210 protein-coding genes and 4 tRNA genes (2 of these 214 running past the window's edge) are annotated in these 224,657 nt (G+C 69.4%); 93 read left to right on the top strand and 121 right to left on the bottom strand.

What is annotated here, in order from left to right; all coding sequences use genetic code 11:
- The 12 genes from trbE to H2041_RS03360 form a co-directional block, all read left to right on the top strand.
- Window positions 1–531, top strand: partial view of a conjugal transfer protein TrbE gene (gene trbE / locus H2041_RS03415; RefSeq protein WP_293409439.1) — the final stretch only. It extends 1,920 nt beyond the left edge of the window; only the last 531 of its 2,451 coding nucleotides appear in the window; its start codon lies beyond the left edge, outside the window; its stop codon occupies window positions 529–531.
- Window positions 532–533: 2 nt separating this feature from the next.
- Window positions 534–1,304 (top strand): P-type conjugative transfer protein TrbJ, encoded by a 771-nt coding sequence (trbJ, locus tag H2041_RS03410; protein WP_293409437.1) that lies wholly within the window; start codon window positions 534–536, stop codon window positions 1,302–1,304.
- Window positions 1,305–1,317: 13 nt separating this feature from the next.
- The gene (gene trbK-alt / locus H2041_RS03405; RefSeq protein ID WP_293409435.1) at window positions 1,318–1,584 is read left to right on the top strand and encodes a putative entry exclusion protein TrbK-alt; all 267 of its coding nucleotides are present in this window, start codon (window positions 1,318–1,320) and stop codon (window positions 1,582–1,584) included.
- Window positions 1,585–1,586: 2 nt separating this feature from the next.
- Window positions 1,587–2,948 carry a P-type conjugative transfer protein TrbL gene (trbL, locus tag H2041_RS03400; protein ID WP_293409433.1) on the top strand — a complete coding sequence of 454 codons (1,362 nt, stop codon included), beginning with the start codon at window positions 1,587–1,589 and terminating at the stop codon, window positions 2,946–2,948.
- The gene (gene trbF, locus H2041_RS03395; RefSeq protein WP_293409431.1) at window positions 2,945–3,634 is read left to right on the top strand and encodes a conjugal transfer protein TrbF; all 690 of its coding nucleotides are present in this window, start codon (window positions 2,945–2,947) and stop codon (window positions 3,632–3,634) included. The genes trbL and trbF overlap by 4 nt, the downstream gene beginning before the upstream one ends.
- Entirely contained in the window at window positions 3,631–4,623 is a 993-nt protein-coding gene (trbG, locus tag H2041_RS03390; protein WP_293409429.1) for a P-type conjugative transfer protein TrbG, read from the top strand. Before trbF ends, trbG begins: the two co-directional genes overlap by 4 nt.
- Window positions 4,620–5,765 carry a TrbI/VirB10 family protein gene (locus tag H2041_RS03385; RefSeq protein WP_293409427.1) on the top strand — a complete coding sequence of 382 codons (1,146 nt, stop codon included), beginning with the start codon at window positions 4,620–4,622 and terminating at the stop codon, window positions 5,763–5,765. The genes trbG and H2041_RS03385 overlap by 4 nt, the downstream gene beginning before the upstream one ends.
- Before the next feature lie 2 nt (window positions 5,766–5,767).
- Window positions 5,768–5,989, top strand: coding sequence for a DUF2274 domain-containing protein (locus H2041_RS03380; protein ID WP_293409425.1), 222 nt, complete (start codon window positions 5,768–5,770; stop codon window positions 5,987–5,989).
- A gap of 137 nt (window positions 5,990–6,126) precedes the next feature.
- Window positions 6,127–6,450, top strand: coding sequence for a hypothetical protein (locus tag H2041_RS03375; RefSeq protein ID WP_293409423.1), 324 nt, complete (start codon window positions 6,127–6,129; stop codon window positions 6,448–6,450).
- Window positions 6,447–6,800 carry a DUF6516 family protein gene (locus H2041_RS03370; RefSeq protein ID WP_293409421.1) on the top strand — a complete coding sequence of 118 codons (354 nt, stop codon included), beginning with the start codon at window positions 6,447–6,449 and terminating at the stop codon, window positions 6,798–6,800. The genes H2041_RS03375 and H2041_RS03370 overlap by 4 nt, the downstream gene beginning before the upstream one ends.
- On the top strand, window positions 6,797–7,186 hold the full coding sequence (locus H2041_RS03365) for a helix-turn-helix domain-containing protein (RefSeq protein ID WP_293409418.1): 390 nt from the start codon (window positions 6,797–6,799) through the stop codon (window positions 7,184–7,186). Before H2041_RS03370 ends, H2041_RS03365 begins: the two co-directional genes overlap by 4 nt.
- A complete protein-coding gene (locus tag H2041_RS03360; RefSeq protein ID WP_293409416.1) occupies window positions 7,183–8,838 on the top strand; it encodes a recombinase family protein in 1,656 nt (551 codons plus the stop codon). Before H2041_RS03365 ends, H2041_RS03360 begins: the two co-directional genes overlap by 4 nt.
- Here the strand turns inward: H2041_RS03360 and H2041_RS03355 are convergent.
- Window positions 8,800–8,889: transfer RNA gene (locus H2041_RS03355), tRNA-Ser, on the bottom strand. The genes H2041_RS03360 and H2041_RS03355 overlap by 39 nt on opposite strands.
- A 153-nt stretch (window positions 8,890–9,042) precedes the next feature.
- On the opposite strand from H2041_RS03355, the gene H2041_RS03350 reads away from it, so the two are divergent.
- The 14 genes from H2041_RS03350 to treY all read left to right on the top strand — a co-directional run bounded on the left by H2041_RS03350 (window position 9,043) and on the right by treY (window position 32,537).
- The gene (locus tag H2041_RS03350) at window positions 9,043–9,993 is read left to right on the top strand and encodes a septal ring lytic transglycosylase RlpA family protein (protein WP_293409414.1); all 951 of its coding nucleotides are present in this window, start codon (window positions 9,043–9,045) and stop codon (window positions 9,991–9,993) included.
- Between the two features lie 57 nt (window positions 9,994–10,050).
- Window positions 10,051–10,692 (top strand): dTMP kinase, encoded by a 642-nt coding sequence (gene tmk / locus H2041_RS03345; RefSeq protein WP_293409412.1) that lies wholly within the window; start codon window positions 10,051–10,053, stop codon window positions 10,690–10,692.
- Window positions 10,685–11,686, top strand: coding sequence for a DNA polymerase III subunit delta' (locus H2041_RS03340; protein WP_293409410.1), 1,002 nt, complete (start codon window positions 10,685–10,687; stop codon window positions 11,684–11,686). Before tmk ends, H2041_RS03340 begins: the two co-directional genes overlap by 8 nt.
- A gap of 15 nt (window positions 11,687–11,701) precedes the next feature.
- Window positions 11,702–12,478 (top strand): TatD family hydrolase, encoded by a 777-nt coding sequence (locus H2041_RS03335; protein ID WP_293409408.1) that lies wholly within the window; start codon window positions 11,702–11,704, stop codon window positions 12,476–12,478.
- Complete coding sequence (locus H2041_RS03330; RefSeq protein ID WP_293409406.1) at window positions 12,475–13,302, top strand: MBL fold metallo-hydrolase; 828 nt, start codon at window positions 12,475–12,477, stop codon at window positions 13,300–13,302. Before H2041_RS03335 ends, H2041_RS03330 begins: the two co-directional genes overlap by 4 nt.
- Before the next feature lie 8 nt (window positions 13,303–13,310).
- Window positions 13,311–13,907 (top strand): phosphoribosylglycinamide formyltransferase, encoded by a 597-nt coding sequence (locus tag H2041_RS03325; RefSeq protein ID WP_293409404.1) that lies wholly within the window; start codon window positions 13,311–13,313, stop codon window positions 13,905–13,907.
- A gap of 88 nt (window positions 13,908–13,995) precedes the next feature.
- A complete protein-coding gene (locus H2041_RS03320) occupies window positions 13,996–14,388 on the top strand; it encodes a hypothetical protein (protein ID WP_293409402.1) in 393 nt (130 codons plus the stop codon).
- A 90-nt stretch (window positions 14,389–14,478) separates the two neighbouring features.
- Window positions 14,479–15,186 carry an SH3 domain-containing protein gene (locus tag H2041_RS03315; protein WP_293409400.1) on the top strand — a complete coding sequence of 236 codons (708 nt, stop codon included), beginning with the start codon at window positions 14,479–14,481 and terminating at the stop codon, window positions 15,184–15,186.
- Window positions 15,187–15,406: 220 nt separating this feature from the next.
- A complete protein-coding gene (locus H2041_RS03310; RefSeq protein WP_293409398.1) occupies window positions 15,407–18,658 on the top strand; it encodes a maltotransferase domain-containing protein in 3,252 nt (1,083 codons plus the stop codon).
- Complete coding sequence (gene treS, locus H2041_RS03305; protein WP_293409396.1) at window positions 18,655–21,900, top strand: maltose alpha-D-glucosyltransferase; 3,246 nt, start codon at window positions 18,655–18,657, stop codon at window positions 21,898–21,900. Before H2041_RS03310 ends, treS begins: the two co-directional genes overlap by 4 nt.
- Window positions 21,901–21,905: 5 nt before the next feature.
- Window positions 21,906–24,104: a 1,4-alpha-glucan branching protein GlgB gene (gene glgB / locus H2041_RS03300; RefSeq protein WP_293409394.1), complete on the top strand. Its 2,199-nt coding sequence runs from the start codon at window positions 21,906–21,908 to the stop codon at window positions 24,102–24,104.
- Entirely contained in the window at window positions 24,101–27,961 is a 3,861-nt protein-coding gene (gene glgX, locus H2041_RS03295) for a glycogen debranching protein GlgX (RefSeq protein WP_293409392.1), read from the top strand. The genes glgB and glgX overlap by 4 nt, the downstream gene beginning before the upstream one ends.
- Window positions 27,958–29,961 (top strand): 4-alpha-glucanotransferase, encoded by a 2,004-nt coding sequence (gene malQ, locus H2041_RS03290; protein WP_293409389.1) that lies wholly within the window; start codon window positions 27,958–27,960, stop codon window positions 29,959–29,961. Before glgX ends, malQ begins: the two co-directional genes overlap by 4 nt.
- Window positions 29,958–32,537 (top strand): malto-oligosyltrehalose synthase, encoded by a 2,580-nt coding sequence (gene treY, locus H2041_RS03285; RefSeq protein WP_293409387.1) that lies wholly within the window; start codon window positions 29,958–29,960, stop codon window positions 32,535–32,537. The genes malQ and treY overlap by 4 nt, the downstream gene beginning before the upstream one ends.
- Here the strand turns inward: treY and H2041_RS03280 are convergent.
- Window positions 32,534–32,815, bottom strand: a complete 282-nt coding sequence (locus H2041_RS03280) for a hypothetical protein (RefSeq protein WP_293409385.1) — start codon at window positions 32,813–32,815, stop codon at window positions 32,534–32,536. The two genes, treY and H2041_RS03280, sit on opposite strands and share 4 nt — an antisense overlap.
- 320 nt (window positions 32,816–33,135) lie before the next feature.
- Here H2041_RS03280 and ccoN point away from each other — a divergent pair, with 320 nt between their 5' ends.
- From ccoN to ccoS, 8 genes are read left to right on the top strand one after another with little or no spacing between them, the layout of a single operon-like run.
- On the top strand, window positions 33,136–34,611 hold the full coding sequence (ccoN, locus tag H2041_RS03275) for a cytochrome-c oxidase, cbb3-type subunit I (protein ID WP_293409494.1): 1,476 nt from the start codon (window positions 33,136–33,138) through the stop codon (window positions 34,609–34,611).
- 10 nt (window positions 34,612–34,621) lie between these two features.
- Window positions 34,622–35,356, top strand: a complete 735-nt coding sequence (gene ccoO, locus H2041_RS03270; protein WP_293409383.1) for a cytochrome-c oxidase, cbb3-type subunit II — start codon at window positions 34,622–34,624, stop codon at window positions 35,354–35,356.
- On the top strand, window positions 35,353–35,532 hold the full coding sequence (locus H2041_RS03265; protein WP_293409381.1) for a cbb3-type cytochrome c oxidase subunit 3: 180 nt from the start codon (window positions 35,353–35,355) through the stop codon (window positions 35,530–35,532). The genes ccoO and H2041_RS03265 overlap by 4 nt, the downstream gene beginning before the upstream one ends.
- Window positions 35,519–36,385 carry a cytochrome-c oxidase, cbb3-type subunit III gene (gene ccoP, locus H2041_RS03260; protein ID WP_293409492.1) on the top strand — a complete coding sequence of 289 codons (867 nt, stop codon included), beginning with the start codon at window positions 35,519–35,521 and terminating at the stop codon, window positions 36,383–36,385. Before H2041_RS03265 ends, ccoP begins: the two co-directional genes overlap by 14 nt.
- 8 nt (window positions 36,386–36,393) lie before the next feature.
- Entirely contained in the window at window positions 36,394–37,902 is a 1,509-nt protein-coding gene (gene ccoG / locus H2041_RS03255; protein WP_293409378.1) for a cytochrome c oxidase accessory protein CcoG, read from the top strand.
- Complete coding sequence (locus tag H2041_RS03250) at window positions 37,899–38,384, top strand: FixH family protein (protein WP_293409376.1); 486 nt, start codon at window positions 37,899–37,901, stop codon at window positions 38,382–38,384. The genes ccoG and H2041_RS03250 overlap by 4 nt, the downstream gene beginning before the upstream one ends.
- Entirely contained in the window at window positions 38,375–40,561 is a 2,187-nt protein-coding gene (locus tag H2041_RS03245) for a heavy metal translocating P-type ATPase (RefSeq protein ID WP_293409374.1), read from the top strand. The genes H2041_RS03250 and H2041_RS03245 overlap by 10 nt, the downstream gene beginning before the upstream one ends.
- The gene (gene ccoS, locus H2041_RS03240; protein ID WP_293409371.1) at window positions 40,561–40,716 is read left to right on the top strand and encodes a cbb3-type cytochrome oxidase assembly protein CcoS; all 156 of its coding nucleotides are present in this window, start codon (window positions 40,561–40,563) and stop codon (window positions 40,714–40,716) included. The genes H2041_RS03245 and ccoS overlap by 1 nt, the downstream gene beginning before the upstream one ends.
- 107 nt (window positions 40,717–40,823) lie before the next feature.
- Here ccoS and H2041_RS03235 read toward each other — a convergent pair whose 3' ends face one another.
- Complete coding sequence (locus H2041_RS03235; protein WP_293409369.1) at window positions 40,824–42,008, bottom strand: zinc-dependent alcohol dehydrogenase; 1,185 nt, start codon at window positions 42,006–42,008, stop codon at window positions 40,824–40,826.
- A complete protein-coding gene (locus H2041_RS03230; protein ID WP_293409367.1) occupies window positions 42,008–42,586 on the bottom strand; it encodes a hypothetical protein in 579 nt (192 codons plus the stop codon). Before H2041_RS03230 ends, H2041_RS03235 begins: the two co-directional genes overlap by 1 nt.
- 248 nt (window positions 42,587–42,834) lie before the next feature.
- Here H2041_RS03230 and H2041_RS03225 point away from each other — a divergent pair, with 248 nt between their 5' ends.
- Entirely contained in the window at window positions 42,835–43,185 is a 351-nt protein-coding gene (locus H2041_RS03225) for a hypothetical protein (protein WP_293409365.1), read from the top strand.
- 41 nt (window positions 43,186–43,226) lie between these two features.
- Window positions 43,227–44,114 carry a cation diffusion facilitator family transporter gene (locus H2041_RS03220; RefSeq protein WP_293409363.1) on the top strand — a complete coding sequence of 296 codons (888 nt, stop codon included), beginning with the start codon at window positions 43,227–43,229 and terminating at the stop codon, window positions 44,112–44,114.
- Window positions 44,115–44,192: 78 nt separating this feature from the next.
- On the opposite strand, the gene H2041_RS03215 is transcribed toward H2041_RS03220, so the two are convergent.
- A complete protein-coding gene (locus H2041_RS03215) occupies window positions 44,193–44,471 on the bottom strand; it encodes an HU family DNA-binding protein (RefSeq protein WP_293409361.1) in 279 nt (92 codons plus the stop codon).
- Between the two features lie 206 nt (window positions 44,472–44,677).
- On the opposite strand from H2041_RS03215, the gene H2041_RS03210 reads away from it, so the two are divergent.
- The 4 genes from H2041_RS03210 (at window position 44,678) to mazG (ending at window position 48,304) form a co-directional block, all read left to right on the top strand.
- Complete coding sequence (locus H2041_RS03210; protein WP_293409359.1) at window positions 44,678–45,445, top strand: TIGR00730 family Rossman fold protein; 768 nt, start codon at window positions 44,678–44,680, stop codon at window positions 45,443–45,445.
- 72 nt (window positions 45,446–45,517) lie between these two features.
- Entirely contained in the window at window positions 45,518–46,033 is a 516-nt protein-coding gene (locus tag H2041_RS03205) for a hypothetical protein (protein ID WP_293409356.1), read from the top strand.
- Window positions 46,034–46,107: 74 nt separating this feature from the next.
- Window positions 46,108–47,517: an MFS transporter gene (locus H2041_RS03200; protein WP_293409353.1), complete on the top strand. Its 1,410-nt coding sequence runs from the start codon at window positions 46,108–46,110 to the stop codon at window positions 47,515–47,517.
- The gene (gene mazG, locus H2041_RS03195) at window positions 47,492–48,304 is read left to right on the top strand and encodes a nucleoside triphosphate pyrophosphohydrolase (RefSeq protein WP_293409351.1); all 813 of its coding nucleotides are present in this window, start codon (window positions 47,492–47,494) and stop codon (window positions 48,302–48,304) included. Before H2041_RS03200 ends, mazG begins: the two co-directional genes overlap by 26 nt.
- On the opposite strand, the gene hflX is transcribed toward mazG, so the two are convergent.
- From hflX to dusB, 8 genes are all read right to left on the bottom strand, one after another.
- Window positions 48,301–49,635: a GTPase HflX gene (gene hflX, locus H2041_RS03190; RefSeq protein ID WP_293409349.1), complete on the bottom strand. Its 1,335-nt coding sequence runs from the start codon at window positions 49,633–49,635 to the stop codon at window positions 48,301–48,303. The two genes, mazG and hflX, sit on opposite strands and share 4 nt — an antisense overlap.
- Entirely contained in the window at window positions 49,632–49,877 is a 246-nt protein-coding gene (gene hfq / locus H2041_RS03185) for an RNA chaperone Hfq (protein ID WP_293409347.1), read from the bottom strand. The genes hflX and hfq overlap by 4 nt, the downstream gene beginning before the upstream one ends.
- 96 nt (window positions 49,878–49,973) lie before the next feature.
- On the bottom strand, window positions 49,974–50,837 hold the full coding sequence (locus tag H2041_RS03180) for a D-amino-acid transaminase (RefSeq protein WP_293409345.1): 864 nt from the start codon (window positions 50,835–50,837) through the stop codon (window positions 49,974–49,976).
- A gap of 2 nt (window positions 50,838–50,839) precedes the next feature.
- Complete coding sequence (locus H2041_RS03175; protein WP_293409342.1) at window positions 50,840–52,231, bottom strand: sigma-54 dependent transcriptional regulator; 1,392 nt, start codon at window positions 52,229–52,231, stop codon at window positions 50,840–50,842.
- Window positions 52,221–54,464: a PAS domain-containing sensor histidine kinase gene (locus H2041_RS03170; protein ID WP_293409339.1), complete on the bottom strand. Its 2,244-nt coding sequence runs from the start codon at window positions 54,462–54,464 to the stop codon at window positions 52,221–52,223. The genes H2041_RS03175 and H2041_RS03170 overlap by 11 nt, the downstream gene beginning before the upstream one ends.
- Before the next feature lie 92 nt (window positions 54,465–54,556).
- A complete protein-coding gene (locus tag H2041_RS03165; RefSeq protein WP_293409337.1) occupies window positions 54,557–55,978 on the bottom strand; it encodes a sigma 54-interacting transcriptional regulator in 1,422 nt (473 codons plus the stop codon).
- Window positions 55,975–57,090: an ATP-binding protein gene (locus H2041_RS03160; RefSeq protein WP_293409335.1), complete on the bottom strand. Its 1,116-nt coding sequence runs from the start codon at window positions 57,088–57,090 to the stop codon at window positions 55,975–55,977. Before H2041_RS03160 ends, H2041_RS03165 begins: the two co-directional genes overlap by 4 nt.
- The gene (gene dusB / locus H2041_RS03155) at window positions 57,087–58,094 is read right to left on the bottom strand and encodes a tRNA dihydrouridine synthase DusB (protein WP_293409333.1); all 1,008 of its coding nucleotides are present in this window, start codon (window positions 58,092–58,094) and stop codon (window positions 57,087–57,089) included. The genes H2041_RS03160 and dusB overlap by 4 nt, the downstream gene beginning before the upstream one ends.
- A gap of 90 nt (window positions 58,095–58,184) precedes the next feature.
- Here dusB and H2041_RS03150 point away from each other — a divergent pair, with 90 nt between their 5' ends.
- Window positions 58,185–59,330 carry a bifunctional 2-C-methyl-D-erythritol 4-phosphate cytidylyltransferase/2-C-methyl-D-erythritol 2,4-cyclodiphosphate synthase gene (locus tag H2041_RS03150; RefSeq protein WP_293409331.1) on the top strand — a complete coding sequence of 382 codons (1,146 nt, stop codon included), beginning with the start codon at window positions 58,185–58,187 and terminating at the stop codon, window positions 59,328–59,330.
- A 7-nt stretch (window positions 59,331–59,337) separates the two neighbouring features.
- On the opposite strand, the gene H2041_RS03145 is transcribed toward H2041_RS03150, so the two are convergent.
- The gene (locus H2041_RS03145) at window positions 59,338–61,584 is read right to left on the bottom strand and encodes a spermidine synthase (protein ID WP_293409329.1); all 2,247 of its coding nucleotides are present in this window, start codon (window positions 61,582–61,584) and stop codon (window positions 59,338–59,340) included.
- Window positions 61,585–61,666: 82 nt separating this feature from the next.
- On the opposite strand from H2041_RS03145, the gene H2041_RS03140 reads away from it, so the two are divergent.
- Entirely contained in the window at window positions 61,667–62,158 is a 492-nt protein-coding gene (locus H2041_RS03140; RefSeq protein ID WP_293409327.1) for a CinA family protein, read from the top strand.
- A gap of 6 nt (window positions 62,159–62,164) precedes the next feature.
- Here the strand turns inward: H2041_RS03140 and H2041_RS03135 are convergent, their stop codons facing one another.
- Together H2041_RS03135 and lipA are read right to left on the bottom strand one after the other, a co-directional pair.
- The gene (locus H2041_RS03135; protein ID WP_293409326.1) at window positions 62,165–62,638 is read right to left on the bottom strand and encodes a type II toxin-antitoxin system RatA family toxin; all 474 of its coding nucleotides are present in this window, start codon (window positions 62,636–62,638) and stop codon (window positions 62,165–62,167) included.
- A gap of 11 nt (window positions 62,639–62,649) precedes the next feature.
- On the bottom strand, window positions 62,650–63,627 hold the full coding sequence (gene lipA / locus H2041_RS03130) for a lipoyl synthase (protein WP_293409324.1): 978 nt from the start codon (window positions 63,625–63,627) through the stop codon (window positions 62,650–62,652).
- Window positions 63,628–63,717: 90 nt separating this feature from the next.
- On the opposite strand from lipA, the gene H2041_RS03125 reads away from it, so the two are divergent.
- Window positions 63,718–64,752: an alpha/beta hydrolase gene (locus tag H2041_RS03125; RefSeq protein WP_293409322.1), complete on the top strand. Its 1,035-nt coding sequence runs from the start codon at window positions 63,718–63,720 to the stop codon at window positions 64,750–64,752.
- A 79-nt stretch (window positions 64,753–64,831) separates the two neighbouring features.
- Window positions 64,832–66,388, top strand: a complete 1,557-nt coding sequence (locus H2041_RS03120) for an AMP-binding protein (RefSeq protein ID WP_293409320.1) — start codon at window positions 64,832–64,834, stop codon at window positions 66,386–66,388.
- Between the two features lie 29 nt (window positions 66,389–66,417).
- Here the strand turns inward: H2041_RS03120 and lpdA are convergent, their stop codons facing one another.
- The 6 genes from lpdA to H2041_RS03090 are packed head-to-tail and all read right to left on the bottom strand — an operon-like array spanning window position 66,418 to window position 72,310.
- A complete protein-coding gene (gene lpdA / locus H2041_RS03115; RefSeq protein ID WP_293409318.1) occupies window positions 66,418–67,818 on the bottom strand; it encodes a dihydrolipoyl dehydrogenase in 1,401 nt (466 codons plus the stop codon).
- 8 nt (window positions 67,819–67,826) lie between these two features.
- Complete coding sequence (locus H2041_RS03110; protein ID WP_293409314.1) at window positions 67,827–69,107, bottom strand: pyruvate dehydrogenase complex dihydrolipoamide acetyltransferase; 1,281 nt, start codon at window positions 69,105–69,107, stop codon at window positions 67,827–67,829.
- Window positions 69,104–69,511, bottom strand: a complete 408-nt coding sequence (locus H2041_RS03105; protein WP_293409312.1) for a GFA family protein — start codon at window positions 69,509–69,511, stop codon at window positions 69,104–69,106. The genes H2041_RS03110 and H2041_RS03105 overlap by 4 nt, the downstream gene beginning before the upstream one ends.
- Window positions 69,508–70,917 carry a pyruvate dehydrogenase complex E1 component subunit beta gene (locus H2041_RS03100; RefSeq protein ID WP_293409311.1) on the bottom strand — a complete coding sequence of 470 codons (1,410 nt, stop codon included), beginning with the start codon at window positions 70,915–70,917 and terminating at the stop codon, window positions 69,508–69,510. The genes H2041_RS03105 and H2041_RS03100 overlap by 4 nt, the downstream gene beginning before the upstream one ends.
- Window positions 70,914–71,942: a pyruvate dehydrogenase (acetyl-transferring) E1 component subunit alpha gene (gene pdhA / locus H2041_RS03095; RefSeq protein WP_293409310.1), complete on the bottom strand. Its 1,029-nt coding sequence runs from the start codon at window positions 71,940–71,942 to the stop codon at window positions 70,914–70,916. The genes H2041_RS03100 and pdhA overlap by 4 nt, the downstream gene beginning before the upstream one ends.
- A 56-nt stretch (window positions 71,943–71,998) precedes the next feature.
- The gene (locus tag H2041_RS03090) at window positions 71,999–72,310 is read right to left on the bottom strand and encodes a septum formation initiator family protein (protein WP_293409307.1); all 312 of its coding nucleotides are present in this window, start codon (window positions 72,308–72,310) and stop codon (window positions 71,999–72,001) included.
- Window positions 72,311–72,516: 206 nt separating this feature from the next.
- Here H2041_RS03090 and H2041_RS03085 point away from each other — a divergent pair, with 206 nt between their 5' ends.
- Window positions 72,517–73,626, top strand: coding sequence for a sugar MFS transporter (locus tag H2041_RS03085; RefSeq protein ID WP_293409305.1), 1,110 nt, complete (start codon window positions 72,517–72,519; stop codon window positions 73,624–73,626).
- Here H2041_RS03085 and eno read toward each other — a convergent pair.
- Both eno and rpmF read right to left on the bottom strand, forming a co-directional pair.
- Entirely contained in the window at window positions 73,613–74,893 is a 1,281-nt protein-coding gene (gene eno / locus H2041_RS03080; protein WP_293409302.1) for a phosphopyruvate hydratase, read from the bottom strand. The genes H2041_RS03085 and eno overlap by 14 nt on opposite strands.
- Window positions 74,894–75,047: 154 nt before the next feature.
- On the bottom strand, window positions 75,048–75,230 hold the full coding sequence (gene rpmF / locus H2041_RS03075; protein WP_293409299.1) for a 50S ribosomal protein L32: 183 nt from the start codon (window positions 75,228–75,230) through the stop codon (window positions 75,048–75,050).
- A 200-nt stretch (window positions 75,231–75,430) separates the two neighbouring features.
- Between rpmF and H2041_RS03070 the strand changes: the two genes are divergently transcribed.
- Entirely contained in the window at window positions 75,431–76,168 is a 738-nt protein-coding gene (locus H2041_RS03070; protein WP_293409297.1) for an AprI/Inh family metalloprotease inhibitor, read from the top strand.
- A gap of 6 nt (window positions 76,169–76,174) precedes the next feature.
- Here H2041_RS03070 and H2041_RS03065 read toward each other — a convergent pair whose 3' ends face one another.
- Window positions 76,175–77,815 carry a CTP synthase gene (locus tag H2041_RS03065; protein WP_293409295.1) on the bottom strand — a complete coding sequence of 547 codons (1,641 nt, stop codon included), beginning with the start codon at window positions 77,813–77,815 and terminating at the stop codon, window positions 76,175–76,177.
- 172 nt (window positions 77,816–77,987) lie between these two features.
- On the bottom strand, window positions 77,988–78,431 hold the full coding sequence (gene secG / locus H2041_RS03060) for a preprotein translocase subunit SecG (protein ID WP_293409293.1): 444 nt from the start codon (window positions 78,429–78,431) through the stop codon (window positions 77,988–77,990).
- 127 nt (window positions 78,432–78,558) lie between these two features.
- Here secG and H2041_RS03055 point away from each other — a divergent pair, with 127 nt between their 5' ends.
- A complete protein-coding gene (locus tag H2041_RS03055; protein ID WP_293409291.1) occupies window positions 78,559–79,074 on the top strand; it encodes a GNAT family N-acetyltransferase in 516 nt (171 codons plus the stop codon).
- On the opposite strand, the gene tpiA is transcribed toward H2041_RS03055, so the two are convergent.
- Window positions 79,071–79,823 (bottom strand): triose-phosphate isomerase, encoded by a 753-nt coding sequence (gene tpiA / locus H2041_RS03050; protein ID WP_293409288.1) that lies wholly within the window; start codon window positions 79,821–79,823, stop codon window positions 79,071–79,073. The two genes, H2041_RS03055 and tpiA, sit on opposite strands and share 4 nt — an antisense overlap.
- Window positions 79,824–79,990: 167 nt before the next feature.
- Between tpiA and H2041_RS03045 the strand changes: the two genes are divergently transcribed.
- Together H2041_RS03045 and trpE are read left to right on the top strand one after the other, a co-directional pair.
- Window positions 79,991–81,952: a peptidylprolyl isomerase gene (locus H2041_RS03045; protein WP_293409285.1), complete on the top strand. Its 1,962-nt coding sequence runs from the start codon at window positions 79,991–79,993 to the stop codon at window positions 81,950–81,952.
- Window positions 81,949–83,481 carry an anthranilate synthase component I gene (trpE, locus tag H2041_RS03040; protein ID WP_293409283.1) on the top strand — a complete coding sequence of 511 codons (1,533 nt, stop codon included), beginning with the start codon at window positions 81,949–81,951 and terminating at the stop codon, window positions 83,479–83,481. Before H2041_RS03045 ends, trpE begins: the two co-directional genes overlap by 4 nt.
- A 7-nt stretch (window positions 83,482–83,488) precedes the next feature.
- Here the strand turns inward: trpE and H2041_RS19075 are convergent, their stop codons facing one another.
- Window positions 83,489–83,779 (bottom strand): hypothetical protein, encoded by a 291-nt coding sequence (locus tag H2041_RS19075; RefSeq protein WP_363244699.1) that lies wholly within the window; start codon window positions 83,777–83,779, stop codon window positions 83,489–83,491.
- Between the two features lie 76 nt (window positions 83,780–83,855).
- Between H2041_RS19075 and H2041_RS03030 the strand changes: the two genes are divergently transcribed.
- The 5 genes from H2041_RS03030 (at window position 83,856) to lexA (ending at window position 88,031) form a co-directional block, all read left to right on the top strand.
- Window positions 83,856–84,446 (top strand): aminodeoxychorismate/anthranilate synthase component II, encoded by a 591-nt coding sequence (locus tag H2041_RS03030; RefSeq protein ID WP_293409281.1) that lies wholly within the window; start codon window positions 83,856–83,858, stop codon window positions 84,444–84,446.
- Window positions 84,447–84,449: 3 nt separating this feature from the next.
- Window positions 84,450–85,463, top strand: a complete 1,014-nt coding sequence (gene trpD, locus H2041_RS03025) for an anthranilate phosphoribosyltransferase (RefSeq protein WP_293409279.1) — start codon at window positions 84,450–84,452, stop codon at window positions 85,461–85,463.
- A complete protein-coding gene (gene trpC / locus H2041_RS03020) occupies window positions 85,460–86,248 on the top strand; it encodes an indole-3-glycerol phosphate synthase TrpC (RefSeq protein WP_293409277.1) in 789 nt (262 codons plus the stop codon). The genes trpD and trpC overlap by 4 nt, the downstream gene beginning before the upstream one ends.
- 1 nt (window position 86,249) lies before the next feature.
- A complete protein-coding gene (locus tag H2041_RS03015) occupies window positions 86,250–87,206 on the top strand; it encodes a hypothetical protein (RefSeq protein WP_293409275.1) in 957 nt (318 codons plus the stop codon).
- Window positions 87,207–87,329: 123 nt separating this feature from the next.
- Window positions 87,330–88,031 carry a transcriptional repressor LexA gene (gene lexA / locus H2041_RS03010; RefSeq protein ID WP_293409273.1) on the top strand — a complete coding sequence of 234 codons (702 nt, stop codon included), beginning with the start codon at window positions 87,330–87,332 and terminating at the stop codon, window positions 88,029–88,031.
- On the opposite strand, the gene H2041_RS03005 is transcribed toward lexA, so the two are convergent.
- Complete coding sequence (locus H2041_RS03005) at window positions 88,012–90,105, bottom strand: ComEC/Rec2 family competence protein (protein WP_293409271.1); 2,094 nt, start codon at window positions 90,103–90,105, stop codon at window positions 88,012–88,014. The genes lexA and H2041_RS03005 overlap by 20 nt on opposite strands.
- Window positions 90,106–90,208: 103 nt before the next feature.
- Here H2041_RS03005 and gltX point away from each other — a divergent pair, with 103 nt between their 5' ends.
- Together gltX and gltA are read left to right on the top strand one after the other, a co-directional pair.
- Entirely contained in the window at window positions 90,209–91,615 is a 1,407-nt protein-coding gene (gene gltX, locus H2041_RS03000; RefSeq protein WP_293409268.1) for a glutamate--tRNA ligase, read from the top strand.
- 59 nt (window positions 91,616–91,674) lie between these two features.
- Complete coding sequence (gltA, locus tag H2041_RS02995; RefSeq protein WP_293409265.1) at window positions 91,675–92,958, top strand: citrate synthase; 1,284 nt, start codon at window positions 91,675–91,677, stop codon at window positions 92,956–92,958.
- On the opposite strand, the gene lpxB is transcribed toward gltA, so the two are convergent.
- The 17 genes from lpxB to sidA all read right to left on the bottom strand — a co-directional run bounded on the left by lpxB (window position 92,955) and on the right by sidA (window position 111,360).
- Window positions 92,955–94,124, bottom strand: a complete 1,170-nt coding sequence (lpxB, locus tag H2041_RS02990) for a lipid-A-disaccharide synthase (RefSeq protein ID WP_293409263.1) — start codon at window positions 94,122–94,124, stop codon at window positions 92,955–92,957. The two genes, gltA and lpxB, sit on opposite strands and share 4 nt — an antisense overlap.
- Window positions 94,121–94,960 carry an LpxI family protein gene (locus tag H2041_RS02985; RefSeq protein ID WP_293409261.1) on the bottom strand — a complete coding sequence of 280 codons (840 nt, stop codon included), beginning with the start codon at window positions 94,958–94,960 and terminating at the stop codon, window positions 94,121–94,123. The genes lpxB and H2041_RS02985 overlap by 4 nt, the downstream gene beginning before the upstream one ends.
- A 3-nt stretch (window positions 94,961–94,963) precedes the next feature.
- Window positions 94,964–95,761, bottom strand: coding sequence for an acyl-ACP--UDP-N-acetylglucosamine O-acyltransferase (lpxA, locus tag H2041_RS02980; RefSeq protein WP_293409259.1), 798 nt, complete (start codon window positions 95,759–95,761; stop codon window positions 94,964–94,966).
- A complete protein-coding gene (gene fabZ, locus H2041_RS02975; RefSeq protein ID WP_293409255.1) occupies window positions 95,758–96,231 on the bottom strand; it encodes a 3-hydroxyacyl-ACP dehydratase FabZ in 474 nt (157 codons plus the stop codon). The genes lpxA and fabZ overlap by 4 nt, the downstream gene beginning before the upstream one ends.
- On the bottom strand, window positions 96,228–97,250 hold the full coding sequence (gene lpxD, locus H2041_RS02970) for a UDP-3-O-(3-hydroxymyristoyl)glucosamine N-acyltransferase (protein WP_293409253.1): 1,023 nt from the start codon (window positions 97,248–97,250) through the stop codon (window positions 96,228–96,230). Before lpxD ends, fabZ begins: the two co-directional genes overlap by 4 nt.
- Window positions 97,251–97,292: 42 nt before the next feature.
- A complete protein-coding gene (locus tag H2041_RS02965) occupies window positions 97,293–97,913 on the bottom strand; it encodes an OmpH family outer membrane protein (protein WP_293409252.1) in 621 nt (206 codons plus the stop codon).
- 4 nt (window positions 97,914–97,917) lie between these two features.
- The gene (gene bamA, locus H2041_RS02960) at window positions 97,918–100,272 is read right to left on the bottom strand and encodes an outer membrane protein assembly factor BamA (RefSeq protein WP_293409251.1); all 2,355 of its coding nucleotides are present in this window, start codon (window positions 100,270–100,272) and stop codon (window positions 97,918–97,920) included.
- Between the two features lie 31 nt (window positions 100,273–100,303).
- Window positions 100,304–101,521, bottom strand: a complete 1,218-nt coding sequence (gene rseP, locus H2041_RS02955; protein WP_293409250.1) for an RIP metalloprotease RseP — start codon at window positions 101,519–101,521, stop codon at window positions 100,304–100,306.
- A gap of 22 nt (window positions 101,522–101,543) precedes the next feature.
- Window positions 101,544–102,740 carry a 1-deoxy-D-xylulose-5-phosphate reductoisomerase gene (dxr, locus tag H2041_RS02950; protein WP_293409248.1) on the bottom strand — a complete coding sequence of 399 codons (1,197 nt, stop codon included), beginning with the start codon at window positions 102,738–102,740 and terminating at the stop codon, window positions 101,544–101,546.
- Window positions 102,737–103,555, bottom strand: a complete 819-nt coding sequence (locus H2041_RS02945) for a phosphatidate cytidylyltransferase (protein WP_293409246.1) — start codon at window positions 103,553–103,555, stop codon at window positions 102,737–102,739. Before H2041_RS02945 ends, dxr begins: the two co-directional genes overlap by 4 nt.
- Window positions 103,533–104,309: a polyprenyl diphosphate synthase gene (uppS, locus tag H2041_RS02940; RefSeq protein WP_293409244.1), complete on the bottom strand. Its 777-nt coding sequence runs from the start codon at window positions 104,307–104,309 to the stop codon at window positions 103,533–103,535. Before uppS ends, H2041_RS02945 begins: the two co-directional genes overlap by 23 nt.
- A gap of 36 nt (window positions 104,310–104,345) precedes the next feature.
- Window positions 104,346–104,912: a ribosome recycling factor gene (gene frr, locus H2041_RS02935; RefSeq protein WP_293409242.1), complete on the bottom strand. Its 567-nt coding sequence runs from the start codon at window positions 104,910–104,912 to the stop codon at window positions 104,346–104,348.
- A 21-nt stretch (window positions 104,913–104,933) separates the two neighbouring features.
- The gene (gene pyrH / locus H2041_RS02930; protein WP_293409240.1) at window positions 104,934–105,659 is read right to left on the bottom strand and encodes a UMP kinase; all 726 of its coding nucleotides are present in this window, start codon (window positions 105,657–105,659) and stop codon (window positions 104,934–104,936) included.
- 96 nt (window positions 105,660–105,755) lie between these two features.
- Window positions 105,756–106,691: a translation elongation factor Ts gene (gene tsf / locus H2041_RS02925; RefSeq protein WP_293409238.1), complete on the bottom strand. Its 936-nt coding sequence runs from the start codon at window positions 106,689–106,691 to the stop codon at window positions 105,756–105,758.
- Window positions 106,692–106,793: 102 nt separating this feature from the next.
- A complete protein-coding gene (rpsB, locus tag H2041_RS02920; RefSeq protein ID WP_293409236.1) occupies window positions 106,794–107,591 on the bottom strand; it encodes a 30S ribosomal protein S2 in 798 nt (265 codons plus the stop codon).
- 208 nt (window positions 107,592–107,799) lie between these two features.
- A complete protein-coding gene (gene dnaE, locus H2041_RS02915) occupies window positions 107,800–111,243 on the bottom strand; it encodes a DNA polymerase III subunit alpha (RefSeq protein WP_293409234.1) in 3,444 nt (1,147 codons plus the stop codon).
- 24 nt (window positions 111,244–111,267) lie between these two features.
- Entirely contained in the window at window positions 111,268–111,360 is a 93-nt protein-coding gene (gene sidA, locus H2041_RS02910; protein WP_293409232.1) for a cell division inhibitor SidA, read from the bottom strand.
- A 95-nt stretch (window positions 111,361–111,455) separates the two neighbouring features.
- Here sidA and H2041_RS02905 point away from each other — a divergent pair, with 95 nt between their 5' ends.
- The gene (locus H2041_RS02905; RefSeq protein ID WP_293409230.1) at window positions 111,456–111,884 is read left to right on the top strand and encodes a VOC family protein; all 429 of its coding nucleotides are present in this window, start codon (window positions 111,456–111,458) and stop codon (window positions 111,882–111,884) included.
- Between the two features lie 13 nt (window positions 111,885–111,897).
- Here H2041_RS02905 and H2041_RS02900 read toward each other — a convergent pair whose 3' ends face one another.
- The 24 genes from H2041_RS02900 to H2041_RS02785 form a co-directional block, all read right to left on the bottom strand.
- Window positions 111,898–112,590: an ABC transporter ATP-binding protein gene (locus H2041_RS02900; protein ID WP_293409228.1), complete on the bottom strand. Its 693-nt coding sequence runs from the start codon at window positions 112,588–112,590 to the stop codon at window positions 111,898–111,900.
- The gene (locus H2041_RS02895; protein WP_293409488.1) at window positions 112,583–113,818 is read right to left on the bottom strand and encodes a lipoprotein-releasing ABC transporter permease subunit; all 1,236 of its coding nucleotides are present in this window, start codon (window positions 113,816–113,818) and stop codon (window positions 112,583–112,585) included. The genes H2041_RS02900 and H2041_RS02895 overlap by 8 nt, the downstream gene beginning before the upstream one ends.
- A gap of 35 nt (window positions 113,819–113,853) precedes the next feature.
- Entirely contained in the window at window positions 113,854–115,170 is a 1,317-nt protein-coding gene (gene proS, locus H2041_RS02890; protein WP_293409226.1) for a proline--tRNA ligase, read from the bottom strand.
- 320 nt (window positions 115,171–115,490) lie between these two features.
- Window positions 115,491–115,751, bottom strand: a complete 261-nt coding sequence (locus H2041_RS02885; protein ID WP_293409224.1) for a DUF1467 family protein — start codon at window positions 115,749–115,751, stop codon at window positions 115,491–115,493.
- Window positions 115,751–116,173 (bottom strand): methylmalonyl-CoA epimerase, encoded by a 423-nt coding sequence (gene mce, locus H2041_RS02880; protein WP_293409222.1) that lies wholly within the window; start codon window positions 116,171–116,173, stop codon window positions 115,751–115,753. Before mce ends, H2041_RS02885 begins: the two co-directional genes overlap by 1 nt.
- Before the next feature lie 59 nt (window positions 116,174–116,232).
- Complete coding sequence (locus H2041_RS02875; RefSeq protein ID WP_293409220.1) at window positions 116,233–117,912, bottom strand: ribonuclease J; 1,680 nt, start codon at window positions 117,910–117,912, stop codon at window positions 116,233–116,235.
- On the bottom strand, window positions 117,912–118,688 hold the full coding sequence (locus H2041_RS02870; RefSeq protein ID WP_293409486.1) for a type III pantothenate kinase: 777 nt from the start codon (window positions 118,686–118,688) through the stop codon (window positions 117,912–117,914). Before H2041_RS02870 ends, H2041_RS02875 begins: the two co-directional genes overlap by 1 nt.
- Entirely contained in the window at window positions 118,685–119,428 is a 744-nt protein-coding gene (locus H2041_RS02865; protein ID WP_293409218.1) for a biotin--[acetyl-CoA-carboxylase] ligase, read from the bottom strand. The genes H2041_RS02870 and H2041_RS02865 overlap by 4 nt, the downstream gene beginning before the upstream one ends.
- Window position 119,429: 1 nt before the next feature.
- Window positions 119,430–120,860 carry an NADH-quinone oxidoreductase subunit NuoN gene (nuoN, locus tag H2041_RS02860; protein WP_293409216.1) on the bottom strand — a complete coding sequence of 477 codons (1,431 nt, stop codon included), beginning with the start codon at window positions 120,858–120,860 and terminating at the stop codon, window positions 119,430–119,432.
- Between the two features lie 13 nt (window positions 120,861–120,873).
- Entirely contained in the window at window positions 120,874–122,361 is a 1,488-nt protein-coding gene (locus H2041_RS02855; RefSeq protein ID WP_293409214.1) for an NADH-quinone oxidoreductase subunit M, read from the bottom strand.
- A 16-nt stretch (window positions 122,362–122,377) separates the two neighbouring features.
- Complete coding sequence (gene nuoL / locus H2041_RS02850; protein WP_293409212.1) at window positions 122,378–124,435, bottom strand: NADH-quinone oxidoreductase subunit L; 2,058 nt, start codon at window positions 124,433–124,435, stop codon at window positions 122,378–122,380.
- A 9-nt stretch (window positions 124,436–124,444) separates the two neighbouring features.
- Entirely contained in the window at window positions 124,445–124,753 is a 309-nt protein-coding gene (nuoK, locus tag H2041_RS02845; RefSeq protein WP_293409210.1) for an NADH-quinone oxidoreductase subunit NuoK, read from the bottom strand.
- Window positions 124,750–125,367 (bottom strand): NADH-quinone oxidoreductase subunit J, encoded by a 618-nt coding sequence (locus H2041_RS02840; protein ID WP_293409208.1) that lies wholly within the window; start codon window positions 125,365–125,367, stop codon window positions 124,750–124,752. Before H2041_RS02840 ends, nuoK begins: the two co-directional genes overlap by 4 nt.
- Window positions 125,368–125,474: 107 nt before the next feature.
- On the bottom strand, window positions 125,475–125,972 hold the full coding sequence (gene nuoI, locus H2041_RS02835; RefSeq protein WP_293409206.1) for an NADH-quinone oxidoreductase subunit NuoI: 498 nt from the start codon (window positions 125,970–125,972) through the stop codon (window positions 125,475–125,477).
- The gene (nuoH, locus tag H2041_RS02830) at window positions 125,972–127,057 is read right to left on the bottom strand and encodes an NADH-quinone oxidoreductase subunit NuoH (protein ID WP_293409204.1); all 1,086 of its coding nucleotides are present in this window, start codon (window positions 127,055–127,057) and stop codon (window positions 125,972–125,974) included. The genes nuoI and nuoH overlap by 1 nt, the downstream gene beginning before the upstream one ends.
- 3 nt (window positions 127,058–127,060) lie before the next feature.
- Entirely contained in the window at window positions 127,061–129,100 is a 2,040-nt protein-coding gene (nuoG, locus tag H2041_RS02825; RefSeq protein WP_293409202.1) for an NADH-quinone oxidoreductase subunit NuoG, read from the bottom strand.
- A 6-nt stretch (window positions 129,101–129,106) separates the two neighbouring features.
- Complete coding sequence (gene nuoF, locus H2041_RS02820; RefSeq protein ID WP_293409200.1) at window positions 129,107–130,423, bottom strand: NADH-quinone oxidoreductase subunit NuoF; 1,317 nt, start codon at window positions 130,421–130,423, stop codon at window positions 129,107–129,109.
- A gap of 5 nt (window positions 130,424–130,428) precedes the next feature.
- The gene (locus tag H2041_RS02815; RefSeq protein ID WP_293409198.1) at window positions 130,429–130,638 is read right to left on the bottom strand and encodes a hypothetical protein; all 210 of its coding nucleotides are present in this window, start codon (window positions 130,636–130,638) and stop codon (window positions 130,429–130,431) included.
- Window positions 130,635–131,318 carry an NADH-quinone oxidoreductase subunit NuoE gene (gene nuoE / locus H2041_RS02810; protein WP_293409196.1) on the bottom strand — a complete coding sequence of 228 codons (684 nt, stop codon included), beginning with the start codon at window positions 131,316–131,318 and terminating at the stop codon, window positions 130,635–130,637. Before nuoE ends, H2041_RS02815 begins: the two co-directional genes overlap by 4 nt.
- A 7-nt stretch (window positions 131,319–131,325) precedes the next feature.
- Window positions 131,326–131,676, bottom strand: coding sequence for a nuclear transport factor 2 family protein (locus H2041_RS02805; protein WP_293409194.1), 351 nt, complete (start codon window positions 131,674–131,676; stop codon window positions 131,326–131,328).
- A complete protein-coding gene (locus H2041_RS02800) occupies window positions 131,673–132,908 on the bottom strand; it encodes an NADH-quinone oxidoreductase subunit D (RefSeq protein WP_293409192.1) in 1,236 nt (411 codons plus the stop codon). Before H2041_RS02800 ends, H2041_RS02805 begins: the two co-directional genes overlap by 4 nt.
- Window positions 132,905–133,537 carry an NADH-quinone oxidoreductase subunit C gene (locus H2041_RS02795; RefSeq protein WP_293409190.1) on the bottom strand — a complete coding sequence of 211 codons (633 nt, stop codon included), beginning with the start codon at window positions 133,535–133,537 and terminating at the stop codon, window positions 132,905–132,907. The genes H2041_RS02800 and H2041_RS02795 overlap by 4 nt, the downstream gene beginning before the upstream one ends.
- Entirely contained in the window at window positions 133,534–134,115 is a 582-nt protein-coding gene (locus H2041_RS02790) for an NADH-quinone oxidoreductase subunit B family protein (protein WP_293409188.1), read from the bottom strand. The genes H2041_RS02795 and H2041_RS02790 overlap by 4 nt, the downstream gene beginning before the upstream one ends.
- A complete protein-coding gene (locus H2041_RS02785) occupies window positions 134,085–134,462 on the bottom strand; it encodes an NADH-quinone oxidoreductase subunit A (RefSeq protein WP_293409186.1) in 378 nt (125 codons plus the stop codon). The genes H2041_RS02790 and H2041_RS02785 overlap by 31 nt, the downstream gene beginning before the upstream one ends.
- 247 nt (window positions 134,463–134,709) lie before the next feature.
- On the opposite strand from H2041_RS02785, the gene H2041_RS02780 reads away from it, so the two are divergent.
- Window positions 134,710–136,263 (top strand): AbgT family transporter, encoded by a 1,554-nt coding sequence (locus H2041_RS02780; RefSeq protein ID WP_293409184.1) that lies wholly within the window; start codon window positions 134,710–134,712, stop codon window positions 136,261–136,263.
- Between the two features lie 54 nt (window positions 136,264–136,317).
- Window positions 136,318–136,394, top strand: a tRNA-Asp gene (locus tag H2041_RS02775).
- A gap of 56 nt (window positions 136,395–136,450) precedes the next feature.
- Here the strand turns inward: H2041_RS02775 and H2041_RS02770 are convergent.
- The 6 genes from H2041_RS02770 to clpX form a co-directional block, all read right to left on the bottom strand.
- Window positions 136,451–138,373, bottom strand: coding sequence for an NAD(P)/FAD-dependent oxidoreductase (locus H2041_RS02770; protein ID WP_293409182.1), 1,923 nt, complete (start codon window positions 138,371–138,373; stop codon window positions 136,451–136,453).
- An 81-nt stretch (window positions 138,374–138,454) separates the two neighbouring features.
- On the bottom strand, window positions 138,455–139,384 hold the full coding sequence (locus H2041_RS02765; protein ID WP_293409180.1) for an aldo/keto reductase: 930 nt from the start codon (window positions 139,382–139,384) through the stop codon (window positions 138,455–138,457).
- A 27-nt stretch (window positions 139,385–139,411) separates the two neighbouring features.
- Window positions 139,412–139,488 (bottom strand) — tRNA-Val (locus H2041_RS02760).
- Window positions 139,489–139,614: 126 nt separating this feature from the next.
- Window positions 139,615–139,890: an HU family DNA-binding protein gene (locus H2041_RS02755; RefSeq protein WP_293409177.1), complete on the bottom strand. Its 276-nt coding sequence runs from the start codon at window positions 139,888–139,890 to the stop codon at window positions 139,615–139,617.
- 159 nt (window positions 139,891–140,049) lie between these two features.
- Complete coding sequence (gene lon, locus H2041_RS02750; RefSeq protein WP_293409175.1) at window positions 140,050–142,446, bottom strand: endopeptidase La; 2,397 nt, start codon at window positions 142,444–142,446, stop codon at window positions 140,050–140,052.
- 268 nt (window positions 142,447–142,714) lie between these two features.
- Window positions 142,715–143,977: an ATP-dependent Clp protease ATP-binding subunit ClpX gene (gene clpX / locus H2041_RS02745; RefSeq protein ID WP_293409173.1), complete on the bottom strand. Its 1,263-nt coding sequence runs from the start codon at window positions 143,975–143,977 to the stop codon at window positions 142,715–142,717.
- Window positions 143,978–144,349: 372 nt separating this feature from the next.
- Here clpX and H2041_RS02740 point away from each other — a divergent pair, with 372 nt between their 5' ends.
- Both H2041_RS02740 and H2041_RS02735 read left to right on the top strand, forming a co-directional pair.
- On the top strand, window positions 144,350–144,970 hold the full coding sequence (locus H2041_RS02740) for an HAD-IB family hydrolase (protein WP_293409171.1): 621 nt from the start codon (window positions 144,350–144,352) through the stop codon (window positions 144,968–144,970).
- Window positions 144,967–145,362 carry a nucleoside triphosphate pyrophosphohydrolase gene (locus tag H2041_RS02735; RefSeq protein ID WP_293409169.1) on the top strand — a complete coding sequence of 132 codons (396 nt, stop codon included), beginning with the start codon at window positions 144,967–144,969 and terminating at the stop codon, window positions 145,360–145,362. The genes H2041_RS02740 and H2041_RS02735 overlap by 4 nt, the downstream gene beginning before the upstream one ends.
- A 71-nt stretch (window positions 145,363–145,433) precedes the next feature.
- On the opposite strand, the gene H2041_RS02730 is transcribed toward H2041_RS02735, so the two are convergent.
- The 7 genes from H2041_RS02730 to H2041_RS02700 all read right to left on the bottom strand — a co-directional run bounded on the left by H2041_RS02730 (window position 145,434) and on the right by H2041_RS02700 (window position 152,345).
- Window positions 145,434–146,051, bottom strand: a complete 618-nt coding sequence (locus tag H2041_RS02730; RefSeq protein ID WP_293409484.1) for an ATP-dependent Clp protease proteolytic subunit — start codon at window positions 146,049–146,051, stop codon at window positions 145,434–145,436.
- A 206-nt stretch (window positions 146,052–146,257) separates the two neighbouring features.
- The gene (gene tig / locus H2041_RS02725; protein ID WP_293409167.1) at window positions 146,258–147,616 is read right to left on the bottom strand and encodes a trigger factor; all 1,359 of its coding nucleotides are present in this window, start codon (window positions 147,614–147,616) and stop codon (window positions 146,258–146,260) included.
- A 141-nt stretch (window positions 147,617–147,757) separates the two neighbouring features.
- A tRNA-Leu gene (locus H2041_RS02720) sits at window positions 147,758–147,842 on the bottom strand.
- A gap of 36 nt (window positions 147,843–147,878) precedes the next feature.
- Complete coding sequence (locus H2041_RS02715) at window positions 147,879–148,523, bottom strand: LysE family translocator (RefSeq protein ID WP_293409165.1); 645 nt, start codon at window positions 148,521–148,523, stop codon at window positions 147,879–147,881.
- 249 nt (window positions 148,524–148,772) lie between these two features.
- Window positions 148,773–150,218 (bottom strand): NAD(P)H-hydrate dehydratase, encoded by a 1,446-nt coding sequence (locus H2041_RS02710; protein WP_293409163.1) that lies wholly within the window; start codon window positions 150,216–150,218, stop codon window positions 148,773–148,775.
- A 17-nt stretch (window positions 150,219–150,235) separates the two neighbouring features.
- Entirely contained in the window at window positions 150,236–150,805 is a 570-nt protein-coding gene (locus tag H2041_RS02705) for a histidine phosphatase family protein (RefSeq protein WP_293409161.1), read from the bottom strand.
- Window positions 150,806–150,809: 4 nt separating this feature from the next.
- A complete protein-coding gene (locus H2041_RS02700) occupies window positions 150,810–152,345 on the bottom strand; it encodes an acetyl-CoA acetyltransferase (RefSeq protein WP_293409158.1) in 1,536 nt (511 codons plus the stop codon).
- A gap of 236 nt (window positions 152,346–152,581) precedes the next feature.
- Between H2041_RS02700 and H2041_RS02695 the strand changes: the two genes are divergently transcribed.
- The 6 genes from H2041_RS02695 to H2041_RS02670 all read left to right on the top strand — a co-directional run bounded on the left by H2041_RS02695 (window position 152,582) and on the right by H2041_RS02670 (window position 160,352).
- The gene (locus H2041_RS02695) at window positions 152,582–152,920 is read left to right on the top strand and encodes a P-II family nitrogen regulator (RefSeq protein ID WP_293409156.1); all 339 of its coding nucleotides are present in this window, start codon (window positions 152,582–152,584) and stop codon (window positions 152,918–152,920) included.
- Window positions 152,921–152,959: 39 nt separating this feature from the next.
- Window positions 152,960–154,369 (top strand): type I glutamate--ammonia ligase, encoded by a 1,410-nt coding sequence (glnA, locus tag H2041_RS02690; protein ID WP_293409153.1) that lies wholly within the window; start codon window positions 152,960–152,962, stop codon window positions 154,367–154,369.
- Window positions 154,370–154,507: 138 nt separating this feature from the next.
- Window positions 154,508–156,610 carry a DNA topoisomerase IV subunit B gene (gene parE, locus H2041_RS02685; RefSeq protein WP_293409151.1) on the top strand — a complete coding sequence of 701 codons (2,103 nt, stop codon included), beginning with the start codon at window positions 154,508–154,510 and terminating at the stop codon, window positions 156,608–156,610.
- Window positions 156,611–156,775: 165 nt separating this feature from the next.
- Complete coding sequence (locus H2041_RS02680; RefSeq protein WP_293409149.1) at window positions 156,776–158,287, top strand: DEAD/DEAH box helicase; 1,512 nt, start codon at window positions 156,776–156,778, stop codon at window positions 158,285–158,287.
- A gap of 119 nt (window positions 158,288–158,406) precedes the next feature.
- Window positions 158,407–159,462 carry a diguanylate cyclase gene (locus H2041_RS02675; RefSeq protein ID WP_293409147.1) on the top strand — a complete coding sequence of 352 codons (1,056 nt, stop codon included), beginning with the start codon at window positions 158,407–158,409 and terminating at the stop codon, window positions 159,460–159,462.
- Between the two features lie 83 nt (window positions 159,463–159,545).
- Window positions 159,546–160,352, top strand: coding sequence for an enoyl-CoA hydratase/isomerase (locus H2041_RS02670; protein WP_293409144.1), 807 nt, complete (start codon window positions 159,546–159,548; stop codon window positions 160,350–160,352).
- Window positions 160,353–160,356: 4 nt separating this feature from the next.
- Here the strand turns inward: H2041_RS02670 and H2041_RS02665 are convergent, their stop codons facing one another.
- The 9 genes from H2041_RS02665 to H2041_RS02625 are packed head-to-tail and all read right to left on the bottom strand — an operon-like array spanning window position 160,357 to window position 167,601.
- Entirely contained in the window at window positions 160,357–160,764 is a 408-nt protein-coding gene (locus H2041_RS02665) for an iron-sulfur cluster assembly accessory protein (protein WP_293409142.1), read from the bottom strand.
- Between the two features lie 15 nt (window positions 160,765–160,779).
- Window positions 160,780–161,139 (bottom strand): SUF system Fe-S cluster assembly protein, encoded by a 360-nt coding sequence (locus tag H2041_RS02660; protein WP_293409140.1) that lies wholly within the window; start codon window positions 161,137–161,139, stop codon window positions 160,780–160,782.
- A gap of 6 nt (window positions 161,140–161,145) precedes the next feature.
- The gene (locus tag H2041_RS02655; RefSeq protein ID WP_293409138.1) at window positions 161,146–162,360 is read right to left on the bottom strand and encodes a cysteine desulfurase; all 1,215 of its coding nucleotides are present in this window, start codon (window positions 162,358–162,360) and stop codon (window positions 161,146–161,148) included.
- Entirely contained in the window at window positions 162,360–163,400 is a 1,041-nt protein-coding gene (sufD, locus tag H2041_RS02650; protein WP_293409136.1) for a Fe-S cluster assembly protein SufD, read from the bottom strand. Before sufD ends, H2041_RS02655 begins: the two co-directional genes overlap by 1 nt.
- A complete protein-coding gene (gene sufC, locus H2041_RS02645; protein ID WP_293409134.1) occupies window positions 163,397–164,143 on the bottom strand; it encodes a Fe-S cluster assembly ATPase SufC in 747 nt (248 codons plus the stop codon). The genes sufD and sufC overlap by 4 nt, the downstream gene beginning before the upstream one ends.
- Window positions 164,143–164,544, bottom strand: coding sequence for a hypothetical protein (locus H2041_RS02640; protein ID WP_293409131.1), 402 nt, complete (start codon window positions 164,542–164,544; stop codon window positions 164,143–164,145). Before H2041_RS02640 ends, sufC begins: the two co-directional genes overlap by 1 nt.
- A complete protein-coding gene (gene sufB, locus H2041_RS02635) occupies window positions 164,541–166,010 on the bottom strand; it encodes a Fe-S cluster assembly protein SufB (protein WP_293409129.1) in 1,470 nt (489 codons plus the stop codon). The genes H2041_RS02640 and sufB overlap by 4 nt, the downstream gene beginning before the upstream one ends.
- Window positions 166,011–166,021: 11 nt before the next feature.
- Entirely contained in the window at window positions 166,022–167,164 is a 1,143-nt protein-coding gene (locus tag H2041_RS02630; RefSeq protein WP_293409127.1) for a cysteine desulfurase family protein, read from the bottom strand.
- Window positions 167,161–167,601 carry an Rrf2 family transcriptional regulator gene (locus H2041_RS02625; RefSeq protein WP_293409125.1) on the bottom strand — a complete coding sequence of 147 codons (441 nt, stop codon included), beginning with the start codon at window positions 167,599–167,601 and terminating at the stop codon, window positions 167,161–167,163. The genes H2041_RS02630 and H2041_RS02625 overlap by 4 nt, the downstream gene beginning before the upstream one ends.
- Window positions 167,602–167,758: 157 nt before the next feature.
- Here H2041_RS02625 and H2041_RS02620 point away from each other — a divergent pair, with 157 nt between their 5' ends.
- Complete coding sequence (locus H2041_RS02620) at window positions 167,759–168,412, top strand: alpha/beta hydrolase (protein WP_293409123.1); 654 nt, start codon at window positions 167,759–167,761, stop codon at window positions 168,410–168,412.
- A gap of 33 nt (window positions 168,413–168,445) precedes the next feature.
- Here H2041_RS02620 and H2041_RS02615 read toward each other — a convergent pair whose 3' ends face one another.
- Together H2041_RS02615 and H2041_RS02610 are read right to left on the bottom strand one after the other, a co-directional pair.
- Window positions 168,446–169,765 (bottom strand): amidohydrolase, encoded by a 1,320-nt coding sequence (locus H2041_RS02615; RefSeq protein WP_293409121.1) that lies wholly within the window; start codon window positions 169,763–169,765, stop codon window positions 168,446–168,448.
- A gap of 2 nt (window positions 169,766–169,767) precedes the next feature.
- On the bottom strand, window positions 169,768–170,898 hold the full coding sequence (locus H2041_RS02610) for an anhydro-N-acetylmuramic acid kinase (protein WP_293409119.1): 1,131 nt from the start codon (window positions 170,896–170,898) through the stop codon (window positions 169,768–169,770).
- 184 nt (window positions 170,899–171,082) lie between these two features.
- Here H2041_RS02610 and tyrS point away from each other — a divergent pair, with 184 nt between their 5' ends.
- The 4 genes from tyrS (at window position 171,083) to H2041_RS02590 (ending at window position 174,819) form a co-directional block, all read left to right on the top strand.
- Window positions 171,083–172,408: a tyrosine--tRNA ligase gene (tyrS, locus tag H2041_RS02605; RefSeq protein WP_293409117.1), complete on the top strand. Its 1,326-nt coding sequence runs from the start codon at window positions 171,083–171,085 to the stop codon at window positions 172,406–172,408.
- Window positions 172,409–172,426: 18 nt separating this feature from the next.
- Entirely contained in the window at window positions 172,427–172,891 is a 465-nt protein-coding gene (locus H2041_RS02600; RefSeq protein ID WP_293409115.1) for a peroxiredoxin, read from the top strand.
- A gap of 247 nt (window positions 172,892–173,138) precedes the next feature.
- Window positions 173,139–174,305, top strand: coding sequence for a M23 family metallopeptidase (locus H2041_RS02595; protein WP_293409113.1), 1,167 nt, complete (start codon window positions 173,139–173,141; stop codon window positions 174,303–174,305).
- Complete coding sequence (locus tag H2041_RS02590) at window positions 174,283–174,819, top strand: polymer-forming cytoskeletal protein (protein ID WP_293409111.1); 537 nt, start codon at window positions 174,283–174,285, stop codon at window positions 174,817–174,819. The genes H2041_RS02595 and H2041_RS02590 overlap by 23 nt, the downstream gene beginning before the upstream one ends.
- 8 nt (window positions 174,820–174,827) lie before the next feature.
- Here the strand turns inward: H2041_RS02590 and H2041_RS02585 are convergent, their stop codons facing one another.
- The 4 genes from H2041_RS02585 to H2041_RS02570 all read right to left on the bottom strand — a co-directional run bounded on the left by H2041_RS02585 (window position 174,828) and on the right by H2041_RS02570 (window position 180,415).
- On the bottom strand, window positions 174,828–175,529 hold the full coding sequence (locus H2041_RS02585; RefSeq protein WP_293409109.1) for a 2-phosphosulfolactate phosphatase: 702 nt from the start codon (window positions 175,527–175,529) through the stop codon (window positions 174,828–174,830).
- Window positions 175,529–176,642, bottom strand: a protein-coding gene (gene prfB / locus H2041_RS02580) for a peptide chain release factor 2 (protein WP_293409107.1) whose coding sequence is annotated in 2 segments (ribosomal slippage) — window positions 175,529–176,572 and window positions 176,574–176,642 — 1,113 coding nt in all. Because the reading frame shifts where the segments join, the coding sequence is not laid out codon by codon here. Before prfB ends, H2041_RS02585 begins: the two co-directional genes overlap by 1 nt.
- An 87-nt stretch (window positions 176,643–176,729) precedes the next feature.
- Window positions 176,730–179,117 carry a penicillin-binding protein 1A gene (locus H2041_RS02575; RefSeq protein WP_367132566.1) on the bottom strand — a complete coding sequence of 796 codons (2,388 nt, stop codon included), beginning with the start codon at window positions 179,115–179,117 and terminating at the stop codon, window positions 176,730–176,732.
- Between the two features lie 110 nt (window positions 179,118–179,227).
- Complete coding sequence (locus tag H2041_RS02570; protein ID WP_293409104.1) at window positions 179,228–180,415, bottom strand: N-acetylmuramoyl-L-alanine amidase; 1,188 nt, start codon at window positions 180,413–180,415, stop codon at window positions 179,228–179,230.
- 411 nt (window positions 180,416–180,826) lie between these two features.
- Between H2041_RS02570 and H2041_RS02565 the strand changes: the two genes are divergently transcribed.
- The 3 genes from H2041_RS02565 to H2041_RS02555 all read left to right on the top strand — a co-directional run bounded on the left by H2041_RS02565 (window position 180,827) and on the right by H2041_RS02555 (window position 185,689).
- Window positions 180,827–183,463 carry a ribonuclease E/G gene (locus H2041_RS02565; RefSeq protein ID WP_293409102.1) on the top strand — a complete coding sequence of 879 codons (2,637 nt, stop codon included), beginning with the start codon at window positions 180,827–180,829 and terminating at the stop codon, window positions 183,461–183,463.
- A gap of 62 nt (window positions 183,464–183,525) precedes the next feature.
- The gene (locus H2041_RS02560) at window positions 183,526–184,917 is read left to right on the top strand and encodes a M48 family metalloprotease (RefSeq protein ID WP_293409100.1); all 1,392 of its coding nucleotides are present in this window, start codon (window positions 183,526–183,528) and stop codon (window positions 184,915–184,917) included.
- A gap of 55 nt (window positions 184,918–184,972) precedes the next feature.
- A complete protein-coding gene (locus H2041_RS02555) occupies window positions 184,973–185,689 on the top strand; it encodes a DsbA family protein (protein ID WP_293409098.1) in 717 nt (238 codons plus the stop codon).
- Here H2041_RS02555 and H2041_RS02550 read toward each other — a convergent pair.
- A complete protein-coding gene (locus H2041_RS02550; RefSeq protein ID WP_293409096.1) occupies window positions 185,686–186,489 on the bottom strand; it encodes a thiazole synthase in 804 nt (267 codons plus the stop codon). The genes H2041_RS02555 and H2041_RS02550 overlap by 4 nt on opposite strands.
- Window position 186,490: 1 nt before the next feature.
- Window positions 186,491–186,691: a sulfur carrier protein ThiS gene (gene thiS, locus H2041_RS02545; protein ID WP_293409093.1), complete on the bottom strand. Its 201-nt coding sequence runs from the start codon at window positions 186,689–186,691 to the stop codon at window positions 186,491–186,493.
- A gap of 88 nt (window positions 186,692–186,779) precedes the next feature.
- Here thiS and H2041_RS02540 point away from each other — a divergent pair, with 88 nt between their 5' ends.
- The 4 genes from H2041_RS02540 to aat are packed head-to-tail and all read left to right on the top strand — an operon-like array spanning window position 186,780 to window position 189,733.
- The gene (locus H2041_RS02540; RefSeq protein ID WP_293409091.1) at window positions 186,780–187,217 is read left to right on the top strand and encodes a type II 3-dehydroquinate dehydratase; all 438 of its coding nucleotides are present in this window, start codon (window positions 186,780–186,782) and stop codon (window positions 187,215–187,217) included.
- Between the two features lie 27 nt (window positions 187,218–187,244).
- On the top strand, window positions 187,245–187,721 hold the full coding sequence (accB, locus tag H2041_RS02535) for an acetyl-CoA carboxylase biotin carboxyl carrier protein (RefSeq protein WP_293409089.1): 477 nt from the start codon (window positions 187,245–187,247) through the stop codon (window positions 187,719–187,721).
- A gap of 4 nt (window positions 187,722–187,725) precedes the next feature.
- Window positions 187,726–189,078 carry an acetyl-CoA carboxylase biotin carboxylase subunit gene (gene accC, locus H2041_RS02530; RefSeq protein ID WP_293409087.1) on the top strand — a complete coding sequence of 451 codons (1,353 nt, stop codon included), beginning with the start codon at window positions 187,726–187,728 and terminating at the stop codon, window positions 189,076–189,078.
- Window positions 189,079–189,085: 7 nt separating this feature from the next.
- Entirely contained in the window at window positions 189,086–189,733 is a 648-nt protein-coding gene (gene aat, locus H2041_RS02525; RefSeq protein WP_367132557.1) for a leucyl/phenylalanyl-tRNA--protein transferase, read from the top strand.
- Here aat and H2041_RS02520 read toward each other — a convergent pair.
- Together H2041_RS02520 and H2041_RS02515 are read right to left on the bottom strand one after the other, a co-directional pair.
- Window positions 189,679–190,299 carry a DUF2155 domain-containing protein gene (locus H2041_RS02520; protein ID WP_293409085.1) on the bottom strand — a complete coding sequence of 207 codons (621 nt, stop codon included), beginning with the start codon at window positions 190,297–190,299 and terminating at the stop codon, window positions 189,679–189,681. The two genes, aat and H2041_RS02520, sit on opposite strands and share 55 nt — an antisense overlap.
- Before the next feature lie 7 nt (window positions 190,300–190,306).
- Entirely contained in the window at window positions 190,307–190,702 is a 396-nt protein-coding gene (locus H2041_RS02515; protein WP_293409083.1) for an NADH:ubiquinone oxidoreductase subunit NDUFA12, read from the bottom strand.
- Between the two features lie 190 nt (window positions 190,703–190,892).
- Between H2041_RS02515 and H2041_RS02510 the strand changes: the two genes are divergently transcribed.
- The 3 genes from H2041_RS02510 (at window position 190,893) to H2041_RS02500 (ending at window position 194,904) form a co-directional block, all read left to right on the top strand.
- Complete coding sequence (locus H2041_RS02510) at window positions 190,893–193,376, top strand: ribonucleotide reductase (RefSeq protein WP_293409082.1); 2,484 nt, start codon at window positions 190,893–190,895, stop codon at window positions 193,374–193,376.
- Between the two features lie 76 nt (window positions 193,377–193,452).
- On the top strand, window positions 193,453–193,947 hold the full coding sequence (locus H2041_RS02505; protein ID WP_293409080.1) for a pentapeptide repeat-containing protein: 495 nt from the start codon (window positions 193,453–193,455) through the stop codon (window positions 193,945–193,947).
- An 84-nt stretch (window positions 193,948–194,031) separates the two neighbouring features.
- Window positions 194,032–194,904: a pentapeptide repeat-containing protein gene (locus H2041_RS02500; protein ID WP_293409077.1), complete on the top strand. Its 873-nt coding sequence runs from the start codon at window positions 194,032–194,034 to the stop codon at window positions 194,902–194,904.
- A 41-nt stretch (window positions 194,905–194,945) separates the two neighbouring features.
- Here H2041_RS02500 and aspS read toward each other — a convergent pair whose 3' ends face one another.
- From aspS to pyrE, 10 genes are all read right to left on the bottom strand, one after another.
- Complete coding sequence (gene aspS / locus H2041_RS02495) at window positions 194,946–196,727, bottom strand: aspartate--tRNA ligase (protein WP_293409075.1); 1,782 nt, start codon at window positions 196,725–196,727, stop codon at window positions 194,946–194,948.
- Window positions 196,728–196,827: 100 nt separating this feature from the next.
- Window positions 196,828–198,156, bottom strand: coding sequence for a serine hydrolase (locus tag H2041_RS02490; RefSeq protein WP_293409072.1), 1,329 nt, complete (start codon window positions 198,154–198,156; stop codon window positions 196,828–196,830).
- 63 nt (window positions 198,157–198,219) lie between these two features.
- The gene (gene parC / locus H2041_RS02485) at window positions 198,220–200,469 is read right to left on the bottom strand and encodes a DNA topoisomerase IV subunit A (protein WP_293409070.1); all 2,250 of its coding nucleotides are present in this window, start codon (window positions 200,467–200,469) and stop codon (window positions 198,220–198,222) included.
- 72 nt (window positions 200,470–200,541) lie between these two features.
- Window positions 200,542–201,273: a DNA repair protein RecO gene (gene recO, locus H2041_RS02480; protein WP_293409068.1), complete on the bottom strand. Its 732-nt coding sequence runs from the start codon at window positions 201,271–201,273 to the stop codon at window positions 200,542–200,544.
- Window positions 201,273–202,205 (bottom strand): GTPase Era, encoded by a 933-nt coding sequence (era, locus tag H2041_RS02475; RefSeq protein WP_293409066.1) that lies wholly within the window; start codon window positions 202,203–202,205, stop codon window positions 201,273–201,275. Before era ends, recO begins: the two co-directional genes overlap by 1 nt.
- On the bottom strand, window positions 202,202–202,900 hold the full coding sequence (rnc, locus tag H2041_RS02470; RefSeq protein ID WP_293409065.1) for a ribonuclease III: 699 nt from the start codon (window positions 202,898–202,900) through the stop codon (window positions 202,202–202,204). Before rnc ends, era begins: the two co-directional genes overlap by 4 nt.
- Before the next feature lie 10 nt (window positions 202,901–202,910).
- On the bottom strand, window positions 202,911–203,690 hold the full coding sequence (lepB, locus tag H2041_RS02465; protein WP_293409064.1) for a signal peptidase I: 780 nt from the start codon (window positions 203,688–203,690) through the stop codon (window positions 202,911–202,913).
- Between the two features lie 125 nt (window positions 203,691–203,815).
- Window positions 203,816–204,214: a holo-ACP synthase gene (gene acpS / locus H2041_RS02460; RefSeq protein WP_293409063.1), complete on the bottom strand. Its 399-nt coding sequence runs from the start codon at window positions 204,212–204,214 to the stop codon at window positions 203,816–203,818.
- Complete coding sequence (locus tag H2041_RS02455) at window positions 204,211–204,969, bottom strand: pyridoxine 5'-phosphate synthase (RefSeq protein ID WP_293409062.1); 759 nt, start codon at window positions 204,967–204,969, stop codon at window positions 204,211–204,213. Before H2041_RS02455 ends, acpS begins: the two co-directional genes overlap by 4 nt.
- A complete protein-coding gene (gene pyrE / locus H2041_RS02450; RefSeq protein ID WP_293409061.1) occupies window positions 204,966–205,550 on the bottom strand; it encodes an orotate phosphoribosyltransferase in 585 nt (194 codons plus the stop codon). Before pyrE ends, H2041_RS02455 begins: the two co-directional genes overlap by 4 nt.
- A 100-nt stretch (window positions 205,551–205,650) precedes the next feature.
- On the opposite strand from pyrE, the gene H2041_RS02445 reads away from it, so the two are divergent.
- Window positions 205,651–206,196: a GNAT family N-acetyltransferase gene (locus tag H2041_RS02445; protein ID WP_293409059.1), complete on the top strand. Its 546-nt coding sequence runs from the start codon at window positions 205,651–205,653 to the stop codon at window positions 206,194–206,196.
- Between the two features lie 4 nt (window positions 206,197–206,200).
- Here H2041_RS02445 and H2041_RS02440 read toward each other — a convergent pair whose 3' ends face one another.
- The 4 genes from H2041_RS02440 to folK form a co-directional block, all read right to left on the bottom strand.
- A complete protein-coding gene (locus tag H2041_RS02440) occupies window positions 206,201–208,369 on the bottom strand; it encodes a bifunctional (p)ppGpp synthetase/guanosine-3',5'-bis(diphosphate) 3'-pyrophosphohydrolase (protein ID WP_293409480.1) in 2,169 nt (722 codons plus the stop codon).
- A gap of 119 nt (window positions 208,370–208,488) precedes the next feature.
- The gene (rpoZ, locus tag H2041_RS02435) at window positions 208,489–208,848 is read right to left on the bottom strand and encodes a DNA-directed RNA polymerase subunit omega (RefSeq protein WP_293409057.1); all 360 of its coding nucleotides are present in this window, start codon (window positions 208,846–208,848) and stop codon (window positions 208,489–208,491) included.
- Between the two features lie 99 nt (window positions 208,849–208,947).
- Window positions 208,948–209,421 carry a hypothetical protein gene (locus tag H2041_RS02430; protein ID WP_293409054.1) on the bottom strand — a complete coding sequence of 158 codons (474 nt, stop codon included), beginning with the start codon at window positions 209,419–209,421 and terminating at the stop codon, window positions 208,948–208,950.
- Window positions 209,422–209,495: 74 nt separating this feature from the next.
- Complete coding sequence (gene folK, locus H2041_RS02425; protein ID WP_293409052.1) at window positions 209,496–210,023, bottom strand: 2-amino-4-hydroxy-6-hydroxymethyldihydropteridine diphosphokinase; 528 nt, start codon at window positions 210,021–210,023, stop codon at window positions 209,496–209,498.
- A 4-nt stretch (window positions 210,024–210,027) separates the two neighbouring features.
- Here folK and H2041_RS02420 point away from each other — a divergent pair, with 4 nt between their 5' ends.
- Window positions 210,028–210,621, top strand: coding sequence for an NYN domain-containing protein (locus H2041_RS02420; protein WP_293409050.1), 594 nt, complete (start codon window positions 210,028–210,030; stop codon window positions 210,619–210,621).
- Window positions 210,608–211,267, top strand: coding sequence for a uracil-DNA glycosylase (locus tag H2041_RS02415; RefSeq protein ID WP_293409048.1), 660 nt, complete (start codon window positions 210,608–210,610; stop codon window positions 211,265–211,267). Before H2041_RS02420 ends, H2041_RS02415 begins: the two co-directional genes overlap by 14 nt.
- Here H2041_RS02415 and H2041_RS02410 read toward each other — a convergent pair.
- The 3 genes from H2041_RS02410 to dapA are packed head-to-tail and all read right to left on the bottom strand — an operon-like array spanning window position 211,264 to window position 213,359.
- A complete protein-coding gene (locus tag H2041_RS02410) occupies window positions 211,264–212,019 on the bottom strand; it encodes a GNAT family N-acetyltransferase (RefSeq protein ID WP_293409046.1) in 756 nt (251 codons plus the stop codon). The genes H2041_RS02415 and H2041_RS02410 overlap by 4 nt on opposite strands.
- Complete coding sequence (gene smpB / locus H2041_RS02405) at window positions 212,016–212,471, bottom strand: SsrA-binding protein SmpB (RefSeq protein ID WP_293409044.1); 456 nt, start codon at window positions 212,469–212,471, stop codon at window positions 212,016–212,018. Before smpB ends, H2041_RS02410 begins: the two co-directional genes overlap by 4 nt.
- Before the next feature lie 3 nt (window positions 212,472–212,474).
- Entirely contained in the window at window positions 212,475–213,359 is an 885-nt protein-coding gene (dapA, locus tag H2041_RS02400; protein ID WP_293409042.1) for a 4-hydroxy-tetrahydrodipicolinate synthase, read from the bottom strand.
- Between the two features lie 126 nt (window positions 213,360–213,485).
- Here dapA and H2041_RS02395 point away from each other — a divergent pair, with 126 nt between their 5' ends.
- Complete coding sequence (locus H2041_RS02395; protein ID WP_293409040.1) at window positions 213,486–215,570, top strand: lytic transglycosylase domain-containing protein; 2,085 nt, start codon at window positions 213,486–213,488, stop codon at window positions 215,568–215,570.
- A gap of 4 nt (window positions 215,571–215,574) precedes the next feature.
- On the opposite strand, the gene H2041_RS02390 is transcribed toward H2041_RS02395, so the two are convergent.
- Window positions 215,575–216,201 carry a TetR/AcrR family transcriptional regulator gene (locus H2041_RS02390; protein ID WP_293409038.1) on the bottom strand — a complete coding sequence of 209 codons (627 nt, stop codon included), beginning with the start codon at window positions 216,199–216,201 and terminating at the stop codon, window positions 215,575–215,577.
- A 164-nt stretch (window positions 216,202–216,365) separates the two neighbouring features.
- Here H2041_RS02390 and H2041_RS02385 point away from each other — a divergent pair, with 164 nt between their 5' ends.
- The 3 genes from H2041_RS02385 to H2041_RS02375 are packed head-to-tail and all read left to right on the top strand — an operon-like array spanning window position 216,366 to window position 218,574.
- Entirely contained in the window at window positions 216,366–217,268 is a 903-nt protein-coding gene (locus H2041_RS02385; RefSeq protein ID WP_293409036.1) for a class I SAM-dependent methyltransferase, read from the top strand.
- Complete coding sequence (locus H2041_RS02380; protein ID WP_293409034.1) at window positions 217,265–218,053, top strand: RNA methyltransferase; 789 nt, start codon at window positions 217,265–217,267, stop codon at window positions 218,051–218,053. Before H2041_RS02385 ends, H2041_RS02380 begins: the two co-directional genes overlap by 4 nt.
- Window positions 218,054–218,112: 59 nt before the next feature.
- Window positions 218,113–218,574: a carboxymuconolactone decarboxylase family protein gene (locus tag H2041_RS02375; RefSeq protein ID WP_293409032.1), complete on the top strand. Its 462-nt coding sequence runs from the start codon at window positions 218,113–218,115 to the stop codon at window positions 218,572–218,574.
- On the opposite strand, the gene hrpB is transcribed toward H2041_RS02375, so the two are convergent.
- Window positions 218,571–221,003: an ATP-dependent helicase HrpB gene (gene hrpB / locus H2041_RS02370; RefSeq protein ID WP_293409030.1), complete on the bottom strand. Its 2,433-nt coding sequence runs from the start codon at window positions 221,001–221,003 to the stop codon at window positions 218,571–218,573. The genes H2041_RS02375 and hrpB overlap by 4 nt on opposite strands.
- A 177-nt stretch (window positions 221,004–221,180) precedes the next feature.
- Between hrpB and H2041_RS02365 the strand changes: the two genes are divergently transcribed.
- From H2041_RS02365 to H2041_RS02350, 4 genes are all read left to right on the top strand, one after another.
- Window positions 221,181–222,758, top strand: a complete 1,578-nt coding sequence (locus H2041_RS02365; RefSeq protein ID WP_293409028.1) for an amino acid permease — start codon at window positions 221,181–221,183, stop codon at window positions 222,756–222,758.
- A gap of 75 nt (window positions 222,759–222,833) precedes the next feature.
- A complete protein-coding gene (locus H2041_RS02360) occupies window positions 222,834–223,508 on the top strand; it encodes an MBL fold metallo-hydrolase (RefSeq protein ID WP_293409025.1) in 675 nt (224 codons plus the stop codon).
- A gap of 53 nt (window positions 223,509–223,561) precedes the next feature.
- Window positions 223,562–224,299: a response regulator gene (locus tag H2041_RS02355; RefSeq protein ID WP_293409023.1), complete on the top strand. Its 738-nt coding sequence runs from the start codon at window positions 223,562–223,564 to the stop codon at window positions 224,297–224,299.
- On the top strand, window positions 224,296–224,657 hold the 5' end (the start) of the coding sequence (locus tag H2041_RS02350; RefSeq protein ID WP_293409020.1) for an ATP-binding protein. It continues 991 nt past the right edge of the window; the window shows 362 of its 1,353 coding nt (coding positions 1–362); it begins with the start codon at window positions 224,296–224,298; the stop codon falls past the right edge of the window. The genes H2041_RS02355 and H2041_RS02350 overlap by 4 nt, the downstream gene beginning before the upstream one ends.

Genomic DNA, 224,657 nt, shown 5'->3' with positions numbered 1-224,657 from the left:
CTGCTCATCATCGACGAGGGCTGGCTTGCCCTGGACGACGAGGGATTCGCCGGCCAGCTCCGCGAATGGCTGAAAACGCTGCGCAAGAAGAACGCCAGCGTCATCTTCGCCACGCAAAGCCTGTCCGACATTGACGGCAGCAACATCGCACCCGCCATCATCGAGAGCTGCCCGACGCGGCTCTTGCTGCCGAACGAACGCGCCATCGAGCCGCAGATCACGGCCATCTATCGCCGTTTCGGCCTCAATGACCGGCAGATCGAAATCCTCGCGCGGGCGACGCCCAAACGCGACTACTACTGCCAAAGCCGCAGGGGCAACCGGCTGTTCGAGCTTGGCCTGTCCGAAGTCGGTCTCGCGCTCTGCGCCGCATCCGCCAAATCCGACCAGACCCGCATCGCCGAACTCGTCGCCGAGCATGGAAGCAACGGCTTCCTCGTCGCCTGGCTGCGCGAGCGCGGCGTCGATTGGGCGGCCGACCTGATCCCCAACCTCACCAACATCACCCCTCGTTCCGAAAAGGAGGCCTGACTATGACCATTCGCCGTTTCCGCTCGCGTCCCATCCTGATGGCAGCGACCATGCTCGCTGCGCCCATCGTCCTGTCGCCCATGCTGGCGAGTCCGGCCCGTGCGCAATGGGTCGTCTATGACCCGACCAACTACGTTCAGAACGTGCTCACGGCCGCGCGCACGCTGGAGCAGATCAACAACCAGATTCAGAGCCTCCAGAACGAGGCGACGATGCTCATCAACCAGGCCCGTAATCTCGCGAGCCTGCCATATTCCTCACTCCAGCAGCTCCAGCAGAACGTCCAACGCACGCAGCAGCTTTTGAGCCAGGCGCAGAACATCGCCTTCGACGTGCAGCGCATCGACCAGGCGTTCCAGCAGCAATACGGCAAAGTCTCGCTGTCGGCCACCGATCAGCAGCTCATCGCCGATGCCCGCTCGCGCTGGGAGAACACGGTCGGCGGCTTGCAGGACGCCATGCGCGTGCAGGCAGGCGCGGTCGGCAATATCGACAGCAACCGCGCCGAGATGGCCGCGCTTGTCGGCCAGAGCCAGGGCGCAACCGGCGCGCTGCAAGCCACGCAGGCCGGCAACCAGCTTCTCGCGCTCCAGTCGCAGCAGCTTTCCGACCTGATCGCCTTGCTCGCCGCCAACGGCCGGGCCGGTGCATTGACGGAAGCCGAGCGCGCAGCCGCCGCCGAACAAGGCCGAGAGCAGCGCCGCCGGTTTCTCACGCCGGGCACCGGCTACCAGCCGGGCAACGCGCAGATGTTCAACAACGGCAACAACTGACGGGAGGGTCGCCATGGACGGCAAGATGCTGGCCCGGCTCGGGGTCGTGGTGTTCGTCGCCATCGCCGTCACGGCGACCGCTATCGACATGGCACGGGAGGACGAACCGCCCGCGCCGCGTTCCGCGCCAGCCCTCCAGCCGCCGCCCGACCCGCTGCGCGCAACCCTGCGCCGCTGCCAGCAGCTCGGCGAAGCCGCCGCCAGCGATGCCGAATGCCTCGCCGCCTGGGCCGAAAGCAGGGACCGTTTCCTCGGCCGTGATCGCCGGGAGGCGCGCTGACCATGGGGAACACAGGCGTCATCGACAATTTTCTCGGCGTATTCACCTCATACATCGACAGCGGTTTCGGCCTGCTCGGCGGCGAGGTGGCCTTCATCGCCACCACGCTCATCGTCATCGACGTGACGCTCGCCGCGCTCTTTTGGGCCTGGGGCGCGGATGACGACATCATCGCGCGGCTGGTGAAGAAGACGCTGTTCGTCGGCGTCTTCGCCTACATCATCTCCAACTGGAACAACCTCGCGCGTATCGTCTTTGAGAGCTTCGCCGGCCTCGGCCTCATGGCGTCGGGCACCAGCTTTTCCGTTACCGATCTGATGCGGCCGGGCCGCGTGGCGCAGACCGGCCTCGAAGCTGGCCGCCCGCTGCTCGATTCCATTTCCGACCTGATGGGCTGGATCGCCTTTTTCGAGAACTTCATCCAGATCGCGTGCCTGCTGTTCGCCTGGGCGTTGGTCGTTCTCGCCTTCTTCATCCTCGCCATCCAGCTTTTCGTCACCCTGATCGAGTTCAAGCTGACGACGCTCGCCGGCTTCGTGCTGATCCCCTTCGGCTTGTTCGGCAAGACCGCGTTCATGGCCGAGAAGGTCTTGGGGAACGTCGTCTCGTCCGGCATCAAGGTTCTGGTGCTCGCCGTTATCATCGGCATCGGCAGCACCTTGTTTTCGCAGTTCACTGCCGGCTTCGGCGGCCAGACGCCGAGCATCGACGACGCCATGGCAATCGTGCTCGCCGCGCTGTCGCTGCTCGGCCTCGGCATCTTCGGCCCCGGCATCGCCAACGGCATCGTCTCGGGCGGCCCGCAGCTCGGCGCGGGCGCAGCCGTGGGAACCGGCCTTGCGGTCGGCGGCGCGGCCGTCGCTGCCGGCGGTGGGGCCATGCTCGCCGCGAAGGGCGGAGCTGCCGCCCTGTCCGGCGGGGCCGCGGCCGTCCGCGGAGGCGCGGCGACCGCGGGCGCGGCGACCGCAGCCTATAGCCTCGGCTCGCTCGGCCAGAGCGGGGCGGCAGGCGTCGCCTCCGGCCTTGGCGGCGTCGCACGCGCCGCAGGCTCGGCGGCAATCTCTCCGCTCAAACGTGCTGCCGCGCGCGCCAGCGAATCCGTCAAGTCCAGCTTCTCCGCTGGCGCGCGGGCAGGTTTCGGCGCGACCGGCGGCACCTCCACCATGGGAACGGTCGGCGGTGCGAGCGCCGATCCCGCCGCCGCGCCATCCGGCCCCAGCGGCAGCCCTCCGGCCTGGGCGCAGCGGATGCGGCGCTCGCGGGCCATGAACCACGGCGCCACCATGGTCGCCCATGCGGTGCGCTCTGGCGACAGCCACGGCTCCGGTTCCTCCGTCAACCTTTCCGAAAGTGACCGCTCATGAACATCTTCAAACGACCATCGACCCACTACGGCAAATCGCCGGAACCCGAGACGCCCTATCAGAAGGCCGCGCAGGCATGGGACGAGCGCATCGGCTCGGCCCGCGTACAGGCGAAGAACTGGCGCTATATGGCGTTCGGCTCGCTGATCCTGTCGGCCGGCTTCGCGTCGGCGCTGGTCTGGCAGTCGGCGCGCGGGACCGTGGTGCCCTGGGTGGTGCAGGTCGATAATCTCGGCCAGGCGCAAACCGTCGCGCCCGCGAACGCCGATTACCGGCCGACCGATCCGCAGATCGCGTTTCACCTCGGCCGCTTCATCGAGCAGGTCCGCGCGATCCCGGCCGACGCGATCATTGTCCGCCAGAACTGGCTTCGCGCCTACGAGTGGACCACGGATCGCGGCGCGGCGGCGCTCAACGACTACGCCCGCGCCAATGATCCCTTCGCCAAGGTCGGCCGCCAACAGGTCGCCGTCGAGGTCTCGAGCGTCATTCGGGCATCCCCGAACAGCTTCCGCGTCGCCTGGACCGAACGCCACTACGAAAACGGCCAGCTTTCCACCACCGAGCGATGGACCGCGATCCTGACCATCGTGATCCAGCCCCCGCGCGACACCGAGCGCTTGCGCGCCAATCCGCTCGGCATCTACGTCAACGCAGTTTCATGGTCGCGGGAGATGAGCCAATGAGGACGATCACCCGCACTCCCACAATTGCGGCCGTGCTGCTTTCGGCGACCATGCTGGCCGGCTGCGCCACCAACCGGCCGCAATGGAGCTACGACGCCGAGGTGCCGCCGCTGCCGACCGTGCAGGCGGCTGTCACCGATGAAACGCCCCGGCCGTTGCATGTGCCCCCGGCCTGGACCGTCGCTCGTGGAGGACAAGCCGCCGGCACGCCGACCGGCCGCGTCGAGAACGCCAATGCCGCTGCCCGCGTCGAGCCGCGCCGGGAAGGCTACTACAACGCCATCCAGATATATCCGTGGAGCGAAGGCGCGCTCTATCAGGTCTATGCCGCAGTCGGCCAGATCACCACCATTGCACTGGAGCCGGGCGAGAGCCTGACCGGGGCGGGGCCGATCGCGGCCGGCGACACCGCCCGATGGGTGATCGGTGACACCGTGAGCGGCAGCGGCGCGACCCGCCGCGTCCATATCCTCGTCAAGCCGACGCGCCCGGACATTTCCACCAACCTTGTCGTTACCACCGACCGCCGCACCTACATGATCGAGCTGCGCGCTCGCGAAGCCCTCTACATGCCGGCCGTCGCCTGGGCCTATCCCGCGCCACCAGCCGGCCAGCGCCAGACGGTCCCGACCGCCCCGATCATCCCGGCCGAAACCGCGCGGAACTATCGTTACGGCCTGACCGGAGACAGCCCGCCATGGCGGCCGGTCTCCGTCTTCGACGATGGCCGCCGCGTCTATGTCGTCTTCCCGGCCGGCATCGTGCAGGGCGAGATGCCGCCCATCTTCGTGCTCGGCTCCGATGGTGAGCCGCAGATTGTCAACAGCCGCATCCACCAGAACATCCTGATCGTGGATCGCCTGTTCGGCGCGGCCGAGCTGCGCCTTGGCAGCGGCAACCGCCAGCAGACGGTCAGGATCGTGCGCGTGAACCCCACTCAAGCCACTGCCGATCAATCCGACCGAGTGACCGGAGACTCCTCCTCATGACAGACGACACCATCACGGACACCGCCGCGCCCATGCGCCTACGTGCCGAACCGCCCCGCGTCACCCGCCTGTCGCGGAAGATGCTCGCAGGCGTCGGAGCCGTTGCCTTGCTCGGCATCGGCGGTGCGCTCATCTATGCCCTCCAGACCCGCGATGCGGGACCGGGCGGGGAAGAACTCTATTCGACCGAGAACCGGCCCACGGCGGACGGCTTGTCCGGCCTGCCGCGCGACTATACCGGCCCGGTCCTGGGGCCGGCATTACCGGGAGACCTCGGCCGCCCGATCCTCGACGCGCAGAACCGGGGCCAGCCGGTTGCGCCGCCTGTCGTGGCGACGCCCGCCGTCGATCCAGCGGAGCAGCGCCGTCTTGCCGAGGAAGAAGCCGCGCGCCTCAGCCGCGTCTTTTTCCAGACCGCGCCCGGCACGGGGACGGCAACCGGCATCGCTACGCCCGGCCTTGCCGGTCTCGGCCTCGCCGGCCAGCCTGGCGCTACGGGGACGCAGGACCGGCACACGGCGTTCCTCAATGGGCCGGTAGAACGGCGGACGGTCGCGCCGGATCGCGTCACGCCGCCGGCATCGCCCTATATCCTTCAAGCCGGGGCGGTGATCCCGGCGGCGCTCATCACCGGCATCCGTTCCGACCTTCCGGGCCAGATCACAGCGCAAGTCACCGAGAACGTCTATGACAGTCCGACCGGCTCGCTGCTCCTGATCCCGCAGGGCACGCGCATCATCGGCCAATACGATGATGGCGTGACCTTCGGCCAGCGCAGGGTGTTGCTGGTGTGGAATCGCCTGATCCTGCCGGGCGGCCGTTCCATCGTCCTGGAGCGCCTTCCGGGCGCGGACGCTTCCGGTTACGCCGGCCTTGAGGATGGTGTCGATTATCATTGGTGGGATCTGATGAAGGCGGCAGGGCTGTCCACGCTGCTGGCAGTCGGGACGGAGCTGGCGACCAGCGACGAGGACCGGCTGATCCGCGCCATCCGCGACGGTGCGCAGGATACCGTCAACCAAGCGGGCCAGCAGATCGTCCAGCGTCAGTTGCAGGTCGCGCCGACGCTCACGATCCGCCCCGGCTTCCCGGTCAGGATCATCGTCACCCGCGACCTTGTGTTCGAGCCGGCAGGAGGCTGACCATGACCAAGCTGAAACTCGGCCCGCTGCCCGACGACAAGCCCATAAAGGTGACGGTGGAACTGCCCGCGCCGCTTCACCGTGATCTGGTCGCCTATGCCGAGGTGCTGGCCCGCGAGAGCGGCCAGCCCGCCGCCGATCCCGTCAGGCTGATCGTGCCCATGCTTGAACGCTTCATCGCCACAGATCGCGGTTTCGCCAAGGCACGGCGAGCCGCAAGCTAAGTCCATCTTGGCGGTAGGGGTGCCGCCAGCGCACAGGCGCGAATGCGGCACGCTACAGCCCGCCGATCCCCCTCCATGGTTCGCTTAATTCCGGGGCCTTGAGCGCCCCGGAATCCACCAGAATCAAGGAGGATTCCATGTGCACAAAGCGCCGCCGCGCCCGCAAAGGGCGACCGCGACAGCCGGTCCCCGAGACACTTCCCGACGATCTTTTCGACTATGCCGACGAACCCGCGCCGGACGGCAGGGAACGCCGCCGGTCGCCGCTACGCATCGTCGATGTGGAGACGCTGCCCGTCATCGACGACTGGCCGGAGAAGGTGCCGATCACCGAGGTCGAGCTTGAAATCTTCGAGCGGTATTTCGGCGACGTGCTCGACCGCTTGTTCGGCCCCATAGACGCCGATCCCGACAATCAGGGCTTGTCACTGTTAACACCTGATGGTAATAGTAAGCCATGAGCGAGGATCGTGACCCGAGCCTCGACACGCTTCTGGACCTCGACGGACAGGTGCTCGTTGTCGATCCCGAGGGCGGCCATTGGGTGAAGTTCATCGTCACCCGCATTCCGGCATCGACGGAGAAGCCGCACGGCCTCGATTACTCGCTCACGCTTCACGGGCCTTCGGGCGAACGGCTGGTCGGCTTCGATAACGCCCATCCGGTCCGCCGAGGCAGGCACGGCGAGCCGATGGACCATCGGCACCGGTTCCAGACCGTGAAGCTCTACGCCTACGAAGACGCGGCCACGCTGCTGGCCGACTTCTGGCGGGCGGTGGACGCGGTTTTGAAGGAGCGAGGCGTAACATGACCACCCTGAAAGTCGGGATTGCCGACTACGAAGAAATGAAGGCCCGCACCATGCAGATTGCCAAGGGTGAGGAAAAGCCCGCACCCGGCGATCCGAAGGTGTGGTTCACATCCACGGAATCCTTCGCGCAAATCCTCTCCAGCGGGAACCGCGAGTTGCTGCGCGTCATCGACGAGCAGTCGCCCGGCTCGCTGGAGGAACTGTCGCGGATCACCGGACGGACGAAGCCCAGCCTCTCCCGAACCCTCAAGACGATGGCGAGCTACGGCCTGATCCGCATGGACCCCGGCGAAGGGCAGAAGGTCGTGCCCAAGGTGCTGCATGACCGGGTGGAGCTGGAATTGCCCTTGCTCGAACGCCGTGCGGCGAAAGGAGACCGGCCATGAATATGCAAAGCCCCCATGTCGCCCTGCGCGCCGCCCTCTACCTGCGCGTCTCGACGGCGCGGCAGGCCGAGCATGACGTGTCGATCCCCGACCAGAAGCGCCAGGGCGAGGCGTATTGCCAGGAACGCGGCTACCAGCTCGTCGAGACCTTCATTGAGCCGGGCGCGTCGGCCACCAACGACAAGCGCCCCGAGTTCCAGCGTATGATCGAAGCCGCCACGGCCAAGCCAGCGCCGTTCGACGTGGTGGTGGTCCACAGCTTTTCGCGCTTCTTCCGCGACGAGTTCGAGATGGAATTTTATTACCGGAAGCTGGCGAAGAACGGCGTGAAGCTGGTTTCGATCACGCAGGAGCTTGGCGACGATCCGATCCACGACATGATGCGGCGGATCATGTCCCTGTTCGACGAATACCAGTCCAAAGAGAACGCCAAGCATGTCTTGCGCGCCTTGAAGGAGAACGCCCGGCAAGGCTTCTGGAACGGCTCGCTTCCGCCCATAGGCTACCGCGTCGTCGACGCCGAGCAGCGCGGCGCGAAGATGAAGAAGAAGCTGGAGATCGACCCGCTGCACGCCGACACCGTGCGGCTGGTCTTCCGCCTTGCATCGGAAGGCGACGGCACGTCCGGCCCCATGGGCGTCAAGAACATCGTCAGCTACCTGAACAGGAACCGCATGTTCACCCGGAGCGGCGGGCGTTGGGGCATTGGCCAGCTTCACCGCATCCTGACCCGCCGCACTTATATCGGCGAGCATCGGTTCAATCGCCGCTCCAAAAAGGGCGAGGTGAAACCCGAGGAAGAGGTCGTCACCGTCGCGGTGCCGCCGCTGATCGACCTTGAGATATTCGAGGCCGTGCAGAGCCGCTTGCAGGCCAACAATCCGAAGGTGACGCCGCCGCGCGTCGTCAGTGGCCCGAACCTGCTCACGGGCATCTGCCATTGCGGCAACTGCGGCGGGGCCATGACGCTGCGCACCGGCAAGAACGGCCGCTACCGCTACTACGCCTGCTCGATCCGGGCGCGGCAGGGCGATACCGGCTGCAAGGGCCGGGCGATCCCGATGGACAAGCTCGACAGCATGGTGGTCAGCCATATCGAGGAACGGCTGCTCGACCCCGAGCGGATCGAAGAAGTCCTCGCCTCGTTGCTCGACCGCCGGCAGGAGAGCGTCGAGCGGCGCGGCCAGCACATCGCAGAGTTGAACCATCGAGCGGCCGAGGCCGACATGCGCCTAAAGCGGCTCTATGACGCCATCGAGGCCGGTTCGCTCGATCCGGCCGAGTCCGCCCTTGGCGAGCGGATCGCGGGCCTGACCGCGCTACGGGACCAGGCGCGGGCCGACGCCGAAAGGACCGAGGCCATGCTGAAAAGTTCGGCCCACCAGGGCCTCACAGGGACGGCCGTGCGGGAACTGGCGAGCGAAGCCCGCACCCGGCTTCGGCTCGGAGAGGGCGGCTATCGGCGGGAACACGTCCGGGCCTTCGCCCAGCGTGTCGAGGTCGCGGACGACGAAATCCGCATCATGGGATCGAAGAACACCCTGTTGCGGACGCTGGTAGCCGCGAAAGGAGGGAAATCGGCGGGAATCGGCGTTCCCGGTTTTATACCGAAGTGGCGGACGGGGTGGGATTCGAACCCACGGTGGGCGTGAACCCACGGCGGTTTTCAAGACCGCTGCCTTAAACCACTCGGCCACCCGTCCGGAGCGGGGGCTATAGCAGGGGAGGGGGCGCGGCTCCAACGGACATGCGGCCGCCGGTCGCATCCGGCTTAACCTCGTCTCAAATCCTGTGGCTTCACACTCCGCTAAGGATGATGGAGCCGCGCCTCATGCGCGGTCCGCGGAGCAGCGGAGATGGGGATGCAGATCGCCGATCCGGCGCGGACGTTTCGAGCCGCCGCCGTTCTGAGCCTCGCCGCCCTGACGCTCGCCGCCTGCGCCGCGCCGACCCCGCGCCTGGCCACCCGCCTGCCCGAGGCCGGGGGAGCCAAGCCGCCGTCGGGCGCCGGCGGCCGCTACAAGGTGGGAAAGCCCTATCAGGTGGGGGGCGTCTGGTACGTGCCGAAGGAGGACCCGAACTACAACCGGGTCGGCATCGCCTCCTGGTACGGTCCCCAGTTCCACAACAAGGCCACGGCCAACGGCGAAACCTTCGACATGAACGCCATGACGGCGGCCCATACGACCCTGCCTCTGCCGAGCCTGGTGGAGGTCACCAACCTGGAGAACGGCCGAAAGGTCATCGTGCGGGTCAATGACCGCGGCCCCTTCGTCGGCGACCGCATCATCGACCTGTCGAAGGCCGCGGCCCGCGAGCTCGACTTCGAACGCAAGGGGCTGGCCAGGGTGCGCGTGCGCTATGTCGGGCGCGCGCCGCTCGGAGGCGGCGGCGACCTCGGCGTACGGACCGCGGCCGCCGAACCTGCGCCCGCCCTGCCGGCCGCCCCCATACCCTACAGCCAACTGGCCCGGGCCACGCCGACGCCCGCGCCCGCCGCCGCACCGCCCGTCGCCCCCCCTGCGCCGCCGGCCGCCGCAGCCCCGCCGGCGGCGAGCGCCTACCTTCCGCCGCCGGGCGCCTACCGGGTTCAGGCCGCGGCCTTTGGCGACCGTCTGCGGGCCGAACGCGCTCTGGACCTTCTGGCCGGGTCCGGGGAGGCGGTGATCGAGCCGGTCGAGACCGGCGCCGGCACGCTCTATCGCGTCATGCTCAACGTGTCCGGCGACGAGGGACGGGCCTGGGCGATCCGCGACCAGGTGGCCAGCGTCGGATTCGCCGACGCCCGCGTCATCCACCCCTACTGACGCCGTTCCCGGCGAAGGGCTCTGGACACGCACGGCGAACCGGCCAATTTGGGCGGCGTGAAACGCGGGCGCTTCATCACGTTCGAAGGCGGCGAAGGGGGCGGCAAGTCGACCCAGCTCCGCCGCCTGGCCGAACGGCTCGGCGACGCCGGGCATGACGTGATCGCCACCCGCGAACCGGGCGGCTCTCCCGGGGCCGAAGCGATCCGCGCCCTGCTGGTCCAGGGCGAGGCCGACCGCTGGTCCCCTGTGACCGAGACCCTCCTGATGTACGCCGCCCGGCGCGACCACATCGAACGCGTGATCGCACCGGGCCTCGCGCGCGGAGCCTGGGTGCTCTGCGACCGCTACGCCGACTCCACCCGCGCCTATCAGGGCGCCGGGGGCGGGACCGACCCCGCCCTGATCGCGGCGCTGGAAGCCCATGTGCTGGCCGGCGTGACTCCCGACCTGACGCTGATCCTCGACCTGCCGCCGGAGGTCGGGCTAGCCCGCGCCGCAGCCCGGGCCGGCGCGGAGACGCGGTTCGAGTCCAAGGGGCTCGCCTTCCATACGAAGCTTCGGGAAGGCTTCCTCGGCATCGCCGCGGCCGAGCCCAACCGCTGCGAGATCATCGACGCCACGGCGCCGCTGGAGGCGGTGGAGGCGGCCGTCTGGGCGGCGGCGCGCCGCCGGCTGGGACTGTCGGACCATGGCTGAGGCCGAGCTGCCGCATCCGCGCGACGTCTTCCGCCTGATCGGCCATGAGGGCCCCGAGCACGCCTTCGAGGACGCCTATGGTCGCGGCCGGCTGCACCACGCCTGGCTGCTGACCGGGCCCGAGGGGACGGGCAAGGCGACCTTCGCCTATCGCGCGGCGCGGCGCCTTCTGGGCGCGCCCCACGCCAAGTCCTACGGGGTCCTCGGCAGCGATCCGGAGCATCCCGTCAGCCGGCAGGTGTCGGCGCGCTCCCATCCCGACCTGCTGGTCATCGAGCGGATGGGCGAGGACGGCAAGATGCGGAAGTCGATCCCGGTCGACGAGGCGCGCAAGCTGGCGGACTTCTTCGCCAAGTCGCCGGCCTCTGCGCCGCACCGGGTGGCGATCATCGATCCGGCCGACGACCTGAACGTCAACGCCGCCAACGCCGTCCTGAAGACGCTGGAGGAGCCGCCGCCGCGGGGGGTGATCTTCCTCGTCTCGCATGCGCCCGGCCGGCTTCTTTCGACCATCCGCTCCCGATGCCGGCGGCTGCTGTTCCGGCCGCTCGGCCTGGAGGCGACCGCAGCCTTCGTGCGCGACCACACGAGCGCCAATCCGGAAGAGGCCCTTCGGCTGGCCCGGATGTCCGGGGAGGCGCCGGGGCGGGCCCTGGCGCTCGCCGCCGGCTCCGCGATCGCCCTCGACGATGCGGCGCGGGAGATCCTGCTGAGGCTTCCGGACCTGGATGAGGCCGCCGCGCTCGCCTTGACCGATCGGTTCCGAGGCGGGGAGGGGGCGGCCAATTTCAGCCTCTTCCTCGAACGCCTGGCCGAGCGGGTGCACGAGATGGCGCGCGAGCGGGCGAGCGCCCGGATCGGCGGCCTTGATCCCTGGGCCCAGGCGTGGGAGAGGCTGACCGCCCTACCGCGCGAGGTCGAGGCGCTCAATCTCGACCGCGCCGACGCCCTGTTCACGGCGCTTCGCGACCTGCGGATCGCCGCCCGCGCCTGATCCGCCGTCGCCTTCATGCTCATCGACAGTCACGTCAACCTGCACGCCCCCCAGTTCGACGAGGACCGCCAGGCGGTGATCGACCGCGCCCGGGCGGCCGGCATCGCCCTGATGGTCAATATCAGCGACAAGGTCTCCGGCTTCTCCGCCGTGCGCGCCGTCGCCGACGCTCCCGACATCTGGTGCACCGTGGGGACCCATCCCCATGAGGCCAAGGAGAACCCGGACCTGTCGGCGCAGACCCTGGTCGAGCTGGCCGGCGATCCCAAGGTCGTCGGCATCGGCGAGACGGGGCTCGACTTCCACTACGACCTCAGCCCGCGCGACATCCAGGCCCGCGTCTTCCGCGCCCACGTCGCCGCCGCCCGCGAGACCGGCCTGCCGCTCGTGGTCCATACGCGCGAGGCCGACGAGATGATGGGCGACATCCTGGAGGAGGAGTTCGAACGCGGCCCCTTCCGGATGCTGATGCACTGCTACACCAGCGGCGCCGAACTGGCGCGCCGGGCCGCGGCGCTGGGCGCCTGGTTCTCCGTCTCGGGCATCGCCACCTTCAAGGCCGCGGACGACGTGCGCGCCGTCATCGCCGACATGCCGGGCGAGCGGATCATCGTCGAGACCGACTGCCCCTATCTCGCGCCGGTTCCCCATCGCGGCCGCCGCAACGAGCCGGCCTATCTGCCCCACGTGCTGGCCAAGCTGGCGGAGATCCGCGGCTGGTCGCTCCCCGAGGCCGAGCGCCGGACGGAGGCCGCCTTCTTCGCCCTCTTCGACCGGATCCCGCGCCCGTGACCGGCGTCCTGGAGTTCACCATTCTGGGCAGCGGATCCTCCGGCGGCGTGCCGCGGGCCGACGGCGACTGGGGCGTGTGCGACCCGGACGAACCCCGCAACCATCGCAGCCGCTGCTCCATGCTCGTGCGGCGCAAGGCCGCAGACCCCGACGCGGCGGTGACCACGGCCCTGGTGGACACCTCGCCGGACCTGCGCCTGCAGACGGCCGCGGCCGGCGTGAAGCGTCTCGACGCCATCCTGCTGACCCACGACCACGCCGACCAGGTGCATGGCATCGACGACGTGCGCGCCTTCTTCATCCGCCAGCGCGCGGAGATTCCCTGCTACATGGACGCCGCGACCTGGGGGACCATGTCGCGCCGCTTCGACTACATCTTCGAAGGGCAGGGGGGCTATCCCGCCATCTGCCGGCATCAGCCGCTTCCGCCGCTCGGCCGGCCGTTCGAGGTCTCCGGCCCATCCGGCGCCATCCCCGTGACGACCTTCGACCAGGACCATGGGGCGATCCGCAGCGTCGGCTACCGGTTCGGCGGCGTGGCCTATTCCAGCGACCTCGTCGATCTGCCCGAGGACGCGTTCGCCATGCTGGCCGACCTCGACGTCTGGATCGTCGACGCCCTCCGCTGGCGGCCGCACCCGACCCACGCCCATGTGGAGCGGACCCTGGCCTGGATCGAGCGCCTGAAGCCGCGGCGCGCCATCCTGACCAACCTGCATATCGACCTCGACTATCGCGACTTGGCCGGCCGCCTGCCCCCGGGCGTGGAACCCGCCTATGACGGGCTTCGCTTTGAACATGAATTGGCCGACGCTTTTCTTTGATATGACAGATGCTTAGGCTCGGCTTTCTCGCATCTCGAAACGGGACCGCCATGCGGGCCATCCTCGAAGCCATGGCCAGGGGCGAACTCGCCGCCGAGCCGCGGATCGTGGTCAGCAACAATCGGCAGGCGCCAGCCCTGGCTCACGCCGCCGCCCTGGGCGTGCCGACGGCCTGGATCCCGACCAAGGACGATCCGGCCGCCGCCGACGTCGCCCTGACCCAGGCCATGTCAGCCGCCGGCGTCGAGCTCGTCGTGCTCTCCGGCTACCTGCGCAAGCTGGGGCCGGTCTTCCTCGAGCGATTCCGCGGCCGCGTCCTGAACATCCATCCCGGTCCCCTGCCGGCCTTCGGAGGGCAGGGGATGTACGGCCGTCGCGTGCATGAGGCGGTGATCGCGTCCGGCGTCGCCGAGAGCGGAGCGGTCATTCATCTGGTCGACGGCGAATACGACCAGGGCCCCGAGATCGCCCGCATCAGCGCGCCAGTTCTGCCGGGCGACACCGCCGAAACCCTGGAGGCGCGGATCACCGCCCTCGAGCCGGACTTCTATGTCCGCACCCTGCAGGAGATCGCCGAGGGGCGGCGGCGACTGCCGGTCGTCTGAGATTTCGCGGAACGGCACTTCGCAGAACGGCATTCATCTGGCCTTAAGCGACAGCGCGGCAATTTCCGTCGACTCAGGGGAGCGACTCATGACTGCAACGGCCGCCAAGATCCCAGACCGCCTGCATATCAGCCCGGCGAAAGCGCTGGATCTGCTGGCCGGCGAGATCGCGATGGCCTGCAATGCGTCGCAGCATCTCGACGACACGCTCGGCCGGCTCCTCGACCTGATCAGCCCCGAGGAGCGGCTGAAGGTCATGCCCGACCTGCATACGATCGATCTGCTCAACCAGCACCTGACGGCCCTGGCCAATTTCGCGCGCGACCTGGGACTCCAGGCCAGCGAGGAGGAGGCCGTCGACCTCACTTCGGCGCTCAGCCACATCACCCTCGGCGACGTGGTCAAGCGGATCGAAGGGGCCGCCACCGGCCTGGACCTCGGCCCCCTCCATGACGACGACGGGGATCTGGACCTCTTCTGATCCCTCAAGGTCGCCCCGTCTGTCGTACAGGACCTTGACGGCGTCCGCTCTGAACCGCGACCAATGGCGCAGGTTCAGTTGGGGGCATTCATGCGACTTCAGCATCTCGCCGTCGGCATCCTCGCCGGCGCCCTGGTCATCGCCGCGCCGGCGGCGGCGCAGAACACCGACGTGCGGGGCAAGTGGTCGGTCCAGGCCGACGGCCGCACCTGCACCATCGATCTGACCGGCGACAGCATGTTCGGCGCTTTCCGCGCCTCGTCCTTCGGCTGCAGCGGCGATCTCTTCTCGGTCAACCGCTACAACATCCGCGGGTCGCAGATCGTCCTCCTCGGCATCGGCGACAAGGAACTCGCCGTGCTCAACGCCCGCGGCGACGAACTGACCGGAAGGACCACCTCCGGATCGTCGGTCTATATGCGCCGCGCCGGCGCGCCGCCGATCGTCGCAAGCCAGCCGTTCGGCGGCTGGGGGAGCGGCGCGAACGGGGGGCGCAACTGCATCACCTATGGCAGCCAGAACCGCTGCGCGACGAGCTTCGAGATGCAGACTCCGGCCGCCGGCTCCTATGTCCAGACTCTCACCAATCTGAATGTCCGCAGGGGCGCGAGCCTCAGCCAGCCGGTGATCGGCACGCTCGGCCCGAACGCCTGCCTGCGGGTCAATGAATGCCGGAACACCTCCGAAGGCGTCTGGTGCGAAGTCGAACGGAATGGCGAGCTCGGCTACATCGTGAAGTTCTTCAAGCCCCCGAACGGCCAATCGGAACTGATGACCTTCGCCAACAGCTGCCGCTAAGTCGCCCGGTTGCGCCCCGGCAGGCCCGGGGCGGCCGCAAGCCGGCGATGACACTCGTATTTCCGATAATCTATCTTAGGCGATAAACGCTACGACGACTGTGCGGCTCGCGCCGTCGCCGTAGCGGCCTCTCCTGGCGCATCACGAACTTCGGCAGCTTGGCCGTGGGAACGAAGCTCAGCGGCTTCGGTTCTCGGAGTCTGATGATCCGGGGCTCCTCATGACCGCCGACGCCGCCGAGGCTCCTGCGCCTCGCGTCTACTACGCTTACGCCCCGGCCTGGGGCGACCTTTGCCGCGCGCTCGCCGACCTGGATCGGATTTCAGGGCTGGGCTTTGACAGCCTCCTGATCTCGCCGCCGTTTGCGAGCGGCTTGGAGGACGCCGTGTTCCGCCCGGTCGATCATGACCGTTCGGTCTTCGCCGACGAGCCCTCCACCGACGCCGTCCTCTCTCGGCTGGCGGCCGCCGCCGGCGATCTTGGACTGCGCCTGCTGATCGATCTCGATCTCCAGCGGTTCGACGCGCAGCATCCGCTGGCCCAGTCCCATCCGGACGCCTTCGCTCTCCATCGCCGCAGCGCCGAGGACGGCGCGGTCGATCCGCGGCGCCCCGGACCGCCCCAGGGCGTCGCCTTGGCGCGGCTGTCGGATCCGGCGTCCGCCGGGATGATTCTCGATTTCTTCAGCGCCCGCACCGAACGCTGGTTCGGCCACGGGCTGGCGGGACTGCGGCTGGTCGGGCTGGACTCCGCGCCGCCGGACTTCTGGCGCGACGCCATCACGCGGTTCCGCGCTCAGCGGCCGGACATTCTGATCATCGCCGACACGCCCGGACTGCCCCGGCCGGCGGTCCAGGCCCTGGCCGGCTGCGGCGTGGATCACATCATCTCCTCCAGCGCGTGGTGGAACGGCCGTGACCGCTGGCTGGCGGAAGAGCACGAGGCCCTCCGCACCGTCGCCCCCCTTCTTGGCCAGCCCGAAGCGCCCTACGCCCCTCGCCTGGCGGCCCGGTTGCGCGGCGAGACCGATCTCCGCGCCGCCTATGGCCGGGCGCTGATGGTGGCCACGGCCGTCGGCGCCGGCCTGATCGTGCCGATGGGGTTCGAGCATGGAGACCGCGCGCCCCTGAGCCGCCGCACCCCGGTAGGCCACGGCCCCCTGGATCTGACCGACGAAGTCCGGGCGGCCAACATGCTGGCCGCCGAACTCGGGGCGTTCGACGGCGAGATGCGCCTGCTGAGCGGAGCCGCATCGGAGGTCTCGGCCCTGCTGCGCGTCACCGCGCCGGATGTGCGGCACGCCGAGGCTGGCCTGCTGGCCCTGATCAACACCCGCCTGGACGCCGAAAGCGAGGTCCGTCCCTCCGACTTCATCGGCGGGGCCGACGCGGCCTTCGCCCCCTTTCAGCGCCTGGACGGCAAGGGCGAGCCGTACGCCCCGCTCGGCCCCGGCGAGGTGCGCCTGCTCGGCGCCGGCCGGGCCCAGCCGATCCGGCAACAGCCCCGAGGCGGGCGGCAGGCCGCCAAAACCGCGGCGCGCCAGCCGCGCCTGAGGGTGGAGCAGGTCTCGCCCGCCGTCGATGGCGGCGCCCTCCCCGTCAAGCGCGTCATCGGCGACCGGGTGGCGGTGACGGCCGACATCTATGCCGACGGCCACGAGGTCCTGGCCGCTGAACTGCGCTGGCGGGCCGTCGACGAGAGCGAGTGGCGCGCCACGCCCATGGCGCCGGCGGAGAACGACGTCTGGAGCGGCGCCTTTCCCCTGGAGCGACTCGGCCGCCACCAGTTCCAGATCGAGGCCTGGCTGGACCGCTTCGGGTCCTACCGCCGCGACCTCGGCAAGAAGTGGGAGGCCGGAGTCGCCCAGGCGGTCGACTTCGAGGAGGGCCGCCGCCTGATCGTCGACGCCGCGAAGCGGACCGAGGGCGAGGCTCAGGCCCAGCTGAGCGAGATCGCCGCGAGCCTGAAGGGGGCGGAGCCCGCCGCGGCCGCCGAGCGGCTGCTCGCGGCTGAGACGCGCGATCTGATGGCTGCGGCCGACGACCGGCCGTTCGCGCAGCGGAGCGAGACCCAGTGCCTCGACGCCGAGCGGCGGTCCGCCCAGTTCGCCAGCTGGTACGAGCTCTTCCCGCGGTCCCAGACCGACGACCCCGCACGCCACGGGACGTTCGACGATGTGATCGCCCGGCTGCCGGACATCCGGGAGATGGGGTTCGACGTCCTCTACTTCCCGCCGATCCATCCGATCGGAGCCAAGCATCGCAAGGGCCGCAACAACAGCCTGACCCCGGAGGCCGGCGATCCTGGCAGTCCCTACGCCATCGGCTCGCCCGACGGCGGCCACGACGCCATCCACCCGGAACTCGGCGATTTCGAGGACTTCCGTCGTCTGGTGGCCGCCGCCCGCGACCACGGTCTGGAGATCGCGCTCGACTTCGCCATCCAGTGCTCGCCCGACCATCCCTGGGTGAAGGCCCATCCCGGCTGGTTCGACTGGCGGCCGGACGGGACGATCAAATACGCCGAGAACCCGCCCAAGAAGTACCAGGACATCGTCAACGTCGACTTCTACAAGGACGAGGCGATCCCCGACCTCTGGATCGCCCTGCGCGACGTGGTCCTGCTGTGGGTGCGCGAAGGCGTCCGCACCTTCCGGGTCGACAACCCCCACACCAAGCCCTTCGCCTTCTGGGAGTGGATGATCCGCGAGGTCCGCCTCGCCTATCCGGACGTGATCTTCCTGTCGGAAGCCTTCACCCGGCCCAAGGTGATGTACCGCCTGGCGAAAATCGGATTCTCGCAGTCCTACACCTACTTCACCTGGCGCCACAGCAAGGCCGAGTTCATCGAATACCTGACCGAGCTGACGCAGGGGCCGCCGAAGGACTTCTTCCGCCCCCACTTCTTCGTCAACACGCCGGACATCAACCCCTACTTCCTTCAGACCTCGGGCCGGGCCGGCTTCCTGATCCGCGCGGCGCTGGCGGCGACGCTGTCGGGGCTCTGGGGCGTCTATTCCGGCTTCGAGCTCCTCGAGTCCGAGCCCGTCCCCGGCAAGGAGGAGTACAAGGACTCCGAGAAGTACGAGATCCGCGTCCGCGACTGGAACGCGCCCGGATCGATCGTGCCGGAGATCACCCAGCTCAACCGGCTGCGCAAGGGCCACCCCGCCCTCCAGACGCACCTGAACGTCCGCTTCCTGCCGGCCAGCGACGACAACATCCTCTTCTACGCCAAGCCCTCCCCCGACGGGCGCGACATGGTGCTGGTGGCGGTCAATCTTGACCCGCACGCCGGGCATGGCGCAGACGTGGAACTGCCCTTCTGGCTGCTCGGCATCTCCGATCACGGCGAAGCCCGTATCGAGGATCTGCTGAGCGGCCAGGCCTTCATCGCCCACGGCAAGTGGCGGCGGATCGATCTCGATCCCGGCCGGCCCTACGCCATCTGGCGGATGGAGGCCGCCCAATGAGCGCCCTCCCCTTATTCGACCTGCAACTCGACCCCGCCAGCGATCCGCTCTGGTACAAGGACGCGATCATCTACCAGCTGCACGTGAAGTCCTTCTTCGACGCCAACGACGATGGCGTCGGCGACTTCGCCGGCCTGTGCGAAAAGCTGGACTACATCGCCAGCCTCGGCGTCACCGCGGTCTGGCTCCTTCCCTTCTACCCCTCCCCCCGCCGGGACGACGGCTACGACATCGCCGACTATCGGGGCGTCCATCCGGAGTACGGGACCTTCGAGGACGTGAAGCGCTTCATCGACGAGGCGCACGCCCGCGGCATGCGGGTGATCACCGAGCTGGTCATCAATCACACGTCCGACCAGCACCCCTGGTTCCAGGCGGCGCGGCGCGCCCCGACGGGTTCGCCCGAGCGCGACTTCTACGTCTGGTCGGACACCGACGCGAAGTATGACGGCACGCGGATCATCTTCTGCGACACCGAGACCTCCAACTGGACCTGGGACCCGGTGGCCGGCGCCTATTACTGGCACCGCTTCTATTCCCACCAGCCGGACCTGAACTTCGACAACCCGACCGTCCTCGAAGAGGTGCTGGCCACGCTCAGCTACTGGATGGAGGCCGGCATCGACGGCCTGCGCCTGGACGCCATTCCCTACCTCATCGAGCGCGAGGGCACGAACAACGAGAACCTGCCCGAGACCCACGAGGTCCTGAAGAAGATCCGCGCCCATCTCGACGCCAACTTCGAGGGTCGCATGCTGCTCGCCGAGGCCAACCAGTGGCCGGAGGACACCCAGCTCTATTTCGGCGACGGCGACGAGTGCAACATGGCCTTCCACTTCCCGCTGATGCCGCGGATGTACATGGCCATCGCGCAGGAAGACCGCTTCCCCATCACCGACATCATGCGGCAGACCCCGGACATTCCGGAGAACTGCCAGTGGGCCATCTTCCTGAGGAACCATGACGAGCTGACGCTCGAAATGGTCACAAACAAGGAGCGCGACTACCTCTGGAGCGTCTACGCCGCCGACCGGCGGGCGCGCATCAATCTGGGCATCCGCCGCCGGCTTGCGCCGCTCATGGAGCGGGATCGCAGGCGCGTCGAACTGATGAACTGCCTGCTGCTGACCATGCCGGGCACGCCGGTCCTCTACTACGGCGACGAGATCGGCATGGGCGACAACATCTATCTCGGCGATCGCGACGGCGTGCGCACGCCCATGCAGTGGTCGCCCGACCGCAACGGCGGCTTCTCCAAGGCCGATCCGGCGAGCCTCGTGCTGCCGACGGTCATGGATCCGCTCTACGGCTTCCAGGCGGTGAACGTCGAAGCCCAGAGCCGCGACAGCCATTCGCTGCTGAACTGGGTGCGGCGGATGCTGGCGGTGCGCAAGCGCCATACGGCCTTCGGTCGGGGGACCCTGCGCTTCCTGCGGCCGCACAACCGCAAGGTCCTGGCCTATCTGCGGGAGCATGAGGGCGAGGTCATCCTCTGCGTCGCCAATCTCTCCCGCACGGCCCAGGCCGTGGAGCTCGACCTGTCGGAGTTCGCCGGATGGGTGCCCATGGAGATGACCGGCGCCAATCCCTTCCCGCCCATCGGCCAGCTCACCTATCTGCTCACCCTGCCTCCCTACGGCTTCCACTGGTTCGAGCTGTGCGAGCGGACTGAAGGCCCGACCTGGAGCACGGCGCCGGCGGGGGCGCCGCTGGAGCAGCACACCTTCGTCCTGCGCGAAGGACTCACCGGCCTTCTCTCGCCCGCCCACCGTCCGGTCCTGGAGCGCGAGGTGCTGCCCGCCTGGATTCCGGCCCGCCGCTGGTTCCAGGGCAAGGACGGGGCCTTCGAGAGCGTGCGGGTGCTCGGCTTCTCTCCCCTTCCCGGCGGAGCCGACCTGATGCTCGCCGAGGCGGAGGTGACGACCTCCTCCGGGACGGCCGTCTATCAGCTCCCGCTGGCCGTGGCCTGGGAGGACGAGGTTTCGGATCCCTATGTCCACAACCTCGCCCTGGCGCGCGTGCGCCGAGGCGCGCGGGTCGGCGAACTGACGGACGGGTTCGCCACCGCCGACTTCGTGCGCGGCGTCCTGGAGGGCTTCCGCACGGGCGCCCGCCTGATGTCGCCCTTCGGCGAACTGGAGTTCGACGCCGCGCCGATCGACCTTCCCCCCGACGCCGAGATCGAATGGTCCGCCGCAGAGCAGAGCAACAGCTCGGCCATCATCGGCCGCAGCGTCGTGCTGAAGCTGCTGCGCAAGGTCACCCCGGGCATCCACCCGGAGGCGGAGATGACCCGCCTGCTCACCGAGCGCGGCTTTCCCCACGTTCCGCCCCTGCTGGGCGAGGTTCGGCGCGTGGCCCCCGGCGGCGAGCCGCGTACGCTGATGGTCGCCCAGGGCTTCGTCTACAGCCAGGGCGACGGCTGGACCTGGACCCTGGAATACCTCCAGCGGGTCGTCGACGATCTCGTGCTGGCCGCCGACACCGACGAGCCGACGGAGTTCGCGACCTATGCGGGCTTCGCCGAGACGCTCGGCCGCAGCCTGGCTGAGATGCACGCCGTGCTCGCCCAGCCCACCGACGATGCGGCGTTCGCGCCCGAGCGCGTGGACGTCGCCATGGCGCGAGGCTGGGCCGCCAGCGTCGTCGCTCAACTGGACGGCGCACTGAGCGCCCTGGAGTCCGGCGCGGCGGGCTCCGAGGATCCGGACCTGACCGCCCTGGCGTCGGCCCTGGTCGCCCGCCGGCAGAAGGCCATCGCCGTGATCCAGCGCTTCGCCGCCGCCGCCGAAGGGGGGGTGGCGACTCGGGTCCACGGCGACCTCCACCTCGGCCAGATCCTGGTCACCGGCAGCGAAGTGAAGTTCATCGACTTCGAAGGCGAGCCGGCCAAGCCGCTCGAGATCCGCCGGGCCAAGGCCAGCCCCTTGCGCGATGTCGCCGGCATGGTCCGCTCGTTCGACTACGCCGCGGCGACGGCCGCGATCGCCGCCAGCACCGTCGCCGAAGGTGTCGAGGCCCGCGGGGCGGAGATGGTGGCTCAGTTCCGCGAAGTGGCGACCCGCCGATTCCTGGCGGCCTATGACGAGGTGGCCGGCGGCTATTCGCCGGAACTGCTCGACCTCTTCCTGATCGAGAAGGCCGCCTACGAGATCACCTACGAAGCCGCCAACCGGCCCGCCTGGATCGGGACGCCGATGCGCGGCCTTGCGGAGATCCTCGACAGACTTCTGGGAGCCTGACGACCATGGACGATTCCGGCCGCGGCCTCACCGACGCCATGACCGCCGCCCTTCTGGAGGGGCGGCTGACCGATCCGTTCGCCTTCCTGGGCCCGCAGGGCGAGGGCGACCAGCGATTCCTGCGGACCTTCCAGCCAGGCGCCGAAGGGGTCGAACTGCTGACCGAGGGGGAGTCTCCCCGCCGGCTCGAAGCGGCGGCGCCCGGCCTCTTCGTCGGCCCCCTGCCCGCCGGCGGCGCCTACCGTCTGCGGATCACCTGGCCCGGCGGCGGGGTCCAGGAGACCGAGGACCCCTACGCCTTCGGCCTCCTCCTCGGGGACATGGACCTGCACCTCTTCGCCGAAGGCTCCCACTGGCGCCTGGCCCAGGAACTGGGCGCGCGCCCCCGCGAACTGGAGGGCGTGCCGGGCGTGGGCTTCTCCGTCTGGGCGCCCAACGCCCGCCGCGTGTCGGTGGTCGGCGACTTCAACAGCTGGGACGGCCGGCGCCATCCCATGCGCCTGCGGCACGCGGCGGGCGTCTGGGAGCTCTTCGTGCCCCGGCTGGGCGCCGGCGAGCGCTACAAGTTCGAGATCGTCGGTCCGGACGGCGTCCTGCTGCCGCTGAAAGCCGATCCCCTGGCCCGGATGACCGAGGCCCCGCCAGCCACCAGTTCGATCGTGGCGCCCAACTGGGACTTCGCCTGGAGCGACGACGAATGGATGGCGCGCCGCGCCGCCAGGCAGGCGAAGGACGCGCCGATCTCCGTCTACGAGGTGCACGCCGCCTCCTGGCTGCGGCCCGACGGACGGCCCGAGGGCAGCCTCGACTGGGACGGCCTGGCCGAGCGCCTCGTGCCCTATGTGGCCGACATGGGCTTCACCCATGTGGAGCTCCTGCCGATCATGGAGCATCCGTTCGGCGGATCCTGGGGCTATCAGCCGCTGTCGCAGTTCGCCCCCAGCGCCCGCTTCGGCTCGCCCGAGGGCCTGGCGCGCTTCGTCGACGCCTGTCACCGCGCGGGGATCGGCGTCATCTTCGATTGGGTCCCGGCCCACTTCCCGACCGACGCCCATGGGCTCGCGCAGTTCGACGGAACCCATCTCTACGAGCATTCCGATCCGCGCGAGGGCTTCCACCAGGACTGGAACACCCTGATCTACAACCTTGGAAGACGTGAGGTTTCCGGGTTTCTGATCGCCAGCGCTCTCTACTGGCTCGAGACCTTCCACGTCGACGGCCTGCGCGTCGACGCCGTCGCCTCGATGCTCTACCGCGACTACAGCCGCTCGGCCGGCGAGTGGGTGCCCAATGTGCACGGCGGGCGCGAGAACCTCGAATCCATCGCCTTCCTCAAGCAGCTCAACGAGGTTGTGGCGAGCCGATGCCCGGGCGCGGTCATGGTGGCCGAAGAGTCCACAGCCTGGCCCGGCGTCTCGGCGCCGACGCACGAGGGCGGCCTTGGCTTCCACTACAAGTGGAACATGGGCTGGATGCACGACACGCTGAGCTTCATGGCCCGCGATCCGATCCACCGGGCGTGGCACCCGCACGAGCTCACCTTCGGACTGCTCTACGCCTTCACCGAACGCTTCGTCCTGCCGCTGTCCCATGACGAAGTGGTGCACGGGAAGGGTTCGCTGCTGGGGAAGATGCCGGGCGATCCGTGGCGGCGCTTCGCCAATCTGCGCGCCTATTTCGCCTTCATGTGGACCCATCCGGGCAAGAAGCTGCTTTTCATGGGGGGCGAGATCGCCCAGCCCAGCGAGTGGAACCACGACGCCGAGATCCCCTGGGACCTGCTCGAGCAGGCCGAGCACGCGGGAATCCAGAAGCTCGTCCGCGACCTGAACCGGATCTATCAGGACCATCCCGCCCTGCACCGCCTCGATGCGGCGGCCGAGGGCTTCGCGTGGCTGACCGTCGATGGCGCCGCCAGCATCTTCGCCTATCTCCGCCGCGGCGGCGGGGAGGACGCCCCCGTCATCGTGGTCCTGAACCTGACGCCCGAGCCGCGCCGGGAATACGAGATCGGCGCGCCCGAGGCCGGTCTGTGGCGCGAAATCTTCAACAGCGACGCCGAACGCTATGGCGGCGGGAACATCGGCAACGGCGGGGAAGTTCACGCTGACGACGCGCCCGGCCAGGGCCAGCCCCACAGCCTCCGCCTGACCCTGCCCCCCCTGGGCGCCATCATCCTGCGACACGAAGGAGTCCGTGCTTGAACCCTCTGCCTGAGCGGCTGGAGCCTGGTCACCCCTACCCGCTCGGCGCCAATTTCGACGGCCTCGGCATCAATTTCGCAGTCTTTTCCGCCCATGCCGAGCGGATTGACCTGTGCATCTTCGACGCCGCAGGTCGGCGGGAGATCGCCCGCTACGAGCTGCCGGAATGGACCGACGAGGTCTGGCACGGCTACCTGCCCGACGCCAAGCCGGGCCTGCTCTACGGCTACAGGGCCCACGGCGCCTATGCGCCGCAGGAGGGCCACAGGTTCAATCCGAACAAGCTGCTGATCGACCCCTACGCCCGGGGGCTGCATGGCGACCTGCGGTGGACCGACGCGCTCTTCGGCTACCGGGTCCATTCGCCGCGCGCCGACCTCACCTTCGACCGCCGCGACAGCGCCCCGGCCATGCCCAAGTCGATGGTCACAGCCGACCCGTTCGACTGGCGCGGCGACATACGCCCGCGCACGCCCTGGGCGGACACGGTGATCTACGAGTGCCATGTGCGCGGCCTGACCATGCTGCTGGAGGAGGTGCTGCCCCCCGCCCGCGGCACCTTCGCCGCCCTCACCCACCCCAAGGTGATCGACCACCTGAAGCGGCTCGGGGTGACCGCCGTCGAGCTGCTGCCGGTCCACGCCTATGTCCAGGACCGCATCCTGCAGGAGAAGGGGCTGGCCAACTACTGGGGCTACAACACCCTCAACTTCTTCACGCCCGAAGCGCGCTACCTCTCGAGCGGCGACCAGAACGAGCTTCGGATGGCCGTACGCCGCCTCCACGCCGCGGGGCTCGAGGTCATCCTGGACGTCGTCTTCAACCACACCGCCGAGGGCAGCGAGCGCGGCCCCACCCTCTCTTTCCGCGGCCTGGACAACGCCAGCTATTACCGGCTCGTCGACGATGATCCCCGCTACTGCGTCAACGACACCGGCACGGGCAACACCCTCGACTTCTCCAGTCCGCGGGTGATCCAGCTCGTCGCCGATTCCCTGCGCTACTGGGCCACGTCCTACGGGGTGGACGGCTTCCGCTTCGACCTCGGCGTGACGCTGGGGCGCGAGCGTTACGGCTTCGATCCCGGCGCGGGCTTCTTCGACGTGTTGCGCCAGGACCCGCTGCTGCAGGGCCTGAAGCTGATCTCCGAGCCGTGGGACATCGGCCCCGGCGGCTACCAGCTCGGCCATCATCCGCCAGGCTTCGCCGAGTGGAACGACCGATACCGCGACGGCGTGCGCCGGTACTGGCGCGGCGATCCGGGCATGCGGCCGGACCTCGCCAACCGCCTGTCGGGATCCGGCGACCTCTTCGACCGGCGCGCCCGGCGGCCCTGGGCCTCCATCAACTATCTGGCGTCGCACGACGGCTACACCCTGGCCGATGTGGTCTCCTACGAGGAGCGGCACAACGAGGCCAACGGCGAGGACAATCAGGACGGCCACGGGGAGAACTACTCCCGCAACTGGGGCTTCGAAGGCCCCACGGCCGACCCCGAGATCCAGTCCGTCCGCGCCCGCGTCACCCGCTCGATGCTGATGACCCTCTTCGCCTCCTCCGGCACGCCCATGCTGCTCGGCGGGGACGAGTTCGGCCGCAGCCAGGGCGGCAACAACAACGCCTACTGCCAGGACAACGAAACGTCCTGGATCGACTGGCGGATGGTGGAGTCCCCCGAGGGCGAAGCGCTGGCCGCCTTCGTCGCCAAGCTCGTCGGCCTGCGCAAGGCGCACGAGGTCCTGCGGCCCAAGCAGTTCCTGCATGGCCAGAACGAGTACGCGCCCGAGGTCCTGGACGTGGACTGGTTCGACGAACACGGCCGTCGGATCGCCCCCGCAGACTGGGACAATCCTGACGGCAGCGCGCTCGCCATGCGCCGGGCCCTGCCCCGGCCCGATGGCCGCATCGAGCTGGTCACCCTGCTCTTCAACGCATCGGACACGGCGATCACCTTCCATCTGCCCGAGCCCGTCGGTGCGGCCCGCATCCTCGCCGACAGCGCCCAGCCCGACGCGCCGGAGACGCCGGTCGCCGGAACACGGGTCGAGGTGGCCGCGCACGGGGCGTGCCTGATCGCCTCGGCGATGGAGTCGGGCCTGGCCGGCGGCCGCTGCGCTCACGAACTCCCCTTCGGCGCGACCCTGGTGGAGGAGAACCGCACCCGCTTCCGGCTCTGGGCGCCGGGCGTCGATGAGGTCACGCTCGAGGTGGACGGTCTTCCGCCCGTCCCCATGGACGGCGATGCGGAGGGCTGGTTCGAGGCCGAGGCCCCCTGCGGGGCGGGGGCGCGCTATCGCTATCGTGTCGCGCCCGACCTCGCCGTCCCCGATCCGGCCTCACGGCGGCAGGCCGGCGACGTCCACGATGCGAGCCAGGTCGTCGATCCGGGGGCCTATGTCTGGCGCTCCACGGACTGGACCGGCCGGCGCTGGGAAGAGGCGGTGATCTACGAGGTCCATGTGGGTCTGATGGGCGGCTTCCGCGGCGTGGCGGAGCGGCTGCCTGAGCTGAAGAACCTCGGCTTCACGGCCATCGAACTGATGCCGATCGCCGACTTCCCGGGCCAGCGGAACTGGGGCTATGACGGCGTCCTGCCCTTCGCCCCCGATACGGCCTACGGCGCCCCCGAGGACCTCAAGTCGCTGATCGACCAGGCGCACGAGCTCGGGCTGATGGTGTTCCTGGACGTGGTCTACAACCACTTCGGCCCGGACGGGAACTACCTGCCGACCTACGCCCCGCAGTTCTTCCGCAACGACCTCAAGACCCCCTGGGGTTCGGCGATCGACTTCCGCCGCCCCGAAGTGCGGCGGTTCTTCACGGAGAACGCCATCTACTGGGTCACCGAGTACCAGTTCGACGGCCTGAGGTTCGACGCCGTCCACGCCATCTCGGAACGGGACTGGCTGGAGGAGGTGGCGTCGGCCGTGCGCAGCGCCGCCGGGCCGAAGCGCCGCGTCCATCTGATCCTGGAGAATGACGACAACATCGCCCAGCTGCTCGACCGCCCGTACAACGGCCAGTGGAACGACGACGCCCATCACGTGCTGCACGTCCTGCTCACCGGCGAGCGCGAGGGCTATTACGAAAGCTATGCCGAGAACACGGCCCAGGGCCTGGCCCGGGCGCTCTGCGAGGGCTTTGTCTTCCAGGGCGAGTCCGCCGCTCACACCGGCGAGCCCCGCGGCACGCCGAGCGGCCACCTGCCGCCCACCGCCTTCGTCAACTTCCTGCAGAACCACGACCAGATCGGCAATCGCGCCCTGGGCGAGCGGCTGATCCGCCTGACCGATCCGGCGCGGCTGCGGGCGGCGACCGCGCTCGTCCTGCTGGCCCCGCAGGTCCCCCTCGTCTTCATGGGCGAGGAGACCGGAAGCCGGAGCCCCTTCCTCTACTTCACCCACCACGGACCGGAGCTGGCCGAAGCGGTTCGCGAGGGACGCCGGAGCGAGTTCGCCAGCTTCGCCGCCTTCGCCGACCCCGCCGCCCGCAAGCGCATACCCGACCCCAATGCGGTCGAAACCTTCGAGGCCTCCCGGCCGGAGCCGGGGCCGGACGCCGAGGACTGGCGCGAACTCTACGCCGATCTTCTGCGGCTGCGCGCCCGCGACATCGCTCCGCGGCTGCGCGGCGCCCGCTGCGAATACAGCGAAACCCTGGGCGAGGAGGCCGTCCGCGCCTCGTGGAAGCTGGGCGACGGCTCTCGCCTGACGCTGGCGCTGAACCTCGGGGACGCTCCGGTGGAGCTTCGCAACCGCCCGCTTCGCGTCCCCTTCGCCGTCATCGGCCATGAGGACGAGCTGGAGGACGAACTGCCGGCTGCGACCCTGGCCGCCTGGCTGGAGCCCCGCCGATGACGGGCGCGGAGCTCAGCGCCCTGGCGGCCGAAGCCGGCCTGCACGAGCGCTGGGAGGATGTCCACGGCCGCACGCAGCGGGTTCGCCCGGACACCCTGCGCGCCGTTCTCGCGGCCATGGATCTGCCGGCCGCCGACGAGGCGCAGGCGCGGGAGAGCCGGGAGGCGCTGCGGCGCCGCCAGACCCGGGCGGCCCGGGACTTCCTGATCCTGGAGGCGGGCGCCCGTCTGGACCTGGCCGACCTCGGAGCGGCGCGGGGAAGGCTGCGCTATGAGGACGGCCGCACCGTCGAACTCGCGTCCGGCGCCGGGACGATCGTCGACGTCCCCGGGCGTCATCAGCTGGAGATCGGCGAACGGACCATGCGTCTCGCGGTGACGCCGCCCCGGGCGTTCGGCATGGCCGACGCCGCGCCTGGAGAACGCCTCTGGGGCGCCACGGCTCAGATCTACGCCCTGCGGGAGGCCTCCGGCTCAGGCTTCGGCGATTTCGCGGCGCTCGCCTCTGCGGCGGCCGCGCTGGGAAAGGTCGGCGCTTCGGCCCTCGCAGTCAGCCCGGTGCACGCGCTGTTCGCGGCAGACCCGAGCCGCTTCAGTCCCTACGGCCCCTCGAGCCGGCTGTTCCTCAACGTCCTCTACGCCGACCCCGCCCGTTTCGGCGTCGAGGAGAGCGGCCCGGCCTCGCCGGACGATCTGATCGACTGGCCGGCGGCGTCCGAACGGCGGATCGCCGCCTTGCGCCAGGCCCATTCACGGTTCGCCGAAGCCGGCGATGCGGTCTTGGCGGACTTCGCGCAGTTCCGGCAGGACGGCGGCGCCGACCTGGAGCGGCACGCCCTTTTCGAGGCCCTGCATGGCCATTTCTTCGCCAAGGACGGCGCCCGGGGTTGGGCCGATTGGCCACAGGCCTACCACGACCCCAGCGGGTCGGCGGCGCGCGCCTTCGCCCAGGCCCATACGGGCGAGATCGAGTTCCACCTGTTCCTGCAGTGGCTCGCCGAACGCAGCCTGTCTTCGGCGCAGTCGGAAGCCAGGTCGGCCGGGATGGGAATAGGCCTCATCACCGATGTCGCGGTGGGGATGGACCCGGGCGGCAGCCATGCCTGGTCGAGGCCGCAGGACCTGCTGACCGGGGTCAATGTGGGCGCGCCACCGGACGCCTTCCAGGCGCGCGGCCAGGACTGGGGCGTCACCGCCTTCTCGCCGGCCGCCCTGGCGCAGACGAACTATGCGGGCTTTCTGGCCACCCTTCGCTCGGCGATGCGCCACGCCGGCGGCGTGCGCATCGACCACATTCTGGGCTTGCGGCGGCTGTGGCTCGTGCCGCACGGCGCGTCGCCGACCGAAGGCGTCTATCTCAACTATCCGCTCTCGGATCTCCTGCGCCTGATCGCGCTGGAAAGCTGGCGCGAGCGCGCCGTGGTGATCGGCGAAGACCTCGGCACCGTTCCGCCCGGCTTCCGTGACGAACTGCGTTCGCGACGCATCATGGGCATGGGCGTCCTGCTGTTCGAGCGGGAGGCGGACGGCGGCTTCCGGCCGCCTGACGACTGGCCGCAGGAGACCTGCGCCATGACCACGACCCACGACCTGCCCCCGATCGCCGGATGGTGGGGCGAGCGGGACATAGATGTCCGGCGATCACTGGACGCTGCGCCGCCCGAGGCTGCGGATGAGGCCCGCCAGGAGCGGGCGGCGGATCGGCGGCGCCTTTGGACGGCGGCGCGCCGCGCGGGCTGCGCCGCCGGCGACGCACCGGACAAGGACACCCCTGCGGCGGCGGTCTCCGCGGCGGTCGCCTATGTCGCCGCCACGCCCTGCGATCTCGCCCTGATCCCCTTGGAGGATCTCCTCGCGCTCGAAGACCAGGTCAACGTGCCGGGCACGGTGGACGAACAGCCGAACTGGCGCCGCCGCCTGGCAGGTCCGTTGCGAGACCTGCTCGCCGCGCCGGCCGTCCGCGCGCGGCTGGAAGACCTGCGGACGAGGCGGCCCGGATGAAGGTGTCGGCCACCTATCGCATCCAGTTCCACGCCGGCTTCACCTTCGCCGATGCGGCTGAGCTGGCGGGCTATCTCGAAGCCCTCGGCGTCACCCACCTTTACGCCTCGCCGATCGCCGAGGCGCGAAGCGGCTCCATGCACGGATACGACGTGGTCGATCCCAGCCGGATCAGCGAGGCGCTCGGCGGAGAACAGGGCTTCCGCGACATGGCCGCCGCCTTGCGGGCGCGGCGGATCGGCGTCGTTCTGGACATCGTTCCCAACCACATGGCCGTCGGCGGCGCTGACAACGCCTGGTGGCAGGACATTCTGGAGAACGGGCCGGAAAGCCCCTTCGCCCGGCACTTCGACATCGACTGGACGCCGGCGGACCCCGCCCTCCAGGGCAAGGTGCTCGCCCCGTTCCTGGGGCGGCCCTATGGCGAGGCGCTCAGCGGCGGCGATCTCCGGCTGAAGGTGGACGACCGGGGGCTCGCCGTCTGGGCCCACGATCATCACCGCTTCCCTCTCCGCCCCGCCGACGTCCAAGCCCTGCGCGGCGGCGACCTCTCCGCCTACGACGCGCGGACGCCCGAAGGCCAGGCGCGCCTCCACGAGCTCCTCGAGCGCCAGCACTACCGGCTCGCCTGGTGGCGTACGGCGGGCGACGAGATCAACTGGCGGCGCTTCTTCGACATCACCGAACTGGCGGGCCTGCGGATCGAGCGCGACGAGGTGTTCGAGGCGGTCCACGCCCTGCCCCTGCGCCTCTATGCCGAGGGCCTGATCGACGGGCTGCGCGTCGACCATGTGGACGGCCTCGCCGATCCTGGCGCCTACCTCCGCAAGCTGCGCGCCCGGCTCGATGCGCTCGCCGCCGAACGCCCGAACCGCGACGGCCCAGCCTATCTGGTCGTCGAGAAGATCCTGGCGCCGGACGAGCCGCTGCCGCCGGACTGGCCCTGCGACGGCACGAGCGGATACGACTTCCTGAACGAGGTGTCGGCGCTGATCCATGAGCCCTCCGGGGCCGAACCGCTGGGCCAGCTCTGGGCGGCCATCGCCGGCCGGTCGCCCGACTTCGAAGACGAGGAGCGCAGGGCCCGCGCAGAGATCCTCCAGCAGGGCTTCGCCGGTCAGCTGGCGACGACCGCGCGAAACCTGTCGCGCCTGGCCCGCTGCGACTTGGCCACCCGCGACCTGACGGAGGAGAGCCTGCGGCGGGCTCTGCAGGCGCTGCTGGCCGGCTTCCCGGCCTATCGCACCTATGCCCGCGGCGAGGCGGCTGGGGAGGCGGATCTCGAGATCCTGAGGCGAGCCGAGGCGGCCGCGCTCCGGACGACGGCCATGGCCGATCGCCCCGCCCTGCTCCAGATCCTGGCCTGGCTCCGCGGCCAGGGGCCGGGGCCGCTGGAGCGCCGCAAGGAAGCCCTGCAGGCCCTGCAGGCCCTGCAGCAGCTCAGCGCGCCGGTGGCGGCCAAGTCGGTGGAGGACACCGCCTTCTATCGCTACGGCCGGCTGATTTCGCGGAATGATGTCGGCTGCGATCCTGCGCGCCTGGGGGATGGGCCGGAGGCGTTCCATGCGGCGATGGCCCGCCGGGCCGCCAAATGGCCGCGCAGCATGCTGGCCACCGCCACCCACGACCACAAACGCGGCGAGGATGTCCGGGCGCGCCTGGCCGTGCTCAGCGAGCGGCCGCACCTCTGGACCCTGCACGTCCGAAACTGGCTCGCCGATCTTCCCGATCACGTGGATCCTGGCGACGTCTATCAGGGTCTTCAGACCCTGGTCGGCGCCTGGCCGCCCGAGCTCGACCCGCAGGATGACGAGGGCGTCGCCGCCTTCGGCGAACGGGTGGGACGCTGGCAGGTCAAGGCTCTGCGCGAGGCCAAGCTGCGCACCTCCTGGCTGGCCCCGGACGAGGCGTACGAGACGCGCTGCCGCGAAGAGACCGTCGGCCGCCTCGACGACCGCGCCTTCCGCGAGCAGCTGCATGGCTTCGTCGAGCGTATCGCCCCCGGCGGAGCCCTCAACGGCTTAGCGCAGGCCCTGCTGCGTTGCGCTGCCCCCGGCGTCCCCGACACCTATCAGGGCTGCGAGTTCTGGGATTTCAGCCTCGTCGATCCCGACAACCGGCGGCCCGTCGACTACGCCCTCCGCATGGCGGCTCTGGCCTCCGGCGCGCCGGCGGCGCGTCTTGTGGAGGCGTGGCGCACCGGAGCGATCAAGCAGCATGTGATCGCGCGCACATTGTCGCTGCGCCGGCTCAGGCCGGGCCTGTTCTCCGACGCCGCCTACCGTCCGATAGGGGCGAGCGGCCTGCGGTCCGGCTCCGTCCTCGCCTTCGAGCGCGGTGGTCCGGAAGGGCCGCTCCTGGTCGCCTGCGCCATTCGCGCGGCGGCCGCCCTGGAGGGCGCATCCGGCCCCACCCTGAGCTCCGCGTGGTGGAACGGGACGGAGCTTGCGGCGACGGCGAGCCCCACGGGGCGATGGGTGAACCGCCTGACCGGCGAAGTCCTCGCCGGCGACGGCGCCCTGGCGGCCCAGAACCTGTTCGCCACCCTGCCGGTGGCGCTGCTCACAGCCGACTAGGGTCGGACCTGCGCCGGTTGGCGCGCCGGATCGAACCGTTGGCGAAGCTGCGGTCCGAAGAGCACGCTCAGGCCCGCCCAGGCCAGCAGCGGCGCGGCGTAGCAGGCCGCGCAGTGCGGAGCGCCCCCAACTGCGCCGCAGATCACCCCATAGATCTCGGCGGTCTCGCGCGCATGCAGCCAGGCCAGTTCGAGACTGATCCCGGCTCCGGCCAGGAGGGATGAGCCCAACAGCAGCCGCATGTCGAAGGCGGCGGCGGGGGACGGCTTGGCGGGCATGACGGCGACTCCGGACTTGGGGGCGGCGGCCCCGTGTCGCATGGGATGCCGGCCCCGCGTCCGGGCGGCCTTGAGATGGATCAAAGCCACCATCCGTGGCGCAGCGCACAGGGAGCGAAGTCTTTCGCACCGAGTCGCTGGGGAACATGAATCAAATCGCCGCCGAGCAGGATCGGGCGCCGCTCGATGCGCTTCTGCTCTTCGCCTTCACAGGGCTCTGCGCCCTGGGGGCGATCTTCGCGACGGCCTTCACGGACGATCGCCTCTTCCGCTTTCACGGCTATGTCCTGATCGCAGCCTTCACCATCGCCTTCTCGGTGATGAGCGTCGGCCTGTCGTCGGGCCGCTTCCGTGCGCCGCAGGACCGTTACGCCGACGGCGTCGTCCGGGCGGGCGTCATCGCCACCATGTTCTGGGCCGTGGTCGGTCTGCTGGTGGGCGTGGTCATCGCCGCGCAGCTCTCCTGGCCGAACCTGCTCTACTTTCCGGAACACGGCTGGCTGAACTTCGGCCGCCTGCGTCCCCTGCACACCTCGGGCGTCATCTTCGCCTTCGGCGGCAACGCGCTGATCGCCACCTCATTCTATGTCGTGCAGCGCACGACGAAGGCGCGGCTGGCCGGCGGCGCCTGGCCCTGGTTCGTCTTCTGGGGCTACCAGCTCTTCATCGTGCTGGCCGCCACCGGCTACCTGGCCGGCATCACCCAGAGCCGTGAGTACGCCGAGCCGGAATGGTACGTCGACCTCTGGCTGACCGTCGTGTGGGTGGCCTACCTGCTCGTCTTCCTGGGCACGCTCTGGAAGCGGAAGGAACCCCACATCTATGTGGCCAACTGGTTCTATCTCGCCTTCATCGTGACCATCGCCCTGCTGCACGTGGTCAACAACCTGGCCATGCCGGTGGGCGGGCTGCATCACCGCAGCTATTCGCTGTTCGCCGGGGTGCAGGATGCGCTGACCCAGTGGTGGTACGGCCACAACGCCGTGGGCTTCTTCCTGACCGCCGGCTTCCTGGGGATGATGTACTACTTCGTGCCCAAGCGCGCGGAGCGGCCGGTCTATTCCTACCGCCTGTCCATCGTCCACTTCTGGTCGCTGATCTTCATCTACATCTGGGCGGGCCCGCACCACCTGCACTACACGGCCCTGCCGCAATGGGCCCAGACGCTGGGCATGACCTTCTCGGTGATGCTGTGGATGCCGTCCTGGGGCGGCATGATCAACGGCCTGATGACGCTGTCGGGGGCCTGGGACAAGCTGCGCACCGACCCGGTGATCCGGATGATGGTGGTGGCCATCGCCTTCTACGGCATGTCGACCTTCGAGGGTCCGCTCATGTCCATCCGGGCGGTGAACTCGCTGTCCCACTACACCGACTGGACCATCGGCCACGTGCATTCCGGCGCGCTCGGCTGGGTCGGCTTCATCAGCTTCGGCGCGGTCTACTGCCTGGTGCCCTGGCTGTGGAAGAAGGAGCGGCTGTACTCGAACAACCTGGTCGAGTGGCACTTCTGGATCGCGACCACCGGCATCCTTCTCTACATCTGCGCGATGTGGGTCTCCGGCATCATGGAAGGCCTGATGTGGCGCGAGTACACGCCGCAAGGCTTCCTGGCCAACTCCTTCGTCGAGACGGTCTCGGCCAAGCATATCGAGAACATCATCCGCACGCTCGGGGGCCTCATGTACCTCTCCGGCGCGGTGATCATGTCCTACAACCTGTGGCGTACCGTCCGGCAGCCGAGCATCGCCTCGGAAGCCGCGACGCCCGCCCCTGCGCTGATCGCAGCCGAGTAAGGGGGCTCCCATGCAGATCTGGAACAAGCACGGCGTCCTGGAGCGGCGCTCCCTGCTCCTCACCGTCGCCATCCTGGTCGTCGTCTCCATCGGCGGCCTGGTGGAGATCGCGCCGCTCTTCTACCTGGAGAGCACCATCGAGGAGGTGGAGGGCGTGCGCCCCTATACGCCCCTCGAACTGGCCGGGCGCGACATCTACATCCGCGAAGGCTGCTACACCTGCCACTCGCAGATGGTCCGCCCCCTGCGCGACGAGGTGGAACGCTACGGCCACTACAGCCTCGCCGCCGAGAGCATGTACGACCACCCCTTCCAGTGGGGCTCCAAGCGCACGGGGCCGGATCTGGCGCGGGTGGGCGGCAAGTACTCCGACGCCTGGCACCGCGACCACCTGATCGACCCCCGCTCGGTCGTTCCGGAGTCGGTCATGCCCCCCTACGCCTTCCTGGCCGACCGGGAGCTGGAGTACCGCGACATGCAGGCCAAGGTCGCCGCCATGACCAAGGTCGGCGTGCCCTACACCCAGGCCATGATCGACAACGCCGCGGCCGACCTCCAGGCCCAGGCCGATCCCTTCGCCCCGGGCCGCGACCTGAAGGCCCGCTACGGCGACAAGGTCCAGCAGCGCGACTTCGACGGCAATCCGTCCAAGGTGACGGAGATGGACGCCCTCGTGGCCTATCTCCAGATGCTGGGCACCCTCGTCGACTTCTCGACCTACGAGGCCGAGGAGAGCCTGCGATGAGCGGCCTGACCTACGAAACGGTGGCCCAGTTCGCCCAGCAGGGCGGGACCCTCTACTTCGCCGCCATCTTCGCCGGAGGCGTGCTCTACGCCCTCTGGCCGCGCAACGGCGAGACCTTCCGCCGCGCCGCGCAACTGCCCCTTGAGAATGATGAGGACCATGATGTCCAAGCGTGAGGCCGACGAGGTCACCGGTGTCGAGACCACGGGCCATGAGTGGGACGGCATCAAGGAACTGGACAACCCGCTGCCGCGCTGGTGGCTCTACATCTTCTGGGCGACCGTCGTCTTCTCGGCGGTCTACTGGGTGCTCATGCCCGCCTGGCCGGGTATCAGCGGCTACACCAAGGGGACCCGCGGCCATTCCGACCGCGCCCAGGTGGCCCAGCAGCTCGAGGCTCTGAAGGACCTGCGCGGGGCCGAGGCGGCCCGTCTGACGCGCGCCAGCCTGCAGGAGATCGAGTCCGATCCTGAGCTGCAGGAATATGCCCTGACCGTCGGCCAGTCGGTCTTCGGCGACAACTGCGCCACCTGCCACGGCACCGGCGGCGCGGGCGCCAAGGGCTATCCGAACCTGCGCGACGACGTCTGGCTCTGGGGCGGAAGCCTGGACGAGATCCACCACACGCTTCAGGTGGGCGTCCGTTCCGATCACCCGGAGGCGCGCTTCTCCCAGATGCCCGCCTTCGGCCGCGACCAGATGCTCAATGCGGGCCAGATCAGCGACCTGACCGAGTACGTCGTCCGGCTCTCGGGCCGGGAGGCCGACGCCGCGGCGGTCGGCCGCGCGGCGCCGATCTTCGCCGAACAGTGCGCCTCGTGCCACGGTCTGACGGGCCAGGGCGACAAGGCCCAGGGCGCGCCGAACCTGACCGACGCCGAGTGGCTCTACGGCTCCTCGCGCGAGGAGATCCGCACCCAGATCTGGTCTGGCCGCAACGGCGTCATGCCCGCCTGGTCCGGCCGATTCGACCCTGAGACGCTGAAGGCGCTGGCCGTGTACGTCCACGCCAACGCCGGGGGCCAGTGAGGTCTTCCATGACCACGGTGATCGACCGCACCAAGGCCGAGCCGTCGAAGCCCGCGCACGCCGCGCCGGTTTCGGCGGCCGCCAAGGCCCGCCAGAAGGGCGGGCCGGACGGCGGGCTCTACAAGCGCCGCACGCCCATCTACCCGAAGCTGGTCCATGGCCGGTGGCGGACGATCAAGTGGGCGCTGCTGATCCTGACGCTCACCATCTACTACGTCACGCCCTGGATCCGCTGGGACCGCCCCGGCGACCTGCCGGACCAGGCCGTGCTCGTCGATTTCACCGGGCGGCGCTTCTACTTCTTCTTCATCCAGCTCTGGCCGCAGGAGGTCTACTTCATCACCGGCTTGCTGGTGATGGCGGCCCTGGCGCTCTTCCTGGTCACCGCCCTCTTCGGGCGGCTGTGGTGCGGCTACGCCTGTCCGCAGACCGTCTGGACCGACCTCTACATCTATATCGAGCGGCTGTTCGAGGGCGACCGCAACGCCCGCATGAAGCTCGACGCCTCGCCCTGGTCCTTCGACAAGGCCTGGCGGAAGTTCGGCAAGCACGCCGCCTGGATCGCCGTGGCCTTCGGCACGGGCGGCGCCTGGATCTTCTATTTCCACGACGCGCCGACCCTGATCCGCGACTTCTGGGTCGGCCAGGCGCCGGTCAGCGCCTACCTCTCCTGCGCCATCCTGACCTTCACCACCTATGCGCTCGCCGGGACGATGCGCGAGCAGGTCTGCACCTACATGTGCCCCTGGCCCCGGATCCAGGGCGCCATGCTCGACGAGCATTCGCTGCAGGTGACCTACCGCTTCGACCGGGGCGAACCGCGCGGCCCGCACAAGAAGGGCGCGACCTGGGAAGGCCGCGGCGACTGCGTCGACTGCCACGCCTGCGTCGTGGTCTGTCCGATGGGCATTGACATCCGTAACGGACCGCAGCTGGAGTGCATCAATTGCGGCCTCTGCATCGACGCCTGCGACGACATCATGGGCAAGGTCGGGCGGCCCAAGGGGCTCATCGCCTACGACACCGACTCCGCCGTCGCCGCGCGGTCCAGGAGCGAAAAGCCGGTCTACAAGCTGGTCCGGTCGCGCACGATCTACTACGCGGTGGCTCTCGTCCTCGTCGCCGCCGTGATGGCCTGGGGCTTCTCGGTCCGCACCCCGCTCGACATGCACGTGCTGCGGGACCGCAACCCCACCTTCGTGCGCCTGCACGACGGGGCGATCCGCAACGGCTACACGCTGAAGATCGCCAACCGGACCTTCGAGCCGATGACCGCCCGGATCAGCTTCTCCGGCGTGGCGGGCGTGACCCTCAAGACGCCCGGCGAGGACGCGACCCCGGGCCCCATCTCGGTGACGGTCGAGCCGAACCAGGTGCGCGCCGTCCGGGTCCTGGTCACTGCGCCGGCCTCGGCCTTGCCGTCTGAGAACATGCCCGCCGCCTTCCGCATCGAGGCCGGCGACCGCGTGTCCGATGTCTCCACCACCTTCCTGTCCGGAGCGGCGAACGCCCGATGAGCCTCATGGAACCGACCCGCGAATTCCGCATCACAGGCTGGCACGTGCTGGCCGGGATGGTGGCCTTCTTCGGCGTCATCATCGCCGTGAACGCCGTCTTCCTGACGGTCGCCCTGCGCAGCTACCCCGGCGAGGTCTCGGTCACGCCCTATGAGGACGGCCTGGCCTATAACAGCCGTCTCGCCCAGCAGGCGGCGCAGAAGAAGCTCGGCTGGCGGGCCGCCGCCACCGTCGAGGACGGCGCGGTTCTGGTCGAGATCGCCGACCGCCAGGGCGCGCCCGTGACCGAGCTGAAGCTCTCCGGCCATCTCCAGCGCCCGGCGACCGAAGCCGGCCGGATCGAGATGGCCTTCTCGGAGGTCAGCCCCGGCCGCTACCGCGCTGCGGTTCCGGCGGAAACCGGCGCCTGGGACCTCTGGGTCCAGGGCCACGACCAGGAAGGACGGCTCTTCGAAGCCGAACGGCGGCTGACATGGCGCTGACCCACGACACCCTCTCCGCGGCCCCCGACTTCTCGGCTTTCGTCCGCAAGGACCAGAGCGGCGGGGCCTCCCTCGATCTGCTGGTGAAGGGCGCCCGCTGCGCGGGCTGCATGGCCAAGATCGAGAAGAGCCTGGCCGAGCTGCCCGACGTGGCCAGCGCCCGCCTCAACCTGACGGAGGGGCGGCTGTCCGTCCGCTTCCGGGGCGGCCGCGGCGACGCCGGCCGGGTGATCATGACGCTCGATCGGCTCGGCTATCCGGCCACGCCCTTCGATCCCGGACAGGCGGCCAAGGCGCACGATCAGGAGAGCCGCCGTCTGGTGCTGGCCCTGGCCGTCGCCGCCTTCGGCGCCGGCAACGCCATGATGTTTTCGGTCCCGGTCTGGGCCGGCCTGTTCGGGCAGGAGCTGGGCCCGGCCACCCGGAACCTGATGCTCTGGCTGTCGGCCCTCGTGGCCACGCCCTGCGCGCTCTATGCCGGCATGCCCTTCTTCGAGTCCGCCTGGCGGTCGCTGAAGGCGGGCCGCGCCAACATGGACGTGCCGATCTCCATCGGCGTCGTCCTCACCCTGTTCATCAGCTTCGTCGAGACCATACTGCATGGGCGCGACGCCTATTTCGACGCCGCCGTTTCGCTGCTCTTCCTGCTGCTCATCGGCCGCTGGCTGGATCACCGTCTGCGCGCCCGCGCCCGCAGCGCGGCGGCCGACCTTCTGGCCCTCCAGGCGCCCAGCGCCACCGTGGTGGGACCCGACGGGGCGGAACGCGTCAAACCGCTCGGCGACATCGCCGTCGGCGAGCGCGTGCTGGTCCGTCCAGGCGACCGCATCCCTGTCGACGGCTTTGTCGAGGACGGCGTCTCCGAGCTCGACAACGCCCTGCTGACGGGAGAGACCGCGCCCGTCCCGGTCCGGCCTGGCGACACCTGCCGCGCCGGCGCGGTGAACCTGTCCGGCTCGCTTCGCCTGCTCACCCTGGCGCGGTCCGAGGATTCCGCCGTCGCCGCCATCGCCCGGCTGGTGGAGGCCGGCGCCCAGACCAAGTCCCTCTATGTACGGCTGGCCGACAAGGCTGCCGCCGTCTACGTGCCCGTCGTCCACACCCTGGCGGCCCTGACCTTCGCCGGCGGCTGGGCGCTGGGCCTTGGTCCGCGCGAAGCCCTGCTGCGCGCGGTCGCCGTCCTGATCATCACCTGCCCGTGCGCCCTGGGCCTGGCCGTGCCCGCCGTGCAGATCACCGCCTCGGCCCGGCTGTTCCGCAAGGGCGTTCTGGTCAAGTCCGGCGCCGCGCTCGAACGGCTGGCGGAGGTGGAGCACGTGGTCTTCGACAAGACCGGCGTGCTGACCGAAGGGCGGCCGCGGCTGATCGACCCCTGCCCCACGACCCTCAAGCTCGCCGCGCCCCTGGCCCGGGCCTCGGCCCATCCCCTCGCCCGGGCGCTGGCGGCCGAGGCCGGCCGCAGCGGCCCACGGGCCACCGAGGTGCGGGAAATCGCCGGCCAGGGCGTGGAGGGCCTGATCGACGGCCGCCGCGCCCGCCTCGGCCGCGCCAGCTTCGTGGGCGTCGAAGGGCGGGCCGGGGGCGAGACCGAGCTGTGGTTCGGCTTCGACGGCGACACCAAGGTCCGCTTCCGCTTCTCCGATCACCTGCGGGCGGACGCCGCCGAGGCGGTCGCCCAGCTCCGCGCCCTCGGCCTGAGCGTCGAAGTGCTGTCGGGCGACCTGCCGGGGCCGGTGGAGCGGGCGGCGACCGCCGCCGGCATCCAAGCCTGGCGCGCCGGCCTGTCGCCCGAGGACAAGGCCTCCGCCATCGAGGCCCATGCCGCAGCAGGCCGCAAGGTGCTGATGGTCGGCGACGGCCTGAACGACGCCGCCGCGCTCGCCAAGGCGCACGCCGCCATGGCTCCCGGGGCCGCGCTGGACGCCACCCAGAACGCCGCCGATCTCGTCTTCTCTGGCGAGGGGCTGCTGATCGTGGCCGAGTCCATCGTCATCGCCCGCGCCGCCCGCCGCCGCGCGCTCGAGAACTTCGGCTTCTCGGCTCTCTACAACGTGGTGGCCGCGCCGGCGGCCATGCTGGGCTTCGTCAACCCGCTGGTGGCGGCGCTCGCCATGTCGGGCTCCTCGCTCGTGGTCACCCTCAACGCGCTGCGCATGCACGCGGTCGGGAGGTCCTGATGGACATCGTCCTCTTCCTGGCGCCGATCTCACTGCTGCTGGGCCTGGCGGGCCTCGGCGCCTTCTGGTGGACCCTGCGCTCCGGCCAGTATGACGACCCGCTCGGCGACTCCTCGCGCATCCTCATGGACGACGCCGACGACAAGATCGCCTGACGCCAGGACATGGCGCGATCCCGGGGACTTGGATCGCGCCACGCTCCAGCTTCCCTGTCGGCGCCCGGTTCCTCCGACGACCGGCGTCCACTCGTCGGAAGGGCGCTTCAGCGCGGCTTCAGCACCACCTTCACGCAGCCATCCTCCTTGTCCCGGAACTTGCGGTACATTTCCGGTCCTCGGGCCAGGGATTCCACGTGGGTGACGATGACCGCCGGGTCGATCTCCTCGTTCTCGATCCGCTGCAGGAGCTCCTTGGCCCAGCGCTGGACGTGGGTCTGTCCCGTCCGGATGGTCAGGGCCTTGTTCATGAGCGCGCCGAGCGGGATCATGTTGGCCAGTCCGCCATAGACGCCGGCGATGGAGACGGTTCCGCCGACCTGGCAGGCCATGATGGCCTCGCGCACGGCGGTCGGCCGCTCGGTCTCCATCTTCAGGCCGGTCATGACCCGGTCGATCATCTCGAGCGCCGGCGTCGGTCCGTGCGCCTCCATGCCGACGGCGTCGATGCACTTCTCGGGCCCTTCACCCCTGGTCATCTCGTTGAGCTGGGCCAGCACATTGACCTGGCTGCGGTCGATGGTCTCGGCGCCGCCTTCCTGGGCCATGACGAGCCGTTCGGGCACGTCGTCGATGGCGATCACGCGCTCTGCGCCCAGCATCCGCGCCGCGCGCAGGGCGAACTGACCGACCGGGCCGCAGCCCCAGACCGCCACGGTGTCGGTCGGCTGGATGTCGCACTGCCAGGCCGCCTGCCAGCCGGTCGGGAAGATGTCGCCCAGGAAGAGCAGGGTTTCGTCGGAGGGGCCTTCGGGCACCTTGATCAGGGTGGTGTCGGCATAGGGCACGCGCAGATACTCCGCCTGCCCGCCCGCATAGCCGCCGGTGATGTGCGAATAGCCGAAGATCCCGGCCGTGTGGTGCCCGAAGAAGGCGTCGCCGAGGGCCGCGTTGCGGTTGGTGCGCCGGCAGACGGAGTAGTTCCCCTTCCGGCACTGCTCGCATTCGCCGCAGACGATGGTGAAGGGAACGACAACCCGATCGCCGACCTTCAGGCCGCCGCCGGAGCCGTTGGCCTCCTTGCCGACGTCGACGATGCGGCCCATCATTTCGTGGCCCATGACGTCGCCCTTGCACATGGTGGGGACCAGCCCGTCCCACAGGTGCAGGTCCGAGCCGCATATGGCGCAGCTCGTCACCTCGACGATGGCGTCCCGCGGCGCCTCGATGATCGGGTCAGGCACCTCCTCGCAGCGGAGGTCCTTCTTGCCCTGCCAGCACAGCGCCTTCATCAGCGGTCTCCCGTTTCGCAGTTGCGTTGGACATGGCTGAGACGGGCGCCGGCGAGGATGTCGAGGACGGTGACCGCCAGGACGAAACCCAGTGCGCTCCGCGCTGCTCCGCGGCGGGGATTGCGGTGGTTGTCCAGCGCCTTCAGCACGGCGATGTCGAAGAGGTCGAAGGCCGTCCGGGCCCACAGGGTCGAGGTCCGCGTCGGGTCGGAGACCAGCCGCAGCCCCGTGGCCAGTTCGCGCAGTCCGAAGAGCGCCATCACCGTCGCCGGCCCCGCCTTGAGCCCGACCTTCCGCGCCGTCGTGCGCGGAAACAGCAGCCCGCAGACCCCCAGCCCCACGGCGGTCATCCCGATGGCCCCGGAAAGGGTGGACGACAGGGCCGGCCGCGCCCGCACGCGGTCGGTGGCCAGCGTGATGCGCTTGCCCCCCGGTGCGGTGAAGGTCACGCTCGGCGCACGTTCGGCGCTGGCGAAGGGCCCGCGACGGTCGAAGGCGGCGCGGGTCTTTCTGAAAACAGCCGCGCCTGCGGCCAGGCCGTTCGGACGGCCGTGAGATGGTTGGTCTGCTAGCGACACCGGAAACTCCCCAGGAACAGATCAACCACGAACCGGGGAGCCCACGCGGTCGTTCCAGCTTCGCCGCAACGATCGCCGCAGGGACGAGGATCGCGGCCCGCGCCGGGGCTGAACTGCGCACCGGCTGAGCCGTTAGAGCCGTCAGCAAGGTTGAGGACGGACGTGAAAAATCTCCTGGTTGCATGCCTGGCCGGCGTCGCGCTGGCGGGTGCGGGCTCCACAGGGACCCGGCCCGGACGACCTCTCAGGTGAGCGGGGGCGTCCTGAAGGCTGGCCTGGTCCAGGGCCCGGACGTGGAGGCTGATCGGGCCATCATTCTCCGGCTCGCCCGCCAGCTGGACGCGCAGGCGGCGTTTCAGACGGGCGAGGCTCACCAGCTGGTCGCCGCCCTGGAGAAGGGCCAGATCCATGTCATCGGCGGCGGCCTCCCGGCCGCCACGCCGTTCAAGTCGCACCTGGGCCTGTCGCGGCCCGCCGGACGCCTCAGCGGCTCTCCGGAGGGCGAGGAGCGCGTCCTGGCCGTGCGGGCGGGAGAGAACGGTTTCCTGCTGGCCCTCGACCGGGCCATCTCCGCCGAGACGCGCGGGCGCGGCCAATGACCGAACCGGCTCCGAACCTTCCGTCAGACGTTCAAGAGGCGATGCGAACGGCCGGACGGCTGGCGTGGATCAGCCTGGGCTTCCAGTTGTCGATCGTGACCGTCCTCGCCCTCGTCATGGGCGGCAGCCAGGCCCTGCGGACCGCCTGGATCGAAGACATGCTCAGCCTGTTGCCGCCGGTGGCCTTCCTGATCGCCATGAAGCTGGAGCGGAAACCCGCCACGCGGCGCTTCCCCTTCGGCTTTCAGCGCGCCAACTCCCTGGCCTTCCTGATCGCCGCAACGGCTCTGACCGCCATGGGCGCGCTGATGGTCTACGAGTCGGCCATGACCCTGGCCAAGGGCGAGCACCCGACGATCGGATCGGTGAGGTGGTTCGGGCAGGAGGTCTGGCTCGGCTGGCCGATGATGGCCGCACTCGCCTATTCGGTGATCCCGCCGGTGATCCTCGGCCGCATGAAACTGCCCCTGGCGCGGAAGATCGCCGACAAGGTGCTGCACACCGACGCGCTGATGAACAAGGCCGACTGGCAGACCGGGCTGGCCGCCATACTGGGCATCGGCGGCGTCGCCTTCGGTCTCTGGTGGGCCGATGCAGTGGCCGCGGGCTTCATCGCCCTGTCGATCCTGCGCGACGGCGTCAACGCCATGCGGGTGGCGATCGTCGAACTGACCGACGGGGCGCCCCGCAAGCTGGACAGCGCCGAGGTGGACCCGCTGGTGGATCAGATCACCGAACGCCTGCGCCGTCAGCACGGCGACGTGGCGGTTCAGGTTCGCGAGACCGGCCGCTACATGCGGGCCGTGGTCGGGCCGCCCGACACGCCGCATCTCCCCGAAGAGCACGCCAGGGCGCTCGTGGGCGACGACGAGGGGTGGCGGCTGATAGAGGTGGCGATCGAGGACCGTCGGTCGCGGCGCGACGCCTAGATCGTCGTCCCGCGGCGGGCGCCGCCGCCCGGCCGCCCGCGCGCAGCGGGGGTCGGCGGCGGGCCCGATCCGAGACGATCAGCCGTTGACCGCGTCCTTCAGGGCCTTGGCCGGCTGGAAGGAGACCTTCTTGGAGGCGGCGATCTGCACCGTCTCGCCGGTCTGCGGGTTGCGGCCTTGCCGGGCGGGCTTGTTCTGCACCTTGAACTTGCCGAAGCCCGGAAGGGACACTTCCTCGCCGCGCACGGCCGCATCGCGGATCGCGGCGAAGACGCCGTCGACGATCTGCTTGGCCTGCGCCTTGGTCAGCTTCTCATCGGCGGCTGCGACGCGGTCGATCAGGTCGGAGGTGTTCATGGATGGCTCCAGGTTGAGAATCGGCTTTCGACACTGCCAAGGGCGGAAGCGGGTGTCACGCCTGCAAATGGGTTGAAATCCGGGTAACCAAAGGATTTTCGCCCCTTTCGCAGCCGGAATCCGGGGCGCCGGCTCCCACTGTGCCGAATTGAGCCGGCCAGAACTGTCCCTTGCTTCGCTCGTCAACCGCCGCCGGAGTTCAGACCATGCCCCAGCCACCGGAGCCGCCCGCCAATCGCGAGCAACTCGCCGCCCCCTCCTATCGGCTGGCCGCTTTGGATCAGGAGTTCCTGCTGGGCGACTCCATGCGGGGCGTCCGCTTCCTGCTCGAGTTCGCCAAGGCCGACGAGGCGCTGCGGCGGTGGGGCGTGCTGTCGACCATCGTGGTGTTCGGCAGCGCCCGCGTCTCGGAGGACGGTCCCGGCGAGGCCGGCCGCTGGTATGGGATCGCCCGCGCCTTCGGCCGCCTGGCCTCCGAGCGCGGCGGCGCCCTGGTCGACGGCGAAGCGGGCCGGCACAATGTGATCGCCACCGGGGGCGGCCCCGGGATCATGGAAGCGGCCAATCGCGGGGCTTTCGAAGCCGGCGCGCCGTCCATCGGATTCAACATCACCCTGCCGCACGAGCAGGCGCCGAACCCCTATTCCACCCCCGATCTCACCTTCCGCTTCCACTACTTCGCCATGCGCAAGATGCACCTGGCGATGCGGGCCAGCGCGCTGGTGATCTTTCCAGGCGGTTTCGGGACCCTGGACGAATTCTTCGAACTGCTGACCTTGCGCCAGACCCACAAGAGCCCGCCCATACCGATCTGCCTGGTGGACGAGGCCTACTGGCGCGAGGTGGTGAACTTCGAGACCCTTGTGCGTCACGGGATGATCGCGCCGGAGGATCTGCACCTCTTCGGCTTTGCGGAGGACGCCGAGTCGATCTGGCGGACTCTGGAGGAAAACGGGCTGGCGGCGGTGGCCTGAACGGCCGAGCGAGGCCATAGTCGCGCCATTCTTTCGCCGCACCCTGACCAAGTCCGATTCTGGGGGACTTCCATGCGTCGCACCTGCCTCGCCCTCTTGTCCGGCTTCCTGCTCCTCGCCGCTGGCGCTCCCGCAGCCGCCGACCGCACGCGGCCGCAGCCTTCGGCCACCGTCAGCGTCACTCTGAGCGAGGAGCTGCGCGAAAAGGCGGTCTCCACCTACGGCCTGGCGGAAATCGAAGCCCTGGCCGAGGAGCTGGAAGGCGACGTCGCCCGCGAACTCTCCCGCACCGGCGTGATGATCGGCGGCCGGGTGGAGCTCGTGCTCGAGGACGCCAAGCCCAACCGCCCGACGCGCAAGGAGATGTCGGACAGGCCCGGCCTGTCCTTCCGCAGCTTCTCGGTGGGCGGCGCCCGCATCACGGGCCGGACGGTGAGCTTCGATGGCAAGGTCACGCCGATCCGCTACGACTGGTACGCCACCGACATCACCGACGCGCGTCACGGTTCGGTCTGGGCCGACGCCGAACGCACCTTCGACAGCTTCGCCCGGCGGCTCAGCCGCGGCCAGCTCTACGCCCTGCGCTGATCACGGCTTGCGCCGGCTCGCCCGCCGCAGTCTGATCGGCCGCGTTCTGCGCCGTATTCCCGGAAAGAGTGCCCATGTCCGCTGATCGCCGTTCGAGCCTGACCCTCGCGGCGCTCGCCGCCCCCTGCCTGCCGCTCGCCGGGCTCGGCCTGCCGCTCGTGGTGTACCTGCCGGAGTTCTACGCCAACGAGCTTGGTCTGAACCTCTCGGCCGTGGGCACGGCCTTCATGGGCGTCCGTCTCCTGGACATCGCCTTCGACCCCTTCATCGGCGGGGTGATGGACAAGACGCGCACCCGCCTGGGCCGCTTCCGCCTCTGGTTCGCCATCAGCGCGCCGATCCTGATGCTGGCGGCCTACATGCTGTTCATGGCCCAGCCGGGCGTCGGCGTCGGCGTCGGCTATCTGTGGCTGTGGCTGCTGGTGGTCTATGCGGGCTTCTCCATCGCGACGCTCGCCCACCTCTCCTGGGGCTCGGTTCTGTCGCCCGGCTACGACGAACGGTCCCGCATCTACGCCTGGTGGCAGGGCGGCAATGTTGTGGGGATGATCCTCGTGCTCACCCTGCCCCCGCTGCTCGGCCTGCTGGGCGTCCCCAGCCACGCCATCGGCGTCGAGGCCATGGGCTGGTTCATCATCCTGCTCTTGCCGCTGACCATGGGCCTCGCCCTCCTGAAGGTGCCGGAGCCCATCCTGACGACGCCGCCGCACCGCTCGGGCTTCAAGGAGTATCTTCAGCTCTTCCGCCGCGACAGCGTGCGCCGCCTGCTGGCCGCCGACCTGGCCATCGGCACGGGCCCGGCGATCACCGGGGCCCTGTTCTTCTTCTTCTTCGAGCGCGTGAAGGGCTTCGACAAGGCCGAGGCCGGCAGCCTGCTGCTCGTCTATTTCATCGGGGGCCTGATCGGCGGCCCGCTGTGGACGCGACTGGCCTACCGGACGGGCAAGCACAGGGCGCTGGCCATCGCCACGGTCTTCTACGCCATCGTCACCGCCGGCGCCCTGGTCATCCCGCCGGGCAATTGGCCGGTGGCCGCCCTGCTCATGTTCCTCATCGGCCTGCCCTTCTCCGCCGGTCCCTTCCTGCTGCGGGCGATGATGGCCGATGTCGGCGACGAGGAGCGCCTGGCGACGGGCGCCGACCGCACGGGCCTGCTCTATGCGCTGCTCAGCGGAACGGTGAAGATCGGCTCCGCAGCAGCCGTGGGCGTCACCTATGTCGGCCTCGACCTGATCGGCTTCAACGCCCGCACGGCGGACTCCGGCTCAGGTCTCGTGGGTCTCCAGATCATGTTCCTGGCCGTACCCGCCGCCCTGTCGCTGATCGCCGGCTGGATCGTGCTCAACTATCCCCTGACCGCCGAACGTCATGCCGAGATCCGCAGCGCCCTGGACGAGCGCGACCTTGCCGAAGCCGCACCGGAATTCGGCGCAGAGCCCAAGACCGCCGAGGAGATCCATGCCGTCGCCCGCCCCGCCGAATGACCTGCCGCCGCTCGCGCGGCTGCTCGAGATCATGGCGCGGCTGCGCGATCCGGAGACCGGCTGTCCCTGGGATCTGGAACAGACCTTCGCCACCATCGCCCCCTATACGGTGGAGGAGGCCTATGAGGTCGCCGACGCCATCGAACGCGGCGATCTGGCCGACCTGAAGGAGGAGCTCGGGGACCTGCTGCTGCAGGTGGTCTTCCACTCACGGATCGCCGAGGAACAGGGGGCGTTCGGCTTCGAGGACGTGGCCCGCGCCATCAACGACAAGATGATCCGCCGCCACCCCCACGTCTTCGGCGACGCCAGCTTCGCCTCGGGAGAGGAGCAGACCGCCGCCTGGGAGGCCATGAAGGCGCAGGAGCGCGCCGGCAAGGGCCGCGACCAGAGCCTGCTCGACGACGTCCCGCGGGGGCTGCCGGCCCTGACCCGCGCCGTCAAGCTGACCAAGCGGGCCGCCCGGGTGGGCTTCGACTGGCCCAATACCGCCTTCGTCCTGGAGAAGCTCCGCGAGGAGATCGCGGAGATGGAGGCCGAGATCGAGGCGCGGGATCACGACGCCCTGCGGGGGGAACTTGGCGACGTGCTGTTCGTCATCGCCAATCTCGCGCGAAAGCTCGACATCGAGCCGGAGGACGCCCTGCGCTCGAGCAATGCGAAGTTCGTGCGCCGCTTCCGCTTCATCGAACAGGCCCTGGCCGAGCGCGGGCGAACGCCCGACCAGTCCGACCTGGAGGAGATGGACGCCTTCTGGGACGCCGCCAAGGCCGCTGAGCGCAGCTAGATCTCGCCGCTGCGCTCGACGCCGGTGAGGACCGCCTGCGGGAAGAGCTGCTCGAACTGCCCGAGCGCCTTGGGGCTCAAACGGACCGCCATGCGAACCGCCCCATCGTCGCCCGTCTCGCGCTCGACCACCCGGCCGTTGCGGTAGAGCCAGGCGATGGCCGCGCCCTCCCCCGGCGGCAGACGCGCTTCGATGGGCGGCGCCTCGTCGACGAGGCCGGCCACGGTGCGCAGCAGTTCGTCCAGCCCTTCGCCGCTGACCGCGGAGACCAGCAGGGCCGGCGGATGGGCCCGCCGGGCGTCGCCCTCCAGCAGTTCGCGATCCTCGGCGGGCACCAGGTCGACCTTGTTCCAGACCTCCAGCACGCGGCGCTCGTCCATGTCCACGCCCAGGCGCTCGAGCACCTCGCGCACGTCGGCGGCTTCGGCGTCGCTGTCGGGACTTGCGATGTCGCGCACGTGCAGGATGACGTCGGCCTCGCGCACCTCTTCCAGGGTCGCGCGGAAGGCTTCCACCAGTTCGTGCGGCAGGTCGGAGATGAAGCCCACCGTGTCCGACAGGATGGCCGGCCGGCCGTCGGGGAGGTTCAGCATCCGCAAGGTCGGGTCGAGGGTGGCGAAGAGCATGTCCTCGGCCATGACCTCGGCCTGGGTCAGGCGGTTGAAAAGGGTCGACTTGCCGGCGTTCGTATAGCCGACCAGCGCCACGACCGGATAGGGCCTGCGCTTTCGCGCCGAACGCTGCAGGGTGCGCGTGCGGCGCACCTCCACCAGCTCCTTCTTCAGTCGCCCGATCTTTTCCGCCAGCAGCCGGCGGTCGGTTTCGATCTGAGTCTCGCCGGGGCCGCCCATGACGCCGAAGCCGCCGCGCTGGCGTTCCAGGTGGGTCCAGGTGCGGACCAGGCGCGAGCGCTCGTAGGAGAGCCTGGCGAGCTCGACCTGAAGGCGGCCCTCGCGCGTGCGGGCCCGGCGGGCGAAGATCTCCAGGATCAGCCCGGTCCGGTCGATGACCTTGACCTTCCAGGCCTTTTCCAGGTTGCGCTGCTGGACCGGCGTCAGGCTGTCGTCGACGACGGCGACGGACGCGTCGGCCGCCTCGCAGATCGCGCCGATCTCCTCGACCTTGCCCTTGCCGAACAGGGTGGCGGGCGTGCGCTTGCGCAGCGGGGCGATGAGCGCCTCGCGGACCTGCAGATCGAGCGCGAGGGCGAGGCCGGCGGCCTCTTCCAGACGGGCCTCGGAGGCGCGGGAGGAGTCCCGCCCCTCATGCTCGGGATGGATGATGACGGCGCCTTGGACCGGCGCCTCACGGTCTATGGACTTGGAACTCAATCGTTCTCGTCTTCCGCCGGCTCATACAGCTGAACGGGCTGGGCCGGCATGATGGTGGAGATGGCGTGCTTGTAGACCAGCTGCGACTGGCCATCGCGACGGAGCAGAACGCAGAAGTTGTCGAACCAGCTGACCACGCCCTGCAGCTTGACGCCGTTGACGAGGAAGATGGTCAGGGGGGTCTTGGCCTTGCGGACGCTGTTGAGGAAGGTGTCCTGCAGGTTCTGTTTCTTGTCGCTCATGGCTATTCCGCCTTTTCTCCAACGAAGGGGCCACGCGCCCCCACACACAGTCTCGAAGCTAGTCCAACGGCGCGCGCACGCGCAATCGCCGTCCCGTCAGACGGCGGTGTTTTTCGCCCGCTGGATATAGAGAGCCCGGAGCCGTTTCGCCACCGGACCGGGAAGGCCCTCCCCGACCGGCTTGCCGTCGACCTGGACGACCGGCAGGACGAGCGAGCCCGCGCCAGTGATGAAGGCCTCCCGGGCCTCGACCGCCTCGGCGGGGCTGAAGGGCTTCTCGCTGACCGTCAGGCCCGCCTCGCGAATGACCTCCAACAGGGTCAGGCGGGTGACGCCGCGCAGGATGTTGGCGTTGGTGTCGCGCGTGCGCAGCACGCCGTCCCGGTCGAGGATCCAGGCGTTGGACGAGGCGCCCTCCGTCACCAGCCCCATCTCGTCCACGAACCAGGCCTCGGCCGCCCCCCGCTCCTTGGCCGCTTGTTTGGCGAGCACATTGGGCAGCAGGCCGACCGTCTTGATGTCGCAGCGGCCCCAGCGGTTCTCCGGCGTGGTGATCACCGAGACCCCCTTGGCGGCCTTGGCCTCCGCCGCGGCGTGGTCGACAGCCTTGGCGGTCACCACCACAGCCGGGCTGACCGGCGCCGTCGGGAAGGCGTGGTCGCGCGGCGCCACGCCGCGGCTGACCTGCAGATAGACCATGCCGTTGCGGATCCGGTTGCGGCGCAGGACCTCGCGAAGGACGACCGTGAGCGCGCCGCGGCTCATGGGTTCGGGTATGCGCAGTTCGCCGAGCGAGCGCGACAGGCGGGCGAAGTGCCCTTCGGCATCGGCAAGCTTGCCGTCGAACACGGCCCAGACCTCGTAGACCGCATCGGCGAGCTGGTAGCCCCGGTCTTCGATGTGCACGGCGGCCTCGGCGTGCGGTGTGTAGCGGCCGTTCACATAGGCGATGCGACCCATGACTATTCCACGCCCTCCTCGAGCGCACGGGCTCCGGAGAGGCCCAGGGACTTCAGCTTGCGGTGCAGGGCCGACCGCTCCATGCCGATGAAGGCGGCGGTCCGCGAGATATTGCCTGAGAAGCGCATCATCTGCGCGCTCAGATACTCGCGCTCGAAGGTCTCGCGCGCCTCGCGCAGCGGCAGGGCGATGATCTTGTCCGCGCCGAGCAAGCCGCCGCTTTCGCCGGGCGGCTGATCGGTGGGGATCATGTCGGCGGTGATCGGCTCGGACGGATCGCCGGCCGAGAGGATCAGCATCCGCTCCACCACATTGCGCAACTGGCGCATGTTGCCAGGCCAGGTGCGCACCTGGAGCGCGGCGATGGCGTCCTCGGCGAGGACGCGTCGCGACATGCCGCTCGCCTCGCAGATCCGCTCGATGAAGTTCTCCACCAGCTCCGGAATGTCCTCGCGCCGCTCGGCCACGCCGGGCACGGCCACGGGCACCACGTTCAGGCGATGAAACAGGTCCTCGCGGAACCGCCCCTCGGCGATCTCCTCGCGCAGATTGCGCGAGGTGGACGAGATCACCCGCACATCGACCTGCACGTCAGCGTCGCCGTTCACGCGCCGGAAGCGCTGCTCGACCAGGACCCGCAGGATGCGGCTCTGCGTCTCGCGCGGCATGTCGGCCACTTCGTCCAGGTAGAGCGTGCCGCCGTGGGCGCGTTCGAAGACGCCGATCTTGCTCGGCCGTCCGCCGTCGCCCTCGACGCCGAACAGCTCCACGTCCATCCGCTCCGGCGTCATGCCCGCGGCGCTGATGGCGACGAACTCGGCCCGCGCGCGCGGGCTGCCTTCGTGGATCAGGCGCGCGACCGTCTCCTTGCCCGAGCCGGGCGGGCCGGAGATCAGCACGCGGCTGTTGGCGGCCGCCAGCTTGGCGATCATCTGGCGCAGATGCTGGGCGGCCATCGACTTGCCGATCAGCCCTTCGGGCATGATGGCCTGGGTGCGCAGGTGACGGTTCTCCCGCCGCAGGTTGGCCGCCTCCAGGGCGCGGTCGACGACCAGCAGCAGCCGGTCGGACTTGAACGGCTTCTCCAGGAAGTCGTAGGCGCCGCGCTTGATGGCGCTGACCGCCGTCTCGATATTGCCGTGGCCGGAGATCATCACGACCGGGAGGTCCGGATCGAGGGTCTTGACCAGGTCGAGCAGCTCCAGCCCGTCCATGCCGCCGCCCTGCATCCAGATGTCGAGGATCAGGATGGCCGGACGCCGCGCGCGGATGGCGGCCAGGGCCGATTCCGAATCCGAGGCCGTGCGCACCTCATAGCCTTCGTCGGCGAGAATTCCGGCCACAAGCTCGCGGATATCGGCCTCGTCGTCGACAACCAGAACGTCAGCCGCCATGGGCTTCTCCTTCCACAAGCAGTTCGGACTTGGGCCCGGGCGCCTCGGGGCGCGCCTTGACCGGCAGTTTCAGAATCGCGCGCGCGCCGCGCCCACGGGCGGCGTCGGTGAGGATCAGTTCGCCCCCGTGGTCCTCGAGGATGCGCTTGACGATGGCGAGCCCCAGACCCGTCCCCTTCTCGCGCGTCGTCACATAGGGCTCGGTCAACCGGTCGCGGTCCTTTTCCGGCAGGCCGACGCCATTGTCCTGGACGTCGATGGCCAGGACGCCGTCCTCAACGCTCATCCGCACGGCGATGCGTCCGGGCGGCCGCGGCGTCGCCTCCAGGCGCGCATGCACCGCTTCGGCGGCGTTCTTCAGGATGTTGGTCAGGGCCTGGGCCAGCATCCGGCCGTCGGCGAGCAGCGTCACCTCCGGCAGGCTGTCGGCCAGGTCGATCTTCAGGTCCGGATTGGCCACCCGCTGGGCGAAGACCTGAGCGCGGACCAGTTCGGCGGCGTCCTGGGGCGCGAACTTCGGCGCCGGCATGCGGGCGAAGGCCGAGAACTCGTCGACCATGCGCCCGATGTCGCCCACCTGACGGACGATGGTGTCGGTGCAGCGGTCGAAGGTCTCCAGGTCGGCGGCGTCGACACCCTTGCGGAATTTGCGTTGCAGGCGCTCGGCCGACAGCTGGATCGGCGTCAGCGGGTTCTTGATCTCGTGAGCGATGCGGCGGGCGACGTCCTTCCACGCCGCGTTGCGCTGGGCGGCGACGAGGCGCGTGATGTCGTCGAAGGTCAGGACCAGGCCGCCCTCGCTCTGGCTGGCGCGGACCCGGAGCCGGTGTGTCTCGCGCTCGCGCTGGACGTCCACCTCGGCCTCGGCCTCGCCGCTGGCCGCAGCCTCCCCCACGACGGCGGCCAGTTCGGGGGCGAGGTCGGCGAGCGAACGCCCGTCGGCGCCGTCTTCGGGCAGGTGCAGCAGGCGGACCGCCTGACGGTTGGCTGCGGAGATGGCCCCGGATTCGTCGAGGCCGATGACGCCGGCGCTGACTTCCGACAGGACCGTCTCGATGAACTCGCGCCGCTCCTCGGCCTCCTGGCTCGCGCGCCGCAGCGCCTCTTGCTGAACCTGAAGATCGTGCGTCATGCTATTGAATGCACGCGATAATACCGCGATCTCATCACGATCGTTGTCAACCTGGACGCGGGCGTCCAGATCGCCTCCGGCCACGCGCCCCGCCGCCTGCACCAGGCGGCCGACGGGTCCGGAAATCGCATTGGCCGCGGACATGCCCAGCCACACCGCCCCCACCAGGACCAGCAGAGCCGTCTCCACATAGGAAAGGATGAAGACCGTCTGGATCCGCGCCCGGCTCTGGGCCGCCTCGCGATAGGAGATGAGGGAGCCCTCGGCCTCGATCAGATGCGTGATGATGCCCGTCTCGACCGGCCGCGCCACATAGAGATAGGCGTCCGGATAGTCATTGAGGCGATAGAGCGCCCGCATCAGGTCCGAGGAGTCGAAGGCCGGCACCGAGATGTCGCCCTCGTCAGCGGCCTGGAAGCTCGATTCCGGGGGTACGATGTAGGGCGGCGCCTCCGCCGTCTCCGTCCGCGCCAGGACCCGGCCCTGCCGATCGATCAGATAGGCCGCCGGAAAGCCGTGATAGGCCGCCTGATATCCCAGGAAGTGGCTGAAGGTGACCGGCGAGGTTCCAAGGGCGGGCGCGGCGCGGTTCAGGTCCACCGCCATCAGGTTCACGTGCTCGCCGATATAGCGCTTCTGGTCCTCCACATAGGAGCGCGCGACCGTGGCCGAGTTCTCCACGACCGTCTGGACCCGCTGGCTGAACCAGTTGTCGACCCCGCGGTTGACCAACACGCCGTAGAAGAGCGCCACCACGACCGCCGGCGCGACGGCGGCCAGGGCGAAGAGGGTGACGAACCGCAGGTGCAGCCGCGCCCCGGCGTCCACCGACCGGGCGTCGAGCAGGGCGAGCAGGCGGTAGCCCACCAGCGCGGCAAGCGCCAGGATCAGCACCAGATTGAGGCTGAGGACCGTCAGGATGATGGTCGAGGCCGGGCGCAGCGGCCCGTCCTCCGGCGGCGAGGCGGCCAGAAGGATGGCCACGGCGGTCAGGACTGCGGCGATCGCATAGCCGCCGACCAGGGCATAGCGCGACTGCAGCGCACGCCCCAGCAGGGCGCGTACGCTCAACTGTTCGCCATCCTGGATCTGCGCCGACATTGGCGGCAGCCTAGGCTCAACTGTGTTCGAAACTCAACACAGATGTGGCTCCATTACGCCATCTTCACCGACCGCCGTCGAGCGCCGGCGCGTCACCGCCGTCCGCGGGTCAGATCGACCCCGAGATCCTGGATCTTCTTGCGCAGGGTGTTGCGGTTCAGCCCCAGGATTTCAGCCGCACGGACCTGGTTGCCACGCGTGGCGGCCAGGGTCAGCTGGATCAGCGGCCGCTCCACCTCCTCCAGCACGCGGTCATAGAGACCCGGCGGCGGCACGCCGTCCGGCTGTTCGGCGAAATAGCCGCCCAGGTGGCGCTCGACGATCTGGGCCAGGGTCAGCGGCCCCTCCTGCCCGGGCTGGCTCGGCTGCTGGTCCGCCAGCTCCTTCTCGACGATTCGGGCGGTGATCAGCTCCTCGGCGTAGAGGGCGCAGACGCGGCGGATCAGGTTCTCGAGCTCGCGGACGTTGCCGGGCCAGGCGTGGAGCTTCAGCCGTTCCAGCGCCGCCTGGTCGATCGTCTTCGACGGCAGGCCTTCGCGGTTGGCGCGCAGCAGGAAGGAACGGGCCAGGTCGGGAATGTCCTCGGCCCGGTCGCGCAGGGGCGGCAGGCGCAGCGGCGCCACGTTGAGCCGGAAATAGAGGTCCTCGCGGAAGAGCCCCTGCTGAATGAGGGCGCGCAGGTCGCGATTGGTCGCCGCGATGATCCGGACATTGGGCCGGCGGCCGGTCTTGGGGTTCAGCGCCGGTTCCGAGCCGTCGATCACCCGCAGCAGCCGCGTCTGGGCGTCCAGCGGCATGTCGCCGATCTCGTCCAGGAACAGCGTCCCGCCGTCGGCCTCCACGAGCTTTCCCGAGTCGCCGTCAGCGCGGCCGAACAGCTCCGCCTCCACGCGCTCGCGCGGCGTGGCGGCGAGGTTGATGACGACGAACTTGCCGTCCTTCCGACGTCCCATGTCGTGCAGGGCCCGGGCGACGAGCTCCTTGCCGGTCCCCGATTCGCCCAGGATCAGCACGGTGAGGTCGGCCCCCACCAGCCGCGCGATGGTCCGGTAGACCTCCTGCATCGGCGCGGAACGGCCGATCAGGGGCAGGCGCTCGTCACGCATGGCGCGGGCCTGGGCGCGGGAGGCCTCGGCGTCGGCCGGGCGTGACAGGGCCCGGCGGGCGACGCTGGTCATGTCGTCCAGGTCGAAGGGCTTGGGCACATAGTCGAACGCGCCGATCTCGGCGGCGTTGACGGCCGTGAGCAGGGTGTTCTGCGCGCTCATCACGATGACGGGCAGCTTGGGCCGCTCCTTGCGGATCCGCGGCAGCACGTCGAAGACGTTCTCGTCGGGCATCATCACATCGGTGATGACCAGATCGCCCTCGCCGTCGGAGACCCACTTCAGGAGGGTCGAGGCGTTCCCCGTGGCCCGCACCTGATAGCCGAGACGCGTGAAGGACTGCGACAGGACCAGCCGGATCGACGAGTCGTCATCCGCGATGAGAATCTTCTTGCCGGCGACACTCATGCCGAAACGTCCTTCTCAGAAGCGATGGGAAGCAGCACCCGGAAGACCGTTCGCCCGGGCTCGGAGTCGAAGTCGATCAGGCCGCCGTGGGCGGCGACCAGTTTGGAGACCAGCGCCAGGCCGAGGCCCGCGCCGTTCTGCTTGGTGGTGACGAAGGGCTGAAAGAGGCTCTCGCGCAGATGCGCCGGCACGCCGGGCCCGTTGTCCTGCACCCGCACCTCCAGGGGTGCGCCGCGAGGCTGACGCCCCTTGCCGGAGCGCACGCGAACGCCATGGCGGTAGGCGGTGGTGATCACCACCTCGCCGCGCCCGTCGCCGCGGGCGTGGGCGGCCTCGGAGGCGTTCTTGACCAGGTTCAGGAAGATCTGGATCAGCTGGTCCTCGTCGCCGGGGGTCGGCGGCAGCGAGGGGTCGTACTGCTCGCGCAGGGAGAGGCCGTCGGCCACGCCGTTGGCCGCCAGCGCCCGCACGCGGTCGAGCACTTCGTGGATGTTGACCGGATCGCGCGCCGGAGGGGCGTCGTCGGCGAAGACCTCCATGCGATCGACCAGGCGCTTCACCCGATCGGTCTCATCGACGATCAGCTGGGCCAGCGGCACGTCCTCCGCCCGGGCGCCGGCCTTCAGCAACTGGGCCGCGCCGCGGATGCCGGCGAGGGGGTTCTTGATCTCATGGGCCAGCATCCGGCCCAGCCCCATGATCGAACGCAGTCCGGCGGCGTCGCCTCCGAGCTCGGCGAAGGCCCCGCCCTTCACATGCAGGGTGAGGAGGATCGAACCGTCGCCCAGAGGCGCGGCCGCGCCGTCGGCCTCGAACGGCGGCAGGCCATAGAGATTGATGTCCACGCCGCGTTCCCGCACCGGCGCGCCTTCTTCGAGCGCCCGGTTGAGCAGAGCCACCAGCGGCGAATCCGGGGGCAAGGCGGCGCGGAACCGTCCGCGGGCGAGCAGGCCGAGGCCTTGGCCGAACAGCGCCTCGGCGGCCTCGTTGACGGCCACCAGCGCGCCTTCGCCGTCGATGACCATCGCCGGCTCGGGGCTGAGGTCAAAAGCGGCGGACTTCAATGCCGCCAGGTCCGGGCCGGCGCGGGTGGTGCGGGTACGGCTCGTCATGCGGCCATCCTCGTCTGCGGATCGCGCCAGAGCGCGACCAGTTGCTTTTCGACCTCGGCGGCGTCCTCCAGTCGGCAGAGACGCGCGCGCGCCTCCCGCCGGGCCTCGGCCTGCGTGGGCCGGGGCGCGTTTTCGATGTAGCTGGCCAGGTGCTTGCGGAAGATCCGCAGGCCCAGGCGTTCGCCGTAGAAGGCGAGGCTCTCGCGCAGATGGTCGCGCACGATCTCGAGGCGGCTTTCGAGGTCCGGCGCGGCGAAGGCGGTCCCGTTCAGCGCCGCCTCGATCTCGGCGGCGATCCAGGGGCGGCCATAGACGCCGCGGCCGACCATCACGCCATCGGCGCCGGACAGTTCGAGGGCGCGCCGCGCGCTTTCGCCATCGACGATGTCGCCGTTGACGATGACCGGGACGTCGACGGCCGCCTTGACCTGGGCGACGGCCGCCCAATCGGCCTGGCCCTTGTAGAACTGGCAGCGGGTGCGGCCATGCACCGTCACCGCGCGGGCCCCTCGCGCCGCCAGCCGGGCGGCGAAGTCCGGAGCGTTGCGCGAAGCGTCGTCCCAGCCCAGGCGCATCTTGGCCGTGACGGGAACGTCCACCGCCCCGACCACCGCACCGAGAATCGCCTCGGCCAGTTCGGGCTCGCGCATCAGGGCCGAGCCGCAGGCGACTCCGGTCACCTCCTTGGCCGGGCAGCCGAAGTTGATGTCGATGATGTGCGCCCCGGCGCTGGCCGCCAGTTCCGCCCCGCGGGCCATTTCCGCCGGATCGCGGCCGACCAGCTGGACGACCATCAGGGGCAGGCCCTCGCCGACGGCCGCGCGGCGCACCACGTCGGGCCGCCCGCGGGCGAACTCCGCCGAGGCCACCATCTCCGTCGCCACATAGGCGGCGCCCAGGCGGCTGGCCATCTTGCGGAACGGAAGGTCGGAAACGCCGGTCATGGGCGCGATCCAGACGCGCCCGCCAACCTCGACTTCCCCGATCCTGAGCTTGTTGCTCATTTTGTAATCACCCCTACCGCTGTCTTTTTAGGCAATTTGTGCGGCGCCGTAAAGCCTGGACAACGCTCGACCTGGGCCTAAACACAGGCCATGGATTTTTCAGCCGTTCTCGTCGCCGCAGGATCCGGTTCGCGCGCCGGCGGCGGCCTGCCCAAGGCCTGGCGACCGCTCGCAGGACGCCCCCTCGCCCGCTGGTCGGCGGAAGCCCTCGCCCAGGCCGGGGCGCGCGAGATCGCCGTCGTCGTGGCCGCCGACATGATGGAGACGGCGCGAGCCGCCCTGACCGGCCTGCCGGGCTGCCGCTTCGTCCTGGGCGGCGCGACCCGCGCCCTGTCGGTCCAGGCCGGACTTTCGGCGCTGACGGCGACGCCGGATGAACTCGTGCTCGTCCACGACGCGGCGCGGCCGTTCCTGAACGGCTCGCACATCGCGCGGCTGCTCGAGGCCTGCGCGGAGGCCGACGGCGCGATTCTGGCCCTGCCGATGGCCGATACGATCAAGCAGCCGCTCGAAAGCCGCCTCCTCACCCCCTCGCGCGAGGGGCTGTGGCGCGCCCAGACGCCCCAGGCCTTCCGGCGCGGCGCCCTGTCGGCGGCCTATGCGGCCTGGCCGGAGGGCGAGGAGCCGACGGACGACGCCCAGGTCGCCTCGCGCCACGGGCTCTCCGTGGCCCTGGCCGCCGGCGACCCGATGCTGATGAAGCTGACCTATCCCGAGGACTTCGACATGGCCGAACGGCTCGCCGGCGCAGCGCGGATCACCCGCACGGGCATGGGCTATGACGCCCATCGCTGGGGACCGGGCGAGGCCGTCTGGCTCTGCGGCGTGCGCATCGATCACGATCAGACCCTGATCGGCCATTCCGACGCCGACGCCGGCCTGCACGCCATCACCGACGCGATCCTCGGCGCCATCGGAGACGGCGACATCGGCGAGCACTTCCCGCCGAGCGACCCCCAGTGGCGCGGCGCGCCCTCCGACCGCTTCCTCGCCCATGCGGCCGAACGGGTGCGCGCCCGCGGCGGCCGGATCCTCAATGTCGACGTCACCCTCATCTGCGAGCGTCCCAAGATCCGGCCGCACCGCGACGCCATGCGCGCCCGCATCGCTGAGATCCTGGACCTGCCGCCGGAGCGGGTGAGCGTGAAGGCCACCACGACCGAAGGCATGGGCTTCACCGGCCGGCAGGAGGGCCTCGCCGCCCAGGCGGTGGCGAACGTCGAGGCGCCGGCCTAGCCACGGCTCAGGGCAGCCAGCGCCACTGCTCCTTCAGGCGCGCATAGAGGGCGCCGGGCAGGTTCGTGTAGTCGTCCGTCCAGGGCCGCGCGAGCGTCGGGTCCACGGGATCCCAGTTCACGTCGTTGGCGAAGGGCGCGAGCCCCTCCGGCGACTTCGCCAGGATGATCACGTCCTCGGCCGACTCCCAGAGCGGCGGACTGCCATAGGCCGCCGAATGGCGCTGCAGGAGAGCCGATCCTCCGGCCGCCTCGGCCACCGCCATGGCCGGACTGATGAGATCGAGGTTGCGGTTGGAGAGGTGCAGGATGAGGACGCCGTCCGGCTTCAGCCGGTCGAGATACATCCGCACGGCCTCGAGCGTCAGCAGGTGGGCGGGAACGGCGTCGGAGGAGAAGGCGTCGATCAGCAGCAGATCGAAGCGGCCCTCCGGCTGGTCGGTGAGCGTCAGGCGCGCGTCGCCGATCACGTAGTCGACCTCGCCCCGCGCGCACTCGGTCGTATAGGTGAAGTAGGCCGGGTCGTTGGCGATCTTCACGACCAGCGGGTCGATCTCGAAGAAGGTCAGCCGGTCCCCCGGCCGCGTATAGGCGGCCACCGCGCCCGTCCCCAGGCCCACGGCGCCGATCTCGAGCCGCATGTTCTCCGCCCGCATGGCCGAGAAGACCTGACCGATCGGCGTCTCCGGCGCGTAGTAGACGAGCGGCCGGCAGCGGAAGTCCGGAGAGGTGGCCTGGGCGCCGTGCAAGGTGGTGCCGTGGGCCAGCATCCGCACCTCGCCGCCCAGGGCGTCCACCGGCATCGCCGATTGCCGCACGACGCCGAAGAAGCTGCGCCAGCTCTGTCGCACATCCACCCGATCCCCCGCCGCCTGAGCGGAGATCAGCAGCATCGAAATGGTGGCGAAGAAGAGCATCGTGCTGCGTCGGACCAGGAAGGCCGAGACCGTCACGACCGCGAGCAGGATGCGGACCGTTCCTTCGCTGCCGGCCACCAGGCCCGCGACCACGGGCGCGGCCACCACGCAGGCGATCGCTGCGACGAAGACGCCCCAGCGCCACGCCTTGTCGAACCCGGCCTCCCACGGCCTTGCGAGGCAGGAGAGCGCCAGGACGAGCGGGTACTCCCAGACATTGTTGAAGACCACCGGCGCGACGAAGGCGTTGAAGGCGCCGCCGACGACCCCGCCCAGCGAGAGGAAGAGGTAGAACTCGGTCAGTCGCGACGTCTCCGGCCGCCGCCTCACCAGGCCCTGATGGCAGACCAGCGCGGTGAGGAAGAACGCCCCCAGGTGGACGGCCAGCTGGACGACGAGGTTCGTCGTCTTGAACGGGAGGATGACCGCGCAGGCCGCCACGGCCGCGGCCTGGAAGAGCAACGCCGCGTCGGGCGGGATCGCCGGCCGATCCTGGAAGGCGATGATGAAGGTGAGAAGGTAGAGCGCGAGCGGAACAACCCAGATGAAGGGCGCCGAGGCCACATCGGTCGTCAGATGCGTTGTGACGCCGAGCATCAGGCTGGAGGGAATGGCCGCCAGCGCCACCCAGGTCAGCCGCTGGCGCCAGAGATCCCGCAGAGGCGGCCGCGGGCCGGCGGCGGCGACGGGATGGTCCACCGCCGGCGCCCGCGCCACCAGCAGTCCCAGGCAGATCATCAGCAGGGCGAAGGCCCCGTAGCCGAGGCTCCAGCCGATGGACTGCGCCTGCAGCGCCAGAGAGGGCTCCACGGCCACCGGATAGGCCAGCAGGGCGATCAGGCTGCCGAGGTTGCTGGCCGCGTAGAGCACGTAGGGACCGCGCCCCTCCCCGGCCCTGAACACGCGGGCATGCCAGGCCTGGGCCAGCGGCGCGGTCGCCGAGAGGATGGCGAAGGGTCCGCCGACCATCAGGCCGAGCGCGGCCAGGAGCCAGAGGGCGGGATGGTCCGAACTTGGCGGCCCCAGAAGCTCGTGCACCCGCAGAGGCAGCACGAGGGCCGCGATCAGGAGCGCCGCGGCGTGGATGACCGCCTGGCGGCGCATCGAACGGACCCGCTGCAGGAGATGGGCGTAGGCGTATCCGGCCAGGAGCGCGCCCTGGAAGAAGGCCATGCTGGTGTTCCAGACCGCGGGCGCGCCGCCCAGCAGCGGCAGGATCAGCTTGGCGGCCATGGGTTGGACCATGAAGACCAGGCTTGCGCTTGCGAACACCGTCAGCCCGAACAGGGCTGGAGAGACGGGCCGTTCAGCCTTCGCGGCGGCGTCGATCAGGGTCATGGGGCTCGAATCGGCTTGAAGGGTCGCGTGGCCGATGTTGTGGTCTGCCCCTCCCCTTGCCTAGCGCCGCCGGAGTTGCAGCATGTTTTCCTTGGAAATCGAGACCTTGGCGCGGCTCCTGATCGATGAGGCGCGCGAGCGCTCGCTGCGAATCGTCACCGCCGAAAGCTGCACCGGCGGGCTGGTCGCTGCGGCGATCTGTTCGATCCCCGGCGCCTCGGACGTCTTCGACCGCGGCTTCGTCACCTATTCCAACCGCGCCAAGCAGGAGATGCTCGGCGTCCCGGGCGACCTGATCGCAGACCTGGGCGCGGTGTCGGAACCCGTCGCGCGGATGATGGCCGAAGGGGCGCTGGAGAACTCCAACGCTCACCTGTCGGTGGCGATCACCGGCGTCGCCGGCCCCGGCGGCGGCACGCGGATGAAGCCCGTCGGCACGGTCCATATCGCCACCGCGCGGACGAACCACGGCCTGACGCACCGGGCCGAACTGTTCGAGCTGGAGACACGGCCGGAGATCCAGGAGGCGGCGGCCCGTTCGGCCCTGGAGCTGCTGCGCGAGCGGCTGACCTGAACCGGCTCAGGCGGCCGACGAGGCCCGGTCGCCCTCCTTGCCGTAGAGCGTCCGCGCACGGGCCTCGAAGCAGCCGATCAGCCGGTCGACGGCATGATGGAAGTTCGCCGTCAGCAGGGCGGCGAGCAGCCGCGACTTGAACTCGAAGTCGATGTCGAACTCGATCCGCGCGCCCTTCGGATCCTCATGGAAGGACCAGCGGTTCTCCAGCCGCCGGAACGGACCGGAGATCAGGCTGACCTGGATCGTGCGCGCCGGCGCGTCACGCCTCACGCGCGTGGAGAAGCGCTCCTTCAGGAAGGAGAATCCGACGGCGGCCTCGGCGTCGAGCATATCGACGCCCTCCGACAGCTCGCGCTTGCTCCAGGTGCGCAGCGCGGTCAGCCACGGCACGAATTCGGGGTATCGCTCCACGTCGCCCACCAGCGCGAACAGCTGATCGGGCCCGTAGGGCAGGATGCGGGTCACATGATGACGCACGGCCGAGCTCTTCAGGCGCTCTGTCCGGCCGACCGGGCTTCGAGCGCGTGGCGCGCGGCCTGCAGCTTGGCGAAATCCTCGCCGGCATGGTGCGAGGAGCGGGTTAGCGGGCTCGCCGAGACCATCAGGAAGCCCTTGGCCCGGGCGATCTCCTCATAGGCCTTGAACTCCTCGGGCGTGACGTAGCGGTCGATGGCGGCATGCTTGCGGGTCGGCTGCAGGTATTGGCCGATGGTGATGAAGTCGACGCCGGCCGAACGCATGTCGTCCATCACCTGCATCACCTCTTCCTTGGTCTCGCCCAGACCGACCATCAGGCCGGACTTGGTGAACTGGCGCGGATCGCGCTCCTTCACCCGCTCCAGCAGGCGCAGGGAGTGGAAGTAGCGCGCGCCCGGACGAATGGAGAGATAGAGCCGCGGCACGGTCTCCAGATTGTGGTTGAAGACGTCGGGCCGGGCGTCGATGACCGTCTCGATCGCCGTCAGCGGCTTGCGGAGGAAGTCGGGCGTCAGGATCTCGACCGTCGCGCCGGGCGCCTGCTCGCGGATGGCGCCCACGACGGCGGCGAAGTGGGCGGCCCCGCCATCGGCGAGGTCGTCACGGTCGACCGAGGTGATGACCACATGCTTCAGCCCCATCTTGGCGACCGCCTCGGCGACGCGCGCCGGCTCGGTCGGATCGAGCGGATTGGGCTTGCCCGTCGTCACGTTGCAGAAGGCGCAGGCGCGGGTGCAGATCTCGCCCATGATCATCATGGTGGCGTGGCTCTGCGACCAGCACTCCCCGATGTTGGGGCAGGCCGCCTCCTCGCAGACCGTCACCAGGCCGTTGGCCTTCACCAGGTTGCGGGTCTGGGCGTAGCCCTCAGATCCCGGCGCGCGCACGCGCAGCCATTCCGGCTTGCGCAGCAGGGGCGTGTCGGGCCGGGCCTGCTTTTCAGGGTGCCGCGGCCGCGGCTTGGCGAGGTGATCGATGACGACGGTCATAGGGCCTTAGATCGGCCCTAGGCGCGGCCGGATCAAGCCGCGATTGCGCGCACTTGCGCAGGCGCCCGCGAACGGGCTGAAACTTCCGCCATGCGCCGCACCTGCCTCGCCCTCGCCGCCCTCGTTCTGACGGCCTGCAGCCCCGGCGAGGAGCGTGAGGCGCTGGACGAGAGCCGGCCGCCGCCCTCGCTACCCGAGCCCTTCCAGGCGCCCGAGGGCTGGGCCTGGGGCCGCCTGGCCCCGCCCGCCGGCCCGCAGCTGCGCTATGGCGTCGTCGCGCCCGCCGGCCGGGCGGCAAGGGGCGACGTGCTGATCCTGCCGGCCTATGGGGAGCCCGCGGAGGTCTGGTTCGAGGCCGTCCGCGATCTGCTCGCCCAGGGCTGGCGCGTCTGGATCCTGGAACGCGCGGGCCAGGGCGGCGCCGGACGCTTCCTCCAGCCGCACGACCTTGGCCATTCCCGCGGCTTTGCGGCCGACGCCGAGGCGGTTCGCGCCATGGTCGGACAGGTGATCCGCCCCGCGTCGGACGACGAAACGGCGCTGCTCGCCGCCGGCGACGGCGCCGTCGTCGCCCTGATGGCGGCGCAGGCCGGCGCCGATGTCGACCGCGTGGCGCTGAGCGCGCCGGCCCTGACCCCCCTGCCCGATGCGCGCCCGTGGGAGGCGACGCTCGGCCGAATCGGCCTCGGCCGGCTTCCCAGCCTCGTCTGGCGGCCGTGGAGCCGGTCGGAGCCGCAGGACGGGGCGGCGACCAGCTCCGATCCGCGCCGCCGCGCGCTCGCCCACAGGTGGGAGACCGCCAATCCCGACCTGCGCCTGACGGGCCCCAGCCTGGGCTGGCGGGCGGCCTTCGAACGCGGCCGGACGGCGGCGCTGAGCGACCCTGCCGCCTTCGCCGGGCCGGTCCTCATCCTGTCCGCCGGACCGGCGGGGACGGAGGCGAAGGGGTTCTGCGAGGGCGCGCCTGACTGCGACATCGCGAGCCTGCCGGCATCGGGCCCCGCGCCGCATCTGGAGCAGGATTCGATCCGAAGCCTTTGGTTTGAAAGGCTGTCGGCCTTCCTCGCCGAACCGCATGCGGAAGCCGAAGCCAAGCCTGCGGAGCCCGCGCCTCACGAAATGTGACACATCTTTTCAACGGCGAGCTTCGCCTCTACCGTCGCGCCAAAACAAATGGCGTCATGGACTTGGGAGGACATCGCCTTTGACCGGTTCGTTCGATCCGCGCGACAGCCAGGTGTCGGTCTTCGACGCCCTGATCGCGGCGAGGGCCAAGTACGGCGCGAAGAAGCCGATCCTGGAGGACCAGGAGCGCAATCCCCTCACCTATACCGACCTGATCCGCGCGGCCTTCGCGCTCGGGCGGAAGATCGCCGGCTTCACCACAAGGGGCGAGCGGGTGGGCGTCATGCTGCCGTCGAGCGGCGGCGGCGTGGTGACCTTCTTCGCCCTGCACGCCATCGGCCGCACGCCCACCATGCTGAACTTCACCGCCGGCATCCGGAACCTGAAGGCGGCCTGCGAGCTGGCCGGGGTGAAGACGGTGCTGACCTCCCACCGGTTCATCGAGCAGGGCAAGCTGCACGACCTGGTCGACGCCCTCGAGCCGATCGCGAAGATCGTCTACCTGGAAGAGGTGCGCGAGCAGGTCGGCGCGGCCGACAAGCTCTTCGCCGCGGCCGGCGGCTTCCTGCCCAGGCAGATGCGCACGGCCAGCAAGCCCTCCGATCCTGGCGTCATCCTCTTCACCTCCGGCAGCTTCGGGGCGCCGCGAGGCGTGGTGCTGTCGCAGGCCAATCTGGTCGCCAATGTCCGGCAGATCGCGGCCCACATCGACCTGGACCCCGATTGGGTGATGTTCAACCCGCTGCCCATCTTCCACTGCTTCGGCCTGACCGGCGGCGTTCTGCTGCCCATCCTGACGGGCATGAAGGCGTTCCAGTACCCGTCGCCCCTGCACACCAAGCAGATCCCGCCGCTGATCAAGGACTCCAGGGCCTCGATCCTGCTGGCGACGGACACCTTCGTGAACCAGTACGCCCGCGCCGCCGAGCCGGGCGAGCTGTCGGGTCTCAAGTTCGTCGTCTGCGGCGCCGAGAAGGTCCGCGAGGAGACCCACAACCTCGTCCATGAACGCTTCGGTCCGGTGCCCCTGCTGGAAGGCTACGGCGCGACGGAAGCCTCTCCCGTGATCGCCGTGAACAAGCCGACGGACAACCGCCGCGGCACCGTGGGCGGCCTGCTGCCGGGCATCGAGGCGCGCCTCGAGCCGGTCGAGGGCATTCCCGGCGGCGGCCAGCTCTTCGTCCGCGGTCCCAACATCATGGCGGGCTATCTGGGCGCCAACGGTCAGGTCGAGCCCCCGCCCGGCGGCTGGCACGACACGGGCGACGTGGTCAGCCTGACCGACGACGACTGGGTCAAGATCCTTGGGCGCGTGAAGCGCTTCGCCAAGGTCGGCGGCGAGATGGTGTCGCTGACGGCGGCCGAGGACATTGCGGTCTCCGTCTGGCCCGAGTGCCGTCACGCCGTCATCGCCATGCCCGATCCGCGCAAGGGTGAGCGGCTGATCCTGGTCACCGACTACCGCGACGCCTCGGCCGAGCCCCTGCTGGCCCACGCCCAGGCGGTGGGCGCGCCCGAACTGGCCGTGCCGCGCAAGATCATCCGCGTGCCGGAGATCCCGGTTCTTGGCACCGGCAAGACGGACTATGTCGCCATCCAGCGGATGGCCGAGGCGGAGCTGCGCCGGGCCGCCTGACAGCGGCCGTGACGCTTCAGAGACCCGGCTCAGGCGTGAAGCACGAGCCCGAAGGCGTCGAGGGCGGATTCGTGCATCGCCTCGCTCATCGTCGGGTGCGGGAAGACGGTGGCGTGCAACTCGGCCTCGGTGGCTTCGAGGGTGATGGCCAGCGCAAAGCCCTGGATCATCTCGGTCACCTCCGCGCCGAGCATGTGGGCCCCGATCAGAGCGCCGGTGTCGGCGTCGAAGATGGTCTTCACGAAGCCGTCGGTCTCGCCCGAGGCGATCGCCTTGCCGTTCACACGGAAGGGAAAGCGGCCGACCTTGATCTGCCGACCTTCCGCCTTGGCGGCGGCTTCCGTGAGGCCGACTGAGGCGATCTGCGGCGCCGAATAGGTGCAGCCCGGGATCGGCGTCGTCAGGTTCGGGCCCGCCTGGCCGGCGATGTGCTCGATGCAGTGGACGCCCTCATGGCTGGCCTTGTGGGCGAGCCACGGCGGGCCGGCGACGTCGCCGATGGCGTAGAGGCCCGGCACGCCGGTCGCGCCGTGGGCGTCGGTGACCACGTGGGTCTTCTCGATCTTCACGCCCAGGCCCTCGAGGCCCAGGTCCTCGACATTGCCGACGATGCCGACGGCGACGATGGCGCGCTCGGCTTCCAGGGTCTCGCGGCTGGCGCCGATCTCGATCTCGACGGAGACGCCGTTCCGGGACTTGGTCAGCTTCTTGACGCTGGCCCCGATGCGGAACTTCAGGCCCCGACGCTCGAAGGCCTTCCGCGCGGCGGTGGAGACTTCCTCGTCCTCGGCGGGCAGGATGCGCGGCAGGGCCTCGACGACCATCACCTCGGCGCCGAGCGCGCGATAGAAGCTGGCGAACTCGATCCCGATGGCGCCCGACCCGATGACGATCAGCGACTTGGGCGCCGCCTTCGGGACCATGGCCTCGCGATAGGACCAGACGCGGTCGCCGTCGGGCTCCAGGCCGATGTCCGGGATCGTGCGGGCGCGGGCGCCGGTGGCCAGGATGACATGGCGCGCCTGGATGGTCCGACCCCCGCCGCGCTTCTGCGCGACGATGACCTTGGGCGCGGGCGTGCCCTTCTCCAGCTTCGCCACGCCCTCGATGACCTCGATCTTGTGCTTGCGCATCAGGAAGCCGACGCCGGAGTTCAGCTGGGCGGCCACCTTGCGGGAGCGCTCGATGACCTTGCCGAAGTCGAATCGCGGCTTGTCGGCGGCAAGGCCATAGTCGCCCAGGTGATGCAGCTGCTCGTAGACCTCGCCGGACTTCAGCAGCGCCTTGGTCGGTATGCAGCCCCAGTTGAGGCAGACGCCGCCCAGAGCCTCACGCTCCACGATGGCGGTCTTGAAGCCCAGCTGGGCGGCGCGGATGGCGGTCACATAGCCGCCGGGGCCGGCGCCGATGACGATGACGTCGAAATCCATGAGTGCTCCTAGGCGATCATCGCCAGGGGTTCTTCGATCAGGGTCCTGAAGGCCTCCAGCCAGCGGGCGCCGGTGGCGCCGTCCACCACTCGGTGATCGCAGGTCATGGTGACCGACATGACCGTGGCGATGGCCAGCTGATCGCCGCGCACGACCGGCCGCTTCTCGCCGACGCCCACCGAAAGGATGGCGCCCTGCGGTTCGTTGATGATCGAGGCGAAGGTCTTGATGCCGAACATGCCGAGATTGGACACGCTGAAGGTGCCGCCCTGGAACTCCTCGGGCTTCAGCTTCCGATTGCGAGCTCTTTCGGCCAGATCCTTGGTTTCCCGGGCGATTTCAGCCAGGCCTTTGGTCTCGCACTTGCGGACGATCGGCGTGATCAGCCCGCCCTCGACAGCCACCGCCATGGCGATGTCCGCATGATGGTGCAGGGCGATGCCCTCTGGCGTGTAGGAGGCGTTGGCCTCCGGCACCCGCTTCAGGGCGACGGCGGCGGCCTTCAGGATGATGTCGTTGACGCTGACCTTCACCCCGTCCTTCTCCAGCATGCTGTTGATGCGGACGCGGGCTTCGAGCAGGCGGTCGATCTCCAGATCGATGGTCAGCGGGAAGTGCGGCACGTCCCGGAACGAGTCGGTCATCCGCCGGGCGACGGTCTTGCGCATGCCGTCCAGGGGGATCAGGTCGTAGCTGCCCTCCGGAATGCCCATCTGCTGCAGCGACTGGACCGGCCGGCTCTCGCCGCGGCGCTCGGCGGGCGCCGCCGCAGCCGAAGGCGCGGCCTTGGGCGCGCCAGGCTTCGCATCCTTCACGTCGCGTTCGATGATCCGCCCGCGCGGTCCGGAGCCCTTGATGGACGCCAGGTCCAGCCCCTTCTGCGCGGCGATCCGGCGCGCCAGGGGGGAGGCGAAGACCCGCTCGCCCTCGGCCCGCGGGGCCGGCTGGACCAGTTCGGGCCTGGCCTGGGCGGCCTCCTTGCGCGGTTGCGCCGCCGCCGGCGTCTCCGCGGCCGGTTCGGGCTTCGGCGGGGCCGCGGCCGGAGCTGCGGAGCCTCCGGAAAGGCGCGCGATCGGCGCGTTGACCTTGACCCCCTCGGTCCCGGCAGGGACGAGGATCTCCTCCACGACGCCCTCGTCGACCGCCTCGACCTCCATGGTCGCCTTGTCGGTCTCGATCTCGGCGATCACGTCGCCGGCCGAGACCGTATCGCCCTTCTTGACCAGCCATTTGGCGAGGGTGCCCTCCTCCATGGTGGGCGACAGCGCCGGCATCAGGATGTCGGTCATGCGGATTCCTTGGAGAGGTGGGCCAGGCCCGCGGCGTGGGCTTCCCAGTTCTGGCCGTCGAACGGCTCGATTTCGATGGCGAGGTCCTCGGCGGGATCCAGACAGTGCAGATTGACGGACCATCCGTCCGGATTGGACCTGGGGCGGTAGAAGCTCTTCACCCCGCAGACGCGGCAGAAGGTGTGTTTCGCCACGCCGGTGTTGAAGGTGTAGGTGGTCAGGCGGTCGGCGCCCTGGATCAGGCGGAAGCGGCTTTCCGGCAAGATGGCGGAGATGAAGCCGGTCATGGCGCAGATCGAGCAGTTGCAGGCCTGGGCCTTCACCCGCGCCGGCAGCGCCGCCTCGAAACGAACGGCCCCGCAGTGACACCCGCCCGGGCGCCAGATGTGGCCGTCCCGGCTCATGACGTGTAGCTGACCGCCTTGGCCGCCTTGACGATCTTTTCGACCGAAGGCAGCGACAGCGCCTCGAGATTGGCCGCATAGGGCAGCGGCACGTCCTCCTGGCAAACCCGCGCGGGGGGCGCGTCCAGATAGTCGAAGGCGTGTTCCAGCACGCGGGCGATGATCTCGGCCCCCACGCCCATCGGCCCCCAGCCCTCCTCGACCGTGACCAGGCGGTGGGTCTTCTTGACGCTCTCGACGACCGTGGCGTGGTCCAGCGGGCGCAGAGTGCGCAGGTCGATCACCTCGGCCTCGATCCCCTCGCTCGCCAGTTCTTCGGCCGCCTTGAGCGCCAGGCCCACCATGCGCGAGTGGGCCGTGATGGTGACGCCGTCCCCGGCGCGCCGCACCTTGGCCTTGCCGATGGGCAGGACGTAGTCGTCCACCTCCGGCACGTCGAACTCCTGCCCGTAGAGCATCTCGTGCTCCAGGAAGACGACGGGGTTGGGGTCGCGGATGGCGGCCTTCAGCAGGCCCTTGGCGTCGGCGGCGTCATAGGGCGCGATCACCTTCAGACCCGGTACGTGGGCGTACCAGGCCGAATAGTCCTGGCTGTGCTGGGCGGCCACGCGGGCGGCCGCGCCGTTCGGGCCGCGGAACACGATGGGGCACTGGATCTGCCCGCCGGACATGTAGTGGGTCTTGGCCGCCGAATTGATGATGTGGTCGATCGCCTGCATGGCGAAGTTCCAGGTCATGAATTCGACGATCGGCTTCAGGCCGGCCATGGCCGCCCCGACGCCGAGGCCCGCAAAGCCGTACTCGGTGATGGGGGTGTCGATGACGCGGCGGTCGCCGAACTCGTCCAGCAGGCCCCGGCTGACCTTGTAGGCGCCCTGATACTGGGCGACCTCCTCGCCCATGAGGAAGACTGTCTCGTCGCGGCGCATCTCCTCGGCCATGGCGTCGCGCAGCGCGTCGCGGACGGTCGTCCGCACCAGCTTGGCGTCGGCGGGGATCTCCGGGTCCGCAAGCGTCTCTCCGGGCCGAACGGCCGCCGGCCCCTCGCCTTCCGGCTTGTCGCCCTGCGCCTCGGCGGGGCCCTTCTTCTCCGGGTCGCCGGAGGGCTCCCTGGAGGCTTGCGGCTCCTGGGCTTCAGCCGGCGGAGGCGCCGGCGCGCGGGACGCGCCGCCCCCGGCGAGCCGCGCGATCGGCGCGTTGACCTTCACGCCCTCGGCGCCCTCCGGCACGAGGATCTCCTCGATCGTGCCCTCGTCGACCGCCTCGACCTCCATGGTGGCCTTATCGGTTTCGATTTCGGCGATCACGTCGCCAGCCGAGACCGTGTCGCCCTTCTTCACGTGCCACTTGGCGAGCGTGCCCTCTTCCATGGTCGGAGACAGGGCCGGCATCAGGATGTCGGTCACTGGGCGGCCTCCACATAGACCTCGGTGTAGAGCTCGGACGGGTCGGGTTCGGGCGAGGTTCGGGCGAATTCGGCCGCATCGGCGACGATCCGCTTCACCTCGGCGTCGATGGCCTTCAGCGCCGCCTCGTCGGCGAGGCCCTGCGCCTCCAGATGCTCGCGCAGGTGCTCGATGGGGTCGCGGGTCTTGCGGACCTCGTCCACCTCCTCGCGCGTGCGGTACTTGGCCGGATCGCTCATGGAGTGGCCGCGATAGCGGTAGGTCTTCATCTCCAGGATGAAGGGGCCCTGTCCGGAGCGGGCGTGTTCGGCGGCGCGCGCCGCAGCGTCGCGCACGGCCAGAACATCCATGCCGTCAACCTCTTCGCCCGGAATCCGGAAGGAGGTTCCCCGCTTGAACATGTGGGTCTCGGAAGACGACCGCTCCAGCGAGGTGCCCATGGCGTACTGGTTGTTCTCGATCACGTACACGACCGGAAGCTTCCAGAGCGCGGCCATGTTGAAGCTCTCGTAGACCTGCCCCTGATTGGCCGCGCCGTCGCCGAAGAAGGTAAAGGTGACCTTGCCGTTGTCGCGATAGCGGTTGGCCAGAGCCAGGCCCGTGCCCAGCGGCGCGGGCGCGCCGACGATGCCGTGGCCGCCGTAGAACTCCGCCTCGCGCGAGAACATGTGCATCGACCCGCCCTTGCCCTTGGACGAACCGCCGGCCCGGCCGGTCAGCTCGGCCATGACCTCCTTGGGGTCCATGCCGCAGGCCAGCATGTGGCCGTGGTCGCGATAGGCGGTGATGACCTGGTCGCCCTTCTCCTGGATCGACTGGACCCCGACGGCTATGGCCTCCTGGCCGATGTAGAGATGGCAGAAGCCGCCGATCAGGCCCATGCCGTAGAGCTGGCCGGCCCGTTCTTCGAACCGGCGGATCAGCAGCATGTCGCGGTAGAAGCCGAGCAGTTCGTCCTTGCCAAGGGATTCCGCCGTCGACGCCGGCTTGTCGCCGGACTTGGCCGCCTGTTTGGCGCGGGCCATAGGTCTCTCCCGGGTCGTTTCTCCGTCCGACACGAACCCGAAAACGGCGGCGCGGTTCAGCCGCCCGACGAGTCGTCGTGCTGGATACGGATCACATAGTCCCTGGGATCGCTATAGCCTAGGAGGGACCGGGCCCGCTCTTCGAGAAGATCAGCCGAAAGTGAGCTGTCGCGCAGAAGTTTGGCGCGCACCTCAAGGTCGCGCCGCTCGGCGACCAGCCGCTCCAGTTCCGCCGATTTCACGGCCAGGGTCTGGTCCCGCTGCTCGGAAGTCAGCAGGCCCTGCTCGCCCGTGAGGGCGTGATAGGCGAAGTAGACGATCAGCAGACCGAGCGCGGCCGTCGACAGATAGGGGCGAAGCTGGAGCACGGTGATTCCTGACCCGACACCGGCAAGTCTCGCAATTCGTGCTTAATTTTGGGTTGCGGCTCAGCTTCGCGCGCAGGAAGATCGACGCCATGGACCACAAGCATCCTCCCAACTGATCGACGCGGCGGCGGGCCTGGCCTCTGCGGGCCGCGACCTGGGCCTTTCCCGCGATTGGACGCGCGCCGCACGGCTTCGTGGCGGCGCTGTTGCTCGTCGGATTTGCGGACGAGTGGTTCACCTTCCTGCCCGCCGGCTTGTTCGAAAGCCTGCGCGCCGACCTCGGCCTGACCTATGCGCAGGCTGGCCTCGTCCTGGCGGGCTTGAGCCTCGGCGGGATCGTCGGCCTCGTCTTCGAGGCGGCCGCCGACTATGTCAGCCGCCGCTGGCTGGCGACGCTGGGCGCGCTCGCCTATGGCGGCGCCATGATCGCCTTCGGTCTGGGCGACGGCTTCTGGCCCCTTTTCGCCGCCGCCTTCGTCTGGGGGGCGGCGAGCGACGCCTTCATCCATGGGTGCGAGGTGGCGCTGGTCGACCTCGCCGGAGACGCCCTGCCCAAGGCGCTGGCCCGGTCCAACGCCTGGTCGGCGGTCGGCGACCTGCTGGCGCCCCTGGTCATCGCCGCCGCGGCCCTCGCCGGGCTCGACTGGCGCTGGCTGTTCGTCGGCGGGGGCGGCCTGATGCTGGCCTATGGCGGATGGCTGGCGAGCTACCGCTTCCCGCCGCCCTCGCCGCCGGAAGCCCACGCGTCGCCGTTCGCGGGGCTGCTGGCCGTGGTCGCCGATACGCGCGTCCTGCTCCTGGCGGCGATCATGGGCCTCTACGCCCTGCTCGACGAGCCGCTGGTCGCCTTCCTGATCGCCTTCCTGGAAGCCCAGGGGCATGATCCCGCCTGGGCCGTCACCCCGCCGCTCGGACTGCTCATCGGCGGCCTCGCCGGGTTCGGCGTCGCCGAACACCTGGCGGAGCGCGTGACGCCGCGCCGCCTGCTGGCGCCGACCGCCAGCTTCATGGCGCTGACCCTGCCCGCGATGCTGTTCGGACCGCCGCTCGTGGTGATCGCCGCGGGGTTCGGCTTCGGCGTGACAGGGGCGATCTTCTACACGGCCCTGCAGGGCGTGATCCTGACCCTGCGGCCAGGTCAGGCCGGTTCGACCGGCGCCGTGGTCTCCGCCGTCGGCCTGGCGGGCGCCGCCTTTCCGGGGCTCGTGGGCGCCGTGTCCGACGCCCACGGCCTTGCGGCGGGCCTTCTGCTGTACGCGGCGGTTCCCGCCCTCGTCCTCGGGCTGACCGCCGCGCTCAGGATCAGAGGCGCTTGAGCGCCTGGCGGCCGGCATAGATCGCCTGGTCGCCGAGCTCCTCTTCGATGCGCAGGAGCTGATTGTACTTGGCCGTCCGGTCGGAGCGCGCCAGCGAACCCGTCTTGATCTGACCGCAGTTGGTGGCCACCGCCAGGTCGGCGATGGTCGCATCCTCGGTCTCGCCCGAGCGGTGGCTCATGACGGCCGTGTAGCCGGCCCGATGGGCCATATCGACGGCGTCGAGGGTCTCCGACAGCGTGCCGATCTGGTTGACCTTGACCAGGATCGAGTTGCCGAGGCCGCGGCCGATGCCGTCCGACAGGCGCGCCGGGTTGGTCACGAAAAGATCGTCGCCGACCAGCTGGACCTTGCCGCCCAGCTTGTCGGTCAAGAGCTTCCAGCCGTCGAAGTCGTCCTCGGCGCAGCCGTCTTCGATCGTCACGATCGGGAACTTGGCCACCAGGTTGGCGAGGTAGTCGACCATGCCGGCCGGGTCGAAGGTCTTGCCCTCGCCGTCCAGCACGTACTTGCCGTCCTTGAAGAACTCGGTGGAGGCCACGTCCAGGCCGAGGTGGAAATGGTCGCCGCAGCGATAGCCCGCCGCCTCGCCCGCCTTGACGATGAAGGCGAGCGCCTCTTCGGCGCTGCCGATGTTCGGCGCGAAGCCGCCCTCGTCGCCGACATTGGTGTTGTGGCCGGCGTCCTTCAGGGCCTTCTTCAGGCCGTGGAAGATCTCCGCTCCCATCCGCAGGCCCTCGGCGAAGGTGTCGGCGCCGGTCGGCAGGATCATGAATTCCTGGATGTCGATCGGATTGTCCGCGTGGGCGCCGCCGTTGATGATGTTCATCATCGGCACGGGCAGGACGCGGGCGGACACGCCGCCCACATACTTGTAGAGCGGCAGGGCCGCGCTGCCGGCGGCGGCCTTGGCGGTCGCCAGGCTGACGCCCAGGATGGCGTTGGCGCCCAGCCGCGACTTGTTGGGCGTGCCGTCCAGTTCGATCAGGGTGACGTCGAGCCGGCGCTGGTCCTCGGCGTCGAAGCCGGACAGGGCGTCGAAGATCTCGCCATTGACCGCATCCACCGCCTGCTGGACGCCCTTGCCGAGATAGCGCGCCTTGTCGCCGTCGCGCTTCTCGACCGCCTCGTGGGCGCCGGTCGAAGCGCCCGACGGAACGGCCGCACGGCCCAGGGAGCCGTCCTCCAGGATCACGTCGACCTCGATCGTGGGATTGCCCCGGCTGTCGAGGATTTCGCGGGCGGTGATGTCGACGATCTCGGTCATGGGCTCCTCGTGCGGCGCGGGAATTGTGGCGGGGGAGGCTTAGCCACCTTCGGCCCTGGCGGCAATCGCGCACGCAAAAGGCCCCGCCCGGCTTGGGCGAGGCCTTGCTAGACAGCTCGTCGGCGCAGCGGCGCCGGCCGACCCCAGGAGGACCTTAGTCTTCCTTCGGGGTCAGGACCTGACGGCCCTTGTACATGCCGGTCTTCAGGTCGATGTGGTGCGGACGCTTCAGCTCGCCGGTCTCCTTGTCTTCGACGAAGGAGTTCTTGCCGAGCGCGTCGTGGGAGCGCCGCATGTTGCGCCGCGAGGGCGATACTTTTCGCTTAGGAACGGCCATGGGAGAGTCTCGCAGGCGTGTAAAAAGGAGACGGCGGCCAACGCGGCCGCCGACGTGAGCGGGGGTGTATGCCGCAAAGCCGCTCCGGATTCAAGCCACCGCCGCAGGAAACCCCCGAGGTTCCTCACACGCGCGGCAAGGTTGCCCCCCACGGCCAGGTCGACTACCCAGGCGCGCAGGGTCATGTGAGGGGGAACAGCATGTCCAAACACGTTTTCAGCGCCGCGGCTCTTCTCGCCGCCAGCCTCGTCGCCGCGCCGACGGCCGCCCAGGCGCAGTGGGGCGGCACGACCCACTCCAACTCGACGACCAACTCCAAGACGACCGGGACGAGCCAGTCGACCACGACGACTCAGACCCGGCAGGGCTCCTGGGGCAACAACACCGTCACCGAGACCACGTCGCAGACCACCGGAACGAGTTCGAGCCGGACCAACTCGACGACTCGCGGAACCTCCGTCACCACCCCGAGCTGGAATCCGCCGCCGAACAGCAATCCGGGCTGGAACAACAACAATCCCGGCTGGAACGGGTCCAGCCGCAGCAACGGCGATTCGACCGCCGCCGCGGTCGGCGCCCTCATCGGGGTGATCGGCGCGATCGCCGAGGATCGCGAGGCCCAGAACGCCCCGCGCCTCCAGCCCGAACAGGCCTATGGCCAGTGGGTGGCCTCCAGCAACGGCTGGGGCGGGACCAAGACCTGCGAGGTCGAACTCTCGCCAGACAAGGCCTTCCTCAACCAGGGTTTCAAGCTGAAGCCGCAGAAGTGCTGGGCCGGGCCCTTCGGCCAGCTCTTCGCCTGGCGGCCCTATGACGGCGCCGTGGCGCTGATCAAGCACGACGGCCAGACCCTGGCGGTGATGCGTGGCGACGGCAATCGGCTGTCGGGGCGCACCTCGGACGGCGCCCAGCTGGTCATGCACCGGCCGGGCTACTGAGGCGGCTCAGACGAGGCGGCTGCGCTCCTTCGCGGCCCCGATGAAGCTGGCGAACAGCGGATGGGGCTCGAAGGGGCGGCTCTTCAGCTCGGGGTGGAACTGGACGCCCACGAACCAGGGATGGTCGGCGCGTTCGCAGATCTCCGGCAGCACCCCGTCCGGCGACAGGCCGGAGAATCGCAGGCCCGTCCGCTCGATGGCTTCGCGGTAGCGGATGTTGACTTCGTAACGGTGGCGGTGGCGCTCGCTGATCGCCTGCCCGCCGTAGATCTGCGAGACCTTCGAGCCGGGCGTGAGGACGGCGTCATAGGCGCCGAGCCGCATGGTGCCGCCCAGGTCGTCGCCCTCCCCGCGCATTTCGCGTTCGTTGCCCCGAACCCACTCCGTCATCAGGCCGACCACCGGCTCGGTCGTCGGACCGAACTCGGTGGAGGAGGCGTCCTTCAGGCCCGCCAGGTTCCGGGCCGCCTCGATCATGGCCATCTGCATGCCGAAGCAGATGCCGAAGTAGGGAATCTCGTGTTCGCGGGCGAAGCGGACCGCGCGGATCATGCCTTCCGAGCCGCGCTGACCGAAGGCGCCCGGCACCAGGACCCCGTGCACGCCTGTCAGGCGTTCGGCGATCATGCCTTCGTCGCCGCTCTCGAAGGCCTCGCCCTCGACCCAGTCGAAGCGCACGCGGACGTTGTTCGCCACGCCGCCGTGCACCAGGGCTTCCACCAGCGACTTATAGGCGTCGGTCAGGCCGGTATACTTGCCGACGATCGCGATGTTCACCTCGCCGTCGGGATTGGTCAGGGTCTCGACGATGCTGTTCCAGCGCGAGAGGTCCGGGGCCGGCGCGTCCTGGATGCCGAAGACGTCCAGCACCTCGGTGTCCAGACCCTGGCGGTGATAGTCGAGCGGCACCGCATAGATGCTGCTGGAATCCTGGGCCTCGATCACCGCGCTTTCGCGAACATTGCAGAAGAGCGCGATCTTGCGCCGCTCGCCGGCCGGAATGGCCGTCTCGCAACGGCAGAGCAGGATGTCGGGCTGAATGCCGATCGACCGCAGTTCCTTCACCGAGTGCTGCGTCGGCTTGGTCTTCATCTCGCCGGCGGTCTTGATGTAGGGCAGCAGGGTCAGGTGGACGTAGCAGACATGGCCGCGCGGCAGCTGCTGGCCGAGCTGACGGATCGCCTCGAAGAAGGGCAGGCCTTCGATGTCGCCCACCGTGCCGCCGATCTCGACGAGGACGAAGTCCACCCCCTCCCCCGGATCGGACAGGACGAAGCGTTTGATCTCGTCGGTGACGTGCGGGATCACCTGGACGGTGGCGCCCAGATAGTCGCCGCGGCGCTCCTTCTCCAGGATCGTCTTGTAGATCTGGCCCGTGGTGACGTTGTCGGCCCGAGTGGCGTTCACGCCGGTGAACCGCTCATAGTGGCCGAGGTCGAGGTCGGTCTCGGCGCCGTCCTCGGTGACGAAGACCTCGCCGTGCTGGTACGGGCTCATCGTGCCCGGATCGACGTTGAGATAGGGGTCGAGCTTGCGCAGCCGGACCTTGTAGCCGCGGGCCTGCAGGAGCGCGGCGAGCGCTGCGGACGCGAGCCCTTTTCCCAGTGAGGAAACCACGCCGCCGGTGATGAAGATGTACCGGGTCATGGGCGATCAACCTACCATCGATTCGGGGCGCCGCGCGTCCCTCGCGCTGCGCCAAAACGTCTGACCTCGCGGCCCCGGAGGACCGCACGAAAATGCATAACCGGCGGCCGCCCCCGGCCGCGCGCCACGCCTCTGGCCGCGGACGGCCGGGCGGATTTCAGGAAAGTCGGCCCTAGGGGGTCGCGGGGGGCGGCGCTTCGTCGGCGGCGGGAGCCTCGTCGCCGGCGAAGGGATTGCGGATCTGCGCAGCCGGCGCCTCGAGCGCCTCGGTGTCGCCGGGCTGCGGGGAGTTCAGATTCGGCGCCGGCGCCGCGGGAACCGCCGGCGCCTGGTTCAGTTGGCTGGGATCGATCGCCTCGATATCCAGCCGGTCGATGGCCGAACCGCCGCTGACGCGGCCGGACACCAGCGTGATCGTCAGGCTGAGCGCGAAGAAGACGCCGCCGAGAATCCAGGTCATGCGCGACAGCAGGTCGCCGGCCCCGCGCGCGCTCATGAAGCCCGAGGGGCCCCCGCCCATGCCGAGCGCGCCGCCTTCGGACCGCTGCAGCAGGACGAGCCCGATCAGGGCGAGACAGACGAGGATCTGGATGACGAGAAGGATGCCGAGCAGCATGGACAGGTCCGAGGTTCTGGCGCAAACCGCAGCCGCGCCGAAAATTCAAGCGGGCGCTCTAACACCCCGCGTCCGCCAAGGCCATAGCTAGGGCGCCGCGGGCGGGGAACAAGTCCGGGGATCATCCATGATGCTGGAGACCGAGCGGCTGCGTCTTCGTCCGATGGTCGAAGCCGACTCCGAACGCCTCTTCCCGATCATGAGCGACGCCGAGGTGATGGCCCACTGGGACATCCCGGAGATCGACGATCCGGACCTGCTCTGCCGCATCGTCCAGAGCCAGGTCGCGACCATGGCCGAAGGCAAGGCGGTCTACTGGGCCATCGAAACCCTGGCCGAGGGGGCCTTCATCGGCGTCTGCGACCTCTCCGAGATCGACCTGTGGCACAAGCGGGCCGAGATCGGCTTTATCCTGGCGCGCCAGGTCTGGGGCCAGGGCTACGCCAGCGAAACCGTCGCCGCCGTCGCCATCCAGGCCGCCGCGATGGGGCTGCGCCGGCTGCAGGCTAGGACCCAGCTCGGCAACCGCCGGTCCGAGGCGGTGCTGGAGCGGCTGGGCTTCAAGCCCGAGGGCCTGCTTCGCGGGCACATCCTGCGCGAGGGCCAGCGGCGGGACTGCCGCCTCTTCGGCCTGCTGCTCTAGAGCCCCGGCGTTCCCGCCACGATGCCAAGGAAGTCGCCCGCCTTCAGCGAGGCGCCGCCGACGAGGGCGCCGCCCACCTCCGGCACGGCCAGGATCTCGGCGGCGTTGGCGGGCTTGACCGACCCGCCATAGAGAATGGCCGGCTCAGCGCCCGCCGGGCCGAACTGGTCGCGCAGGGTGTCGCGGATCGCGCGATGGACCTCCTCGATGTCGGCGAGGCTCGGCGTGAGCCCGGTCCCGATGGCCCAGACCGGTTCATAGGCCACAGTGAAGGCGCGGCCGGAGAGGTCCTGAGGCAGTGAATTGCGGACCTGCCAGGTCACGACGTCCAGGGTCCTGCCGCCTTCGCGGTCGGCGAGCGTCTCGCCCACGCAGACGATCGGCTCCAGTTCGGCGCGCAGGGCGGCGCGGACCTTGGAGGCGACGATCTCATCGCTCTCGGCATAGGTCGCGCGGCGCTCGGAGTGGCCTAGTATGACCATCCTGGCGCCGGCCTCGGCCAGCATCTCGGCCGAGACGTCCCCCGTGAAGGCGCCGGCGACCTCGGGGTGGCAGTCCTGCCCGCCCACGCTCACGGCGCTCCCGGCCAGGGCCGCGCTCATCCGCTCCACCAGAGTCGAGGGCGGGCACAGGGCCAGGCGAACGCCGGCCGCGGGCGCGCCGGCCGCAATAGCGCGCGCCTCCGAAAGGGCCGGGCCGAGGCCGTGCATCTTCCAGTTGCCGGCGATCAGGGGAACAGGTGCGCTCATGCGGCCTCGCGTGGTTCGATGTTCCCGGGCCGGTTAAGCCAAGCCTGCGCCCCTGTCACGTCCTTGCCGATGTCACGTCCTTGCCGATGTCGCGCGCTTGCGGGGGGGAAGCCGCCTCCACTATACCCGCCGCTCTATATGTACATGCGCCCGAGGAAGGGTCCCTCATGCTCGCCGCCGTCCGCGCCTTCGCCAAGTCCTGGGTCGCGGCCATTCTGATCGGGTTGCTGATCATCAGCTTCGCCGTCTTCGGGATGTCCGACATTCTCAGGGGCCAGATGTCCACGGACGTCGTCACCGCCGGCTCCCGCTCCGTCAGCGCCCAGCAGTTCCGCCGGGAATACGACCTGTGGCGCCAGCAGGCCGAGCAGCAGGTCGGCCAGCCGGTGACGCCGCAGATGGCCGCCGAGAACGGCATCATCTCGGGTCTGCTCAACGAGATCGCCACCCGCGAGGCCCTGGCCGTGATGCTGGGCCGCATGGGGCTGCGGCCGAGCGAGGACCAGGTCACCGCCGAGCTGCGCAACATTCCGCAGTTCTTCGACCAGATCAGCGGGCGGTTCGATCCGGCGCTGATGGAGCAGACGCTCAGCCAGTCCGGCCTCACCCCTGACGACTTCCTGACGCGCGTCCGCGATCAGATCGCCCAGCAGCACTTCGCCGCCGGCCTGGTCGCCGGCCTGCGTGCGCCGCGGGCCTATGGGGCCCTCAATGCGATGGTGGACCTCGAGCAGCGCGACCTCGGCTATTTCCAGGTCGGCCTCCGCGACATCGAGCCGCCGAAACCGCCGACCGACGCGCAGCTCAAGGCCTTCATGGAGGAGAACGCCGAGCAGCTCCGGCTGCCGGAATTCCGGGTCATTTCGCTCGTCCGCTTCGCGCCCCGCCCCGAAGACATGCAGGTCGAGGTGACCGACGAGCAGCTGCAGGAGCGCTTCGAATTCCGGCGCGACACCCTCTCGCAGCCCGAGACCCGCAGCCTGGTGCAGATCCCGGCCCGCGACGCCGCCGCAGCGCGCCAGATCGCCGAGCGCCTGCGCAAGGGCGAGGATCCCGCCGCCGTCGCCAAGTCGCTGAACGTCGAACCGGTGACGTATGACAGCCGTCCGAAGTCGGCCATCGCCGACCGAAAGGTCGCCGAGGCGGCCTTCGCCCTTGAGGACGGGGCCGTCAGCGATCCCATCCAGGGCGATCTCGGCCTGGCTGTCGTCAAGGTGACCGATGTCACGCCGGGCCGCGAGCCGACCCTGGAAGACGTCCGCCCCATGCTGGAGGCCGAGATCCGCCAGGACGCCGCCGCCGAGAAGGTCTACGAGCGCACCCAGGCCTATGAGGACGCGCACCTGGGCGGCGCCTCCCTGACCGAGGCGGCGCAGACGGCCGGCGTGCCGGTTCTCACCCTCGGCCCCGTCACCGAGAGCGGTCGCGACGAGGAAGGCCGCCCCGTCGAAGGCGTCTCGCCGCAGATCCTCGAAGCCGCCTTCGACCTGGCGGAAGGCGCGGAGAGCGACCTGGCCGAACTGCAGAGGGGCGAGTACTTCGCGGTGAAGGTCGAACGCATCACGCCGCCGGCCCTGCCGCCCCTGGAGGAGGTGAAGGCCGATCTCACCCGCTTCTGGATGCAGCGGGAGATCATCCGGCGGCTGGAAGCCAAGGGCGACGAACTGGCCGCGCGCGTGCGCGAGGGCGAGAGCCTGGAAGCCGTCGCCTCCTCGATCGGGGCGCGGGTCACGCGCGCCGCGGCGCTCGACCGGGCCACGGCGCAGGAGAATGGCCAGCTCTCCGACGACGCGCTCATGAAGACCTTCGGCGCCAAGGTGGGCGAGGTGTTCCGGGCGCGCGACGTCCAGCTCGGCATGATCGTCGGCAAGCTGGACGCCATCCGTCCAGGCGATGTCGAGGCGGTGGCGCAGGCGACCGAACAGGGCCGGCCTCAAATGGCCATGAGCCTCTTCCGCGATCTCGCCGCCTCGGCGAGCGCCGCGGCGCGCGAAGAGGTCAAGGTCCGGATCAACGAAGAGCGCGCCCGGGCCGAACTCGGCCTCGATCCCGAGGTTCCCGAGTCGGGCGAATCGGAACCCGCCGCCAAGGCCCCCGCCGCCAAGGCGCCGGCGGAGCCCGCAAAGTGAAGATCGAGCCCGAGCTTTCCAGCTTCGCCCAGGCCTATGCCTCGGGTGCGGCCCAGGTGGTCTTCACGCGTCTGATCGACGATATCGAGACGCCGGTCTCCGCCTATCTGAAGATCGGCCACGGCCACCCCTACGCCTTCCTCTTCGAATCGGTGGAGGGCGGCGCCTATCGCGGGCGCTATTCCGTGATCACCCTGAAGCCCGACCTTGTGTGGCGCTGCCGGGGCCAGACGGCCGAGGTCGCCGAGGGCGAGGACATCGCCGCCGGGCGCTTCCGCCCCGAGGCGCGACCGACGCTGGATTCGCTGCGCGATCTGGTCGCGGCCAGCCGCCTCGACATTCCGGAGGGGCTGCCGCCGATGGTGGCCGGCGTCTTCGGCGCGCTCGGCTATGACATGGTTCGCCTCGTCGAGCGCCTGCCCAACGTCAATCCGGACACGCTCGACCTACCGGACGGGGTGATGACCCGCCCCTCCGTCGTGGCGGTCTTCGATGCCATCGGTCAGGAGATCATCCTCGCGACCACGGTTCGGCCCGACGGCCGGGACGCCGAGGCGGCCTACGCGGCGGCGCAGGCGCGACTCGCGGCGGTGATGGAGGACCTGAAGGCGCCGGCGCCGCGTCTGACCGGCCAGGGCCAGCCTGTGGCCGACGCCTTCACCACCCCCGTCAGCCGCGAGGCCTATCGGGAGATCGTGGAGAAGGCCAAGGCCTATATCCGCGCCGGCGACATCTTCCAGGTGGTGCCGAGCCACCGCTTCCGGGCGCCCTTCCCGCTCGATCCCTTCGCCCTCTACCGCTCGCTGCGCCGGACCAACCCGTCGCCCTTCCTGTTCTTCCTGAACTTCGGCGACTTCCAGCTGGCCGGCTCCAGCCCGGAGATCCTGGTCCGCCTGCGCGACGGCAAGATCACGATCCGGCCGATCGCCGGCACCCGGCCGCGCGGCGCCACGCCCGAACAGGACCTGGCGCTGGAGCAGGAGCTGATCGCCGACCCCAAGGAGCGGGCCGAGCACCTGATGCTGCTCGATCTGGGCCGCAACGACGTGGGCCGGGTGGCCATGCTGCGGCAGGCCGGCCGCAACGACCCTCAGCCACGCCGGAACGGCCCCTCCGTGCGGGTGACGGACTCCTTCTTCGTGGAGCGCTACAGCCACGTCATGCACCTGGTCTCCAACGTCGAGGGCGACGCGCCCGAGGGGGTCGACCCCGTCGACGTGCTGATGGCCGCCCTGCCCGCCGGCACGCTTTCGGGCGCGCCCAAGGTGCGCGCCATGGAGATCATCGACGAGCTGGAGATCGAGAAGCGCGGCATCGCCTATGCCGGCGCCGTGGGCTATTTCGGCGCCGACGGCTCGGTGGACACCTGCATCGTGCTCCGCACGGCCTGCTTCAAGGGCGGCCAGATGTACGTCCAGGCCGGCGGCGGCGTGGTGGCCGACTCCGATCCCGACGCCGAGTACGACGAGACTCAGCACAAGGCCCGCGCCCTGCGCCGCGCCGCCGAGGAAGCCTGGCGCTTCGTCTGAGCGCCGCTCAGGACTCCGGCGGCAGGATGGATTCGGTGAGCGGCGCCTCGCTGAGCGGAATGTCGGCGAGCGAGGCTTCGCCGGCCGCCGGCCCATCCTCCGCCTGCGGCGGCAGCACATGCTGGGTCACCACGGGCGGCGCCGTGATCATGGCCGCGGCGAGGGCGAGCGCGGCGATGGCCGCGAAGGCCGCCGCCCCCAGAACGGGCCCCAGCCGTTCGCGCTTCGCCGGTGGCGCGAGAAGCGCGCGGGCCTGGGCCAGGGCCTCGGGATCCAGGGCGGAATCGATGACGGACATGGCTTCAGCTTCGCTGCGCCGAACGCCATATGCAACGATGGTTGGCGCATCCGCCGCCTTGGCCTAGAGAAACCCCATGATCCTCGTCGTCGATAACTACGACAGCTTCACCTACAACCTCGTCCACTACCTGAACGAGCTTGGGGCCGAGACGCTGGTTCGCCGCAACGATGCGCTGAGCGCCGAAGAGGCGATCGCGATGAAGCCGGAAGGCGTCCTGCTGTCCCCCGGGCCCTGCACCCCGAACGAAGCCGGCATCTGCCTCGACCTGCTGCGTCAGGCGCCGCAGGACCTGCCGATCCTGGGCGTCTGCCTGGGCCACCAGGCCATCGGACAGGCCTTCGGCGGCGAGGTCGTGCGGGCGAGCCAGCTGATGCACGGCAAGACGAGCCCGATCCACCACACCGACAAGGGCGTCTTCAAGGGCCTGCCGGAGCCCTTCACCGCGACGCGCTATCACAGCCTGTCGGTCAAGCGCGACACCATGCCGGCCGAGCTGGAAGTCACCGCCTGGACCGACGACGGCGAGGTGATGGGCGTGCAGCACGTCAGCCGCCCCATCTTCGGCGTCCAGTTCCACCCGGAATCCATCGCCACCGAGGGCGGCCACGCCCTGCTCTCCAACTTCCTGGACCTGGCCGGCGCCAGGCGGCTGTCGGCCGCCTGAGCAATGTCCGACGCCTTCAAGCCCCTGCTGGCGCGCCTGGCCGACGGCGCGACCCTGTCGGAAGAGGACGCGCAGGTCTTCTTCTCCGCCTGCCTGCGCGGCGAGCCGACTCCGGCGCAGATCGCCGCGGCGCTCACGGCCATGCGCATGCGCGGCGAGACGGTCGGCGAGATCACCGCCTGCGCCCGGGCCATGCGCGAAGCCGCCGTGACGCTGGAGCATCCGTTCCAGGTGATCGACGTCTGCGGCACGGGCGGAGACGGGCTGCACACCCTGAACATCTCCACCGCAGTGGCCTTCGTGGTCGCCGGCGGCGGACTGAAGGTGGCCAAGCACGGCAACCGCGCCCTGTCCTCCCGCTCCGGCGCGGCCGACGTGCTGGCGGCGCTGGGCGTCAACATCATGGCCAGCCGCGAGCAGCAGCTGCGGGCGCTGGACGAGGCCGGGCTCTGCTTCCTCTTCGCCCAGGCCCACCACGGGGCGATGAAGCACGTCTCTCCGATCCGCGCCGAACTGGGCTTCCGCACCCTCTTCAACCTGCTGGGGCCGCTCACCAATCCGGCCCGCGCGCAGCGCCAGGTGCTCGGCGTCTTCTCCGACCGCTGGGTCGAACCGCTGGCGCGGGTCCTCGGCGCCCTGGGGACCGAGCGGGCCTGGGTGGTGCACGGCGGCGGCATGGACGAGATGACCACCACCGGCGAAACCCAGGTCGCCGAGTGGCGCGACGGGCAGGTGCGCCTCTTCACCGTCACCCCGGAGGCGGTCGGCCTGCCGCGGGCGGCCCTGTCGGACCTGACGGGCGGCGCCCCCGAGGAGAACGCCCAGGCGATCCGCCGCCTGCTGGACGGAGAGACCGGCCCCTATCGCGACATCGTCGCGCTGAACGCCGCGGCGGCCTTCCTGGTCGGCGAAAAGGTCGAGACCCTTCGCGAGGGCGTCGAGCTGGCCGGCCAGATCCTGGACGACGGACGCGCGCGCCAGGCGCTCGCCCGTCTTTGCGAGACCACAAACGCATGAGCGACGTCCTCGAACGCATCGCCGACTACAAGCGCCAGGAGGTGGCCGACCGCCGTCGCGCCCGCAGCCAGGACGCCATGGAGGCCGCCGCCAAGGCCGCCTCCGCGCCGCGCGGATTCCAGGCCGCCCTGGAGCGGGCCCACGCGCCGGGCAGGCTCGCCCTCATCGCCGAGGTGAAGAAGGCGTCGCCGTCCAAGGGGCTGATCCGCGCCGACTTCGATCCGCCCGCGATCGCAGCCGCCTATGAAGCCGGGGGCGCGGCCTGCCTGTCCGTCCTGACCGACGCGCCGAGTTTCCAAGGGTGCGAGGACTTTCTGGTGGCCGCGCGCGCCGCCGTCGCCCTGCCCGTCCTGCGCAAGGAGTTCCTGGTCGATCCGTGGCAGGTGGCCGAGTCCCGCGCGCTCGGCGCCGACGCCATCCTGATCATCATGGCCATGGTCGACGACGTCCTGGCCGCCGAGTTGCACGCCGAGGCCCGGCGCCTGGCGATGGACGCGCTGGTGGAGGTCCACGACGAGGCCGAGATGGCGCGCGCCGGAGCGCTGGGCGCGACGCTCGTCGGCGTGAACAACCGCAATCTGCGCACCTTCGAGACCGATCTGGCCACCACAGAGCGTCTCGCCGCGCTGTCGCCGTCGGGCGCGCTGCTCGTGACCGAGAGCGGCATCGGCGGCCCGGCCGACGTGCGCCGGCTGGAGGCCTGCGGCGCCCGGGCCATGCTGGTGGGGGAAAGCCTGATGCGGCAGGCTGACGTCACCGCCGCCACCCAAGCCCTGCTGGCCTGAGGTGTTCGGCCAGGCCGCCCGCCTCGTGGCCGCCGCCAAGGCCCGCCGACCGGGAAAGGCCCTGCCCGCGCCCGGCGGCTGGGTCTATCTGGTGAACGACACCAACGACTTCCTGTCCTGGCAGTTCGGTCTGAAACGCTGGACCCCGGCCGAGGCGAGAGCCGTCCGGCAGACCCTGCAGGCGCGTCTGGCCGCGCTCTCGCCGACGCCCTACCGGATGTTCGTCACCCCGGAAAAGAGCGTGGTCTATCGGGAATGGCTGCCGGAGGGTCTCGACCGGCTCCGCAACGCCGCCGATCGTCCCGCCCTTCAGATGGCCGCGGCGGCGCCCGCGGCGGTCCACTATCTCGCCCCCTGGTTCGAGCGGATGAAGCGGCTGGGCTTCGTCTACTTCCGCGGCGACACCCATGTGAGCTGGCTCGGGGCCTATCTGCTCTATCGCTATGTGATGGAGACGATCGCCCAGACCGGCGTGACGACCACGCCGTCCATCGCCTACAGCGACCTCCTGCCCGAGCTCGCAGGGTTCGAAGGCGACGTCTATGCTCAGCTCGACGAGGCTGACCGGGCCGCCTTCGCCGCCGACGCGGGCTACGCCCAGTGGCGCAACATGCTCGAGCTCGGCCTCCTCTACCGGCTGCATCCCGACACCGCCCGGGCCCGGCGCGTCCGCCTGGCCGACGATTACCTGCCGGGATTCCGCGGCCGGGAGCTGGTCGCCTTCGAGACGGGCGATTCGACCCTGCCGCGGGCCGTCGTCTTCCGCGACTCGACGGCCACGGAGGTGATGCCCTTCCTCTCCGAGCATTTCGCCCGCGTGGTCTATGCCTGGCACGACGGCGACGTGCTCGCCGAGATCCTCGACCGCGAGCGGCCCGACATCGTCCTCCACTTCGTGGCCGAGCGATTCCTCGCCACCTATCCGGACATGCCGCCGATCAACCGGCTTCAGACCTGAGCCGCCGCGCAAGCCGCGGATTCCGCTGCGAAAAGGCAGATCGCAGGCGGTAACTTGACATTAAGGAAGAACACCTAGAGAACATCGATAACGTTAGCGCTTTGTTCTCAAGGTTCGGAAGCCATGCTCACCCGCAAGCAGCACGAACTGCTCATGTTCATCCATGAGCGCATCAAGGAGACCGGCGTCTCGCCCTCCTTCGACGAGATGAAGGAGGCGCTGGACCTCGCGTCCAAGTCCGGGATCCACCGGCTGATCACCGCGCTCGAGGAGCGCGGCTTTCTTCGCCGCCTGCCCCACAGGGCCCGCGCGCTCGAGGTGGTGAAACTGCCGCAGCAGGCCACGACCGCAGCCCCGCCCAAGGGGCGGCAGGCCTTCCGTCCGCAGCTGGTCGAGGCCTCCGACGCCCCTGCGCCGGGCCTGCCGGCCGCGGCCAACGACACGCGGGAGCTGCCGGTGCTCGGCCGCATCGCCGCCGGCACCCCGATCGAGGCTATCCAGCAGGAGCGCGACCGCCTGCATGTGCCCGAAACGATGCTGGGCGCCGGCGAGCACTTCGTCCTGGAGGTTCAGGGCGACTCGATGATCAACGCCGGCATCCTCGACGGCGACTATGTGGTGATCCGCAAGACGGACGCGGCCAATTCCGGCGAGATCGTCGTGGCGCTGGTCATGGGCGAGGAGGCCACGCTGAAGCGCCTCCGCCGCAAGGGCGCCTCGATCGCGCTCGAGGCCGCCAACCCGGCCTACGAGACCCGCATCTTCGGACCCGACCAGGTGGCGGTCCAGGGTCGGCTGGTCGGCCTCATTCGCCGCTACCACTAGCGCCCCAGGTCCAGGGCCGGCGGCCGCGCAGGTCCTGCGCCCACTGGAGCCTCCAGCCCTCGGCGCCGCGATAGAGCTCGGCGGACCCGCCGGCGGCGAAATCTGCGCCCGACAGCAGGATCGCTCCCGGGCAGGCGGGGCTCTGCAGGGGCGCGCGCACGATCACCACCTCGGCGGAGGCGCAGAGCCTCGCCAGGTCCTCTGCTCCCGGGGTCTTGCGACTCCAGACCGCCGCGACGGACACAGGGGCCGCAGCGCCCGGCCGGCAGGACCAGCGGTCGCACACATAAGCGGCGTCGCGGCGCGCGGCGTCCTCCTCGGCCGCCAGGCCCCGGCGCTGCGCCCAGCGTTCGGCCGCGAAGCGTTTGACCTCCGGCCGCAACAGGATGGCCGCATCGCCCGAGCGGACGGCGACCTGGGCCCCGTCGGCGGCCACGAACAGAGCCGGCGGCTCGCCCCTCGGCGCCAGGCTGACGGCGAGGGCGAAGGGCAGGCCCGCCCACCGCACCGGGCCGCGCCAGAGGCAGACCCAGAGAATCCCGAGAAAGGCCATGGGCAGGGCCCAGGCCGGCGCGCTTCCGACCAGCAGGGCCGCGCCTGGGGCATGGGCCGCGGTCGCAGCGATCCCGGTGATGCCGGCGATGCCCCATCCAGCCACGGCAAGCGGCGCATCTCCCAGCCCGAACGGGGTCAGGACCGCCCCCACGGCGAGGGCCGGCATCATCAGGAAGGAGGAGACCGGCGCGGCGGCCAGGTTGGCCAGAAGGCCGAAGGTGGCCATGCGGTTGAAGTGCTGGAGCGCGAAGGGGCCGGTGGCGAGGCCGGCCACGAAGCTGGCCGCCAGGCTCGCGGCGAGCCAGCCGAGCGCCCCCTGGGCGGCGCGGATCGGCCAGGGCGCATTGATCTCCCGCACGCTCCGCGGCCACGCCTCGGCCAAGGCCACCAGCGCCGCCGTTGCCGAGAAGGACATCTGGAATCCCGGTTCCGTCACCGCCTCGGGCTGCAGGACGAGCACCGCCAGGGCGGCGATGGCCAGGGTGTGCAGGCTGATGGCCCGCCGGTCGAACAGGACAGCCGCGAAGGCCACCGAGGCGGTGATCGCCGCCCGCTCCGCCGGGGCCGGCGCGCCCGAGACGACCAGATAGCCGCCGACGGCCAGGAGGCCGGCCAGGGCGGCGGCCTTCTTGCTCGACATCCTCAGGGCGAGCCAGGGCCAGGCGGCCACGCCCAGACGCGCCGCGGCGAAGACGAAGCCGCCGACGATGGCCATGTGGAGTCCCGAGATGGAGATGATGTGCGCCAGACCCGAGGCGCGCATGTCCTCGATCTGCTCGCGCGGGATGAAGGCCTGATGGCCGGTCACCATGGCCGCGGCGAGACCGCCGGTTTCCCGCCCCATCGAGCGGACGATCCTCTGAGCCAGGTTCCAGCGCATGGCGTTGATGGCCATGGTCCAGCGCAGGCGAAGGGGGACCTGTGTCGCTTCGGCGGGCTCGGGCCCCTTCAGGACGAAGCCGACCCCGCCGATGCTCTCGAAATAGGCGTCGCGGGCGAAGTCGTAGCTGCCTGGGCTGGCGGGCGGCGGCGGCGGGTTGAGCAGCGTCAGCACCCGTACGGCCGAGCCCGGCGGCGGCGGGGATTCGCGCAGGGTGAGCCGAACACGGGCGGGCGTCGCGTCCGGCGGCAGCCCCTCGACCTGCGTCGGCGCCACCAGCATGCGCGGACCGCCCTCGCCCGGATTGGCGACGTCGAGGACGTAGCCGCTGAGTCCGACGGGTCCCTCCAGGGCGGGCGCGACGGGTGTTCCAACCGCCAGCGACCGCAGCTTTGCGACGGCGAAGCCCGCCAGGCCGAAGGCGATCAGGATCAGGGCGACGGCGACGATCCGCCGTCGGCCCCAGCGGCGGCTCGCCCAGAAGGCGGCCGCCGCGAGGCCCGCCGCGCTCCAGGCGACGAACGGCAGAGGCTCCCCCGGCAGGGCGAAATAGGCCGCGCAGCCCAGCCCGAAGGCCACCGGCGTCCAAAGGCTCCAGCGGTCGGCGTTGGCGGCGAACTGTCCTGCGAGCGCGGCCATCAGGTCGGCGAGGCTAGGAGCCCGAGCCAGGCCCGTGCTAAGGGACCCGCCCCAAAGCCCGGCGATCGCGCCGCGGCGCATCACCTTCATTCCTGCGATATCGATGTCCGACCGTCCCGTCGTCACCCGGATCGCCCCCTCGCCCACCGGCTCCATGCACATTGGCACGGCGAGGACGGCGCTTTTCAACTGGCTTTATGCGCGCCACACCGGCGGCAAGTTCCTGCTGCGCATCGAAGACACCGACCGTGAGCGCTCCACCGAGGCTGCGGTGAAGGTGATCTTCGAGGGGCTCGAATGGCTCGGCCTGCAGCCGGACGAGGAACCGGTCTTCCAGGCCGCCCGCGCCGATCGTCACCGCGCGGCCGTGGAGGAGCTTCTGGCCCGCGGCGAGGCCTATCGCGACTACATGACGCCCGAGGAGCTGGAGGCCGAACGCGAGACCGCCCGCGCCGAAGGGCGCGTCGTGCGCTCGCCCTGGCGGGACCTCTCCCCGAACGACGCGCCCGACCGGCCCTTCGTCGTGCGCCTGAAAAGCCCGCGCGAGGGGGAGACCCTGGTCGCCGACCAGGTCAAGGGCGACATCCGGTTCCAGAACAAGGATCTGGACGACCTGATCCTGCTGCGCACCGACGGCTCGCCGACCTACAATCTGGCCGTCGTGGTCGACGACCACGAGATGGGCGTCACCCATGTGATCCGCGGCGACGACCACCTGAACAACGCCGCCCGCCAGACGCTGATCTACAAGGCGCTGGGCTGGGAGGTCCCGGTCTGGGCCCACCTGCCGCTGATCCACGGTCCGGACGGCGCGAAGCTCTCCAAGCGCCATGGCGCCCAGGCCGTCAGCGAGTTCGACGCCATGGGCTACCTGCCCGAGGCCATGCGCAACTATCTGGCCCGGCTGGGCTGGGGCCACGGCGACGACGAGATCTTCTCCGACGATCAGGCCATTTCCTGGTTCGACATCGCCGACGTGGTCAGCGCCCCCTCGCGCCTGGACTGGGCGAAGCTCAACCACCTGAACAACCACTACATCCGGCAGGCGGAGATCCCGCGCCTCGCCGACCTGGTCACCGCCATCCACGCCAGCCGCGACCTGAAGGTCCGCGAGGCCGATCGCGCGGTTCTGGAGCGCACGATTCCGCTGGTGCGCGACGGCGCCAAGACCATGCTCGACCTGGCCGACGCCACCGTCTTCGTCCTGCGTCAGCGCCCGCTGGATATGCCGGAAAAGGCCGCAAGCCTGCTCACCGACGAGACCCGCGCCCGCCTGTCGCGGCTGCGCGATCGCCTCGCCGCGGCCGAGACCTGGGAGGTCCCGGCGCTGGAAGCCGAAATCCGGGGGTTCGCCGAGTCGGAATCGGTGGGCATCGGCAAGTTCGGACCGGCGCTGCGCATGTGCCTGGCCGCAGGCTCGCCTGCGCCGGACCTGGCGGGCGCCCTGGTGGCGCTGGGCCGCGACGAAAGCATGGCCCGTCTCGACGACGCGCTTTCGCCCGCTGCGTAAAGCGCTATAAGGCCAAGCGAACGAACGTTTTAATTCCTAGTTACAGGAAAGGGGATGGCATGGGCGATACGGCGAAGGTCAACATCGGCGCCAAAACCGTCGAACTACCCGTTCTGAAGGGTACGGCGGGTCCAGACGTGGTCGACGTGCGCAAGCTCTACGCCGAGGCCGATGTCTTCACCTACGACCCGGGCTTCACCTCGACGGCCAGCTGCGAAAGCAAGATCACCTATATCGACGGCGACGCCGGCATCCTGCTGCATCGCGGCTATCCGATCGACCAGCTGGCCGAGAAGTCGAGCTTCCTGGAAGTCTGCTACCTGCTGCTGCACGGCGAGCTGCCGAACGCGGCGGCCTATACCGAGTTCGAGCACAACATCACCTACCACACGATGTTGCACGAGCAGTTCGACCGGTTCTTCGCCGGCTTCCGCCGCGACGCCCACCCGATGGCCATAATGGTCGGCGCGGTCGGCGCCCTGTCGGCCTTCTATCACGACAGCACCAACATCGATGACCCGCAGCAGCGGATGATCTCGGCTCATCGCATGATCGCGAAGATGCCGACCATCGCCGCGCGCGCCTTCAAGTACTCCAAGGGCCAGCCGTTCGTGCATCCGCGCAACGACCTGTCCTATGCGGAGAACTTCCTGCGCATGTGCTTCTCGGTCCCGGCCGAGGACTGGAAGCCGAACCCGGTCCTGACGCGCGCCATGGACCGCATCTTCATCCTGCACGCCGATCACGAGCAGAACGCCTCGACCTCGACCGTCCGCCTGGCCGGTTCGTCGGGCGCCAATCCGTTCGCCTGCATCGCCGCCGGCATCGCCTGCCTGTGGGGTCCGAGCCATGGCGGCGCGAACGAAGAAGCGCTGAACATGCTGGCCGAGATCGGTTCGGTGGAGAACATCCCCGAATACGTCCAGGGCGTGAAGGACCGCCGCTATCGCCTCATGGGCTTCGGCCACCGGGTCTACAAGAACTACGACCCGCGCGCGAAGGTGATGCAGCAGACCTGCCACGAAGTGCTCGCCGAGGTCGGCCACAGCGACGACCCGCTGCTGAAGGTCGCCATGGAGCTCGAGAAGATCGCGCTCAACGACCCCTACTTCATCGAGCGCAAGCTCTATCCGAACGTCGACTTCTACTCGGGCATCACGCTCCGGGCGCTCGGCTTCCCGCCGGAAATGTTCACCGTCCTGTTCGCGCTCGCGCGGACGGTCGGCTGGATCGCCCAGTGGAAGGAAATGATCGAGGATCCGTCGCAGAAGATCGGCCGTCCGCGGCAGATCTACACGGGCGCGCCGCAGCGCGACTACGTGCCGGTGGACCAGCGGGGCTAAGGCTCAGCCCCGACCACCTTCAGAACGGCCAGCGCGGCGGCCTCCGAGGGATCGGGGCCGCCGCGTCCCATTTTGTCGAGGGCTTCGTACTGGGCGCGCACCTGCTGCTGGCGCGCCGAGGGGGCGTCCAGCCGCGCGGCGATCTCCCGGGCGATGCGCGGACCGTTGCAGTCGTCCTGGATCAGCTCCGGCGCCACGAAGTCCTGGGCCGCGATGTTGAACAGCGTCACATAGGGCGTGCGGATCAGCCGCTTCAGGATGGCGTAGGTCACCGGCCCAAGGCGGTAGCCCACGACCATCGGAACCCCCGCCAGGGCCAGTTCGGTGGTCACGGTTCCCGAGCAGGCGAGCGCCACGGTCGCCGCCTTCATCGCGTCGAGCTTGGCCTCCTCGCCCTCGACCACATGGACCTTGTCGGGCCAGCCGGCGACCTGGTCCTTGACCATCGCGGCCACCGTCGGAGCCGCGGGGATGACCACCTCCAGATCGGGCCGTTCCGCCTTCAGGATCCGCACGCCTTCTCCGAACGGGGGCAGCACGCGGGCGATCTCGCTCGGTCGGCTGCCCGGCAGGACGAGGAGGATGTCCGCCTCCGCCCCGATCCCGAGACGCTTGCGCAGCCGGCCGGGATCTGCGCCGGAAAAGTCGACGCTGAGCGCGCTGTTGCCCACGAAGGTGACCGGCAGGCCCTCCTTCTCGAAATAGGGCGCGTCGAAGGCGTGGATCGACAGCAGGTGGTCGACCGAGCGGGCGAGCGTCGCCGCCCGCCCCGGCCGCGAGGCCCAGACCTGAGGCCCGACATACTTCACAAGCGGAAGGTTGGGCTGTTGCGCCTTCAGCCGCTGGGCGACGCGCAGGGTGAAACCCCAGGAGTCGATCAGGATGGCGACGTCCGGCTTCTCCCGCGCCGCCAGGGCCGCGGTCTCGTCGGCGCGTCGGACCACCTTCGGATAGGCCAGCAGGCCCTCCAGCAGGCCCAGGATCGACAGTTCGGCGATGTCGAAGGGACTGACGAGCCCCTCCTCGGCCATTCGGGCCCCGCCAACGCCGACGAAGCGCACGCGATCGGGTCCCAGTCGTTGCTTCAGGGCGGCCATGAGGCCAGCCCCGCGATCATCGCCCGAGGCCTCTGCGGCCACCAGCATGACGCAGAGCGGCCGGGTCACGACGCCTGCGGGTCCACGCCCACGATGAAGAGGCCGAGTTCGTCGGCCAGCGCGATCACCTCGTCGCGATCCAGGACCAGCAGGCGGCCCGCCTCCCCGACGATGCCGGCCAGCCCGGCGCGGGCGGCGCGCTGCACCGTCCCCAAGCCGATGGTGGGCAGATCGACGCGGGTCTCCTGGATGGGCTTGGGCGCCTTGGCGATCACGCCGCGAGGCGCGCCGGGACGGCCGCGGATGTCCTCCGGCAGCTCGCCGACCCGCCGCAGCATGGCGTCGGTGCCCTCCTGCGCCTCCACGGCCAGGACCAGGCCGTCGCAGACCACCGCCCCCTGCCCGATGTCTAGGCGTCCGATCTCGCGGGCGACCTGAAGGGCGCGGGCGATGTCTTCGGCGTGGCCGGCGCCGGGCGCCACGGTTCCCAGAGGCCCGGCCGGCAAGCGGAGATCGCCGACCGCCTCGTCGGCGCCCTCCACCACGAAGCCCTCCTTCTCGAACTCGGCGAGCAGGGCGCGCAGCAGCGCGTCATCGCCCTTACGGGCGGCGGCGACGATGCCCGGCAGGGCCACGATGCCGCGCAGGTCGGGCTTCAGGGCGGCGAAGTCCGGCCGCGCCACCTGTCCGGCGAAACAGACCGCCTCGCAGCCGGCGCGCTTGAGCGTCTTGATGCACTTGCCCAGTTCGGCGATGCCGACCTCGGCGCCCGGAAAGGCCTCCAGTTCAGGCCCCGCCGAGCCCTTCAGGCGGATCACGAAATAGGGGCGTCCGCCCTTCTCGCAGGCGCTGGCGATCTCCACCGGCAACCCGCCGCCGCCCGCAATCAGGCCGAGCTTGCGCAAGGCTCAGACCTCCCGCTCCGGCAGGCAGAGCGGCCGGTTGGCGTCGGCGCGGATGAAGTCGATGATCTCCATCACGGGCGCGCTCTGGCCGAAGGTGGCGGTCGTGTCCTCGATCCGCTCCTGGAAGGTGCCTTCCTCGGCGAACAGCAGGCGGTAGGCCGAGCGCAGGCCGCTGATGGTCTCGCGCGAGAAGTTGCGGCGCTTCAGCCCCACGAGGTTCAGGCCCTCAAGGTGGGCATGGTTGCCCCAGACGAGGCCATAGGGGATGACGTCCTTGGTCACCGCCGCCAGGCCGCCGATGAAGGAATAGCGGCCGACCCGGCAGTGCTGGTGGACGGCGGCCAGGCCGCTGACCATGACGAAGTCCCCCACATGCACATGTCCGCCGAGGGTCGCAGAGTGCGCCAGGACGACATTGTCGCCGACCACGCAGTCGTGCCCCACATGGCTGGTGGCCATGTACATGCCGTCGTTGCCCACGCGCGTCACGCCGCCGCCGTCGGGCGTGCCGATGTGCATGGTGACGTGCTCCCAAAGGCGGTTGCGATCGCCGATGACGAGCTCCGTCGGCTCGCCCTTGTAGCCGGTGTGATGCGGCGGCCCGCCCAGATTGGCGAAGTTGCGCACCGTGCAATCGGCGCCGATCGTCGTACGGTTCTCGATGACCACGTGCGCCAGGACCTGCGTCCGCGGGCCGATCTTCACGTGCTCGCCGATGATCGAATAGGGGCCGATCGAGACGCCGTCGGCGAGTTCGGCGCCCTTGGCGACGATGGCGGTGGGATGGATTTCGACGCTCACTGGGTCTCCACAACCATGGCGGCGAACTCGGCCTCGGCGGCGACCTTGTCGCCCACCATGGCCCGTCCGCGGAATTTGAACACATCCCCCCGGTGACGAAGCACCTCGACCGGCATGCGCAGCACGTCGCCCGGCCGGACCGGGTGGCGGAAGCGGCAGTTGTCGACCGAGATGAACAGGATCGTCTTGCCTTCGACGTCCACGTTCAGCGACTTGGACATCAGCACCGCCCCGGTCTGCGCCAGGGCCTCGACGATCAGGACGCCGGGCATCACCGGGTACTCCGGAAAATGCCCGACGAAGAACGGCTCGTTGAAGGTCACGCACTTGATGCCGACGATCGACTCGCTCGGCTTGTAGTCCTCGGCGCGATCGACCAGCAGGAACGGATAGCGGTGCGGGATGCGCCGCAGCACCTCGGAGATGTCGATCTCCGACGGATTGTCGTTCACTGGCGCCTTTCGGCTCATCCGCCCGCTCCCTCTCCACGACGCGTGGCCATCTTCGACAGCCAGGCGGTTTCCCGCATCCATCTCTTCACCGGACGGGCCGGCGACCCGCCCCAGGTCTCGCCGGGCGGCACATCCTTCATGACGCCGGCGGCGGCGGCGATGCGCGCGCCCTCCCCGATGATCACGTGATCGGCGACTCCGGCCCGGCCGCCGAACTGGGCGCCGTCGCCGATGGTCACGCTGCCGGAAATGCCCGTATGGGCGGCCATGACGCAATTGCGCCCGACGCGGACGTTGTGGGCGATCTGCACCAGGTTGTCGATCTTTGTGTTCTCGCCGATCACCGTATCGTCGAAGGCGCCGCGGTCGATGCAGGTGTTGGCTCCGACAGTGACGCCGTCCTGAACGATCACGCGCCCGAGCTGCGGAATGTCGATGAGGCCCTTGGGTCCTGGCGTCGCGCCAAAGCCCGCCTCCCCGATCACGGCGCCGGCATAGATCCGCACCCGATCGCCCAAGAGAGCGAAGCTGATGGACGCGCGGGGACCGATTTCGCAGTCGCGCCCGATGGTCACCCCCGCGCCGATCACGGCGCCCGGACCGATCAGGGTTCCGCGACCGATCTGGGCCTCGTCCCCGACGACGGCGCCGGCGCCGATCTGAACCCCCTCCTCCAGCCGCGCGGAAGGCGAGACATGGGCGGCGGAGAGACTGACGCGCGGCCTGTGAAGCCGGTGGCCGGCGAGCGCGTAGGCCGCCTGCGGCGCCGGCGTGAGCAGGACGGCGCAGCCCTCCGGCGCCTGTTCGGCAAGCCTGGGGTGCAGGAAGCAGGCGCCGGCGCGACTGCGCGCCAGTTCGGGGGCGAGCCGCCGGTCGGACAGGAAGGTGACGGTGTCGGGCCCGGCCCGGTCGAGGATCGAGACCCCGCGCACGGCGCGGCCGCCATCGACGCCCGGCGCCAGTTCGGCGCCGGTCAGGTGAGCCAGATCGGAAAGGCTGATCGGACCGAGGTCCTCGAAGAAACGCGGGTCGGGCATGTCCATCCAGGCGCGACCCGCGCCTCTTGCCGAGTCGTTCGCCTAGTTAGTCTGAGCGCCGGAGGCGGCCTGGTCCAGCCGCTCGCGGTCGAAAGCGAACTGGGTGATCTTGCCGTTCAGGGCCGTGACGACCTGAGGCGTGACGTCCATGGCCGGGTTGGCGAGCAGCAGGGCGTCGCGGTTCAGCAGCAGGCTGCACTGCTTCTGCTGATAGACCTGACGGATCAGCGGCTCCATCTCCTGACCGATGCGGGAGATCGCCTTCTGCTGGGTGACGGCCATCTCGCGCTCGCGAAGCGCGCCCTTGCGCTGATAGGCGTTCAGGCGAACCTGCAGATCGGCCCGGCGCTTGTCGAAGGCGTCCTGGCTGAGGGTGGAGCGCGCGGTTTCGATGGCCTTGGCCTCGTTGCTGATGGCCGTTTCCTCGGCCTTCAGCTCGGCTTCGACCTGGGTCGAGATCTGCTGCAGCCGCGACTGCACATACTGGCCCACCGTGGAGCCGCCGATGGCGGCTTCGACCGACATCACGCAGACCCCGGGGACCGCAGCGCCGTGCGACACTTGCGGGGCCGCCGCGGCGGTCTGCGCCAGCGCGGCCGACGAAGCGGCGAGCGAGAGGGCCGCAGCGGCGGCGGCGCCGGCGGCGAGGGGTTTCATGGTCATAAAATCAGAACCTCGTTGAGGTGGAGAACCGGAAGGTTTCGGTCTTGTCGTAGTCTTCTTTGGCCAAAACTTGGCTGAAGTCGAAGCGAATGGGGCCCATGGGCGAGCGCCAGTGGATGCTGAGGCCCGCGGAAGCCCGCAGCGACAGGTCGTCCTTGATGTTCGGATCGACCACGCCTGCGGTCGTCAGCTTATCCTCATCGTCCAGCAGGCCCAAGGTGCCGAAGTCGGAGAACAGCGCCGCCTTCACCCCATACTGCTCGGGCAGGAAGGTCGGCACCGTCAGCTCCACCGAGCCGATGGCGTAGGCCTTGCCGCCCATGGCGTCGCTCCGGCTGGCGTTCAGGTCGCGCGGCCCGATGCCGGCGGTCTCGAAGCCGCGGAAGCTGTTGCCGCCCTTGTAGAAGCGGTCGTTGATGCGGACCGTGTCGCCGTTCCAGCCGTCCACATAGCCCAGCGAGCCGGTGGCGCTGAAGATGAAGCTCGGCGAGAAGCCGTAGTACCAGCCGCCCTCGACCTCGGTCTTCAGATAGTTCACGTCGCCGCCGATGCCCGCCAGGTCCTGGTTCAGGGCGGTGTAGAAGCCACGCGTCGGATTGATCGGATCGTTCCGCCGATCGAGCCGCAGGCCGTAGCCGATCAGCGAGGTGGTGTACTGGCCGCGCTGCGCGCAGAGCGAGATCGACACGACCGGCGCGGTCGGATCGCAGTAGGAGTCCGGGATCTCCACCTCGTCGCGGCGCAGGGTGTAGCGCAGCGAGCCGCGGGAGTTCATGGTCAGCGGGAAGCCCAGGCGCAGACCGGCCCCGATGGTGTTGGTCTTGTAGGCCGAGTAGTCGGTCAGGTCGTACTTGTACGAATAGAGATCGACGCCGGCGCCGAGGTCGCGGCCGAGGAACCGCGGTTCGGTGAAGGACAGGTCCACCTGCTGGCGCAGAGAGCCGACCGAGACGCGCGCGCGCAGGTTCTGCCCTCGGCCGCGGAAGTTCCGTTCGGTGACGCCCAGATCGAGGATCAGCTGATCGACGGAGGAATAGCCGGCGCTGAAGGAGAGCTCGCCGGTGGGCTGTTCCTCGACCTCGACGCGGAGGCTCGTCCGGTCGGGCGCAGCGCCGGGGATCTCCTCGATGTTCACGTCCTTGAAAAAGCCGAGGCCGCGGATCTGGTTGCGCGAACGGTCGACCAGCACCCGGTTATAGGCGTCGCCCTCCACCAGGTTCATCTCCCGACGCACCACATAGTCGAGCGTGCGGGTGTTGCCGACGATGTCGATGCGGTCGACATAGACGCGCGGTCCTTCGCGCACCTGGAAGGTGACGTCGACCGTCTTGGTCTCGCGATTGGCGGTATAGCGCGGACGCACGTCGACAAAGGCGAAGCCTGCGGCGCCGGCGGCGAAGGTCAGGGCGTCGGTCGCCTGCTCGATCCGCTCGTCCTGATAGATCTGACCTTCGCGGATAGGCACCAGCTGAGTCAGAGTCTCCTTGTTCAGGCGCTCGAGCTCGGTCTCCACCGTGACCTCGCCGAAGCGGTACTCCGGTCCCTCGTCGAGGGTGTAGGTCACCACGAAGCCGTTCTTGTCCGGCGCAAGCTCGGCGATCGCCGAGACCACGCGGAAGTCGTAGAAGCCGCGGTTGCGATAGTGCTCGCGCAGCTGCTCCTTGTCGTACTCCAGCCGGTCGGGATCGTAGTTGGCGTTGCTGGTGAAGAGCTTGTACCAGGCGCTCTGCTCGGTCACGACCACGTCGCGCAGGTCGTTGTCGGAGAACTCGGTATTGCCGAGGAAGTTGGTGCGCAGGACCCCGCTCTTGGCGCCCTCGTCGATCTCGAAGATCACGTCCACGCGCTTCTGCGGCAGCTCCACCACCTTGGGCGTCACCTCGGCCGAGATCCGGCCCGAGCGGCGATAGAGTTCGACGATCCGCTGCACGTCCTGCTGCACGCGGGCGCGCGTGAAGATGCTGCGCGGACGAAGGGTGACCTCGTCGCGGAGCTTGTCCTCCTTAAGGCCCTTGTTCCCCTCGAAGATGACGCGGTTGATGATCGGGTTTTCGACCACCTCCACGACCACCTCGCCGCCGACGGCGGAGATCTTCACGTCGGCGAACAGGTCGGTCCGGTAGAGCGCCTTCAGCGCCAGGTCGAGGGTCTGCGAATCGACCGTGTCTCCCGGCTGGATCGGCAGATAGGAGAGGACCGTGGCCTGCTCGATCCGCTCGTTGCCGCGCACGACGATGCGCTGCGCCACCTGGGTCTGGGCCTGCGCCAGGGCCACCGTCGGCGCGACCAGCGCCGTGGAGGACAGGAGCAGGGCGAAGCCGGAAGCGAGCGCAGCGCCGCGAGCGCGAGTTCTTTGCATCTGATCAGCCGTAACGGAGGAAAGCGGGAGCCTAGGAGACCAGACCGCCGAGGAGTTTGAACACACGCAGTTGCTGCAGATCGTTCCAGGTGGCGAACAACATCAATCCGAGCAGCAGCGCAAGGCCTACCCGGTATCCTGCCGCCTGAACCTTGGCCGCAAGAGGGCGACGGGCCACCGCCTCGTAGGCGTAGAAGAGCAGATGGCCGCCATCGAGCACCGGAACGGGCAGCAGATTCATGAAGCCGATGCCCACCGACAGCACCGCCGCCAGGCCCAGGAGGGCCACGGCGCTGCCCAGGAGCATGGCCCCGAGGTCGGGCGCCCCCTGGGCGCCGACCTGGGCCACCTGGCCGGACGCCTGAGCGATCCGCAGCGGCCCGCCGAGTTGGTCGGCGCTCTCACGTCCCGTGACCACGCGCCCGAGGTAGTAGACGGTGGTGCTCAGCACCCGCCATGTCCGCTCCACCCCCGCCCCCACAGCCTCGACGGGGCCGTAGCGGCGCACGGTCCGTTCGCCCGAACCGGCGGGACTGGAGATGCCGAGCACGCCGATCTTCTGCTCGCCGCCCATGCGGTCGGTGACCAGGCGCCGCTCGGGCGTGGCGCTCAGGGTGACCGTCCGGCCGTCCCGCTCCACGACGAATTCGGTGAGCGCGTTGGAGCGCACGGCGATGATCTGCTGCAGGTCGAAGAAGTTGTCGATCGTCTGGCCATTGGCCTCCACGACCACGTCGCCCGCCTGGAAGCCCGCCTCCGCCGCCGGGCTGCCGGCCTCGACGGCCGCCACGCGGGCCGGCACCACCGTCTCGCCCACGCTCATCAGGAGGACGGCGAAAAGCACGACGGCCAGGACGAAGTTGGCGAACGGGCCGGCGGCGGTGATGAAGGCGCGCTGCCACACCGGCTTGAAGTGGAAGTAGCGGTCGGCTGCGCCCCGGCCCTGCTCGGCCTCGATCTTCTGGCGCAGGGCCTGAAGGTTCTCATGGTCGGGCACGCTGGCGGCGTTCTCATCGCCGGAGAAGCGGACGAAGCCGCCGAGCGGGATCCAGCCGACCCGCCACTCCACGCCGCGCTTGTCGCGCCAGCCGAAGATCTTGCGGCCGAAGCCGATGGAGAACTGGTCGATGGCCACGCCGCAGGCCCGCGCCGCCCAGTAGTGGCCGAGCTCGTGAATGGTGACGACCAGCGTCAGCACGAGCAGAAAGGGGATGATGTAGGTCAGCGCGGTCTGCAGGATGGCGAGCATCGGGGGCTACTCCTTGAGCCGATCAGGCATCGGCTAGCCCGGCGACGACCGCCGAGGCAATGCGCCGTGCAGCCGCATCGGTCTGCCGCGCCGTTTCGAATATGTCTCCGCCCGCCCCCGCGAGCGCCCCTTCGCGGTCCATCCGCTCGAGCGTCTCCGCAACAGTGGCGGCAATATCGAGAAAGCCGATCCGACGGTCAAGGAAGGCGGCCACGGCCACCTCGTTGGCGGCGTTGAGCGCTCCGGGCGCGCCGCCGCCGGCGGCGAGCGCGGCCTTGGCCAGGGCGAGCGCGGGGAAACGCTCGGCGTCCGGTTCCTCGAAGGTGAGCGGGCCGCTCTTGATCAGGTCGAGACGCGGCGCCGGCCACGGCAGCCGGTCGGGCCAGGCGAAGGCGCAGGCGATGGGGGCGCGCATATCCGGCGGACCCAGCTGGGCCAGCGTCGAGCCGTCGGCGTACTCCACCATCGAGTGGATGATCTGCTGATGGTGGATCAAGACCTCAAGGCGCTCCGGCGGCATGGCGAACAGGTAGGCGGCCTCGATGATCTCGAGCCCCTTGTTCATCATGGACGCGGAATCGACCGAAATCTTGGCGCCCATGCTGAAGTTCGGATGTGCGACCGCCTGCTCCGGCGTGGCGTGGGCCATCTGCTCGCGGGTCCAGGTGCGGAACGGCCCCCCCGAAGAAGTGAGGATCACCCGATGGACCTGCTCGGTCACGCGCGAGTCCAGCACCTGGAAGATGGCCGAATGCTCCGAATCCACCGGGATCACCGCCCCGCCGGCCAGCTTGGCCGTGCGCAGCAGGCCGGGCCCGCCGCAGACCAGGCTCTCCTTGTTGGCCAGGGCGACGATGGCGCCGGCCCGCGCGGCCGCCAGGGTCGGCGCAAGCCCGGCGAAGCCGACGATGGCCGACATCACCCACTGGGCCTCCGCCGCGGCCACGTCTTTCACCGCCTGAGCGCCGGCCGCCGCCTGGACGCCCGAGCCCTTCAGGCGCTCGCGCAGCTCCGGCAGGAGAGACTCGTCCTCGACGACCGCCACCTGCGGACGCCAGCGCAGGGCCTGTTCGGCCAGGCGCGCGGCGTTGCGGCCGGCGGTCAGGCCGACGATCTCCAGCTCCACGCCGGCCTGCTCGAAGAGGTCGAGGGTGGACATGCCCACCGAGCCCGTGGAGCCCAGGACCGTGACCTTGCGCGGAAAGCTGTGGGCGTTCATGCGAGCAACTCCGCCAGACGGGCGATGGACAGGACGATGACGGCGAACATGAGGCCGTCGACGCGGTCGAGCAGGCCGCCGTGGCCCGGGATGAGGTCGCCGGAATCCTTCACCCCGAAACGGCGCTTGAGCATCGATTCCCAAAGATCGCCACCCATGGTGGCCAGGCCGCCGAAGAGCCCGACCACGGCGCCCGCAAAGCCGCCGAGTTCATCGCCCAGCAGGCGCGAACAGAGGAAGCCCGCCAGGGTGGCGGCGACCAGGCCGCCGACGAATCCCGACCAGGTCTTGTTGGGCGAGAACCGCGGCCAGAGTTTCGGCCCCTTGAGCAGGCTGCCGACCAGGAAGGCCGCGATGTCGGCCGCCCAGGTGACGGCGAACAGCATCAGCACCCACAGCCGTCCGTCGGGCGTGCCGCGCAGCCAGACGAGCGCCAGGCAGGGGGCGCCGATATAGATGACCCCGAAGGCGGCGTCCGCCGGACGCTCGGCGACACGCCGCGCCACGAAGGCGGCCAGGCCGGCCCCGGCCAGTAAAACGAGCCAGGCGGCCGAGACGTAGCGCAGATAGACCAGGAACACGCCGGCGAGCACCGCCACCAGGACCGAGGTCAGAACCCGCAGCGGCGCCCGCGGCGCCGTCATGCCGCCCCACTCGATGGCGAGCAGAGCCACGCCGACGGCCATCAGCAGGAGGAAGGGCCAGCCGCCCCACCAGACCGCGCCCACCGCCGCCGGCACCAGCACCAGGGCGGAGGCCGCGCGAATGGCGAGGTTGGACCAGTCGAAGCGCTTAGCCGGCGGCAAGGGCGTCATCGGCGACGGCCCCGCCATAGCGCCGCTCGCGGGTGCGGAACTCGGCGATGGCCGCCTTGAGGTGATCGGCCCCGTAGTCGGGCCAAAGCACGTCCTGGAACACAAGCTCGGCGTACGCCGCCTCCCACAGGAGGAAGTTGGAGAGGCGCTGCTCGCCCGAGGGCCGGACGATCAGGTCCGGCGCCGGCGTATCGGCGGTGGACAGCTGGGCGGCGAACGCCGCCTCGGTGAGGTCTTCGGGCCGGGCGCGGCCCTCGGCCACCGCCTGGGCGAAGCGACGCGCCGCATCGGTGATGTCGGCCTGGCCGCCATAGTTGAACGCGATCTGCAGGAGAAAGCGATCGTTGTGCGCGGTCCGCGCCTCGGCCTGGGCGATGATCTCCACCAGTTCGGAATTCAGCCCCTCGCGCCGGCCGATCACCCGCACCCGAACGCCTTCGCGCTCCAGGCGCTCCAGGTCGCTCTCGAAATACCGCTTCGGCAGGGCCATGAGTTCGGCCACCTCGGTGGCCGGGCGGCTCCAGTTCTCGGTCGAGAAGCCGAACACCGTCAGGCAGCGGATGTCGAGGTCGGGCGCCGCCGCCACCGTCCGCTTGAGCGCCTCGACCCCCGCCCGGTGGCCCAGGGTGCGCGGCAGGCCCCGGCGCTTGGCCCAGCGACCGTTGCCGTCCATCACCAGGGCCACGTGCAGGCCGTCGCCCGCGGCGAAGGCTGCGGGCGGGGTCGCGGCGGTGGGCTCTGGGCTGGAGGCCATGGGCGTTCCTTCGCGCGTCGGACCGCAGTCTGACGATCAGACCTGCATGATCTCTTGTTCTTTGACTTTCAAGGCTTCGTCCACGCGCTTGATCGCCTCATCGGTCAGCTTCTGGACCTCGCCTTCCATGCGCTTCTGCTCGTCCTGGCTGACGACGCCGTCCTTCTCGGCCTTCTTGAGGTCGTCGTTGGCGTCACGCCGGACGTTGCGGACGGCGATGCGCTGCTGCTCGGCGTACTTGCCGGCCAGCTTGACCATCTCCTTGCGGCGCTCCTCGGTGAGCGGCGGGATCGGGATGCGCAGGTTCTGGCCGTCGACCACGGGATTGAACCCGAGGCCCGAATTCCGGATCGCCTTCTCCACCGAGACGGCGAGGCCCTTGTCCCAGACATTGACCACCAGCATGCGCGGCTCCGGCACGCTGACGGCGGCGACCTGGTTCAACGGCACGGTCGAGCCGTAGGCTTCGACGGTGACCTGGTCGAGCAGGCTCGACGAGGCGCGGCCGGTCCGAAGGGAGCCGAACTCCTCCTTCAGGGCCGCGACGGCCTTGTCCATGCGATCCTTGTACTTCGAAAGAACCGGCTTCTCTGCGGTGGCCATGGGGCTCCTCCAATCCTTGGGTCAGGCGATCGTCGTGAAGACGCCCTGGCCCTTGAGCACTTTCAGAAAATTCCCGCGCTCGCGGATCGAGAAGACCACGATCGGGATCTGGTTGTCGCGCATCAGGGCGATGGCCGAGGCGTCCATGACCCGCAGGTCCTGGGCCAGCACGTCCTGATAGCTGAGCGCTTCGTAGCGCCGGGCGTCGGCCACCTTCTTCGGGTCGGCCGTATAGACGCCGTCCACGCTGGTGCCCTTGAACAGCGCCTCGCAGCCCATCTCGGCCGAGCGTAGAGCGGCCGGCGTGTCGGTCGTGAAGAAGGGCGCGCCGAGGCCCGCGGCGAAGATGACGACGCGGCCCTTCTCGAGGTGACGCAGGGCCCGGCGGCGGATGTAGGGCTCGCACACCGCATCCATCGGGATGGCCGACTGCACGCGTGTGTAGACGCCGATCTTCTCGAGCGCCCCCTGCAGGGCCAGGGCGTTCATGACGGTGGCCAGCATGCCCATATAGTCGGCGCTGGCCCGCTCCATCCCCTTCCCCGCCAGGGAGACGCCGCGGAAGATGTTGCCGCCGCCGATGACCAGGCACAGTTCCAGGCCGTGATTGACCACCTCGGCGATGTCCTCGGCCACGGCCTCGAGGGTGTTTGGATCGATGCCGAAGCCCTGGTCTCCCATCAGGACCTCGCCTGAGACCTTCAGGAGGATCCGTTTGTAGCGGAGGGCAGGCATGGCGTCGGGCATGGGCGCGGACTTCCGATTCTGGCGCAGGCAAGATAGCGCAAGGGCGCGAGCCGCGTCGAACGCGACCCGCGCCCCAGCTATGAGGTCGATCGAGCTTTAGGCCTGACCGCTGAGTTGCGCCACCTCGGCGGCGAAGTCGTCCGCCTTCTTCTCCACGCCCTCGCCGAGGCCGAAGCGCACGAAGGCCTTCACGGTGGCCGGGGCGCCCGTTTCCTTGGCCAGGTCGGCGACCAGCTGCTCGACCGTCTGGTCCGGGTTCATCACGAAGGCCTGCTTCAGCAGCACGACCTCCTCGAGGAACTTGCGGATGCGGCCCTCGACCATCTTCTCCACCACGCCGGCGGGCTTGCCCGATTCCAGCGCCTGCTCGGTGAAGATGGCCTTCTCGCGCTCGATGGCGGCCGGATCGAGATCGTCGGCCGACAGGGACATCGGGTTGGTGGCCGCCACGTGCATGGCGATCTTGCGGCCGACTTCCTGCAGCTTGGCCTGGTCGCCGGCGCCCTCGATGGCCACCAGCACGCCGATGCGGCCGAGGTCCGGAGCGGCGGCGGCGTGGACGTAGCTGGCCACCGCGCCCTGGGACACGGTGAGACGGGCCGCGCGGCGCAGCATCATGTTCTCGCCGATGGTCGCGATCAGGTTGGTGATCGTGTCGGACACGGTCTCGCCCGCGCTCGTCTTGGCGGCCGAGATCGCCTCGACGCCTTCGTTGTCCAGGGCGACCTGGGCGACGTCCTTGGCGGCGTTCTGGAACAGCTCGTTGCGCGCCACGAAGTCGGTCTCGGCGTTCAGCTCGACCAGCACGCCGGTCATGCCCTCGCCATCCTTCCGCACGGCGGCGGCCACCAGGCCCTCGGCCGCGGCGCGGTCGGACTTCTTGGCGGCCTTGGACAGGCCCTTGGACCGCAGCCAGTCGGTGGCCGCTTCGATGTCGCCGTTGTTCTCCTGCAAGGCCTTCTTGCAGTCCATCATGCCCGCGCCAGACTTCTCGCGCAGTTCCTTGACCAGCGCAGCGGTGATCTCCGCCATGGTCGGCTCCTTCGATCTAGAATCAGCGACTGGGCTCCTGATGAAGCCCAGCCGTCACAGTTTGATGTCGGGGCCGCCGCCCGGCCTGGGCGGCGGAACCGATTAGGACTGCTCGGTCGCCGCTTCCGGGGCCGGTTCGGCCGCCGCCGTCTGGGCGAGCGCCGGCTCCATCGGGGCTTCCGAGGCGCCCAGGTCGACGCCGGCGGCGATCTGGCCGGCGGTCAGGCCGTCGAGGATCGCGTCGGCCATCAGGTCGCAATAGAGCTGAAGGGCGCGGGCGGCGTCGTCGTTGCCCGGGATCGGATAGGTGATGCCGGCCGGATCGCAGTTGGTGTCCAGGATCGCGATGACCGGGATGTTCAGCTTGCGCGCCTCCTGGATGGCGATCGCCTCCTTGTTCGTGTCGATCACGAACATCAGGTCGGGGATGCCGCCCATGTCCTTGATGCCGCCCAGCGACAGTTCGAGCTTGTCGCGCTCGCGGGTGAGCTGCAGCAGCTCCTTCTTGCCGCGGCCCTGGCCCTCGCCGTCCAGCACGCCTTCAAGCTCGCGCAGGCGGGCGATGGAGCCGGAAACGGTGCGCCAGTTGGTGAGCGTGCCGCCCAGCCAGCGGTGGTTCACATAGTACTGGGCGCAGCGCTTGGCGGCCATGGCGACCGGATCGGAGGCCTGGCGCTTGGTGCCGACGAAGAGGATGCGGCCGCCGCCGGCGGCGACGTCGCGCGCCTTGACCAGGGCCTGGTGCAGCAGCGGGATGGTCTGCGACAGGTCGATGATGTGAATGTTCGACCGAGCGCCGAAGATGTAGCGTTCCATCTTCGGGTTCCAGCGGTGGGTCTGGTGGCCGAAGTGAGCGCCAGCTTCCAAAAGCTGACGCATGGAGAAGTCGGGCAGCGCCATAGATTGCTCCTTTTTCCGGTGCGCCTCCGCAGGCCAAAACCTCCTTTCGGAGGCCCGGAACGGATACCTGCGGGATGTCTCCCCGCCGGTCGCCGAACGCCTGCGTGTGTGATGGGCCGGCAAATAAGGCGGACTTGCGAAAAAAGCAAGCATGGACGGCGGCTTGGACCTGCCGGGCCGCCGTCCGGGCCGAAGAGCCGCGGGCGGTCTAGAGATCCTCGATGAAGAGCACGCCCGGGGCGGTCTTCAGCGCGCCACGGACGGCGGCGTCCAGCGTGAAACGCCCGGGCAGCTTGACCTCGACCTCCCGCCCCTCGCCGACCGGCGCCGTCAGGACGATCTCGCCGCCGCGGGTGTTGGCGGCCGTCTCCAGCCGCCGCTTGAGCGCCTCGATCTCGGCGCTGCGCGGGGCCACGTGGACGCGAAGCCCGGCGACGGCGTTCTCGACCACCTTCTCCACCGGCTCGGCGTCGTCGCCGAAGAAGCGCACCTCCCCGTCCCGCGCCCGCGCCCTCACCTTGAGGGAGACCGCACGGCCCGGCTCCAGCAGATCCCGGCAGCGGCGCAGGGACTCCGGCGGGAACAGCACCTCGTACTCGCCGGTCGGATCGGAGAGCGAGACGAAGGCGAACTTCTCGCCGCTGGACTGCGAGGCCCGCTCCTGCTTGCGCCGCACGATGCCGGCCATGCGGAAGACCTCGGCCCCGGCTTCGGCGCGCGGGATGACGTCCGACAGCAGTTCGGTGCGCCGCCGGCGCAGCGCCGGCACCATGTCCTCCAGCGGGTGGCCGGAGAGGTAGAAGCCGACCGCCGAGAGCTCTTCGTCCAGCCGCTGGGAGGGGGTCCACATCTCCGCCCGCGGCAGGCGCGGCCGGCCGACCCCCGCCTGGTCGCCCCCGAACAGGCTGGCCTGGGCCGAGGCGCGGTCGGCGGCCATGCTCTGGGCGTAGGCGATCAGGGTGTCGGCGGCCGCCACGAGCTGGGCGCGGTTGGCGTGGATGGAATCGAAGGCCCCGGCGCGGGCCAGGGTCTCGAAAGTGCGCTTGTTGACGTGCTTGGGGTCCACGCGCTCGACGAAGTCGAAGATGTCGCGGAACGGTCCGCCTTCGCGGCGGACCTCCGCCACGTGCTCCATGGCCGCCAGGCCGACATTGCGGATGGCGCCCAGGGCGTAGAGCACCTCACCGTCCTTCACCTCGAAGTCCGCGCCCGAGGCGTTGATGTCGGGGGCGCGGATCTTCACGTCGAAGCGCTTGGCGTCCTGATAGAAGACGGCCAGCTTGTCGGTGTTGGCGATGTCGAGGCTCATCGAGGCGGCGATGAACTCCACCGGCGCGTTCGCCTTGAGCCAGGCGGTCTGGTAGGAGACGACGGCGTAGGCCGCCGCGTGGCTCTTGTTGAAGCCGTAGCCGGCGAACTTGTCGACCAGCTCGAAGATCGAGGCGGCCTGGGCCTCCGGCACGCCGCGTCCCGCCGCCCCTTCGACGAACATGGCCTTCTGCTTGGCCATCTCGTCCTTCTTCTTCTTGCCCATGGCGCGGCGCAGCAGGTCCGCGCCGCCGAGCGAGTAGCCGGCCAGGATCTGGGCGATCTGCATCACCTGTTCCTGGTAGACGACGATGCCGTAGGTCTCCTTGAGCACCGGCTCCAGGGACGGGTGCAGATAGTCGATCTCGCGGCGGCCGAACTTGCAGTCGACGAAGGCCGGGATGTTGTCCATCGGGCCCGGACGGTAGAGGGCGCCGACGGCGGTGACGTCCTCGATGGAGTTGGGCCGCAGCTGGCGCAGGGTGTCGCGCATGCCCTGGCCTTCCATCTGGAAGACCCCGACCGTGTGGCCGTTGGACATCAGTTCATAGGTCTTGGCGTCGTCCAGCGGCAGGGCGGCGAGATCCACCCCGGCCCCGCGCTGCTCGAGGAAGCCCAGCGCCTTGTGGATCACCGTCAGGGTCTTCAGGCCCAGGAAGTCGAACTTCACGAGGCCCGCGCTTTCGACCCACTTCATGTTGAACTGCGTCGCCGGCAAGTCCGACCGCGGGTCCTGATACAGGGGCGCCAGTTCGGTCAGCGGCCGGTCGCCGATCACCACGCCGGCGGCATGAGTGGAGGCGTTGCGGTAGAGCCCCTCCAGCTTCAGGGCCACGTCCAGCAGGCGGGCGACGGCCTCGTCCTCGTCGCGGGCGGCGCGCAGGCGCGGCTCGATCTCGATGGCCTTGGCCAGGGTGACGGGGTTCGCCGGATTGGCCGGGACCATCTTGGCCAGCCGGTCCACCTGGCCGAGCGGCAGCTGCAGCACCCGGCCGACGTCGCGCAGCACAGCCCGCGCCTGCAGCGTGCCGAAGGTGATGATCTGGGCCACGCGGTCGCGGCCATAGCGCTGCTGGACGTAGGCGATCACCTCCTCGCGCCGGTCCTGGCAGAAGTCGATGTCGAAGTCGGGCATCGAGACCCGCTCCGGGTTGAGGAAGCGCTCGAAGAGCAGGCCGTAACGCAGCGGATCCAGATCGGTGATGGTCAGGGAATAGGCCACCAGCGAACCGGCGCCCGACCCCCGGCCCGGGCCCACCGGAATGCCGTGCGCCTTGGCCCACTTGATGAAGTCCGAGACGATCAGGAAGTAGCCGGGGAAGCCCATCTGGGTGATGACCCCGATCTCCCGCTCCAGCCGTTCGAAATATTCCGCCTCCGGCGCGTGATTGGCCTGGCCCTTGGCCATGCGGGCCTTCAGACCTTCGCGCGCCTGATGGGCCAGCTCCTCGGCCTCGCTGCGGTCGCCTTCGGTGGGGAAGCGCGGCAGGATCGGATCGCGCTTGTGGACCATGAAGGCGCAGCGGCGCGCGATATCGAGCGTGTTGTCGCAAGCCTCGGGAAGATCGGCGAAAAGCGCCCGCATCTCATGGGCCGGCTTGAACCAGTGCTCGCCCGTGACCCGGCGGCGCTCGTCCTGACCGACGAAGGCGCCGTCGGCGATGCAGAGCAGAGCGTCGTGCGCCTCGTGCATCTCCGGCTCGGCGAAGTAGGCGTCGTTGGTCGCCACCAGCGGCACGTCATGCTCATAGGCGAAGGCGACGAGCTCCGGCTCGGCCAGGGCCTGGGCCTGCAGGCCGTGGCGCTGCAGCTCCACATAGAAGCGGTCGCCGAAGACCCGGTGCATTTCGGCGAGCGCCGCCCGCCCCTCGGCCACCTTTCCGGCGGCCATCAGCGGATCGATCGGTCCGTCCCAGCCGCCGGACAGCAGGATCAGGCCCTCGGCGTGCTCGGCCACCTTCGACCAGGGCACGGCCGCCTCCTCCACGCCGCCGACGCTGTCGATGAAGGCGGCCGAGGACAGTTCGGAAAGATTGAGATAGCCCCTTTCGGTCTGGGCCAGGAGGACGATGGTGGGCGTCCGCGCCCACTTCTCCGCCAGCCGGTCGCCGATGCCGGTCACCGCCAGGGCGCAGCCGACGATGGGCTGGACGCCCTCCCCCTGCGTGGCCACCGAAAACTCCAGCGCGCCATAGAGGTTGGTGCGGTCGGTGAGCGCGACGGCCGGCATATCCTGGGCCGCGGCCAGCTTGCCGATGGCGTCGGCCTTGATGGCGCCTTCGAGCAGGGAGTAGGCCGAGCGGACGCGCAGATGGACGAAGCCGCCTGCCTGCTGTTCGCTCATCCTCACCTCCGCACCGCCGCGCCGTCAGCCCACCAGGTAGGCGACCTGGCAGACCATCCAAACGAAGCCCGCCACCGAAGCAAATGCCAGCGATTCCCGCGCCAGACGAATGACCATCACCAACTCCCCTGTGGCCCACTTGTGGATGTTCGATAAATGTTCTTATTCTGGTTTTGTTCTCATCGTCAAGCCCGCCCCCAAGGAGCCGACCCATGGACCAACGCATCAGTCTGATCACCCTCGGCGTCGCCGACCTGCCCCGCTCCCGCCGCTTCTATGAGGCGGGGCTGGGGTGGAAGCCGGTGAGCGCCATGGACGCGGTCTGCTTCTATCAGTTGCCCGGAATGGTGCTGGGCCTGTTCGGCCGCGAGGCCCTGGCCGAGGACGCCAAACGTCCGATCGACGGAACCTTCAGCGGCGTCACCATCGCCATCAACGGCCGCGACCGCGCCGAGGTGGACGCCATCTTCGCCGAAGCGCTCGCCGCGGGGGCCAAGGCGCTGAAGCCGCCGGAAGCCGTCTTCTGGGGGGGCTATTCGGGCTATTTCGCAGACCCCGACGGGCACGTCTGGGAAGTGGCGCACAATCCGGGCGCGGAGATCGATCCCGACGGAGGCACGCGCTTCCTTCCGGAAGCCTGAACCGGCTGGAGCCTCAGAAGACCGACTGGGGCTCCAGATGCCCGTCCTTCAGCGCCAGAACCCGGTCCATGTGCCGGGCGAGTTCGAAATTGTGGGTGGCGATGACGGCCGCCACGCCGGTCTCGCGCACCAGCTGGTAGAGGCTGGCGAACACCTCCGAAGAGGTCGTGGGATCGAGATTGCCGGTGGGCTCGTCGGCCAGCAGCAGGCGCGGGGCGTTGGCCAGGGCGCGGGCGATGGCCACCCGCTGCTGCTCGCCGCCGGACATCTGGGCCGGCTGGTGCTCCACCCGATCGGCGAGACCGAGCTGGCTCAGCAACCGCCCCGCCCGCTCGCGCGCAGGGCCTTGCGCGACGCCGGCGATCATCTGCGGCAGGGCCACATTGTCCAGAGCCGTGAACTCCGCCAGCAGATGGTGGAACTGGTAGACGAAGCCGATGGAGCCGAGCCGCACCCGGGTGCGCGCCCGCTCGCTCATCCGCGTGCAGTCGCGTCCCTCGATGGCGATGTCCCCGGCGTTCGGCCGTTCGAGCAGGCCCGCAGCGTGCAGCAGGGACGACTTGCCCGATCCAGACGGACCGATCAGTCCGACGATCTCGCCAGGATAGACGTCGAGATCGACCCCGCGCAGCACGGTCAGGCTGCGGTCGCCGGTGACATAGGTCCGTTCGAGGCCGCGGACGGAGAGGACCGGAACCTCACTCATAGCGAAGGGCCTCCACCGGATCGAGGCGCGAGGCCCGCAGGGCCGGCGGCAGGGTGGCCACGAAGGAGACGCCGAGCGCCCAGGCGACGATGATCAGCACTTCCCGCCAGTCCACCTGGGCCGGGATGTGGGCCAGATAGTAGATGTCGGAGCTGAACACCTCGGCGCCGGTCACCCATTCCACGAAGCTCTGGATGGGGCCGATGAAGAGGCAGAAGAGCACCCCCAGCACCAGGCCGACCAGCGTGCCGAGCGCGCCGACGGAGGCGCCGGCCATGAAGAAGACCCGCAGGATGGCGCCCCTGCCCGCCCCCATGGTGCGGAGGATGGCGATGTCGCGGCCCTTGTTCTTCACCAGCATGACCAGGCCGGAGATGATGTTCATGGCCGCGATGGCGACGATCAGCATCAGGATCAGCCGCATGACGCTGCGTTCGACCTTGAGCGCGTTCCAGAAGCTGGCGTTGCGCTGGGTCCAGTCGGTGACGATGGCGGTGGGGCCCGCCAGTTCGGCGATCTGAGACTTCATCTCCATGGCCCGGTCGGCGTCGGCCACCCGGATCTCGACCACGTCGACCACGCCCTCCCGGCCGAAGAAGAGCTGGGCCTGGGCGAGCGGCATGTAGATGAAGAGCTGGTCGTATTCGCTCATGCCCACGGTGAAGGTGGCGGCGACCGTGTAGGTCTTGCGCTGGGGCGTGAAGCCGAAGGCCGTCGCCCCGCCGCTGGGGGAGATGAGGGTGAGCGGGTCGCCCGGCTGGACGCCGAGAGTCTGGGCCAGACGCTCGCCGATGACGATCAGGTCGCCGCCGTACTCGCCCTCGCCGAAGCCCTCGAGCGAGCCGCGGACGATGTTGCCGGAGACGATCTGCGTCGCACGCAGATCGGCGGCGGAAATGCCGCGCACCACCACGCCGCTGATCTGGCCCTGGCCGAGCGCCATGGCCTGGGCCTCGACCAGGGGCGCGGCCTGGGTGACGCCCGGCAGGCCGGCGATCTCGCCCGCCAGGCGCTGCACATCGGGCTCCACGAGCGAACCGCCCGAGACGAAGATGTGGCCGTTGAAGCCCAGGGTGCGGTCCAGCAGCTCCGTCCGGAAGCCGTTCATCACCGACATGACGATGATCAGAACCGCCACCGCCAGCATGATGCCGACGAAGGAGATGATGGAGATGAGCGCCACCCCGCCCTGGCTGCGCTTTGCGCGGAGATAGCGGCCGGCGAGCATGCGCTCCCAGCGGCCGAAGGGCGGAGCGGCGCCGTTCACGCGGTGATCGCCTTGATGGCGTCGTCCAGCGGCAGGCTCTGGCGCTCCCCGGTGGCGCGGCGCTTGATCTCCACCTTGCCGTCGGCCAGGCCCTTGGGCCCGACGATCAGCTGCCAGGGCGCGCCGATCAGGTCCATGGCGGCGAACTTGGCGCCGGGCCGCTCGTCGGTGTCGTCGAGCAGCGGGTCCTTGCCGGCGGCCTTCAGCGCGCCGTAGGCCTGTTCGCAGGCCAGATCCACGGCCGCGTCGCCCGGACGCAGATTGATCACGGCCGCGCCGAAGGGCGCCACCGCGTCGGGCCAGATGATGCCGGCCTCGTCATGACTGGCCTCGATGATGCCGCCCACCAGGCGAGAGACCCCGATGCCGTAGGAGCCGCCATGGATCGGGCGCTCCTGGCCGTCGGGCCCCGTCACCATGGCGCGCATGGGCCGCGAGTACTTCTCGCCGAAATAGAAGATGTGGCCGACCTCGATGCCGCGCGCCGAGAGGCGGTCGCCCTCGGGCACCTCCGCCTCGAAGCGGTCGGCCTCGTGCATCTCCTCGGTGGCCGCATAGAGGGCCGTGCGCTGGTCGACGATGGGCTGCAGGTCGCCGTCCCAGTCGACGTCGCCGGGCGGCGGCATCTCCACCAGGTCGCGGTGGCAGAAGACCTGGCTCTCGCCGGTGTCAGCCAGGATGATGAACTCGTGGCTCAGATCGCCGCCGATGGGGCCGGGATCGGCGCGCATGGGCACCGCCTTCAGGCCGAGGCGCGCAAAGGTGTTCAGGTAGGCGACGAACATGCGGTTGTAGGACCGCCGGGCCGAGGCCTCGTCCAGATCGAAGGAATAGGCGTCCTTCATCAGGAACTCGCGGCCGCGCATGACGCCGAAGCGCGGGCGGCGTTCGTCGCGGAACTTCCACTGGATGTTGTAGAAGTTCTTCGGCAGATCCCGGTAGCTCTTCACATAGGCGCGGAAGATCTCGGTGATCACCTCCTCGGCGGTGGGGCCGTAGAGCAGGTCGCGCTCGTGCCGGTCCTTGATGCGCAGCATCTCGTCGCCATAGTCGTCGTAGCGGCCGCTCTCGCGCCACAAGTCGGCGAGCTGCAGGGTCGGCATCAGCACCTCGATGGCGCCGGCGCGGTCCATCTCCTCGCGAACGATCTGCTCGATCTTCTTCAGCACGCGCAGGCCGATGGGCAGCCAGGCGTAGATGCCGGCCGCCTCCTGACGGATCATGCCGGCGCGCAGCATCAGCTGATGCGACACGATCTGGGCGTCGGCGGGGGCCTCACGCAGCGTGGGGATGAAATAACGCGAGAGACGCATGCGGGCCTTCGGAGAAGCTGACTCTGAAACGATCGGCCCTGATTAGCCTCGCGCCTCCGACCTTGGCAATCGAAGCGGCGAAAAGAAGGCCGCCTGCGATCCGCAGGCGGCCAGTCGGTCATCGGGGAAAACGCTGCGCAAGCCGGCAGGGCCGCTTGGCTGACGCCTTTGTAACCCATGTAACAAACGACCGGCGGCCCGGCTCATCGCTCCGGCGCAAGGTCTCTGCGCCTTCCGCCCAAAATTCAGGCGGTTCCTTTCCACCGGCGGGCCGAACGCGCACGACGTGGGCGCCCAGGGGGATCCGGAAGAGCCGCGTCTCAGAAGTTGGCCGGGCCCGACGGCATGGGGATCAAGCCGAGGCGGATGACGATCCAGACCAGGGCGAAGGCGATGGCCGAAACCCAGGTCGTGGTGATGAACTTCTGCTTCAGCTTCGGATCGACCGGCGCGCCGGGATCGCCGCCGTCGCCCTTGTCGATGCCCGCCTCGGCGTGGCTGATCGTGCCGATCGGCAGGACGGCGAACAGCACCACCCACCAGATGATCAGATAGGTGGCTATGGAGGTCGTCAGATCCATCAGTGGGCGTCCTTCGGCGTTTCCATCAGCTCGACCAGCACCCCGCCCATGTCCTTGGGATGGACGAAGATCACCGGCGTGCCGTGGGCGCCGATGCGCGGCTCGCCCGTCCCCAGCACCGTGGCCCCCTTGGCGCGCATGTCGTCGCGGGCGGCGATGATGTCCTCGACCTCGAAGCAGACATGATGCTGTCCGCCGGCCGGGTTCTTGGCCAGGAAGCCCTTCAGCGGCGAGTTCTCGCCCAAGGGCTCGATCAGCTCGATCTGAGAATTGGGCAGGTCGACGAAGCAGACCCAGACGCCCTGCTCCTCCAGCGCCCGCTTCTCGGTGATGGAGGTGGCCCCCAGCACATCGCGATAGAGGCGCACCGAGTCCTCGATGGAGGGCGTGGCGACGCCCACATGGTTCAGTTTCCCGATCATGCAGATGCCTATACTCCCCCTGACCCTACGGCGCGAAGGGCGGAGTTGAGGCCAAGGACCTAGAGTCGCAGCACCGTGGTCTCCACCACGGGACGGCGGCCCCAGACCCGCTGACAGGCCTTCTTCACCGCCCGAGACATGGCGGTCTCCACCGCGTCGTCCAGGTCGCGATCCTCGCCGGACAGGCGGTGCAGCGCGCGCTCGGCCTCCTCGGCCAGATCGTCCAGCACCTCGTCGAGGGGGTATTCCTCGTCCGACGGCATTCCGATGGCGCGGATCTGCGGACCCGAGGCGATCTTCCCGCGGCCGTCGAGGACGACCGAGACCATGATGACGCCGTTGTGGGCGGCGTGCCGCCGCTCACGCAGGGCCTCGCCATGCTCCACCGTGACCACATTGGCGTCGATGAACAGGCGGCCGGCCGGCACCTCGTCGATGATCTCGGCGCGGCCGGGGGCGAGGCGGACCATGTCGCCGTTCCGCGGGGCCAGCGCCTGGGGCACCTGCAGGTCTTTGGCGAAGGCCACGTGTTCGAGCAGGTGGCGGCGCTCGCCGTGGGTCGGCACGGCGATCTGCGGCCGGGCCCAGGAATACATGCGCGCCAGTTCGTCCCGGCAGGGATGGCCGGACACGTGGATGCCGGGGTGGTCGTAGTCGGTGTAGAGCCGCACGCCCCGGTCGGCGAGCCGGTTCTGGAGGTTGCGGATCGCCACCTCGTTCCCCGGAATGATCCGCGAGGAGAAGATGCAGGCGTCCCCCTGCCCCAGCGTCACGTGCGGATGCGTGCCTTCGGAAATGCGCGAGAGCGCCGCGCGCGCCTCGCCCTGGCTGCCGGTGCAGAGATAGAGGATGCCGTCCGGCGGGAAATAGCCGGCTTCGTTCTCGTTGACGAAGTCCTTGAGCCCCGCGAAGAGGCCCACCGAACGGGCGGCGGCGGCCATGCGGTGCATGGAGCGGCCCAGCAGGCAGACGCGGCGGCCGTTGGCTTCGGCCGCCCGGATCACCGAATCCATGCGTGCGACGTTGGAGGCGAAGCAGCCGACCGCCACCTTGCCCTTCAGCTCGCCGATCAGCTTGGACAGCGCGTCGCGGACGTCGGCCTCCGAGCCCGACTCCCCCTCGACGAACACGTTCGTGGAATCGCAGATCATGGCCAGCACGCCCTCGTCCCCGAGCCGGCGGATGGCCGCCTCGTCGGTGGGCGCGCCGAGCAGAGGATCGGGATCGATCTTCCAGTCGCCGGTGTGCAGGATCGTCCCGAGCGGCGTGCGGATCGACAGGCCGTTCGGCTCGGGAATGGAGTGGGTCAGCGTGATCAGCTCGATCTCGAACGGGCCGAGCGTGAGCTGCCCCCCGAGCGGCACCTCGGTGATATGCGCCTCGCCCTCGAGGCCCGCCTCGCGCAGCTTTTCGCGCAGCAGATAGGCGGTGAAGGGCGTGGCGTAGAGCGGAGCGCGCAATCGCGGCCACAGCCAGGCGACGGCGCCGATATGGTCCTCGTGCGCGTGGGTCAGCACGATGCCCAGGATGTCGTCGGCATGCTCCTCGATGAAGGCCGGATCGGGCAGGATCAGTTCGACGCCCGGCGTGGTCAGGTCGCCGAAGGTGACGCCCAGGTCGACGACGATCCACTTGCGCGCATGCGACGGACCGAAGCCGTAGAGATTGAAGTTCATGCCGATCTCGTTGGACCCGCCCAGGGGCAGGAAGACGAGTTCGTCCTCTTTCGATCGGGCCATCATGCGCCTCCGCGGTTGCGACGATGGATTTCGAGCAGGCCCCGGATCGTCAGGTCGGGGTCGAAGTGGTCGATGGCCAGGCTGGCCCCATGGAAAAGCGAAGCGACGCCGCCGGTTGCGACCACGGTCATGGGACGATCCCATTCGGCCTTGATGCGGGAGATCAGGCCTTCGATCAGGGCGATGTAGCCCCAGAAGACGCCCGACTGCATGGCGGTGACCGTGTCCTTGCCGATGACGCGCTGCGGGCGCTGGATGGCCACCCGGGGCAGCTTGGCGGCGGCCGCGTGCAGGGCCTCCATCGACAGGTTGATGCCGGGCGCGATGACGCCGCCCTCGAACCCGCCGTCGGCGGCGATGACGTCGAAGGTGGTCGCCGTGCCGGAATCGATGACGATGAGGTCGCCGGGATAGAGGATGTGCGCCCCGATCGCGTTCACCAGGCGGTCGGCGCCGGCTTCCGAAGGCTTGTCGATCCGCACGGCGATGCCGAGTTCGGCGTTCTCGCCGATCACCAGGGGTTCGACGTGCAGGTAGCGCCGCGCCAGGTTGCGCAGGTTGAAGATCGACTGCGGCACCACGCTGGAGATGATGCAGGCGTCGAGCACGCCGAACTGCAGCCCGGCCATGTTGAGCAGCTGGGAGAGCCAGACGGCGTATTCGTCGGCCGTACGCGTGGAATCGGTGGCCGCCCGCCACTGGGCGATCCAGGTCTCCCCGTCATGGACGGCGAAGAGGGTGTTGGTGTTGCCCTGTTCGATGGCCAGAAGCATCAGGCGTCTCCAAAGAATACGTCGCCGGCGGTGATGCGGCGCAGCGAGCCGTCGGGCAGGCGCAGCCGCAGGGCGCCGTCCTCGTCCATGCCCTCCGCCACGCCTTCGAGCGTCTCGTTGGGAAGACGGGCGACGCAGGCCTGCCCAAGACCGTGGGCGCGTTCGGTCCATCCACGCGCGATTGCGGGAAAGCCCTGCGTGGCCCACAGGCCGCGCCAGCGTTCGAAGGCGCGCGCCAGGACCTCCAGCGCCGCCTCAGGCGTGGGTGGCGGGCCCGCCATGTGCTCGGCGAATGTGGTGGCCGGACGCTCGACCGCCAAGGGGGCCGCACGAAGGTTGATCCCGACGCCGACCGCCAGCCACAGGCGCCCGTCGGCCCGCGGCCCGGATTCCACCAGGATCCCCACGGCCTTCCGGCCGGCGATCAGCAGGTCGTTGGGCCACTTCACGCTGACCTTCCCGGGCCCCAGACAGGCCTCCGCCAGATCGGCGGCCGCCAGCGCGGCGACGAAGGACAGCTGGGCGGCCTCGGCCGCCGGGCGGTCTGTGGTCAGCAGCAGGGTGGCGGCGAGATTGCCGTCGCCGGTCTCCCAGGCCCGCCCGCGACGGCCGCGGCCGGCGGTCTGACGGGACGTGGCGATCCAGACCGGGCCGCCCTCCCCGGCCTCGGCCCGGCGGCGGGCCTCGGCGTTGGTGGAGTCGAGTTCGGCGTGGAACTCGATCGGAGGGGGCTCGGCCGCCAATTCAGGCGAGGCCGAAGGCCGCCGCGGCCGCCGCTGCCAGCGGGTCGATGAAGGCGAGCGCGACGAGGACGACCGGGAAGGTGAAGAGGGCGAGCGCCACGGCGATGATCCTGGCCTCGGGCGCGGGCTTGTCCACGGCGCCGGCGGCCGCGTCGAACCACATCACCTTGATCAGGCGCAGATAGTAGAAGGCCGCCACGACGGACCCCACCAGGGCGATGACCGCGGCCACGCCGAGGCCCGCGCCGATGGCGGCCTTGAAGACATAGAACTTCGCCCAGAAGCCCGAGAAGGGCGGCAGGCCGAGGGCCGAGAGGGAGAAGGCGGTCATGGCGAGCGCGATGCCCGGACGCTCCTTCACCAGCCCGGCCATGTCGGAGATGGTCTCCATCGGACGGCCCTCGCGGGAGAGCGCCGCAAGACAGGCGAAGAAGCCGGTCACATCGACCATGTAGAGGACCATGAAGACCAGCATGGCCTGCACGCCGGCCGCGTCGCCGGCCGCCAGGCCCAGCACGGCGTAGCCGATGTTGGCGATGGACGAATAGGCCCACAGGCGCTTGAGGTTGCTCTGGGCCAGGCCCGCGAAGGCGCCCACGGCCACCGACAGCAGGGCGACGATGACCAGGATCTGGCGCCACTGCTCGGCCGCCCCGCCGAAACCGTCGGCCAGGACGCGGGCGAAGAGGACCATGGCGGCCATTTTCGGCGCCGCGCCGAAGAAGGCGACGACCGGGGTCGGCGCGCCTTCATAGACGTCGGGCGTCCACATGTGGAAGGGCGCGGCGGAGACCTTGAAGGCCAGGCCGCAGATCAGGAAGACGAGCCCGAAGAGGATGCCCACCCCGGCGCCGTCGGACACCGTCTGCGCGATCACGTCGAACCGCGTCGAGCCGGCGAAGCCATAGATGAGAGACGCCCCGTAGAGCAGCAGGCCCGAGGAGAGCGCGCCCAGCACGAAGTACTTCAGGCCGGCTTCCGAGGCCTTGGCGTCGTCCCGATGCATGGCCGCCATGACGTAGAGCGCCAGCGAGTGGAGCTCGACGCCCACATAGAGCGAGATCAGGTCGCCGGCCGACGCCATCATGCCCATGCCCAGGGCGGCGAGGACGATGAGGACCGGGAACTCGAAATTGTTGATGCCGCGCCGGCGGAACCAGGGCTGGCCCAGCGGGATGGCGATGGCGCTGGCGGCGTAGATGGCCACCTTGGCGAAGGACGAGGCCGCGTCGGCCACCAGGCCGCCGGCGAAGCCGCGTCCCACAGGTCCGACCACGGCGGCGACGGCGGCGGCGCCCAGGACGGCGACGGCTGCGAGGGTGAAGACGGCGTTGGCGCGGCTCTGGAAGGCGCCCCAGACGAGCAGCAGGAGCGCGCCGCCCGCAAGGATCACCTCGGGAAGGGCGAGGCTGAGATCAGCGGAGAAGTTCATCGGAAAAGCCCCCTCACCCGCCGATCGCCGCGCGATAGACCGCGACCAGGTTGTCGACCGAGGCCTGGGTGAAATCGAAGACGGCGGCCGGATAGACGCCGAGATACAGCGTGCCGAGGATCAGGGGCGCGAAGATCGCCACCTCGCGCCAGTCCAGATCGGTGATCTGGGCGAGCGCCGGGTTGGTGATCTCGCCGAAGACGACCCGGCGATAGAGGGAGAGCGCATAGACCGCCGAGAGGATGACGCCGGTGGCCGCCACAATGGCCGCCCAGGTCGAGGCCTCGTAGGCGCCGGTCATGGTCAGGATCTCGCCCACGAAGCCCGAGGTGCCCGGCAGGCCCACATTGCCCATGGTGAAGAGCAGGAACACTGCGGCGTACCAGGGCATGCGGTTCACCAGGCCGCCGTAGAAGGCGATCTCGCGGGTGTGCATGCGGTCGTAGACGACCCCGACGCAGAGGAAGAGCGCGCCGGAGATCACCCCGTGGCTGACCATCTGGAAGATGGCGCCCTGCTCGCCCTGGGCGTTGCCCGAGAAGATGCCGAGCGTCACGAAGCCCATGTGGGCGACCGACGAATAGGCGATCAGCTTCTTGATGTCGGTCTGCCGGAAGGCGACCAGCGAGGTGTAGACGATGGCGATCACCGACATGGCGAAGACCAGCGGCGTGAAATAGGCCGAGGCGTCCGGGAACATGGGCAGCGAGAAGCGCATGAAGCCGTAGCCGCCCATCTTCAGCAGGATGCCCGCCAGGATGACCGAGCCGGCCGTCGGCGCCTCCACGTGGGCGTCGGGCAGCCAGGTGTGCACCGGCCACATGGGCATCTTCACCGCGAAGGAGGCGAAGAAGGCCAGCCACAGCCAGATCTGCACGCCCTGGCCGAACTCGTAGGTCATGAGCTCGGGGATCGACGAGGTGCCGGTGATGCCGATCATGGCCAGCACCGCGGCCAGCATCAGGACCGAGCCCAGCAGGGTGTAGAGGAAGAACTTGAAGGCCGCATAGACCCGGTTCTTGCCGCCCCAGATGCCGATGATCAGGAACATCGGCACGAGGCCGAACTCGAAGAAGACGTAGAAGAGGATCAGGTCGAGCGCGCAGAAGACGCCGATGACCAGGGTCTCCAGCACCAGGAAGGCGATCAGGTACTCCTCGATGCGGGTCTCGATCGACCGCCAGGAGGCGGCGATGCAGAGCGGCATCAGGAAAGCCGTGAGCACGACGAACAGCACCGAGATGCCGTCCACGCCCATCCGGTAATGGAGCCCGCCGAACCAGGCGAAGTCCTCCACGAACTGGAAGTCGGCCGTGGTGCGGTCGAACTGGGCCAGCATCACCAGCGACAGGGCGAAGGTCGCCAGCGTGGTGACGAAGGCGATCCACTTGGCCGTTTCGGCCGACTTGGGTCCGCCCGCGGACGCCGTGGCGCGCAGGGCGAGGATCGCCAGCACGCCGGCCAGGGGCGCGTAGGTGATGAGCGAGAGAATGCCGGTCATGACGTAATCCCCCGACTCAAGCCGCCCAGGCCCAGAGCGCGAAGGACAGAAGTCCCGCCACGCCGAGCAGCATCACGAACGCATAGTGGTAGACGAAGCCCGTCTGCAGCCGCCCGGTCCGGCGCCCGACGGCGCCGGAAACCGCCGCCACGCCGTTCGGACCCAGCCCGTCGATCAGCTTCTGATCGCCCACCTTCCAGAAGAGGTCGCCGAGGCCCCGCGCGCCGCGCACGAAGGTGGCGTTGTAGAGCTCGTCGAAGAACCACTTGTTGTAGAGGAAGGTCCAGACCGGGCCCTCTTTCGCCGCCATGCGGGCGCCGAGGCCTTCGCGCAGAACGTAGATGTAGAAGGCGGCCGCAAGGCCCAGGGTCGAGACCACCAGCGGCGCCCAGAGGACCCAGGCGGGCGAGTGGTGGGCTTCGTCGAGCACATGATTGGTCGGGGCGGTGAAGATCGCGCCGCGCCAGAACTCACCCTGATGATGGCCCACGAACTGCTCGGCGAAGGCGAAGCCCGCCGCGACCGCGCCGATCGCCAGGACGAGGAGCGGAACGACCATCACCCAGGGGCTCTCGTGCGGCTTGTGGCCGTGGTGCTGGTCATGCTCGGGCGCATCCGGCAGCGGCTCGTCATGGCTGACGTGCTGGGCGGGCGCGCTGGCGTGGTCGTCGTGGGTCTCGTGACCCCACTTGGCGTGGCCGTGGAAGGTCATGAAGGCCAGACGCCAGGAATAGTAGGCCGTCAGGCCGGCGGCCAGGAGACCGATGACGAAGGCGAAGTAGGCGAGCCCGTTCTGCTGGCCCGCGGCGTAGGCCGCCTCGATGATCATGTCCTTGGAATAGAAGCCGGCGAAGCCGAGATGCAGGCTCGGAATGCCGAAGCCGGTGATCGCCAGCGTGCCGATGACCATGACGACATAGGTCACGGGCAGCAGCTTCCACAGGGCGCCCATCTTCCGCATGTCCTGCTCGTGGTGCATGCCGTGGATCACCGAGCCCGCGCCCAGGAACAGCAGCGCCTTGAAGAAGGCGTGGGTGAACAGGTGGAACATGGCCGCCTGATAGGCGCCGACGCCGGCGGCGAAGAACATGTAGCCGAGCTGCGAGCAGGTCGAATAGGCGATGACCCGCTTGATGTCGTTCTGCGCCAGGCCGACCGTGGCGGCGAAGAGCGCCGTCACCGCACCGACCAGGGTGACGATCTGCTTGGCCACCGGCGCATACTCGAACATCGGCGACAGCAGGCAGACCATGTAGACGCCGGCCGTCACCATGGTGGCGGCGTGGATCAGGGCCGAGACCGGGGTCGGGCCCTCCATGGCGTCCGGCAGCCAGGTGTGCAGGAAGAACTGGGCCGACTTGCCCATGGCGCCCACGAAGAGCAGCGCGCAGGCCAGGTCGATGGCGTGCCAGGTCTGGCCGGCGAAGGACCAGCCGGCCGACGCGAATTCCGGCACGCGCGGGAAGATCTCGGCGAACTCGATCGTGCCGAACATCCAGAAGACGGTCATGATGCCGAGCGCAAAGCCGAAGTCGCCGACCCGGTTGACCACGAAGGCCTTGATGGAGGCGGCGTTGGCCGTGGGCTTCTTGAACCAGAAGCCGATCAGCAGGTAGCTCGCCAGCCCCACCCCTTCCCAGCCGAAGAACAGCTGCATGAAGTCGGCGGCCGTCACCAGGGCCAGCATGGCGAAGGTGAAGAGCGACAGATAGGCGAAGAAGCGCGGCCGGGAGTCGTCCTCGGCCATGTAGCCCCACGAATAGACGTGGACCAGCGCCGAGACCGTGGTCACCACGATCAGCATGACCGCCGAGAGGCCGTCGATGCGGATCGACCAGGCCGACTGGAAGTCGCCGATGTTGATGAAGGGCAGCAGGGTGAGCGTGAACGGCTCCAGCCCGCCCCAGGTCCACTGGGCGAAGATGGTCCAGGACAGCGCGGCCGACAGCAGCAGCAGGCCCGTGGTCACGGCCTGGGAGGCCACGTCGCCGATGCGGCGGCCGAACAGGCCGGCGATCATCGCGCCGACGAGCGGCGCGAAGACCAGGACGATGGAAAGAGACTGAGGGGTCATAGCTGTCCGTCAGCCTTTCATCATCGAAGCGTCGTCCACGGCGATGCCGCCGCGGTTACGGAAGAAGGTGACGAGGATGGCCAGGCCGACGGCCGCCTCGGCGGCGGCGACGGTGAGCACGAACATGGCGAAGATCTGCCCCACCACGTCGTGCAGATAGACCGAGAAGGCCACCAGGTTGATGTTCACGGCTAGCAGGATCAGTTCGATCGACATCAGGATGACGATCACGTTCTTGCGGTTCACGAAGATGCCGAAGACGCCGATGGTGAACAGGATGGCGGCGACCGCCAGGTAGTGACTGAGCCCGATGGTCATTCGCCCATCCCCTCGCCCGGCTTGATCTGGATGACGCGCATGCCGGTCTTGGGCCCGCGGGCCACCTGGTCGGCGATGACCTGGCGGCGCACGCCCGGCTTGTGGCGCAGGGTGAGCACGATGGCCCCGATCATGGCGACCAGAAGCACCAGGCCCGCCGCCTGGAAGAAGTAGACATAGTCGGTGTAGAGCACCCGCCCGATCGTCTCGGTGTTGGACAGGCCCTCGGCCGCGGCCATCGGCTCGCGGGCGCCGCGCGCCGCGCCGCCGGTGGCGACCGTGGTGGCGACGACGATCATCTCGACCGCCAGGATGCCGGCGATCAGACCGCCGATCGGCAGGTAGCGGGCGAAGCCGGACTTCAGCGCCCCGAAATCGACGTCCAGCATCATGACGACGAAGAGGAACAGCACCGCGACCGCGCCCACATAGACGACGACCAGCAGCATCGCCAGGAACTCCGCCCCGAGCAGCAGGAAGAGGCCCGCCGCCGAGAAGAAGGTCAGGATGAGGAACAGCACCGAGTGCACGGGATTTCGGGCGGACACCACGGCGAAGGCAGAGCCGATGGTGACTATCGCCAGCAGGTAGAATGCGATCGTCTGCAAGGCCATGACGGCTCTACTTTCGCCCCTTACTCATTCATGATCCGCCGCACTCCGGGGCCCCGTGGGGGCCCTGTGCGGCGGTGATTTCCCAGCCCTGGAATCGCGCCCGTCTCTTAGCGATAGGGGGCGTCGAGTTCCAGATTCTTCGCGATCTCGCGTTCCCAGCGGTCGCCGTTATCGAGAAGGCGCGCCTTGTCGTAGTAGAGCTCTTCGCGCGTCTCGGTGGCGAACTCCAGGTTCGGCCCTTCCACGATGGCGTCCACCGGGCAGGCCTCCTGGCACAGGCCGCAGTAGATGCACTTGACCATGTCGATGTCGTAGCGGGTCGTCCGGCGGCTGCCGTCGGCGCGCGGTTCGGCCTCGATGGTGATGGCCTGGGCCGGGCAGACCGCCTCGCAAAGCTTGCAGGCGATGCAGCGCTCTTCCCCGTTGGGATAGCGGCGCAGGGCGTGCTCGCCGCGGAAACGGGGCGACTGCGGGTTGCGCTCGTTCGGATAGAGCACGGTGGCCTTGGGGCGCATCATGTACTTCATGCCCAGGCCGAAGGCCCCGACGAAGTCCATCAGCGCCGCGCCTTTGACGGCCTGGCTGATGCGGGCGGCGAAACTCATCACATCGCTCCTTGGGCCGGACCGAACACGCGCCAGGCGGCGACGATGACCACGGCCACGAGAGAGGTCGGCAGGAAGATCTTCCAGCCCAGCCGCATCAGCTGGTCGTAGCGATAGCGGGGCACGATCGCCTTCACCATGGCGAACAGGAAGAAGAAGAAGACGGTCTTGGCGAAGAACCACATGAAGCCGAAGAAGCTCTGCGCGGTCGAAGGCCAGCTCTCCAGGAACGGCGTCGGGAACGGCGCCTGCCATCCGCCGAAGAACAGGATGGTGATCAGCGCGCACATCAGGACGATGTTGGCGTACTCGCCGATCATGAAGAGCAGGTAGGGGGTGGAGGAGTACTCCACCTGATAGCCGGCCACGAGCTCGGACTCGGCTTCGGGCAGGTCGAAGGGCGGGCGGTTGGTCTCGGCGAGCGCCGAGATGAAGAAGACGACGGTCATGGGGATCATGACCAGGGCCATGGGCAGGTTGGTCAGGCCGCCGCCGAGGACGTTCCAGTTCCAGAACCCGCCGCCCTGCGCCATGACGATGGCCTGCAGGTTCATGGTGCCGGCCAGCAGGATCACCGTGATGATCACGAAGCCGATCGAGACCTCGTAGCTGACCATCTGGGCCGCCGATCGCAGACTGCCCAGGAAGGGATACTTCGAGTTGGACGCCCAGCCGCCCATGATGATGCCGTAGACGCCAAGCGAGCTGATCGCCAGCAGGTAGAGCACGCCGACATTGATGTCCGAGACAACCCAGCCGGGGGCCAGCGGCACCACGGCCCAGGCCGCGAAGGCCAGGATGAAGGTGATCAGCGGCGCCAGAAGGAAGACGACCTTGTCGGCGCCGTCGGGGATCACGACCTCCTTCAGCACGAACTTCAGGAAGTCGGCGAAGGACTGCAGCAGGCCGAAGGGGCCGACCACGTTGGGGCCTTTGCGCATCTGCACGCCGGCCCAGATCTTCCGGTCGGCCAGCAGCAGGAAGGCCAGCGAGAGCAGGATCCAGACCATGACGGCCAGGATCTGGCCCACGGTGATCAGGGTCCAGCCGCCCGGGGTGGCCCAGAAGTTCGTCGTCGCGTCCATGGTCTACTCCGCCGCGATCTTCTCGGCGCCCGAGACGAGCGCCTGGCATTCGGCCATGGTCACGCTGGCCCGCGCGATGGGGTTGGTCAGATAGAAGGCGCTGACCGGGCTCTTGAAGGGCGCGTCGGACGCGGCCCCCTCCCCGCCCAGCACCGACAGATCCAGCGCGCCCGGCGCCTCCGGCACGTAGTCGATCCGGCCGAAGGTCGGATGGTCGGCGAAGAGCTTGGCGCGCAGCTGGCCCAGATTGTCGTAGGGCAACTTGGCGCCCAGCAGTTCCGAGAGCGCCCGCAGGATGGCCCAGTCTTCCTTGGCCTCGCCCTTGGGGAAGACAGCGCGTTCGCCGCGCTGCACCCGGCCTTCGGTGTTGACGTAGAGGCCGTCCTTCTCGGTGTAGGCGGCGCCGGGCAGGATGACGTCGGCGCGGTGCGCGCCCGCGTCGCCATGGGTGCCCATATAGACGACGAAGGCGTCGGTCTGCCCCAGATCCATCTCGTCGGCGGCCATCAGGAACAGCAGATCCGCGCCGCCCTTGGCGATCAGCTCGCGGGCGCTCTTGCCGCCCTCGCGGGGCACGAAGCCCATGTCGAGGCCGCCCACGCGGGAGGCCGCCGTGTGCAGGACGTTCCAGGTCGCCCCGAAGGTCTTGGCCACATTGGCCGCCGCCTTGAGCACCGCCGCGCCATCCTCGCGCGAGAGCGCGCCGGCGCCGACGATCACGGCGACCTTCTCGCCCGCCTTCATCGCCTTGGCGAAGTCGCCGCGGGACTTGGGCAGGCCGGCGAGGCTCTCATAGCCCGCGCCGAGATAGTCGTAGCCATAGGTCAGGTCGGCCTGTTCGCCGATCACGCCCACGCGCAGGGCGCCGGCCAGCCAGCGCTTGCGCAGCCGGGCGTTGAACACCGGGGCTTCCAGGCGCGGGTTCGTGCCGACCAGAAGGACGACGTCGGCCTCCTCGATGCCGGCGATGGTCGAGTTCATCAGCCAGCTTTCGCGGGGGCCATGCCCCAGCGCCATGCCGTCCTGGCGGCAGTCGAGGCTGGCGACGCCCAGGCCGCCGAAGAGATCCATGGCGGCCTTCATCGATTCGGCGTCCTGCAGGTCGCCGGCGATGACGCCGATCCGGTCCGGCGCCGTGGCCTTCACCTTGGCGGCGACCGTCTGCAGCGCCTCGGCCCAGCTGGCGGCGCGCAGCTTGCCGTTCTCGCGGACATAGGGGCGGTCCAGGCGCTGGCGCGACAGACCGTCGACGGCGTAGCGCGTCTTGTCGCTGATCCACTCTTCGTTGATGTCGTCGTTGATCCGCGGCAGCACGCGCAGCACGGCGGGGCCACGGGAGTCGACGCGGATCGAGGAGCCGAGCGCGTCCATCACGTCGACGCTTTCGGTCTTCTTCAGCTCCCAGGGCCGGGCGTTGAAGGCGTAGGGCTTGGAGGTGAGCGCGCCGACCGGGCAGAGGTCGATGACGTTGGCGCTCAGCTCCGACGTCACGGCCGCGTCGAGATAGGTCGTGATTTCAACATCTTCGCCGCGGGAGATGAGGCCGATCTCCGGCACGCCGGCCACTTCGGTGATGAAGCGGACGCAGCGGGTGCACTGGATGCAGCGCGTCATCACCGTCTTGATGAGCGGCCCCATGAACTTCTCTTCGACGGCCCGCTTGTTCTCCTGATAACGGGAATCGTCGCGGCCATAGCCCATGGCCTGGTCCTGCAGGTCGCACTCTCCGCCCTGGTCGCAGATCGGGCAGTCCAGGGGGTGGTTGATGAGCAGGAACTCCATCACCCCGTGACGGGCCTTCTTCACCATCGGCGTGTCGGTGAAGATCTCCTGGCCCTCGGCGGCCGGCAGGGCGCAGGAGGCCTGCGGCTTCGGCGGGCCGGGCTTCACCTCGACCAGGCACATCCGGCAGTTGCCGGCGATGGACAGGCGTTCGTGGTAGCAGAAGCGCGGGATTTCCTTCCCCGCCAGCTCCGCCACCTGCAGGACGGTCATGCCGGGTTCGAACTCGACCTCGACGCCGTCGACCTTAGCTGTGGGCATGTCGTCTTACTCCGCAGCCACGAGCGTGGCGCCCTGCACGTGCGGGCGGCCGGCGCGGTATTGGGTGATGCGTTCTTCCACCTCGTGGCGGAAGTGGCGGAACAGGCCCTGGATCGGCCAGGCCGCGGCGTCGCCGAGGCCGCAGATGGTGTGGCCCTCGACCTGAGAGGCGACGTCGAGCAGCAGGTCGATCTCGGACATCTCGGCCTCGCCGGTGACCATCCGTTCCATGACCCGCCACATCCAGCCGGTGCCCTCGCGGCACGGCGTGCACTGGCCGCAGCTCTCGTGCTTGTAGAAGTAGGAAAGCCGGGCGATGGACTTCACCACGTCGGCGTCCTTGTCCATGACGATGACCGCGGCGGTGCCGAGGCCCGAGCGCATCTCCTTCAGGGAGTCGAAGTCCATGAGCGCGCTCTCGGCCATCTCGGCCGTGATCAGCGGCACGGACGAGCCGCCCGGGATGACCGCCTTCAGATTGCCCCAGCCGCCGCGCACCCCGCCGCAGTGATCTTCCAGCAGCTGTCGCAGCGGGATCGACATGGTCTCCTCGACCACGCAGGGTTTGTTCACGTGGCCGGAGATCGCCATGAGCTTGGTGCCGGTGTTGTTCGGCCGGCCGAAGCCCGCGAACCACTCGGCGCCACGGCGGAGGATCGTGCCGACCGTGGCGATGGTCTCGACATTGTTGATGGTCGTCGGGCAGCCATAGATGCCCGCGCCGGCCGGGAACGGCGGCTTCAGGCGCGGCTGGCCCTTCTTGCCCTCAAGGCTCTCCATCAGGGCGGTCTCGTCGCCGCAGATATAGGCCCCGCCCCCGTGGGTGACGTAGAGGTCGAAGTCCCAGCCGTGGACGTTGCCCTTGCCGATCAGCTTGGCCTCGTAGGCCTGCTTGATCGCGGCCTCCAGACGCTCGCGCTCGAAGACATACTCGCCGCGGATGTAGATGTAGCAGGCGTGCGCCCGGATCGCGTAGCTGGCGATCAGGCAGCCCTCGATCAGCAGGTGCGGGTCGTTGCGCAGGATCTCGCGGTCCTTGCAGGTGCCCGGCTCGGACTCGTCGGCGTTGACGACCAGATAGTGCGGCCGCTCGCTTTCCTGCTTGGGCATGAAAGTCCACTTCAGGCCGGTGCCGAAGCCCGCCCCGCCGCGGCCGCGCAGGCCCGAATTCTTGATCTGGTCGCAGATCCACTCCGGCGTCTGCGACAGGATGTCCTTGGTCGCATTCCAGGCGCCGCGCCGCTTGGCGCCCTCCAGGCCGAAGTCGTGCAGGCCATAGAGGTTCGTGAAGATGCGGTCCTTGTCTTCGAGAATGCCGACCACGCCCCTCAAACTCCTTCTTTCGCGCGCCGGAAGGCGGCGATGAACCAGATCTGCGCCACGAAGCCGGCGGCGAGCGCCAGGCCGAAGACGCCGAACAGCCAGTCCTGGCCGAGCGCGAACGCCCCCACGACGGCGGCGATGGCCGTCAGCAGGCAGACGGCGTTGACCGCCGCCATGCGCTTGAAGCGCGCCTTGACCAGGGCCGCCTCGCTCACGCCGGCGTCTCCGCCTTCGGCTTCTTCTTCGGCTCGGCGTTCGGCAGCGTCTTGATCGGCTTGGCGGCCGTGCCGTCATAGAGCGCCGCGTCCTGCAGGGTCAGCGGCCCGCCCTCGGGCGCGGAACCCTGGCGCTTGATGGCCGAGCCCGGCGCGGGCGTCTTGCCCGCGGCGAAGTCGTCCAGCAGAGCCTCGAAGCTCTCCGGCGTCAGGTCTTCATAGTAGTAGTCGTTGATGGCGGCCATCGGCGCATTGGCGCAGGCGCCCAGGCACTCGACTTCCTGCCAGTAGAATTTGCCGTCCGCCGACAGGTGGTCCTTCGCGCCGATCTTGCGCTTGCAGACGGCCATCAGGCTTTCCGAGCCGCGCAGCTGGCAGGGCGTCGTGCCGCACACCTGCACCAGGGCCACGCTGCCCACCGGCTCCAGCATGAACATGGTGTAGAAGGTGGCCACTTCGAGCACCCGGATGCGGGCCATGCCCAGCATCTCGGCCACGTAGCGGATGGCGGGCTCCGACACCCAGCCCTCCTGCTTCTGGACGAGCCAGAGGAGCGGGATGACGGCCGACTGCTGACGGCCGGCGGGGAACTTGGCGATCCACCACTTGGCCTTTTCCAGGCTCTCGGGCGAGAAGGCGAAGCTCTCGGGCTGCTCGGGGGAAAGACGACGGACGCTCACTTGCCCCTCACTTCACGAAGTCGATGCGGGCGATCTTGCCGTCCGCGATGGTGTAGATGGCCGCCACCTCGAAGCTCACCGGACCCGGCTTGCGATAGACGCGCTCGTGGTCGATCACCCGGTCGCCGATGACGACCCGGTGGGCCAGTTCGGCGCGGTTCTGCGGATGCTCGGCGAACAGCGCCACGTGCTTGGCGCGGAAGGCCTCGAGCCCCTGCACCGTCACCGCCCCGTTCAGGTCGGCCACGATCAGGTCCTCGGCGAAGAAGCCGCAGAGCGCATCCACGTCCTGGGCGTTGTAGGCCTCGAGCTGGCCCTGGGCCAGGTCGGCGGGAGAGAGCGTCGCAGCCGCCGTCACCGGTCGATCTCCCCGAACACGATGTCCAGCGAGCCCAGGATGGCGGAGACGTCGGCCAGCATGTGGCCGCGGTTCATCCAGTCCATCGCCTGCAGGTGCGGATAACCCGGCGCGCGGATCTTGCACTTGTACGGCCGGTTGGTGCCGTCGGAGACGAGATAGACGCCGAACTCGCCCTTGGGCGCCTCGACCGAGGCGTAGACTTCGCCCGGCGGGGTGCGGAAGCCCTCGGTGAAGAGCTTGAAGTGGTGGATGAGCGCTTCCATCGAGCGCTTCATCTCGCCCCGGCGCGGCGGAGCGATCTTGTTGTCCTCGTTCAGCACCGGCCCCGGCGTCTTCTCCAGCCGCTCGCAGCACTGCTTCATGATGCGGACGGACTGGCGCATCTCTTCCATGCGGCAGAGATAGCGGTCGTAGCAGTCGCCGTTGACGCCGAGCGGGATGTCGAACTCCAGCTCGTTGTAGCACTCGTAGGGCTGGTTGCGCCGCAGGTCCCAGGCGATGCCCGAGCCGCGCACCATGACGCCCGAGAAGCCCCAGGCCAGCGCCTCTTCCTTGGTCACGACGCCGATGTCGACGTTGCGCTGCTTGAAGATGCGGTTCTCGGTGATCAGGCCGTCGATATCCTCGAGCGCCTTGGGGAAGGCGTCGCACCAGGCCGAGATGTCGGCGATCAGCTTGGGCGGCAGGTCCTGGCGCACGCCGCCGACGCGGAAGTAGTTGGCGTGCAACCGCGCGCCCGAGGCGCGCTCGTAGAACACCATCAGCTTCTCGCGCTGCTCGAAGCCCCACAGCGGCGGGGTGAGCGCGCCGACGTCCATGGCCTGGGTCGTGACGTTCAGCAGGTGGTTCAGGATGCGGCCGATTTCCGAGTAGAGCACGCGGATCAGCTGGCCCCGGATGGGGACCTCGACGCCCAGCAGCTTCTCGATGGCGAGCACATAGGCGTGCTCCTGGTTCATCGGCGCCACATAGTCGAGGCGGTCGAAGTACGGGATCGTCTGCTGATAGGGCCGGGCCTCCATCAGCTTCTCGGTGCCGCGATGGAGCAGGCCGACGTGCGGGTCCACCCGCTCGACGACCTCGCCGTCCAGCTCCAGGATCAGGCGCAGCACGCCGTGCGCCGCCGGGTGCTGCGGGCCGAAGTTGATGGTGAACTTGCGGACCTCGGTCTCCTGGGTGGGGCTGTGCGCCACCTGGGCCTCGGTCTTGGGGACGACTTCGCCGGTCATGCCTTGGGCTCCGTCTTCTCGTCGCCCGGCAGCAGGGGCGAGAAGCCGCGCTCGACGCCTTCCCAGGGGCTGAGGAAGTCCCAGTTCCGCCACTCGGTCATCTTGATCGGCTCGTAGACCACGCGCTTGAGCTCTTCGTCGTAGCGGAGCTCGACATAACCGCTCATCGGGAAGTCCTTCCGCAGCGGATGGCCGTGGAAGCCGTAGTCGGTGAGGATGCGGCGCAGATCCGGATGGCCTTCGAAGAAGACCCCGTACATGTCGAAGGCCTCGCGCTCGTACCAGTTGGCGCAAGGATAGACGCCGGTCACCGTCGGCACCGGCGTGTCCTCGTCGGTCTCGACGCGGATGCGGATGCGCTGGTTCAGGCTCATCGACAGCAGGTGGTAGACCACGTCGAACCGCTTGGCGCGGTCGGGATAGTCCACCGCCGTCAGGTCGATCAGGACCTCGAAGCGGCAGGCCGGATGGTCGCGCAGATGGGTCAGCGCCTGGACGATGCGGCCGAGCGGCGCGGTCAGGTTCAGCTCGTCATAGGCGACATCGAAGCTGGTGATCTCGCCGGCGCTGTCGGCGACGATCGACTGGCCGAGCGCGGTCAGGTCGGCGGCGGTGACGGGCCAGCTCATCGCTCGATCGTCCCGGTGCGGCGGATCTTCTTCTGCAGCTGCAGCACGCCGTAGACCAGCGCCTCGGCCGTCGGCGGGCAGCCGGGCACGTAGATGTCCACCGGCACGATGCGGTCGCAGCCGCGGACCACCGAGTAGCTGAAGTAGTAGTAGCCCCCGCCATTGGCGCAGGAGCCCATGGAGATGACGTAGCGCGGGTCCGGCATCTGGTCGTAGACCTTGCGCAGGGCCGGAGCCATCTTGTTGCACAGCGTGCCGGCGACGATCATCACGTCGGACTGGCGCGGGCTGGCGCGCGGCGCGAAGCCGTAGCGCTCCAGGTCATAGCGCGGCATCGACGCCTGCATCATCTCGACGGCGCAGCAGGCCAGGCCGAAGGTCATCCACATGAGCGAGCCGGTGCGCGCCCAGGTGATAAGGTCGTCGGCGGCTGCGGTGATGAAGCCCTTGTCGGCGAGCTGGTCGCTGACGCCGTCGAAGAACGGGTCGTGGACCTTCGGGTCGTAGCCCTCGACGCTGGCGCGGCCGGCGGAGTTGGCCGGAACGATCACTCCCATTCCAGGGCCCCCTTCTTCCATTCGTAGATGAAGCCGACGGTGAGCACGCCCAGGAAGGTCATCATCGACCAGAAGGCGAACTGCATGGCCTCGGTGGGCAGGTTCATCAGGCTGACGGCCCAGGGGAACAGGAACGCGACCTCGAGGTCGAAGATGATGAAGAGGATCGAGACCAGGTAGAACCGGACGTCGAACTTCATCCGCGCGTCGTCGAAGGCGTTGAAGCCGCACTCGTAGGTCGAGAGCTTTTCAGGGTCCGGCGCCTTGGGCGCGAGCACGGCGGCGGCCAGCACGAAAGCCAGGCCCAGAACCGCCGCGATCCCCAGGAAGATGACGATCGGCAGGTACTGCAGAAGGAACGCGTTCATGGAGTCCTCGAAGGAGTCGCGCGCCCTTCTAGACCAGCAATGCGCAGGGTTCAAACAGCGGATTCCCGCAACAAAGTTACGTGAGCGCGAGCCGTCGCTGATCCGCCTCCAGACGTTGGCGAGGCTTCCGGCGCCCACGGGGCGCGCAGCCGCGAAGACTTTGCGAATGCTTCGCAACTGCTGACATCCAGGGCTTGTCGCCCCCTCCCGGCGCCCTACGCTCCCGGAGGTTGCGAGGGAGGCCGTATTGAGCCGAAAACCCATTGTCCACCGGGCGCTCGATGCCGTCGAACGCCTGGGCGACCGGCTGCCCGACCCGGTGTTCATCTTCGCCTGGATCATTGGCGCACTGGTGATCGCCAGCGTGATCTGCGCCCTCCTCGGAGTCAGCGCGGTCAATCCGGTGGACGGCGAGGTGCTGCGCGCTCAGAGCCTGCTGGCGCCGGACAATGTCCGCACCCTGCTGGTGGAGATGCCGCGCACCCTGACCGCCTTCGCTCCGCTCGGCTACGTGCTGCTCATCATGCTGGGCGCGGGAATCGCCGAGCGCGTGGGGCTCCTGTCGGCCGCCATCCGCGCGATGATGAGCCGCACCCCGCGGCGACTGGTCGCGCCGGTGATCATCCTGATCGGCCTCCTCTCCAACCATGCGGCCGACACGGGCTTCGTGATTCTCCTGCCCCTGGCCGGCGCCGCCTTCGCCGCCGTGGGCCGCCACCCGATCGCCGGCATCGCTGCGGCCTTCGCCGGCGTGGTCGGCAGCTTCGCCGGCAACCCCCTGCCCGGCCAGTTCGACGCCCTGATTCTCGGGCTGTCGGAGCCGGCCGCGCGGCTGATCGACGAGACCTGGCGCGCCAACCTGGTGGGCAACTGGTTCTTCACCGCCGCCGGCGCCCTCGTCTTCGTGCCGGTGGCCTGGTGGGTCACGGTCAATGTTGTGGAGCCCCGCCTGGGGCCCTGGGTTCCCCCGGAGGGGCAGCCGGCGCAGGACGCGCCCCTCACCGACGCTGAGCGCCGGGCGCTCGCGGGCGCGGGCCTGGCCATTCTGGCGGTGGTGCTCACCTGGGCGGCGCTCGTGCTCGCGCCCGGCGCGCCGCTGCTCGACCGGGCCGCCGAGGGGCCGGGGCGCTGGACGCCTTTCTTTCGGTCCCTGGTGGCCGGCTTCTTCGTCCTCTTCCTGGCCGGAGGCGTCACCTATGGCCTGATGACGCGGCAGATCCGCTCCGACCGGGACCTCGTCCGGCTGGCCTCGGAGTCGATGGCGGCCATGGCGCCCTACATCGTACTGGCCTTCGCCGCCGCCCACTTCATCGCCATGTTCAGCTGGTCGAACCTGGGCGTGATCATCGCCATCCACGGCGCCGAGGCGATCCGCTCGACCGGCCTGCCCATTCCCATCCTGCTGATGGCCATCGTCCTGCTCACCGCCGGCCTGGACATGCTGATCGGCTCGGCCTCGGCGAAATGGGCGGCGCTGGCGCCGGTGCTGGTGCCGATGCTGATGCTGCTGGGAATCAGCCCGGAGATGACGACGGCCGCCTACCGCATGGGCGATTCGAGCGTGAACATGGCCTCGCCGCTGATGCCCTACTTCGGCCTGGTCCTGGGATTCTGCCAGCGCTGGCGGCCGGGCTTCGGCGTCGGCGGCCTGATCAGCGCCATGCTGCCCTACTCCGCGGCCATGATGTGCGCTGGCATGCTGCTGGTCGGCCTCTGGTCGGCCCTCGAGGCGCCGCTGGGACCGGCGGCGTCTGTGCATTATTCACCGCCGGATGCGATATCTGCGTCGATGCCCCGTTGACATGATTCAGGCCGGGACCTATCAGACGCGCCTCGCGGCGACGCGAGACCCTAAGCGGGTGTAGCTCAGTTGGTTAGAGCGCCGGCCTGTCACGCCGGAGGTCGCGGGTTCGAGCCCCGTCACTCGCGCCATGGGGTCCCATGGCGCTCCTCGCTTCCAGACAATCCAACGATGCGACGGGGCCGCCTCAGGCCACCGCCGCCGTCGCCTTGTCGAACTCGAAGTCCTCCGGATCCGGCGCAAGCGTCGCGCGCCAGTAGTCCACCAGCGCGAACGGCCAGTTCTGGGTCACGCGCCCCTTCTCGTTCTTGTACCAGCTCGACACCTGCGGCGCGCCCCAGGCCCATCCGCGGTTGGCCGCGTCCACGCGGGCGTTGAAGACGTCGTGCGCTTCGACCCGCGGCGAGAGCGCTCGGGCGCCGCTGGCGGCGAGCATCTTCAGGCATCCCAGGATGTAGCGGACGCTGCATTCGGAGAAGAAGATGATGGAGCCGTTGACCACGATGTTGGTGTTCGGTCCGTAGATCATGAAGAGGTTGGGGAAATCCGGCACGGTCATGCCGAGATAGGCCCGCGGATCCCCGTCCCACGTCGCGTGCAGGTCGCGGCCGCCCCGGCCCTTGATCCGCATCGGCCAGAGGAAGTTGCTGGCCTGAAACCCGGTGCCGTAGATCAGCACGTCGGCATCGTGCAGGGCGCCGTCGGCGGTCCGCAGGCCGGCCGGCTCGATGGCGGTGATCGGCTCGGTGACCAGGGCGACATTGTCCCGCTTCAGCGCCCTCACCCATACGCCGTTGTCGAGCAGGGCCCGCTTACCGCCCACCGGATAGTCGGGCACGATCTTGGCGGCGAGATCAGCGCGCTCGCCCGCCTGCGCCGCCAGGGCCTGGGCGATCATCTCCCGGAAGCCGGCGTTGACCTGGCTGACGGCGGTCGGCGGTCCCTGCCAGTCCGGATCCGCCTTCACGGCCGGCAGCAGGCCATCGGTGGCCGTCCAGAAGAGAAAGAAGCGATACCACTTGTCGTAATAGGGCACGTGCTCCAGCAGCCAGTTCATGCCGGCGGGGACGTCGTCGTGATAGTGCGGCGTCGGGAAGCACCAGGGCGGCGTTCGCTGGAACACCTCCAGCCGCGCCACCTTTCCGGCGATCTCCGGCACGAACTGGAAGGCGCTGGCGCCTGTGCCGATGACGGCGACCCGCTTGCCCGTCAGATCCACGTCGTGACGCCACTGGGCGGAATGGAAGGCGGGGCCCTCGAAGCTCTCCCGCCCCGCAATGTCGGGGAGGCGCGGGCGATTCAGCTGGCCCACGGCGCAGATGACGGCGGTGGCGGTCTCGGTGCGGACGGCCCCGTCGGGGAGGCGCAGCCGCACGCGCCATTGGGCGGCGGCCTCGTCCCAGTCCATCGCCTCGACGGTCGTCTCGAACCGGATGTGACGGCGCAGGCCGTAGCGCTCGGCGACCCCGCGGAAGTAGTCCAGCAGCACCGGCTGGGTGGAGAAGTGCTGCGGCCAGCCGTGGTTCGGCTCGAAGGAGTAGGAGTACATGTGGTTCGAGGAATCGACCCGGCAGCCGGGATAGGTGTTCTCGAACCAGGTGCCGCCCACCTCGGCGTTCTTCTCGACGATCTCGAAGGGGACGCCGGCCTGTGACAGCCGGATTCCCGCAAGCAGGCCCGACATGCCGGCCCCGATGACCAGCACCTTCATGGATCCGGCCGCCCGCCGTTCGTCCTCGCTCCAGTCCGGGGTCTTGGAGCTGTCGCCGGACAGGGCCAGTTCGTCCGACAGAAAGTCCACATAGCCGGCCGGGATCTCCGTCCCCGCGATGAAGTCCATCATCTGCCGGACCAGCTCGGGCCCCGGCGTCGGCGCCGGCTTCAGCTCGCCCGACAGATGGGCGGCGATGACCGGCCGCGCCGCGGCGCGGAGTCTCGCCTGCTCGGCCTCCGGCACGCCGATGTCGCCGCGCGCCAAGGGCGTGTAGGTCGGTCGCCACTCCGGCTTCAGCCAACCCGGATCGCCGGTGAGATGCACCATGGAGAGGACGAGGGCCGGGAGGTGGGCGGCGGCGAGGGCCGCGTCCAGCTCTTGCTCGGAGGGGCTCATGGGACGTTTCCGCGAAGCTTGTCGTTGTTCTGAGACGAACGATAACCCCCGGCTGCGCCGTCCGGAAACCTTGCAGAACCGTCAGGACGTTCGGGCAAGCTCCGCCTGAACCGCACGGATGCGCGCCATGACGGCCTCGGGCAAGGCCAGGCCGGAGGCCGCGGCGTTGGCTTCGAGATGCTCGCGCCGCGTGGTCCCCGTGACCGCACAGGCGACTCCGGGGTCCGCCAGCACGTAGGCGAGCGCCGCCTGGGCCGCGCTCATGTCCGGCAGGTCCCGGAGGAAGCCGAACCTCGCGCCCTGCCCCACCTCCCGGCGATGGTTCTTCAGCGCCCGGGCGGCGTACCAGAGGTCGCGCGGGCCCCGCACCTTTCCGATCTGCTGGTCGACGTGGCCCATGGCCAGCGGCATGCCCGCCAGCACCCCCTTCCCCAGCGCCGCGGCGCGCGCGACGAGCGGCGCCCGCTCCGGACGCAGGACGTTGTAGTCGAGCATGACGAGATCGAAGGCCTCGCACTCGATCACCGCCGACAGCACGGCCGGGTCGAAGCTGTTGGCGCCGAAGGCCCGCACGAGCCCCCGCGCCCTCAGGCCCGCAAACGCCTCGAAGAGGTCGTCCGTCAGCTCGGCCGCCGCCGGCCCGTGAAGCTGCACGATATCGAGGTGCTCAAGGCCGAGACGGCGCAGGCTCGCCTCCACGCTCGCGACGATCGCCGCGGGCGCAAAGTCCCGGCCCATCCGGCCGCCGCCGGCGTGAAAAGTGCCGGCCTTGGTGGCGATGACCAGCCGGTCTCGGTCGCGGCCCCCCAGCGCCCGTCCCAGCCTCGGCTCAGCCTCGCCGCGGGAATAGCCGGGCGCGGTGTCGAAGAGCGTGATCCCGAGGTCGATGGCGCGATGGACGAGGCCGAGGGCCTCGCGCTCGGGAAAGCGCCGCAGGCCCCAGTAGCTGGCGCAGCCGAAGCCGATCTCCGAGACGGTCAGGCCCGTACGGCCGAGGGGGCGGTGGCGCATCGGCATCTCGCCAGAAGGGCGTGGCGGTGGTGGGCGGCGAGGGGTTCGAACCCCCGACCCCCTGGGTGTAAACCAGGTGCTCTGACCAGCTGAGCTAGCCGCCCTCCGAGGCGCACGTTCATAGACGTATCCGCGCCGGATTCGGAGTCTCCGAAAGCATGAAGGGCGGCCGCTGCCCCGCGACCGCCCCCAAGGCCGGCGCCGCTCGCAGGCGGCCGCCGACAGAGCCCTTAAGCGTTCAGGGCGTTCTTCAGTCCCTCGCCGACCCGGAAGCGGGCGGTCTGGGAGGCGGGGCGATTGACGCTCTCCCCCGTGCGCGGGTTGCGAGCCACGCCGGCGGCGCGCTGGACGGGCACGAAGCTGCCGAAGCCCACCAGACGCACCTCTTCGCCGCCCTTGAGACTGCCGGTGACGGAGTCGATGAACGCCTCGAGCGCGTCCTTGGCCTGCGCCTTGGTGATGCCAGCCTTCTCGGCCATGGCCGTGACGAGTTCAGCCTTGGTCATTTGTCGTTTCCTCTCCCTGCCCTTTTCTTTTTTCGCGAAGGCCGGCAGCGGCGGAACACCTTCGCGCACAAGGATTATGCGGGGTTCGGAGGGCGCGTCAAACAAAGCGGCGCAGGAAACCCTGCGCCGCTTCGCCGTTCCAGATTTTCGAACCCGGTCCTAGTGGGTCATCACCGGTTCGGGTTCGCCGTCGTCGGAAGGAACAGGGCCCTTCGCCTCGGGCTCGTTCCACTCGATCGCCTCGGGCGCCCGGACAAGCGCATGGCTCAGAACCTGGTCCATGGTGGTCACCGGGATGATCTCCAGCGACTCCTTCACCTTGGCCGGGATATCCGCCAGGTCCTTCTCGTTCTCTTCCGGGATCAGCACCGTCTTGACGCCCGAACGGAGCGCCGCGAGCAGCTTCTCCTTCAGGCCGCCGATGGCGGTGACCCGGCCGCGCAGGGTGACCTCGCCGGTCATCGCGATGTCCTTGCGGATCGGGATTCCGGTGAGCACCGAGACGATGGCCGTGGCCATGGCGGCGCCGGCCGACGGACCGTCCTTGGGCGTGGCGCCGTCCGGCACGTGGATGTGGACGTCGGTCTTCTCGAAGACCGGCGGTTCGATGCCGAACTGCGTCGCACGGCTGCGGACATAGCTGTTCGCCGCCGAGATCGACTCCTTCATCACGTCCTTCAGGTTGCCGGTGACCGTCATCCGGCCCTTGCCCGGCATCTTGACCGCCTCGATGGTCAGGATGTCGCCGCCGAAGTCGGTGTAGGCCAAGCCCGTGATGATGCCGACCTGATCCTCCGCGTCGGTCTCGCCGTAGCGGTACTTCCGCACGCCGGCGTACTTGGCGAGCCGCTCGGCGTCGATGGTGATCGAGGTCAGGTTCTCACGCGCCAGGTCGCGGACCGTCTTGCGCGCCAGATTGCCCAGTTCGCGCTCCAGATTCCGCACGCCGGCTTCCCGGGTGTAGTAGCGGATGAGGTCACGGATGGCCTCCTCCGGCACCACGAACTCCTCGGGCTTCAGGCCGTGGTCCTTGGTCAGCTTGGGCAGGATGTGGCGCTTGGCGATCTCGACCTTCTCGTCCTCGGTGTAGCCGGGGATGCGGATGATCTCCATGCGGTCCAGCAGGGGCTGGGGCATGTTGAGCGAGTTTGCCGTGGTCACGAACATGACCGGCGACAGGTCGTAGTCCACCTCCAGATAGTGGTCGGCGAAGGTGGAGTTCTGCGCCGGGTCCAGCACCTCAAGCAGGGCCGAGGCCGGGTCGCCGCGGTAGTCCGAGCCCATCTTGTCGATCTCGTCGAGCAGGAAGAAGGCGTTGGTGGTCTTGGCCTTCTTCATCGACTGGATGACCTTGCCGGGCATGGAGCCGATATAGGTCCGGCGGTGGCCGCGGATCTCGGCCTCGTCGCGCACGCCGCCCAGGGCCACGCGCACGAACTCGCGGCCCGTCGCCTTGGCGATCGAGCGGCCGAGCGAGGTCTTGCCGACGCCGGGAGGACCGACGAGGCACAGGATCGGGCCCTTCAGCGAACCGGTCCTCGCCTGCACGGCCAGGTACTCCAGGATCCGCTCCTTGACCTTCTCCAGGCCGTAGTGATCCTCGTCGAGGATCGTCTCGGCCTTGGCCAGGTCGATGCCCTTCTGCTTGGTCTTGCCCCACGGGATGGACAGCAGCCAGTCCAGATAGTTCCGCACGACGGTGGATTCCGCCGACATCGGGCTCATCTGGCGCAGCTTCTTGAGCTCGGATTCGGCCTTGGCGCGGGCTTCCTTGGAGAGCTTGGTCTTCTTGATCCGCTTCTCGAGCTCGTTCAGCTCGTCGCGGGTGTCGTCCTGCTCGCCCAGCTCGCGCTGGATCGCCTTCATCTGCTCGTTCAGATAGTACTCGCGCTGCGTCTTCTCCATCTGACGCTTCACGCGGTTACGGATCTTCTTCTCGGTCTGCATGACCGAAATCTCGCCCTCCATCAGGGCGTAGACCTTCTCCAGCCGCTTCACGACGTCGAAGATCTCGAGCAGGGCCTGCTTCTCGCTGATCTTGACCGACAGGTGGGAAGCCACGCGGTCGGCCAGTTCGCCGGGGTTCTCGATCTGCGGCATGGCCGCGAGCGCCTCGGGCGGAACCTTCTTGTTCAGCTTCACATAGGTTTCGAACTGCTCGACCACGGCCCGGGACAGGGCCTCGGCCTCGGACGAGCCCAGGCCGTCTTCGGCGAGATCGGTAATCTCCGCCTCATAGTAGTCGGCCTGCTGCACATAGCGGGCGACGCCGGCGCGCGACTTGCCTTCGACCAGCACCTTCACGGTGCCGTCGGGCAGCTTCAGCAGTTGCAGGATGGTGGCGACGACGCCGACCTCGTAGATGGCCACGGGCGCCGGATCGTCGTCGTCCTTGTCCTTCTGGGTCAGCAGAAGGATTTCCTTGCCTTCGTTGCGCATGGCCTCTTCGAGCGCCCGCACGGATTTCTCCCGCCCGACGAAGAGCGGCACGGGTTGGTGCGGAAAAACGACAATGTCGCGCAGCGGCAGGACAGGAAGGGTCTTGGTCTCGGACATGATGCTTTCACTCCCGGTCGGCCCCCTCGAACTTAAGCAAGGCTCGACCTGTGGACCGTGGTTACGCCAGACGATGCGCCTGAGTCGGACGGCCCGTCCGCCATGACGGCGGCTTCTTCGGACTATTTATGTGGACGCTTCCCCGCGCGGTTCAAGCTGGGCAGGCCCCCTGCGCGACAACGTGTCAGGGGTTCGCGGCCGTGACGACAAGCGAGAACGGCCCCGCAACGCCTGCGGGGCCGTCCAGGTTCGCCGGAGCAGGCGGCCCTTAGGCCGCGCCGCCCTTGTCGCGCCGCTCGGCGTAGATGATCAGCGGCTGGGCCCGGCCTTCGACGACCTCGGCGTTGACCACCACCTCTTCGACCCCGTCATAGGTCGGCAGCTCGTACATGGTGTCGAGCAGGATGCCTTCCAGGATCGAGCGCAGGCCGCGCGCCCCGGTCTTGCGGGCGATGGCCTTGCGGGCGACGGCGTTCAGGGCGTCGTCGGTGAAGGTCAGGCCGACATTCTCCATTTCGAACAGGCGCTGGTACTGCTTGATGAAGGCGTTCTTCGGCTCGGTGAGGATCTTCACCAGGGCCGACTCGTCCAGATCGTCCAGGGTCGCCAGCACGGGCAGGCGGCCGATGAACTCCGGGATCAGGCCGAAGCGCTGCAGGTCGTCCGGCTCCACCTGACGCAGGATCTGGCCGGTGCGGCGCTCGTCCGGGTCGGCGACCTTGGCGCCGAAGCCGATCGAGGTCCCCTGCCCGCGGGCCGAGATGATCTTGTCGAGGCCGGCGAAGGCGCCGCCGCAGATGAACAGGATGTTGGTCGTATCCACCTGCAGGAACTCCTGCTGGGGATGCTTGCGGCCTCCCTGGGGCGGCACGGAGGCGACCGTGCCTTCCATGATCTTGAGCAGCGCCTGCTGGACGCCCTCGCCCGACACGTCGCGGGTGATGGACGGGTTGTCCGACTTGCGGCTGATCTTGTCGACCTCGTCGATATAGACGATGCCGCGCTGCGCCCGCTCGACATTGTAGTCGGCCGACTGCAGCAGCTTCAGGATGATGTTCTCGACGTCCTCGCCGACATAGCCGGCTTCGGTGAGGGTCGTGGCGTCGGCCACGGTGAAGGGGACGTCGATGATGCGGGCGAGCGTCTGGGCCAGCAGGGTCTTACCCGTGCCGGTGGGCCCGATGAGCAGGATGTTGGCCTTGCCCAGCTCGACGTCGTTGTTCTTCGTCGCGTGGTTCAGGCGCTTGTAGTGGTTGTGGACGGCGACCGAGAGCACCTTCTTGGCGTGGTCCTGGCCGATCACGTAGTCGTCGAGGACTTCACGGATCTCGCGGGGCGTCGGGACGCCGTCCTTGGACTTCACGAAGGAGATCTTGTGCTCCTCGCGGATGATGTCCATGCACAGCTCGACGCACTCGTCGCAGATGAACACCGTGGGACCCGCGATGAGCTTGCGGACTTCATGCTGGCTCTTTCCGCAGAAGGAGCAGTACAGCGTGCTCTTGGAGTCCCCGCTCGCGGCCTTGGTCATGTTCAGTCTCACTCTCTCGACGACGCCGGACGAAACGCCGCCCTTCGGCGGGCGGCGATTTCCCGCCATTCTTGCAGGATACGCGCCGGGGGTTGTCTAAGTCTTGACATTCCCTGATCCGCGCCGGGATCACAAGCCTTGGCTCGCCGCCGAGGGTCATTCGGCGAAGGGCGCCCGGTGGCGCGCAATTTCGAATCTCTAGATGGGATTGTATCGGTTTGGCGCAAGTCGACCTACACGGCCCCTGCCCCCAAAGGTCTCGTCGTGGCTCAGCTTGCGCAGATGAGCCGGCCCGCATTTCGCAAGGATGGCGGGCTGGAGGGGCTGAATGTTCAAACTGCGTTATTTCGGCGCAACGGAGTTCCGGGCGCCATGATGGATGATCCTGCCGAAGACATGGGCATCGTCGCCTTCGATTTCGACGGCACCCTGACCACCAAGGACAGTTTCACGACCTTCCTGAAGTGGCGCGCCGGCCGCGCCCGCTGGGCCCGGGGCATGCGCAGGCTGGCGCCCGCCGGAGGCGCCTATCTGTTCCACCGCAACCGCGGGCGCATCAAGGCCGCGGCCGTCCGGGAATTCCTCATCGGCGTCCCACGCGAGGAGCTCGAGATCCAGGCCCGCGCCTTCGCCGAGGCCTATGCGCCGCGCCTGCTCCGGCCGGACGCCCTGCGCACCTGGCGACGCTGGCGCGAGCGGCGGGCCAAGATGGTCATCGTGACCGCCTCGCCGGACCTGATCGTCCAGCCCTTCGCCCGCGGCCTGGGCGCCGATGTCCTGATCGCCACGCAGCTGGCCTTCGATTCCGAGGATCGCGTCGCCGGCGCCTTCCTCGGCCGCAACTGCCGCGGTCCGGAGAAGGTGGCCCGCCTGGAGGCCATGTTCGGCCCCGGCGTGCGCCTGCGCGCCGCCTATGGCGACACCAGCGGCGACCGCGAAATGCTGAAGATCGCCGACGAGAAGGGCTATCGCGTTTTCAGGGAGAGCCCGTGAGGCTTCGCTTCCGCGTCGGCAAGCTCATCCGCGACCATCTGCCCCGGATGATGCGCGACCAGGGGCTGTCCGTCTTCGAGCGCCGGCTGGACGAGGCGAGCTTCCGCGCGGCCCTGCGGGCGAAGCTGGTGGAGGAGGCCGCCGAGGCGGCCGCGGCCGAAGGGCCCGAGGCGCTCGCCGCCGAACTGGCCGACGTCCTGGAGGTGCTGCGGACCCTGGCCGAGGCCGAGGGCCTGGCGCTGGAAGCGGTCGAGGCCGCCCGGATCGCCAAGCGCGCCGAACGCGGCGGCTTCGAAGGGCGCATCTACAACGAAGCGGTGGAGGGCGACGCCGGGCTTCCCGCGATCGCCTACTATCTTGATCGGCCCGAGGCCTATCCGCGGGAGGGCTGAGGCGGCCCCGGCCGCAAAAAAGGCGCGGCTCGAGAGCCGCGCCTCCATTGTCGTCAGCCGCCTCGTGGGCGTCAGTCTTCCTCGGTCCGACGTTCGTAGACGTGGTCCACGAGGCCCCACTCCTTGGCTTCCTGGGCGGTCATGAAGTGGTCGCGGTCGAGCGTCTGCTCCACCACCTCGATCGGCTGGCCGGTGTGCTTGGCGTACAGCTCGTTCAGCCGGCGCTTGGTCTTGATGATGTCCTCGGCGTGGCGCTGGATGTCCGAGGCCTTGCCCGAATAGCCGCCCGAGGGCTGGTGGACCATGATGCGGGCGTTCGGAAGGGCGATCCGCTGGCCCTTCTCGCCGGCCATGAGCAGGAAGGAGCCCATGGACGCCGCCATGCCCAGGCACACCGTCGAGATCGGGCTCTTGATGTACTGCATGGTGTCGTAGATCGCCAGGCCGGAGGTCACGATCCCGCCGGGCGAGTTGATGTACATGGAGATTTCCTTCTTCGGGTTCTCCGACTCCAGGAAGAGCAGCTGGGCGCAGATCAGCGCCGACATGCCGTCTTCCACCGGCCCGTTGAGGAAGATGATCCGCTCCTTGAGCAGGCGGGAGAAGATGTCGAAGGCCCGTTCGCCGCGGCTGGTCTGTTCGACCACCATGGGCACGAGGTTGAGCGCGGTGGTCACATGGTCACGCATAAGCAGGAAGCCCTTCTCGATGGGCGATCGCACCGATCGCCGTCGTCCTCTCCGATATCGCGTCTCGCAGGGAGGGATGCAAGGCGACCCTCGGGGCAAGCGCGTTTCCGAACCCCTAAAGACGCACGATCCCGGCGCTGCGCCAAGGCCGCGCCGGGATCGGAAGTCTCAAAGCTCGGGCCGGGGCTTGACGCCCCCGGCCGTCGTCAGGCGCCGTAGCCTTCCGGCAGGTCGTCCTCGGCCATCAGCTCGTCCTTGCTGACGTCCTTGTCCTCGACCTTGGCCTTGCCCACGATCAGGTCGACGACCTTGTCCTCGAAGATGGGGGCGCGGAGCTGGGCCTGGGCGTTCGGGTTCTGGCGGAACATGTCGAACACCTGCTGGGCCTGGGCGCCGTAGCGCATGGCCTCCTGGCGCATGGCCTCGAGCAGCTCCTGGTCGGTGACCTGGACGTTGTTGACGCGGCCGATCTCGGCCAGCACCAGGCCCAGGCGCACGCGGCGCTCGGCGATCTTGCGGTACTCCGACTCCAGCTGCTCGTCGCTCTTGTCGGCGTCTTCCGGCGGCAGAGCGCCGCGCTCCTTGTCCTGCTGGACCTGGGTCCAGATGGCGCCGAACTCGGCTTCGACCATCTTCGGCGGCAGCGGGAAGTCGTGCTTGGCGTCCAGCGCGTCCAGCAGGGCGCGCTTCAGCTTGAAGCGCGAGGCGCCGGCGTACTGCTGCTCGATGTTCTCGCGCAGCAGCTCCTTGAGCTTGTCCAGGCTTTCGATGCCGAGCTTTTCGGCGAAGGCGTCGTCGGCCTCGGTCTCCACCGGCGCGGCCACTTCCTTCACCTTGACGTCGAACTCGGCTTCCTTCCCGGCCAGATGGGCGGCCTGATAGTCCTCGGGGAAGGTCACCTTCACGACCACGTCGCTGTCGGGCTTGGCGCCGACCAGCTGTTCCTCGAAGCCCGGAATGAACTGGCCCGAGCCCAGCACCAGCTTGGCGTCCTCGGCCGAACCGCCCTCGAAGGCCTCGCCGTCGATCTTGCCGACGAAGTCGATGGTCAGCTGGTCGCCGTCCTTGGCCTTGACGGTCTTGCCGGTGCGCGGCTCGAAGCTGCGGCTCTGCTTGGCCAGCTCGGCGAGCGCCTCGGCCACCTCGTCGTCGCCGGGCTTGTAGACCGGACGGGTGAGTTCGAGCGTCGACGGATCGACCGGCTCGAAGTCGGGCATGATGTCCAGGGCGATCTCGAAGGACAGGTCGGCCTTGCCGTCGACCACGTCGCCCAGGTCGCCTTCCGGCTTCAGGTCCGGCTCACCGGCCGGCCGAAGCTTCTTTTCTTCCAGCACCTTCTGGGTGGATTCGGAGATGGTCTGTTCGACGACCTCGGCCATCAGGGCCTTGCCGTGCACGCGGCGCACATGGGCCGGCGGCACCTTGCCCGGACGGAATCCCTTGATGTTGAGCTGCGGCGTGATCTCGGTGATGCGCGCTTCCAGGCGCTCGGCCAGGTCGGCGGCGGGGACCGTCACGCCGTAGACGCGGCTCAGGCCTTCACCAGACTTTTCAACGATCTGCATCGACATTCTTGCTTCCGGACTCCGCGGCGCAGTCGCGCGTTCAAGGTCCGCCTTAGGGTGAAACGGGAAGCGCCGCCTACGTCGAGGCGGCGAGAGGGCGCTCTTATGTCACGGGCGCCGGCCCGGTCCAAGAGCAAAGAGTGGTGCGGGCGAGAGGACTCGAACCTCCACGCCTTGCGGCGCTGGAACCTAAATCCAGTGCGTCTACCAGTTCCGCCACGCCCGCACGGCGGCCCTGCCTTCGACGGTTTGTCGGCCGGCGTCAAGCGCGCCAGCCGCCGGCCAGGTCGAAGACGATGGGGATGAGCGACCCGACCAGGAGCGCGGCCATGATCCAGTTGAAGGCCCGCAGAGCCGCCGGCTGCGCCAGCACCCGTCGCAGGGCCACCCCACCTCCGGCCCAGGCGACGATGCAGGGCAGGTTCACCAGCGAGAAGACCAGCACCACGAGAGCGACGTTGGGGAGCAGCCCCTCGCCTTGCGGCACATAGGCCGCCACCGCGCCGACCGACATCACCCAGGCCTTCGGATTGACCCACTGGAAGCCGACCGCCTGCAGAAAGCTGATCGGGCGGCCACCGCCGTCCTTGCCGCTCACCCCCTTGGCGGTGGCGATCTTCCAGGCGAGCCACAGGAGATAGGCCGCGCCGACCGCCTTCAGGACGGCGTGAAGAGCCGGAACCGCAGTGAACAGGCCGCCCAGGCCCAGGCCCACCGACAGCAGCAGGATGGCGAACCCGATCGTCACCCCGGCCAGGTGCGGCAGGGTGCGCGCAAAGCCGAAGTTGGCGCCCGAAGCCATCAGCATGGCGTTGTTCGGCCCCGGCGTGATGGACGACACGAAGGCGAAGGCCGCCAGCGCCGCGAGAAGCTGGGGCGAGGACAAATGCTGCGGAAGACTGGTCATGACGGGTCCGGGGGTCTTGGCGGCGGCCAGGTCCCCTGCCCGGCTTGTCCGGACAGCATCCCCAGCCGTGGCCGGGGATGGGAGACAGTCGTCCTCAGGCGATCGTCGGTTCCGTCCCGGCCGTGGCGCGCGCAGCTACGCCGCCGGCGGCTGCCGGCGCGGCGATGGTGCGGATTGCGGCGGAGATCGGAGCCAAGGGACCTGTTCCTGAGAGACGCGATCCTGGCCTTACCACACCTCGGCTGCGCCTCAACCCTGTCGGGCGAACAGATCCTGCAGAACGGCCGGCGCCAGGCCCGGCAGGTCCTCGGAAATCAGGCCGGGGCCATGCGCCTGGGCCGCCTCGGCATGGATCCAGACCGCCGCGCATGCGGCCTCGAAACTGTCCATGCCCTGGGCCACCAGGCCGGCGACGAAGCCGGCGAGGACGTCGCCCGTGCCGGCGGTAGCCAGCCACGGCGAGCCGTTCAGGTTCACCGCCGCACGTCCGTCCGGCGCGGCCACCACCGTGTCGGCGCCCTTCAGCAGGACCACCGCGTCGGCGGTGCGCGCGGCGTTGCGGGCCGCGGTGATGCGTTCGGGGCTCGCCTCCAGTTCGCCGGGAAAGAGGCGCTCGAACTCGCCGGGGTGCGGGGTCAGCACGTCGTCCCGGTCGAGGACGGAGAAGAGCTCCTCGGGATCCTGGCGGAAGACGGTGATGGCGTCGGCGTCCAGGATCAGGGCCGCGCCTGTCCGGGCCAGCGCCAGCACGTTCATCAGCGTCGTCTCGCCCACGCCCGCGGCCGGGCCGATGACCGCGGAGTCCACGTCGGCCGCCAGGCTCTCCAGGTCCGCGTCCGTGTCGAAGGGACGGAGCATGACCGCCTCAAGGTGGGCGGCGTTGGCCGCCACGGCGTCCAGCGGCGAGAGGACCGTGACCAGGCCCGCGCCGATGCGCAGACCGCCCCGGGCGGCGAGTCTGGCCGCGCCGGTCGAGTGGGCCGGGCCGCTGACCACCACCATCCGGCCGCGGGCATGCTTGTGGGAGGCCGCGGTGGGCCATGGAAACTTCGGCAGCCACAGCGCCGGGGTATTCTCGAACAGCTGCGTTTCCTGCGGCGCAAGGCCGATGTCGGCCACCACCACCTCGCCGCAGCGGCCGCGGCCCGGCTCCAGAACGTGGGCCGGCTTGCGCGCGTGGAAGGTGACGGTCAGGGCGGCGCGGACGCAGGCGCCCTGCGGCTGACCGGTGTCGCCCGGCAGTCCGCTCGGCACGTCGACGGCGACGATCCGTTCGGGATGGGCGTTGATCTGGGCGACGGCCCGGGCCGCCTCGCCCGACAGCGGGCGGCTCAGGCCGATGCCGAACAGGGCGTCGACCACGAGTTCGGCGGAAAGGTCGGCGTCCAGCGCCTGCACCGGTCCCGGCCAGCGGGCCGCCATCGTCCTGGCCATGTCCGACTGGGGCGGCAGGGCCGCCACCCGCACCGGCCAGCCGCGATCGGCCAGCAGGCGGGCGACGACATAGCCGTCCCCGCCATTGTCGCCCGGGCCGCAGAGAACCAGGACGGATCTTGGCGTGAAGCGCGTCTCGATCTCGCGGACCACCGCCGCGCCGGCCCGCTCCATGAGCGTCAGACCCGGCGTCCCCCCCGCGATCGCCTGCCGGTCGGCGGCGGAGATTTCGGAGACGGTGAGGATCTGGTTGGGGGTCACGCCGCCTCCGGACTCGACTAAAGCACGCCGGTGGAGGCTTCGCGCCCTTTCTCGATCAGGGTCAAGGCCTCGCCGTCCGTTTCCAGCACGGTGATCGAGGCGTGATCGGGCCGGAAGCCCACGACGCGGTCGTCGCCCTGCAGATGCGACAGAACCGCGTTGACCGCCACGAAATGGCTGAACACCGCCGTGTCCCCGCGCGCGCGCAGGGATTGGGCCACGGACCGGCGCCAGGCGTCGTAGTCGAGGTCGCCCTTGATGTCCTGCCAGCGCCCCTGGAACGCCTCGCGCAGCCAGGCGGGGCGGTCCGCCGCGGCCAGGGCGGCCGGGGTCGGGATTTCGCCGACGGCGGGGTCGATCTCCAGCTCCACGCCCAGCGCCTCGGCGGTCGGCAGGGCGGTCTCGCGGCAGCGGGCGAGCGGCGAGGAGACGACCCGCTTCGGCCGTTCGGCCTCCGGAAGCGCGAGCAGAATGTCGCGCGCCGCCAGGGCCTGCGCCCGGCCCGTCTCGTCCAGCCCCGGATCGTCGTCATGGCCGCCCCAACTGGCGGCGGGTTTCCCGTGACGGATCAGATAGAGACGCGGCATGGTTTCAGTCCGGTATGAAGAGGTTGCGCTGGCCCTCGGGGGCGGGGCCGACCCTACCCGTCCGGCCGACGGATTCCACCGTCTCAAGGCTTTCGAGCACGGCCGGGTCGGTCGGGGTGTGAGCGACGAAGCGCCGGCCGGCCTCGTCCCGGCCCACGACGATGCCCATCAGATAGCCCTCGCGGCCGTGCACGACGGTGTAGGTCTCGATCACCGCCCGTCCCTCCGGATGCTCGATGATCTCCGGGTGCGGCAGGGCGTCGATCTGCCGCTGGATGACCGAAGGATCCTGCCGCTCGAAAGGCCCGTCGGGCCGGCGGGTCGAATAGACGCCCGTCGACTGCTTGGTCAGGAACCAGCCATTGGCGGTGATCAGGCCGTACTGCCCCGGCCGCGCCCGCAGCTTCTGCATCATGGTGGCGATGGAGTGCATGGCGTAGTTGTTCCCGGGCCCGCCGAAATAGGGCAGCCCGCCCGTCACCGTCAGGCCGCGCACGTCGTCGAGCGCCAGGCCCAGCTCCTCGGCGCCGATCTCCACGGCGACGGGGAAGCAGGAATAGAGATCGATCACGCCCACGTCGTCCAGGCCGACGCCGGCCATCTCCAGGGCCCGGGCGCCGGTCAGCCGCATGGCTGGGCTGGAATGGAAGTTCTGCCGCTCCAGCGGATACCAGAGATCGGCGGCGTCGGCGCAGCCATGCAGATAGACGAGGCGGTCCTCCGCCACCCCCAGCTCGCGCGCCTTGGCCAGGCTGGCGACCAGCACGGCGGCCGACTGGTCCACGTCCATGATGGCGTTGAGGTACTTGGTGTAGGGGAAGCCCACCATGCGGTTGCGCTCGGTGACCGTGACGAGCTCCTCCGCCGTGCGCGAGACCGGGAACCAGGCCAGCGGATTGTCGCGCGCCACGTCGGTGAATGGCGCGAACAGCTCCCCCATCCGGCGCTGGTGTTCAGGAATCGAACGGCCGTCGCGGGCCCGCAGCGCGTTCTCGAACAGCGGATAGGTGTTGATGGGACGCCCAAGCCCATGGCGAGCTTCATAGGGCGTGACGCCGGGCCGCGGATCGCCGATCCGCTCCGGCGGCGGCAGCGTCTGGTCCTCGGCCCAGTCGTCGAACCCGAACCCCTTGGTGAGCCGCTTGGTCGCCGAGCCCAGGAACTCGCACCCCACGGCCATGGCGAACTGGGTCTCGCCCTTGGCGATCCGTTCGCACAGGGTGTTGATCAGCTGCTGCGGGCTGTTGCCGCCCATGTGGGAATAGACGCTCCAGCCCGGCTGCGCGCCGAGCGCCGCCGCCAGGCTGGACGGCGGATTGGAGCTGTGCGGCGTCGGCCGTCCCCCACCCGGCGCATCGACCGTGAAGCCCACCACCGCCAGACTGTCGAGCCGGCTCAAGGCGTCCGGCGCCAGTCCGGCGTCGACGGCGGCGCTAACCGCCGCAATCTTCAGCAGTTCTGTCGGCGCCGGCGAATTCTGCGCTTCGCCGCGATAGGTGAATTGGCCCGCCCCGATGAGAACTGGCGTCCTCTCGTCCATCTTGCCCCTCCCTGGTCGCCGTGGCGGCGGCGATCCTAGGGCGCAAAGAGGCCGCCACAAGGCGATTTCCGCACAGCTCGAAATTGAGGCGCCAGTAGCCTATTTTTTCGGCAACGAATGGAATCGCGCCACACCCGCGAGCGTCCGCGCCGGGACGCCCTTGTGGCCGCAAGCTGCGGCGTGCTCCGTCGCCTCCACCGCCGGGGCGGCGGCCCTTGGAGTAACCAGAAGGCCCCATGAAAAAGATCGAAGCCATCATCAAGCCGTTCAAGCTCGACGAGGTGAAGGAGGCCCTGCAGGAACTGGGCGTCCAGGGCATGACCGTGCTTGAGGCCAAGGGCTATGGCCGCCAGAAGGGCCACACCGAGCTCTATCGCGGCGCCGAGTACGTGGTCGACTTCCTGCCCAAGATCAAAATCGAGGTCGTCGTGGCCGACGACCAGCTCGCCGGCGCGCTCGAGGCGATCACAGGCGCCGCGCGCACCGGCCGCATCGGAGACGGGAAGATCTTCGTCTCCGAAATCATCGACGTTCTCCGCATCCGCACCGGCGAGACCGGCGCGGCGGCGGTCTAGAGATCCACTCCCAAGAGAACGAGTTAGGGGATAACAGCAATGAGCACGGCCAAAGACATCCTGGCGATGATCAAGGAGAAGGACGTCAAATATGTCGACGTCCGCTTCACCGACATCCGCGGCAAGATGCAGCACGTCACTTTCGACATCGACCTGGTCGACGACGACTTCCTGAACGACGGCACCATGTTCGACGGTTCGTCGATCGCCGGCTGGAAGGCGATCAACGAGTCCGACATGAAGCTGCGGCCGGACCTCTCCTCGGCCTATATCGACCCGTTCTACCAGCAGACCACGCTGTGCCTGTTCTGCGACGTGCTGAACCCCGACACCAACACGCCCTACAACCGCGACCCGCGGTCCATCGCCAAGGCCGCGCTGAACTACGTGAAGTCGGCCGGCATCGGCGACACGGTCTATTTCGGCCCCGAGGCCGAGTTCTTCATCTTCGACGACGTGCGCTGGTCCACGGCCGGCCACAACACCGGCTACGCCTTCGACTCGACCGAACTGCCGGTGAACTCGGGCAAGGAGTATCCGGAAGGCAATATGGGCCACCGGCCCGGCCCGAAGGGCGGCTACTTCCCGGTCAACCCGGTCGACTCCGGCCAAGACCTGCGCGGCGAAATGCTGGCCGTCATGGGCGAGCTCGGCATGCAGCCCGAGAAGCACCACCACGAAGTGGCTCCCGCGCAGCACGAGCTCGGCCTGAAGTTCGCCGACCTGCTGACCATGGCCGACCGGATGCAGCTCTATAAGTACGTCATCCACAACGTGGCGGCGGCCTACGGCAAGTCGGCCACCTTCATGGCCAAGCCGATGTTCGGCGACAACGGTTCGGGCATGCACGTCCACCAGTCGATCTGGAAGGGCGGCCAGCCGATGTTCGCCGGCGACAAGTACGCCGGCCTGTCGCAGGAGTGCCTGTGGTACATCGGCGGCATCATCAAGCACGCCAAGGCCATCAACGCCTTCTCCAACTCGACCACCAACAGCTACAAGCGCCTGGTGCCGGGCTATGAGGCGCCGGTGAAGCTGGCCTACTCGTCGCGCAACCGCTCGGCCTCCATCCGCATCCCGCACGTGGACTCGCCGAAGGCCAAGCGCATCGAGGCCCGCTTCCCCGACCCGATGGGCAACCCCTACCTGACCTTCGTGGCCCTGCTGATGGCGGGTCTGGACGGCATCGAGAACAAGATCGATCCGGGTCCGGCCATGGACAAGAACCTCTACGACCTGCCGCCCCGCGAGCAGAAGAAGGTTCCGGAAGTCTGCGGCAGCCTGCGCGAAGCGCTGGAGAACCTCGATAAGGACCGCGCCTTCCTCAAGAAGGGCGGCGTCATGGACGACGACTTCATCGACGGCTACATCGAGCTGAAGATGGAAGAAGTCATGCGGCTGCAACTGCATCCGCACCCGGTCGAATTCGACATGTACTACAAGTGCTAAGCGCCCGCGCTTAGACGCACTTCGGAAGGGCCGCGGCGCGAGCTGCGGCCCTTTTTCCGTTCAGGGCCGCCCGCATTGATTTGTCGCCCTCTGCGATTCATACCGGGCGCTTCCGAATCGCCGCAGCTTCCGAGCCAGATGTCCAAGGCCCCCCCGCAAGCTTCCCTCTTCGACGACGCCCTGAACCCGGCGCCGGCCGCGCCGCTGGCCGAGGCGCACGAGCCGCGCCCGAGCCCGCCGCCGCCTCAGGCGGCTGAGCCGGCCGCGCCCGCGCCCGCCGACAAGGCGGCTGCGGACAGGCCGGCCGCCGGCGGCTATTCGGCCAAGGACATCGAGGTTCTCGAGGGCCTGGAGCCGGTCCGCAAGCGCCCGGGCATGTACATCGGCGGCACCGACGAGCGGGCCCTCCATCACCTGTTCGCCGAGGTGCTGGACAACGCCATGGACGAGGCCGTCGCCGGCCACGCCAAGTTCATCGAAGTCTCCCTGGACGCCGACGGCTATCTGACGGTGAAGGACGACGGACGCGGCATTCCGGTCGACCCGCACCCCAAGCATCCGGGCAAGTCGGCCCTGGAAGTGATCATGACCGTCCTGCACTCGGGCGGGAAGTTCTCGGGCAAGGCGTACGAGACCTCGGGCGGCCTGCACGGCGTGGGCGTCTCGGTGGTCAACGCGCTGTCCGAGAAGGTCGAGGTCACCGCCTGGAAGGACGGCTTCGAGTGGCGTCAGGCCTTCGCGCGCGGCAAGCCGCTCGGCCCCATCGAAAAGGGCCAGCCCAGCCGCAAGCACGGCACGGCGATCCGTTTCCTGCCCGACGAGCAGATCTTCGGCGAGGGCTGCGCCTTCAAGCCGGCCCGCCTCTATCGGATGGCCCGTTCCAAGGCCTATCTCTTCGGCGGCGTCGAAATCCGCTGGAAGTGCGATCCCTCGCGCATTCATGACCAGACGCCCGCCGAGGCCGTCTTCCGCTTCCCCAACGGCCTGGCCGACTATCTCGCCGAGCAGGTCGAGAAGATCGAGACGGTGACGCCCGAGCCCTTCGCCGGCCGCTTCGAGCGGCAGGGCGAGGCCGGCGCGGTGGAATGGGCCGTGACCTGGACCCCGGAAGGCTTCGGCGAGGCCGACGGCTTCATCCGCTCCTACTGCAACACCGTGCCGACGCCGGAGGGCGGCACGCACGAGGCCGGCCTGCGCGCGGCGCTGACGCGCGGCCTGAAGACCTATGCCGAACTCACCGGCGAGAAGCGCGGGAGCATCATCACGGCCGAGGACGTCGTCGCCCAGGCCGGCGTTCTGATCAGCGTCTTCATCAAGAATCCGGAATTCCAGGGCCAGACCAAGGAGCGGCTGTCGAGCTCCGACGCCCAACGCCTGGTGGAAGGCGCCCTGCGCGACCCCTTCGACCATTGGCTGACGGCTCAGCCGAAGGCCGCCAGCGCCCTGCTCGCCTTCGTCATCGACCGCGCCGAGGAGCGCCTGAAGCGCCGCAAGGAGCGCGACGTGGCCCGCGCCTCGGCCACCCGCAAGCTGCGCCTGCCGGGGAAGCTCGCCGACTGCGCCATCCGCGCCGCCGAGGGCACCGAGCTCTTCCTGGTCGAGGGCGACTCCGCCGGCGGCTCGGCCAAGCAGGCCCGCGACCGCAAGACCCAGGCCATCCTGCCCCTGCGCGGCAAGATCCTGAACGTGGCCTCGGCCGGCGCCGACAAGCTCGTGGCCAACAAGGAGCTGAGCGACCTGCTCCAGGCGCTGGGCGTCCAGGCGGGATCGAAGTTCCGCGAGGACGACCTGCGCTACGAGCGGATCGTCATCATGACCGACGCCGACGTGGACGGCGCCCACATCGCCTCGCTGCTGATCACCTTCTTCTACCGCACCATGCCGGACCTGATCCGCTCGGGCCGCCTCTATCTCGCCCTGCCCCCGCTCTACCGGCTGAGCCACGGCGGCAAGACCATCTATGCCCGCGACGACGCGCATCGCGCCGAACTCCTGGCCACGGAGTTCAAGGGCAAGAAGCCCGAGATCGGCCGCTTCAAGGGCCTGGGCGAGATGATGCCGGCGCAGTTGAAGGAAACCACCATGGATCCGGCCCGGCGCACCCTGGCGCGCGTCACCCTGCCCCGTTCCGAAGAGGCGGTCGCCGATCTCGTGGAGGCGCTGATGGGGCGAAAGGCGGAACTGCGCTTCCGCTTCATCCAGGAGAATGCGGAATTCGCGACGGAAGACCTCGACGTCTAGTTGGCGGGCGCGGCAAGGCCCGGCGGCGGCGACGGGCCACGTCCAGGCCTTGTCGCACATTGACTTGAAGGCGCTTCCGCCTATGTTCCGCCGCGCGCGTCGATCACGTCGCGCTGATCGATCCGGGACGCAACTTCGCGGGCCCTGATCTTGTTTTGCCGATGAATGACTGAATTTTCCTCTCTGGGCCTGTCGGACGCGACACTGAAGGCCATCGCCGAGACCGGCTACACCACGGCCACCCCGATCCAGGAGCAGGCGATCCCCGTCGCCCTGGCCGGACAGGACGTGCTGGGCATCGCCCAGACCGGCACGGGTAAGACCGCGGCCTTCACCCTGCCCATGATCGATCGCCTGGCCGCTGGCCGGTCGAAGGCCCGCATGCCGCGCTCCCTGGTCATCGCGCCGACGCGCGAACTGGCCGACCAGGTCGCCTCCTCCTTCGAGCGCTACGCCAAGTACCACAAGCTGAACTGGGCCCTGCTGATCGGCGGCGTTTCGTTCGGCGACCAGGAGGCCAAGCTCGACCGTGGCGTCGACGTGCTGATCGCCACGCCCGGCCGTCTGCTGGACCATTTCGAGCGCGGCAAGCTGCTGCTCACGGGCGTCCAGCTGCTGGTGGTCGACGAGGCCGACCGCATGCTCGACATGGGTTTCATCCCCGACATCGAGCGCATCTTCAAACTGACGCCGCCGCGCCGGCAGGTGCTGTTCTTCTCGGCCACCATGCCGCCCGAGATCACGCGGCTCACCCAGCAGTTCCTGAACAACCCGACCCGGATCGAGGTCGCCAAGCCGGCGACCACAGCCGAGACCATCAGCCAGTACATGACCGAGCTGCCGGTCAGCGACTCCAAGGCCAAGCGCACGGCGCTGCGCGCGCTGATCGAGCGGTCCGACGTGAAGAACGGCATCGTCTTCTGCAACCGGAAGACCGAGGTCGACATCGTCGCCAAGTCGCTGAAGACCCACGGCTTCGACGCCGCGGCCATCCACGGCGACCTGGACCAGGCGACGCGCATGCGCACCCTGGAGAGCTTCCGCAACGGCGAGCTGAAGCTGCTGGTGGCCTCCGACGTGGCCGCGCGCGGGCTCGACATCCCGGCGGTCAGCCACGTCTTCAACTATGACGTGCCGCACCACGCCGACGACTATGTGCACCGCATCGGCCGGACGGGCCGCGCCGGCCGCACGGGCGAAGCCCACATGATCGTCACCCCGGCCGACGCCAAGTCGCTCGACAAGGTGCTGAAGCTGATCGGCAAGACGCCCGAGGCCGCCCCCCTCGAGCTGGAGTGGGACGCCCTCAAGGACGACCGCAGCCGTGTCGGCAAGACCGGCGGGCGCCGTGGCGAGAGCCGCAGCCCGACCCGCGGACGCCGCAGCGCGCCGCGCGAGGCCGCCGAGACGCCGGCGGCGGTCGTCCAGGCCGCCGAGCCCGCGGCGGCCGAAGAGAGGCCGAAGCGCTCCCCCCGGCCCAAGACCGACGAGACGCCCAAGCGCCGTCGCGCCAAGCCGGCCGAAGCCGAGGCCGAGGCCCCAGCCTCGCCGCGCGAACGGCCCGTCCGCGGCGTCCGCTCTCGCGAGGAGACCGACGAGGGCCGGTCCGGCGTCCGCGGCTTCGGCGGCGACACGCCCGCCTTCCTGCTTCGTCCGACGCCGCTCCGGGGCGGCTGATCACCGCGAGGATCCGCAGCGAGCTTAACCGCTCGTTTGACTCTCAGTCTTACCCTGCGCCTCGAGAGATCGGGGTCGCCGGCGCTCCGGGGAGCGACCGGCCGCAAGGAAGGCGAACCATGTCCCAAGAAGTGGAGACAAGGCTGAGAGGGCCCGAGGCGTTCGGCCTCGCGCGAACGGCCATCGAGGAGATGGAGCGCCACCGGATCTGGCCCACGGCGATCAATTTCGAGCTGTGGATCAACTACCTCGCCGCGCCGGAGAGCGCGCTCGGCAAGGAGATCACGCGCATCCTCAAGAGCGGCCAGGCCTTCACCGAGTCGGTCAGCGAGGAGCTGGCGGCGCTCTATCTGCCGAAGGCGCGGTTGAACGACCAGATTCGGGACGCCGGCGATCAGTTGAGCCGCGAACTGGCTTCGGTGTCGGCGGCCATCAGCTCGGCCAAGCAATCGAGCGAGGCCTACGGCCAGACCCTGGCCAGCGCCAGCCAGTCGCTTTCCTCGGGCAAGGACGTCGCCAGCCTTGAGGCCACGGTGAAGACACTGGCCACGGCCACCCAGCGGGTGCAGCTCGAAAACCAGACGCTGGAAAAGCGCCTGAGCGAATCGAGCAACGAGGTCACCCGCCTGCGCGAACACCTCGAGCAGGTTCGCCGCGAGGCGACGACGGACGGCCTGACGAACCTCGCCAATCGGAAGTCCTTCGACGAAGAGCTGGCGCGCGCCTGCCAGGAGGCCGACTCACGCGGGCACGGCATCTGCCTGGCGCTGATCGACATCGACCACTTCAAGGGCTTCAACGACACCTGGGGCCACCAGACCGGCGATCAGGTGATCCGTTACGTGGCCAGCGTCATCGGGCGCCTGGGTGCGACGCCGCGCCTCGCGGCCCGCTACGGCGGCGAGGAGTTCGCCCTCATCTTCCCGGCCGAGGCCATGGCGACTGCCCGTGCGGCCCTGGAGGAGATCCGCGAGGAGATCGCCTCAAGGGTGCTGAAGCGCCGCTCGACCAACGAGGACCTGGGCAAGATCACCGTTTCGGCGGGGCTGGCCGAACGGGCGCCGGGCGAGAGCGCCCACAGCGTCATGGAACGGGCCGACGCCGCTCTCTACGCCTCCAAGCGCGGCGGACGGAACCGGGTGAGTCTGGCCGCACCGATCGCCAACGCGGCGTGAGGCCGGCGACGCTTTTGGGCCTTGGCTGACGCCGGGTAGACTCCCGCAGACTCGCCGCTCAAGGCGAAGGACGGGAGAACGCCATGGCCTATGAGAAGATCAAGACCTCCGAGACCGGGGCTGTCGCAGTCATTGTCCTCTCGGATCCCGCGACGCTGAACGCCGCCAGCCTGGATCTGATCGGCGAGCTGCAGACGGCCCTGGAGGCCTACGCCAGGCCGGAGTCCGGGGTGCGCTGCGTGGTCATCACCGGCGAAGGGCGCGGCTTCTGCTCGGGCGCCAACCTCTCCGGCCGGGCCGAGAGTCCCGGCGGCCCGGAGGACGGCGTCCAGGCCCGCGACGCCGGGGCGGCGCTGGAGAGCGTCTACAATCCCTTCGTCACGCGCCTGCGCGACTACCCCCTGCCGATCGTCACCGCCGTGAACGGCGCGGCCGCCGGCATCGGCTGCTCCATCGCCCTGATGGGCGACCTGATCGTGGCGGGCGAGAGCGGCTACTTCCTGCAGGCCTTCCGGCGCATCGGCCTCGTTCCGGACGGCGGGGCCACCTATCTGCTGAGCCGCATGGTCGGCAAGGCGCGGACCATGGAGCTGACGCTCCTCGGCGACAAGCTGCCGGCCAGGACGGCGCTGGAGTGGGGTCTGATCAACCGTTGCGTGCCCGACGGCGAGCTGATGGCGACGGCCATGGAGCTGGCCCAGGCGCTGGCCACCGGCCCGCGGGCGCTGGGCTATATCCGGAAACTGGTCTGGGAGGGGCTGGACGCGGAATGGGCCGAGCAGCTCCAGGCCGAGCGGATCGTGCAGCGGGAGGCGGGCCGGACCGAGGATTCTCGCGAAGGCGTGCTGGCCTTCCTGCAGAAGCGTCCCGCCCAGTTCCAGTGGCGCTGACGGCTCAGGCCTCGTCCTGATCGGCGGCGGCCGGAGTGATCGTCACGCTCTCGCCGCAGCCGCAGGCGTCGGTCTCGTTCGGATTGCGGAAGACGAACTTCGAGGCCAGCCGCGTGGTCTCGTAGTCGATGACCGTGCCGATCAGGAAGAGGACGGCCTTGGGCTCCACCAAGATGGTGACGCCCTTGTCCTCCACCACCTCGTCAAGGGGATCGGCGGTCGCGGCATATTCGAGGATGTACTCCTGCCCGGCGCAGCCGCCGTTCTTCACCCCGACGCGGAGGCCGGCATAGGGTTTTTCGGCCTTGTCCATGATCTCGCGGACGCGCGCGGCGGCGGCGTCCGTCAGGGTGACCACCTTGGGCCGGGGCCGGCGGGCGCGGGGCGCGGGCGTGAGGCTGAGGTTTTCCATGGACGGCATATGGGGTCAGAACATGTTCAGTTGAAGTTTGGCCTCGTCCGACATCCGCGACGGATCCCATGGCGGATCGAAGACCAGGTCGACCTTGCAGGACCGGATGCCGTCGATCTCCATCACCGCGTCCTGCACCCAGCCGGGCATTTCGCCGGCGACGGGACAGCCCGGCGCGGTCAGGGTCATGTCGATGGCCACGTCCTTGTCGTCCGAAACGTCGACCTTGTAGATGAGGCCGAGCTCGTAGATGTCGACGGGGATTTCGGGATCGAAGACCGTCTTGAGCTTTTCGATCAGCTGATCGGTCAGCTGGTCGAGCTCGGCCTGGCTCAGCGGCCGGGCGGCTTCGGTCTTGGCGGGGGCGTCATCCATGGGCATTCACGCGAAAAAGGCTTGGGTCTTGTTCAGCGCCTCGACGAAGGCGTCGACCTCGGCCTCGGTGTTGTAGAGGCCGAACGAGGCGCGGGCGCTGGAGGTCACGCCGAAGCGTTTCATGAGGGGTTCGGCGCAGTGGGTCCCGGCGCGGACGGCGACGCCGTAACGATCCAGGATCTGCGCCACGTCGTGGGCATGGGCGCCTTCCATGGTGAAGGAGAGGATGGCCCCCTTCCCCGGCGCCTCGCCGATGATGCGCAGCCAGTTGGCGCCGGAAAGACCTTTGATCGTGCGCTGGTAGAGCCGGTGCTCGTGCTCGGCCGCCGCTCGGCGATCCAGACCGTTCAGCCAGCCGATGGCCGCGCCCAGGCCGATGGCCTCCAGGATCGGCGGCGTCCCGGCCTCGAAACGGTGCGGCGGGTCGGCATAGGTGATCCTCTCCAGCGCCACCTCGCCGATCATCTCGCCGCCCCCCTGATAGGGGGGCAGATCGGCGAGTCGTTCGGCCTTGCCATAGAGGATGCCGATGCCGGTCGGGCCGTAGAGCTTGTGGCCGGAGAAGACGAAGAAGTCGGCGTCGATCGCCTTCACGTCCACCGGCTGGTGGACGATGGACTGGCAGCCGTCGATCAGGACGAGCGCGCCGGCCTCGTGGGCCATGCGGGTCATGTCCATGACCGGGTTCACCGTGCCCAGCACGTTGGACATGTGGCTGAGCGCCACCACGCGCGTCCGCGGCCCCAGCAGGTTGCGGTAGGCGTCGAGGTCGAGTTCGCCCGCATCGGTCACGGGCGTGAACTTGAGGACCACGCCGAGCCGCTCACGCAGAAAGTGCCAGGGGACGATGTTGGCGTGGTGCTCCATCTGCGTGAGCACGATCTCATCGCCGGCGCCCAGACGGGCGCCCAGGCCGGCCGCAACCAGATTGATCGCCTCGGTGCCGCCCTTGGTGAAGACGACCTCGTCCTCCCCCGCGCCGATGAACCCGGCGACCGCGCGGCGGGCGGACTCGTAGGCCTCGGTCGTCTCGTTGGCCAGCGTGTGCAGGCCGCGGTGAACGTTGGCGTAGGAATGCTCCATGGCCCGCGTCATGGCCTCGATCACCGCCTTGGGCTTCTGGGCCGAGGCCGCGGAGTCCAGATAGACGAGCGGCTCGCCGTTCACCTGACGCTGCAGGATCGGGAATTCCGCGCGAACGGCTTCGACGTCGAAGGCCATCAACCCACCCGCCTTTCGGCCGCCCAGGCGCGGACAGCCTCGCGGACGGCCTCGTCCTTGATGCGGTCGATCACCTCGCCGACGAAGGCCTCCGTCAGCAGCGCCCGGGCCTGGGCCTCCGGCACGCCGCGCTGGCGGGCATAGAAGATGGCGTCCTCGTCCAGGGCGCCGATCGTGTTGCCGTGGGCGCAGGCCACGTCGTCGGCGAAGATCAGCAGTTCGGGCTTGGCGTCGATCTCGGCCCGATCGGACAGGATCAGGGCGTGGTGGCCCATGCGCGCGTCCGTGCGGTCGGCGCCTTCGGCGACCGTGATGCGCCCCTGGAAGACGCCGCGCGCCTGGTCGGCGACGACGCCCTTGATGAGCTGGTCGGTGGTTCCGTCGAGACCGGCATGGGTGACGCCGCTCGTCAGGTCGGCGTGGGTGCGGCCGGCGAGGAGATAGACGCCGTCCATCCGCACATGAGCCCCTTGGCCGGGGTGGCGCACGCGGGTCTCGATGCGCTGGCGCTTGGCGCCCGTGGTCAGGACGCTCTGGGCCAGTTGCGCCCCTGCCGCGAGCTCGACCTCGGCGGTGTTCACCGACACCGCTTCGGCCTCGTCGCCCGCCAGGACGATGCGATCGAGGCGGGCGTCCTTGGCCAGCTTGATGTCGAGCTCGGCGTCGGCCAGATAGCCGGCGGCCAGGCCCTCGTGGCTCTCAAGCAGGGTCAGGCGAGCGCCCTCGCCCAGCTCGACCGACAGCCGGACGCCGTGCGACGTCTCCGCGGCGGCCGAGACGATGCGCAGCCGCAGGGTGCGGGACAGACCGGGCGGCAGACGCAGCAGGGCGGCCTCGCCCAGCACGCGGCCGTTGACCACCATGACCTCGGCCTCGCCGAGATCGCCGAACGGACCCGGGTTCGCCGGCGCCGGGGCCTCCGGCGAGGCCGGCGGGAGTTCGCGGATCAGGGCGCGCAGATCGGTCCAGCGCCAGTCCTCATCCCGGCGGCTGGGCAGCTGGGCGACGTCGCGGTCGCGGAGGGCGGCGGAGAGGCTCAAGCGGCCCTCGCATACTTGTCGTAGCCCTCGCGCTCCAGTTCGAGCGCCAGTTCCGGGCCGCCGCTGGCGACGATGCGCCCGGCCGACAGCACATGGACCCGGTCGGGCCGGATGTAGTCCAGGAGCCGCTGGTAGTGGGTGATGACCAGCATGGCGCGGTCAGGCCTGCGCATGGCGTTCACCCCGTCGGCGACGATCTTCAGGGCGTCGATGTCGAGGCCGGAGTCGGTCTCATCCAGGATCAGCAGACGCGGCGAAAGCATCGCCATCTGAAAGATTTCCATGCGCTTCTTCTCGCCGCCCGAGAAGCCGACGTTCAGCGGCCGCTTGAGCATGTCGAAGTCGATGCGAAGCTGCTTGGCGGTCTCGCGGGCAAGCTTCAGGAACTCCGGCGCCGTGACCTCGGCCTCGCCGCGCGCCTTGCGCTGGGCGTTCAGCGCCGTGCGGATGAAGGTCATGGCCGGGACGCCGGGGATCTCCAGCGGATACTGGAACGACAGGAAAAGGCCCCGGGCGGCCCGCTCCTCCGGCTCGAGCGAGAGCAGGTCCTCGCCGTCCAGGGTGGCGGAGCCTTGCGTGACCTCATAGCCGTCGCGGCCGGTCAGCACGTAGGACAGGGTCGATTTGCCGGCGCCGTTGGGCCCCATGATGGCGTGGACCTCGCCGGCGGGCAGGTCGAGCGACAGCCCCTTCAGGATCTCGGCTTCTTCGACGCGGGCGTGCAGGTTCTGGATGGAAAGCATCAGCGGGTCTCGTCGGCCAGGAACTGGGCCATCACCAGGAGGGCGTCCTCGACGCTCTCGACGAATTGTTGCTTGCGCGGCGCGGCCGAGGAGGTGGCCGTGCGCTTGTCGGCGGCGGTGACGCTGCACTGCCCGTCCTCGAAATAGGCCGCGATCCGGTAGTCGGCATGGTCCAGCGAGACCGTGTACCGGCGGCGCGACAGCTCCAGCCCCTTGCTCGCGAGGAAGGCGGGATCCTCGGCCAGGGCCGCCTCCAGCGCTTCGGCGCGGGCGAGGTCCTCCGCCTGGCGCTGCAGCTCGGCCTCCTCCCGCGCGCGGCGTTCGGCGTCGCGGCGGGCGTGTTCGGCTTCGAAGGCGGCTTTCAGGTTCATCATCTGGGTCCGGGTCTGATCGCGGCTCATCCGACGGAGCCCTCGAGGGAAATGGCGACGAGCTTCTGGGCCTCCACGGCGAACTCCATGGGCAGCTCCTGCAGCACGTCCTTGACGAAGCCGTTGACCAGCAGCTGGACGGCCTCCTCTTCGCCCAGGCCGCGCTGGCGGGCGTAGAAGAGCTGGTCCTCGGACAGGCGCGTGGTCGTCGCCTCGTGCTCGAAAATGGCCTGGCCGTTGCGCGCCTCGATATAGGGCACGGTGTGGGCGGCGCAGTCCTTGCCGATCAGCAGCGAGTCGCACTGGGTGAAGTTGCGCGCGCCCTTGGCCTTCGGGTGGGCGGAGACCAGGCCGCGATAGGTGTTCGACGACTTCCCGGCCGAAATCCCCTTGGAGATGATGCGCGAGCGCGTGCCCTCGCCCAGGTGGATCATCTTGGTGCCGGTGTCGGCCTGCTGACGGCCGTTGGTGATGGCGATGGAATAGAACTCGCCCACGCTCTCGCGCCCGCGCAGGATGCAGGACGGGTACTTCCAGGTGATGGCCGAGCCCGTCTCCACCTGCGTCCAGGACACCTTGGCCCGGTCGCCGCGGCAGTCGGCGCGCTTGGTGACGAAGTTGTAGATGCCGCCCTTGCCGGTCTCCGGATCGCCCGGGTACCAGTTCTGGACGGTGGAGTACTTGATCTCCGCATCGTCCAGCGCGACCAGCTCGACCACGGCGGCGTGCAGCTGGTTCTCGTCGCGCATCGGCGCGGTGCAGCCTTCGAGATAGGAGACGTAGGCGCCCTTGTCGGCGATGATCAGCGTGCGCTCGAACTGTCCGCTCTCGGCCGCATTGATGCGGAAATAGGTGGAGAGCTCCATCGGGCAGCGCACGCCCGGCGGCACATAGACGAAGCTGCCGTCGGAGAAGACCGCGCTGTTCAGGCAGGCGAAGTAGTTGTCCGAGGCCGGCACCACCGAACCCAGATACTTCTTCACCAGCTCCGGATGCTCGCGCACCGCCTCGCTGAACGAGCAGAAGATGACGCCGGCCTGGGCCAGCTCCTTCTTGAAGGTCGTGACCACCGAGACGCTGTCGAAGACCGCGTCCACCGCATATTTCGGCGCGCCCTGGACGCCGGCCAGGACCTCCTGCTCGCGCAGCGGAATGCCCAGCTTCGCATAGGTGGCCAGCAGCTCCGGATCGACCTCGTCCAGGCTCTTGGGCCCATCCTTCTTCTTCGGTGCGGCGTAGTAGTAGGCGTCCTGATAGTCGATGCGCGGGAAGGTCACCTTGGCCCAGGTGGGCTCCTCCATGGCCAGCCAGCGTTCGAACGCCTCCAGCCGCCAGGCGAGCATCCACTCCGGCTCCTCCTTCTTGGCAGAGATGAAGCGCACGATGTCGGCGTTCAGGCCCCTGGGCGCGAACTCCTGGTCGATGCTGGTGACGAAGCCGTGCTGGTACTTTTCCAGCGCTTCCACATGTTCGACGGTCTGCTTGACGGCGGGCATATCGGTTTCCTTCAGGCCGCCGGCGCGCGACGTCGCGCGGCATGGCGGTCATGGGCCCTGATCCAGGCCTCGACAAATCGGTTCCAGTCTTCGGCGCTCGTCGCCCAGCCTCCGCTGATGCGGATGGCGCAGCCCGCCAGGTCCTCCCGGCCCATGGCGGCGACCACATGGCTCGGCTTCACCTTGCCGGAGGAGCAGGCGGAGCCGGCGCTGGCCATGACGCCCGCCAGGTCGAGGTTCATCACCTGAAGCTCGGCGGGGAAGTCCGGCATGGCGACACAGAGCGTGTTGGGCAGGCGCGGCGCGCCGCGGCCCAGGACGGTCGCGCCGGCGTCGAGGAGCGCAGCCTCCGCCGCGTCGCGCCAGGCCGCCTGGGCCGAGGCGACCGGCAGATCCTCGAGCGCCGCCTCAGCGGCTGCGCCGAAACCTGCAATTCCAGGCACATTTTCGGTTCCCGCCCGCCGGCTGCGCTCCTGGCCGCCGCCGTGCAGGCGGCGCACGAGCGTCGCCCGCGGGCCGAAGGTCAGCGCGCCCACGCCCTGGGGCCCGCCGATCTTGTGGGCGGAGATCGCCAGGGTGTCGGCGCCGAGCGCCCGGCTGTCGACGGCGATCTTGCCGGCGGCCTGGACCGCATCGACGTGCAGCCAGCCGCCGGCGGCGCGGACGATCTGGGCGGCCTCGGCCACGGGCTGGATGACGCCCGTCTCGTTGTTGGCGAGCATCAGGGCCACGAACGGACGCCCGTCGTCCCCGTTCCGGCGGCCCAGGCGATCGGCCAGCCAGGTGAGATCGGCGACGCCCTCGGCGTCAACGGGCAGGACTTCGACCTCGGCCCCGGAGGCCCGCGCGCTCTCCAGAACCGCGTCATGCTCCACGGCGCTGACGATCAGGCGGCGGCTGCCGGAGGCCACGGCGCTCTCGACGGCCAGCGCATTGGCTTCCGTCCCGCCGGAGGTGAAGATCACGGTGGAGGCGGGCGCGGCGATCAGGGCCGCGACCTTGGCGCGCGCCGCCTCCATTCGGGCCCGGGCCGCCCGGCCGGCCGCGTGGACGGAGGAGGGATTGCCGCCGGCGGCAAGCGCCTCGGCGACCGCCGCCTGGGCCTGCGGCCGCACCGGGGCCGTCGCATTGTAATCCAGATAGACCGCGCTCATGCGGCCACCGAGGCCCGAGCGCCCAGCCGTCCGTCGACGACGTCCGCCAGGGAGACGGACTCCAGATAGGTGGTGATCTGCCGGCCCATTTCTTCCCACAGGTCGTGGGTCAGGCACTTCTCGCCCTTGGCCATGCAGCCCCGCCGGGCGCCCTCCCCGCCGCAGCGGGTGGCGCGCAGGGGCTCGTCCACGGCCAGCACGATCTCGGCGATATTGGTCTCCTGCGCGCTGCGGGCCAGGCGATAGCCCCCGCCCGGTCCGCGGGCGCTGACGACCAGGCCCCGACGGCGCAGGCGCGCGAAGAGCTGCTCCAGATAGGAAAGCGAGATCTCCTGCCGATCAGCGATCTCCGCCAGGGCGACGGCTCGGTCGCCCTCGCGGCGCGCCAGGTCGGCCATGGCCATGACGGCGTATCTTCCCTTGGTGCTCAGGCGCATCTTGCCAAGTCCGTCGTGCAGTTTTCCCGCGAATCGGGCCGCGCCTGTGTTACAAGCCCCGGCTTCGCGCAGGCGGTTTTCCCGATTGGACGCATGGCTGCGATCTAGGAAGACCAAGCAGCGTAGTCAAGTATTCTAGGCGGCACGAGAGGATGGCATGCCAGAGGTGGTTCTGACCGGCGCGGCCGGGCGGATCGAGGGACGGTACTCCCAGGGCAAGAGCGAGAACGCGCCGGTGGCGCTGATCCTGCACCCCCACCCGAAGGCGGGCGGCCAGATGAACAATCCGGTCGCGGTGCAGCTCTTCCACCTGTTCATGAAGCGGGGCTTCTCGGTCCTGCGCTTCAACTTCCGCGGCGTGGGCCGCAGCCAGGGCGAATTCGATTCCGGCATCGGCGAGCTGGCCGACGCGGCCACGGCGCTCGACTGGCTGCAGGCGACCAATCCGGCCGCCACGCAATGCTGGGTCGCCGGCTACGACTTCGGCGCCTGGATCGGCATGCAGCTCCTGATGCGCCGCCCGGAAACCGACGGCTTCATCTCGGTGTCGCCGCCGACCAACATGTACGACTTCAGCTTCCTGGCCCCCTGCCCGGCCTCCGGCCTGATCCTGCAGGGCGCTTCCGACAGCGTGACCCCGCCCGTGGAGGTCGAACGCGTCGTCTCCAAGCTGCGCACCCAGAAGGGCATCGTCATCGACTACGAGGTCGTCGACAGCGCCAACCACTTCTGGACCGAGCACCTGCCCGAGGTCGAGACGCGCGTCGGCGGCTATCTCGACAAGCGCCTGGCGCAGTCGGCGGAGGCCTGAGCCTCCGCCCTGCGGGCGACCGTCTGTCGCGCCTCAATCCGCCGACTGAGGCGCCACCCGCTCCAGATAGTCGAGCGCGGCCAGCACCTGGGCGCGCACGCCCACCTCCAGCGCCGCCTCGTCGATGGTGAAGAAGGGCGAGTGGTTGGTCCCCTTCGGGAAGCCGACGCCCAGCCGGTAGTAGAGGCCGGGGATGACGGCCTGGAACTCCGAGAAGTCCTCGGCCCCGGTCACCAGCCCCGTCTCGCCGTCGGCCGGCCTGGCCGAGGCCGCCGCCAGCGTCGGGGCCATGGCCTTGGTCAGGGCCGGATCGTTGGCCGTCACCGGGACATGGCCGCCCATGGTCAGGCCGCCCGTCGCGCCGTAGCGCGCGGCGATGCTGTCCACCGTCTTCTTCATCCGGGCGATGGTGTCCTCGCGCATCTCCGGATCGAAGGTCCGCAGGGTCCCGGCCATCATCAGTTCGTCAGGAATGATGTTGTGGCGCACGCCGCTCTGGATCACCGCCACGGTGATGACCGTCGGCGACCGCGAGACGTCGAGCTGGCGCGAAGCCACCTGGTTGAAGGCGGTCACGATCTCCGCCGACAGCGAGGCCAGGTCGACGCCGTCCCAGGGCCGCGCCCCATGGGTCTGCTTGCCTTTCAGGCGGATTTCGTAGCTGTCGGCCGCCGCCATCATCGGGCCGGAGCGATAGGCGATGGCGCCCACCTCGCCAGGGCTGACGTGCAGACCGAAGATGGCGCCGGGCTTCGGATCGGCCAGAACGCCTTCCTTGACCATCAGCGCCGCACCGCCCTCTTCGCCCGGCGGGGGACCTTCCTCGGCAGGCTGGAAGATCAGCACCACCGTGCCCGGGATCTCGTCGCGCATGGAGGCCAGGATCTCGGCCGCGCCCATCTGGATGGCCACGTGGGCGTCGTGGCCGCAGGCGTGCATCACGGGCGTCGGCTTGCCGTTGTACTCGCCCACGGCCTTGGAGGCGAAGGGCAGCCCCGTCTGCTCGGCGACGGGCAGACCGTCCATGTCGGCGCGCAGAGCGACCACGCCGCCCGGCTTTCCGCCCCTGAGGATCGCCACCACGCCGGTATGGGCGACGCCGGTGCGGACCTCGTAGCCCAGGCTCTTCAGGTGCTCGGCGACCAGGCCTGCGGTGCGGACCTCGCGATTGCCCAGTTCGGGATGCTCGTGGATGTCGCGCCGCCAGGCGACCACCTTGGGCTGCAGCGCCTTGGCTGCGGCGCAGACGGCTTGTTGGCGCGAGGTCTCCTGCGCCAGTGCGCTCGGCCCCAGGCCCGCGGCGGCCGCCAGGACGCCGGCCATCAGAAGGCCCTTCCATGTCCTCGTGCGCATGATCAGCCCTCCCCCTCGGCGTCACCGGCGGGGCGCACGATGCGCCCGCCCTTCATGGGCGTGGCGACGCCCGTCGTTTTCGGAAACGAGATCGGCAGGTCCCGGGCCGTGCGCGCCGCCAGGTAGGCGAAGGCCTCGGCCTCGATGGAATCGCCGCGCCAGCCGACTTCCTCGGCCGTCTTCACCTCGCCTCTCAGACGTTCGCGCAGCGCCTTCATGATCTCCGGATTGTGGCGTCCGCCGCCGCAGACGATCACCTCGCGCGGCGACGTCTCCAGCTTCTCGAAGCCCATCCGCACCGCCTCGGCGGTGAAGGCCACCAGCGTCGCGGCCGCATCCTCCAGCTTCAGGCCCTCCAGCGGCTCCAGCGAGAATTCGTAGCGGTCCAGCGACTTGGGCGGCGGAGCGTCGAAATAGCGATGCGCCAGCAGGGAGCGCAGGATGCTCTCATCCACCAGGCCGACGCTGGCATAGTTGCCCTTGTCGTCGAACCGGCCGGCCCCGCGCGCCTGGCAGAGCAGATCGATCATCCCGTTGCCCGGCCCGGTGTCGAACGCCACGAGCTCCCCCACGTCGGGCCAGAGGGTGACATTGGCCACGCCGCCGATGTTCAGCACCGCCAGGGGCGGCGTCATCTCCGAGGCGCGGGCGCGGGCCAGGTGATAGATGGGCGCCAGCGGCGCCCCCTGCCCGCCGGCGGCCACGTCGGCCGAGCGGAAGTCGAAGGCCACCGGCACGCCGGTCTGCTCGGCCAGCCAGGCGGCGTCGCCGAGCTGAACCGTTCGGCCGATCCGGCCGTCCTCCGGCCGCTCATGCAGGACGGTCTGGCCGTGCATGCCGATGAGGTCGATATCTCGCCAGGCGAGGTCGTTCTTTTCCAGAAACGCCTCGGCGGCCTCGAAGTGCTCCCGCGCCACCGCCGCAGCGGCCTCGGCGAAGACCTCGGGCTCGGGCGCGCCTCTCGGCCACGCCAGGGCCGCCTCCGTGGCGGCCAGGATCACCTTGCGGGCCGCCGCCGAGAGCTTGCGTTCGCCGGCCGGGCCGAAGGCTTCGATCGTCTCGCCGTCCGTCTCGAGCACCGCCATGTCGACCGCGTCGAGCGAGGTGCCGGTCATGAATCCCAGTACGCGCATCCGCATTGACTGCCACGCCCGCGCGGCGCTAGCTAGCGGCATGATCGAACGCCGCTCCGCCGCCGGCCTCTATTACCGCGCCCCTTAAGGCGCGGATCGATCTCCTGCGCCTGCCCCTCGGTCGGCGCGCTGGTCATCTCCTCTTGAGCGACAGCCTCCGGCCCATGATCCGGAGACTTCTCAGATGCCCCTCGAAATCGCCGACCCCTGCGTGCTAGAGCCCGGGCCTTCCCAATCGAAGCCTGCCTCCATGACCAGCGACACGTCGTACAAGTCCGAATTCCTGCGCCTCATGCAGACGCGCGGCTACATCCACCAGATCACGCACCCCGCCGAGCTGGACGAGGCCTGCCTGGCTGGCCCGATCGTCGCCTACATCGGCTTCGACGCCACGGCCGCCAGTCTGCACGTGGGGCACCTGTTCTCGATCATGACCCTGCGCCGCCTGCAGCAGGCCGGTCACAAGCCCATCGTCCTGATGGGCGGTGGCACGACCAAGGTCGGCGATCCCACGGACAAGGACCAGCAGCGGCCCCTGCTGACCGACGCCCAGATCCAGGCCAACATCGACTCCATCAAGACGGTGTTCGAGCGCTTCCTGACCTTTGGGGACGGCCCCACCGATGCGGTGATGGTCAACAACGCCGAGTGGCTGGAGAGCTTCGGCTACATCCAGTTCCTGCGCGACTACGGCGTCCACTTCACCGTCAACCGGATGCTGAGCTTCGACAGCGTCAAGACGCGGCTCGAACGCGAGCAGCCGATGACCTTCCTCGAATTCAACTACATGCTCATGCAGTCGGTGGACTTCCTGGAGCTCGAGCGCCGCTATGGCTGCGTGCTGCAGATGGGCGGCTCCGACCAGTGGGGGAACATCGTCAACGGGGTGGAGCTGATCCGCCGCGTCGACGGCAAGCCCGCCTTCGGCCTGACCACGCCGCTGCTGTCCACCGCTTCGGGCCAGAAGATGGGCAAGACCATGGGCGGGGCCGTCTGGCTCAACGCCGACATGCGCAGCCCCTACGACTACTGGCAGTTCTGGCGGAACACCGAGGACGCCGACGTGGGCCGCTTCATGCGCCTGTTCACCGATCTGCCGCTGGACGAGATCGCCCGCCTGGAGGCCCTGGAGGGCGCGCAGATCAACGAGGCCAAGAAGGTCCTGGCCAATGCGGCGACGACGCTGCTGCACGGGGCGGAAGCGGCGAAGACGGCCGAGGCCGCGGCCGTCGCCGCCTTCGAGCAGGGTCAGCTCTCCACCGACCTGCCGAGCTTCGAGGTGCCCAGGACCGACCTGGAGGCCGGCATCGTCCTGGCGGCGCTCGCCGCCGATGCCGGGCTCGCCGGTTCGCGCGGCGAAGCCCGCCGCCTGGCCCAGGGCGGCGGCCTGCGGGTCAACGACAAGGCCGAGGCCGACGCCAACCGCACGATCGACGCATCCGACCTCGTGGACGGAGTCGTAAAGCTGGCGGCGGGCAAGAAGAAGATCGTCCTGGTCCGACCGGTCTAGATCGCAGCGGGGTGCAAGATGGCTGAACTCGAGGTTGGCGCGCCGGCGCCGGAATTCGAACTGGAAGGCCCCGACGGGCCCATCCGCCTGTCCGACTACGCCGGCAAGGCGCTCGTCCTCTACTTCTATCCGAAGGACGACACGACCGGCTGCACGAAGGAGGCCATCGACTTCTCGTCCCACCTGGACGCCTTCGCAGCGGCCGGGGCGGAGATCCTCGGCGTGTCCAAGGACAGCGTCGCCTCCCACGCCAAGTTCGCCGCCAAGCACGACCTGAAGGTGCGGCTGGGCTCCGATCCGACCGGCGCAGTCACCGAGGCCTATGGCGCCTGGGTCGAGAAGAACATGTATGGCCGCAAGTACATGGGCATCGAGCGCAGCACCTTCCTGATCGGCCGGGACGGCAGGATCGCCGCCCTCTGGCGCAAGGTGAAGGTCCCCGGCCACGCCCAGGCGGTGCTGAGCGCGGTCCAGTCGCTTTAAGACCAGCGTCAGAGACGGCGGAACAATCCTGGCCGTCCGGTGTTGTACAATTGTCGCGCCCGCCTGGATTGTGGCGCCTCGGTGACGCGCCTGTGGCGATCGCGCTGGCGCACACATTCAGGCTCGGATAACGACGTCTGAAGACGCCGGCGAACGCCCCCTCTCGCTCCCTTGAGGCGCGAGGGGCCTTGCATGCTTCCTTTTTATCATTGCATATCGTGGCCACTGCTCCTGGTCACGGTTAGCGATGAGCATGAAACGCATAACGCGCCTCCGCCGTTCGCTCGAAGAATTGTTCCCCGAAAGGCACCTCTACGTCCGCTCCGGCGGCGAGATGCGGGCCTTCGTCCTGACCACCTCCAAGCAGTTGATGGCCGCCGGCGCGGTCGCCGCGGCCGCCCTGTGGATGGGCGTCTGCACCGCGGCGATGATGGTCAACGCCATGGAGTTGTCGGCCAGCGATCAGGAGATCGCCCGCACCCAGGCCAAGTACGAACGCTGGATCGCCGATCGCCAGGCGCGCCTGAACAGCGCCGTGGCCCAGCTGAACGCCACCAACGGGTCGATCGACGACCTCGCCCTGTCCGTCGAGAAGCGGCATGCGGCTCTGGCCATGCTGCTCAGCGACTACAAGTCGACGCCCGGCGCCGCCGAGGCGCTGACGCCCGAGATCATGAAGGCGGCCACCGAGCCGTCGTCCTCCGATCCCGTCCGCCGCATCGAGCTGGTCCGCGCCAGCCAGGAGCGCCTGCTCGACTCCGCCGACAGCTACGCCAAGAACCGCGCCGAACGGCTGCGCCTGGCCTTCCGGCTGGCGGGCCTAAGCCCCAACGCCTATGCGCCGAAGTCCGGCGCGCTCGGCGGGCCGCTGATCGAGGCCAAGGATCCCAGCGCCCTGGCCGCCGTGCTCGACGTCGAGGAAAGCTTCGCCGAACGGATCCAGCACGCCGCCACAAACCTGTCCGAGGCGCGCTCTCTCGACGCCGCCGCCCAGAAACTGCCCCTCTCCAAGCCGACCACCGCCGGACGCCAGTCCAGCGGCTTCGGCGTCCGTTTCGACCCCTTCACCAAGCGCCCGGCCTTCCATTCGGGCCTCGACTTCGCCGGCGGCTTCATGACGCCGATCCTGTCGACGGGCCCCGGGGTCGTCTCCTTCGCCGGCGTGCGCTCGGGCTATGGCAACACCGTCGAGGTCGACCACGGCAACGGCTTCAAGACCCGCTACGCCCACATGCAGACCATCGCCGTGCGGCCGGGCCAGCGCGTGGCCGTGGGCCAGCGCGTGGGCGCGATGGGCTCCACCGGACGCTCCACCGGCGTTCATCTCCACTATGAGGTCTGGGTCAATGGTCGGGCCCAGAACCCCAGCCGATTTGTGAAGGCGGGCGAGTATGTTCAGCAAGCAGCCGACTAAGACGGCTTCGGGCCGCCCGGAGCCGAAGCTCGACTCGCCGGCGGCGACCCCGCCCGAGAGCCCGGCGACGCGCAAGTCTCCCAAGGTCGCCTCTTTGGTGGCCGAGAACATGACCATCGAAGGCGGCGTCTCCGGCGAGGGCGAGCTCCACATCGACGGCGTGGTGCGCGGCGACATCCGCGTCAGCAAGCTGACCATCGGCGACACCGGCCACGTGGAAGGCTCCATCTATGCCGAGGCGGTCGAGGCCCGCGGCCGCGTGATCGGCGCGATCACCGCCAAGCAGGTGCGCCTCTACGGCACCTCCTATGTGGACGGCGACATCACCCACGAACAGCTGGCCATGGAAACCGGCGCGTTCTTCCAGGGCCGCAGCCTGAAGTTCCAGCGCCCCGCCGCGCCGGCCGGTCAGGCCAACGCCCCGTCGGCGCCGGCGCCAGCCGCTTCGCAGGACGAAAAGCCTGCTCAGACGGCGGCGGCCGGCGGCGCGCCGCAGCCCAAACCCGTTTTCTAGAGCCGCCCTCAGGCGCGCCGGTAGCCGGCGTTCACCAGCAGCGGTACGGTCGCGCTGACATCGATCTCGACCGCCAGCTCGACGTCCCGGGCGAAGCCCCGGCCGGTGAGTTCGCGGCCCGAAAGGCTGTCGGCCACCAGATCGGCGACATCACCGCCTGCGGCCATGAAGGCGCGCCTGGCGAGCTCGGCCTCGGCCGTACAGACGCCGCCGAGCGCGGCGATGACCGCCCCCGCCCCAAGCAGATCCTCGATCGCCGGCCGCAGCGATCCGTCGGCCCAGCGTTCGCCCGCGGGGATCACGGCCACGTCCGCGCCGCCGACAAGTTGGCGCGCGTGCTCGGCCACCGCCGAGGCGTTGCGAAGGCTGGCCGCCATCGTCATCGCGCCGCCCCCTTCCAGCGAAAGGCGCGAGCCGTTGGGCGACGGGAGAAGGATCTTGTCCCCGGCGTTCAGCCTGGCCAGGGAGGCGGGCGAAAGGCTGACCTGATCGCCCGCGCGATCGGGAGAGGCCGCCACCGCCCCAAGATGCTTGGCGCGCACCTCGGCGGCGGTCGCGTCGCCATAGGGGAAAGGATAGACGACGGCGCCCCGGCTGACGGCGATATCGACCGCCGTGCAGAACGAAAGCACGTCCACGACGATGAGAGCGGCGACACGGTCCCGCAGCGCGTGGACGCCGGCCAGCCCCCACTCGCAATGGACGCGCATCAGTCCTCCCGCGTCAGACCGACGCGCTGGGCGAGCGATGCGCCCATGAAGTCGTCCAGGTCGCCGTCGAGGACGCCTTGCGTGTCGGACGTCTCGACCTCGGTCCGCAGGTCCTTGACCATCTGATACGGCTGCAGGACGTAGGAGCGGATCTGGTGGCCCCAGCCGATGTCGGTCTTCTGGTCCTCCAGGGCCTGCTGCTCGGCCTCGCGCTTTTGAAGCTCCAGCTCATAGAGCCGGGCGCGCAGCATCTTCCAGGCTTCGTCCCGGTTGGCGTGCTGCGAACGGCCCGCCTGGCAGGCGACGACGACGCCGGTCGGGATGTGCGTCAGGCGCACCGCGGAGTCGGTCTTGTTGATGTGCTGACCGCCGGCGCCGGAGGCGCGGTAGGTGTCGGTGCGCACGTCGGCCGGGTTGATCTCGATCTCGATGGTGTCGTCCACCACGGGATAGACCCAGACCGATGCGAAGCTCGTATGGCGCTTGGCGGCGGAATCGAAGGGCGAGATCCGCACCAGGCGGTGGACGCCCGCCTCGGTCTTCAGCCAGCCATAGGCGTTGGTCCCCTTGACCTGCAGCGTCGCCGACTTGATGCCGGCCTGCTCGCCCGGCGTCTCCTCGACCAGGTCCACGCTCATGCCGTGCTGCTGGGCCCAGCGGGTGTACATGCGCAGCAGCATGCCGGCCCAGTCGTTGGACTCCGTGCCGCCGGCGCCGGAATTGATTTCCACATAGGCGTCGTTGCCGTCCGCCTCCCCCGAGAGCAGGGCCTCCAGCTCGGCGCGCGCGGCGCGCTCCTTGATGGCGCGCAGTTCAGCGCGCGCCTCCTCCAGGGTCGCTTCGTCGCCCTCCTCGTCCGCCAGTTCCGCAAGCGCGATGGCGTCGGCGAGGCTGCGCTCCAGGTCCTTCACGGCGTCGACCTGGGAGGCCAGACGCTGGCGCTCGCGCATGATCGACTGGGCTTGGGCCGAGTCGTCCCACAGGGTCGGGTCCTCGACCCGGGCGTTCAGTTCGTCGAGACGACGGAGCGCAGGCTCCCAGTCAAAGTCGCCTCCTGAGCAGTCCGACGGACTGCTCGATGTCGGCCGCCATGGCCTCGACATCCGCTCGCATGGATCACTCCTGGCGATCTGGGTGGAGGGCCGCCGCCTGTGGAAGGCGCGGCCGTTCAGGGTCGGGCGGGATAACGCGACCCGGCCGCTAATACAATCCGCTCATGTCGTCGTCGCCCGGGGCGGCGGCTTCGCCGGCGCTGCCGGCGCCGGACACCCGGCCGTCCGGCCAGACCTTGTTGTAGGGCATGGGACCGCTGGAACCGGCCGTGGAGACGGGCGTCGGCGCCCGCGGCTCGGTGCCGGGCCGGAACGCCTCGCGGATTCCGCGCACCGTGGCGTACTTGGCGTTCTCCGGCGCCTTGAAGTCGGCCTCCGGCATGCCCTTGATCGCCTCCTGCATGAAGGCGGTGAAGATCGGGGCGGCGGCCTGGGTGCCGGTCTCGCCATAGCCGAGGGAGCGATTGTCGTCGAAGCCGACGAACACGCCCGCCACGATCTGCGGCGTGAATCCCACGAACCAGGCGCTGCGATACTCGTTCGTCGTCCCCGTCTTGCCGCCTACGGGCCGCCCCAGGACCGAGACGGAGGTGGCCGTGCCGCGCTGGACGACGCCCTGCAGCATCGAGGTGATCTGATAGGCGGTGATCGGGTCCATGACCTGGGCCCCGCCCGGCGGCACGCGCGGGCTCTCGTCGCCGTTGAAGCCCGCGCCGCAACGCGGACAGTCGCGGCGGTCGGCGCGGTAGACCACCTTGCCCTCGCGGTCCTGGACGAGTTCGATCAGGTGCGGATCGATCTTGCGGCCGCCGTTGACGAAGGCGGCATAGGCGGCGGTCAGGCGGAACGGCGTCGTCTCGCCCGCGCCGAGCGACATGGCCAGCACCGGGTCCATCTGGTCGACCACGTCCATCCGCACAGCCAGGTCGGAGATCTTGCGCATGCCGACATTGTTGGCCAGCCGCACCGTCATGGCGTTGCGCGAGAGTTCCAGGCCCCGGCGCAGGGTCAGGGCGCCGTAGTAGCGGCGATTGTAGTTCTCCGGCGTCCAGGTCTCGCCGTCGTTCGCGCCCCGCAGCGTGATCATGGAGTCCATGACCGTGCTGGCCGGGGTGAAGCCGTTCTCGAGGGCCGCGGCATAGACGATCGGTTTGAACGCCGAGCCCGGCTGACGCATGGCCTGCGTCGCGCGGTTGAAGTTGGACAGCGAGAAGGAATATCCGCCGACCATGGCCAGCACGCGGCCCGAATAGGGCTCGATGGCCACCAGCGCGCCGTTGACGGCCGGGATCTGCTTCAGGCGGAAGGCCCCGCCGTCCCGCTCCGGCGGCTCGACGAACACCAGGTCGCCGACGTTCAGGCCCTTGCCCGCACGCGCCCAGGCGACATCCTCGCCGGCCAGGGCGCCGCTGGCCCCGGTCTCGGCCACCTCGACCCGCACGTCGCCGCCGCTGGCGCGCGTGATCACGGCCGCCCGCCAGCGGCGCCGTTCGGCCGGCACGGCCTCCTTCTTGGCTTCGGCCTGCCAGCCGGGCGCGATCTCCACCTGGCCCCAGGCGCCGCGCCAGCCGTGACGGCGATCATAGGCTTCCAGGCCGTCCATCAGGGCCATGCGCGCCGCCGTCTGCAGCCGCGGATCGAGCGTCGTGCGCATGTAGTAGCCGGCCTCGTTGAGGCGCGATCCGAGGGTGGCCAGGCCCCGGCGGCGGACCTCCTCCACGAAATAGTCGGCGTCGCGGTACTTGGCCCGGGTGGGCGCCTCCTGGACCACCAGGTCCTGGCGCATGGCCGCCTGGGCCTCGGCCTCGGTCACCCAGCCCAGCTCGGCCATCTCGCCCAGGATCCAGTTGCGGCGGGCGATCGCCGCCTCCTTGCGCCGCAGGGGGTGGTAGTTCTGGGGGCCCTTGGGCAGGGCGGCCAGATAGGCCGCCTCGGCCAGGGTCAGATCGGTGATCGACTTGCCGAAATAGTTGTAGGCCGCCGCGCCGACGCCATAGGAGCGATAGCCGAGCCAGATCTCGTTCAGATAGAGCTCGAGGATCTGCTCCTTGCCGAGCGACTTCTCCAGCCGCTGGGCGAGCACCGCCTCCTTGAACTTGCGCCCGATGGTGGCGTCGCTGGTCAGGAGGACGTTCTTGGCGACCTGCTGGGTGATGGTCGAGCCGCCTTCCAGCCGGCGGCCGCGGGCGGCGTTGCCGACATTCTTCAGCATGGCCCGCGTCAGGCCCATGGCGTCCACGCCGCCGTGGTGGAAGAAGTTGCGGTCCTCGGCGGCCATGAAGGCCTGCACGAGCTGGTCCGGCATCTGGTCGTAGGGGACGTAGATGCGGCGCTCGAGCGAGAACTCCCCGATCAGGGTGCCGTCCCAGGCATAGGCGCGCGTCGAGGTCGGCGGCCTGTAGTCGGCCAGGTCGCCGGCGTCGGGCATGTCGTGGAAGAGCCAGGCGGCGTAGATCGCGACGGCGAAACCGGCCACCGCGATGACGCTCAGGACCGCCACGCCGGCGATCGCAACCCATCTTTCAGGGGGATTCAACTGGTCAGACCTCCACGGGCGCCCTCACCCCGCCCGCCGTCATCTAGCGTGCATCGCCGCGGGCGCCAACGCCCCCGAGACGGCGGGTCGCAGGCGGCCCAGGCCGCGCCTCAGCGCGAGGCGACCTGGGTCTGACCGGCGAAGTAGTCGTCGATGGCGTCGCCGACGCTGTCCATGAAGCGAGCGCGGTGGCGAGGGTCGACCAGCAGGGCCTCGTCGTGCTTGTTGGTGACGAAGCCCATTTCCAGGAGGACCGCGGGCACGTCGGGGGCCAGCAGGACCACGAAGCCCGCGTCGCGATGGCTGCGACGCAGCAGCGGCATGTGGTCGTCCACCCGTTCCAGCAGCCCCTCGGCGAAGTTGGCCGAGCGGTTCTTCGTGGCCCGCTGGGTCAGGTCGAAGAGGATGTCGCGCACCCCCTTGTCGCCGCCGTGCAGGCTGGCGTTCATGAACCAGTCGTCCTTGCTCACGAACTGGGCGGCGCGTCCCGAAGCCTGTTCCGAGAGCGTGTAGACCGAGGTCCCGCGCGTCTCGGTGTCGGCCCCGGCGTCGGCGTGCAGCGAGATGAACAGGTCCGCCCCGGCCCGCCGGGCGATCTGCACCCGCGATTCCAGCGGCACGTAGACGTCGGTGCTGCGGGTCATCACCACCTTGTACTTGCCGCCCTTCTCCAGGCGGGCCTGGAGGGCGAGCGCGGCGGCGAGGTTGATGTCCTTTTCGTTGGCGCGGGCGCCGCGGGCGCCAGGGTCCTTGCCGCCGTGGCCCGCGTCGATGACGATCACCTTCTTGAGCGGCAGCGGCGCCGGTCGGGCGGCGCTTCTGGAGGCGGGCCGCGAGGTGAAGACCGCCTGCGGCGGGCCGACGGCGGCGATGTCGATCACATAGCGGTAGTGGCCGACCCCGTCGGCCGGCGGCAGCAGGAATCGGCGCTTGATCTCGCCCTTGCCGGCGAGGTCGATCTGCAGCCGGGCCGCGCCGTTCGAGCCGTCGATCATCCAGGCCTTGATCAGGCCCCGCCCCGCGCCCTGCAGGTTGGCGTTCGGCGCCACGCCCGGCAGGGCCAGGACCACCCGGCCGCCGGATCCGTCGAGACTGACCTTGCCGGTCGCCCCGCGATCCAGGTCGATGACCAGGCGGGTCTCAGCGGAATCGCCGCCCAGGCGGACGCCCAGCACGCCGGCCGCGGGCGCGGCCGCCTCGCCGACGGTCACCGCCGCCAGCACGCCGACGGCCGTAGCCGCCGCGCCTGCAGCAATGAAACGGGTTTTCCGGAGAATCTCGCGGACTCTTGCGAGCATACGCAGCACTCACCCACCAGGACGTTTTTTGAGGCGTTCAGGAGGCATTAAACACCAGGCCCCATGGAGAAAGGGTTAAGCCCACGGGTAAGGACACGACGGCTTTCCTTTTTCCATCCACTGTTGCAAAGTCGCGCCGCGCACGGAGGGGCGTGACTCACAGGCCTTCCCGTTGGCGCGAAACAGCTGCGTCGGCCCGACATGACGTTCGGCGACGACGCTCCACCGATCCTCGCCTTGCAGGCGTGACTAGGACAACACCCATGGGCAGCGTCGCACGAGCCCCATTCCGGCGTTTGGCCGGGACCGCCGTCGGCTTCGAAGCCGCGGTCTGCGACCCTGCGCGCGCCCACTTGAACAGCCGGCTGCGCCCGAACCTCGAGTTCGCGCCGCGCCGCGGAGATTCACTACATGTCGAAGAAGATGCTTATCGATGCGGCACACGCGGAAGAGACGCGCGTGGTGCTGGTCGACGGGGCCCGTGTTGAAGATTTCGATTTCGAGAGCAAGAACCGCAAACAGCTTCGAGGGAATATCTACCTCGCCAAGGTGACCCGGGTCGAACCGAGTCTGCAGGCGGCGTTTGTGGAGTACGGAGGAAACCGACACGGCTTCCTCGCCTTCAACGAAATCCACCCCGACTACTATCAGATCCCGGTCGCAGACCGGGAAGCGCTGCTGCGTGAAGAGGCCGAGGAACAGGCCGACGACGAACCGCCGCGCGCCGACCTTGACGACGAAGAGACCGAGGCCGCCGCCGACGAAGACGACGTCATGGAGGAAGAGGTCGCCCGCCGCCGGCGGCGCCTCATGCGCAAGTACAAGATCCAGGAGGTGATCCGCCGCCGGCAGATCATGCTGGTGCAGGTCGTCAAGGAAGAGCGCGGCAACAAGGGCGCGGCCCTGACCACCTATCTCTCCCTGGCCGGCCGCTACGGCGTCCTGATGCCCAACACCGCCCGCGGCGGCGGCATCAGCCGGAAGATCACCACGGCCACCGACCGCAAGCGCCTGAAGGGCGTCGTCCAGAGCCTGGACGTGCCGGAGGGCATGGGCCTGATCGTGCGCACCGCCGGCGCCAAGCGGACCAAGGCCGAGATCAAGCGGGACTACGAGTATCTGCTGCGTCTGTGGGAGAACATCCGCGAGACGACGCTGCACTCCATCGCCCCGGCCCTGATCTACGAGGAGGAAGACCTCGTCAAACGGGCCATCCGCGACCTCTACGACAAGGACATCGAGGGCGTCTTCGTCGAGGGCGAGGCCGGGTTCAAGGAAGCGCGCGACTTCATGCGCATGCTGATGCCGTCCCAGGCCAAGAAGGTTCAGCTCTACCGCGATCCCACCCCGCTCTTCGTCAAGCACAAGGTCGAAGAGCACCTGTCGCAGATCTACACGCCGGTCGTGCCCCTGCGCTCGGGCGGCTATCTGGTGATCAACCAGACCGAGGCGCTGGTCGCCATCGACGTCAATTCCGGCCGCGCGACGCGCGAGCGGAACATCGAGGCCACCGCGCTCAAGACGAACCTGGAGGCCGCCGAGGAGGCCGCCCGCCAGCTGCGCCTGCGCGACCTGGCCGGCCTGATCGTCATCGACTTCATCGACATGGATGAGTCGAAGAACAACCGCGCCGTCGAGAAGAAGCTCAAGGACGCGCTGAAGGACGACCGCGCCCGCGTCCAGATGGGCAAGATCAGCGCCTTCGGCCTGATGGAGATCAGCCGCCAGCGCCGCCGCACCGGCGTGCTGGAAGGCACGACCCACGTCTGCGAGCACTGCAACGGGACCGGCCGCGTCCGCTCGGTGGAATCGAGCGCGCTCGCCGCCCTGCGGGCCCTGGAGATCGAGGCGCTGAAGGGCGGCGGCGAGGCGACGCTCACCGTGCCGCGCGCCGTGGGCCTCTACATCCTCAACGAGAAGCGCGCCCACCTCGCGCGGATCCACGAAACCTTCGGCCTGTTCGTGACCATCATGGTCGACGACGCCATGCCGCACGCCGATCACGAGATCGAGCGGACGGCCTCGGAAACCCGGCCGGACCACGCCCTGGTGGCGCCCGCCGCCCCGATGCTCACCGAGCCCGCCTACGACGACGTCGACGACTTCGAGGACGAGGAAGACGTCGAGGACGAGGAGGACGAGGACGAGGTCGTCGAGGCTGCGCCGGCCCGCAGCCGCGATCCGGACCGCGCCCGGGAGCGGAGCCGACCCGACGAGGACGACGAGGAAGGCCGCAACGGGCGCCGCCGCCGTCGCCGCCGCCGCAACGGCCGTCGCGGCGAGGATGAGGCCGCTCCGGCGCCCGAGGCCGAGAGCCGCAACGACGATGACCCGGGCGGCCGCCGCCGCCGCCGTGGCCGCCGTGGCGGCCGGCGCCTGCGCGAAGACCGTCCCGGCGAGACCTTCGCCTGGGTGCGGCCCTGGGTCCCCTATGGCGACGATCCCTTCGTCTGGTTCGATCTCTCCGAAGACCAGCGCATGGCCGTCGGCGAGGGCGAGGCGCAGCCGCCCCGCGCGGCGGCGCCCGTGAGCGAGGCTGCGGCCGCGCCCGAGCCGGCGTCTCAAGCCCCGGCCCCGGCCGCCGCCGCCGCCGCGGACGAAGACGTCTGGGTGGAACTGCCCGAAGCCGAGGAGAAGCCGAAGCGCCGACGCACGCGCTCGCGCAAGCCCAAGGACGCCGAACTGGCGGCGGAGGCGGCCGACGAGGCGCCCGCCGAGACGCCGGAGGTCGAGGCTGCGGCTCCGGCCGAAGAGGCCCCCGCCGAGGCGGAGGCCCCTGCGCCGGCCAAGCCGAAGCGCACGCGGACCCGCCGCAAGGCCGAGCCCGCGGCCGAGGCCCCTCCGGCCGCCGAGACCGAGTCCGCTCCGGCGGCGGAGCCCGAAGCCGCGCCTGCGCCGGCGGACGAGCCCGTCTCGGTGGCGGCCGTCGCCAGCGAGCCGCCGGCCACGCCGGAACAGGCGGTCGAACCCGTCGCGGCCGCGCCGGATCCGGCCGAGATCACCGCTCCGCCGGCCAAGCCGAAGCGAGGGTGGTGGCGCCGCGGATGACGCGCTAGTCTGAGATTGGGCGTAAGGGGGATGCGATCGAGAGAATGAGTATGGCCTCCCCCTTGCGTTCCCTCAGCCGAGCCGTCGCCGCCGCCGCGCTGGCGTTCAGCGTCGCGCTCGCCCCGGTGACGGCCCAGGCCCAGGAGGGCCTGTCGCTGATCCGGGACACCGAGATCGAGGCCATCCTTCTCAAGGACTCCGATCCCATCCTGCGGGCGGCCGGGATCGATCCTTCGCGCATCGACATCCTGCTGATCGGCTCCAAGGAGCTGAACGCCTTCGCCGCCCCCGGCACGATGGGGGTGTTCACCGGCCTGATCCTGGAGTCGGAGAACCCCAATCAGCTGCAGGGCGTCATCGCCCACGAGGTCGGCCACCTGGCCGCGGGCCACAGCGCCCGCTCCGGGGAGATGCAGCAGGCCGGCATGCGGCCCTTCCTTCTCACCATGGGCCTGGGCGTCCTGGCCGCCTTCGCCGGCGCCGGCGATGCGGCCGTGGCCCTGATGGGCAGCGCCGGCCAGTTCGGCACCCTCGCCGCACTGGGCTACAGCCGCGAACAGGAGGGCCGCGCCGACCAGGCCGGTCTTGGCCTGCTCGACAAGGCCGGCATCTCAGGCCGCGGTCTCGTCGAATTCTTCGACAAGTTCCGCTACCAGGAGGTCTTCCAGGAGGCGCGCCGCTACGCCTACTTCCGCAGCCACCCCCTCTCCTCCGACCGGATCGAGCGCCTGCGCAGCAAGGCCGAGACCCTGCCCGACTACGACAAGGTCGACAGCGAGGAGGCGCTCGCCGAACACGCGATCATGAAGGCCAAGCTGCAGGGCTTCATCAATCCGCAGCGGGCGCTGATCGACTACAGCGAAAAGGACGACTCCTACCCGGCGCGCTACGCCCGGGCGATCGCCTACTACCAGACCAAGGATCCCGACCGGGCCATCCGGATGATCGACGAGCTGCTGCTCGAACAGCCGGAGAACCCCTATCTCTGGGAGCTCAAGGGCCAGATCCTCTTCGAGTTCGCCCGCGCCCCGGAGGCCGAGGCGCCGCAGCGCAAGTCGGTCGAACTGATGCCCGAGGCGCCGCTGCTGCGCATCAACCTCGGCCAGACCCTGATCGCCCTGAACGACCAGGCCAAGCTCGAGGAAGGCATCGCCGAACTGCGCAAGGCCCTGACCCAGGAGAATGACAACGCCGTGGCCTGGCGCCTGCTGGCGGAGGCCTACGACCGCAGCGGCGACGACGGCCGCGCGCGGCTGGCGACGGCGGAATACAACTTCCACATCGGCGACGAGCAGCAGGCCCGGGTGTTCGCCATGCGCGCCCGCGAGATGCTGACCAAGGACACGCCCGAATGGCGCCGCGCCACGGACATCGTCCTGACATCGGATCCCTCCAGGGAAGACCTGCGCGAACTCGCCCAGGAAGGCGCGATCCGCCGCGGCCAGATCCGCTGAAGGCGTCGCCGCTATCGCGTTCGCATTTTTCCCGAACCGCCCTATCTGGACCAAGATGAGAAAGCCCTTGCCCGCCGCCCTGGCGCTCTGCGCCGCCGCCCTCGCGCTCTCCGCCTGCGACCGCGTCTCCGACGACGCCTTCGGCGACCGCGTCCGCGCCTACCTGCTGGAGCATCCCGAGGTGATCGAGGAGGCTGTCCAGAAGCTGAACGAGAAGCGCGAGGCCGAGGCCGCTCAGGCGGCGACCGCCGCTCTTTCGGAGTATCGCGACGAGCTGGAGCGCGATCCGCGCGACTTCGTCGCCAATCCGGACGGCGACGTCACGGTGGTGGAGTTCTTCGACTACCGCTGCGGCTACTGCAAGCTGATCGCGCCCGAGGTGCAGAAGCTGATCGAGGCGAATCCGAACGTCCGCTTCGTCTTCAAGGAATTCCCGATCTTCGGCGAGCAGTCCAACGAGACCGCGGCCGTCATGCTGACCGATCAGGTCAAGCCCAAGACCCTCGCCCTGCACGAACGGCTGATGGCCGAGAAGAGCCTGGACGACGCCGCCCTCGACCGCCACCTGCGCGCCGTCGGCGTCGACCCGGCCGCCGCCCGCCAGGCGGCCAAGTCGCCCGACATCGACCAGCAGATCGTCGACACCCACGAGCTGGCCTCCAACCTGGGCATCAACGGAACGCCCGCCTTCGTGGTCGGCGACAGGATCATCTCCGGCGCCGACCTGGAGGCCCTGAAGGCCGCCATCGCCGAGGCGAAGGCCGGGGCCTAGATCAGGCCCGACAGCGGCGAGGAGGGGTCGGCGTACATGCGCTTGGGCATCCGCCCGGCCAGATAGGCCTCACGCCCGGCGATCACCGCGTGGCGCATGGCCCGCGCCATTCGGATGGGGTCCTTGGCCTCGGCGATCGCCGTGTTCATCAGCACGGCGTCGCAGCCCAGCTCCATGGCCACGGCCGCGTCCGAGGCGGTGCCCACCCCGGCGTCCACCAGCACCGGCACCTTGGCCTGCTCGACGATCAGACCGAGGTTCAGCAGGTTCTGGATGCCTCGGCCCGAGCCGATCGGAGCCCCCAGAGGCATGATGGCCGCCGCCCCCGCCTCCTCCAGCTTCTGGGCGTAGACCGGATCGTCGGTGCAGTAGACCATCACCTCGAACCCGTCGGCCACAAGCAGCTTCAGCGCCCGCAGGGTCTCCTCCATGTCCGGCAGCAGGTGCTTGGTGTTGGACAGAACCTCCAGCTTGACGAGATTCCAGCCGCCGGCCTCGCGCGCCAGGCGCAGGGTGCGCACCGCCTCCTCGCCGGTGAAGCAGCCGGCGGTGTTGGGCAGGAAGGTGAAGCGCTCGGGCTTCACATGGTCCACCAGCATGGGCTGGCTGGGATCGGACAGGTTCACGCGCCGCAGGGCGACGGTGACGATCTCGGCCCCCGCGGCTTCGGCGGCGGCGGCGTTGGTCGCATAGTCCTTGTACTTGCCTGTGCCCACGATCAGGCGGGAGCGGAAGGTGCGGCCCGCCACCGTCCAGGTGTCGTCGGCGGCGACCGCCGCCAGGTTCGCTGCGTCGTCCATGTCAGCCGCCTCCGATGAAGTGCACGATTTCGATCCTGTCGCCGTCGGCGACCGGCGTTTCGCCGTAGGCCGATCGCGGCACGATCTCGAGATTGCGCTCGACCGCCACCTTGCGCGGATCGAGACCCAGTTCAGCGACCAGGGCCGCCAGGTGGGGAACCGGGGCCATCGCCCTCTGTTCGCCGTTGATGGTCAGGTTCATGACGTCTCTCGCCGCAGGTCTGCGGCCGCGATGCTTGTGACCCCCGCCCGCGCCCGTTACAAGACGGCGGAATCGCCGGCGGAGCCGAATGTCGAAACCGATCTATGTGCTGAGCGGGCCCAATCTCAACCTCCTGGGCGCACGCGAGCCTCAGATTTATGGGAAAGAGACCCTCGACGACGTTCGCGCCGCCTGCGAGCGGCGCGCGAAGTCGCTTGGCCGGACGATCGAGTTCCGCCAATCCAATCATGAAGGTGTGCTGATCGACTGGGTGCAGGAGGCGCGAACCGCCGCCAGCGCCCTCATCATCAATCCCGCAGGTTACGGGCACACCTCCATCGCCCTTCTCGACGCGCTCAAGACGCTCGAGATACCGGTGGTCGAGTGCCACCTCTCCAATCCGGCGGCGCGCGAGAGCTTCCGCCGCCACACCTATGTTTCGCTCGCCGCCACGGGGCTCGTCTCCGGTTTCGGCGTTATGAGCTACGAACTGGCCGTCGAGGCCGCGGCGCGCCTGAGCGCCTGACGCCTCCCAGCAGCAAGGGTCTATTCCATGGCTAGCAGTCCCAAGGCTCCCGCCGATCCCATCGACGCACGCCTGGTCCGCAAACTGGCGGACATCCTGACCGAGACGGGACTGACCGAGATCGAGGTCGAACGCGACGATCTGAAGATCCGGGTGGCCAGGCAGGTGACGGTGAGCGCCACGGTGGCCGCGCCGGCTCATGCCGCGCCTGCTCCGGCCCTGGCGGCCGCGCCGCCGGTCGCCGAGGCCCCCGTCGTCGCGCCGGCGCGGGACGACGCGGTGAAGTCGCCCATGGTCGGCACCGTCTATCTGCAGCCCCAGCCGGGCGCTCCGGCCTTCGTCAAGGTGGGCGACACCGTCCAGGCCGGCCAGACCCTGCTGATCATCGAAGCCATGAAGACCATGAACCCCATCCCCGCCCCGCGCGGCGGCAAGGTGGCGGAGATCCTGGTCGAGGACGCCCAACCCGTCGAGTTCGGCGAGCCGCTCGTCGTCATCGAGTAGATCGATGTTCGAGAAAATCCTCATCGCCAACCGGGGCGAGATCGCCCTCCGCGTCCACCGCGCCTGCAAGGAGATGGGCATCGCCACCGTGGCGGTCCATTCCGAGGCCGATTCCGGCGCCATGTGGGTCCGCCTGGCCGACGAGAGCGTCTGCATCGGCCCCGCCCAGGCGGCCAAGAGCTACCTCAACATCCCGGCCATCATCGCCGCAGCCGAGATCACCGGCGCGCAGGCGATCCACCCCGGCTATGGATTCCTGTCGGAGAACGCCCGCTTCGCCGACATCGTGAACGCCCACGGCTTCACCTTCATCGGTCCGCGGCCCGAGCACATCACCATGATGGGCGACAAGATCACCGCCAAGCAGGCGGTAAGGGCGGCGGGCATTCCGGTGGTGCCCGGATCCGACGGGGCGATCACCAGCGAGGAAGAGGCCTTCGCCGCGGCCGAGCAGATCGGCTTCCCGGTGCTCATCAAGGCCGCCGCCGGCGGCGGCGGACGCGGCATGAAGGTGGCGCTTGACCGCGAGTCTCTGGCGGAGGCGGTGTCCACCGCGCGCGCCGAGGCCCGAGCCGCCTTCGGCGACGATGCGGTCTATATGGAGCGCTACCTCCAGAAGCCGCGGCACATCGAGATCCAGGTCGTCGCCGACTCCTTCGGCAATGTCTGCCACCTGGGCGAACGCGACTGCTCCCTGCAGCGCCGTCACCAGAAGGTTCTGGAGGAGGCGCCCTCCCCCGCCATCGACGCCGCCGCCCGCGAGAAGATCGGCAAGGTGGTCGTCGATGCGATCAAGGCCATCGGCTACCTCGGCGTGGGCACCATCGAGTTCCTCTACGAGAACGGCGAGTTCTTCTTCATCGAGATGAACACCCGCCTGCAGGTCGAACACCCGGTCACCGAGGCGATCACCGGCATCGATCTGGTGCGCGAGCAGATCCGCATCGCCGCCGGCCTGCCCCTTTCCTTCACCCAGGACCAGGTGGTCTTCGAGGGGCACGCCATCGAGTGCCGGATCAACGCCGAGAACCCGCGCACCTTCACGCCCTCCCCCGGCAGGGTGACCGACTTCCACGCGCCGGGCGGCCTCGGCGTGCGGCTCGATTCGGCGGTCTATGCCGGCTATTCGATCCCGCCCTATTACGACAGCCTGATCGGCAAGCTGATCGTCCACGGCCGCGACCGCGAGGAGTGCATCGCGCGCGTGTGCCGTTGCCTGGGTGAAATGGTGGTGGGCGGCGTCGACACGACCATCCCGCTCTTCCAGGATCTCCTGCTCCAGCCGGAGATCCTCGCCGGCGACTACAACATCCATTGGCTGGAGAAGTGGATCAAGGCCCAGGCGGCCGACAGCTAGGAGCGCCATGGAGGCCTTCGGCCCTCTACAGCTGCTGGCCTGCTACACGCGCGGCGTCTTCCCCATGGCCGACGCCCGGGAGGACGACCGCATCTTCCTGGTCGATCCCGAATGGCGGGGCGTCATTCCGCTCGACGCCTTCCACGTACCGCGGCGCCTGGCCCGGACGGTGCGGCGCGATCCCTTCGAGGTGCGGTTCGACACCGCCTTCGACCAGGTGGTCGCCCTCTGCGCCGAGGCGGCGCCGGGCCGGCAGGACACCTGGATCAATCCCACCATCCAGAACCTCTATGGCGAACTCTTCGACATCGGCTGCGCCCACAGCGTCGAATGCTGGCGTGACGGCGTTCTGGTCGGAGGGCTCTACGGCGTCTCGCTCGGCGCGGCCTTCTTCGGCGAGAGCATGTTCTCCCGGGCGACCGACGCCTCGAAGGTGGCGCTAGCGCACCTTGTGGCGCGGCTGATCGCCGGCGGCTATCGCCTGCTCGACGCCCAGTTCATCACCGACCATCTGACCCAGTTCGGCGCCGAACAGATCTCGCGCACCGAATACCACCGCCGACTCAGCCACGCCCTGGGCGCCGTCGCCGCCTTCGGCGATCAGCCGCCCCTGACCGGCGAGGCCGCCCTGCAGGTGATCAGCCAGGCGTCGTAGACCGGATGCTCCACCGGGTTCAGGCCCGGCGAGGCGGCGTACATCCAGCCGCGGAAGACCTGCCGCGCCGGCGGCGTGGGCCGCCCCTGCACGGCCTTCGGCTGGGAGTCGATCGTCAGATAGGCGACCGCGTCCGGCGTCGGCTCGTCCGGCGCGGACAGCTCACAGGCCCGGACCGTGAAGACCAGGCTCTTGTAGCGGATCGGCTGGCCCACGGGCGCTTCGAAACGGATGGTCTCGGCCGTCACCTTGTCGAGCGCCTGCAGGATGGCGACATCGTAGCGCGCCCGCTTCATCGGCGGCTTGGGCTCTTCCGGCTCCTCCGGCGCCTTGGGCTCAGGCGCGGCGGGGGCCTCGGCTTGCGGCTCCGGCGCCGGTTCGGGCGGGGGCACGGGAAGAGAAGCCGGGGCGTCCGGCAGGATGGGCCCCGGGGCGGCCGGCGCGGGCTGGGGCGTGGGCTCAGGACCCGACGCCGGCGCCTGGGGCGCAGGCGGCGTCGTCTGGGCGGCGACGGCCCCGGCGACCATCAGGCCGCCGGCAAGCATCAGGGCGCGCAGGCGGCGCATGTGGGGCCTATTCCGGCGTCCAGGGCAGGTAGTCGCCGGTGGCCTTCTGCCGTTCGCCGCCACGGGCGAGCGAGCCCTCGGGGCGATAGGCGTAGACCGTCCCGGTCAGGTTGGGCAGGTGGTCCTTTTCCCAAGGCTTGCGCGGCAGGGGCTCGCGGTTCGGCGGTTCGTCGAAGGTGTAGTGCAGCCAGCCGTGCCACTCGGCCGGCACCTTGGAGGCCTCGGCATAGCCCGAAAAGATGACCCAACGGCGCTTGTGGCCGTCATAGGAGTCCGAGGCGTCCTTGGCCTCGTAGTACTTGTTGCCGTAGTCGTCCTGGCCCACGAGCACGCCACGGCGGCCGATATGGAACTTCGCGCCCATCGTGGCGCCGTTCCACCAGGTGAAGATCGCTTTGAACACTTTGGACAAACCCGGCTGGGAGGAATTGGCGCGGACTATAGGTCTCCGCCACCTGCCCGTCCAGCATCGCGCAGCCAACAAGATGTTGGGGACGAACCTGCGACAAAGCGCAACATCTATTGCGGGGGAGGAATCGGGCGCCTAGGCTCCGCTGGAGAGAGTCTTGTCAGGCGTCAGGGAGAGCGTGGGTATGGAGCGGCGATCGCTCGAGCGCAGCGGCGACGTGGTCGAGGTGCTGGCGCCCGCATCGTGGCCCAACGCCCGCGTTGAGGCCTGGGTCGACTGGGCCGGCGGCGACACCGACATTCCCGCGGCCATCTTCCGCTTCGCCGAGGAACTGGTCCAGGCGGGGCAGAAGCGAGACCTGTTCGCCGGCGTCGGTGCCCGGGGCCGCTTCCGCCGCGAGCTGGGCGCGGCGCTCGTCGCCGGTCGCATCGCGCTGCGGCGTGTGGCCCTGCCCGGGCTTCACACGGTCGCGGCGGCGGAGACGTCGGAGCGTCTGGCCCGCCTGCGCGCCGAGCATCGCGGGCGCCAGGCGGCCGTCGAGGCTGCCCAGGCGCTGGCCCAGCGCCTGCAGGGCGTGGTCGACGCCGTGCATCGCTGCCACGGCGACCCGGACGCCTGCGCAGACCCCCAGCGAAATCCGAGCCTGGCGCGCGCGGCCGAGGCGGCGCGGGCGGCCGGCGCCTCCGACGCCGCCATCCTCGACGTGCTCAGCCTGGCGCGCGCCGGCGAGACCCGCCTCGTCGCCACGCCGCCGGCCCTCGCCGAGGTCCAGCCGCTCGCCGCCGGTCTCGATCCCAGCCAGTCCCCGGCCCTGCGCACCCAGGCCCTGGCGGCCTGGGAGACCGGCAAGGTCACCACGCTCTTCGACCTGCGCGCCGAGGACGCCCTGGCCGAGCCGGTCGGCGTCGTGGGCGCTGTGAACCTCATGGCCTTCGAGATGGGCGAGGCGTTCCAGGGCGAGGAGTTCGACTCCGCCGTGGGCGTGCTGGCCCTGGCCCTGGCGGCGGCCTGTCAGCAGGGAGTCGCCGCCCTGGGCCTGGCGGGCCTGGCCGACTGGCTCGCCGCCCAGGGCCTCGCCTACGACAGCGAAGCCGGCCGCAGGAGCGCCGCCACCCTCTATGCTCGCGCGGCCGCCGCCGCCCGCAAGGCCTGTCCCGACCTTCCCGGCGGCCTGACGATCTTCGACGATCCCGAGCTGACGCTCCTGCTCGGCGGCGCGAGCGCGGCGGCCGAGCCGTGGGACGGTCCGGTGACCTTCGCCGAGACGGCCGACGGCCGGATCATCCGGGTGATCAGCGAAGCCGCCCTGCTGGGGCTGCAGGCCCTGGGCGCGGACCTCGACGCCGCCCGCTGGCGGCTGCTCGGCCACGGAACCCTGGCGGATGCGCCCGGCGTCGACCACGCGGCGCTGACCGCGCGCGGCTTCACCGACCACGAGATCGCCGCGGTGGAGTCGGTCCTCCCCTATTGCGGCCAGTTGAGCGACGCCTTCCGCGCCGAGGTGGTGGGGGCCGGATTCCTGAGCGACGTCCTGGGCGCCCCGCCCGAGGATTTGGAGGATCCCCGCTTCGACGCCCTGCGCATCATGGGCTTCACGGAGGCTGACATCGCCGCGGCCGAAACCTACGCCCTCGGCGTCAGCCGGCTGGACGACCAGGACCTGTCGGTCGATGGCCAACGCGTCTTCCTGACCGCCGACGACCTCGGCCCGGCGCCCTATCTGGACATGCTGGCGGCGCTGCAGCCGCATCTGGACCGGCCGCCCGTCGCCGACTTCACCCTGCCCTGGGACGCGACGCTGGACGACGTGCAGACCCTGCTGCTCCAGGCCGGCGAACGCGGCGTCGCGGCCGCCCGGCTTCACCGAGCCGAACCGACCGCCTATCACGCCCTGGACCTGCCCCGTCCGGCCGAAGCGCCGCCGCGGGCCGAACGTCCCGCCGCCGCGACGCCGCCGCCGCCGGTCGAGGAGCGGATCGTCGAACGTTTCGTGGAACGCGAACGCGAGCGCCGGAAGCTGCCCGACCGCCGCAAGGGCTACATCCAGAAGGCGTCCGTCGGAGGCCACAAGGTCTATCTGCACACGGGCGAGTACGACGACGGCGAACTCGGCGAGATCTTCATCGACATGCACAAGGAAGGCGCCGCCTTCCGCTCGCTGATGAACAACTTCGCCATCGCCGTCTCCATCGGCCTGCAGTACGGCGTGCCGCTGGACGAGTTCGTCGACGCCTTCGTCTTCACCCGCTTCGAGCCCGCCGGCCCCGTGACCGGCAACGATTCCGTCCGCTCGGCCACCTCGATCCTGGACTACGTCTTCCGCGAACTGGGCGTCTCCTATCTGGGCCGCCAGGACCTGGCGAACGCCGACCCAGACGAGCTGAACGCCGACGGGCTCGGCCGCGGCAAGGCCGAGGAGCAGGCGCTGCAGCCGGGCGAGCCGCTCCCCGCCTCGCGTTTCATCTCCAAGGGCTTCTCGCGCGGGACCACGCCGGACAACCTGGTCGTGCTGTCGCTGGCCGATCATCGCGCCGCCCGCAGCGCCCCGGCCCAGGCCGCCGACGTCTGCCCCGAATGCGGCGACATCGCCGTGGTCCGCAAGGGCGCGAGCCTGATCTGCGAAACCTGCGGCGCGCGGGCGGGCAAGGTGGACGACGGCGCGGCCTGAGAGCGCCCGCTCACCTGGTCTTAAGCTTGCAGGCCCTAGGGATGCATCGAACGCCGCGTCCCGAAGGGAGCCGCCCATGAGACCGCTCGCACCCGCCCTCCTCGCCGCCTTCGCCGCCCTGGCGCTCGCCCTCCCCGCCCAGGCGCAGAACGCCGGTCAGATCGCCCAGGCGCGCAACGGCGCCAGCTGCCCGCGGTGCAATCTCTTCCAGGCCGACTTCGCCGGGCTGGAGCTGAAGGGCAAGAACTTCTCAGGCGCCCGGCTGCGGCAAGCGGACATGAGCCTCGCCATCATGAACCGCAGCAACTTTTCCGGCGCAGACCTGCGGGACGTGGAGGCCTATGGCGCCCTCTTCTCCAGCGCCAGCTTCGCCGGCGCGAACCTGACCAACGCCAGCTTCGTCGGCACCTACCTCCAGGGCGCCAACTTCCGCGGCGCCAATCTGACGGGGGCGAACTTCGCCGGCGCCGAGATGGACCGCGCCGTGGGCCTGACCCAGGCCCAGCTCAACGCCGCCTGCGGCGATTCCTCCACACGCCTGCCGAGCGGCCTGCGGATCCCGGCCTGCTAAGGTCGCATAATTACTGAGATTTAAGTGGCGCTCGACCCGGCCCCACTCCAGATGGGAAGGGTGATACGAAAGCGCCCCGCCTGCATGAACCGCCTGTCCGCCCTTCTGATCGCCCTCGCCGCCCTGGCCGGGCTCGCGCCGAGCGCCGCCAACGCCATGATGGGCGACAAGGCGGTGGCCAAGATGGTGTCGTTCGGCGGGTCCTGCGAACGCTGCGAACTCTCCGGGCGGCAGCTGTCGGGCGCGCGCTTCATCGGCGCGGATTTCACCGAGGCCGCGCTCGTCGGCTCCGACCTGCGCGAGGCCCGCTTCCACGGCTCGGCCTTCGATCGCGCCGACCTCTCGCGCGCCGACCTCTCGGACAGTTCGATGATGGGCGCCAGCTTCGCGGCGGCCAACCTGTCCGACGCGACGGTCCGCGGCGCCGAGATCAACGGGGCGGATTTCGGCCGGGCCAACCTGTCGCGCGCCGATCTTCGCGACGTCGAGGGCTCCGGTTCGAACTTCATTTCGGCGAACCTGACCAGCGCAAAGCTGGACGAGGCCGAGCTGAACGCCGCCAACCTCGCCCGCGTGAACGCCCGGGGCGCCAGCTTCCGGGCGGCTGAGCTGACCGCCGCGAACCTGCAGGGCGGACGGTTCGACCAGGCGTCCTTCCGCGAAGCCGAGCTGGACATGGCCAATCTGCGGGGCGCCACCTTCGCCGGAGCCGACTTCCGCGGCGCCAGCCTCGACCGCACCAACCTGTCGGGCGCCGATCTGTCGCACGTGCGCGGTCTCACCCAGTCGCAGCTGGACGACGCCTGCGCCGACAGCGGCACGCGGGTGCCCTCGGGCCTCGTCGCCAAGGCCTGCGGCGGACGGCGCATCGTCGTGCGCGCGCCAGCGCCCCCGCCGCCGCCGCCGCCGCCCGCGCCGCCGGCTGCGCCGCGCCACCTCATCTCGCAGTTCGACTAAGCCGCCATCCGCCGGACGGCGGCCCGCGCCGATGCGGCGCCTCAGGCCGGCTTCAGCGGCAGGGCCAGGCGCACGCTCAGTTCCTTGAGCTGGCGCTCCTCGACTTCCGACGGGGCGTTCATCATCAGGTCCTGCCCCTGCTGGTTCAGCGGGAAGGCGATGACCTCGCGGATGGCCGTCTCGCCCGCCAGCAGCATGACGATGCGGTCGATGCCGGGCGCGAGGCCGCCGTGGGGCGGGGCCCCGTAGCGGAAGGCGCTCGCCAGGCCGCCGAACTGCTCCTCGACCACCGAGCCGTCGTAGCCGGCAATTTCGAAGGCCTTCAGCATGATGTCCGAACGGTGGTTCCGGATCGCGCCGGAGCACAGCTCGTAGCCGTTGCAGACGATGTCGTACTGGTAGGCCAGGATGTCGAGCGGATCCTTGGTCTCCAGCGCCTCCATCTCGCCCTGCGGCATGGAGAAGGGGTTGTGCGAGAAGTCGACGTGGTTCGTCTCCTCGTTCATCTCGAACATCGGGAAGTCGACGATCCAGACGAACTCGAAGCGGTCTTCGTCCACGAGCTTCAGGTCCGTGCCGACCTTGGTGCGCGCCGAGCCGGCGAACTTGTAGAAGACCTTCGGATCGCCGGCGACGAAGAAGGCCGCATCGCCCTGGCCGAGGCCCAGAGAGCTCATCAGGGCGTCGGTCTTCTCCGCGCCCAGGTTCTTGGCGATCGGGCCGCCCCAGCCGCCCTGGTCCTCGCTCCAGAAGATATAGCCGAGGCCCGGCTGCCCCTCCCCCTGCGCCCAGGAGTTCATCCGGTCGCAGAAGGCGCGGCTGCCGCCCTTGGGCGCCGGAATCGCCCAGACGGCGTTCTTGGCGTCCTCCAGGATGCGGGCGAAGAGGCCGAAGCCGCCGCCCCGGAAGTGGTCGGAGACGTCCTGCATCTGGATCGGGTTGCGCAGGTCCGGCTTGTCGGAGCCGTACTTGGCGATGGCCTCGCGATAGGGGATGCGCGGGAACGGATAGGGCGTCACCGGCTTGCCGTTCGCGAACTCCTCGAACACCCCGTGCATCACCGGCTCGATGGCGGCGAACACGTCCTCCTGGGTGACGAAGCTCATCTCCACGTCGAGCTGGTAGAATTCCAGGCTGCGGTCGGCGCGCAGATCCTCGTCGCGGAAGCAGGGGGCGATCTGGAAGTAGCGGTCGAAGCCGGCGACCATCAGCAGCTGCTTGAACTGCTGCGGCGCCTGCGGCAGCGCATAGAACTTGCCGGGATGGATGCGCGAGGGGACGAGGAAGTCGCGGGCGCCCTCCGGCGACGACGCCGTCAGGATCGGGGTCTGGAACTCGTTGAAGCCCTGTTCGGTCATGCGCCGGCGGATCGAGGCGATCACCTGGCTCCGCAGCAGGATGTTCCGGTGCAGGGTCTCGCGCCGCAGGTCGAGATAGCGGTGCTTGAGGCGGATCTCCTCGGGATATTCCGGCTCGCCGAAGACCGGCAGGGGCAGCTCGGCGGCTTCGGACAGAACCTCGACGCCCTTGGCCTTCACCTCGATCTCGCCCGTGGGCAGGTTGGCGTTCACCGTCTCGGGCGTGCGGGCGACGACCTCGCCATCGACGCAGATCACGCTCTCGGCGCGCAGGCGCTCGATGGTGGCGAATCCGGGCGTCTCGGGCGCGAAGACCAGCTGGGTCAGGCCGTAATTGTCGCGCAGGTCCACGAACACGAGCCCGCCGTGGTCGCGCTTGCGGTGGATCCAGCCGGAAAGGCGGACGGTCTTACCCGTGTCGGAAGCGCGAAGCTGGCCGCAGGTGTGGGTGCGGTAGGGATGCATGAGGAGTCGCAGAAAAAGCTAGGAAATCGAGGCGCGGAAGGGCGCATGCGCTGCCGGCCTTGTCAAGGCGGCGAGCCGGCGCGAACCGGCCCGCCTGCGCTTACTTCGCCGGATCGACCAGGGCCTGATAGACCAGGGTGCGCGTCAGGGTCCCCAGGTCCGGCCCGCCCGTGCCGCCGAAGCGCTGGATCATGCCGACGAAGACCACGTCGTTGGCGGGATCGGCCCAGAACCAGGTGCCGGCCGCACCGCCCCAGCTCATCGTGCCTTCGCCCTCGAGGCTGCCGGCCTTGCGCGGATCCTTCATGACCATGAGGTCGAGACCGAAGCCCACGGCGTCGTTGAAGCGCAGCCCCACCGAGCCGTTGGAGGAGACGGTCGCCGTCTTCGGAATCATGTCGGTTCCCATCATCTCCACGCTGGCCGGCGACAGGATGCGCACCCCGCCGAGCTCGCCTCCATTCACGAGCATCTGGGCGAAGCGGGCATAGTCGCTGGCGGTGGAGACCAGGCCGCCGCCGCCGGATTCGAAGGGCGGCGGGCGGGTGAAGTCCTGGGCCGGGGCGCCGAACAGCTCGCGCGCCTCCACGATCTTGCCGGTCTTGGGATCGCCCACATAGACCGCGGCCAGCCGGCCGGCCTCGGCGGCCGGAACGTAGAAGCCGGTGTCCTTCATGCCCAAGGGCCCGAAGATGCGCGACTGGAAGAACTCGCCGAGGGTCTGGCCCGACAGCTTCTCGACGATATGCCCCTGAAGATCGACGGCGATCGAATAGCTCCAGTCCGAACCGGGCTGGAACATCAGCGGAATGGTCGCCGTCCGCTCCACCATCTCCTGCGTCGAGTTCGCCCCCAGCACCCGCCGCGCCTGGAACATGCGGTCGATGGGATTGTCGTCGCGCAGGCCATAGCCGAAGCCCGCCGTGTGGCTCATCAGTTCGCGCATGGTCGGCTCTCGCGCAGCCGGGACGAGGATCGGCTCGCCCGCCGCATCCACGCCGTCCATCACCTTCAGCCCCTTCAGTTCCGGCACGTAGAGGCTCACCGGATCGTCCAGCCGCCAGCGGCCTTCCTCGAACAGGATCATCATCGCCACGCCGGTGACCGGCTTGGTCATGGAATAGATGCGATAGATGGCGTCCTTCCCCAGAGGGCGCTGGGCGGCGAGGTCGGCCTGACCATGCGTCCTGAAGGCGACCACCTTGCCGTGGCGCATCAGAAGCGTGCTGACCCCGGCCACCCGGCCGTCGTCCACCGCCCTGGCCATGGCCTCGTCCAGGCGCTCCAGGCGCTCGCTCGAGAAGCCCACACTCTCCGGACTGGCGGCCGCCGGAAGGGCCGCCGGCGCGCGCTGAGCCAGGCTGGACGCCGGCGCGAGGGCGAGGGCCGCAGCGCAGACCGCCGCGGCCAGGTGACGAAATCGGTGCATGCAGGGCCTCCCCGAACCTCTTTGGGCGGCACCCTAGCGCAGCTTCGATCGACTGCGCCGCCCCTATTTCGGCTTGAACCGCTTGCTGGTCGGGAAGCCCTTGGGGGCGAGCTTGCCGGCCCCCGCGCGCCGGCCGAGCCAGTCGCGCCATTCGGTCCAGACGCGGGTGCGGCCGGCCGGATCGATCCAGGTCGCGCCGCCCTCCGCGTCGAAGACGGTGAAGTCGCGCAGGCCGCCCTCGCGGTAGGACTGCAGCTTCACGCCCTTGCCCCGCGGCATTTCCGGCAGTTCGGCCACGGGGAAGACGAGGATCTTCCCGTTGTCGCCGATGACGGCCATGTGGTCGCCGGAGAGCACCGCCGTCGGCGCCGCCCCCTTCTTGTCCACGGTCAGCACCTGCTTGCCGGCCTTGCGCGCCGAGACCGCCTCGTCCTCGGCGAGAATGAAGCCATAGCCGGCGTGGGAGGCGACGATCCGCTTCGCGCCGGGCTTGTGGGCGAAGACGTCGACGATCTCGACCTGGTCCTCCAGGTCGATCATCAGGCGCAGGGGCTCCCCATGGCCGCGCGCCGAGGGCAGCTTGTCGCAGCCGATGGTGAAGAAGCGGCCGTCGGAGGCGAGGATCAGAAGCTTGTCCGTCGTCTCGGCGGGCACGACGAAGCCGAGCTTGTCGCCCTCCTTGAACTTCAGCTCCGAGGGATCCTCCACCTTGCCCTTGGCCGCGCGGATCCAGCCGCGCTCGGAAAGGATGACGGTGATCGGCTCGCGCGGAATCATCGCCTCGATGGCGGCCTCGGCGTCGACCTCCGGCGCATCGGCGAAGACCGAGCGGCGCTTGCCCACGGCCGTGTCGGGGCCCAGCACCTTGCGGACCTCCTTCAGGCCCACGCCCACCAGCTTCCACTGGCGCGCGTCGGATTCCAGCAGCTTCAGCAGGCCGTCGCGTTCCTCCGAAAGCTCGCCGTGCTCGCGCTTGATCTCCATCTCCTCCAGCCGCGCCAGCTGGCGCAGGCGGGTGTTCAGGATGGCGTCGGCCTGGATTTCGGTCAGGTCGAAGGCGGCGATCAGCTTGGCCTTGGGTTCGTCCTCGTAACGGACGATGCGGATCACCTCGTCCAGGTTCAGATAGGCGATCAGCAGGCCGTCGAGGATGTGCAGGCGCGCCTCGATCTTGCCGAGGCGGTGGCGGGCCCGACGGACCAGCACCTCGCGCCGGTGATCCAGGAAGGCCACCAGGGCCTGCTTCAGGCTCATAACCCCGGGCGTGCCGCGGGCGTCGAGCACATTGAGGTTCACCGAGAAGCGGCTTTCCAGATCCGAGAGCTTGAACAGGCTCTCCATCAGGACTTCCGGCTCGATGTTGCGGCTCTTGGGCTCGAGGACCAGGCGCACGTCCTCGGCCGACTCGTCGCGCACGTCGCCCAACAGGGGGGCGCGCTTGTTCTCGATCAGGCCGGCGAGCTGCTCGACCAGGTCGGCCTTCTTCACCTGATAGGGGATCTCGGTGACGACGATCTGCCAGGTCCCGCGCCCGGTCTCCTCCCGCTCCCACTTCGCCCGGGTGCGGACGCCGCCGCGGCCGGTCTCATAGGTCTCGACCAGGGAGGCGTGGGACTCGACGATCACCCCGCCCGTGGGGAAGTCCGGCCCCTTCACATGGACCATCAGGTCGGCGGTCGAGGCGTCGGGCTTGTCCAGCAGCAGCAGGCAGGCGTCGATCAGCTCGGCGGCGTTGTGCGGCGGGATGGAGGTCGCCATGCCGACGGCGATGCCGCTGGAACCGTTGGCCAGCAGATTGGGGAAGCCGGCCGGCAGCACCACCGGCTCCTCGTCCTCCCCGTCATAGGTGGGGCGGAAGTCGACGGCGTCCTCGTCGATGCCGTCCAGCAGCAGCTGGGCGGCCTCGGTCAGCTTGCACTCGGTGTAGCGCATGGCCGCGGCGTTATCGCCGTCGATATTGCCGAAGTTCCCCTGGCCGTCGATCAGCTGGTAGCGCTGGGCGAAGTCCTGGGCCAGGCGCACCAGGGCCTCGTAGACGGCCGTGTCGCCGTGCGGGTGGTACTTACCGATCACGTCGCCGACCACCCGGGCCGACTTCTTGGCCGAGGAGTTGGGGTCCAGCCGGAGCTGGCGCATGGCGTAGAGCAGCCGCCGGTGGACGGGCTTCAGCCCGTCGCGCACGTCCGGCAGGGCGCGGCCCGTGATGGTCGAGAGCGCATAGGCCAGGTAGCGCCGCGACAGCGCCTCCGACAGCGGCTCGTCGATGATGCGGTCGCCGTCGCCATCGGACGGCGGTGGGGTGTGCTTGCCCATTGATTCTCCTTGGCCCGAATCTAGCGCCTGCGGACCCGCGCGTCGCCGGGGGCGCGACGCATAGCCTCGGTCCTAGAGGCGCTGCGCCTCGGACAGGCGGTCGATCATCCACAGCCGGGCCGGCGGCAGGGGCCGGTTCATCGGGTTGAAGACGAAGGCCTCCAGGAAGTGGCCGGTCAGGTCAAGGCCCGCCCGCACGTCGCCGGGCTCCAACCCCCCTTGCGCCGACAGCAGGAAGGGCGGCAGGGCCAGCAGCCGGTCCTTGTAGGGCTCGCCCGCCTCGCGGCTCACGGCCCGGCCGGTGCGGGGGCTAACATAGACCAGATCGTCCACGGCGCCGGTCGCGGCGCACTTGGAGAGGTCGAGGCCAAAGCCCAGGTCCTGCAGCAGGCCCGCCTCGAAGCGCACGAAGACGGCCGGCCAGATGTCGGGCAGGCTGAGCGCCGGGATCAGGGCGGCGAGCGCGTGATAGGCGCCGGGATGGGCCTCGCGCTCCGGCAGCGCCCCGGCGGCCACGGCCGCGGCCGCCGAGAGGCCATGCAGGGCGAGCGGATCGTCGAACAGGGCGGCCGGCCCCTCCCCGACGGGCTCCAGGGTGGCTGAGCCCAGCTGCTCGCTGGTGCGGGCCCGGAAGCGCGCACGCACCGCCGCGCCGGGCTGCAGGAAGGGCTTCAGACGCCGTGACGCCCCGCCCGCCACGTGGGCGGCGTAGCGGCCGTGGCTCTCGGTCAGCAGATCGACGATGGCCCCCGTCTCGCCATGGGCGCGGGCCGAGAGGACGAAGGCGTCGTCTTCGAATTCCATCAGGCGTCGAAATCGAGTCCCACGTCGCCGTAGAACTCGCGCTTGTCGGCCCAGGTCTCGTCCACCTTCACATGCAGGAAGAGGTGGACCTCGCGATCGAACAGCTCCTTCAGCTCCTCGCGCGCCTTCTGGCCGATCCACTTCAGGGTCTGGCCGTTCTTGCCGAGCACGATGGGCTTCTGGCTCTCGCGCTGGACGTAGATGGTCTGTTCGATCCGCACCGAGCCGTCCTTGCGCTCCTCGAAGGCGGTCGTGTCCACGGCCGCCGCATAGGGCAGCTCCTCGTGGACCCGCAGATAGAGCTTCTCCCGCGTGATCTCGGCCGCCAGCAGGCGGGCCGGCAGGTCGGCGGTCTGCTCCTCCGGATAGAGCCAGGCGCCTTCGGGCACGAGTTCGGCCAGCCGGGCCTTCAGGTCGTCCACGCCCGAGCCGTCGGCGGCCGAGATCATGAAGACCTCGGTATAGACGCCGGTGTCGAAGAGCTTCTGGGCCAGGCCCAGCAGCCGCTCGCGCTTGAGGCCGTCGATCTTGTTGATGGCCAGGATGGCCTGCTTGCCGGCGCCCTTCAGGCCTTCGATGATCGAGGCCACGTCGGCGGCGGCGCGGCGGTCGGCGGCCTTGGCGCCCGGCTCGGCGGCGGCCAGCTCGGCCTGGGCGTCGACCAGATGGACGATCGTGTCGGCCTCCTCCGCCCCGCCCCAGGCGGAGCGGACCATGGCCCGGTCCAGCCGGCGGCGCGGCGCAAAGATGCCGGGCGTGTCGACCAGGACGATCTGGCTTTCGCCGGCCATGGCCACGCCCCGCACGGGGAAGCGCGTGGTCTGCACCTTCTGGGTGACGATGGAGACCTTGGCCCCCACCAGACGGTTGGTCAGGGTCGACTTGCCCGCATTGGGGGCGCCGATGATGGCGACGAAGCCGGCGCGGGTCATAGGGGTCCTTCGCGTTTCAAAAGCATCACCTGGGCGGCGGCCTTTTCGGCCTCCTGCCTGGAACGTCCTCGGGCCTCTTCGGGATCATAGCCCTGAAGCGTCACGCGGACGGTGAAGATCGGCGCATGAGCCGGGCCCTCGCGCTCGACGATCTCATAGGCGGGCAGCGGAAGTCCCCGCCCCTGCGCCCATTCCTGGAGCTGGGTCTTGGGATCCTTGGGCCGCACGCCGCCGAGTTCGGCGAAGGCGTCCTTCCAGAAGCGCAGGAAGAAGGCCCGCGCCGCGTCCAGGCCGGCGTCCACATAGAGGGCCCCGATGAGGGCCTCGCAGGCGTCGCCCAGGACCGCCTCGGACTCCCGCGCCCCCACCTTGGTGGCGCTGGGCGACAGGCGCAGCGCCTCGCCCAGGCCGATCTCGCGCGCCACCTCGGCGCAGGCGCGGTAGTTCACCAGGTTCGAGAGCTTGCGCGACAGCTCGCCTTCGCGCGCCTCGGGATCGAGGCTCATCAGCCGCTCGGCGGCCATCAGGTTCAGCACCCGGTCGCCCAGGAATTCCAGCCGCTCATAATGGCGCACCTTGGCCGCCCCTTCGCCGACGCTGGCGTGGGTGAGCGCGCGTTCCAGGAGTTCGCGGTCGGTGAAGCTGTGGCCGATCCGCTCCTCGAGCCGGGCGACCGCCGCCTGTCGCCGGTTCATCGGGCCCAGGTCACTGAAGGATGTTGAAGAACCGGCCCGGCCGCGCGTCGAGCACCCAGGTCCAGGGCTTGAAGAGCGAGGCTCCGCGCTCCCAGGACAGCAGGATCAGCTGGGCCTTGCCCACCAGGTTCTCCGCCGGGACATAGCCGACGCCGATCTCCTGGGGCGCGCGGCTGTCCAGCGAATTGTCGCGGTTGTCGCCCATGAAGAAGTAGTGGCCCTCCGGTACGATGAAGGGGCCCACATCGTCCATCTCGCCGTCGGGACCGAGATCGTAGGTGATGTAGCTGCGGCCGTTGGGCAGGGTCTCGCGGAAGCGCATCACCTCGCGGGTGAAGCCGTAGCCCGTGTCGACGACGCCCGGCGACAGCGGTTCGCGCGGCACGGGCTGGCCGTTAAGGATGATCTGGCCGTCGCGCACCTCGATCCGGTCGCCCGGCGCGCCGATCAGGCGCTTGATGTAGTCGGTCCGGCCGTCGCGCGGCAGCTTGAAGACGATGATGTCGCCCGGCGTCGGCGCCCGGTCCATCACCCGGCCTTCGAACAGCGGCGGGCTGAAGGGGATGGAGTGGCGCGAATAGCCGTAGGAGTACTTGGAGACGATGATGTAGTCGCCTTCCAGCAGGTTCGGCTCCATAGAGGCCGACGGGATGGTGAAAGGCTGGAAGAGCAGGACCCGCAGGACGAGCGCGATCAACAGGGCGTAGACGACCGTCTTCACGATCTCCACGATCTCCTTGACGGTGTCGGGCTTCTCGGTGGCCTGCACGCTCTGCACGTTCTCGCTCATGTCGGATTCCTGAGACGCGGGACGCGGCGCGCCGGAAGAGGGTTAGCTAGCCCCTGCATACGGCCGGAGCAAGCTCAGGGCCCGTGAACTCGCCGTAATCGGCCCATTCGCCGCGGGGCCTGCGGCTATTCGGGCACGGCCTCGATGATGACGAAGGCCTGGGCGTAGGGATGGTCGTCGGTCAGGGTCACGTGGATCACGGCGCGATGGCCCTCGGGCGTGATCTCCTTCAGCCGGTCCAGCGCGCCGTTGGTCAGGGCCATGGTCGGCGCGCCGGAGCGCATGTTGACCACGCCCATGTCACGCCAGAAGACGCCGCGGCGGAAGCCGGTGCCCAGCGCCTTGGAACAGGCCTCCTTGGCGGCGAACCGCTTGGCGTAGCTGGCCGCCACGTCCGGCTTGCGCTCCGACCGCGTGCGCTCGATCTCGGTGAAGATGCGGTTCGTGAAACGCGTCCCGTAGCGCTCCAGCGTCTTTTCGATCCGCCGGATGTCGGCGAGGTCCGAGCCCAGGCCGATGATCACGCCGCCTTCTCCGCCCGCGCCTCGTCCATCAGGGCGCGCATGCGGGCGATGGCCGCCGGCAGGCCCATGAAGATCGCCTCGCCGATCAGGAAGTGGCCGATGTTGAGCTCCACCACCTCGGGTATGGCCGCGATCGGCTTGACCGTCTCGTAGTCGATGCCGTGGCCGGCGTGGACTTCCAGGCCCAGGCGGTCGGCCTCGGCGGCCGCAGCGATGAGCCCCGACAGCAGGCGATCGGCCTGGGGCGAGCCCTCCCGGACGGCGTCGCAATAGGCGCCGGTGTGCAGCTCCACCACGTGCGCGCCGGCCGACTTGGCCGCGGCGATCTGCTCGAAATCGGCGTCCACGAAGCAGGAGACGCGGATGCCCGCCTGGCGCAGGCGGGCGATCACGGGGGCGATGGTGTTGTGGCCCTTGACCATGTCGAGCCCGCCCTCGGTGGTCACCTCCTCGCGCCGCTCCGGCACCAGGCAGGCGGCATGCGGGCGATGGGCGAGCGCGATGGCCTCCATCTCGGCGGTGACCGCCATCTCCAGGTTCAGCGGCCGGCCGCGACGCCGCACGATCACGGCGAGCGCGTCGATATCGGCGTCGGAGATGTGGCGCCGATCCTCGCGCAGGTGGGCGGTGATGCCGTCGGCGCCGGCGGCGATAGCCATTTCGGCGGCCCGGACCGGATCGGGATAGCTGGCGCCGCGGGCGTTCCGGATGGTCGCCACGTGGTCGATATTGACGCCCAGACGCAGCCGGCTCATCGCTTCAGCCTCTTGGAGCCCGGCTCCTCGGCCGGCAGGGCCGCGAGCTCCGGCGGCACGTCGTCGGGCGCATAGGAGGGGAAGTCGACGGTGGCGAGCGCCACCAGCGGCCAGCCCACCTCGGCCCGGCCGCCCGACCGGTCGACGATGCAGGCGCAGCAGAGCACGACGCCGCCGGCCGCCTCGATGGGCTCGACCGCCTCGCGGAAGGAGCCCCCCGTGGTGATGACGTCCTCGACCACCACCACCTTGGCCCCGGGTTCGATGCGGAAGGCGCGACGCAGCTGGAAGCGGCCGTCCTCACGTTCCACATAAATTGAGGGAACGCCCAGGGCGCGAGCGACTTCGTAGCCCGGGATGATCGCCCCGACCGCCGGCGCCACGATCACATCGGGCCGGCCGAACTGCTCGACGATGCGGTCGGCCAGGGCGCGGCAGAGGCGCTCCGTCCGGTCGGCATATTGAAAGACGAGGTTCTTTTGGAGGAAGATCGGACTATGGCGCCCGGAGGCCAGGACGAAGTGGCCCTCGCGAAGGGCGCCGGCGCCGCGGAATTCCTCAAGGACTTCGTCAGTGGTCATTTGGAAGGCCTCCCTGCGGGCGAATTAGCGAAGGGCGGACTAGATGTCACCTTCGGCCTCCAGACTGCGCCTGGAGATTCGTTGGAGTAACATCCCATCCATGCCCGGGACCATCACAACCGAACGCCTGATCCTGCGGCCGGCGAGGCCCAGCGATCTGGAGCCGATGCACGAGATCCTCTCCTCGGCGACGGCCATGGCCTTCTGGTCGACCCTGCCGCATGTGAAGATGGAGGAAACCCGACTGTGGCTGGAGGGGATGATGGCCACGCGGGCGGACGACTTCATCGTCGAGACCAAGGACGGGCGCGTCATCGGCAAGGTCGGCTTCTGGGCCGATCCGGAGATCGGCTACATTCTGCATCCCGACGCGCAGGGGAAGGGCTACGCCCATGAGGCGGTGTCGGCCGTGATCGACCGCGCCTTCCGCGATCGGGGGCTGAAGGAGGCGACCGCCGACGTCGACCCCAACAACACCGCCTCGCGCCGCCTGCTGGAGCGTCTGGGCTTCTACGTCACCGGCAGCGCCACCAAGACCTACCTCCTGGGCCACGTCTGGGCCGACAGCCTCTATCTGCGCTGCACGCCGGAAACCTTCACCGGGGCCAAGACGCCCTGGACCTGGCGGGCCGCCGAGCCGGTCTGAGGCCTCAGCCCTTCGCCCGGTCCACCGTCTCGACGCTCGGATTGGCCCGCAGGGCCGCGGCGATATGGGTCAGGTGCTTGGCGTCCTTGACCTCGAGGTCGAAGTCGACGTCGAAGAAGTCGCGCTGGCGGTGGTGCATGCGCAGGTTGACGATGTTGCCGCCCGCCTCGCCGATCACCGTGCAGACCTGGCCGAGCACGCCCGGCGCGTTCTTGATCGTCGCCGCCAGGCTGGCGCGCGAGATGGTGTTGCGCTCGGCCTCCGGCGTCCATTGCAGGTCGCGCCACAGCTCTTCCCGGTCCTCGAACTCGGCCAGAGTGGCGCAGTCGATGGTGTGGACGGCCAGGCCGCCGCCCTCGGGATCGAGGATGCCGACGATGCGGTCCCCCGGCACCGGGCTGCAGCACTCGGCGAAATGCAGGGTGACGCCCGGCGTCAGGCCCGAGCCGCGGACATAGAGCCGCGCGCCGGCGCCGCCCTCGATGCGGCGCTGGGCCGTGGCGGCCTCGCGTTCGGCGGCCTTGAGGCCGGGGAAGATGACGTCCAGCACCTGGGTCGGCGTGACCCGTCCGCGGCCGACGGCTTCGAAAAGCTCGTCCTCCGTCGCGGTGGCGAAGCGATCCAGGGCCGGGCGCAGGGAGACGTCCGGACGATGCTTGCCCGCGCGTTCGAAGGTCTGGTCGATGCTGGCCACGCCGAGCCGGATGAACTCGTCCTTCTCGCTCTGGCGGATGTGGCGGCGGATGGCCGAGCGGGCGCGGCCGGTGACGGTCAGCGAGCGCCAGTCGGGCGGCACCACCGGCTTGGCGCCGCGGATCACCTCCACCACGTCGCCGTTCTGCAGGGCCGTGCGCATCGGGCGCAGTTCGCCGTTGATCTTCACGCCGATGCAGGTGTCGCCCACGTCGGTGTGGACGGCGTAGGCGAAATCCAGCGGCATGGCCCCGCGGGGCAGGCTGACCAGCCGGCCCTTGGGCGTGAAGACGAAGACCTGGTCGAGGAACATTTCGAGCTTGGCGTGCTCGACCAGCTCCTCCACGTCGCCGCCGTGCTCCAGCACCTGGACCAGGTGGCGCAGATTGACCAGCGGGTCGCGGCCGCCGGCGGCGGCCTGGGCCTCGGCGTCGAAGCCGTAGCTCTCGTTCTTGTAGCGCCAGTGGGCGGCGACCCCGTCCTCGGCGACGCGGTCCATGGCCTCGGTGCGGATCTGCATTTCGATGCGCATGCCGCGCGGGCCGACCACGGTCGTATGCACCGAGCGGTAGTTGTTCCGCTTGGGCGTCGAGATGTAGTCCTTGAACCGCTCGGGCACGCTCGGCCAGGCGCGATGGATGACGCCCAGCGCGCGGTAGCAGTCGTCCTCGGTGTCGACGATCACCCGGAAGGCGTAGATGTCCGACAGCTGGGAGAAGCCGATCGACTTGCGCTGCAGCTTCCGCCAGATCGAGAAGGGGTGCTTCTCGCGGCCGAAGACCCGGGCGGGGATGCCCGCCTCCTTCAGCTTGGCCGAGACCTCGCCCGAGACCACCGAGACCGCCCCGCCCTGCTGCTGGCGCAGGGCCTCCAGCCGGCGGCCGATGGCATCGCGCGCCACCGGGTTCAGGTGGATGAAGGCCAGCTCCTCCAGCTCGGTGCAGATGCGGTGGCAGCCGATGGAGCGGGCCAGCGGCGCATAGATCTCAAGGGTCTCCCGGGAGATGCGCTCGCGCTTGGCCGGGTTCTTGATGAACTCCAGCGTGCGCATGTTGTGCAGACGGTCGGCCAGCTTCACCAGGAGGACGCGGACGTCCTTGGAGATGGCCAGGATGAACTTGCGCAGGTTCTCGGCCTGGCGCGTGTGTTCGGAGCTGAACTCAAGCTGGGAGAGCTTGGTGACGCCCTCGACCAGTTCGCCGACCTCGGGCCCGAACAGCTCGTCGATGTCGGCGCGCGTGACCGGGCAGTCCTCGATCACGTCGTGCAGCAGGGCCGTAACGATGGTGGCGGTGTCCAGACGGTAGTCCGTCAGGATGCCGGCCACCTCGATCGGGTGGGCGAAATAGGGGTCGCCGGAGGCGCGCTTCTGCGACCCATGCATCCGCATGGCGTAGACATAGGCGCGGTTCAGCAGGGCTTCGTCGGCGGTGGGGTCGTACGAGCGGACCTTCTCGATCAGCTCGTACTGGCGAAGCATCTTCGGACGGCGCACCGCCGCCGTGGCGTCCACAGCGGCGGGCGTATCAGAAGGCGCGTCTTTGGGTTCGGCGGCGGGTGTAGCCGCCTGGACAGTGACGGGGTCTGCGCCTTCGGGGCTCAGTACCGCTCCTCCTGCCCGCCGTCGCGGTCGCTTTGCAGCGCCCGCACGAGCTCAAGCTCGCTCATCTGGGTGTGGGTCGGGTCGGCGAGCAGGGCCAGGGTTTCGGCCTCTTCCTCGGCCTCGGTGTGCTCGTCCACGCGCTGCAGGCTGGAGATCAGGCTCTCGCGCAGCTCTTCAGCGTCGACCACGTCGTCGGCGATCTCACGCAGGGCGACGACGGGGTTCTTGTCGTTGTCGCGATCGACCAGCAGCTGGGCGCCGGCGGAAATGCCCCGCGCGCGATGGGCGGCCAGAAGAACCAGGTTGAAGCGGTTCGGGACCTTCTGGATGCAATCTTCGACGGTGACGCGGGCCATGAAATCCTCGGATAAGACGGTAGAACCGGCGAAAATAGGGGTTCCGGCCCGATTGTGCAATGCCGCAGAGGGATCTTGGGTCTGGGCTCGGCAGGCAGATCAGCTCCCGTCATCAGCGCGGCCCGCGTGGGTGACAACCTCTGGGGCGACGCACGGGTCGTAAGCCGTCGACCTTGCCCGGACAGCCTTCGAGAGTTCGTTCAGATCACCAGGCTGAGCGGCGGAGCCCTGAGACGGTCGAAGCTCAACGTATGCCGGAAAATCAAAGCCTGTTCTTGCGAATAGACCGCCGATTTCAGGCTTCGAGACCCACTCCCCGACGCGCGCCGCATTCAAGTACCGCGGGGGCCGAACGCCGTTGCCGGAATAAGCCACCCACACAACCTCATTGTAAGCGAGGCGTGTCACGTCGAAGTCGGCTTGTTGTTCTTCGGCCAACACGGTGACGTGCTCGCCGGTCACGTAGAAGCCCGGCCCGCAGTAGGTCGGCTCCCTCGGCGCCAAGCGATCGCAGCCTCCGGCCATGGCCAGCAATGAAAACACCAGCAGCCTGGAGCGCGAGAACATCTGCATGGTTCGTTTGAGACTTCGCAGGGACGGGTAAGCTTCACAATTGCACGCGCCAAGGTCGTGAGCCATTACCGCCCTCACTCTGCACGCGCGTCCCGCCCGATACTCGCCCGCGCCGCCAAGTCCTCCGCGCTCACCCCCAGCACCGGATGCCGCCAACCTGGCGCGATCTCCGCCAGCGGGCCCATGACGAACAGTCGCTCATGCGCGCGGGGGTGCGGCAGGGCGAGGTCGGGGGTGTCGATCACCTGGCGGCCATAGGCGATCAGGTCGAGGTCGAGCGTGCGCGGCGCGTTGCGTTCGCCCCGATTGCGGTTGAATTCCGCCTCGATTGAAAACAGGGTACGCAGAACCGAACAGGGTTCAAAGGACGCCTCGACAATAGCGATTCCATTGCGATACTCCGGTCCCGACGGGTCGGGCCAGGCGGAGGACCGCCACCAGCGCGACCGACGAAGAACAGGCAATCCCGCCTGGTCGAGACGAGCGAGCGCGGCGTCGAGGAGGGCTTCCGACGAGCCGTAGCCGTCGGATAGGTTGCTCCCCAGGGCCACCACAACCGCCTCGTCCCAGCCGGACCCTGCGCCGATTTCAAGGATTTCCACGCTTATGACTTTCTACCCCACCGATCGGCTCGCGCTCTTCATCGACGGCGCGAACCTGTACTCGGCGGCCAAGGGGCTCGGCTTCGACATCGATTATCGCAAGCTGCTGGAGGAGTTCCGCAAGCGCGGGGTTCTGGTGCGCGCCTACTACTACACCGCCCTTGTCGAGGACCAGGAGTACTCCCCCATCCGTCCCCTGGTCGACTGGCTCGACTACAACGGCTACCGCCTGGTGACGAAGCCGGCGCGGGAATACACCGACGCGCAAGGCCGCAAGCGCTGGCGCGGCGACATGGATGTCGAGATCGCCGTCGACATGATGGAGATGGCCGAACACGCCGACCACCTGCTGCTCTTCTCCGGCGACGGCGACTTCCGCTGCCTTGTGGAGGCCGTGCAGCGGAAGGGCGTGCGCGTGACCGTGGTCTCGACCGTGAAGTCGCAGCCTCCCATGGCCTCCGACGACCTGCGCCGCCAGGCCGACGCCTTCATCGACCTGGCCGACCTCGCCGACATCATCGGCCGGCCTTCGCGCCTGCCGCGCTTCATCCAGGAAAGCCGCATGGGCAATGAGAGCGAGGCGGATGCGGACGTCTGAGCTTCTGACCGAAGCCGCCGCCGAACCGCCCCGCGACTGCCCGCTCTGCCCCCGCCTGGTGGCCTATCGCGCCGCCAACCGGCAAGCCCATCCCGACTGGTGGAACGGCCCTGCGCCGTCCTTCGGCGACCGCAATGCGCGGCTGGCCGTGGTGGGCTTGGCGCCCGGCCGCATGGGGGCCAACCGCACGGGGCGGCCCTTCACCGGCGACTTCGCCGGCGTGCTGCTGTTCGACACCCTGCTGAAGCTGGGCTTCGCCCGCGGCCGCTACGAGGCGCGGCCCGACGACGGGCTGGAGCTGGTCGACTGCCTGATCACCAACGCCGTCCGCTGCGCGCCGCCAGGCAACAAGCCGGAGACGAGCGAGGAGAACACCTGCCGCCCGTTCCTGACCGAGCGGCTGGACCTGTTGCCGAACCTGAAGGTGATCGTGACGCTGGGCGACGTCTCGCGTCGCAATGTGCTCAAGGCGCTGGGCCTCAAGGCGAGCGCCGGCGTCGGCGGCCACGGCTCGGAGTTCCAGGCCGGCCCCTATACGGTGATCAACAGCTATCACTGCTCGCGGCTCAACACGAACACTGGCCGCCTGACGCCCGCCATGTTCGAGGACATCTTCGTCCGGGCGCGGGCGCTGATCGAGGCTTAGGCGCGCCGCCAGTAGTGGTAGCGCCAGAGGGGTGCGAAACCCGCGCGGGCGTAAAGGGCGCGGGCGGGCGCATTGCCCTCCTCCACCTGCAGGAACATGCGCGCCACGCCTCGTTCGGCCGCGGCGGCGGCGAGCGTCGCCATGACCTGGCCCGCCAGCCCCTTGCCCCGATGCGCCTGGGCCGTGCGCATGCCGTGCAGGCTGGCCCAGCCCTCGGCGAGGGCGGCGACCCCGACCGCACAGGTCTCCGCCCCGTCCCGCACGGCGGCGAAGACGGCGTCCGGCGATCGCGTAAGCGTCTTCACCCGATGGGCTCCGTCCACCGGATCGAAGCCCTGGCCGAGGAAGACGCTGGCCCAGCCCTCGTCGGGCTGCGCCAGCCGCACGGCGCGGGGTTCGGCGAAGGCCGCGACCCTGGCGACGGGAGCTTCCATCACCAGCGTGGGCTGTTCGGGCGCGTAGCCGCGTTCGGCCAGCAGGGCCGCCACGCCGGAGAGGCCGTCCACGTCCGGCAGACGGAACTCCGCGACCATGTCCTGCGCGCGATAGGCGGCCTCGATGCGGGCCAGCAGGCTCTCGTCGCGCACCAGGTTGTGGGCCAGCGGCGCGGCGCTGCGCGCGCGGCCGATGGTTCCGGGCTTAAGCGCCAGGATCCAGGGGCCGACGACTTCGCAGGCCTCATGCGCCACCGCCGCGACCGTCGCCCGTTCGATCGCCTCGATGTCTTCGGTCGGGAGCGTGAGCCCGCTCACCCCTTGTCGCGGAGCAGCCGGGCCTTGTCGCGCTGCCAGTCGCGTTCGGCCGAGGTCTCGCGCTTGTCGTGCAGCTTCTTGCCCTTGGCGAGCGCGATCTCGAGCTTGGCCAGGCCCTTGTCGTTCCAATAGAGCTTGGTGGGCACGATGGTCCGCCCTTCCCGCTGGACCGCGCCGATGAGGCGGTCGATCTGGCGGCGGTGCAGCAGCAGCTTCCGCGGCCGGCGCGGCTCATGGTTGAAGTGGCTGGCCTTGGCGTAGGGCGGAATGTCGGCGTTGATCAGCACGATCTCCTGCCCCTCCACCGCGGCGTAGGACTCGGCGATATTGGCCTTGCCCTCGCGCAGGGACTTCACCTCGCTGCCGGTGAGGGCGAGGCCCGCCTCGACCGCGTCGTCGAGGAAGTAGTCGAACCGGGCGCGCCGGTTCTCCGCGATGACCTTGCCCGCCATGGCCTAGATCAGCCCCGCCTCGCCCATGGCCGCGAGGACCTCCTTGCGGGAGGCCTCCGAGGCCGGCGCGATGGGCAGGCGGGCCTCTTCGCCGCACAGGCCCAGATGCGACAGGGCGAACTTGGTCGGCGCCGGCGAGGCGTCGGTGAACAGCGCCTTGTGCAGCCGATAAAGCCGGTCCTGCCAGTAGAGGGCCGTCTTCCAGTCCCCGCCGAGGGCGGCGTTGTAGAAGGTGGAGCAGAGGTCGGGCGCGACGTTCACCGTCACCGAGATCGAACCGTGCCCGCCGTGGGCCATGTAGCCCAGGGCCGTCGGATCGTCGCCCGACAGCATCACCCAGTCGGCGCCGCAGAGCAGGCGCTGCATGGTCGGGCGCGTCATGTCGCCGGTGGCGTCCTTCACGCCGACGATGTTGGGCAGCTTGGAGAGGCGGCCCAGCGTGTCGTTGGAGATGTCCACGCCGGTGCGCGAGGGCACGTTGTAGACGATGATCGGCAGCTGCACGGCCTCGTTGATCGCCGCATAGTGGGCGTACATGCCCTCCTGGCTCGGGCGATTGTAGTAGGGCGTCACGACCATGGCGGCGTCGGCGCCGACGGCCTTGGCGTGCTGGACGAGCTCGATCGCCTCGCGTGTCGAGTTGGAGCCTGCGCCTGCGATCACCGGCACGCGGCCGGCGGCGGTCTTGACGCAAAGATCGACGACGCGGCGGTGTTCGTCATGGGTGAGCGTGGCGGACTCGCCGGTGGTGCCCACCGGCACCAGGCCGTGGACGCCGCCGGAGATCTGCCGTTCGACGAGGGCCACGAAGGCGTCCTCGTCCACCGCGCCGTCGCGGAAGGGCGTGATCAGGGCCGGCATCACGCCCCTAAACAGAGGTTCGGACATTGTCAGCAAAAAGCCGTGAAAGCGCCGCATCATATTGCGGCCTATTGAGGTGCGCGGACAATATGTCCGACGCGCCCCGGCCCGCAACCGCCCGTATCATGTCCGCGTAACCCTGGAGACCGCCGCTTGCCTTTTCTCGCGCCGAAGACCCTGCTGACCGCCGCGACGCTGTTCCTGGCCAGTGGAGCGCCCGATGCGCAGACTCCTCGGGCGACGGCCACCGATCCCTTCCCCAAGCCGATCGAGCTCCAGCCGGTCCACCGGCCGCCCCTTCAGCCGCTGAGCGCCAGCGAGAATCAGATGCTGAAGCAGGCCATCGCCGCGGCCCGCCGCAGCGACGTGGCCGGCGCGACCAGCCTGATCCAGGCGATGAGCGATCCGATCGCCAAGAAGATCGCCACCTGGGCCCTGGTCGACGTGGCCGGCGAATCCATGGGCTTCTTCCAGGTCGATCAGGCCCGCCGCGACCTGATGGGCTGGCCCCGGGGGACCTGGCGCCAGGAAACGGCCGAGAAGCTTCTCGCCACTTCCGGCCTCTCGCCGCAGGAGACCATCGCCTGGTTCGGCGGCGAGCGGCCGAAGACGGCGCGCGGCGCCATGGCCCTGGCCTCGGCCTATCTCGGCGCGGGCCAGCAGGCCGAGGCCGCCGCCCTCGTCCGCGACTTCTGGCGCAATGAGGTGTTCGAGGCCGACGCCCAGGCCTCCATGCTCGCCCAGTTCGGCGGCTTGCTGACGGCGGAGGACCACACCCGCCGCGCCGACCTGCTGCTCTACGGCCCGCAGGGTCCGGCCGCCCAGGCCATGGTCGGTCTGCTGCCGGCTGAGGAACGCGCCGTCGCCCAGGCCCGGATGGCCCTGCGCGACGGATCGGCCAACGCCGAGGCGCTGGTGGCGGCCCTGACGCCGGCCCAGGCCGCCCACCCCGGCATCGCCTTCGAACGGGCCCCCTACTACCGCCGCCGCGGCCAGGAGAGCCGCGCCTACGACGTGCTTAGCCCCCTGCCGCCCGAGCATGCGAAACTGCGCGTGGCGGCCGATCGCGTCTGGGACGAGCGCTATCGCCTGACGCTGTCGGCCCTGCGCGCCGGCGACTACCGCAACGCCTATCGCGCCTCGGCCAATACCGGCCTGACCGAAGGCGCCGACGCCGCCGAGGCGGAGTTCTACGCCGGCTGGCTTGCGCTTCGGCGGCTGAACGATCCGAAGCTGGCCGACCGCCACTTCGCCGCCATCGCAGAGATCGGCTCCTCGCCCATCACGCGCGGGCGGGCGCTGTACTGGCGTGGCCGGGCCCACGAGGCCATGGGCGACGCGGCCGGCGCCCAGTCCTTCTATCGGGCCGCGGCCGAGCACAACACGACCTTCTATGGCCAGTTGGCCGGGGAAAAGGTCGGCGACGGCGTCATGGTCCTGCCGCCGGAACCGGACATCACCGAGTTCGACCGCGCCCGCTTCGAGGGCCGCGACCAGGTGCGCGCCATCCGCCGCCTGCACGAGATCGACGAGCAGAGCCTCTTCCGCGTCTTCGTGATGAACCTGGAGGACCACCTGCCCAACGCCGCCGAGCAGGCCCTGCTGGTGGACCTCACGCGCGGCTACGGCGACCAGACCGCGTCCATGTTCGTCGTGCGCGGCGCCGCCAGCCAGGGCTTCATCCTGCCCCTGCGCGGCTATCCCTACCGCAGCCCGCCGGAGATTCCGGCCGCCCCGGAAAAGGCGCTGGTCCTTGGAATCACGCGTCAGGAAAGCGGCTTCGATCCGCTGATCCGGTCCCCGGCGGGGGCGCGCGGCATGATGCAGGTGATGCCGGCCACGGCCCAACTCGTCGCCCGGCAGATCGGCGTTTCCTACTCGCCCGGCCTGCTGGACGATCCGGACTACAATATGCGTCTGGGCTCGACCTATATCTCCCAGATGCTGAACCAGTTCAGCGGCTCCTACGTCATGGCCATCGCCGCCTACAACGCCGGTCCAGGCCGCCCGGCGCAGTGGATCGGCTTCTGCGGCGATCCCCGCGGGGCCGGCACCGACCCCATCGACTTCGTGGAATGCATCCCCTTCTCGGAGACGCGCAACTACGTCATGCGGGTCATGGAAGGCGCGCAGGTCTACCGCGCCCGTCTGAACGACGGCCGCGCCAAGATCACTCTTTCGGAGGACCTGGCGCGGGGCGGATACCGCTATGGCGGGTCGACGACGGCCAGCGACTGAACGCTCAGTCGATGGTCAGGCCGGTGAGCAGGCCGTCGATGGTGACGTCAATGAGCTCGTCCACCGGCGCCCACGGGAAGGTCTTGCGCGAGAGGCAAAGCGCCACCACCCCGTGGCAGCCGGCCCAGAGGGCCTGGGCCGCGCTGTCGGCGCCGCCCTTGCGCAGCCGCCCCTCGGCGGCGATTTCGCGCACCACGCCGCTGAACTTCTCATAGCAGGCCATGGCCAGTTCGCCGGTCGCGTCGGCGCCCTCCGGGAACGGCCGCACATGCGAGAAGACGAGCTGGTAGGCGTTGGGGTGTTCGAACCCCCAGCGCATATAGGCCTCCAGCATCATGCGCGTGCGGGTGACCGAATCGAGCGGGCGCGCGGCGATCTGGCTGTTGCGGTCCAGCAGCTGCTGCATCACGCCTTCGGCGATCTCCAGCAGGATGCACGCCTTGTCCTGGAAGTGCATGTAGAGCGCGGTGGAGGAGACCCCGACCTCGTCGGCGATCTTGCGGATCGTGGCGCCCTCGTAGCCCTCGGCCACGAAGATGCGCTCGGCCGCCTCCAGGATCTCGGCGCGCCGAAGATGGCCGTCCCCCTTGGCCTTGCGCGCCGACCGGCGCCGGGTGGTGGTCGCGGTCACCGACGGAACTCCCCCTCACTCACAACCTGAACAGCGGAAACCAAATCGCGGGCTGTGACAACCCCGCCTGCGTTTATCCAATGGTTTCAGCCGCTTTGAGCATACTCCGTCGTTGAAAGATACGCCCTCTGGCGCCCGCGCCCGGTTTTTCGTAAGCCCAGCCGATGAGCGCCGCCCGCCCGAAGATCGCGCCTGCGCCAGGCGTCATGCGCACCACCGCCTGGGACGACTACGCCCTGCTGGATTCCGGCGATGGCCGGAAGCTGGAACGTTACGGCCCCTACAAGGTCGTACGGCCCGAGCCGCAGTGCCTGTGGTCGCCGCGCCTGCCCGCCCAGGTCTGGGACGCCGCCGACGCGGTCTTCGACCCCACGGACGAGGAGGACGCGGGCCGCTGGCGCTTCCAGGGCAAGCCCAAGGAAACCTGGCCCATGGCCTGGCGGCAGGCGCGCTTCAACGCCCGCTTCACCGCCTTCCGGCACCTGGCCTTCTTTCCCGAGCAGGCGGCTAACTGGGACTGGCTCGAGACCCGCATCCGCAGCCTTTCCGAACAGCCGCGCGTCCTGAACCTCTTCGGCTACACCGGCGTGGCCAGCCTGGTCTGCGCGGCGGCGGGCGCGGCGGTCACCCATGTGGACGCCTCGAAGAAGGCGATCGGCTGGGCGCGCGAGAACGCCGAACTGTCGGGCCTGACGGACCGGCCGATTCGCTGGATCTGCGAAGACGCCCGCCGCTACGTCCAGCGCGAGGTCCGGCGCGGCTCGCAGTACGAGGGCGTCATCCTCGATCCTCCGAAATATGGCCGCGGCCCGACGGGCGAGGTCTGGCGCCTGTTCGAGGACCTGCCGGAGCTGTCGGCCCTGTGCGCCCAGCTTCTGTCGGACAAGGCCTCCTTCCTGATCCTCAACGCCTATGCGGCGCGGATCTCGGGCGCGGCCCTGGCCGGGCTGATCGCCGACCGCCTGGACGGGCGCGGCGGGACGGTCGAATGGGGCGAGCTGGCCCTGTCGGAGGATTCCGGCGAACGGGAGATCGGGCTGTCCTTCTACGCCCGGTGGTCGGCATGAGCAGCCGGGTCGTCACGTCCCTGACCAATCCGACCGTGAAGGCCGTCCGCGCCCTGCACCTGCGCAAGGCCCGCGACGAGAGCGGCCTCTTCGTGGCCGAGGGCCTGAAGAACGTGACCGAGGGCGTCGAACAGGGGATCGCGCCGCAGATCCTGATGTTCGGCAAGGAGGCGGCGAGCCATCCGCTGCTGAAGGCCGCCGTGCGGGCGACCGAGGACGCCGGCGGCGAGGTGATCGAGGTCACCCAGGACATCCTCGCCAAGGTCTCCCGGCGCGACAATCCGCAGGCGGTGGTCGGCGTCTTCAAGCAGCGCTTCGTCCCCCTCACCGCATTCCAGCCGGCCAGCGCGCCCTGCTGGGTGGCGCTGCACCGGGTGCGCGACCCCGGCAATCTCGGGACCATCATCCGCACCGCCGACGCGGCCGGCTGCGGGGCGGTCATCCTGGTCGGCGAGTGCTGCGACCCCTATTCGGTGGAGGCCGTGCGCGCCACCATGGGCTCGGTCTTCGCCGTGCCGCTCGCCAAGGCCAGCGAGGCGGAGTTCGCCGCCTGGCGGCGGGATTGGCCCGGCTCGGTCGTCGGCACCCTGCTCTCGGCCGAGGTCGACCACCGCCAGGCCGACTATGTCCGGCCGAGCCTGATCCTGATGGGCAACGAGCAGCAGGGCCTGCCGCCGGAAATGGCCGCCCTGTGCGACGTGAACGTGAAGATCCCCATGCGCGGCCGGGCCGACAGCCTGAACCTGTCGGTGGCCACCGGCATCATGATCTACGCCGCCACCTGACGTCACAGATCGGGCCGCCCGGACGTCCTTGTCGCGAAACCCGCCTCAAGGAGATGACCATGAGCCCCCGCATCAACGCCTTCGCCGTCCATCCCGAAGCCCTCAAGCCGATGATGGCCCTGGAGGAGCACCTGGCGAAGTCCGACCTCGGCCACACCCTGGTCGAGCTGGTGAAGACCCGCGCCTCCCAGATCAACGGCTGCGCCTTCTGCCTGCACATGCACACCGCCGACGCCCGCGCCGGCGGTGAGAGCGAGGAGCGGCTGCACCTGCTGGCCGCCTGGTGGGAGTCGAGTCTCTACACCGAGCGGGAGCGGGCGGCGCTCGCCTGGACCGAGGCGCTGACCCGGGTCGCCGACAGCAAGGCGCCGGACGAGGCCTATGAGCCCCTGAAGGCCCACTTCAGCGACAAGGAGATCGTCGACCTCACCGTCCTCATCATGACGATCAACGCCTGGAACCGTCTGGCTGTCGGCCTGCGCACCCAGCATCCGCGCAGCTGGGCCAAGGCCGCCGCTTAGGACCGGGGCTTGGCCCGCGTCGTCGGGTCGGCGACCGAGGGATCTTCGGGCCAGGGATGCTTGGGATAGCGCCCGCGCATCTCGGCCCGGACATCCTTCCACGAGCCCTTCCAGAAGCCGGGCAGATCCTGCGTCAGCTGTATGGGCCGCCGGGCGGGCGACAGCAGGGCCAGGGTCAGCGGGCGGCCGGCCACCTTCGGGTGCTCGTTCAGGCCGAACACCTCCTGCACCCGAACCTCGGCCCGCGGGCCGCCCTCGGCCTCATAGTCGATCTGCACGCGGGTGCCGGTGGGCGCCGTCCAGTGGGTGGGCAGTTCGGCTTCGATCCGGCGCTGCAGGTCCCAGGGGATCAGGGTGCGCAGGGCGCCGTCCAGCAGGTCGGGCGTCAGGTCGGAGAGCCGCCGGACATCGTGCAGCAAGGGCGTCAGCCAGTCCTCCAGCCGCTCGGCCAGCGCCTGGTCGGACAGGTCGGGCCAGGTCGCGGGGTCCGCCTCGCGCAGATAGGCCACGCGCCGACGCAGGGCCGTGGCGGCCGGGCCCCATTTCAGCGCGCCCAGCCCCTCGCGCCGCAGACGGGCGGCGAAGGCGGCGGCGACCACCTCGGCCGGCGGCGTCTCGTCCACGCTCTCCTTCAGCACGAGGCGCCCAAGACGCGTCAGCCGCTTCAGGCGGACCCGTCCGCCGGGGCTCTCCTCGACCCGGTCTTCGGTCTCCAGGATGGGAGAGAAGGTCTCCAGGATCTCGGCCTCAGTTAGCGGGGCGGCCAGCAGGATGCGGTCGCGGCGATCCCCGCCGCCGAGCTCGGCGACGGCCAGCCACGGCTCCCGCGCCAGGGCGTCGGCGGCCTCGACGAAGGCGCCGCGCCCGCTGGCCAGCTGGAATTCGCCCTGCGGTCCGCGCGCCCGGGCCACCCGCTCCGGATAGGCGAGCGCCAGCAGCTGGCCGTCGCTCAGCGGCGGCGCGTCGCCGTGCGGCGCGCCCCTGGCCCAGCGGTCGGCCAGGGCCCGGGCGTCGCGCGCCCGCGCCGATCCGTCCCGCTCGAAGCTTTCCAGCCGCCAGGTGAGATGGGCGTCCCGCCCGCCCAGGCCGCGTTCGGTAATGAGGGCCGCGATCCGCGCCGCCCGCCGTCCCTGGCCGTGCTCGGCGGCCCGGAGGACCATGTGGGCCAGGCGGGGCGGCAGGGGCATGTCGGCCAGGGCCTCGCCGTGCGGCGTCAGCACGCCCTCCCCGCTCACCGCCTCCAGGCGGCGCAGCAGGGCCTGCGCCTCGGCCATGGCGGCCGGGGGCGGCGGGTCGAGGAAGGCCAGATCGGCGGCGTCCTTCGCGCCCCAGCGGGCGAGATCGAGCGCCAGGCTTGAGAGGTCGGCCGCCAGGATCTCCGGATCGGCATAGGCCGGCAGGGCGCGGGTCTCCGCCTCGTCCCACAGCCGATAGCAGACGCCGGGCTCGGTGCGGCCGGCGCGGCCGCGGCGCTGGTCGGCGGCCGCACGGCTGACCCGCACCGTGGCCAGCCGCGTCAGTCCGCTGGCCGGATCGAAGCGCGGCACGCGGGCCAGGCCGCAGTCGATCACTACGCGCACGCCCTGAAGGGTCAGACTGGTCTCGGCGATGGAGGTGGCCAGCACCACCTTGCGCATCCCCGCCGGCGCGGGGGCGATGGCGCGGTCCTGGTCCTTCACGTCCATGGCGCCGTAGAGCGGCGCCGTCAGCACGTCGGTGCGGCGGAGGCGTTCGGAAAGCCGCTCGGCCGTCCGCAGGATCTCCCCCTGCCCCGGAAGGAAGACGAGGACGCCGCCGGATTCTTCGGCCAGGGCCTTTTCGATGGCGCGGACGGCCGCGTCCTCGATCCGCAGGCGATCGTCGCGGCCGAGATAGCGGGTCTCCACGGGAAAGGTCCGGCCCTGGCTCTCGATCACCGGCGCGTCGCCCAGGACCTTCGCCACCGCCGCGCCGTCCAGCGTCGCCGACATGACCAAGAGCCGCAGATCCTCGCGCAGCAGGCCCTGCGCGTCGCGGGCGAGGGCCAGACCGAGGTCGGCGTCCAGGCTGCGCTCGTGAAACTCGTCGAAGATCACGCAGGCCACGTCTGAAAGCCCGGGATCGGCCAGGATCATGCGGGTGAAGACGCCTTCGGTGACCACCTCGATGCGCGTGCGGGCGGAGACCTTGGACTGCATGCGCACGCGATAGCCGACCGTCTCGCCCACGGCCTCCCCCAGAGTCGCAGCCATGCGTGCGGCCGCGGCCCGCGCGGCCAGCCGCCGCGGCTCCAGCACGACGATCCGGCCGTCGCCGCGCCACGGCGCATCCAGCAGGCGCAGCGGAACCACCGTCGTCTTGCCCGCGCCGGGCGGCGCGACCAGCACGGCGTTCGGGCCCGAGGCCAGGGCCGCCTTCAACTCGGGCACGATCTGCTCAACGGGAAGCATCGGCGCCATCTAGCGCCGCGACCCGTCGCGGGAAAGAGCCGGCGAGGCTTCCCATCGGCCGCGGGCGCGGGCATGTGGCCGCCTTCGGCATACGGCTTGACCGGGCTGAAGAAAGCGCGCCACCGTCGGCGCGAATCTCGTCGGCGGCGGGGGAGCCGTCGGACATCTGGAGGACACATGTGGCGCGTTAAGCCGCTCGACGCGATCCTGGCGACCGCGGAGAAGAAAGCCCTGCACCGAAGCCTCGGGGCGGTGCAGCTGACCTTGCTGGGCATCGGCGCCATCATCGGCACCGGCATCTTCGTCCTGACCGCCGAGGCGGCTCAGAAGGCGGGCCCCGGCATGATGATCTCCTTCATCATCGCCGGCGTAGTCTGCGCGGTCGCCGCGCTCTGCTATTCCGAGATCGCCTCCATGGTGCCGGTGGCGGGTTCGGCCTACACCTACTCCTATGCGGTTATGGGCGAGTTCATCGCCTGGATGGTGGGCTGGGCGCTGATCCTCGAATACGCCGTGGCCGCCAGCGCGGTGTCGGTGGGCTGGTCGGGCTATTTCGTCGGCCTTCTGGGGAGTTGGGGCGTCGAACTGCCCCAGGCCCTGGTGGTCGGGCCCTATGCCGGCGGGATCGTCAACCTTCCCGCCCTGCTCATCGCCCTGCTGGTCACGCTTCTGCTGATGATCGGGACGACCGAGAGCGCCCGCGTGAACGCCGTGCTGGTGGCGGTGAAGGTGACCGCCCTGACGGTCTTCATCGCTCTGACCCTGCCGGTCCTGAAGGGCGAGAACTTCGAACCCTTCCTGCCCAACGGATGGTTCGGCGCCGGGCACGGCTCGGGCCTGGGCGCGGTCGGGGCGGCCGCCTCGATCTTCTTCGCCTATGTCGGATTCGACGCCGTCTCGACGGCCGCCGAGGAGACCAAGAACCCGCAGCGCAACGTGCCCATCGGCCTGATCGGCTCGCTGCTGATCTGCACCGTCTTCTACCTCCTGGTGGCGGCGGGCGCGATCGGTTCGCTCGGCGCCCAGCCCCTCGTCGGCCCCGGCGGCATGGTGCTCGAACCCGGCACGCCCGAACTGGCCGCCCAGTGCCAGGCCATGACGGCCGCAGGGACCGAACCCCTGGTCTGCTCGCGCGAGGCCCTGGCCCACGTGCTGCGGTCGGTGGGCTGGGAGCGGATCGGCGATCTGATCGGCATCGCCGCCTTCCTCGCCCTGCCCTCGGTCATCCTGATCATGCTCTTCGGCCAGACGCGGATCTTCTTCGTGATGAGCCGCGACGGCCTGCTGCCGGGCTTCCTGTCGGCCATCCATCCGAAGTGGAAGACGCCGCACATCGTCACCATGATCACCGGCGTGGTGGTCGCCTTCTTCGCGGCCTTCCTGCCCGTCGGCCGCCTGGCGGACATCTCCAACTCCGGGACGCTGTTCGCCTTCTTCATGGTCGCCATGGCGGTGCTCATCCTGCGCCACACCCAGCCGAACCGGCCGAGGCCCTTCCGCACGCCCCTCGTCTGGGTGGTCGCGCCGGTGGCGATGATCGGCACCCTGCTGCTCTATCTCAGCCTGCCGGTGCAGGCGATGATGGTGCTGCCCGTCTGGGGGGCCATCGGCCTGGTGGTCTACTTCCTCTACGGCTTCCGCCACTCCAACGTCGCCCGCGGCGTCGTCGAGGTCCACGAACTCGACGCCGACGCCCCGCCCGACCCGGTTCCGCCCATGCCGGGCGCGCCGCCGCCGAGCCGCGACCGCGACTGACGACAGATGGACCCGGGGCCGGCCTGCGCCCCGGGTCTTTTCTTATGCGCTGGGAAGGTCGATCCTGGGGCCGACATGACCGAGACCGCTCCCGAACCCCCGATCCGCGCCCTGATCGCGCCCGTCACGCCGCTGGCCCAGAACTGCACCATCGTGTGGTGCACGAAGACGAAGAAGGCCGCCATCATCGATCCCGGCGGCGAGGTGCCGCGCCTGCTGGAGGCGCTGGCCCAACACGGCCTGACCCTGGAGAAGATCTGGATCACCCATGGCCACATGGACCATGCCGGGGGGACCGCCGCGCTGAAGGCGGCCACCGGCGCCACCATCGAGGGCCCGCACAGGGACGACGCCTTCTGGATCGACCAGATGGAGGCCTCCGGCGCCCGCTGGGGCATGCCCGAGGCGCGCAGCTTCACGCCCGACCGCTGGCTCGAGGACGGCGACCGGGTGCAGCTCGGGGAGACGGCGTTCGAGGTCTACCACTGTCCCGGCCACACGCCGGGCCACGTCATCTTCTTCCACCCCCAGACGAAGTTCGCCCAGGTCGGCGACGTGCTCTTCCAGGGCTCCATCGGCCGCACCGACTTCCCCCGCGGCAACCACCAGGACCTGATCAACGCGATCACCGGCAAGCTCTGGCCCCTGGGGGACGACGTCCAGTTCGTCTGCGGACACGGACCGATGTCGACCTTCGGCGCCGAGCGACGGACCAATCCGTTCGTCGCCGATCAGGTGCTGGGCCGATGAGGCGCACCCTGCCTTTCAAGCGTGAAATCTGACCGTTACGCTCCGGCAGGACAATGAAGGCCATGCAAGCCGCCGAACAGCCCGCCCACGCCGCCCGCATCCTGATGGTCGACGACGACCCGGGGATCCGCGACGTGGTGTCCGACTTTCTCGGCCGCCACGGCTATTCGGTCGCCACCGCCGGAGACGCCCATGAGATGGAGCAGGTGCTCGACCGGGAGTCCGTGGACCTGATCGTGCTGGACGTGATGCTGCCCGGCGAGGACGGCCTGGCCATCTGTCGGCGCCTGTCGGTGGGCGAAGGTCCGCCGGTGATCATGCTCTCGGCCATGGGCGAGGACACCGACCGCATTGTCGGGCTTGAACTCGGCGCCGACGACTATCTCTCCAAGCCCTGCAACCCACGCGAGCTCCTGGCTCGAATCCGCGCCGTCCTGCGCCGCGCCGAGCAGCGTGGCGCCCAGGAGGAGTTCGGCACGGCCTGCGAATTCGCCGGCTGGCGTCTGGACCTTGTGCGGCGTGAACTGCGGTCGCCGCAGGGCGTGGTGGTCAACCTGTCCTCGGGGGAGTTCTCGCTGCTCCGCGCCTTTGTCGAGCGGCCGCAGCGGGTGCTGACCCGCGACCAGTTGCTGGACTATGCCCGCGGTCCGGATTCCGACGCCTTCGACCGGGCGATCGACGTGCAGATCAGCCGTCTGCGCCGCAAGCTCGACGACGGCGGCGGCCACGACCTGATCCGGACCATCCGCAACGAGGGCTATATGTTCACGCCGAAGGTGAAGCGCCCATGAGGCGGCGCGGCCACGGCCGCCCCACCGCCTCCCTCTTCGTGCAGGTGCTGCTTCTGGTGGGGCTGAGCCTCATCATCGCGCAGGCGATCAGCGTGTTCCTGCTGTTCAACCTGCCGCCGCCGGTGCCCGACTTCTACCGCTTCTCGGAGATCGAGCAGGCGCTGGAAGGTTCGCCGCCCGAGCTGATCGACCGCCGCCCCCTGCAGCACCGGATCGTCGACTCCCGCCCGAGCGACGACTCGCCCGGCGAGACCATGATCTGGGCGCGCGACGAGTTGGCCGACGATCTGGGCGTGCCGCACGAGGACATCGTGGTGGCCAAGACTTACCGCCTGCCGATCTCCGACCGGCGCGTCTT

The organism is Phenylobacterium sp., assembly GCF_013911965.1.
Classification (GTDB): Bacteria; Pseudomonadota; Alphaproteobacteria; order Caulobacterales; family Caulobacteraceae; genus Phenylobacterium.
Note: the sequence above shows the minus strand (reverse complement) of the source record. Positions and strands in the feature narration are given on the sequence as shown.

What these genes read in the sequence shown, in the direction of transcription:
- trbJ (WP_293409437.1), top strand. Translation starts at nt 534, where the DNA reads ATGACCATTCGCCGTTTCCGCTCGCGTCCCATCCTGATGGCAGCGACC.
- trbK-alt (WP_293409435.1), top strand. Translation starts at nt 1,318, where the DNA reads ATGGACGGCAAGATGCTGGCCCGGCTCGGGGTCGTGGTGTTCGTCGCC.
- trbL (WP_293409433.1), top strand. Translation starts at nt 1,587, where the DNA reads ATGGGGAACACAGGCGTCATCGACAATTTTCTCGGCGTATTCACCTCA.
- trbF (WP_293409431.1), top strand. Translation starts at nt 2,945, where the DNA reads ATGAACATCTTCAAACGACCATCGACCCACTACGGCAAATCGCCGGAA.
- trbG (WP_293409429.1), top strand. Translation starts at nt 3,631, where the DNA reads ATGAGGACGATCACCCGCACTCCCACAATTGCGGCCGTGCTGCTTTCG.
- H2041_RS03385 (WP_293409427.1), top strand. Translation starts at nt 4,620, where the DNA reads ATGACAGACGACACCATCACGGACACCGCCGCGCCCATGCGCCTACGT.
- H2041_RS03380 (WP_293409425.1), top strand. Translation starts at nt 5,768, where the DNA reads ATGACCAAGCTGAAACTCGGCCCGCTGCCCGACGACAAGCCCATAAAG.
- H2041_RS03375 (WP_293409423.1), top strand. Translation starts at nt 6,127, where the DNA reads ATGTGCACAAAGCGCCGCCGCGCCCGCAAAGGGCGACCGCGACAGCCG.
- H2041_RS03370 (WP_293409421.1), top strand. Translation starts at nt 6,447, where the DNA reads ATGAGCGAGGATCGTGACCCGAGCCTCGACACGCTTCTGGACCTCGAC.
- H2041_RS03365 (WP_293409418.1), top strand. Translation starts at nt 6,797, where the DNA reads ATGACCACCCTGAAAGTCGGGATTGCCGACTACGAAGAAATGAAGGCC.
- H2041_RS03360 (WP_293409416.1), top strand. Translation starts at nt 7,183, where the DNA reads ATGAATATGCAAAGCCCCCATGTCGCCCTGCGCGCCGCCCTCTACCTG.
- H2041_RS03350 (WP_293409414.1), top strand. Translation starts at nt 9,043, where the DNA reads ATGGGGATGCAGATCGCCGATCCGGCGCGGACGTTTCGAGCCGCCGCC.
- H2041_RS03340 (WP_293409410.1), top strand. Translation starts at nt 10,685, where the DNA reads ATGGCTGAGGCCGAGCTGCCGCATCCGCGCGACGTCTTCCGCCTGATC.
- H2041_RS03335 (WP_293409408.1), top strand. Translation starts at nt 11,702, where the DNA reads ATGCTCATCGACAGTCACGTCAACCTGCACGCCCCCCAGTTCGACGAG.
- H2041_RS03325 (WP_293409404.1), top strand. Translation starts at nt 13,311, where the DNA reads ATGCTTAGGCTCGGCTTTCTCGCATCTCGAAACGGGACCGCCATGCGG.
- H2041_RS03320 (WP_293409402.1), top strand. Translation starts at nt 13,996, where the DNA reads ATGACTGCAACGGCCGCCAAGATCCCAGACCGCCTGCATATCAGCCCG.
- H2041_RS03315 (WP_293409400.1), top strand. Translation starts at nt 14,479, where the DNA reads ATGCGACTTCAGCATCTCGCCGTCGGCATCCTCGCCGGCGCCCTGGTC.
- H2041_RS03310 (WP_293409398.1), top strand. Translation starts at nt 15,407, where the DNA reads ATGACCGCCGACGCCGCCGAGGCTCCTGCGCCTCGCGTCTACTACGCT.
- treS (WP_293409396.1), top strand. Translation starts at nt 18,655, where the DNA reads ATGAGCGCCCTCCCCTTATTCGACCTGCAACTCGACCCCGCCAGCGAT.
- glgB (WP_293409394.1), top strand. Translation starts at nt 21,906, where the DNA reads ATGGACGATTCCGGCCGCGGCCTCACCGACGCCATGACCGCCGCCCTT.
- malQ (WP_293409389.1), top strand. Translation starts at nt 27,958, where the DNA reads ATGACGGGCGCGGAGCTCAGCGCCCTGGCGGCCGAAGCCGGCCTGCAC.
- treY (WP_293409387.1), top strand. Translation starts at nt 29,958, where the DNA reads ATGAAGGTGTCGGCCACCTATCGCATCCAGTTCCACGCCGGCTTCACC.
- H2041_RS03280 (WP_293409385.1), bottom strand. Translation starts at nt 32,815, where the DNA reads ATGCCCGCCAAGCCGTCCCCCGCCGCCGCCTTCGACATGCGGCTGCTG.
- ccoN (WP_293409494.1), top strand. Translation starts at nt 33,136, where the DNA reads ATGAGCGTCGGCCTGTCGTCGGGCCGCTTCCGTGCGCCGCAGGACCGT.
- ccoO (WP_293409383.1), top strand. Translation starts at nt 34,622, where the DNA reads ATGCAGATCTGGAACAAGCACGGCGTCCTGGAGCGGCGCTCCCTGCTC.
- H2041_RS03265 (WP_293409381.1), top strand. Translation starts at nt 35,353, where the DNA reads ATGAGCGGCCTGACCTACGAAACGGTGGCCCAGTTCGCCCAGCAGGGC.
- ccoP (WP_293409492.1), top strand. Translation starts at nt 35,519, where the DNA reads ATGTCCAAGCGTGAGGCCGACGAGGTCACCGGTGTCGAGACCACGGGC.
- ccoG (WP_293409378.1), top strand. Translation starts at nt 36,394, where the DNA reads ATGACCACGGTGATCGACCGCACCAAGGCCGAGCCGTCGAAGCCCGCG.
- H2041_RS03250 (WP_293409376.1), top strand. Translation starts at nt 37,899, where the DNA reads ATGAGCCTCATGGAACCGACCCGCGAATTCCGCATCACAGGCTGGCAC.
- H2041_RS03245 (WP_293409374.1), top strand. Translation starts at nt 38,375, where the DNA reads ATGGCGCTGACCCACGACACCCTCTCCGCGGCCCCCGACTTCTCGGCT.
- ccoS (WP_293409371.1), top strand. Translation starts at nt 40,561, where the DNA reads ATGGACATCGTCCTCTTCCTGGCGCCGATCTCACTGCTGCTGGGCCTG.
- H2041_RS03235 (WP_293409369.1), bottom strand. Translation starts at nt 42,008, where the DNA reads ATGAAGGCGCTGTGCTGGCAGGGCAAGAAGGACCTCCGCTGCGAGGAG.
- H2041_RS03220 (WP_293409363.1), top strand. Translation starts at nt 43,227, where the DNA reads ATGCGAACGGCCGGACGGCTGGCGTGGATCAGCCTGGGCTTCCAGTTG.
- H2041_RS03215 (WP_293409361.1), bottom strand. Translation starts at nt 44,471, where the DNA reads ATGAACACCTCCGACCTGATCGACCGCGTCGCAGCCGCCGATGAGAAG.
- H2041_RS03210 (WP_293409359.1), top strand. Translation starts at nt 44,678, where the DNA reads ATGCCCCAGCCACCGGAGCCGCCCGCCAATCGCGAGCAACTCGCCGCC.
- H2041_RS03205 (WP_293409356.1), top strand. Translation starts at nt 45,518, where the DNA reads ATGCGTCGCACCTGCCTCGCCCTCTTGTCCGGCTTCCTGCTCCTCGCC.
- H2041_RS03200 (WP_293409353.1), top strand. Translation starts at nt 46,108, where the DNA reads ATGTCCGCTGATCGCCGTTCGAGCCTGACCCTCGCGGCGCTCGCCGCC.
- mazG (WP_293409351.1), top strand. Translation starts at nt 47,492, where the DNA reads ATGCCGTCGCCCGCCCCGCCGAATGACCTGCCGCCGCTCGCGCGGCTG.
- hfq (WP_293409347.1), bottom strand. Translation starts at nt 49,877, where the DNA reads ATGAGCGACAAGAAACAGAACCTGCAGGACACCTTCCTCAACAGCGTC.
- H2041_RS03180 (WP_293409345.1), bottom strand. Translation starts at nt 50,837, where the DNA reads ATGGGTCGCATCGCCTATGTGAACGGCCGCTACACACCGCACGCCGAG.
- H2041_RS03175 (WP_293409342.1), bottom strand. Translation starts at nt 52,231, where the DNA reads ATGGCGGCTGACGTTCTGGTTGTCGACGACGAGGCCGATATCCGCGAG.
- H2041_RS03170 (WP_293409339.1), bottom strand. Translation starts at nt 54,464, where the DNA reads ATGTCGGCGCAGATCCAGGATGGCGAACAGTTGAGCGTACGCGCCCTG.
- H2041_RS03165 (WP_293409337.1), bottom strand. Translation starts at nt 55,978, where the DNA reads ATGAGTGTCGCCGGCAAGAAGATTCTCATCGCGGATGACGACTCGTCG.
- H2041_RS03160 (WP_293409335.1), bottom strand. Translation starts at nt 57,090, where the DNA reads ATGACGAGCCGTACCCGCACCACCCGCGCCGGCCCGGACCTGGCGGCA.
- dusB (WP_293409333.1), bottom strand. Translation starts at nt 58,094, where the DNA reads ATGAGCAACAAGCTCAGGATCGGGGAAGTCGAGGTTGGCGGGCGCGTC.
- H2041_RS03150 (WP_293409331.1), top strand. Translation starts at nt 58,185, where the DNA reads ATGGATTTTTCAGCCGTTCTCGTCGCCGCAGGATCCGGTTCGCGCGCC.
- H2041_RS03145 (WP_293409329.1), bottom strand. Translation starts at nt 61,584, where the DNA reads ATGACCCTGATCGACGCCGCCGCGAAGGCTGAACGGCCCGTCTCTCCA.
- H2041_RS03140 (WP_293409327.1), top strand. Translation starts at nt 61,667, where the DNA reads ATGTTTTCCTTGGAAATCGAGACCTTGGCGCGGCTCCTGATCGATGAG.
- lipA (WP_293409324.1), bottom strand. Translation starts at nt 63,627, where the DNA reads ATGACCGTCGTCATCGATCACCTCGCCAAGCCGCGGCCGCGGCACCCT.
- H2041_RS03125 (WP_293409322.1), top strand. Translation starts at nt 63,718, where the DNA reads ATGCGCCGCACCTGCCTCGCCCTCGCCGCCCTCGTTCTGACGGCCTGC.
- lpdA (WP_293409318.1), bottom strand. Translation starts at nt 67,818, where the DNA reads ATGGATTTCGACGTCATCGTCATCGGCGCCGGCCCCGGCGGCTATGTG.
- H2041_RS03110 (WP_293409314.1), bottom strand. Translation starts at nt 69,107, where the DNA reads ATGACCGACATCCTGATGCCGGCGCTGTCGCCCACCATGGAGGAGGGC.
- H2041_RS03105 (WP_293409312.1), bottom strand. Translation starts at nt 69,511, where the DNA reads ATGAGCCGGGACGGCCACATCTGGCGCCCGGGCGGGTGTCACTGCGGG.
- pdhA (WP_293409310.1), bottom strand. Translation starts at nt 71,942, where the DNA reads ATGGCCCGCGCCAAACAGGCGGCCAAGTCCGGCGACAAGCCGGCGTCG.
- eno (WP_293409302.1), bottom strand. Translation starts at nt 74,893, where the DNA reads ATGACCGAGATCGTCGACATCACCGCCCGCGAAATCCTCGACAGCCGG.
- rpmF (WP_293409299.1), bottom strand. Translation starts at nt 75,230, where the DNA reads ATGGCCGTTCCTAAGCGAAAAGTATCGCCCTCGCGGCGCAACATGCGG.
- H2041_RS03070 (WP_293409297.1), top strand. Translation starts at nt 75,431, where the DNA reads ATGTCCAAACACGTTTTCAGCGCCGCGGCTCTTCTCGCCGCCAGCCTC.
- H2041_RS03065 (WP_293409295.1), bottom strand. Translation starts at nt 77,815, where the DNA reads ATGACCCGGTACATCTTCATCACCGGCGGCGTGGTTTCCTCACTGGGA.
- secG (WP_293409293.1), bottom strand. Translation starts at nt 78,431, where the DNA reads ATGCTGCTCGGCATCCTTCTCGTCATCCAGATCCTCGTCTGTCTCGCC.
- H2041_RS03055 (WP_293409291.1), top strand. Translation starts at nt 78,559, where the DNA reads ATGATGCTGGAGACCGAGCGGCTGCGTCTTCGTCCGATGGTCGAAGCC.
- tpiA (WP_293409288.1), bottom strand. Translation starts at nt 79,823, where the DNA reads ATGAGCGCACCTGTTCCCCTGATCGCCGGCAACTGGAAGATGCACGGC.
- H2041_RS03045 (WP_293409285.1), top strand. Translation starts at nt 79,991, where the DNA reads ATGCTCGCCGCCGTCCGCGCCTTCGCCAAGTCCTGGGTCGCGGCCATT.
- H2041_RS19075 (WP_363244699.1), bottom strand. Translation starts at nt 83,779, where the DNA reads ATGTCCGTCATCGATTCCGCCCTGGATCCCGAGGCCCTGGCCCAGGCC.
- H2041_RS03030 (WP_293409281.1), top strand. Translation starts at nt 83,856, where the DNA reads ATGATCCTCGTCGTCGATAACTACGACAGCTTCACCTACAACCTCGTC.
- trpD (WP_293409279.1), top strand. Translation starts at nt 84,450, where the DNA reads ATGTCCGACGCCTTCAAGCCCCTGCTGGCGCGCCTGGCCGACGGCGCG.
- trpC (WP_293409277.1), top strand. Translation starts at nt 85,460, where the DNA reads ATGAGCGACGTCCTCGAACGCATCGCCGACTACAAGCGCCAGGAGGTG.
- lexA (WP_293409273.1), top strand. Translation starts at nt 87,330, where the DNA reads ATGCTCACCCGCAAGCAGCACGAACTGCTCATGTTCATCCATGAGCGC.
- H2041_RS03005 (WP_293409271.1), bottom strand. Translation starts at nt 90,105, where the DNA reads ATGGCCGCGCTCGCAGGACAGTTCGCCGCCAACGCCGACCGCTGGAGC.
- gltX (WP_293409268.1), top strand. Translation starts at nt 90,209, where the DNA reads ATGTCCGACCGTCCCGTCGTCACCCGGATCGCCCCCTCGCCCACCGGC.
- gltA (WP_293409265.1), top strand. Translation starts at nt 91,675, where the DNA reads ATGGGCGATACGGCGAAGGTCAACATCGGCGCCAAAACCGTCGAACTA.
- fabZ (WP_293409255.1), bottom strand. Translation starts at nt 96,231, where the DNA reads ATGAGCCGAAAGGCGCCAGTGAACGACAATCCGTCGGAGATCGACATC.
- lpxD (WP_293409253.1), bottom strand. Translation starts at nt 97,250, where the DNA reads ATGCCCGACCCGCGTTTCTTCGAGGACCTCGGTCCGATCAGCCTTTCC.
- H2041_RS02965 (WP_293409252.1), bottom strand. Translation starts at nt 97,913, where the DNA reads ATGACCATGAAACCCCTCGCCGCCGGCGCCGCCGCCGCTGCGGCCCTC.
- bamA (WP_293409251.1), bottom strand. Translation starts at nt 100,272, where the DNA reads ATGCAAAGAACTCGCGCTCGCGGCGCTGCGCTCGCTTCCGGCTTCGCC.
- rseP (WP_293409250.1), bottom strand. Translation starts at nt 101,521, where the DNA reads ATGCTCGCCATCCTGCAGACCGCGCTGACCTACATCATCCCCTTTCTG.
- dxr (WP_293409248.1), bottom strand. Translation starts at nt 102,740, where the DNA reads ATGAACGCCCACAGCTTTCCGCGCAAGGTCACGGTCCTGGGCTCCACG.
- H2041_RS02945 (WP_293409246.1), bottom strand. Translation starts at nt 103,555, where the DNA reads ATGACGCCCTTGCCGCCGGCTAAGCGCTTCGACTGGTCCAACCTCGCC.
- uppS (WP_293409244.1), bottom strand. Translation starts at nt 104,309, where the DNA reads ATGGCCTCCAGCCCAGAGCCCACCGCCGCGACCCCGCCCGCAGCCTTC.
- frr (WP_293409242.1), bottom strand. Translation starts at nt 104,912, where the DNA reads ATGGCCACCGCAGAGAAGCCGGTTCTTTCGAAGTACAAGGATCGCATG.
- pyrH (WP_293409240.1), bottom strand. Translation starts at nt 105,659, where the DNA reads ATGCCCGACGCCATGCCTGCCCTCCGCTACAAACGGATCCTCCTGAAG.
- tsf (WP_293409238.1), bottom strand. Translation starts at nt 106,691, where the DNA reads ATGGCGGAGATCACCGCTGCGCTGGTCAAGGAACTGCGCGAGAAGTCT.
- rpsB (WP_293409236.1), bottom strand. Translation starts at nt 107,591, where the DNA reads ATGGCGCTGCCCGACTTCTCCATGCGTCAGCTTTTGGAAGCTGGCGCT.
- dnaE (WP_293409234.1), bottom strand. Translation starts at nt 111,243, where the DNA reads ATGAGCGAACAGCAGGCAGGCGGCTTCGTCCATCTGCGCGTCCGCTCG.
- sidA (WP_293409232.1), bottom strand. Translation starts at nt 111,360, where the DNA reads ATGGTCATTCGTCTGGCGCGGGAATCGCTGGCATTTGCTTCGGTGGCG.
- H2041_RS02905 (WP_293409230.1), top strand. Translation starts at nt 111,456, where the DNA reads ATGGACCAACGCATCAGTCTGATCACCCTCGGCGTCGCCGACCTGCCC.
- H2041_RS02900 (WP_293409228.1), bottom strand. Translation starts at nt 112,590, where the DNA reads ATGAGTGAGGTTCCGGTCCTCTCCGTCCGCGGCCTCGAACGGACCTAT.
- H2041_RS02895 (WP_293409488.1), bottom strand. Translation starts at nt 113,818, where the DNA reads ATGCTCGCCGGCCGCTATCTCCGCGCAAAGCGCAGCCAGGGCGGGGTG.
- proS (WP_293409226.1), bottom strand. Translation starts at nt 115,170, where the DNA reads ATGCGTCTCTCGCGTTATTTCATCCCCACGCTGCGTGAGGCCCCCGCC.
- H2041_RS02885 (WP_293409224.1), bottom strand. Translation starts at nt 115,751, where the DNA reads ATGGATCTGACGACCTCCATAGCCACCTATCTGATCATCTGGTGGGTG.
- mce (WP_293409222.1), bottom strand. Translation starts at nt 116,173, where the DNA reads ATGATCGGGAAACTGAACCATGTGGGCGTCGCCACGCCCTCCATCGAG.
- H2041_RS02875 (WP_293409220.1), bottom strand. Translation starts at nt 117,912, where the DNA reads ATGGCCCGATCGAAAGAGGACGAACTCGTCTTCCTGCCCCTGGGCGGG.
- nuoN (WP_293409216.1), bottom strand. Translation starts at nt 120,860, where the DNA reads ATGAACTTCTCCGCTGATCTCAGCCTCGCCCTTCCCGAGGTGATCCTT.
- H2041_RS02855 (WP_293409214.1), bottom strand. Translation starts at nt 122,361, where the DNA reads ATGACCGGCATTCTCTCGCTCATCACCTACGCGCCCCTGGCCGGCGTG.
- nuoL (WP_293409212.1), bottom strand. Translation starts at nt 124,435, where the DNA reads ATGACCCCTCAGTCTCTTTCCATCGTCCTGGTCTTCGCGCCGCTCGTC.
- nuoK (WP_293409210.1), bottom strand. Translation starts at nt 124,753, where the DNA reads ATGACCATCGGGCTCAGTCACTACCTGGCGGTCGCCGCCATCCTGTTC.
- H2041_RS02840 (WP_293409208.1), bottom strand. Translation starts at nt 125,367, where the DNA reads ATGGCCTTGCAGACGATCGCATTCTACCTGCTGGCGATAGTCACCATC.
- nuoI (WP_293409206.1), bottom strand. Translation starts at nt 125,972, where the DNA reads ATGAGTTTCGCCGCCCGCATCAGCCAGGCCGTCAAAGGCGCGGCGCTG.
- nuoH (WP_293409204.1), bottom strand. Translation starts at nt 127,057, where the DNA reads ATGGACGCGACGACGAACTTCTGGGCCACCCCGGGCGGCTGGACCCTG.
- nuoG (WP_293409202.1), bottom strand. Translation starts at nt 129,100, where the DNA reads ATGCCCACAGCTAAGGTCGACGGCGTCGAGGTCGAGTTCGAACCCGGC.
- H2041_RS02800 (WP_293409192.1), bottom strand. Translation starts at nt 132,908, where the DNA reads ATGACCGGCGAAGTCGTCCCCAAGACCGAGGCCCAGGTGGCGCACAGC.
- H2041_RS02795 (WP_293409190.1), bottom strand. Translation starts at nt 133,537, where the DNA reads ATGAGCTGGCCCGTCACCGCCGCCGACCTGACCGCGCTCGGCCAGTCG.
- H2041_RS02790 (WP_293409188.1), bottom strand. Translation starts at nt 134,115, where the DNA reads ATGGAAGAAGGGGGCCCTGGAATGGGAGTGATCGTTCCGGCCAACTCC.
- H2041_RS02785 (WP_293409186.1), bottom strand. Translation starts at nt 134,462, where the DNA reads ATGAACGCGTTCCTTCTGCAGTACCTGCCGATCGTCATCTTCCTGGGG.
- H2041_RS02770 (WP_293409182.1), bottom strand. Translation starts at nt 138,373, where the DNA reads ATGAGCCCCTCCGAGCAAGAGCTGGACGCGGCCCTCGCCGCCGCCCAC.
- H2041_RS02765 (WP_293409180.1), bottom strand. Translation starts at nt 139,384, where the DNA reads ATGCGCCACCGCCCCCTCGGCCGTACGGGCCTGACCGTCTCGGAGATC.
- H2041_RS02755 (WP_293409177.1), bottom strand. Translation starts at nt 139,890, where the DNA reads ATGACCAAGGCTGAACTCGTCACGGCCATGGCCGAGAAGGCTGGCATC.
- lon (WP_293409175.1), bottom strand. Translation starts at nt 142,446, where the DNA reads ATGTCCGAGACCAAGACCCTTCCTGTCCTGCCGCTGCGCGACATTGTC.
- clpX (WP_293409173.1), bottom strand. Translation starts at nt 143,977, where the DNA reads ATGACCAAGGCCGCGAGCGGGGACTCCAAGAGCACGCTGTACTGCTCC.
- H2041_RS02740 (WP_293409171.1), top strand. Translation starts at nt 144,350, where the DNA reads ATGATGGATGATCCTGCCGAAGACATGGGCATCGTCGCCTTCGATTTC.
- H2041_RS02730 (WP_293409484.1), bottom strand. Translation starts at nt 146,051, where the DNA reads ATGCGTGACCATGTGACCACCGCGCTCAACCTCGTGCCCATGGTGGTC.
- tig (WP_293409167.1), bottom strand. Translation starts at nt 147,616, where the DNA reads ATGCAGATCGTTGAAAAGTCTGGTGAAGGCCTGAGCCGCGTCTACGGC.
- H2041_RS02715 (WP_293409165.1), bottom strand. Translation starts at nt 148,523, where the DNA reads ATGACCAGTCTTCCGCAGCATTTGTCCTCGCCCCAGCTTCTCGCGGCG.
- H2041_RS02705 (WP_293409161.1), bottom strand. Translation starts at nt 150,805, where the DNA reads ATGCCGCGTCTCTATCTGATCCGTCACGGGAAACCCGCCGCCAGTTGG.
- H2041_RS02700 (WP_293409158.1), bottom strand. Translation starts at nt 152,345, where the DNA reads ATGGACGAGAGGACGCCAGTTCTCATCGGGGCGGGCCAATTCACCTAT.
- H2041_RS02695 (WP_293409156.1), top strand. Translation starts at nt 152,582, where the DNA reads ATGAAAAAGATCGAAGCCATCATCAAGCCGTTCAAGCTCGACGAGGTG.
- glnA (WP_293409153.1), top strand. Translation starts at nt 152,960, where the DNA reads ATGAGCACGGCCAAAGACATCCTGGCGATGATCAAGGAGAAGGACGTC.
- parE (WP_293409151.1), top strand. Translation starts at nt 154,508, where the DNA reads ATGTCCAAGGCCCCCCCGCAAGCTTCCCTCTTCGACGACGCCCTGAAC.
- H2041_RS02680 (WP_293409149.1), top strand. Translation starts at nt 156,776, where the DNA reads ATGACTGAATTTTCCTCTCTGGGCCTGTCGGACGCGACACTGAAGGCC.
- H2041_RS02675 (WP_293409147.1), top strand. Translation starts at nt 158,407, where the DNA reads ATGTCCCAAGAAGTGGAGACAAGGCTGAGAGGGCCCGAGGCGTTCGGC.
- H2041_RS02670 (WP_293409144.1), top strand. Translation starts at nt 159,546, where the DNA reads ATGGCCTATGAGAAGATCAAGACCTCCGAGACCGGGGCTGTCGCAGTC.
- H2041_RS02665 (WP_293409142.1), bottom strand. Translation starts at nt 160,764, where the DNA reads ATGGAAAACCTCAGCCTCACGCCCGCGCCCCGCGCCCGCCGGCCCCGG.
- H2041_RS02660 (WP_293409140.1), bottom strand. Translation starts at nt 161,139, where the DNA reads ATGGATGACGCCCCCGCCAAGACCGAAGCCGCCCGGCCGCTGAGCCAG.
- H2041_RS02655 (WP_293409138.1), bottom strand. Translation starts at nt 162,360, where the DNA reads ATGGCCTTCGACGTCGAAGCCGTTCGCGCGGAATTCCCGATCCTGCAG.
- sufC (WP_293409134.1), bottom strand. Translation starts at nt 164,143, where the DNA reads ATGCTTTCCATCCAGAACCTGCACGCCCGCGTCGAAGAAGCCGAGATC.
- H2041_RS02640 (WP_293409131.1), bottom strand. Translation starts at nt 164,544, where the DNA reads ATGAGCCGCGATCAGACCCGGACCCAGATGATGAACCTGAAAGCCGCC.
- sufB (WP_293409129.1), bottom strand. Translation starts at nt 166,010, where the DNA reads ATGCCCGCCGTCAAGCAGACCGTCGAACATGTGGAAGCGCTGGAAAAG.
- H2041_RS02630 (WP_293409127.1), bottom strand. Translation starts at nt 167,164, where the DNA reads ATGAGCGCGGTCTATCTGGATTACAATGCGACGGCCCCGGTGCGGCCG.
- H2041_RS02625 (WP_293409125.1), bottom strand. Translation starts at nt 167,601, where the DNA reads ATGCGCCTGAGCACCAAGGGAAGATACGCCGTCATGGCCATGGCCGAC.
- H2041_RS02620 (WP_293409123.1), top strand. Translation starts at nt 167,759, where the DNA reads ATGCCAGAGGTGGTTCTGACCGGCGCGGCCGGGCGGATCGAGGGACGG.
- H2041_RS02615 (WP_293409121.1), bottom strand. Translation starts at nt 169,765, where the DNA reads ATGCGCACGAGGACATGGAAGGGCCTTCTGATGGCCGGCGTCCTGGCG.
- H2041_RS02610 (WP_293409119.1), bottom strand. Translation starts at nt 170,898, where the DNA reads ATGCGCGTACTGGGATTCATGACCGGCACCTCGCTCGACGCGGTCGAC.
- tyrS (WP_293409117.1), top strand. Translation starts at nt 171,083, where the DNA reads ATGCCCCTCGAAATCGCCGACCCCTGCGTGCTAGAGCCCGGGCCTTCC.
- H2041_RS02600 (WP_293409115.1), top strand. Translation starts at nt 172,427, where the DNA reads ATGGCTGAACTCGAGGTTGGCGCGCCGGCGCCGGAATTCGAACTGGAA.
- H2041_RS02595 (WP_293409113.1), top strand. Translation starts at nt 173,139, where the DNA reads ATGAGCATGAAACGCATAACGCGCCTCCGCCGTTCGCTCGAAGAATTG.
- H2041_RS02590 (WP_293409111.1), top strand. Translation starts at nt 174,283, where the DNA reads ATGTTCAGCAAGCAGCCGACTAAGACGGCTTCGGGCCGCCCGGAGCCG.
- H2041_RS02585 (WP_293409109.1), bottom strand. Translation starts at nt 175,529, where the DNA reads ATGCGCGTCCATTGCGAGTGGGGGCTGGCCGGCGTCCACGCGCTGCGG.
- H2041_RS02570 (WP_293409104.1), bottom strand. Translation starts at nt 180,415, where the DNA reads ATGCTCGCAAGAGTCCGCGAGATTCTCCGGAAAACCCGTTTCATTGCT.
- H2041_RS02565 (WP_293409102.1), top strand. Translation starts at nt 180,827, where the DNA reads ATGTCGAAGAAGATGCTTATCGATGCGGCACACGCGGAAGAGACGCGC.
- H2041_RS02555 (WP_293409098.1), top strand. Translation starts at nt 184,973, where the DNA reads ATGAGAAAGCCCTTGCCCGCCGCCCTGGCGCTCTGCGCCGCCGCCCTC.
- H2041_RS02550 (WP_293409096.1), bottom strand. Translation starts at nt 186,489, where the DNA reads ATGGACGACGCAGCGAACCTGGCGGCGGTCGCCGCCGACGACACCTGG.
- thiS (WP_293409093.1), bottom strand. Translation starts at nt 186,691, where the DNA reads ATGAACCTGACCATCAACGGCGAACAGAGGGCGATGGCCCCGGTTCCC.
- H2041_RS02540 (WP_293409091.1), top strand. Translation starts at nt 186,780, where the DNA reads ATGTCGAAACCGATCTATGTGCTGAGCGGGCCCAATCTCAACCTCCTG.
- accB (WP_293409089.1), top strand. Translation starts at nt 187,245, where the DNA reads ATGGCTAGCAGTCCCAAGGCTCCCGCCGATCCCATCGACGCACGCCTG.
- accC (WP_293409087.1), top strand. Translation starts at nt 187,726, where the DNA reads ATGTTCGAGAAAATCCTCATCGCCAACCGGGGCGAGATCGCCCTCCGC.
- aat (WP_367132557.1), top strand. Translation starts at nt 189,086, where the DNA reads ATGGAGGCCTTCGGCCCTCTACAGCTGCTGGCCTGCTACACGCGCGGC.
- H2041_RS02520 (WP_293409085.1), bottom strand. Translation starts at nt 190,299, where the DNA reads ATGCGCCGCCTGCGCGCCCTGATGCTTGCCGGCGGCCTGATGGTCGCC.
- H2041_RS02510 (WP_293409082.1), top strand. Translation starts at nt 190,893, where the DNA reads ATGGAGCGGCGATCGCTCGAGCGCAGCGGCGACGTGGTCGAGGTGCTG.
- H2041_RS02505 (WP_293409080.1), top strand. Translation starts at nt 193,453, where the DNA reads ATGAGACCGCTCGCACCCGCCCTCCTCGCCGCCTTCGCCGCCCTGGCG.
- H2041_RS02500 (WP_293409077.1), top strand. Translation starts at nt 194,032, where the DNA reads ATGAACCGCCTGTCCGCCCTTCTGATCGCCCTCGCCGCCCTGGCCGGG.
- aspS (WP_293409075.1), bottom strand. Translation starts at nt 196,727, where the DNA reads ATGCATCCCTACCGCACCCACACCTGCGGCCAGCTTCGCGCTTCCGAC.
- H2041_RS02490 (WP_293409072.1), bottom strand. Translation starts at nt 198,156, where the DNA reads ATGCACCGATTTCGTCACCTGGCCGCGGCGGTCTGCGCTGCGGCCCTC.
- parC (WP_293409070.1), bottom strand. Translation starts at nt 200,469, where the DNA reads ATGGGCAAGCACACCCCACCGCCGTCCGATGGCGACGGCGACCGCATC.
- recO (WP_293409068.1), bottom strand. Translation starts at nt 201,273, where the DNA reads ATGGAATTCGAAGACGACGCCTTCGTCCTCTCGGCCCGCGCCCATGGC.
- era (WP_293409066.1), bottom strand. Translation starts at nt 202,205, where the DNA reads ATGACCCGCGCCGGCTTCGTCGCCATCATCGGCGCCCCCAATGCGGGC.
- rnc (WP_293409065.1), bottom strand. Translation starts at nt 202,900, where the DNA reads ATGAACCGGCGACAGGCGGCGGTCGCCCGGCTCGAGGAGCGGATCGGC.
- lepB (WP_293409064.1), bottom strand. Translation starts at nt 203,690, where the DNA reads ATGAGCGAGAACGTGCAGAGCGTGCAGGCCACCGAGAAGCCCGACACC.
- H2041_RS02455 (WP_293409062.1), bottom strand. Translation starts at nt 204,969, where the DNA reads ATGAGCCGGCTGCGTCTGGGCGTCAATATCGACCACGTGGCGACCATC.
- pyrE (WP_293409061.1), bottom strand. Translation starts at nt 205,550, where the DNA reads ATGACCACTGACGAAGTCCTTGAGGAATTCCGCGGCGCCGGCGCCCTT.
- H2041_RS02445 (WP_293409059.1), top strand. Translation starts at nt 205,651, where the DNA reads ATGCCCGGGACCATCACAACCGAACGCCTGATCCTGCGGCCGGCGAGG.
- H2041_RS02440 (WP_293409480.1), bottom strand. Translation starts at nt 208,369, where the DNA reads ATGCTTCGCCAGTACGAGCTGATCGAGAAGGTCCGCTCGTACGACCCC.
- rpoZ (WP_293409057.1), bottom strand. Translation starts at nt 208,848, where the DNA reads ATGGCCCGCGTCACCGTCGAAGATTGCATCCAGAAGGTCCCGAACCGC.
- H2041_RS02430 (WP_293409054.1), bottom strand. Translation starts at nt 209,421, where the DNA reads ATGCAGATGTTCTCGCGCTCCAGGCTGCTGGTGTTTTCATTGCTGGCC.
- H2041_RS02420 (WP_293409050.1), top strand. Translation starts at nt 210,028, where the DNA reads ATGACTTTCTACCCCACCGATCGGCTCGCGCTCTTCATCGACGGCGCG.
- H2041_RS02415 (WP_293409048.1), top strand. Translation starts at nt 210,608, where the DNA reads ATGCGGACGTCTGAGCTTCTGACCGAAGCCGCCGCCGAACCGCCCCGC.
- smpB (WP_293409044.1), bottom strand. Translation starts at nt 212,471, where the DNA reads ATGGCGGGCAAGGTCATCGCGGAGAACCGGCGCGCCCGGTTCGACTAC.
- dapA (WP_293409042.1), bottom strand. Translation starts at nt 213,359, where the DNA reads ATGTCCGAACCTCTGTTTAGGGGCGTGATGCCGGCCCTGATCACGCCC.
- H2041_RS02385 (WP_293409036.1), top strand. Translation starts at nt 216,366, where the DNA reads ATGAGCGCCGCCCGCCCGAAGATCGCGCCTGCGCCAGGCGTCATGCGC.
- H2041_RS02380 (WP_293409034.1), top strand. Translation starts at nt 217,265, where the DNA reads ATGAGCAGCCGGGTCGTCACGTCCCTGACCAATCCGACCGTGAAGGCC.
- H2041_RS02375 (WP_293409032.1), top strand. Translation starts at nt 218,113, where the DNA reads ATGAGCCCCCGCATCAACGCCTTCGCCGTCCATCCCGAAGCCCTCAAG.
- hrpB (WP_293409030.1), bottom strand. Translation starts at nt 221,003, where the DNA reads ATGCTTCCCGTTGAGCAGATCGTGCCCGAGTTGAAGGCGGCCCTGGCC.
- H2041_RS02365 (WP_293409028.1), top strand. Translation starts at nt 221,181, where the DNA reads ATGTGGCGCGTTAAGCCGCTCGACGCGATCCTGGCGACCGCGGAGAAG.
- H2041_RS02360 (WP_293409025.1), top strand. Translation starts at nt 222,834, where the DNA reads ATGACCGAGACCGCTCCCGAACCCCCGATCCGCGCCCTGATCGCGCCC.
- H2041_RS02355 (WP_293409023.1), top strand. Translation starts at nt 223,562, where the DNA reads ATGAAGGCCATGCAAGCCGCCGAACAGCCCGCCCACGCCGCCCGCATC.